The 224,083-nt window shown below is 70.9% G+C and carries 206 protein-coding genes, 4 tRNA genes, 3 pseudogenes and 1 riboswitch (2 of these 214 cut by a window edge); of the genes and pseudogenes, 98 read left to right on the forward strand and 115 right to left on the reverse strand.

Features of this window, described 5'->3' with window-relative positions; genetic code table 11:
* Nucleotides 1–710: the 5' portion of a sensor histidine kinase gene (locus ACQF4J_RS22465; protein ID WP_427166665.1), read on the reverse strand. Its footprint begins 448 nt before the window's first position; the window shows 710 of its 1,158 coding nt (coding positions 1–710); it begins with the start codon at nt 708–710; its stop codon lies off the left edge, out of view.
* Nucleotides 711–922: 212 nt separating this feature from the next.
* Here ACQF4J_RS22465 and ACQF4J_RS22470 point away from each other — a divergent pair, with 212 nt between their 5' ends.
* On the forward strand, nt 923–1,462 hold the full coding sequence (locus tag ACQF4J_RS22470) for a peptidoglycan-binding domain-containing protein (RefSeq protein ID WP_427166667.1): 540 nt from the start codon (nt 923–925) through the stop codon (nt 1,460–1,462).
* Nucleotides 1,463–1,563: 101 nt separating this feature from the next.
* Here the strand turns inward: ACQF4J_RS22470 and ACQF4J_RS22475 are convergent, their stop codons facing one another.
* The 3 genes from ACQF4J_RS22475 to ACQF4J_RS22485 all read right to left on the reverse strand — a co-directional run bounded on the left by ACQF4J_RS22475 (nt 1,564) and on the right by ACQF4J_RS22485 (nt 4,509).
* The gene (locus ACQF4J_RS22475) at nt 1,564–3,207 is read right to left on the reverse strand and encodes a polyamine aminopropyltransferase (protein WP_427166668.1); all 1,644 of its coding nucleotides are present in this window, start codon (nt 3,205–3,207) and stop codon (nt 1,564–1,566) included.
* 63 nt (nt 3,208–3,270) lie between these two features.
* On the reverse strand, nt 3,271–3,813 hold the full coding sequence (locus ACQF4J_RS22480) for a DUF2617 family protein (protein WP_351801450.1): 543 nt from the start codon (nt 3,811–3,813) through the stop codon (nt 3,271–3,273).
* A gap of 363 nt (nt 3,814–4,176) precedes the next feature.
* A complete protein-coding gene (locus ACQF4J_RS22485) occupies nt 4,177–4,509 on the reverse strand; it encodes a hypothetical protein (RefSeq protein WP_427166670.1) in 333 nt (110 codons plus the stop codon).
* A 234-nt stretch (nt 4,510–4,743) separates the two neighbouring features.
* Between ACQF4J_RS22485 and ACQF4J_RS22490 the strand changes: the two genes are divergently transcribed.
* The 4 genes from ACQF4J_RS22490 (at nt 4,744) to ACQF4J_RS22505 (ending at nt 8,004) form a co-directional block, all read left to right on the forward strand.
* On the forward strand, nt 4,744–5,238 hold the full coding sequence (locus ACQF4J_RS22490) for a nitroreductase/quinone reductase family protein (RefSeq protein WP_427166671.1): 495 nt from the start codon (nt 4,744–4,746) through the stop codon (nt 5,236–5,238).
* A gap of 32 nt (nt 5,239–5,270) precedes the next feature.
* Complete coding sequence (locus tag ACQF4J_RS22495) at nt 5,271–5,504, forward strand: cold-shock protein (RefSeq protein WP_385229140.1); 234 nt, start codon at nt 5,271–5,273, stop codon at nt 5,502–5,504.
* A 24-nt stretch (nt 5,505–5,528) separates the two neighbouring features.
* Nucleotides 5,529–6,716, forward strand: coding sequence for a pyridoxal phosphate-dependent aminotransferase (locus ACQF4J_RS22500; RefSeq protein ID WP_427166672.1), 1,188 nt, complete (start codon nt 5,529–5,531; stop codon nt 6,714–6,716).
* Between the two features lie 94 nt (nt 6,717–6,810).
* Complete coding sequence (locus ACQF4J_RS22505; RefSeq protein WP_427166674.1) at nt 6,811–8,004, forward strand: hypothetical protein; 1,194 nt, start codon at nt 6,811–6,813, stop codon at nt 8,002–8,004.
* 19 nt (nt 8,005–8,023) lie between these two features.
* On the opposite strand, the gene ACQF4J_RS22510 is transcribed toward ACQF4J_RS22505, so the two are convergent.
* Entirely contained in the window at nt 8,024–8,557 is a 534-nt protein-coding gene (locus ACQF4J_RS22510; protein WP_351570822.1) for a YbjN domain-containing protein, read from the reverse strand.
* 148 nt (nt 8,558–8,705) lie between these two features.
* Here ACQF4J_RS22510 and ACQF4J_RS22515 point away from each other — a divergent pair, with 148 nt between their 5' ends.
* A complete protein-coding gene (locus ACQF4J_RS22515) occupies nt 8,706–8,828 on the forward strand; it encodes a hypothetical protein (RefSeq protein WP_427166675.1) in 123 nt (40 codons plus the stop codon).
* 55 nt (nt 8,829–8,883) lie between these two features.
* Here the strand turns inward: ACQF4J_RS22515 and clpB are convergent, their stop codons facing one another.
* Nucleotides 8,884–11,481, reverse strand: coding sequence for an ATP-dependent chaperone ClpB (gene clpB, locus ACQF4J_RS22520; RefSeq protein WP_351570816.1), 2,598 nt, complete (start codon nt 11,479–11,481; stop codon nt 8,884–8,886).
* 104 nt (nt 11,482–11,585) lie between these two features.
* Between clpB and ACQF4J_RS22525 the strand changes: the two genes are divergently transcribed.
* A complete protein-coding gene (locus ACQF4J_RS22525) occupies nt 11,586–11,999 on the forward strand; it encodes a pyridoxamine 5'-phosphate oxidase family protein (RefSeq protein ID WP_427166676.1) in 414 nt (137 codons plus the stop codon).
* A 163-nt stretch (nt 12,000–12,162) separates the two neighbouring features.
* On the opposite strand, the gene ACQF4J_RS22530 is transcribed toward ACQF4J_RS22525, so the two are convergent.
* On the reverse strand, nt 12,163–12,459 hold the full coding sequence (locus ACQF4J_RS22530; RefSeq protein WP_058924153.1) for a hypothetical protein: 297 nt from the start codon (nt 12,457–12,459) through the stop codon (nt 12,163–12,165).
* A gap of 342 nt (nt 12,460–12,801) precedes the next feature.
* On the opposite strand from ACQF4J_RS22530, the gene ACQF4J_RS22535 reads away from it, so the two are divergent.
* Nucleotides 12,802–13,815, forward strand: a complete 1,014-nt coding sequence (locus tag ACQF4J_RS22535) for a helix-turn-helix transcriptional regulator (RefSeq protein ID WP_351582483.1) — start codon at nt 12,802–12,804, stop codon at nt 13,813–13,815.
* A 31-nt stretch (nt 13,816–13,846) separates the two neighbouring features.
* On the opposite strand, the gene ACQF4J_RS22540 is transcribed toward ACQF4J_RS22535, so the two are convergent.
* Nucleotides 13,847–14,887, reverse strand: coding sequence for a helix-turn-helix transcriptional regulator (locus ACQF4J_RS22540; protein WP_351582485.1), 1,041 nt, complete (start codon nt 14,885–14,887; stop codon nt 13,847–13,849).
* A 255-nt stretch (nt 14,888–15,142) separates the two neighbouring features.
* The gene (locus tag ACQF4J_RS22545) at nt 15,143–16,261 is read right to left on the reverse strand and encodes a substrate-binding domain-containing protein (RefSeq protein WP_351582487.1); all 1,119 of its coding nucleotides are present in this window, start codon (nt 16,259–16,261) and stop codon (nt 15,143–15,145) included.
* 294 nt (nt 16,262–16,555) lie between these two features.
* On the opposite strand from ACQF4J_RS22545, the gene ACQF4J_RS22550 reads away from it, so the two are divergent.
* Nucleotides 16,556–18,199, forward strand: a complete 1,644-nt coding sequence (locus ACQF4J_RS22550; protein WP_351582489.1) for a fibronectin type III domain-containing protein — start codon at nt 16,556–16,558, stop codon at nt 18,197–18,199.
* A 68-nt stretch (nt 18,200–18,267) separates the two neighbouring features.
* Here the strand turns inward: ACQF4J_RS22550 and ACQF4J_RS22555 are convergent, their stop codons facing one another.
* The 5 genes from ACQF4J_RS22555 to ACQF4J_RS22575 all read right to left on the reverse strand — a co-directional run bounded on the left by ACQF4J_RS22555 (nt 18,268) and on the right by ACQF4J_RS22575 (nt 23,555).
* Nucleotides 18,268–18,714: a heat shock protein transcriptional repressor HspR gene (locus tag ACQF4J_RS22555; protein ID WP_351582493.1), complete on the reverse strand. Its 447-nt coding sequence runs from the start codon at nt 18,712–18,714 to the stop codon at nt 18,268–18,270.
* A 5-nt stretch (nt 18,715–18,719) separates the two neighbouring features.
* A complete protein-coding gene (gene dnaJ / locus ACQF4J_RS22560; RefSeq protein WP_351801462.1) occupies nt 18,720–19,901 on the reverse strand; it encodes a molecular chaperone DnaJ in 1,182 nt (393 codons plus the stop codon).
* Between the two features lie 42 nt (nt 19,902–19,943).
* A complete protein-coding gene (gene grpE, locus ACQF4J_RS22565) occupies nt 19,944–20,600 on the reverse strand; it encodes a nucleotide exchange factor GrpE (protein ID WP_351582495.1) in 657 nt (218 codons plus the stop codon).
* Entirely contained in the window at nt 20,597–22,441 is a 1,845-nt protein-coding gene (gene dnaK / locus ACQF4J_RS22570) for a molecular chaperone DnaK (RefSeq protein ID WP_351801464.1), read from the reverse strand. Before dnaK ends, grpE begins: the two co-directional genes overlap by 4 nt.
* Nucleotides 22,442–22,535: 94 nt before the next feature.
* Nucleotides 22,536–23,555 (reverse strand): MraY family glycosyltransferase, encoded by a 1,020-nt coding sequence (locus tag ACQF4J_RS22575; protein WP_351801466.1) that lies wholly within the window; start codon nt 23,553–23,555, stop codon nt 22,536–22,538.
* Between the two features lie 216 nt (nt 23,556–23,771).
* Here ACQF4J_RS22575 and ACQF4J_RS22580 point away from each other — a divergent pair, with 216 nt between their 5' ends.
* A complete protein-coding gene (locus ACQF4J_RS22580; protein ID WP_351801468.1) occupies nt 23,772–26,054 on the forward strand; it encodes a (Fe-S)-binding protein in 2,283 nt (760 codons plus the stop codon).
* Nucleotides 26,055–26,114: 60 nt separating this feature from the next.
* Here the strand turns inward: ACQF4J_RS22580 and ACQF4J_RS22585 are convergent, their stop codons facing one another.
* Together ACQF4J_RS22585 and ACQF4J_RS22590 are read right to left on the reverse strand one after the other, a co-directional pair.
* Nucleotides 26,115–26,441 carry an antibiotic biosynthesis monooxygenase family protein gene (locus ACQF4J_RS22585; RefSeq protein ID WP_351582503.1) on the reverse strand — a complete coding sequence of 109 codons (327 nt, stop codon included), beginning with the start codon at nt 26,439–26,441 and terminating at the stop codon, nt 26,115–26,117.
* Nucleotides 26,442–26,516: 75 nt separating this feature from the next.
* Complete coding sequence (locus ACQF4J_RS22590; protein WP_351582505.1) at nt 26,517–26,945, reverse strand: VOC family protein; 429 nt, start codon at nt 26,943–26,945, stop codon at nt 26,517–26,519.
* Nucleotides 26,946–27,039: 94 nt separating this feature from the next.
* Here ACQF4J_RS22590 and ACQF4J_RS22595 point away from each other — a divergent pair, with 94 nt between their 5' ends.
* The 4 genes from ACQF4J_RS22595 (at nt 27,040) to ACQF4J_RS22610 (ending at nt 31,588) form a co-directional block, all read left to right on the forward strand.
* Entirely contained in the window at nt 27,040–28,359 is a 1,320-nt protein-coding gene (locus ACQF4J_RS22595; protein ID WP_427166681.1) for an FG-GAP repeat domain-containing protein, read from the forward strand.
* Nucleotides 28,360–28,508: 149 nt separating this feature from the next.
* Entirely contained in the window at nt 28,509–29,957 is a 1,449-nt protein-coding gene (locus ACQF4J_RS22600) for an FG-GAP and VCBS repeat-containing protein (RefSeq protein WP_351582507.1), read from the forward strand.
* Between the two features lie 128 nt (nt 29,958–30,085).
* Nucleotides 30,086–31,084, forward strand: coding sequence for a Yip1 family protein (locus ACQF4J_RS22605; protein WP_351582509.1), 999 nt, complete (start codon nt 30,086–30,088; stop codon nt 31,082–31,084).
* A 282-nt stretch (nt 31,085–31,366) separates the two neighbouring features.
* A complete protein-coding gene (locus tag ACQF4J_RS22610) occupies nt 31,367–31,588 on the forward strand; it encodes a hypothetical protein (protein ID WP_351582511.1) in 222 nt (73 codons plus the stop codon).
* Nucleotides 31,589–31,994: 406 nt separating this feature from the next.
* On the opposite strand, the gene ACQF4J_RS22615 is transcribed toward ACQF4J_RS22610, so the two are convergent.
* Nucleotides 31,995–32,504, reverse strand: a complete 510-nt coding sequence (locus ACQF4J_RS22615) for a phosphoribosyltransferase (protein ID WP_351582513.1) — start codon at nt 32,502–32,504, stop codon at nt 31,995–31,997.
* A gap of 5 nt (nt 32,505–32,509) precedes the next feature.
* Complete coding sequence (gene dcd, locus ACQF4J_RS22620; RefSeq protein WP_351582515.1) at nt 32,510–33,085, reverse strand: dCTP deaminase; 576 nt, start codon at nt 33,083–33,085, stop codon at nt 32,510–32,512.
* Nucleotides 33,086–33,609: 524 nt separating this feature from the next.
* On the opposite strand from dcd, the gene ACQF4J_RS22625 reads away from it, so the two are divergent.
* Nucleotides 33,610–33,683, forward strand: a tRNA-Gly gene (locus ACQF4J_RS22625).
* Nucleotides 33,684–33,828: 145 nt separating this feature from the next.
* On the opposite strand, the gene ACQF4J_RS22630 is transcribed toward ACQF4J_RS22625, so the two are convergent.
* The 4 genes from ACQF4J_RS22630 to ACQF4J_RS22645 all read right to left on the reverse strand — a co-directional run bounded on the left by ACQF4J_RS22630 (nt 33,829) and on the right by ACQF4J_RS22645 (nt 35,830).
* Entirely contained in the window at nt 33,829–34,272 is a 444-nt protein-coding gene (locus ACQF4J_RS22630) for a PIN domain-containing protein (protein ID WP_427166685.1), read from the reverse strand.
* Nucleotides 34,269–34,535, reverse strand: a complete 267-nt coding sequence (locus tag ACQF4J_RS22635) for a CopG family transcriptional regulator (protein WP_351582519.1) — start codon at nt 34,533–34,535, stop codon at nt 34,269–34,271. Before ACQF4J_RS22635 ends, ACQF4J_RS22630 begins: the two co-directional genes overlap by 4 nt.
* Nucleotides 34,536–34,635: 100 nt before the next feature.
* Complete coding sequence (locus ACQF4J_RS22640) at nt 34,636–35,091, reverse strand: VOC family protein (protein WP_427166687.1); 456 nt, start codon at nt 35,089–35,091, stop codon at nt 34,636–34,638.
* 265 nt (nt 35,092–35,356) lie between these two features.
* A complete protein-coding gene (locus ACQF4J_RS22645; RefSeq protein WP_351582523.1) occupies nt 35,357–35,830 on the reverse strand; it encodes a hypothetical protein in 474 nt (157 codons plus the stop codon).
* Nucleotides 35,831–36,062: 232 nt separating this feature from the next.
* Here ACQF4J_RS22645 and ACQF4J_RS22650 point away from each other — a divergent pair, with 232 nt between their 5' ends.
* The 5 genes from ACQF4J_RS22650 (at nt 36,063) to ACQF4J_RS22670 (ending at nt 39,287) form a co-directional block, all read left to right on the forward strand.
* Nucleotides 36,063–36,308, forward strand: a complete 246-nt coding sequence (locus ACQF4J_RS22650) for a hypothetical protein (protein WP_351582525.1) — start codon at nt 36,063–36,065, stop codon at nt 36,306–36,308.
* Between the two features lie 127 nt (nt 36,309–36,435).
* Entirely contained in the window at nt 36,436–36,828 is a 393-nt protein-coding gene (locus tag ACQF4J_RS22655) for a MerR family transcriptional regulator (protein WP_427166689.1), read from the forward strand.
* A 231-nt stretch (nt 36,829–37,059) separates the two neighbouring features.
* A complete protein-coding gene (locus ACQF4J_RS22660) occupies nt 37,060–37,263 on the forward strand; it encodes a cold-shock protein (protein ID WP_007383480.1) in 204 nt (67 codons plus the stop codon).
* A 175-nt stretch (nt 37,264–37,438) separates the two neighbouring features.
* Nucleotides 37,439–38,935 carry a DEAD/DEAH box helicase gene (locus ACQF4J_RS22665; protein WP_351582529.1) on the forward strand — a complete coding sequence of 499 codons (1,497 nt, stop codon included), beginning with the start codon at nt 37,439–37,441 and terminating at the stop codon, nt 38,933–38,935.
* A 64-nt stretch (nt 38,936–38,999) separates the two neighbouring features.
* Nucleotides 39,000–39,287 carry an SCO5918 family protein gene (locus ACQF4J_RS22670; RefSeq protein WP_351582531.1) on the forward strand — a complete coding sequence of 96 codons (288 nt, stop codon included), beginning with the start codon at nt 39,000–39,002 and terminating at the stop codon, nt 39,285–39,287.
* A gap of 186 nt (nt 39,288–39,473) precedes the next feature.
* Here the strand turns inward: ACQF4J_RS22670 and ACQF4J_RS22675 are convergent, their stop codons facing one another.
* A complete protein-coding gene (locus ACQF4J_RS22675; RefSeq protein ID WP_351582533.1) occupies nt 39,474–40,253 on the reverse strand; it encodes a polysaccharide deacetylase family protein in 780 nt (259 codons plus the stop codon).
* Nucleotides 40,254–40,455: 202 nt separating this feature from the next.
* On the opposite strand from ACQF4J_RS22675, the gene ACQF4J_RS22680 reads away from it, so the two are divergent.
* Complete coding sequence (locus ACQF4J_RS22680) at nt 40,456–40,854, forward strand: hypothetical protein (RefSeq protein WP_351582535.1); 399 nt, start codon at nt 40,456–40,458, stop codon at nt 40,852–40,854.
* A gap of 25 nt (nt 40,855–40,879) precedes the next feature.
* Here the strand turns inward: ACQF4J_RS22680 and ACQF4J_RS22685 are convergent.
* Both ACQF4J_RS22685 and ACQF4J_RS22690 read right to left on the reverse strand, forming a co-directional pair.
* Nucleotides 40,880–41,386: pseudogene (locus ACQF4J_RS22685) on the reverse strand (class II aldolase/adducin family protein); the annotation flags it as partial.
* A gap of 132 nt (nt 41,387–41,518) precedes the next feature.
* Entirely contained in the window at nt 41,519–42,244 is a 726-nt protein-coding gene (locus ACQF4J_RS22690; protein ID WP_351569134.1) for a DUF4232 domain-containing protein, read from the reverse strand.
* Nucleotides 42,245–42,457: 213 nt separating this feature from the next.
* On the opposite strand from ACQF4J_RS22690, the gene ACQF4J_RS22695 reads away from it, so the two are divergent.
* The gene (locus ACQF4J_RS22695) at nt 42,458–43,780 is read left to right on the forward strand and encodes a helix-turn-helix domain-containing protein (protein WP_427166692.1); all 1,323 of its coding nucleotides are present in this window, start codon (nt 42,458–42,460) and stop codon (nt 43,778–43,780) included.
* Nucleotides 43,781–43,984: 204 nt separating this feature from the next.
* On the forward strand, nt 43,985–47,188 hold the full coding sequence (locus tag ACQF4J_RS22700; RefSeq protein WP_427166694.1) for an alpha-L-rhamnosidase: 3,204 nt from the start codon (nt 43,985–43,987) through the stop codon (nt 47,186–47,188).
* An 88-nt stretch (nt 47,189–47,276) separates the two neighbouring features.
* On the opposite strand, the gene ACQF4J_RS22705 is transcribed toward ACQF4J_RS22700, so the two are convergent.
* The 3 genes from ACQF4J_RS22705 to ACQF4J_RS22715 form a co-directional block, all read right to left on the reverse strand.
* Nucleotides 47,277–48,056 (reverse strand): GAF domain-containing protein, encoded by a 780-nt coding sequence (locus ACQF4J_RS22705; protein ID WP_351569143.1) that lies wholly within the window; start codon nt 48,054–48,056, stop codon nt 47,277–47,279.
* Between the two features lie 10 nt (nt 48,057–48,066).
* Nucleotides 48,067–48,831, reverse strand: a complete 765-nt coding sequence (locus tag ACQF4J_RS22710; protein WP_351569146.1) for a GAF and ANTAR domain-containing protein — start codon at nt 48,829–48,831, stop codon at nt 48,067–48,069.
* A 248-nt stretch (nt 48,832–49,079) separates the two neighbouring features.
* A complete protein-coding gene (locus ACQF4J_RS22715) occupies nt 49,080–49,349 on the reverse strand; it encodes a hypothetical protein (RefSeq protein ID WP_427166695.1) in 270 nt (89 codons plus the stop codon).
* A gap of 201 nt (nt 49,350–49,550) precedes the next feature.
* Here ACQF4J_RS22715 and ACQF4J_RS22720 point away from each other — a divergent pair, with 201 nt between their 5' ends.
* The 13 genes from ACQF4J_RS22720 to ACQF4J_RS22780 all read left to right on the forward strand — a co-directional run bounded on the left by ACQF4J_RS22720 (nt 49,551) and on the right by ACQF4J_RS22780 (nt 59,000).
* A complete protein-coding gene (locus tag ACQF4J_RS22720) occupies nt 49,551–50,270 on the forward strand; it encodes a response regulator transcription factor (RefSeq protein ID WP_351569152.1) in 720 nt (239 codons plus the stop codon).
* On the forward strand, nt 50,267–51,655 hold the full coding sequence (locus tag ACQF4J_RS22725; protein WP_351569155.1) for a sensor histidine kinase: 1,389 nt from the start codon (nt 50,267–50,269) through the stop codon (nt 51,653–51,655). The genes ACQF4J_RS22720 and ACQF4J_RS22725 overlap by 4 nt, the downstream gene beginning before the upstream one ends.
* Before the next feature lie 81 nt (nt 51,656–51,736).
* Nucleotides 51,737–52,117: a hypothetical protein gene (locus ACQF4J_RS22730; protein ID WP_351569158.1), complete on the forward strand. Its 381-nt coding sequence runs from the start codon at nt 51,737–51,739 to the stop codon at nt 52,115–52,117.
* Nucleotides 52,114–53,151 (forward strand): FAD:protein FMN transferase, encoded by a 1,038-nt coding sequence (locus ACQF4J_RS22735; protein ID WP_351569161.1) that lies wholly within the window; start codon nt 52,114–52,116, stop codon nt 53,149–53,151. The genes ACQF4J_RS22730 and ACQF4J_RS22735 overlap by 4 nt, the downstream gene beginning before the upstream one ends.
* Nucleotides 53,148–53,837 carry a ferric reductase-like transmembrane domain-containing protein gene (locus ACQF4J_RS22740; RefSeq protein WP_351569164.1) on the forward strand — a complete coding sequence of 230 codons (690 nt, stop codon included), beginning with the start codon at nt 53,148–53,150 and terminating at the stop codon, nt 53,835–53,837. The genes ACQF4J_RS22735 and ACQF4J_RS22740 overlap by 4 nt, the downstream gene beginning before the upstream one ends.
* A complete protein-coding gene (locus ACQF4J_RS22745; protein ID WP_427166697.1) occupies nt 53,834–53,974 on the forward strand; it encodes a hypothetical protein in 141 nt (46 codons plus the stop codon). The genes ACQF4J_RS22740 and ACQF4J_RS22745 overlap by 4 nt, the downstream gene beginning before the upstream one ends.
* Nucleotides 53,971–54,111, forward strand: a complete 141-nt coding sequence (locus ACQF4J_RS22750) for a hypothetical protein (RefSeq protein ID WP_427166699.1) — start codon at nt 53,971–53,973, stop codon at nt 54,109–54,111. The genes ACQF4J_RS22745 and ACQF4J_RS22750 overlap by 4 nt, the downstream gene beginning before the upstream one ends.
* Nucleotides 54,108–54,248, forward strand: a complete 141-nt coding sequence (locus ACQF4J_RS22755) for a hypothetical protein (protein WP_427166701.1) — start codon at nt 54,108–54,110, stop codon at nt 54,246–54,248. The genes ACQF4J_RS22750 and ACQF4J_RS22755 overlap by 4 nt, the downstream gene beginning before the upstream one ends.
* On the forward strand, nt 54,245–54,385 hold the full coding sequence (locus ACQF4J_RS22760; RefSeq protein WP_427166703.1) for a hypothetical protein: 141 nt from the start codon (nt 54,245–54,247) through the stop codon (nt 54,383–54,385). Before ACQF4J_RS22755 ends, ACQF4J_RS22760 begins: the two co-directional genes overlap by 4 nt.
* The gene (locus ACQF4J_RS22765; protein ID WP_351569170.1) at nt 54,382–55,698 is read left to right on the forward strand and encodes an NADH-ubiquinone oxidoreductase-F iron-sulfur binding region domain-containing protein; all 1,317 of its coding nucleotides are present in this window, start codon (nt 54,382–54,384) and stop codon (nt 55,696–55,698) included. Before ACQF4J_RS22760 ends, ACQF4J_RS22765 begins: the two co-directional genes overlap by 4 nt.
* Nucleotides 55,695–55,907 carry a ferredoxin gene (locus tag ACQF4J_RS22770; protein ID WP_351569173.1) on the forward strand — a complete coding sequence of 71 codons (213 nt, stop codon included), beginning with the start codon at nt 55,695–55,697 and terminating at the stop codon, nt 55,905–55,907. The genes ACQF4J_RS22765 and ACQF4J_RS22770 overlap by 4 nt, the downstream gene beginning before the upstream one ends.
* 170 nt (nt 55,908–56,077) lie before the next feature.
* Nucleotides 56,078–57,430: a S53 family peptidase gene (locus ACQF4J_RS22775; protein WP_351569176.1), complete on the forward strand. Its 1,353-nt coding sequence runs from the start codon at nt 56,078–56,080 to the stop codon at nt 57,428–57,430.
* A gap of 187 nt (nt 57,431–57,617) precedes the next feature.
* Nucleotides 57,618–59,000 (forward strand): hypothetical protein, encoded by a 1,383-nt coding sequence (locus tag ACQF4J_RS22780; RefSeq protein ID WP_351804160.1) that lies wholly within the window; start codon nt 57,618–57,620, stop codon nt 58,998–59,000.
* Here ACQF4J_RS22780 and ACQF4J_RS22785 read toward each other — a convergent pair.
* Nucleotides 58,982–60,064, reverse strand: coding sequence for an alpha/beta fold hydrolase (locus ACQF4J_RS22785; RefSeq protein WP_427166705.1), 1,083 nt, complete (start codon nt 60,062–60,064; stop codon nt 58,982–58,984). The genes ACQF4J_RS22780 and ACQF4J_RS22785 overlap by 19 nt on opposite strands.
* Before the next feature lie 150 nt (nt 60,065–60,214).
* Here ACQF4J_RS22785 and ACQF4J_RS22790 point away from each other — a divergent pair, with 150 nt between their 5' ends.
* Together ACQF4J_RS22790 and ACQF4J_RS22795 are read left to right on the forward strand one after the other, a co-directional pair.
* Nucleotides 60,215–60,511, forward strand: coding sequence for a zinc-ribbon domain-containing protein (locus ACQF4J_RS22790; protein ID WP_351569182.1), 297 nt, complete (start codon nt 60,215–60,217; stop codon nt 60,509–60,511).
* A 17-nt stretch (nt 60,512–60,528) separates the two neighbouring features.
* Nucleotides 60,529–61,359, forward strand: a complete 831-nt coding sequence (locus ACQF4J_RS22795; protein WP_427166707.1) for an SAM-dependent methyltransferase — start codon at nt 60,529–60,531, stop codon at nt 61,357–61,359.
* Nucleotides 61,360–61,416: 57 nt separating this feature from the next.
* Here ACQF4J_RS22795 and ACQF4J_RS22800 read toward each other — a convergent pair whose 3' ends face one another.
* The 3 genes and pseudogenes from ACQF4J_RS22800 to ACQF4J_RS22810 form a co-directional block, all read right to left on the reverse strand.
* Nucleotides 61,417–62,553, reverse strand: coding sequence for a sugar ABC transporter substrate-binding protein (locus tag ACQF4J_RS22800; RefSeq protein WP_351569188.1), 1,137 nt, complete (start codon nt 62,551–62,553; stop codon nt 61,417–61,419).
* Nucleotides 62,554–62,727: 174 nt separating this feature from the next.
* Nucleotides 62,728–64,302 carry an alpha/beta hydrolase gene (locus tag ACQF4J_RS22805; protein WP_427166708.1) on the reverse strand — a complete coding sequence of 525 codons (1,575 nt, stop codon included), beginning with the start codon at nt 64,300–64,302 and terminating at the stop codon, nt 62,728–62,730.
* Nucleotides 64,299–64,811, reverse strand: a pseudogene (locus ACQF4J_RS22810) (serine hydrolase); the annotation flags it as partial. The gene ACQF4J_RS22805 and the pseudogene ACQF4J_RS22810, both read right to left, overlap by 4 nt.
* 338 nt (nt 64,812–65,149) lie before the next feature.
* Here ACQF4J_RS22810 and ACQF4J_RS22815 point away from each other — a divergent pair.
* Nucleotides 65,150–66,037, forward strand: coding sequence for an SCO2400 family protein (locus tag ACQF4J_RS22815; RefSeq protein WP_351804097.1), 888 nt, complete (start codon nt 65,150–65,152; stop codon nt 66,035–66,037).
* A 13-nt stretch (nt 66,038–66,050) separates the two neighbouring features.
* On the opposite strand, the gene ACQF4J_RS22820 is transcribed toward ACQF4J_RS22815, so the two are convergent.
* From ACQF4J_RS22820 to ACQF4J_RS22830, 3 genes are all read right to left on the reverse strand, one after another.
* Nucleotides 66,051–66,761, reverse strand: a complete 711-nt coding sequence (locus ACQF4J_RS22820; RefSeq protein WP_351569202.1) for a DUF4328 domain-containing protein — start codon at nt 66,759–66,761, stop codon at nt 66,051–66,053.
* Between the two features lie 99 nt (nt 66,762–66,860).
* Nucleotides 66,861–68,816 carry a WD40 repeat domain-containing protein gene (locus ACQF4J_RS22825; RefSeq protein ID WP_351804099.1) on the reverse strand — a complete coding sequence of 652 codons (1,956 nt, stop codon included), beginning with the start codon at nt 68,814–68,816 and terminating at the stop codon, nt 66,861–66,863.
* Nucleotides 68,817–69,008: 192 nt separating this feature from the next.
* A complete protein-coding gene (locus ACQF4J_RS22830; protein WP_351804101.1) occupies nt 69,009–69,413 on the reverse strand; it encodes a luciferase family protein in 405 nt (134 codons plus the stop codon).
* A gap of 106 nt (nt 69,414–69,519) precedes the next feature.
* Here ACQF4J_RS22830 and ACQF4J_RS22835 point away from each other — a divergent pair, with 106 nt between their 5' ends.
* On the forward strand, nt 69,520–69,888 hold the full coding sequence (locus ACQF4J_RS22835) for a DUF6479 family protein (RefSeq protein WP_351569211.1): 369 nt from the start codon (nt 69,520–69,522) through the stop codon (nt 69,886–69,888).
* Between the two features lie 28 nt (nt 69,889–69,916).
* Here ACQF4J_RS22835 and ACQF4J_RS22840 read toward each other — a convergent pair whose 3' ends face one another.
* On the reverse strand, nt 69,917–70,603 hold the full coding sequence (locus ACQF4J_RS22840; protein ID WP_351804103.1) for a DUF6445 family protein: 687 nt from the start codon (nt 70,601–70,603) through the stop codon (nt 69,917–69,919).
* Between the two features lie 210 nt (nt 70,604–70,813).
* On the opposite strand from ACQF4J_RS22840, the gene ACQF4J_RS22845 reads away from it, so the two are divergent.
* Nucleotides 70,814–71,626 carry a DUF4142 domain-containing protein gene (locus ACQF4J_RS22845; protein ID WP_427166712.1) on the forward strand — a complete coding sequence of 271 codons (813 nt, stop codon included), beginning with the start codon at nt 70,814–70,816 and terminating at the stop codon, nt 71,624–71,626.
* Nucleotides 71,627–71,818: 192 nt separating this feature from the next.
* On the forward strand, nt 71,819–72,724 hold the full coding sequence (locus ACQF4J_RS22850; RefSeq protein ID WP_351569217.1) for an LAETG motif-containing sortase-dependent surface protein: 906 nt from the start codon (nt 71,819–71,821) through the stop codon (nt 72,722–72,724).
* Between the two features lie 67 nt (nt 72,725–72,791).
* Here ACQF4J_RS22850 and ACQF4J_RS22855 read toward each other — a convergent pair whose 3' ends face one another.
* Nucleotides 72,792–73,151, reverse strand: coding sequence for an ArsR/SmtB family transcription factor (locus ACQF4J_RS22855; protein WP_351569220.1), 360 nt, complete (start codon nt 73,149–73,151; stop codon nt 72,792–72,794).
* Nucleotides 73,152–73,229: 78 nt separating this feature from the next.
* Nucleotides 73,230–73,419: riboswitch (cobalamin riboswitch) on the forward strand.
* 27 nt (nt 73,420–73,446) lie between these two features.
* Between ACQF4J_RS22855 and ACQF4J_RS22860 the strand changes: the two genes are divergently transcribed.
* Nucleotides 73,447–74,487: a HoxN/HupN/NixA family nickel/cobalt transporter gene (locus tag ACQF4J_RS22860; RefSeq protein ID WP_427166714.1), complete on the forward strand. Its 1,041-nt coding sequence runs from the start codon at nt 73,447–73,449 to the stop codon at nt 74,485–74,487.
* Here the strand turns inward: ACQF4J_RS22860 and ACQF4J_RS22865 are convergent.
* Nucleotides 74,484–75,443, reverse strand: coding sequence for a nucleoside hydrolase (locus tag ACQF4J_RS22865; protein WP_427166716.1), 960 nt, complete (start codon nt 75,441–75,443; stop codon nt 74,484–74,486). The two genes, ACQF4J_RS22860 and ACQF4J_RS22865, sit on opposite strands and share 4 nt — an antisense overlap.
* A 222-nt stretch (nt 75,444–75,665) precedes the next feature.
* Nucleotides 75,666–76,880, reverse strand: a complete 1,215-nt coding sequence (gene thrS, locus ACQF4J_RS22870) for a threonine--tRNA ligase (RefSeq protein WP_427166717.1) — start codon at nt 76,878–76,880, stop codon at nt 75,666–75,668.
* 285 nt (nt 76,881–77,165) lie between these two features.
* Here thrS and ACQF4J_RS22875 point away from each other — a divergent pair, with 285 nt between their 5' ends.
* Nucleotides 77,166–77,930 carry a hypothetical protein gene (locus tag ACQF4J_RS22875; RefSeq protein ID WP_427166719.1) on the forward strand — a complete coding sequence of 255 codons (765 nt, stop codon included), beginning with the start codon at nt 77,166–77,168 and terminating at the stop codon, nt 77,928–77,930.
* 151 nt (nt 77,931–78,081) lie between these two features.
* On the opposite strand, the gene ACQF4J_RS22880 is transcribed toward ACQF4J_RS22875, so the two are convergent.
* The 3 genes from ACQF4J_RS22880 to ACQF4J_RS22890 form a co-directional block, all read right to left on the reverse strand.
* Complete coding sequence (locus ACQF4J_RS22880; RefSeq protein ID WP_351569235.1) at nt 78,082–78,360, reverse strand: ribosomal protein L7/L12; 279 nt, start codon at nt 78,358–78,360, stop codon at nt 78,082–78,084.
* Nucleotides 78,361–78,369: 9 nt separating this feature from the next.
* Nucleotides 78,370–79,137, reverse strand: coding sequence for a GAF and ANTAR domain-containing protein (locus ACQF4J_RS22885; protein WP_427166721.1), 768 nt, complete (start codon nt 79,135–79,137; stop codon nt 78,370–78,372).
* Nucleotides 79,138–79,339: 202 nt separating this feature from the next.
* Nucleotides 79,340–80,683 carry a helix-turn-helix domain-containing protein gene (locus ACQF4J_RS22890; RefSeq protein WP_351569241.1) on the reverse strand — a complete coding sequence of 448 codons (1,344 nt, stop codon included), beginning with the start codon at nt 80,681–80,683 and terminating at the stop codon, nt 79,340–79,342.
* A 110-nt stretch (nt 80,684–80,793) separates the two neighbouring features.
* Between ACQF4J_RS22890 and ACQF4J_RS22895 the strand changes: the two genes are divergently transcribed.
* The 3 genes from ACQF4J_RS22895 to ACQF4J_RS22905 all read left to right on the forward strand — a co-directional run bounded on the left by ACQF4J_RS22895 (nt 80,794) and on the right by ACQF4J_RS22905 (nt 83,250).
* On the forward strand, nt 80,794–81,000 hold the full coding sequence (locus ACQF4J_RS22895; RefSeq protein ID WP_351569243.1) for a hypothetical protein: 207 nt from the start codon (nt 80,794–80,796) through the stop codon (nt 80,998–81,000).
* A gap of 194 nt (nt 81,001–81,194) precedes the next feature.
* Nucleotides 81,195–81,947: an NPP1 family protein gene (locus tag ACQF4J_RS22900; RefSeq protein ID WP_427166724.1), complete on the forward strand. Its 753-nt coding sequence runs from the start codon at nt 81,195–81,197 to the stop codon at nt 81,945–81,947.
* A gap of 64 nt (nt 81,948–82,011) precedes the next feature.
* The gene (locus ACQF4J_RS22905; RefSeq protein ID WP_427166726.1) at nt 82,012–83,250 is read left to right on the forward strand and encodes an amidohydrolase; all 1,239 of its coding nucleotides are present in this window, start codon (nt 82,012–82,014) and stop codon (nt 83,248–83,250) included.
* 12 nt (nt 83,251–83,262) lie between these two features.
* On the opposite strand, the gene ACQF4J_RS22910 is transcribed toward ACQF4J_RS22905, so the two are convergent.
* The 4 genes from ACQF4J_RS22910 to ACQF4J_RS22925 all read right to left on the reverse strand — a co-directional run bounded on the left by ACQF4J_RS22910 (nt 83,263) and on the right by ACQF4J_RS22925 (nt 88,820).
* A complete protein-coding gene (locus ACQF4J_RS22910; RefSeq protein WP_351804113.1) occupies nt 83,263–84,630 on the reverse strand; it encodes an extracellular solute-binding protein in 1,368 nt (455 codons plus the stop codon).
* The gene (locus ACQF4J_RS22915; RefSeq protein ID WP_351804115.1) at nt 84,630–87,299 is read right to left on the reverse strand and encodes a substrate-binding domain-containing protein; all 2,670 of its coding nucleotides are present in this window, start codon (nt 87,297–87,299) and stop codon (nt 84,630–84,632) included. Before ACQF4J_RS22915 ends, ACQF4J_RS22910 begins: the two co-directional genes overlap by 1 nt.
* A 4-nt stretch (nt 87,300–87,303) precedes the next feature.
* Entirely contained in the window at nt 87,304–87,666 is a 363-nt protein-coding gene (locus ACQF4J_RS22920) for a hypothetical protein (protein WP_351466316.1), read from the reverse strand.
* 68 nt (nt 87,667–87,734) lie between these two features.
* Complete coding sequence (locus tag ACQF4J_RS22925) at nt 87,735–88,820, reverse strand: hypothetical protein (RefSeq protein ID WP_427166728.1); 1,086 nt, start codon at nt 88,818–88,820, stop codon at nt 87,735–87,737.
* Nucleotides 88,821–88,993: 173 nt separating this feature from the next.
* Between ACQF4J_RS22925 and ACQF4J_RS22930 the strand changes: the two genes are divergently transcribed.
* Complete coding sequence (locus ACQF4J_RS22930) at nt 88,994–89,461, forward strand: hypothetical protein (RefSeq protein ID WP_351569266.1); 468 nt, start codon at nt 88,994–88,996, stop codon at nt 89,459–89,461.
* Between the two features lie 52 nt (nt 89,462–89,513).
* Here ACQF4J_RS22930 and ACQF4J_RS22935 read toward each other — a convergent pair whose 3' ends face one another.
* Nucleotides 89,514–89,987 (reverse strand): SH3 domain-containing protein, encoded by a 474-nt coding sequence (locus tag ACQF4J_RS22935; protein WP_427166730.1) that lies wholly within the window; start codon nt 89,985–89,987, stop codon nt 89,514–89,516.
* A 178-nt stretch (nt 89,988–90,165) separates the two neighbouring features.
* Here ACQF4J_RS22935 and ACQF4J_RS22940 point away from each other — a divergent pair, with 178 nt between their 5' ends.
* Nucleotides 90,166–91,110 carry a hypothetical protein gene (locus ACQF4J_RS22940; protein WP_351569272.1) on the forward strand — a complete coding sequence of 315 codons (945 nt, stop codon included), beginning with the start codon at nt 90,166–90,168 and terminating at the stop codon, nt 91,108–91,110.
* Nucleotides 91,111–91,285: 175 nt separating this feature from the next.
* Nucleotides 91,286–92,194 carry an endonuclease/exonuclease/phosphatase family protein gene (locus tag ACQF4J_RS22945; protein WP_427168605.1) on the forward strand — a complete coding sequence of 303 codons (909 nt, stop codon included), beginning with the start codon at nt 91,286–91,288 and terminating at the stop codon, nt 92,192–92,194.
* Nucleotides 92,195–92,289: 95 nt separating this feature from the next.
* Here the strand turns inward: ACQF4J_RS22945 and snpA are convergent, their stop codons facing one another.
* Nucleotides 92,290–92,946 carry a snapalysin gene (snpA, locus tag ACQF4J_RS22950; protein WP_351804119.1) on the reverse strand — a complete coding sequence of 219 codons (657 nt, stop codon included), beginning with the start codon at nt 92,944–92,946 and terminating at the stop codon, nt 92,290–92,292.
* A gap of 183 nt (nt 92,947–93,129) precedes the next feature.
* Here snpA and ACQF4J_RS22955 point away from each other — a divergent pair, with 183 nt between their 5' ends.
* Nucleotides 93,130–94,089, forward strand: a complete 960-nt coding sequence (locus ACQF4J_RS22955; RefSeq protein WP_351569277.1) for a LysR family transcriptional regulator — start codon at nt 93,130–93,132, stop codon at nt 94,087–94,089.
* Between the two features lie 16 nt (nt 94,090–94,105).
* Here ACQF4J_RS22955 and ACQF4J_RS22960 read toward each other — a convergent pair whose 3' ends face one another.
* On the reverse strand, nt 94,106–96,160 hold the full coding sequence (locus ACQF4J_RS22960) for a PhoX family protein (protein ID WP_427166732.1): 2,055 nt from the start codon (nt 96,158–96,160) through the stop codon (nt 94,106–94,108).
* A gap of 232 nt (nt 96,161–96,392) precedes the next feature.
* Between ACQF4J_RS22960 and ACQF4J_RS22965 the strand changes: the two genes are divergently transcribed.
* The 3 genes from ACQF4J_RS22965 to ACQF4J_RS22975 all read left to right on the forward strand — a co-directional run bounded on the left by ACQF4J_RS22965 (nt 96,393) and on the right by ACQF4J_RS22975 (nt 100,591).
* A complete protein-coding gene (locus ACQF4J_RS22965; RefSeq protein ID WP_427166734.1) occupies nt 96,393–98,192 on the forward strand; it encodes a VWA domain-containing protein in 1,800 nt (599 codons plus the stop codon).
* A 132-nt stretch (nt 98,193–98,324) separates the two neighbouring features.
* On the forward strand, nt 98,325–100,043 hold the full coding sequence (gene metG / locus ACQF4J_RS22970) for a methionine--tRNA ligase (protein WP_351569286.1): 1,719 nt from the start codon (nt 98,325–98,327) through the stop codon (nt 100,041–100,043).
* 71 nt (nt 100,044–100,114) lie between these two features.
* A complete protein-coding gene (locus ACQF4J_RS22975; RefSeq protein WP_142153758.1) occupies nt 100,115–100,591 on the forward strand; it encodes a hypothetical protein in 477 nt (158 codons plus the stop codon).
* On the opposite strand, the pseudogene ACQF4J_RS22980 reads toward ACQF4J_RS22975, so the two are convergent.
* The 4 genes and pseudogenes from ACQF4J_RS22980 to aspS all read right to left on the reverse strand — a co-directional run bounded on the left by ACQF4J_RS22980 (nt 100,588) and on the right by aspS (nt 104,642).
* A pseudogene (locus ACQF4J_RS22980) lies at nt 100,588–101,255 on the reverse strand (hypothetical protein). The gene ACQF4J_RS22975 and the pseudogene ACQF4J_RS22980 sit on opposite strands and share 4 nt — an antisense overlap.
* Nucleotides 101,256–101,393: 138 nt before the next feature.
* Complete coding sequence (locus ACQF4J_RS22985) at nt 101,394–101,756, reverse strand: hypothetical protein (protein ID WP_427166736.1); 363 nt, start codon at nt 101,754–101,756, stop codon at nt 101,394–101,396.
* Between the two features lie 125 nt (nt 101,757–101,881).
* Nucleotides 101,882–102,757 carry an intradiol ring-cleavage dioxygenase gene (locus ACQF4J_RS22990; protein ID WP_427166738.1) on the reverse strand — a complete coding sequence of 292 codons (876 nt, stop codon included), beginning with the start codon at nt 102,755–102,757 and terminating at the stop codon, nt 101,882–101,884.
* A 121-nt stretch (nt 102,758–102,878) separates the two neighbouring features.
* Nucleotides 102,879–104,642 (reverse strand): aspartate--tRNA ligase, encoded by a 1,764-nt coding sequence (aspS, locus tag ACQF4J_RS22995; RefSeq protein WP_351569295.1) that lies wholly within the window; start codon nt 104,640–104,642, stop codon nt 102,879–102,881.
* Nucleotides 104,643–104,850: 208 nt separating this feature from the next.
* On the opposite strand from aspS, the gene ACQF4J_RS23000 reads away from it, so the two are divergent.
* A complete protein-coding gene (locus ACQF4J_RS23000; protein WP_427166739.1) occupies nt 104,851–106,974 on the forward strand; it encodes a SpoIIE family protein phosphatase in 2,124 nt (707 codons plus the stop codon).
* A 71-nt stretch (nt 106,975–107,045) separates the two neighbouring features.
* Here ACQF4J_RS23000 and ACQF4J_RS23005 read toward each other — a convergent pair whose 3' ends face one another.
* On the reverse strand, nt 107,046–108,017 hold the full coding sequence (locus ACQF4J_RS23005; RefSeq protein ID WP_351569301.1) for a pirin family protein: 972 nt from the start codon (nt 108,015–108,017) through the stop codon (nt 107,046–107,048).
* A gap of 132 nt (nt 108,018–108,149) precedes the next feature.
* Nucleotides 108,150–108,617: an SseB family protein gene (locus tag ACQF4J_RS23010; protein ID WP_058924228.1), complete on the reverse strand. Its 468-nt coding sequence runs from the start codon at nt 108,615–108,617 to the stop codon at nt 108,150–108,152.
* A 172-nt stretch (nt 108,618–108,789) separates the two neighbouring features.
* Between ACQF4J_RS23010 and ACQF4J_RS23015 the strand changes: the two genes are divergently transcribed.
* The 4 genes from ACQF4J_RS23015 (at nt 108,790) to ACQF4J_RS23030 (ending at nt 114,057) form a co-directional block, all read left to right on the forward strand.
* The gene (locus ACQF4J_RS23015) at nt 108,790–110,616 is read left to right on the forward strand and encodes an acyl-CoA dehydrogenase (RefSeq protein ID WP_351569304.1); all 1,827 of its coding nucleotides are present in this window, start codon (nt 108,790–108,792) and stop codon (nt 110,614–110,616) included.
* 79 nt (nt 110,617–110,695) lie between these two features.
* Nucleotides 110,696–111,994, forward strand: a complete 1,299-nt coding sequence (locus ACQF4J_RS23020) for a M18 family aminopeptidase (protein ID WP_351569307.1) — start codon at nt 110,696–110,698, stop codon at nt 111,992–111,994.
* Between the two features lie 68 nt (nt 111,995–112,062).
* Complete coding sequence (locus ACQF4J_RS23025) at nt 112,063–113,715, forward strand: hypothetical protein (RefSeq protein WP_427166741.1); 1,653 nt, start codon at nt 112,063–112,065, stop codon at nt 113,713–113,715.
* Between the two features lie 90 nt (nt 113,716–113,805).
* Nucleotides 113,806–114,057: a DUF6458 family protein gene (locus ACQF4J_RS23030; RefSeq protein WP_058924231.1), complete on the forward strand. Its 252-nt coding sequence runs from the start codon at nt 113,806–113,808 to the stop codon at nt 114,055–114,057.
* Nucleotides 114,058–114,099: 42 nt separating this feature from the next.
* Here ACQF4J_RS23030 and ACQF4J_RS23035 read toward each other — a convergent pair whose 3' ends face one another.
* Nucleotides 114,100–114,960 carry a calcium-binding protein gene (locus ACQF4J_RS23035; RefSeq protein WP_351569313.1) on the reverse strand — a complete coding sequence of 287 codons (861 nt, stop codon included), beginning with the start codon at nt 114,958–114,960 and terminating at the stop codon, nt 114,100–114,102.
* Nucleotides 114,961–115,204: 244 nt separating this feature from the next.
* On the opposite strand from ACQF4J_RS23035, the gene ACQF4J_RS23040 reads away from it, so the two are divergent.
* Nucleotides 115,205–115,696 carry an LURP-one-related/scramblase family protein gene (locus tag ACQF4J_RS23040; protein WP_351569316.1) on the forward strand — a complete coding sequence of 164 codons (492 nt, stop codon included), beginning with the start codon at nt 115,205–115,207 and terminating at the stop codon, nt 115,694–115,696.
* Between the two features lie 137 nt (nt 115,697–115,833).
* On the opposite strand, the gene ACQF4J_RS23045 is transcribed toward ACQF4J_RS23040, so the two are convergent.
* Nucleotides 115,834–116,631: a carbon-nitrogen family hydrolase gene (locus ACQF4J_RS23045; RefSeq protein ID WP_351569319.1), complete on the reverse strand. Its 798-nt coding sequence runs from the start codon at nt 116,629–116,631 to the stop codon at nt 115,834–115,836.
* Between the two features lie 182 nt (nt 116,632–116,813).
* Here ACQF4J_RS23045 and ACQF4J_RS23050 point away from each other — a divergent pair, with 182 nt between their 5' ends.
* A complete protein-coding gene (locus ACQF4J_RS23050; RefSeq protein WP_351569321.1) occupies nt 116,814–117,638 on the forward strand; it encodes a maleylpyruvate isomerase family mycothiol-dependent enzyme in 825 nt (274 codons plus the stop codon).
* Between the two features lie 85 nt (nt 117,639–117,723).
* On the opposite strand, the gene ACQF4J_RS23055 is transcribed toward ACQF4J_RS23050, so the two are convergent.
* Complete coding sequence (locus ACQF4J_RS23055; RefSeq protein ID WP_427166742.1) at nt 117,724–119,037, reverse strand: MFS transporter; 1,314 nt, start codon at nt 119,035–119,037, stop codon at nt 117,724–117,726.
* The gene (locus tag ACQF4J_RS23060; protein ID WP_351569327.1) at nt 119,034–119,696 is read right to left on the reverse strand and encodes a GntR family transcriptional regulator; all 663 of its coding nucleotides are present in this window, start codon (nt 119,694–119,696) and stop codon (nt 119,034–119,036) included. The genes ACQF4J_RS23055 and ACQF4J_RS23060 overlap by 4 nt, the downstream gene beginning before the upstream one ends.
* A 208-nt stretch (nt 119,697–119,904) precedes the next feature.
* On the opposite strand from ACQF4J_RS23060, the gene ACQF4J_RS23065 reads away from it, so the two are divergent.
* Nucleotides 119,905–120,807, forward strand: coding sequence for a D-alanyl-D-alanine carboxypeptidase family protein (locus tag ACQF4J_RS23065; protein WP_351569330.1), 903 nt, complete (start codon nt 119,905–119,907; stop codon nt 120,805–120,807).
* A 45-nt stretch (nt 120,808–120,852) separates the two neighbouring features.
* Nucleotides 120,853–121,515 (forward strand): class I SAM-dependent DNA methyltransferase, encoded by a 663-nt coding sequence (locus tag ACQF4J_RS23070; protein WP_351569481.1) that lies wholly within the window; start codon nt 120,853–120,855, stop codon nt 121,513–121,515.
* 93 nt (nt 121,516–121,608) lie between these two features.
* Here the strand turns inward: ACQF4J_RS23070 and ACQF4J_RS23075 are convergent, their stop codons facing one another.
* Genes ACQF4J_RS23075 through pdhA (ACQF4J_RS23085) form a run of 3 tightly spaced genes read right to left on the reverse strand, consistent with a single transcriptional unit; the run spans nt 121,609 to nt 125,183 of the window.
* Complete coding sequence (locus ACQF4J_RS23075) at nt 121,609–123,012, reverse strand: dihydrolipoamide acetyltransferase family protein (RefSeq protein ID WP_351569337.1); 1,404 nt, start codon at nt 123,010–123,012, stop codon at nt 121,609–121,611.
* 10 nt (nt 123,013–123,022) lie between these two features.
* On the reverse strand, nt 123,023–124,003 hold the full coding sequence (locus ACQF4J_RS23080) for an alpha-ketoacid dehydrogenase subunit beta (protein ID WP_058924242.1): 981 nt from the start codon (nt 124,001–124,003) through the stop codon (nt 123,023–123,025).
* A gap of 1 nt (nt 124,004) precedes the next feature.
* Nucleotides 124,005–125,183, reverse strand: coding sequence for a pyruvate dehydrogenase (acetyl-transferring) E1 component subunit alpha (gene pdhA, locus ACQF4J_RS23085; protein ID WP_351569342.1), 1,179 nt, complete (start codon nt 125,181–125,183; stop codon nt 124,005–124,007).
* A 523-nt stretch (nt 125,184–125,706) separates the two neighbouring features.
* Here pdhA (ACQF4J_RS23085) and ACQF4J_RS23090 point away from each other — a divergent pair.
* Nucleotides 125,707–126,738, forward strand: coding sequence for a phosphotransferase (locus tag ACQF4J_RS23090; RefSeq protein WP_427166743.1), 1,032 nt, complete (start codon nt 125,707–125,709; stop codon nt 126,736–126,738).
* A gap of 7 nt (nt 126,739–126,745) precedes the next feature.
* Here the strand turns inward: ACQF4J_RS23090 and ACQF4J_RS23095 are convergent, their stop codons facing one another.
* The gene (locus tag ACQF4J_RS23095; RefSeq protein ID WP_351569347.1) at nt 126,746–128,314 is read right to left on the reverse strand and encodes a protein kinase domain-containing protein; all 1,569 of its coding nucleotides are present in this window, start codon (nt 128,312–128,314) and stop codon (nt 126,746–126,748) included.
* A gap of 337 nt (nt 128,315–128,651) precedes the next feature.
* Here ACQF4J_RS23095 and ACQF4J_RS23100 point away from each other — a divergent pair, with 337 nt between their 5' ends.
* Nucleotides 128,652–130,289 (forward strand): protein kinase domain-containing protein, encoded by a 1,638-nt coding sequence (locus tag ACQF4J_RS23100; RefSeq protein WP_427166744.1) that lies wholly within the window; start codon nt 128,652–128,654, stop codon nt 130,287–130,289.
* Nucleotides 130,290–130,396: 107 nt separating this feature from the next.
* Here ACQF4J_RS23100 and ACQF4J_RS23105 read toward each other — a convergent pair whose 3' ends face one another.
* Both ACQF4J_RS23105 and ACQF4J_RS23110 read right to left on the reverse strand, forming a co-directional pair.
* A complete protein-coding gene (locus ACQF4J_RS23105) occupies nt 130,397–130,939 on the reverse strand; it encodes a bacterial proteasome activator family protein (RefSeq protein WP_351569353.1) in 543 nt (180 codons plus the stop codon).
* A 66-nt stretch (nt 130,940–131,005) separates the two neighbouring features.
* Entirely contained in the window at nt 131,006–131,578 is a 573-nt protein-coding gene (locus ACQF4J_RS23110; protein ID WP_351569356.1) for a PadR family transcriptional regulator, read from the reverse strand.
* Nucleotides 131,579–131,657: 79 nt separating this feature from the next.
* On the opposite strand from ACQF4J_RS23110, the gene ACQF4J_RS23115 reads away from it, so the two are divergent.
* Nucleotides 131,658–132,347: a hypothetical protein gene (locus tag ACQF4J_RS23115; protein ID WP_351804135.1), complete on the forward strand. Its 690-nt coding sequence runs from the start codon at nt 131,658–131,660 to the stop codon at nt 132,345–132,347.
* A 48-nt stretch (nt 132,348–132,395) separates the two neighbouring features.
* Here ACQF4J_RS23115 and ACQF4J_RS23120 read toward each other — a convergent pair whose 3' ends face one another.
* Genes ACQF4J_RS23120 through pdhA (ACQF4J_RS23150) form a run of 7 tightly spaced genes read right to left on the reverse strand, consistent with a single transcriptional unit; the run spans nt 132,396 to nt 140,388 of the window.
* Nucleotides 132,396–133,373: an NAD(P)H-quinone oxidoreductase gene (locus ACQF4J_RS23120; protein WP_351804137.1), complete on the reverse strand. Its 978-nt coding sequence runs from the start codon at nt 133,371–133,373 to the stop codon at nt 132,396–132,398.
* A gap of 26 nt (nt 133,374–133,399) precedes the next feature.
* The gene (locus ACQF4J_RS23125; protein ID WP_427166745.1) at nt 133,400–134,497 is read right to left on the reverse strand and encodes a potassium channel family protein; all 1,098 of its coding nucleotides are present in this window, start codon (nt 134,495–134,497) and stop codon (nt 133,400–133,402) included.
* Nucleotides 134,494–135,864, reverse strand: coding sequence for a molybdopterin molybdotransferase MoeA (locus ACQF4J_RS23130; protein WP_427166746.1), 1,371 nt, complete (start codon nt 135,862–135,864; stop codon nt 134,494–134,496). Before ACQF4J_RS23130 ends, ACQF4J_RS23125 begins: the two co-directional genes overlap by 4 nt.
* Entirely contained in the window at nt 135,861–136,778 is a 918-nt protein-coding gene (locus ACQF4J_RS23135; RefSeq protein WP_427166747.1) for an NTP transferase domain-containing protein, read from the reverse strand. The genes ACQF4J_RS23130 and ACQF4J_RS23135 overlap by 4 nt, the downstream gene beginning before the upstream one ends.
* Before the next feature lie 54 nt (nt 136,779–136,832).
* Nucleotides 136,833–138,251 (reverse strand): dihydrolipoamide acetyltransferase family protein, encoded by a 1,419-nt coding sequence (locus ACQF4J_RS23140; protein ID WP_351569379.1) that lies wholly within the window; start codon nt 138,249–138,251, stop codon nt 136,833–136,835.
* Nucleotides 138,251–139,255 carry an alpha-ketoacid dehydrogenase subunit beta gene (locus ACQF4J_RS23145; protein ID WP_058924254.1) on the reverse strand — a complete coding sequence of 335 codons (1,005 nt, stop codon included), beginning with the start codon at nt 139,253–139,255 and terminating at the stop codon, nt 138,251–138,253. The genes ACQF4J_RS23140 and ACQF4J_RS23145 overlap by 1 nt, the downstream gene beginning before the upstream one ends.
* Nucleotides 139,255–140,388: a pyruvate dehydrogenase (acetyl-transferring) E1 component subunit alpha gene (pdhA, locus tag ACQF4J_RS23150; RefSeq protein WP_249841175.1), complete on the reverse strand. Its 1,134-nt coding sequence runs from the start codon at nt 140,386–140,388 to the stop codon at nt 139,255–139,257. Before pdhA (ACQF4J_RS23150) ends, ACQF4J_RS23145 begins: the two co-directional genes overlap by 1 nt.
* A gap of 190 nt (nt 140,389–140,578) precedes the next feature.
* On the opposite strand from pdhA (ACQF4J_RS23150), the gene ACQF4J_RS23155 reads away from it, so the two are divergent.
* On the forward strand, nt 140,579–141,064 hold the full coding sequence (locus tag ACQF4J_RS23155; protein ID WP_427168606.1) for an Lrp/AsnC family transcriptional regulator: 486 nt from the start codon (nt 140,579–140,581) through the stop codon (nt 141,062–141,064).
* A gap of 2 nt (nt 141,065–141,066) precedes the next feature.
* Here the strand turns inward: ACQF4J_RS23155 and ACQF4J_RS23160 are convergent, their stop codons facing one another.
* Both ACQF4J_RS23160 and ACQF4J_RS23165 read right to left on the reverse strand, forming a co-directional pair.
* The gene (locus ACQF4J_RS23160; protein ID WP_200701900.1) at nt 141,067–141,654 is read right to left on the reverse strand and encodes a TetR/AcrR family transcriptional regulator; all 588 of its coding nucleotides are present in this window, start codon (nt 141,652–141,654) and stop codon (nt 141,067–141,069) included.
* Complete coding sequence (locus ACQF4J_RS23165) at nt 141,651–143,168, reverse strand: 3-hydroxyacyl-CoA dehydrogenase (RefSeq protein ID WP_249841174.1); 1,518 nt, start codon at nt 143,166–143,168, stop codon at nt 141,651–141,653. Before ACQF4J_RS23165 ends, ACQF4J_RS23160 begins: the two co-directional genes overlap by 4 nt.
* 160 nt (nt 143,169–143,328) lie before the next feature.
* On the opposite strand from ACQF4J_RS23165, the gene paaN reads away from it, so the two are divergent.
* A complete protein-coding gene (gene paaN / locus ACQF4J_RS23170; protein WP_427166748.1) occupies nt 143,329–145,020 on the forward strand; it encodes a phenylacetic acid degradation protein PaaN in 1,692 nt (563 codons plus the stop codon).
* A 31-nt stretch (nt 145,021–145,051) separates the two neighbouring features.
* Here paaN and ACQF4J_RS23175 read toward each other — a convergent pair whose 3' ends face one another.
* From ACQF4J_RS23175 to ACQF4J_RS23185, 3 genes are read right to left on the reverse strand one after another with little or no spacing between them, the layout of a single operon-like run.
* On the reverse strand, nt 145,052–145,804 hold the full coding sequence (locus tag ACQF4J_RS23175; protein WP_427166749.1) for a TrmH family RNA methyltransferase: 753 nt from the start codon (nt 145,802–145,804) through the stop codon (nt 145,052–145,054).
* 31 nt (nt 145,805–145,835) lie between these two features.
* Nucleotides 145,836–147,050, reverse strand: coding sequence for an HTTM domain-containing protein (locus ACQF4J_RS23180; protein WP_351804141.1), 1,215 nt, complete (start codon nt 147,048–147,050; stop codon nt 145,836–145,838).
* On the reverse strand, nt 147,047–147,913 hold the full coding sequence (locus tag ACQF4J_RS23185) for a DUF5819 family protein (RefSeq protein WP_427166750.1): 867 nt from the start codon (nt 147,911–147,913) through the stop codon (nt 147,047–147,049). The genes ACQF4J_RS23180 and ACQF4J_RS23185 overlap by 4 nt, the downstream gene beginning before the upstream one ends.
* Before the next feature lie 496 nt (nt 147,914–148,409).
* Here ACQF4J_RS23185 and paaA point away from each other — a divergent pair, with 496 nt between their 5' ends.
* The 6 genes from paaA (at nt 148,410) to ACQF4J_RS23215 (ending at nt 153,260) form a co-directional block, all read left to right on the forward strand.
* Complete coding sequence (gene paaA, locus ACQF4J_RS23190; protein ID WP_351569396.1) at nt 148,410–149,405, forward strand: 1,2-phenylacetyl-CoA epoxidase subunit PaaA; 996 nt, start codon at nt 148,410–148,412, stop codon at nt 149,403–149,405.
* Nucleotides 149,402–149,689: a 1,2-phenylacetyl-CoA epoxidase subunit PaaB gene (gene paaB, locus ACQF4J_RS23195; protein WP_351569399.1), complete on the forward strand. Its 288-nt coding sequence runs from the start codon at nt 149,402–149,404 to the stop codon at nt 149,687–149,689. The genes paaA and paaB overlap by 4 nt, the downstream gene beginning before the upstream one ends.
* Entirely contained in the window at nt 149,686–150,417 is a 732-nt protein-coding gene (gene paaC / locus ACQF4J_RS23200; RefSeq protein ID WP_427166751.1) for a 1,2-phenylacetyl-CoA epoxidase subunit PaaC, read from the forward strand. The genes paaB and paaC overlap by 4 nt, the downstream gene beginning before the upstream one ends.
* The gene (gene paaD, locus ACQF4J_RS23205) at nt 150,411–150,977 is read left to right on the forward strand and encodes a 1,2-phenylacetyl-CoA epoxidase subunit PaaD (RefSeq protein ID WP_351569405.1); all 567 of its coding nucleotides are present in this window, start codon (nt 150,411–150,413) and stop codon (nt 150,975–150,977) included. The genes paaC and paaD overlap by 7 nt, the downstream gene beginning before the upstream one ends.
* Nucleotides 150,978–152,042, forward strand: a complete 1,065-nt coding sequence (locus tag ACQF4J_RS23210) for a 2Fe-2S iron-sulfur cluster-binding protein (RefSeq protein WP_351569408.1) — start codon at nt 150,978–150,980, stop codon at nt 152,040–152,042. It abuts the gene before it with no gap.
* 84 nt (nt 152,043–152,126) lie between these two features.
* Entirely contained in the window at nt 152,127–153,260 is a 1,134-nt protein-coding gene (locus ACQF4J_RS23215) for an acyl-CoA dehydrogenase family protein (RefSeq protein ID WP_351569411.1), read from the forward strand.
* 16 nt (nt 153,261–153,276) lie between these two features.
* On the opposite strand, the gene ACQF4J_RS23220 is transcribed toward ACQF4J_RS23215, so the two are convergent.
* The 4 genes from ACQF4J_RS23220 to ACQF4J_RS23235 all read right to left on the reverse strand — a co-directional run bounded on the left by ACQF4J_RS23220 (nt 153,277) and on the right by ACQF4J_RS23235 (nt 156,358).
* Entirely contained in the window at nt 153,277–153,606 is a 330-nt protein-coding gene (locus ACQF4J_RS23220) for a rhodanese-like domain-containing protein (protein ID WP_351569484.1), read from the reverse strand.
* A gap of 83 nt (nt 153,607–153,689) precedes the next feature.
* The gene (locus ACQF4J_RS23225; protein ID WP_351569414.1) at nt 153,690–154,535 is read right to left on the reverse strand and encodes a J domain-containing protein; all 846 of its coding nucleotides are present in this window, start codon (nt 154,533–154,535) and stop codon (nt 153,690–153,692) included.
* A 91-nt stretch (nt 154,536–154,626) separates the two neighbouring features.
* Entirely contained in the window at nt 154,627–156,084 is a 1,458-nt protein-coding gene (locus ACQF4J_RS23230) for a DUF2252 domain-containing protein (protein WP_351569487.1), read from the reverse strand.
* 187 nt (nt 156,085–156,271) lie between these two features.
* Nucleotides 156,272–156,358 (reverse strand) — tRNA-Leu (locus tag ACQF4J_RS23235).
* A 501-nt stretch (nt 156,359–156,859) separates the two neighbouring features.
* Between ACQF4J_RS23235 and ACQF4J_RS23240 the strand changes: the two genes are divergently transcribed.
* The 6 genes from ACQF4J_RS23240 to pknB all read left to right on the forward strand — a co-directional run bounded on the left by ACQF4J_RS23240 (nt 156,860) and on the right by pknB (nt 165,043).
* Entirely contained in the window at nt 156,860–157,714 is an 855-nt protein-coding gene (locus ACQF4J_RS23240; RefSeq protein ID WP_351569417.1) for a DUF3662 and FHA domain-containing protein, read from the forward strand.
* Nucleotides 157,715–157,724: 10 nt separating this feature from the next.
* A complete protein-coding gene (locus ACQF4J_RS23245; RefSeq protein ID WP_351569420.1) occupies nt 157,725–158,243 on the forward strand; it encodes an FHA domain-containing protein FhaB/FipA in 519 nt (172 codons plus the stop codon).
* A gap of 120 nt (nt 158,244–158,363) precedes the next feature.
* The gene (locus ACQF4J_RS23250; RefSeq protein WP_351569423.1) at nt 158,364–159,923 is read left to right on the forward strand and encodes a Stp1/IreP family PP2C-type Ser/Thr phosphatase; all 1,560 of its coding nucleotides are present in this window, start codon (nt 158,364–158,366) and stop codon (nt 159,921–159,923) included.
* A 27-nt stretch (nt 159,924–159,950) separates the two neighbouring features.
* Complete coding sequence (locus ACQF4J_RS23255) at nt 159,951–161,402, forward strand: FtsW/RodA/SpoVE family cell cycle protein (protein WP_427166752.1); 1,452 nt, start codon at nt 159,951–159,953, stop codon at nt 161,400–161,402.
* Complete coding sequence (locus ACQF4J_RS23260) at nt 161,399–162,886, forward strand: peptidoglycan D,D-transpeptidase FtsI family protein (protein ID WP_427166753.1); 1,488 nt, start codon at nt 161,399–161,401, stop codon at nt 162,884–162,886. The genes ACQF4J_RS23255 and ACQF4J_RS23260 overlap by 4 nt, the downstream gene beginning before the upstream one ends.
* Before the next feature lie 168 nt (nt 162,887–163,054).
* Entirely contained in the window at nt 163,055–165,043 is a 1,989-nt protein-coding gene (gene pknB, locus ACQF4J_RS23265) for a Stk1 family PASTA domain-containing Ser/Thr kinase (protein ID WP_427166754.1), read from the forward strand.
* 137 nt (nt 165,044–165,180) lie between these two features.
* Here pknB and ACQF4J_RS23270 read toward each other — a convergent pair whose 3' ends face one another.
* The 7 genes from ACQF4J_RS23270 to ACQF4J_RS23300 all read right to left on the reverse strand — a co-directional run bounded on the left by ACQF4J_RS23270 (nt 165,181) and on the right by ACQF4J_RS23300 (nt 170,405).
* Nucleotides 165,181–165,609: a hypothetical protein gene (locus ACQF4J_RS23270; RefSeq protein WP_427166755.1), complete on the reverse strand. Its 429-nt coding sequence runs from the start codon at nt 165,607–165,609 to the stop codon at nt 165,181–165,183.
* A gap of 519 nt (nt 165,610–166,128) precedes the next feature.
* Complete coding sequence (locus ACQF4J_RS23275) at nt 166,129–166,878, reverse strand: class E sortase (RefSeq protein ID WP_427168607.1); 750 nt, start codon at nt 166,876–166,878, stop codon at nt 166,129–166,131.
* A 12-nt stretch (nt 166,879–166,890) separates the two neighbouring features.
* Nucleotides 166,891–168,057, reverse strand: coding sequence for a class E sortase (locus ACQF4J_RS23280; protein WP_351569444.1), 1,167 nt, complete (start codon nt 168,055–168,057; stop codon nt 166,891–166,893).
* Entirely contained in the window at nt 168,054–168,692 is a 639-nt protein-coding gene (locus ACQF4J_RS23285; protein ID WP_351569453.1) for an aminodeoxychorismate/anthranilate synthase component II, read from the reverse strand. Before ACQF4J_RS23285 ends, ACQF4J_RS23280 begins: the two co-directional genes overlap by 4 nt.
* Entirely contained in the window at nt 168,689–168,886 is a 198-nt protein-coding gene (locus ACQF4J_RS23290) for a hypothetical protein (protein ID WP_351569490.1), read from the reverse strand. The genes ACQF4J_RS23285 and ACQF4J_RS23290 overlap by 4 nt, the downstream gene beginning before the upstream one ends.
* Before the next feature lie 17 nt (nt 168,887–168,903).
* Nucleotides 168,904–169,602, reverse strand: coding sequence for a class E sortase (locus tag ACQF4J_RS23295; RefSeq protein ID WP_351804158.1), 699 nt, complete (start codon nt 169,600–169,602; stop codon nt 168,904–168,906).
* A 23-nt stretch (nt 169,603–169,625) separates the two neighbouring features.
* Nucleotides 169,626–170,405: a DUF881 domain-containing protein gene (locus ACQF4J_RS23300; protein ID WP_427166756.1), complete on the reverse strand. Its 780-nt coding sequence runs from the start codon at nt 170,403–170,405 to the stop codon at nt 169,626–169,628.
* Between the two features lie 142 nt (nt 170,406–170,547).
* Between ACQF4J_RS23300 and crgA the strand changes: the two genes are divergently transcribed.
* A complete protein-coding gene (gene crgA / locus ACQF4J_RS23305; protein WP_351569462.1) occupies nt 170,548–170,802 on the forward strand; it encodes a cell division protein CrgA in 255 nt (84 codons plus the stop codon).
* 246 nt (nt 170,803–171,048) lie between these two features.
* Here the strand turns inward: crgA and ACQF4J_RS23310 are convergent, their stop codons facing one another.
* Nucleotides 171,049–171,933, reverse strand: a complete 885-nt coding sequence (locus ACQF4J_RS23310; protein ID WP_427166757.1) for a rhomboid family intramembrane serine protease — start codon at nt 171,931–171,933, stop codon at nt 171,049–171,051.
* Between the two features lie 129 nt (nt 171,934–172,062).
* Nucleotides 172,063–172,596: a peptidylprolyl isomerase gene (locus ACQF4J_RS23315; RefSeq protein ID WP_351569468.1), complete on the reverse strand. Its 534-nt coding sequence runs from the start codon at nt 172,594–172,596 to the stop codon at nt 172,063–172,065.
* Nucleotides 172,597–172,900: 304 nt separating this feature from the next.
* On the opposite strand from ACQF4J_RS23315, the gene ACQF4J_RS23320 reads away from it, so the two are divergent.
* Nucleotides 172,901–173,602, forward strand: a complete 702-nt coding sequence (locus tag ACQF4J_RS23320) for a DUF5324 family protein (protein ID WP_351569470.1) — start codon at nt 172,901–172,903, stop codon at nt 173,600–173,602.
* 495 nt (nt 173,603–174,097) lie between these two features.
* Here ACQF4J_RS23320 and ACQF4J_RS23325 read toward each other — a convergent pair.
* A tRNA-Ala gene (locus tag ACQF4J_RS23325) sits at nt 174,098–174,170 on the reverse strand.
* A gap of 181 nt (nt 174,171–174,351) precedes the next feature.
* Between ACQF4J_RS23325 and ACQF4J_RS23330 the strand changes: the two genes are divergently transcribed.
* Together ACQF4J_RS23330 and ACQF4J_RS23335 are read left to right on the forward strand one after the other, a co-directional pair.
* Complete coding sequence (locus tag ACQF4J_RS23330; RefSeq protein WP_351582601.1) at nt 174,352–174,900, forward strand: helix-turn-helix domain-containing protein; 549 nt, start codon at nt 174,352–174,354, stop codon at nt 174,898–174,900.
* Nucleotides 174,901–175,071: 171 nt separating this feature from the next.
* On the forward strand, nt 175,072–176,694 hold the full coding sequence (locus tag ACQF4J_RS23335) for a protein kinase domain-containing protein (RefSeq protein ID WP_427166758.1): 1,623 nt from the start codon (nt 175,072–175,074) through the stop codon (nt 176,692–176,694).
* Here ACQF4J_RS23335 and ACQF4J_RS23340 read toward each other — a convergent pair.
* Nucleotides 176,658–178,001, reverse strand: coding sequence for a hypothetical protein (locus ACQF4J_RS23340; RefSeq protein ID WP_427166759.1), 1,344 nt, complete (start codon nt 177,999–178,001; stop codon nt 176,658–176,660). The two genes, ACQF4J_RS23335 and ACQF4J_RS23340, sit on opposite strands and share 37 nt — an antisense overlap.
* A gap of 173 nt (nt 178,002–178,174) precedes the next feature.
* Nucleotides 178,175–178,303 (reverse strand): DLW-39 family protein, encoded by a 129-nt coding sequence (locus ACQF4J_RS23345; RefSeq protein WP_003999697.1) that lies wholly within the window; start codon nt 178,301–178,303, stop codon nt 178,175–178,177.
* A 338-nt stretch (nt 178,304–178,641) separates the two neighbouring features.
* On the opposite strand from ACQF4J_RS23345, the gene ACQF4J_RS23350 reads away from it, so the two are divergent.
* On the forward strand, nt 178,642–179,019 hold the full coding sequence (locus tag ACQF4J_RS23350) for a DUF6344 domain-containing protein (RefSeq protein WP_427166760.1): 378 nt from the start codon (nt 178,642–178,644) through the stop codon (nt 179,017–179,019).
* 282 nt (nt 179,020–179,301) lie between these two features.
* Here ACQF4J_RS23350 and ACQF4J_RS23355 read toward each other — a convergent pair whose 3' ends face one another.
* Nucleotides 179,302–179,781: a hypothetical protein gene (locus ACQF4J_RS23355; protein ID WP_427166761.1), complete on the reverse strand. Its 480-nt coding sequence runs from the start codon at nt 179,779–179,781 to the stop codon at nt 179,302–179,304.
* Between the two features lie 462 nt (nt 179,782–180,243).
* Here ACQF4J_RS23355 and ACQF4J_RS23360 point away from each other — a divergent pair, with 462 nt between their 5' ends.
* The gene (locus ACQF4J_RS23360) at nt 180,244–184,206 is read left to right on the forward strand and encodes an AAA family ATPase (protein WP_427166762.1); all 3,963 of its coding nucleotides are present in this window, start codon (nt 180,244–180,246) and stop codon (nt 184,204–184,206) included.
* 129 nt (nt 184,207–184,335) lie between these two features.
* Here the strand turns inward: ACQF4J_RS23360 and ACQF4J_RS23365 are convergent, their stop codons facing one another.
* The 10 genes from ACQF4J_RS23365 to dnaA all read right to left on the reverse strand — a co-directional run bounded on the left by ACQF4J_RS23365 (nt 184,336) and on the right by dnaA (nt 197,584).
* Nucleotides 184,336–184,698: a VOC family protein gene (locus ACQF4J_RS23365; RefSeq protein ID WP_351582613.1), complete on the reverse strand. Its 363-nt coding sequence runs from the start codon at nt 184,696–184,698 to the stop codon at nt 184,336–184,338.
* Nucleotides 184,699–184,769: 71 nt separating this feature from the next.
* Nucleotides 184,770–184,846 (reverse strand) — tRNA-Ile (locus ACQF4J_RS23370).
* 88 nt (nt 184,847–184,934) lie between these two features.
* Complete coding sequence (locus tag ACQF4J_RS23375) at nt 184,935–185,747, reverse strand: DUF3566 domain-containing protein (protein ID WP_351582615.1); 813 nt, start codon at nt 185,745–185,747, stop codon at nt 184,935–184,937.
* An 18-nt stretch (nt 185,748–185,765) separates the two neighbouring features.
* A complete protein-coding gene (gene gyrA / locus ACQF4J_RS23380) occupies nt 185,766–188,360 on the reverse strand; it encodes a DNA gyrase subunit A (protein WP_351582618.1) in 2,595 nt (864 codons plus the stop codon).
* Nucleotides 188,361–188,402: 42 nt separating this feature from the next.
* Nucleotides 188,403–190,463: a DNA topoisomerase (ATP-hydrolyzing) subunit B gene (gene gyrB / locus ACQF4J_RS23385; RefSeq protein WP_351582620.1), complete on the reverse strand. Its 2,061-nt coding sequence runs from the start codon at nt 190,461–190,463 to the stop codon at nt 188,403–188,405.
* 397 nt (nt 190,464–190,860) lie between these two features.
* Entirely contained in the window at nt 190,861–191,394 is a 534-nt protein-coding gene (locus ACQF4J_RS23390) for a DUF721 domain-containing protein (protein WP_351582622.1), read from the reverse strand.
* Complete coding sequence (recF, locus tag ACQF4J_RS23395; RefSeq protein WP_351582624.1) at nt 191,391–192,512, reverse strand: DNA replication/repair protein RecF; 1,122 nt, start codon at nt 192,510–192,512, stop codon at nt 191,391–191,393. The genes ACQF4J_RS23390 and recF overlap by 4 nt, the downstream gene beginning before the upstream one ends.
* Before the next feature lie 53 nt (nt 192,513–192,565).
* On the reverse strand, nt 192,566–193,441 hold the full coding sequence (gene gnd / locus ACQF4J_RS23400; RefSeq protein ID WP_351582626.1) for a phosphogluconate dehydrogenase (NAD(+)-dependent, decarboxylating): 876 nt from the start codon (nt 193,439–193,441) through the stop codon (nt 192,566–192,568).
* A gap of 190 nt (nt 193,442–193,631) precedes the next feature.
* Entirely contained in the window at nt 193,632–194,762 is a 1,131-nt protein-coding gene (gene dnaN / locus ACQF4J_RS23405) for a DNA polymerase III subunit beta (RefSeq protein ID WP_058924298.1), read from the reverse strand.
* Between the two features lie 872 nt (nt 194,763–195,634).
* A complete protein-coding gene (dnaA, locus tag ACQF4J_RS23410) occupies nt 195,635–197,584 on the reverse strand; it encodes a chromosomal replication initiator protein DnaA (RefSeq protein ID WP_427166763.1) in 1,950 nt (649 codons plus the stop codon).
* Between the two features lie 384 nt (nt 197,585–197,968).
* On the opposite strand from dnaA, the gene rpmH reads away from it, so the two are divergent.
* The 9 genes from rpmH to ACQF4J_RS23455 all read left to right on the forward strand — a co-directional run bounded on the left by rpmH (nt 197,969) and on the right by ACQF4J_RS23455 (nt 204,911).
* Nucleotides 197,969–198,106, forward strand: coding sequence for a 50S ribosomal protein L34 (gene rpmH, locus ACQF4J_RS23415; protein WP_015659252.1), 138 nt, complete (start codon nt 197,969–197,971; stop codon nt 198,104–198,106).
* 21 nt (nt 198,107–198,127) lie between these two features.
* Complete coding sequence (gene rnpA / locus ACQF4J_RS23420; protein ID WP_142153595.1) at nt 198,128–198,499, forward strand: ribonuclease P protein component; 372 nt, start codon at nt 198,128–198,130, stop codon at nt 198,497–198,499.
* Complete coding sequence (gene yidD / locus ACQF4J_RS23425; protein WP_079078066.1) at nt 198,496–198,873, forward strand: membrane protein insertion efficiency factor YidD; 378 nt, start codon at nt 198,496–198,498, stop codon at nt 198,871–198,873. Before rnpA ends, yidD begins: the two co-directional genes overlap by 4 nt.
* Before the next feature lie 3 nt (nt 198,874–198,876).
* Entirely contained in the window at nt 198,877–200,169 is a 1,293-nt protein-coding gene (gene yidC, locus ACQF4J_RS23430) for a membrane protein insertase YidC (protein ID WP_351582630.1), read from the forward strand.
* Between the two features lie 15 nt (nt 200,170–200,184).
* Nucleotides 200,185–200,697 (forward strand): protein jag, encoded by a 513-nt coding sequence (locus tag ACQF4J_RS23435; RefSeq protein WP_351582632.1) that lies wholly within the window; start codon nt 200,185–200,187, stop codon nt 200,695–200,697.
* Between the two features lie 120 nt (nt 200,698–200,817).
* Nucleotides 200,818–201,534 carry a 16S rRNA (guanine(527)-N(7))-methyltransferase RsmG gene (gene rsmG, locus ACQF4J_RS23440; RefSeq protein WP_351582634.1) on the forward strand — a complete coding sequence of 239 codons (717 nt, stop codon included), beginning with the start codon at nt 200,818–200,820 and terminating at the stop codon, nt 201,532–201,534.
* A gap of 265 nt (nt 201,535–201,799) precedes the next feature.
* Nucleotides 201,800–202,873, forward strand: a complete 1,074-nt coding sequence (locus ACQF4J_RS23445; protein ID WP_351582638.1) for a ParA family protein — start codon at nt 201,800–201,802, stop codon at nt 202,871–202,873.
* Nucleotides 202,870–203,970, forward strand: coding sequence for a ParB/RepB/Spo0J family partition protein (locus ACQF4J_RS23450; RefSeq protein WP_351802290.1), 1,101 nt, complete (start codon nt 202,870–202,872; stop codon nt 203,968–203,970). Before ACQF4J_RS23445 ends, ACQF4J_RS23450 begins: the two co-directional genes overlap by 4 nt.
* Nucleotides 203,971–204,293: 323 nt before the next feature.
* Nucleotides 204,294–204,911 (forward strand): GNAT family N-acetyltransferase, encoded by a 618-nt coding sequence (locus ACQF4J_RS23455; RefSeq protein ID WP_351563288.1) that lies wholly within the window; start codon nt 204,294–204,296, stop codon nt 204,909–204,911.
* A gap of 108 nt (nt 204,912–205,019) precedes the next feature.
* Here ACQF4J_RS23455 and trxA read toward each other — a convergent pair whose 3' ends face one another.
* From trxA to ACQF4J_RS23490, 7 genes are all read right to left on the reverse strand, one after another.
* Nucleotides 205,020–205,349: a thioredoxin gene (trxA, locus tag ACQF4J_RS23460; protein ID WP_058924306.1), complete on the reverse strand. Its 330-nt coding sequence runs from the start codon at nt 205,347–205,349 to the stop codon at nt 205,020–205,022.
* A gap of 48 nt (nt 205,350–205,397) precedes the next feature.
* Nucleotides 205,398–206,366, reverse strand: coding sequence for a thioredoxin-disulfide reductase (gene trxB, locus ACQF4J_RS23465; protein WP_351563290.1), 969 nt, complete (start codon nt 206,364–206,366; stop codon nt 205,398–205,400).
* Between the two features lie 192 nt (nt 206,367–206,558).
* Nucleotides 206,559–207,482, reverse strand: a complete 924-nt coding sequence (locus tag ACQF4J_RS23470; protein WP_351563292.1) for a hypothetical protein — start codon at nt 207,480–207,482, stop codon at nt 206,559–206,561.
* Nucleotides 207,479–208,204, reverse strand: a complete 726-nt coding sequence (sigM, locus tag ACQF4J_RS23475; protein WP_427166764.1) for an RNA polymerase sigma factor SigM — start codon at nt 208,202–208,204, stop codon at nt 207,479–207,481. The genes ACQF4J_RS23470 and sigM overlap by 4 nt, the downstream gene beginning before the upstream one ends.
* 23 nt (nt 208,205–208,227) lie before the next feature.
* Nucleotides 208,228–209,949 carry a serine/threonine protein kinase gene (locus tag ACQF4J_RS23480; RefSeq protein WP_427166765.1) on the reverse strand — a complete coding sequence of 574 codons (1,722 nt, stop codon included), beginning with the start codon at nt 209,947–209,949 and terminating at the stop codon, nt 208,228–208,230.
* Nucleotides 209,950–210,087: 138 nt separating this feature from the next.
* Complete coding sequence (gene murJ / locus ACQF4J_RS23485) at nt 210,088–212,406, reverse strand: murein biosynthesis integral membrane protein MurJ (protein WP_351563297.1); 2,319 nt, start codon at nt 212,404–212,406, stop codon at nt 210,088–210,090.
* A gap of 45 nt (nt 212,407–212,451) precedes the next feature.
* Nucleotides 212,452–214,830: a DUF6049 family protein gene (locus ACQF4J_RS23490; protein ID WP_351563299.1), complete on the reverse strand. Its 2,379-nt coding sequence runs from the start codon at nt 214,828–214,830 to the stop codon at nt 212,452–212,454.
* Between the two features lie 269 nt (nt 214,831–215,099).
* Between ACQF4J_RS23490 and ACQF4J_RS23495 the strand changes: the two genes are divergently transcribed.
* On the forward strand, nt 215,100–216,542 hold the full coding sequence (locus tag ACQF4J_RS23495) for a CCA tRNA nucleotidyltransferase (RefSeq protein ID WP_351563301.1): 1,443 nt from the start codon (nt 215,100–215,102) through the stop codon (nt 216,540–216,542).
* 102 nt (nt 216,543–216,644) lie between these two features.
* On the opposite strand, the gene ACQF4J_RS23500 is transcribed toward ACQF4J_RS23495, so the two are convergent.
* From ACQF4J_RS23500 to ACQF4J_RS23515, 4 genes are all read right to left on the reverse strand, one after another.
* Nucleotides 216,645–217,148, reverse strand: coding sequence for an LppU/SCO3897 family protein (locus tag ACQF4J_RS23500; protein ID WP_351802280.1), 504 nt, complete (start codon nt 217,146–217,148; stop codon nt 216,645–216,647).
* A gap of 123 nt (nt 217,149–217,271) precedes the next feature.
* The gene (locus tag ACQF4J_RS23505; protein WP_427166766.1) at nt 217,272–218,534 is read right to left on the reverse strand and encodes an MFS transporter; all 1,263 of its coding nucleotides are present in this window, start codon (nt 218,532–218,534) and stop codon (nt 217,272–217,274) included.
* Between the two features lie 94 nt (nt 218,535–218,628).
* Nucleotides 218,629–219,711, reverse strand: coding sequence for an inositol-3-phosphate synthase (locus ACQF4J_RS23510; RefSeq protein ID WP_351563304.1), 1,083 nt, complete (start codon nt 219,709–219,711; stop codon nt 218,629–218,631).
* Nucleotides 219,712–219,755: 44 nt separating this feature from the next.
* Nucleotides 219,756–220,439, reverse strand: coding sequence for a PadR family transcriptional regulator (locus ACQF4J_RS23515; RefSeq protein ID WP_351563305.1), 684 nt, complete (start codon nt 220,437–220,439; stop codon nt 219,756–219,758).
* A gap of 352 nt (nt 220,440–220,791) precedes the next feature.
* On the opposite strand from ACQF4J_RS23515, the gene ACQF4J_RS23520 reads away from it, so the two are divergent.
* Both ACQF4J_RS23520 and ACQF4J_RS23525 read left to right on the forward strand, forming a co-directional pair.
* Nucleotides 220,792–223,464 (forward strand): transglycosylase domain-containing protein, encoded by a 2,673-nt coding sequence (locus ACQF4J_RS23520; RefSeq protein WP_351563306.1) that lies wholly within the window; start codon nt 220,792–220,794, stop codon nt 223,462–223,464.
* A 133-nt stretch (nt 223,465–223,597) separates the two neighbouring features.
* Nucleotides 223,598–224,083 carry the 5' end (the start) of a glycosyltransferase family 87 protein gene (locus tag ACQF4J_RS23525; protein ID WP_351563308.1) on the forward strand. Its footprint extends 1,023 nt past the window's final position, so only the first 486 of its 1,509 coding nucleotides appear in the window; it begins with the start codon at nt 223,598–223,600; the stop codon falls past the right edge of the window.

The following is a 224,083-nucleotide window of genomic DNA, read 5'->3' on the forward strand; positions in this document are numbered from 1 at the left end:
ACGCCGTCCGCGCGCAACAGGCCCAGCATGCGGCGCAGTTCGGCGAGGGCCTCACCGCTGGCGGACTCGATGGTGTCCAGGGCGCCGCGGGCGGTGGGGGCGTCGGAGGCGAAGACGAAGCGGGCCAGGCCCGCCTGGACGTTGATGACGGCCATGTGGTGCGCGACGACGTCGTGCAGTTCGCGGGCGATGCGGACCCTTTCCTCGGCGACCTCGCGGCGGGCCCGCTCCGCCTGCTCGGCCTTCAACTGCCGGGTGAGGTCGGCCGTCTTGCGGGCGGTGTGGCCGAACCACCACAGCACCACCGGGTAGGCGACGGACTGTGCCACGACCGACGCCATCGAACTGCCGGCGGTGACCAGCCCCGCGTAGATCCACACGGCGGCCATCAGGGCGGCGCAGGCCGCAGTGGTGCGGGTCGGGCGCAGGGAGGCGACTGTGTAGAACGCCAGCATCGGGCCGAGGGAGTTGACCACCGGCCAGTCGCCGCGGGTGGTGTAGCCGACCGAGGCGGCGAGGACGAGGACGCAGACGGTCACGGGCGCCCGGTTGCGCAGCAGGGTCGGCAGGTTGGCGAGGGCGACCAGCGCCCAGGCGGCTGTGTCGAGCGCGGGCCATCCCTGCGCCGCGGACTCCCTGCCGAGCAGGACGGCCACGGTCGTCTGCGCCGCCGTGATCAGGCCGTCGACGACGAGGGGGTGGATCCGCATCGCCGCAGCGTAACCCCGGTTCCCGCGGTGGGGCGTCAACCTCCGGCGGTACCACGGAAGTTGGAGGAACCGTGCGGCTACCGCGCGGGTTGGGCCGTGGATCCAACCGTTGCGGGATTCGGGGCCGGGTGGGGCGGCCGTAGCTTCTCGGCACGGGCCGCGACGGGGGACCGACGGGGGAACCACGGCCCGCTCACGGGAAGGAACAGCACATGTCACTTCGTACCAGGGCGCTCGCGCTCACCGTCGTCGCCGCCGTCGGGGGCGGGCTCGCGCTCACCGCGTCACCGGCGTCGGCCAGCGTCTCGCAGGGCTGGTTCTCCGGTTCCGGCGACCCGTCGAACGACTGGGGCGACGAGGGCACCCTGTCCGCGTCCAGTCACGCGCGCAGCAACGCGACGGCGCTGGTGCAGATGCTGCTGTGGGCCGACGGCGCGAAGGAGCAGAACGGCACCGCGTTCGACTGGTCCGACATCGACGGCAAGTACGGGCCCAACACCACGTACGCCGTGAAGTCCTGGCAGAAGCTGTACAACAGCAAGCTCGGTGCGGGCCTCGTGGTGGACGGCAAGGCGGGTCCGAAGACCCTCGGCGCCGCGGACGTCTCCCTGTACGCCGACGGCGGCACCGTCACCTTCCAGGGCTGGAAGCACAACGTGACCTTCAAGCGGTCGGGCGGCAAGTACTACCTGAAGGTCAACAACTCCCGCGGCTGGAAGCTCGCCTCGTACAACACGCTGAACGTCGTCTGAGCGGGGGCTCGGGGGAGGCGGGGGAACGGGGGAAGCGGGGGAGGTGCGGCGGTCCGTCCGACGGGGGAAGGGGCGGACCGCCGTTCCCGCGCGCGTGGAGGTCAGTTCGCGTACCGGGGGTGCACGAGTGTCGACGGGGGCAGGCCGGTGAGGCGGGTGCGGGCCGCCGCGCGGGCGTCCGCGGCGAGGGACGCGCGGGTCAGGGTGCGCGGGGGCGGGGCGTGCGCGTCCAGGCCGAGGGGCGGGGTGGTGCGGGCGGCGGCCAGCACGAAGCCCCAGTCGCGGGGCGCGCTCCGGGCGCCCGCGATCCGGTCGGGGCCCGAGGCGAAGCCGGCGTCGCGGTCGCCCACCCGGTAGGGGGCGGTGTGCAGGCCGACGGCGCGCAGGGTCGCGACGACCGTCCAGAACACGTGCGGCCGGGCGGAGAGCGGACCTGCGTGCACCGCCAGCCGCCCGCCGGGGGCGAGGACCCGGCGGGCCAGGCCGTAGAACTCCTCGGAGTAGAGCTTGGTGCTCGCCGTGATGCCCGGGTCCGGCAGGTCGCACACGACGACGTCGTACGCCGCCCCGCGGGCCGTGCGCAGCCAGTGGAAGGCGTCCGCGGTGATCACGCGTACGCGTGGGTCGTCGTAGGCGTGGCCGTTGAGGGCGGACAGCGCGGTGTCGTGGCGGGCCAGCCGGACGACTCCGGGGTCGAGTTCGACGACGTCCACCCGGCGCACGCCCCGGTGGCGCAGCACCTCGCGGGCGGCCAGTCCGTCGCCGCCGCCGAGGATGAGCACGCGCGCGTGGGGGCCGTTCATCGCGGGCCGGACCAGAGCCTCGTGGTAGCGGGGTTCGTCGCGGCCGCTGACGCGCGGGCGGCCGTCGAGGAACAGGTGCAGGGGGCGGCCGTGGCTGCCGCCGGTCAGGACGACCTCCTGCACCCCGGTCTGCAGCGCCACCCGCACGTCGGCGCCGTAGACCGCGTGCCGTGCGGCCCGTTCGAAGTCGTCGACCAGGGCGGCGGCGGAGGCGAGGACGCCGAGGACGGTGAGGTTGGCGATCAGCAGCGTCCAGCGGGCGCGGCGGGTGAGGTCGCGGCGGAAGAGGCCGAGGACGAGGGCGCCGCCCGCGAGCGCGTTGACGGTGCCGGTGATCAGGGCACCGGTCAACTGGCCCAGCAGGGGCAGCAGGAGGAACGGGAAGGCGAGGCCGCCGACGAGCGCGCCGACGTAGTCCGCGGCGAACAGGTCGGCCACCGCGCCGCCCGCGTCCTGGCGCCGGATGCGCTGGATCAGCTCCATCAGCAGCGGCACCTCGGCGCCGATCAGCAGGCCTATGGTGAGGGAGAAGGCGACCAGCAGCCAGCGCGGGCCGTCCGCCCACAGGCCGCCCCAGTCGCCGGTCCAGGCGAAGACCGCGTACATCGCCATCGCGCTGCAGCCGCCGACCAGGGCGAGGGACGCCTCGATGGCGCCGAAGCCGACGGCGGCGCGCCAGCGCAGCCGCTTCGCGGCCAGCGAGCCGATGCCCATCGCGAACACCATCACGGACAGCACGACCGAGGCCTGGGTGACCGAGTCGCCGATCAAGTACGAGGCCAGGGCGACGAGTTCGAGCTCGTACACCAGTCCGCAGGCCGCGCAGACGAAGACGCACGCGAGGACGAGGAACCGGCCGGTGGCCGCACACACGGGCAGCCGCGCGGGGACCGCCCACGGGGGTGGGGGGCTCGGCGGGGCTGGCGCGTGCGGCTCGATCACAACTGCGACGTTACGTCACGGAGACATCACGGTTCGTCACCCACACGTGTGGATCTCACGCCCTCAAACGCCGGACGTGCTGAGATCCCGGGCCGGCACCGGAACGCGTACACCCACGCGCGTACGGGTCGCCACCAACTGCCCATCCTGCGGGTAGGCGTGCCAGGTCCGCCACAGCACCTGCCCCTCGTGCCGCTGCGCCAGCAGTGCCGTGAAGGCGTGCGGGCTGCCGGGGAAGACGCCCGCGAGGCCGTGCGGATGGTCGGAGACCAGGTCCAGCAACTCCTGGGCGCGGCCCGCGAAGGAGCCCGGCGAGAGGACCTCCACCCGCGCCGCGAACTCGTACTCCCAGTCGTCGACCCGCTTGGCGACGCCGAGGGGCAGCGGGGTGCTGCTGCCGGGGATGCACGCCACCGTCTCCGAACAGGTGCCCCGGTCCTCCTCCAGCAGGACCTGGTGGGACGCCCCCAGGAGTCTCAACTGCAATCTCGTACCGGCCAGTTCGAGGTCGAGTGTCGCCAGTGCGGGAAGCGGCTCGCGCCCCAGGGCCCAGGCGAGGTCGGCCGCGCGCGTGTCGGTGTACGAGGTGTTCAGGGTCGTGAGCATGGATCGGCTCCGCTAGCACGCAAAAGAAAGGGTGGAGTGGGGTCCGGCACACCCGGGCGACTGTGGGGGGATCGGCCCGGTCAGCCCAGTCGGGAGGTCAGGACGTGTCCGCAGGACGTCCGAGGGGCTGCGTTGGTGATTTAGAGGGAATCATGAACAGTGGCGCCACCACAGCGTTTTTACCCAACTTCGTGGCGTTTCCATCCCTCAGAGGGCTCCACAGCTCAACTGTTCAACCTCGGCATACGCCACGGCGGCCACGGCGTGCGCCGGAGCGTGTGAGCGCCCGCCGGGTGCGTGCCCCGGCGGGCGCTCCTTCGCGCGGACGCGCGTCCCCCTTGGCGGGGTACGGGCCGTCCCCCGTCAGTTGCCTCCCCCGCATCCGCCGCCGCCGCACGACGACCCGCCGCCGCAGGACGACCCACCGCCGCACGACGAATGGCCGCCGCACGAGGAATGGCCGCCGCCGCAGGAGTGGTGGTGCCCACCGGAGTGATGCCCACCGGAGTGGTGGCCGCCCGACGACGAGTCGTACGACGCAGCGCCGCCGCCCGCGTCGCCGGCCCACCAACTGCTGCCGCTGCCGCGGCTGTACGACCGCTTCCCGAACGCGTTCTTCGGGCTCCTGCGCGCCGTCTTCACGGCGACCCCCACGAACAGGAGCACGATCGCCACCACGATGAGGCCGGTCAGCATGGCGTCACCGTCCTTCCGAGTCCCCCGAAGCGACCCCCCGTGGGCGCCTCGCTTGCTGTGTGCCGGGGGGATGCCCGGCGGCATCGACGGCCAAAGCAGAGTTGAGGAACTTCAGAGGGTTGACCGCAGCCGTCGTCCGGCTGTGCCACCGGTCCGTTCGGCTCTACCGGCCGTCGACGACCGCCGCTAGCGTCGTGGGTGTGACCGGAGCCGGTCGGGCCTGAGGAGGTCGCCATGACGGTCGGGGAGCGGACGAAGACACCGTGGCTGCCACCGCGCTGGTTCATCCGTGCGGCCTGGTACACGCACCGGGGTCTGTACCGGGTCTTCGGGGGCCGGCTCGGGCTGTGGCGGCCGCGCGCCAACGGCTGGGGCGCCCTGCGGCTGACCACCACCGGCCGCCGCACGGGCCGACGGCGCAGCGTCATCATCGGGTACTTCGAGGACGGTCCCGACCTGGTCTCGCTCGCGATGAACGGGTGGGGCGCGGGCGAGCCCGCCTGGTGGCTGAACCTGCAGGCACACCCGGACGCGAGCGTCGACCTGGTCGACGGCCCCCGGCTGGTGCACGGCCACGCCGCGACGGGCGAGGAGCGGTCCCGGCTGTGGGCCCGCTGGCGCGAGATCGACAAGAACCTGGACGCCTACGCGACCCGCCGACCGCACGAGACCGCGGTGGTGGTCCTGACCCCCCGGGCCGACGCACCGGCCCCCTCGCAGGGCGAATGACGCCGGCGCGGACGGGCCATGGGGTTGTGCCCATGGTGACGGCGACTGTCCGCGAATGGCGCGACGAGGAGGGGTGGGGCGTCCTCGACTCCCCCGAGACACCTGGCGGTTGCTGGGGCCACTACTCCGCCATCCAGATGGACGGGTTCCGCACGCTGTCTCCCGGACAGCGGGTGGACCTCCAGTGGGAAGCCCCCGGCTTCCAGCAGGACGGGTACGACTACCGGGCCGTGAACATCGTGCCGCTCACCCCGGCGCACGGTTGAGGAACCCTGTCGCTTCGGCGCAGGATGGCCCGCATGACCTCCAGTACCCGCCCCTTCCTCAATCGCCGGCTCGCCGAGTTCGGGACGACGATCTTCGCGGAGATGTCGGCGCTCGCGCTGCGGACCGGCTCGATCAACCTGGGTCAGGGCTTTCCGGACACGGACGGTCCCGAGGAGGTCCGGGAGGCGGCCGTGCGGGCCCTGCGGGACGGCCGCGGCAACCAGTACCCGCCGGGCCCCGGCGTGCCCGAGCTGCGCACCGCGATCGCCGCGCACCAGCAGCGGCGGTACGGGCTGTCGTACGACCCGGACGCAGAGGTGCTGGTCACGGCCGGTGCCACGGAGGCCATCGCCGCGGCCCTGCTGGCGCTGCTGGAGCCCGGCGACGAGGTGGTCGCCCTCGAGCCGTACTACGACTCCTACGCGGCCTGCATCGCGATGGCGGGCGGCACGCGCGTGCCGGTCACCCTCCGGCCGCACGAGGGCAGCTTCCGCCTCGACCTGGACGAACTGCGCGCGGCCGTCACCGACCGCACCCGGCTGCTGCTGGTCAACACCCCGCACAACCCCACCGGCACGGTCCTCACCCGCGCCGAGCTCGCGGCGATCGCCGAGCTGGCGGTGGAGCGGGACCTGCTCGTCGTCACGGACGAGGTGTACGAGCACCTGGTCTTCGACGACGCCGAGCACCTCCCCCTGGCCACCTTCCCGGGCATGCGCGACCGCACGGTCACCATCGGTTCGGCCGGCAAGACCTTCTCCTTCACCGGCTGGAAGGTCGGCTGGGTGACCGCCTCGCCGCCGCTGGTCGCCGCGGTGCGCTCGGCCAAGCAGTTCCTGACCTACGTCTCCTCCGGCCCCTTCCAGTACGCGGTCGCCGAGGCCCTCGCCCTCCCCGACGGCTACTTCACCGCCTTCCGCGAGGACATGCTGGCCAAGCGCGACCTGCTGGCGGCGGGCCTGAAGGACGCCGGCTTCGACGTCTTCCACACGGCCGGCACGTACTTCATCACCACCGACATCCGCCCCCTCGGCGAGAGCGACGGCTTCGCCTTCTGCCGGGCCCTGCCGGAGCGCGCCGGAGTCGTCGCCATCCCGAACGCGGTCTTCTACGACCACCGGGAGGCGGGCGCGCCGTTCGTGCGGTTCGCGTTCTGCAAGCGGGTCGAGGTCCTGGCGGAGGCCGTGCAGCGGCTGAAGACGCTCGCCTGACGCGCGTCACGCCGACACGCCGGGCCCGGCGCATCCGTACCCGCCCGGACGCCTCCTGCTCGCGCCCGCCCGGTTCGCCCTGCAATGTGCCGGTGTGACCTACGTCAGCACCCTCACCCACCCCACGCTCACCGAGCCCGCTCCCGGCACGAAAGACCGTGCGCGGCACTCCGCCCTCGTCGCGACGGTCACGGCCCTCGGGCTGTTCCTCGCCGCCCGGCTGCTCGGCGCGGCCGCGCTCGCGCTCGTCGCCCGGGCGGCCGGGCACGGCGCCCTCACCCTGCTCGGGCGGTCCTGGGACTCCCGGTGGTACCTGGGGATCGCCGCGCACGGCTACGGCCAGACCATGCGCCCCCGCCCCGGCGTCGCCTTCAGCGACCTGGCGTTCTTCCCGCTGTATCCGGGGCTGGTGCGGGCGGTGACGACGGTGACCCCGCTCGGCGGCGGCGCGGCGGGGCTGGTCGTGTCGTGGACGGCGGCGGCGGTGGCCGCCTGCGGGATCCACGCGGTCGGCGCACGGCTGCACGGGCGGGCCGTCGGGACCGCCCTGGTCCTGCTCTGGGGCCTGCTGCCGCACTCGGTCGTGCTGTCGATGGCGTACACCGAGCCGGTGCTGACCGCGTTCGCCGCCTGGTCGCTGTACGCCGTGCTCACCGGCCGGTGGGTGTGGGCCGGCGCACTGGCCGCGCTGGCCGGGCTGGCCCGGCCCAACGGGTGCGCGGTGGCGGCGGCGGTGCTGGCGGCGGCGGCCTGCGAGGTGTGGCGGCGCCGCGGAAAGGTTTCCCACAGGCTGTGGACGGGCGCCGCGCTCGCACCGCTCGGCTGGAGCGCGTACGTGCTGTGGGTGGGGCGGCGGACGGGAGACCCGCTCGGCGGGTACTTCGAGGTGCAGCGGCGGTGGGGATCGCGGTTCGACTTCGGCCGGGGGGCGCTGCGGTTCGTCCGCCGGCTGCTGCTGCACGGGGACCGCTTCGTCTTCCCTATGACGCTGGTGATCGTCGCGGCCGGTGTGCTGCTGTTCGCGCTGCTGCTGGCCGACCGCGCCCCGCTCCCCCTGCTCGTGCACAGCGGGGTGCTGCTGCTGATCGCCGTCGGCGGCTCCGGCTTCTTCGAGTCCAAGCCCCGCTTCCTGCTGCCCGCCTTCCCCCTGCTGATCCCCTTCGCCCGGGCCCTGGTCCGTACGGCCAGAGCCCGGCCCTGGCACGCGACCGTGGTGGTCGGTGCCCTGGCCGGGCTCTCTTTCGGCTACGGGGCGTATCTGGTCGTGATCGCCCACACGCCTCTGTAGAAGGCGTCTCCGGGGAGACCTACTCCTCGTCGTCCCCGGACTCGCCCTCGGCCTCGTTGACCTCCTGCTCGAGGCCGAGCTGCTCGACGAGCCACTTGTCGAACTCGATGGCGGCGCGCACCCAGCTGACCGTGGAGGACACGAAGTGCTCCAGGCTGACGCCGGTGCCGATCAGCATCTGCGCCTCACCGATCAGCCGGACGGTGCCGTCGTCGTGGGTGTGGCTGTAGACCTTGGGCCACAGGGTCCGCCGGTTCCAGTCGTCGATGGACTCCAGCAGCTGCGGCTTCTCGTCGATCTTGTGGGGGCGGTCGTAGAACGTCCGCACCGAGAAGACCTGCTGGTCCGCCTCGCCGCGGAACATGAAGTACGTACGGAACTGCTCCCACGGCGCCGCGAGGTCACCCTCGTCGTCGACGACGTACTTGAGCTCCATCTGGTCGAGGAGCTGCTTCACGAGGTCCTGATCCGGGACGACGGGGCCCGCCGGTCCTTGGGGCTCCGGCTCTGGCTGGCCCCCGAAGTTCGGAATCGAGGACGGGTCGATGGTCACCGTGAATTTCCCTTCGTACGGATGCCGCCATCCTCCCCCATGCGGGGCGGGTGGTGGCAAGCCTCGACGGTCCTGTCAGCCCACGGCTGACAGATGCGTCTGCCGGGACCGCCCGCTGCGAGTACCCCGCCGGTGCGATGATCCCTCCGTGACTCCGCCCAAAGCACTGCCCAAGGCGCTGCGCCTGCTGCTGTGGACCCTGTGGCTGGGGTGCCTGGTGTTCACCGTCTGGTGCGTCGTGGTCCTGTACCTCGCCATGACCGACGTCTGACCTGCGGCGGGCCCGCCACCCGGTGGGGTGACGGGCCCGTACGGCTCCGAACGGGTTACAGCGTCTTGCCCGTGGCCGGGCCCACGATCAGGCCGTCGCCGAAGGCGTCCACCCGGACCGTGTCGCCGTCCTTGACCTCGCCGGCCAGGATCTCCTTGGCCAGGCGGTCGCCGATGGCGGTCTGGACGAGGCGGCGCAGCGGGCGGGCGCCGTAGGCCGGATCGAGGCCCTCCGTGGCGAGCCAGGCCAGGGCCTCGTCGGTGATCTCCAGGGTGAGGCGGCGCTCCGCCAGCCGCTTGGCGAGGCGCTCGATCTGGAGCTTGGCGATCCGTTCCAGTTCGGGCTTGGTCAGCGCGGAGAAGACGACCAGGTCGTCGAGGCGGTTGAGGAACTCCGGCTTGAAGGAGGTTCGGACCACCTCCAGGACCTGTTCCTTCTTCTCCTCCTCGCTCGTGATCGGGTCGACCAGGAAGTGGCTGCCCAGGTTGGAGGTGAGGACCAGGATGGTGTTGCGGAAGTCGACCGTGCGTCCCTGTCCGTCCGTCAGCCGGCCGTCGTCCAGCACCTGCAGCAGGACGTCGAAGACCTCGGGGTGGGCCTTCTCGACCTCGTCCAGCAGCACCACGCTGTACGGGCGGCGGCGCACCGCCTCCGTCAGCTGGCCGCCCTCCTCGTAGCCGACGTAGCCGGGAGGCGCGCCGACCAGCCGGGCGACGCTGTGCTTTTCGCCGTACTCGGACATGTCGATGCGGACCATGGCCCGCTCGTCGTCGAAGAGGAAGTCGGCGAGCGCCTTGGCGAGTTCGGTCTTGCCGACGCCCGTGGGGCCGAGGAAGAGGAAGGAGCCGGTGGGGCGGTCGGGGTCGGCGATGCCCGCGCGGCTGCGGCGGACGGCGTCCGACACGGCCTGCACGGCCTCCTTCTGGCCGATCAGGCGCCTGCCCAACTCCTCCTCCATACGCAGGAGTTTCTGGGTCTCGCCCTCCAGGAGGCGGCCGGCGGGGATGCCGGTCCAGGCGGCCACGACGTCCGCGATGTCGTCGGGGCCGACCTCCTCCTTGACCATGGTGTCCTTGGCGGCCTCCTCCTCGGCCTCGGAGGCGGCCTCCAAGTCCCGTTCCAGGGAGGGGATCTCGCCGTACAGCAGCTTGCTGGCGGTGTCGAAGTCGCCGTCGCGCTGGGCCCGTTCGGCCTGGCCGCGCAGCTCGTCCAGCTTCTCCTTCAGCTCACCGACGCGGTTGAGGGACTGCTTCTCCTTCTCCCAGCGGGCGGTCAGGCCCCGCAGCTCCTCCTCGCGGTCGGCGAGGTCGCGGCGCAGCTTCTCCAGGCGCTCGCGGGAGGCAGGGTCGGTCTCCTTCTCCAGCGCCAGCTCCTCCATCTTGAGCCGGTCGACGGAGCGCTGGAGTTCGTCGATCTCGACGGGCGAGGAGTCGATCTCCATGCGCAGCCGGGAGGCCGCCTCGTCGACGAGGTCGATGGCCTTGTCGGGCAGGAAGCGGGAAGTGATGTAGCGGTCGGACAGGGCCGCGGCGGCGACCAGGGCGCTGTCGGCGATCTGGACCTTGTGGTGGGCCTCGTAACGGCCCTTGAGGCCGCGCAGGATCGCGATGGTGTCCTCGACGGTGGGCTCGGCCACCAGCACCTGCTGGAAGCGGCGCTCCAGAGCCGGGTCCTTCTCGATCCGCTCGCGGTACTCGTCGAGAGTCGTCGCGCCGACCATTCGCAGCTCGCCGCGGGCCAGCATCGGCTTGAGCATGTTGCCGGCGTCCATGGCCGAGTCGCCGCCGGCGCCGGCACCGACGACGGTGTGCAGCTCGTCGATGAAGGTGATGATCTGGCCGTCGGAGTCCTTGATCTCGGCCAGGACGGTCTTGAGCCGCTCCTCGAACTCGCCGCGGTACTTCGCGCCGGCGACCATCGCGCCGAGGTCGAGCGCGACCAGCCGCTTGTCCTTCAGCGACTCGGGCACGTCGCCCTTGACGATCCGCTGCGCGAGCCCCTCGACGACGGCGGTCTTGCCGACGCCGGGCTCGCCGATGAGGACGGGGTTGTTCTTCGTACGGCGGGACAGCACCTGTACCACGCGGCGGATCTCGTGGTCCCGGCCGATGACCGGGTCGAGCTTGCCCTCGCGGGCGGCTGCGGTGAAGTCGGTGCCGAACTTCTCCAGGGCCTTGTACTGGCCCTCCGGGTCGGCGGTGGTCACCCGGCGTCCTCCCCTCGCCTTCTGAAAGGCTTCCTGCAACTTCTTGGCCGTGGCCCCCTGACCGGACAGTACGTCACCGGCCGGGCCGCCCTTCGCGGCGATGCCGATCAGCAGGTGCTCGGTGGAGAGGTACTCGTCGCCGAGGTCCCGGGCGCGGGCCTGCGCGTCCGCGATGACGGCGAGCAGGTCCCGGTTCGGCTGCGGAGGCGCGACGGTCGTGCCGGTCACGCTGGGCAGCGAGGCGAGCACCTTCTCCGCGCCGGCGCGCACGGCCGCCTGGTCGGCGTCCACGGCGGCGAGAAGATCGACGATGTTCTCGTTGTCCTGCCCCTGGAGCAGAGCAAGGAGCAGGTGAGCAGGGGTCAGGTCGGGATGCCCCTCGGTCACGGCCCGGTTACCGGCCGCGTTGATGGCGTCCCGGCTCCGGTTGGTCAGCTCGGCGTCCACGTTCGCGTTCTCCTCCTGGCGTCAGCCCTCATCCGCACTGACTTGAGCAACGTACACAAAGTTGAGTCTATTCCACTCAAGGTGAGACGGGCTACCGTCCAGGCATGGCCACATACGCCCTGGATCCCGGTGCCCCCGACCCCTCGTATCTCACCTTCTGGCGGGAACGGCACCTGTGCACGCTGACGACGCCGCGCCCCGACGGCAGCCCGCACGTCGTGCCCGTCGGCGTCACCTACGACCCCGAGGCCCGGCTGGCCAGGGTGATCACGAACAGGACGAGCGCGAAGGTGGCGAACGTCCTGGCGGCCGGTCCGGAGGGCGCGCGGGTGGCGGTGTGCCAGGTGGCCGGGCGGCGCTGGGCGACGCTGGAGGGGCTGGCCTTCGTACGGACCGAGCGGGAGCGGGTCACGGAGGCGGAGCGGCGCTATGCGGAGCGCTACGAGCGCAGGCCGGCGCCGAACCCGAACCGTGTGGTGATCGAGATCCGGCTGACGGGGGCGATGGGGCGTGGCTGATGTGGTCAGGCTGACGGTTTTCGGCCACTGAGGCGCGCCGGACGATTACGTCGACGGCGGGAAATGTCGCCATGAAACTGCAGCGGCGTCACCGTGTTCAGGTCACGGTGACGCCGCTGCGGGGGGAAGCACCTGAGCGATCTGTTACGACGGGGGAATCGCGTCAGGCACTGCGGGGGGTGGCTGAGATGGTCCGTACATTGGGGGATTCCGGTTCCACCAGCCGATGGTCTCGTTGGTCCAGGTTGACGAAGATCATTCCGTACCGGACGGCACATCGCACGGGCTGCGGCGCCCCCCGAGGCCGCCGCAGACATCGATACGCCCGCACGTCCTCGTCCTCGTCCCGCGTCACGACGACCGGCTCACCGAAGACGGTCACCATCAACGAGTCACCGGAGTGGGGGATCGCGGTGACCAGGTCGATGAAGTGCCATCCGGATCGGTAGGCGGTGGCCATTTCTCTACGGAAGGAACGGTCGTCCGGTGGAGTGGTCACGTCGTCAGCTCCCGGCGCTGTCGTCTGTGCCGACCGTCGCTGCAGGGCCGTCGGCGAGCACAGTGGACGCGGCGGCCGCCGGCCAGTGAGAGTCCGCTCGGGTGTTCTCCTTCGCGTCGGAAGAACCGCCCAGCACCACAAGTCCGACAACGGCGGAAAGGGCGGCCACAAGCACCGAGCGAAGCATTCTGTTGCGCATGGTCGGCTTCGTCCTCACTTGAAAGTCTCCTCTTCCCCCGTCGGATAAGACGATGGCTCATTCAGGCACGTCATGGCCACAGGATCGATGCATCATGTTCCTGCATGTTCAGGACCCTGGGGGGTGGAGATTTCGTGGCAAATCAGACTAAGGCGGCGCATCCCCATGCGGTGACCGAGCTCTGCGAGGAAGGTGGCCGACTCTATGCGAACGCCCTGCGCATGGGGCGGGTCGCGCGAGCCGACGTGGAGTCCGCTCCCTGTCTGATCGAGTTCGCCCTTCTCCACCCGGACCCGGACGATGCGGACTGGCTGCGGCCCGTGTCCCCGTCGGCCGCCCTGGCCGAGCGGCTCTACCCGATCGAGCGCGACATCACAGAACGCCGGCGGCTGTCCATTCAGCTCGCCGACGCTTTCGAGCCGTTCATGGCGCTCAGCGCCAAGGCCGCCGCGACCGACGACTCGATCACCGTGCTGGAGGGCGGGAAGCGGATCAACGCGGCGCTCAACATGGCCACGGCCCAGTGCCGGAGCGAGATGCTGACCATCCAGCCGAGCGACGACCGCTTCTCCGAACAGAGCCTCATCCAGGGGCTGGAGAGAGACAAGCCACTAATCGAACGTGGTGTGCGCATCCGGACGCTGTACCAGCACACGGCCCGCTACAGCCCGGAAAAGCTGGCGTACGTCGCCCAGCTCGCCAACGGCAAGGTGGAGTACCGGACGATCGACGAGGTGGTGGAACGCCTCATCATCTGCGACGAGACGGTCGCCTTCATTCCCGCGAGGGACGACCAGCAGGTCGCCCTGGAACTCCGCCATCCCGGGCTGATCCGCTACCTGATGCGGCTGTTCGAGTTCATGTGGGGGCGGTCCGTGCCGCTGAACGCGGGCGCCCCCTACGAGACCGCCCGCGACGGCATCACCGACATCCAGCACTCGATAGCCAAGCTCCTGGTGGAGGGGCACGTCGACGAGGCGATCGCCCGCCGCCTGGGCATGAACGTACGCACCTGCCGGGCCCACATAGCCAAGCTGGCCACGGTCCTGGGCAGCGGCAGCCGGGCGCAACTCGGGTACCTGATCGCCCAGTCCGGCATCCTCGACCCCGACAGCTGATCCGCGGGGCCGCGGCGGGCTCCGTACGGGCTCAGCGGGCGGTGCGGGATTCCTGACCCGGAAGAGTGACCGGCGTGACGTCCGCGGGGTGACGGGGGCCGTCCAGGCCCACCTGGGCGATGCGGACGCCGAGTTGGGTGCGGCTGGCCGCGCCCAGGGTCTCGGACAGCCGCGCGATGTGGGCCCGGCAGGTGCGGACGCTTATCCCCAGCCGTTCCGCGATCACCGCGTCCTGGTGGCCCTCCGCGAGGAGCGCGGCGATGGACTGCTCACGGTGGGATATGCCCTCGATGCCGGTGTCGGGCAGGGGGGCGGTCAGCGGGATGGCCAGCCGCCAGAGGCGGTCGAAGACCGTGCCCAGATAGCCGACCAGGGCGGGGTGGCGCAGTTCCAGGGCGAGGGTGCGGTCGGCGTTGGCGGGGATGAAGGCGACCGTGCGGTCGAAGAGGATCAGGCGGTCGATGACCTCGTCGAGGGTGCGCGCCTCGACCGCGTCGCCCATCAGCTCCAGGTAGTTGAGCAGGCCCTGGCCGTGCCGGGCCACGTGCGTGTACAGGTCGCGCATGCGCACGCCCCGGCCGCGCAGGGCGAGCGCCCGGTGCAGGCCCTCGGTCAGTTCGTGCTCCGGCCGGATGCCGCCGGGCTGGACGGTGAGGACCTCCGTGGTGCAGGCCTCCGTCGCCTCGTCCATGGCGGCCTGGATGCGCGAGAGCCCGTCCAGGACACGGATCGCGGAGCCCTCGGCGGGGCCCGGCTGCTGGAGCGAGGGCCCGAGACCGGCGTACCACTCGAAGGCCGCCACCGCCGAACCCACCCGCCGCTGGCTCGAGCTGACCTCGTCGTAGACCCCGCGCAGCAGCCGCGTCATGACCTCCTGCGGAGCCGTCGGGACCAGCCAGTCCATGTCGTCGGGGTCGGGGTGCAGCAGCGCGAGCTCCAGCAGGCAGGGCACCGGCTCGGCGTCGCGGCGCGACACCCGTCCGCGCCGTACGGCCCGTGAGTACACGCGGTCCCCGGCCTCGCAGAGCCGGTCAGCACCGTGTGGATGAGCGTCCGCCCCGTGCCCGGCCATCGTCCATCCCACCCCCCGGTTCCGCCGTCTTCCGCAGCGCAACTATGCGCGGACATACCCTGCTCCGCAACACGGCTTCGACGGCCACGGCCGAAAGAAAGCACCGGTTTGTACCGGTATTTCGGACCCTCCGTACGTCGAGTTGCAACAAGATGACGGTGGTACAGGGGACTTGTGGGGGCATCGTGAAGAACCCCGCCAGAACGTGCTTCTGACGGGGCCGCATGGCGCATATCCGACGCTGCGCGCTCCGGGCTACTTCAGCCCGACCGACGCGCAGTCGGAGGCGAACTTCGACGTGCAGATCTGCGAGACCGTGTAGATGCCGTCCGAGATCACCGTCTGCTTGATGTTCTTCCGCGTCAGGGCGGTCACGGTGACGAGCTGGGCGGGAATGTCCTGGTTGGTGGGGCTGTCCACGGTGTCCTGGGTGAGGGCGTCGAACTGGATGTCGTGGCCCTGCACCTTGGCCACGGCCATCTGCGCGGCGGCCTCGGCCTCCTGCGGGTAGGACTTGTAGACGCTCATGTACTGGTCGCCGGCCACGATGCGCTGCACGGCCGCCAGTTCGGCGTCCTGGCCCGTGATCGGCGGCATCTTCGTCACGCCGGCCTTCTTCAGGGCGGCGATGACGCCGGCCGCCATGCCGTCGTTGGCGGAGTAGACGGCCGCGATGTTGTCCTTGCCGATCTTGTTGATCGCCTCGGTCATGTTGGCCTCGGCGTTCTCCGGCTTCCAGTCCTTGGTGTCGTAGGTCGCGGCGACCGTCACCTTGCCGTTGAGCTCCGACAGCGCACCGGCCTTGAACTGCTTGGCGTTGGGGTCGGTGAGCGACCCGTTCATCATGACGACCTTGTCGGAGGTGTCGGCGTTGCCGCCGAGGGCGTCGAGCAGGGTGCGGCCCTGCACCTCGCCGACCAGTTCGTTGTCGAAGGAGACGTAGGCGTCGATGGGGCCCTCGGCGAGGCGGTCGTAGGCGATGACCGGGATGCCGGCGTCCTTGGCCTTCTTCACCTCGCCGGCGATGGCGTGCGAGTCGACGGCGTCCAGCAGGATGATGTCGACCTTGTCGTCGATCATCTTCTGCATCTGGCCGGCCTGCTTCTTGGCGTCCTGCTCGGCGTTCTGGTAGTCGACGCTGCCCTGCTTCTTGGTGAGCAGCTCCACCTGCCGCTTGATGATGGGGTAGTCGAAGTCCTCGTAGCGGGTGTTGGCCTTCTCCGGCAGCAACAGGCCGATGGTGACGTCGTTGCCCTTCGTCGGGCTCGCCGAACTGCTGTCCCCCGACACGTCGAGCATGCCGCACCCGGCCAGCGACAGGGTCATCGTGGACGCGGCCACGGATATGGCGATACGACGCGTGGGACTGCTCACAGGCCTGCTCACTTCTGATGCCTACGGGACGCGGGCGCCTCGAGGTGCCCGGATGTCTGAAAAGACAACGCGCAGCCGCCCCCGGGCGTCAAGCCGAACTACTTAACGAGTGCGCAACACCACGCTCCGCTTGGCTTGTGAAGACATGAAGGAAACGCCTCCAAACACCCTTTACGGACTCTCCATGCAACGGCAGGCAATCGGCAGGCAAAGATCCGTACAACCAAGCCGATACCTCACGAGTCGTGATCATGACGGCTCCGAACAGCCGTCCTCGACCGATCAGAGGATCGAATGAACTCAGCCAGACGTACGACGGCTTCGACGCTGGTGCTCGCGACCGCGGGCGCCCTCCTCGGCGCGTCCGTCTCCTCCGCCTCCGCGGCGACCACCTGCGCCTCCCCCGTCTTCAAGCGCCAGTTCTTCGGGAACACCGCCTTCTCCGGTACGGCGAAGAAGACGGACTGCGACAGCGCGATCGACCAGAGCTGGAGCGGCGCCCCCGCGACCGGCCTGCCGAAGGACAACTTCGGCGTCCGCTGGAGCGTCACCCGCGACTTCGGCTCCGGCGGCCCCTTCGCGCTCACCGCGAGCGGCCTCGACGGCATCCGCGTCCACCTCGACGGCACCCGCAGGATCGACCTCTGGAAGAACGTGTCGTCGACGGTGCAGAAGACCGTCAACGTCACGATCCCGTCCGGCAAGCACACCCTCCGGGTGGACTACGCGAACTTCACCGGCGTCGCGAAGGTCCGGTTCACGTACACCCCCCGCACCTCCGCCGACGTCGACAAGGTCAAGCCCCTGGTGCCCGCCGGGACTTCGGTCTCGTACGACACGGCGACCGGGAAGGCGAAGCTGACCTGGGCGAAGAACAAGGAGATGGACCTCGCCGGGTACCGGGTGTACCGGCGGACGAAGGGCACGTCGTTCGGCTCCGCGCCGCTCGCGACGACCACCTCGACGTCGTACACCGACACCACCCTGCCGCTGACGGGCGAGACCTACTACTACGAGGTGCGCGCCTACGACCGGGCGGGCAACACCTCGGCCGGCACGGCGGACCAGGGCGTGACCACCGTCGACCGCACCGCGCCGGGACAGGTCACCGGCGTCACGGCGAAGGGCACCACCGCCGGCAACACCCTCGCGTGGCAGGCCTCCGGCGCGACGGACGTCCACCACTACGAGGTGTGGGGCGCGCCGGAGGGGCAGCAGGACGCCGACGGACCCGACCTCGTGGTGGGCACGTCCTTCACCGACGTGCGCGCAGGGACGGATGCCGCCCACGTCTACCGGGTGTACGCGGTCGACGGCGCCGGGAACGTCTCCCCCGCCTCCGCCCCGGTGACCGCCACCCGCCCCGAGCCGAGCGGCACACCGGCCCCGGCCGGGCTCACCGCCACCCTCCACGACGACCGGACCGAGCTGCACTGGGACCTGCCCGAGGACTCCGGCCAGTACAACGTCTACCGCCGCACCGACGGCGGCTTCAGCGCCATCGGCAGCGTGCGCGGCGGCGGGTGGGACGACATCATCGCCCCGGCCGGCGAGGCGTCCTACTACGTCGTCGCCGTGGACGGCACGGGCGCCGAGTCCGCGCCCTCCGACGTGCTCACCGTCGACCGGCTCACCCGGGCCACCCAGGCCGGCCCGGCCGCGCCGAGCCTGACGCTCGTCTCGGCGGGCATCCCCGCCCGCTCGCCCATCACGGTCAAGGCCGCGCCCGGCGCGGGCGACGAGGGCCGCGTCCTGAAGGGCTACTCCTGGGAGATCGAGGGCGCCTGCGGCGCCAGCGGCACCCAGCTGTCCACCACGGGCGACATCTCCTGGACGCCGCCGTACAACGGCCCCTGCACGGTCACCGTGTACGCCGTGGACGCCTACGGGCGCCAGAGCGCGCAGAGTTCGTCGCTGGAGTTCTTCGTCGGCCGCTGACGCCCCCCACGGGCATGCGAAGGGGCCCGGAGGTCTGCGCCTCCGGGCCCCTTCGTCCACGCGTGTCGCTAGTCCTTCGCCTTCTTGGGCCGCCACACCACCAGCGCGCTGGTCTGCTGCACCTCCTGGTACGGCACAAGATCGCGCCGGTACGAGGCGTGCACCGCGGCCTCGCGCTGCTGCATCGCCGCGGCGGCGCCGTCGACGGCCGCCTGGAGCTCGACGACGCGCTGCTGGAGCGCGGCGACCTGGTTCTCCAACTCGATGATGCGCTTGATGCCGGCCAGGTTGATGCCCTCGTCCTGCGACAACTGCTGCACCTGGCGGAGCAGTTCGATGTCGCGGGCCGAGTAGCGGCGGCCCCGCCCCGCCGTGCGGCCGGGCGAGACCAGGCCCAGGCGGTCGTACTGGCGCAGGGTCTGCGGGTGCAGACCGGAGAGCTGGGCAGCCACCGAGATGACGTAGACCGGGGTCTCCTCGGTCAGTTCATACGGGTTGCGTCGACGGCCGTCCATCTCGATCAAGCTCCCTTCGCCGCCTGGAACAGCTCCGCCCGCGGGTCCTCGCCCGCGGTCGCCTCGCGATACGCCTCGAGTGCGTCACGAGCCTTCCCCGTCACGTCCTTCGGAACACTCACCTCGACGGTGACCAGCAGGTCCCCGCGGGTGCCGTCCTTGCGGACCGCGCCCTTGCCACGGGCACGCATGGTGCGGCCGTTGGGCGTGCCCGGCGGCAGCTTCAGGGTGACGGGCGGGCCGCCCAGGGTGGGGACCCTGACCTCGCCGCCGAGCGCCGCCTCGGAGAACGTCACCGGCACGGTGACGGTGAGGTTGTCGCCCTTGCGGCCGAAGACCGGGTGCCCGGAGACGTGGACCGTGACGTACAGGTCGCCCGCCGGACCGCCCCGTTCACCGGGCGCGCCCTTGCCGCGCAGCCGGATGCGCTGGCCGTCGTCCACCCCGGCCGGGATACGGACCTGCATGGTCCTGGACGACTTGGCGCGGCCGCTGCCGTGGCAGACCTCGCAGGGGTTCTCCGCGATCAGTCCGCGGCCCTTGCAGTCCGGGCACGGGTCGGTCAGCGAGAAGCCGCCGCCCGAACCCCGGGCCACCTGGCCGGTGCCGACGCACGTCGGGCACACCCGGGGGTTGCCGTTGGCGTCGCCGGTGCCGGAACAGGCCTTGCACGGTGCCTGCGAAGTCATGCGCAGCGGGACCGTCGCGCCCTCGATCGCCTCGGTGAAGTTGAGGCTGACCTCGGTGTCGATGTCCTGGCCGCGCCGGGGCTGTACCCGCGTGGTGCCCGAGCTGCCCCGGTTGAACAGGCCCCCGAAGACGTCACCGAGCCCGCCGCCGAAGCCGCCGGCTCCCCCGCCGCCGCCCTGGGCGCCGCCTCCGAAGAGGTCGCCCAGGTCGAAGTTGAAGGAGCCGCCCGCGCCGCCCGGCCCCGGGCGGAAGCCGCCGTTGCCGAAGAGGGTGCGGGCCTCGTCGTACTCCTTGCGCTTCTTGGGGTCACCGAGGACGTCGTTCGCCTCGGAGATCTCCTTGAAGCGCTCCTCGGCCTTGGCGTTGCCCTTGTTGGCGTCCGGGTGGAACTCGCGGGCGAGCTTCCGGTACGCCTTCTTGATCTCGGCCTCGGTGGCGTCCTTGGGGACGCCGAGGACCTTGTAGTAGTCCTTCTCGATGAAGTCCTTGGTGCTCATCCTCGACGCGCCCCCTTTCCGGTGTTCCGCTCGGTGTCTACGTCAGCCCTCCTCAGGGCCGTTGTCCTTCTCGTCGCCGGCCGCGGGAGCCTCTTCGGCCCCCTCGGCCTTGACCGTCTGCGCGCCCGGCTGCGGTTCGGCGACGGCCACCCGGGCGGGGCGGATGGTGCGTTCGCCGATGCGATACCCGGGCTGCAGGATCGCCACGCACGTCGTCTCGGTGACGTCCGGCGCGTAGCTGTGCATCAGGGCCTCGTGGATCGTCGGGTCGAAGGGCTCGCCCTCCTTGCCGAACTGCTGCAGACCCATCTTCGCCGCGACGGTCTCCAGCGACTCCGCGACGGACTTGAATCCGCCGACGAGTTCGCCGTGGTCCCGGGCGCGGCCGATGTCGTCGAGCACGGGCAGGAGTTCGGTCAGGAGGTTCGCGATGGCGATCTCCTTGACCGTGATCCGGTCCCGCTCCACACGGCGGCGGTAGTTCTGGAACTCGGCCTGCAGCCGCTGGAGGTCCGCCGTGCGCTCCTCGAGCGCCTTGCGCACCTGGTCCAGCTGGGCCGTCAGACCGGCGATCTGAGCTGCGTCCCCGGCCGGGGCCGCCCCCCCGGAGGAGGCGGCGGCCTTCGGCTCGGCGTCGTCAGAGGTGGCGCCTGAGGGGACGTCGGGCTTCTCCTCGAAGCCCGGGGTCTCCTCGGTCACGCGGCACCGTCCTTGCGCTCGTCGTCCACGATCTCGGCGTCGACGACGTCGTCGTCGGCCTTGGGCGACTCGGCACCGGCGTCGGCGCCGCCCGCGGCCTGCGCGGCCTGGGCGTCGGCGTACATGGCCTGACCGACCTTCTGGGAGACCGCGGCGACCTTCTCGGTGGCGGTGCGGATCTCGGCGGTGTCCTCGCCCTTGAGCGCGGTCTTCAGCTCCTCGACGGCGGCCTCGACCTCGGTCTTGACCTCGCCGGGGACCTTGTCCTCGTTGTCCTTGAGGAACTTCTCCGTCTGGTAGACGAGCTGCTCGCCCTGGTTGCGGGTCTCGGCGGCCTCGCGGCGGCGGTGGTCCTCCTCCGCGTACTGCTCGGCCTCCTGGCGCATCCGGTCGACCTCGTCCTTCGGCAGCGAGGAGCCGCCGGTGACGGTCATCTTCTGCTCCTTGCCCGTGCCCAGGTCCTTGGCGGTCACGTGCATGATGCCGTTGGCGTCGATGTCGAAGGACACCTCGATCTGCGGCACGCCACGCGGGGCCGGCGGCAGACCGGTCAGCTCGAACATCCCGAGCTTCTTGTTGTACGCCGCGATCTCGCGCTCGCCCTGGTAGACCTGGATCTGCACGGACGGCTGGTTGTCCTCGGCCGTGGTGAAGATCTCGGAGCGCTTGGTCGGGATCGTGGTGTTGCGCTCGATGAGCTTGGTCATGATGCCGCCCTTGGTCTCGATACCGAGGGACAGCGGGGTGACGTCGAGCAGCAGGACGTCCTTGACCTCGCCCTTGAGGACACCGGCCTGGAGCGAGGCGCCGATGGCGACGACCTCGTCCGGGTTCACACCCTTGTTGGCCTCCTTGCCGCCGGTCAGCTCCTTGACGAGCTCGGCGACGGCGGGCATACGGGTGGAGCCACCGACGAGGACGACGTGGTCGATCTCGTTGATGGAGATGCCGGCGTCCTTGATGACGTTGTGGAACGGCGTCTTGCAGCGCTCCAGCAGGTCCGCGGTCAGCTGCTGGAACTGGGCGCGGGTGAGCTTCTCGTCGAGGTGCAGGGGGCCCTCGGCGGAGGCGGTGATGTAGGGCAGGTTGATCGAGGTCTCGGTGGACGAGGACAGCTCGATCTTGGCCTTCTCGGCGGCCTCACGCAGGCGCTGGAGGGCCATCTTGTCCTTGCCGAGGTCCACGCCGTGACCGGACTTGAACTGCTGCACCAGGTAGTCGACGACGCGCTGGTCCCAGTCGTCACCACCGAGGTGGTTGTCACCGTTGGTGGCCTTCACCTCGACGACGCCGTCGCCGATCTCCAGCAGCGAGACGTCGAACGTACCGCCACCGAGGTCGAAGACGAGGATCGTCTGGTCGTCCTTGTCGAGGCCGTACGCGAGCGCGGCCGCGGTGGGCTCGTTCACGATGCGCAGGACGTTCAGGCCCGCGATCTCGCCGGCCTCCTTGGTCGCCTGACGCTCGGAGTCGTTGAAGTAGGCCGGGACGGTGATGACCGCGTCCGTGACCTTCTCGCCCAGGTAGGACTCGGCGTCGCGCTTCAGCTTCTGCAGGATGAAGGCGCTCATCTGCTGCGGGTTGAACTGCTTCCCGTCGAGCTCGATCTTCCAGTCCGTGCCCATGTGGCGCTTCACGGAGCGGATGGTCCGGTCAACGTTGGTGACCGCCTGACGCTTGGCCACCTCGCCGACGAGCACCTCACCGTTCTTCGCGAAGGCGACGACGGACGGCGTGGTCCTGGCGCCCTCGGCGTTGGTGATGACGGTGGGCTCGCCGCCCTCCAGAACGCTGACGACGGAGTTAGTCGTGCCCAGGTCGATGCCGACCGCACGTGCCATGGTTGATTCCTCCAGCTGACTTGAGTGGAACGGACTCAAGTGTGCATGACGGCGGCGGATGGGTCAACAGACCTGAGTCGTATGGGCTCAACTCTTATCCGTTCCTTACACGCAATCTGCCCGTGACCTGCGCGGATGCCGAGCCCCTAGGGGGAGGATCAGGGATCCGGAGCAGCGCCAGGACGACGATCAGCGCACCCGCCCCGACCCACCACACCCCGGATCCGGCGATCCACCCCACGTCCACGAGCACCCCGACGAGCACCCCCGCAAACGCCCCGATCCCCAGCAGCACGGTGATCCCCCGCGGGGTCACCCCCAACCGCCGCAGCCGGTGGGCGAGATGGTCCGGTCCGCGCCGTTGCAGCGGCCGCCCGCCGAGCCGCCGCGCCAGCAGCACGAGGAGCACGTCGGCACTGGCGACGGCGGTGAGCGGGAAGAGCACGCCCGTACTGGAGGCGAGCCCGTAGCCGGCGCGGGTGAACACCGCGGCGGCGGCGAGCACGAACCCGGCGAACAGCGAGCCGCACGCGCCGAGCCCCACGCGTGCGGGATGCCAGTTGTGCATCAGGAAGCCGGTCAGCGCGGCGGCCAGCACGCTCAGCAGCACCGCGAGCCCGTCCATCACCTCGGCGGCGGCACAGGCCCCCACCCCGAAGGCGGTGAGGACGCCGACGGTCCCGGCGAGCGCGTCGGCGTGGTCGAGGGCCCGGAAGCCGAGGGCGACGAAGGTGATCCACCCCACGGCCAGCAGCCCCCCGCCGACACCCGTCTCCCCGTACGGCACCACGCAGGCCGCCGCCACCGCCGTACCGGCGACGAGCACCCACGGCCTGAGCCGCCGCACGTCGCCGAGGAGGCCCAGCGCTGCGACCGCGGCCCCCGCGACGAGCAGCCGTCCCACGCCGTCGCCGAGCGGCGCGACGCCCGTCCAGTCCCCGACGCCGGCGACCAGACAGCTGGCGAGCACCACCGCCACTCCCCCGAACAGCGGCAGCGGCCGCTGCCGCCGTCGGTCGACGACCCCGAGGCGCAGGGCGGGGATCCGCAGGAGTGCGGAGAGCACGGCGGCGAGGAGCAGGGCGGTGGTGGCGGCGGCGATCCCGTAGAGCACAGGTCTAAATTAGGGGCGAATGTACAAATTTGGTACGAATAACACGATCGGATCGTCCCGGACCTTTGAGGTGACCCTCAGCGACGCAGATCACCGCACCGCTGACTACATTGCGACGGAGAATGTGGGTAGTCTCAGACGGACTGCATAAGTTACCGCTTAGTAATGTCGAGGATTCCCTCGAGAGAACCCCTCGCAGGCCCGAGGAGCCCCCAAATGCAACTCGCCGCGATCATCGTGTCGCTGGTTCTGATCGTGGTTGGCGTGGCGCTGTTCGCGCGCGCCATCCTGCAGATCTACAACTTCATGCGGCTCGGTCAGAGCGTGCCCGCGGGTACCCGCACGGACGAACCCGGCCGACGCACCGTCACCGTGGCGAGGGAGTTCCTCGGCCACACCCGGATGAACCGCTGGGGTGTCGTCGGTGTGGCGCACTGGTTCGTGGCGGTGGGCTTCTTCACCCTGCTGCTGACGATCGTCAACGCCATCGGCCAGCTCTTCCAGGCCGACTGGCTGCTGCCGGTCCTCGGCGACTGGACGCCGTACAACGTCTTCGTCGAGTTCATCGGCACCATGACGGTGCTCGGCATCCTGGTCCTGATCGGCATCCGCCAGCTCAGCCACCCGCGCAGGCCGGGCCGCAAGTCCCGCTTCGCGGGCTCCAACTTCGGCCAGGCGTACTTCGTCGAGGCCGTCATCCTCATCGTCGGCGTCTGCATCTTCATGCTGCACGCACTCGAAGGCGCCCAGCACCACGTCGACGGCTACGAGGCGTCGTTCTTCATCTCGTACCCGGTGGTGCACTGGCTCGCGGGCATGGACGTCTCCACGCTCCAGAACCTCACCTACTTCTTCGCCGGCCTGAAGATCGCGACCTCCTTCATCTGGATGATCACGGTCGCCCTGAAGACCGACATGGGTGTCGCCTGGCACCGCTTCCTGGCGTTCCCCAACATCTGGTTCAAGCGCAACGCCGGCGGCGAGACCTCCCTGGGCGCCCTGCTGCCGATGACGTCCGGCGGCAAGCCGATCGACTTCACCGACCCCGGCGACGACGACGTCTTCGGTGTCTCCCAGGTCGAGCAGTTCTCCTGGAAGGGCCTGCTGGACTTCTCCACCTGCACCGAGTGCGGCCGCTGCCAGTCGCAGTGCCCCGCGTGGAACACCGGCAAGCCGCTCTCCCCGAAGCTGCTGATCATGTCCCTGCGCGACCACGCGCACGCCAAGGCCCCCTACCTGCTCGCGGGTGGCGGCAAGTCCATGGAGGGCGAGGAGAAGGCCTCCGAGGAGCAGCTGGCCGGCGTGCCCGCGGCCGCCCTCGCGGAGGCCGAGCGCCCGCTGGTGGGTTCCCTGGAGGACAACGGCGTCATCGACCCCGACGTCCTGTGGTCCTGCACCACCTGCGGCGCCTGCGTCGAGCAGTGCCCGGTGGACATCGAGCACATCGACCACATCGTCGACATGCGCCGCTACCAGGTGATGATCGAGTCCGCGTTCCCGTCCGAGGCGGGCACGATGCTCAAGAACCTGGAGAAGAAGGGCAACCCCTGGGGCCTGGCCAAGAAGCAGCGCCTGGAGTGGCTCAAGGAGGTCGAGTTCGAGGTCCCGGTCGTCGGCCAGGACATCGAGGACCTCACCGAGGTCGAGTACCTGTACTGGGTCGGCTGCGCCGGCTCCCTCGAGGACCGCGCCAAGAAGACGACGAAGGCCTTCGCCGAGCTGCTGCACATCGCGGGCGTCAAGTTCGCGATCATGGGCGGCGACGAGAAGTGCACCGGCGACTCCGCCCGCCGCCTGGGCAACGAGCCCCTGTTCCAGGAGCTCGGCATGGAGAACGTCATGGCGCTGAACATGGCGTTCGGCGAGGAACTGGACGACGACGGCAAGGTGGTCCCGGAGTCCGCCAAGCCCAAGTCGGCGAAGAAGATCGTCGCGACCTGCCCGCACTGCCTCAACACGATCGGCAACGAGTACCCGCAGCTCGGCGGCGACTACGAGGTCATCCACCACACCCAGCTGCTGCAGCACCTCGTCGACGAGGGCAAGCTGGTCCCGGTCACCCCGGTCGAGGGCATCATCACCTACCACGACCCCTGCTACCTGGGCCGCCACAACAAGATCTACACGCCCCCGCGCGAGATCATCGCCAACGTCCCCGGTCTCCGGAACGAGGAGATGCACCGCCACAAGGAGCGCGGCTTCTGCTGCGGCGCCGGTGGTGCGCGCATGTGGATGGAAGAGCGCATCGGCAAGCGCATCAACAACGAGCGCGTCGACGAGGCGCTGTCGCTGAACCCCGACATCGTCTCCACCGCCTGCCCGTTCTGCCTGGTCATGCTGACGGACTCGGTCAACGGCAAGAAGAACGAAGGCAAGGCGAAGGAGTCGATCCAGGTCGTCGACGTCGCCCAGCTGCTCCTCGACTCCGTCAAGACGCCCGTCGACCCGGCGGGCGAGGAGGAGACGGAGAGCGCACCGGAGCCGGAGCCGGTGAAGTAGCCCGTACGACCACGACGGCGCCCCCCGCCTCCCACGAGGCGGGGGGCGCCGTCGTACGTGTCACGCGCCCCTCGGCCCCGACTGCTGGACCACCTCGAAGGACCACAGCGTCGAACCACTGGCCGCCGGCTTCGGGCGCTCGCCGCCCTCCTGGCCGCCCTGGTGCGCGGACTTCATCGACCCCTCCATCCATGCCTGGAAGGACTCCTCGTCCCGCCAGCGGGTGTACACGAGGTACTGATCGGTGCCCTCGACCGGTCGCAGCAGCTCGAACCACTCGAAGCCGTCGGAGCCGTCCACGGTGTGGGCCCGCGAGGCGAACCGCTTCTCCAGGACCTCGCGCTGCTCGGCGGGCACGGTCAGTACGTTGATCTTTACGACGCTCATGGACCCATCCTCCACCCGACCACCGCGCCCGCCACGCGCGGCACCCGTGTCCCCGCGCTCGATCCGGCAGGGGTCTCAGAAGACCGGCTGCCCGATCGCCAGCAGGTTCCCCTCGCTGTCCCGGAACCACGCGCCGCGCTCCCCGCGGGCGCCCTTGCTCGGATAGTTCCCCTCGACCTCCGCGATCCCGTCCACGGTCCTCAGCCCCGGCGCGTCCACCTCCTCGAACACCACCCCGCGCCGCCGCAGCTCCGCCACGACGGCCGCCAGGTCCGCGACGCCCTCGAACGCCATCTGCGTGAAGGTCCCCGGCGAGGCCCCCGTGGACCGGAAGAGCACGAAGTCCACTCCCCCGCACCGGTACAGCAGCCCTCCGGGCCGCTCGTCCACGGGCTCCAGCCCGAGCATCTCGGCGTAGAAGCGGCGTGCCCGGTCGAGGTCCTGTGCCGGCAGCCGGGTCGCCACCCGCGCCCCGGCCAGAACGTTCCCTCCATCTGCGCTCATGTCACCACTGTGCCCGTGGGCAGGCGAGCTGTCGCGGTGTCTCGAACGCGTGCATGATGGGGCGGCTTTGTCGGCGGGGCGGGCGGGGTGGGCGGTGCGCGTGCGAAGAGGCGGGGCGAAGGTCACGGCGGCGGTGATGGGCGGCTGTCTCCTGCTGCTCGGCGCCTGCGGTCCCGGCAGGGACACCCCCGCCGCCGGGCACCGGCCCGAACGGGGCGCGGACGCCCCCGCCCTGCTCCCGGTCCCGCACGGCACGGGCAGCAAGGCCGCCGACGACTTCAACGGCGACGGCCACCGCGACCTCGTCCTCGACGACCTGGTCGAGGCCCACAGCCACGCCGACGACGCCGGCATCGGCATCGTCTACGGCAGCGCGCACGGACTCGTCCCGGGCGCACGGCAGTTGCTCGGCCCCACCGCCTACGCGGCCCGCACGGGAGGCCGTCTCCCGGCCGTCTTCGACGCGGAGGCGAACTGCGACCTGGACCGGGACGGCTTCACCGACCTCGTCGTCTCGACGGACCCGCCCTACGACGGCCGCGGCCGGCCCCCGGTCCCGCTCCAGATCCTCTTCGGCTCCCCGGCGGGCCTGACCCCTGCGGTCCACCTCACCGTCCCCGCCCGCGCCCGCGCCGGCACCGACTGGCCCGACCGGCCGGTGTGCGGCGACTTCGACGGCGACGGCGCCGAGGACCTGGTGCTGCACGCGTCGGGCGGCCGACTCACCTGGCTGCGCGGCCCGTTCGGCCGTCGGGGCACCCCGCGCGCTGCCGCCGCCCCCGTCCCCTCCACCGGCGAGGTCCCGACGGGCCCCGCGGCCGACGTGAACCGCGACGGATACGACGACCTCGTCGTCCGTACGGCGGAGGGCTCCGGCACCTCGACGATCGTCCTCGGCGGCCCGGACGGCCCCACCCGCACCGGCACCGCCCTCCCCGAGGGCCTCGACGTCGCCCTCGGCCGATTCGGCCGGGGCACGGCCCTGGACGCGGCGGTCGGCACCACCGACGAAACGTCCCTGCGCTACGACCTCCCCACCTCCGTCCGCGCCACCCTCCCCGTCCCCGGCCCCCGCCTGGCCACGGCCGACCTCGACGGTGACGGCCTGAGCGAACTCATCGCCGATGGAGCGGAGTTGAAGGTGTTGCGTGGCCGCTCGGCCGGCCTCTCGGCTTCCGACACGGTGACCGTGAAGCCGCCGGCCCCCGGCACGACGAGGCTCCTGGCGGCAGCGGACTTCGACGGCGACGGCCGCGCCGACCTGGTCCTGCGGACGTACCGAGGGGAGACGAGGGACACCGTCACCGTCCTTCCGGGCGTCGGTGCCGGCGCCGGCGTGGGTGTCGGGAAGCGGCTGGTGGCGGAGAAACCGGCGGTCCGCTTCTCGACGTCGGAGTTCCTGGGCGACCGCTGATCCGCCCAAGATTATTTACCGTACTCACGTACAACCCTTACCCGACGGCGAAGGTCTCCTGATCGCCTGCCGCCCCGCACACGGGCCGGCGGGCACACCACCGACTGTCGATGCCCCCGGGCATCCCCGCATGCCGCAGGAGACCCCGCATGCACAAGCCCCTGCGACTCGCCCTCGCGTCGGCCACCGCGGCCGCGCTGACGGGCGGGCTGCTCACCCTCACCGCCGCCCCGGCGACGGCCGCCCCCTCCGGCCTGGCCGCGGACTTCAACGGCGACGGCTACCGCGACACCGCCGTCGCCGCACCCTGCGCCACCGTCGGCACGGTCTCGTGCGCCGGCGCGGTCGTCGTGCTGTACGGCTCGTCCTCCGGTGTGTCGGCCACCAGGAAGACCGTGATCACGCAGAACTCCACCGGCGTGCCGGGCACCGCCGAGGAGCTCGACCGCTTCGGCGGCGGCCTCGCCACCGGCGACCTGGACGGCGACGGCTACGCCGACCTGATCGTCGGCACCCCGAACGAGGGCATCGGCGACCGAGCCGGCGTCGGCAGCGCGACCGTGATCTGGGGCTCCAAGTCAGGCCTGTCCGGCGGCGCCTCCCTGCCCTCCCCCTCCGGTCTGAGCGAGTGGGGCGGCTACTCCGGCTCCATCGCCACCGGCGACTTCAACGGCGACGGCAAGACGGACGTGACCGTCACCGGCCAGAGCCGCACAGGCCTGTACCGGGGCCCCTTCGCCCGCACCGGCGAGCCCGCGACCCTGTCCGCCGTGGACGAGGTCGGCTCCACGGACGAGGTCGTCGCCGGGAACATCGACGGCGACCTGGCGGCCGAACGGGTGTACCCCTACATCCTGGAGAGGGACGAGGCCGGCGTCATCGAGTACGTCGACCACGACCCCGAGGGCTGGGAGAGCCACCCCGACTCCGACTACGCCACCACCGCGCTGCCCGCCGCCGACGGCCACCAGGGCGCGATCGGCGACATCAACGGCGACGGCTACGGCGACCTGGTCCTCGGCGACCACGAGGACCCGCGCAGCGTCAAGCCGGGCGGCCACAAGGGCGGCCAGATCAGCGTCTGGTACGGCGGCCCGAACGGCCCCGACCCCGCGCAGACGCCGACGGTCGTCCACCAGGACACGACCGGCGTGCCCGGCTCCGGCGAGACCGACGACCTCTTCGGCTCGGCGCTCGCCGTCGGCGACATCAACGGCGACACGTACGCAGACGTCGCCGTGGGCGCCTTCGGCGAGGACAACGGCACCGCCAAGGACTCGGGTTCGGTGACCGTCCTGTTCGGCTCGGCCACGGGTCTGAAGACCTCGAACGCCAAGTCGTACACCCAGAACACCACGGGCGTGCCCGGCAGCAGCGAGACCGGCGACGGCTTCGGCATGACGGTCCGTCTGACCGACCTCGACAAGAACGGCAAGGCCGACCTCGTCATCGGCACCGGCTACGAGAACGGCTACGGGGCGATCACCGTCCTGAAGGGCACCGCCTCCGGCCTCAGCACCACCGGCGCCAAGTCGTTCACCGCCCGCGACCTCTCCCTCAAGGGGGGCGCCGACCTCGGCTGGGAGATCGCCCAGTGACACGAGGGGACCGACGGCCCCGGTAAGGCAAGAGGACCGACGGTCCCGGTGACGCAAAGGGACCGACTATCCCGGTGCCACAAGGGGACTGACGGTCCCTAGGGGCCCCTCGCCCGGCCCCTTAGGGGATGTCACAGGTCGGCCGCAAAGCCGGGCCCGAACCGCCGGGCCCGGCACGTCACTCTCCGAGACCAGGTACGTTCGAAGACGTGGCTGGATTCAGGATCGGACGCGGCGCCCGGAACAACGGCGCTCCGCAAACGCGACCGCAAAACCCCCCGCACGGACAGCAGACGCCGCAGGGACCGTCGTACGGCTACCCGCCGGCGCCGCATCCCCACCCGGGCCGTCAGCAGTACGGCAACGGCGGCGGCCAGGGCCAGTGGCCCCAGTCGGGAGGCGCCGGCGGCTACGGCGAGCCGGAGTACTTCGGCGACGGCGGCGGCTACGCACCGCAGGGCGGCCCGGACCCGTACGCGGCCAACAACCCGGGTCACACGCAGGCGTTCTCCGTGGGCGAGGACCCGTACAGCCAGGGCGAGACCTACCGCGCCGGTTCGGCCCAGCCGCCGGCCGGCCCGATAGGCCCCCGCCTGCACTGGAAGGACCTGCTCCGCGGGATCGTCCTCTCCCCCGCCCAGACGTTCCTGCAGATGCGGGACTACGCCATGTGGGGCCCCGCGCTCGTCGTCACCTTCCTCTACGGCCTGCTGGCCGTCTTCGGGTTCGACGGCGCCCGCTCGGACGCGATCAACGCCACCCTGTCGAACGCGGTGCCGATCGTCCTGACGACGGCGGTCGCCATGGTCGTCTCGTCCTTCGTCCTGAGCGTGGTCACGCACACCCTGGCCCGCCAGCTCGGCGGCGACGGGGCCTGGCAGCCCACGGTCGGCCTCTCCATGCTGATCATGTCCCTCACGGACGCCCCCCGCCTGGTCTTCGCCATGTTCTTCGGCGGCGACGCGACGTTCGTGCAGATACTCGGCTGGGCGACCTGGGTGGCTGCCGGGGCCCTGCTGACGATGATGGTCAGCCGCTCCCACGACCTGCCCTGGCCGAAGGCCCTGGGCGCGTCGGCGATCCAGCTGATCGCGCTGCTGTCGATCGTGAAGCTGGGCACGTTCTAGAGCTGGAAGGCATCGAGCCGCCGACGAGAGGGGCTCCCGGGGTGTCACCGGGAGCCCTGGCACCGTCGGAGGTTCGGGGAGTTCGGGGATGTTCGCAGAGGCTCGGGAAGGCCTGGGAAGGGGAAACCGTGGCCGGATTTTTTCCCGGCCGTTGGATTTTTTCCCGGCCGTCTCTCCGCCCTCATCTCGAAACACCAGGTCAGCGGCGGGCCGCGGTCCTCATCTTCCGGATCTGTGCCGATGGCCACAGCGAGCGGGACCTGGCTGGGCGCATACTGAGCCATGACCAAGCCTGCGGCACAGAAGCGCCATCTGCCCACCAGCCCGTTCAAGGCGCCGGTCGCACCGGCCCCGAAACACTTCGCGATGGGCGACCAGGTCACCCATGACATGTACGGCCTCGGCCGGGTGATCGGCATCGAGGAAGGCATCGCGGCCCTGGTGGATTTCGGCACGGCCCAGATGCGCATCCTGAGCCCGTACAGCAAGATGACCAAGTTGTAGAACCGCTGTGCCCGGTGGCGGCACACCAGGCTCCGTCAGGAGCCTGCAACGAAAGGCAGACCTCTCATCGACCAGACTTCGCTGTTCTCCGCTCTGGAAGGACAGCCCAGCCGTCCCACCGTCGTCTCGCCGCCTCCGGCGACAGAGCCCTTCCAGGCCCCGGACTTCGGACGGGACGAGATCTTCGAGGACGAGCCCTTCTCGTCCGGGGCAGGGGAGCCCGAGCCGACCACGCGCACGGCACGGCCGAAGGCCGCCCGGCGGTAGTCGACGGCGGCCACGGACCCGACGCCGCAGCAGCGAGAGAGCCCCCCGGCACTTCACCGAGGGGCTCTCTCATGCCGCCTGTGCCGTCACCGAAGACCTTGCGGTTCCTGCAGTTCCTGCCGCCTTGCCGTCTTGCCGTTCAGACGGCTTCCCGGTTCTCCTTGGGCGCCTTCCCCAGCCCGTGCACGGGCGGCAGGACACTCCACGGGAAGTTGATCCACTCATCGGTGCGCTTCCACACGTACTCGCACTTCACCAGCGACTGCGACTTCTCGTAGATGACGGCGGAGCGCACCTCGGCGACGTGGTCGAGGCAGAAGTCCCGCACCAGCTTCAACGTCTTGCCGGTGTCGGCGACGTCGTCGGTGATGAGGACCTTCTTGTCGGAGAAGTCGATGACGTTGGGGACGGGCGCGAGCATGACCGGCATTTCCAGCGTGGTCCCCACCCCGGTGTAGAACTCGACGTTCACCAGGTGGATGTTCTTGCAGTCCAGGGCGTAGGCGAGCCCGCCGGCGACGAACACCCCGCCGCGCGCGATGCTGAGGACGACGTCCGGCTCGTACCCGTCGTCGGCGATGGTCTGCGCCAGCTCGCGGACGGCCGTCCCGAACGCCTCGTAGGTCAGGTTCTCCCGCACACCGCTCACGCTCGTCACACCTGCGTCCGGTGGAAGTTCAGGTAGGAACGCGAGGCGGTGGGCCCGCGCTGCCCCTGGTACCGGGATCCGTACCGGTCACTGCCGTACGGGAACTCGGCCGGCGAGGAGAGCCGGAACAGGCACAGCTGCCCGATCTTCATGCCGGGCCACAGCTTGATGGGCAGGGTGGCGAGGTTGGACAGCTCCAGGGTCACGTGACCGGAGAACCCGGGGTCGATGAACCCGGCGGTGGAGTGGGTGACGAGCCCGAGCCGGCCGAGGGAGCTCTTGCCCTCCAGGCGGGAGGCGAGGTCGTCGGGGAGCGTGATGACCTCGTACGTCGACGCGAGCACGAACTCCCCGGGGTGCAGGATGAACGGCTCGTCGCCCTCCGGCTCCACCAGCCGCGTGAGGTCGGGCTGCTCGACGGAGGGGTCGATGTGCGGGTACCGGTGGTTCTCGAACACCCGGAAGTACCGGTCCAGCCGGACGTCGACGCTCGACGGCTGCACCATGGATTCTTCGAAGGGATCGATCCGTACCCGCCCGGCGTCGATCTCGGCCCGGATGTCCTTGTCTGAGAGAAGCACGCCCCGAGGATACGCAAGGCGCGCGAGCCGACCACAATCGTGGCAACCCGCGCGCCTGTGCTTTCGTACTGCCTGCTTGCCGCTTTGCCCGCTACCGCTTCTCGAGACTGACCGGTACGACGCTGCGAAGCCGCGCACAGCGGGGACATCGGAGCAACCGACCGGGGCCGAGCCGCTCGGCCTGCTGCATCGGGAACGAAGCGGTGCTGAACACGTGCCCATCGGCACAACGGACGACGGTGCGCTCCATCAAGTTCTGGAGTCCCTTCCCCAAAGAGCCTCGCCGGGCTGCTGCTCACCGGACGACAAATGCCACATTACGGGATCAAAGGAACGACTCTCCAGGCGGCACTCCGGCCTCACCCGGACCCTCTCCCACCCCTCCACCGTACGCCCCAACTCCGGTGCCCCGCAGCCCCGTCCCACCCCTGAAACGCACTCAGACCCCGCGGCTTCAGCGCCCGGGGCCTGGCATGAGGTAAGGTAACGTTGCGTTCCGACACCGACTCCGTTCGGCGTCTTACGCGGGTGTAGTTTAATGGTAGAACATCAGCTTCCCAAGCTGAGAGCGCGAGTTCGATTCTCGTCACCCGCTCCACGATGAAGCCCCAGGCCAGTGGCCCGGGGCTTGTTTTTTTGGGCCTCGGCCCGCTGTGTCTGGGCGACGGCGGACGCCCGTCCTGCATGTGGACGGGGAACAAGGTCCGTGTGGGCGCGGGCACTTGGTCACCGAGCGGCTTGTGTCAGAGCGGGAGGTCGTCGGGGAGTACCCGGAACGCCTTGTGGCGGCCCAACGGGCGTACGGCTCGGAAGTCCCGTCGGTCGAGGGTGAGGATCGCGTCCGTGTCGTAGTCGGCGGCAAGCGCCACGTTGACCGCGTCGGCGAGGTCGAGGTCCAGCGCGCGGTAACGGACACGGACGGACTGGGCGGCGCCCAGGTGGTCCTCCGTGATCTCCGGCAGGACGACACGACCCCGGCTCATCCAGCGCCGTAGGTCGTCGACCGCGCTGAGGGCGGCCTCCCTGCCGAGTTCGCGCGTGGCAACGTGATCCAGTTCGGCAAGCAGCAATGGGGACATGACCAACAAGCCGGCCGCCATGATCGCCTCGTTGGCCGCCGCGTGTTCCGGATGAGCCGAGTCCAGGGCCGCCAGAAGGCCGGACGTGTCGGCGATGACAATGATCACGCGGCGGATCCGGAGCCCGAGCCGGTCTCACGCCGGACGGCGTCGGCGACCGTGTCGCGGACCTCCGACTTGGACGGCGCACGCCCTGGGCCCTCGAAGGTCCGCGAGAACAGGGGCTCGTCCCAGACCCGGTTCGCCATGGCCGCAAGGTGGATGCCCTGACGGATGATCTCGGCCTCGCTTATGCCTCGGCGCTTGGCGGCCTCCTTGATGATGGCCAGGTCCTCGGGATCGGCGTAGACGTTGGTGCGCTTCATGGACATGTACCAACGGTAGTCCATGTACCGGAGTGATGTATGGGCGCACTTGCCCGTATCTCGTTGCGTAGGGCCATCCGACGAACACGGGGCTCCGGCGCGTGGGTCAGGAGCGGTCTGCGGCCTCGTAGGCTTCCGGGCCCTGTTCCGCCGCCGTCGTGTCCATCCACATGACCTGCCAGCCGTGGCCGTCGAGGTCGAAGAAGCTGCGGGAGTACATGAAGCCGTAGTCCTCGGCGCCGTCCGCCTCGGAGGCGCCCGCCGCGAGCGCTGCGGCGCTGACCTTGTCGACCTCTTCGCGGGAGGACACGCTGAAGCTGTACAGCGCCAGCGTGTGCGTGGTGGGGTCGGCCATCGGCAGCTTCGAGAACTGCGCGAACTTCTCCCGGGTGAGCAGCATGACGAAGGCGTGCTCGCCGACCAGCATGCAGGCCGCCGTCTCGTCGGTGAACGCCGGGTTGAAGGTGAACCCGAGCTCGGCGAAGAACGCCTTGCTGCGCTCCAGGTCGGTGACGGGCAGGTTCACGAACAGCATGCGGCCGGGGTGTGCGGGCTTGGTCATGGCGGGTCTCCAGTCGGTGGCTCGATGGCGTACGTCCTGGTAGACCGGGGCGGTCGGCGGAACTCATCGGTCGGGCGGTCGGGCAAGCAAGAATTCGGCTGCCCGTCAGCTCGTGAGCTCGTGAGCTCGTGAGCTCGTCAGCTCCTCAGCTCCTCAGCTCCTCAGCTCCTCAGCTCCTCAGCGTGCGTGACGAGTACGCCGGCACCCGGCGCGTGGCCCCGGTCCTCTGCCCCGGCGTCGCGTGACCCGGGAGGGCCGTCTCGGGTCAGCGGGGGCGGTGTGGGGTGCCGAGGGGCTTTGGGGTGCGGGGGAGTCCGCGGATCGTCAGGATCGCGCACAGAACCGCCAGGGGGAGTTCCGCTCCGACCGCCATGGCAAGGGCCGATATGAGGTCGGCGCCCGGCGTCGCCGTGGTCGTGTCGAACCAGGCGTCGGCGAGCAGGAGCGTGGCGGTCGCGGAGGCCGCGAGGGTGCGCCGGGGGTCGCGCCACAGGACCAGCAGGCCCGTGGTCACGAGGCCGACGGCTTCCAGACCGTCCAGTCCGACCCAGGTCAGGGACTCCCGGGCGGTGTCGAAGAGGACGCCCGTGGCGAGTACGACCAGCCAGGGCAGCAGGGCGAGACCGCAGGCGATGAGGCCGTAGCCGATGCGGGAGCGGGTGCGCTCGTCCAGGACCGGATCCCTGACGGACGCTCCGGTGGGCACGCCGGCGCGGGGCGGCAGGTCGAGGACGGTCATACGGCGGTCTCCTGGATCTCCTGGTTCGTCGGGCAGCGGCGGCTCGGGGCGTGATGGCCTCCTTGCGGTCTGTTCTCGGGTCGCCCGCGATCAGTCGTACGAAACCCTGATCCGCGACGACGTCATCGTCCCTCCGTGATCTGAGCGGTCCCTGTGAGGCCCATGAGAAAGGGCTTCAGTCACCGGGGGTTCCTCGCGGTACGGTTCCCCCCGCCGAGAGGGGGCCCGACAGGTGACGGCGTACCAAGTGGGGAACGCGGAGGGGCAGTGGACGGTCTGGATCGCCCTGGGTCTGGCCGCCGTGTGGGTGGCAACCGGCCGGTGGCGGGACTACCCGCGCGCCGAGGGCCGGAGCCCCGAGCAACTCGCCGCCGTGGTTCGGTTCCGGTCCCGGCTGGTCAAGCGCTCGATCCTCGCCGTCGCCGTGTTGTGGGTCCTGACGAACGTCGTCGTCGACACGTGGGTCGCGCACCGGTGAGAAAGTCTGTCGCGGCGGGACCATGTCTTCGTGCCGGGCGGAGTTAGGGTTGTCCACCGGGCGGACCATGCCGGATCTTCGGCCGTGCCGCCCGGGTCCCTCGCCCCGTTCCCGAAGACAAGGTGCTATGCCCGCTGACAACGCCCCTGCCGCCGGGAACCTCGACGACGACGACTATCCCGCCTACACCATGGGCCGGGCCGCCGACGTGCTCGGGACCACCGCCGCCTTCCTGCGGGCCGTCGGCGAGGCCGAGCTGATCACTCCGCTGCGCTCGGAGGGCGGCCACCGCCGGTACTCCCGGCGGCAGTTGAGGATCGTCGCCCGCGCCCGTGAGCTCGTGGACCAGGGCACCCCCATCGAGGCCGCGTGCCGCATCGTCTCCCTCGAGGACCAGCTCGACGACGTCCGCCGCCTCAACCGGGACATGCGCCGGAAGCTGGACGACAGCGACGACAGCGACGTGCTCGATGAGCAAGAAGGGCGCGAGGAGCGAGCTCGGCGCGACGCGGATACCTAGTCCGGCCGCTGCAGAATTGCACGGTATGACGGAGTGAGAGTTCCGGAGTGATCAGGAAATCGATGGGGGTTTCCACCAGACCTGTGTTAGCGTGATAGCAGTTGCAGTTTTGGTTGCCAGAGAATTTTTTCTTTGCAGAGCTTTCCGGATCCTTCCGGAGGGGTGATCATCGCGGCGACTCGGACTCCGTAAAGTGCGGTCTCCGGCACTGCCCCTCAAGGGAGATTCAATATGGCATCTGGCACCGTGAAGTGGTTCAACGCGGAAAAGGGCTTCGGCTTCATCGAGCAGGACGGCGGCGGCGCTGACGTGTTCGCCCACTACTCGAACATCGCCACCAGCGGCTTCCGCGAGCTTCAGGAAGGCCAGAAGGTTACCTTCGACGTCACGCAGGGCCAGAAGGGCCCGCAGGCCGAGAACATCGTTCCCGCCTGACGCTGACGCGACCGCGTGACTGGGGCCCGCACCTTGGGGTGCGGGCCCCAGGTCATGCTCTCCGCATTTCCCGGGCATTTTCATGCCCATTTCTTCGGCTCATTCTTGCGAATCCTCGTGCGGCTCCCGCTGCGGCTGGAATTCCTCGATACGCCGCATCGAGGAGGGTTCCTCCATGGACCGCACCGGCCGTGACGGCCGCGCATCCAGTCGCTCCCGAGCCCAGCAGAAAGGCCGCCAGGGTCATCGTCCGGACACCGGGCGAACCGGTGGCCGGCGGGCACACGTCACACCCCGTCCGCAGGAGTTCACTCTTCCGGCGACCCTCACCGAGCCGCTGCCGCCGGTCGCGACCTTCGCCGAGCTGGACATGCCCGCCCGCCTCCTGAGCGCGCTCGACGCCGAGGGCGTGACCGTGCCCTTCCCGATCCAGGCCGCCACCCTGCCGAACGCGCTGGCCGGACGGGACGTACTGGGCCGCGGGCGTACCGGCTCCGGCAAGACGCTCGCCTTCGGCCTGCCCGTGCTGGCCCGGCTCGCCGGACAGCGGGCCCTGCCCCGGCAGCCGCTCGCTCTCGTCCTCGTGCCCACCCGGGAACTGGCCGGGCAGGTCACCGACGCGCTCGCCCCCTACGCCCGCGCCCTGCGTCTGCGGCTCGCCACCGTCGTGGGAGGCGTGTCGATCGGCCGCCAGGCGAGTGCGCTGGGCGGCGGCGCCGAGGTCGTCGTGGCGACGCCCGGCCGGCTCAAGGACCTCATCGAGCGGGGCGACTGCCGGCTGGACCAGGTCGCCGTCACCGTCCTGGACGAGGCCGACCAGATGGCCGACATGGGCTTCCTGCCGCAGGTGACCGCGCTGCTCGACCAAGTCGGCCCCGCCGGGCAGCGGTTGCTGTTCTCCGCCACCCTGGACCGCAACATCGACCTCCTGGTGCGGCGCTACCTCCACGACCCGGTCGTGCACTCCGTCGACCCGTCCGCGGGCGCCGTCGCCACCATGGAGCACCACCTGCTGCACGTGCACGACGACGACAAGCGCACCACCGCGACCGAGATCGCCGCCCGCGAGGGGCGGGTGATCATGTTCCTGGACACCAAGCACGCCGCCGACCGGCTGGCCAAGCACCTGCTGTCCGTGGGCGTGCGCGCCTCGGCCCTGCACGGCGGCAAGTCGCAGCCGCAGCGCAACCGGACGCTCGCCCAGTTCAAGGAGGGCCACGTCACGGTGCTGGTGGCCACGAACGTCGCGGCCCGCGGCATCCACGTCGACGACCTCGACCTCGTCGTGAACGTCGACCCTCCGGGCGACCACAAGGACTACCTGCACCGGGGCGGACGTACGGCCCGGGCCGGCGAGTCCGGCACGGTCGTCACCCTCGTCCTGCCGCACCAGCGGCGCGCGATGGACCGCCTGATGGCCGACGCCGGCATCACCCCGAACACCACCCGGGTCCGGCCGGGCGAGGTCGAACTGCAGCGCATCACCGGCGCCCGGACGCCCTCCGGGGTGCCCGTCACCGTCACCGTCCCGGCACCCGCGCCGGCCGGCCGGAGTGAGAAGACCGGGGCCGGTTCCGGCGGTCGCCGCCGCAGGGGACGGGCCGGCGGCCGGGGCGGGGCCGTACGGACCGCGGCCCGGAGCCGTGGCTCCGCGCCGCGCGGCAGCTCGTAGCACGGTCCGGTACCCGGGCGCGTCCCGCGTATCGGCGTATCCCCCCAACTCCATGGAGGCATCCATGCGTTGTGTCATCGCCCGCTTCCCCTTCGACCTCACCAAGAACGAGGTCGAGCAGTCGATGAGCGGCATCGAGCCCGAGCCGGTCAGCGGGGTGACCGTCACCATCGGCAGCCGCGTCTACCCGGTGATGCAGGTCGGGGAAGTGATCACCAGGCAGAGCCGCCGCGACTTCACCTCCGGTGAGATGCGCCGGGCGCTGACCCGCCTCGGCTTCACCTGCCAGGACGCCGCGCCGAGCACCCCGGCGCCGAACCCGCGTCCCGACGGGGACGTCCTGGGCTGGTGACGGCGCCGGCAGCTGATGCGCACCGTGCCGTGTGGGCGCCGCAGGATGTGGCACCCGGCAAGGGGCGGGCCGTACATCTGAACCGGGTCCCGTCGGGGCGGTTCGGCCAGGAGCCGCGGACAGAGCGGGACCGTACGGCCCGTACCGTACTGCCGTCTGGACCGAAGGTGCTCGGGCGAGCCCGGCTCAGGGCCGGTAGACCATGCCCGGCCGGGGCTTGGCGGGGGCGAGCAGCTGCGAGACCGTGACGATGGTGTAGCCGCGCTGCCTGAGCGCCTTGAGGATGCCGGGGACGGCGGGCACCGTGCCCTTGTGCAGGTCGTGCAGCAGGATGATGCCGTCGCGATGCGTCTGTTCGAGCACCCGCTTGGTGATCAGGGCCGAGTCGGTGGTCTCGTAGTCCTTGGCCGTGACGCTCCACAGCACCTGGGCCAGGCCCAGTTCCCGGCAGATCTTGGCCACGTCGCGGTTGGTGCGGCCCTGCGGCGGGCGCATCAGGACGGGCTTGGTGCCCGTGATCCTCTCGATGGCGTCCTGGGTGCTGCTCAGCTCGTGCCGGGCGTCGGCCGTGTCGATCTGCGTCAGCACCTTGTGGTTCCAGGTGTGGTTGCCGATCTCGTCGCCCTCGTCCTTGATACGGCGGACGATCTGCGGGTACTTCGCGATGTGCCCCTTGCCCTGCAGGAAGAACGTCGCGTGCAGGTGCTCCCGCTTCAGGATGTCCAAGAGGCCCGGGGTGGTCGGGCTCGGGCCGCCGTCGAAGGTGAGGGCCACGCACTTCGCCTTGCGGCAGTCGACGGGCCCGGACACCGAGCCCGACGCCTTGTTCCGGGCGGCGCGCGGTGAGGTGTGGTCGTAGGTGGTGATCGTCAGGGCCACGATCACGACGACGGTCAGGGCGACGGTTGCGGCCGTGGCGAGGGCGATGAAGAGGCGTGACGGTCTTATTCGAGCGAACTTCGACACAGCAGAGATCCCCCTTGAGCAGAAACTTCCGTCGTTGACTGTCGTTGACCGTCACCGTTGGTTATGGATGGCTTTTCTGCCCATGGGGTTCATCCGCGCGCCGAATATGGCCGGGAGTCGACGCACGGCGGGTGTGCCGCGGCGGTGACAACTCCGGTGCCACCGCGCGCCGGCACAGGTTGTCGGGCTAGGCTCCCGAGGCATGAAGCGCCCTGACGACCTGCTCCGCGCGATCGCCGCGATGGTGGAGTCGCAGCACAGCAGTCAGATGTCCCTGACCGTGGTGACTCCGGGAGCCGTCATCACCGGACGGCTCGCCCCGGAAGCCCTGTGGAAGGAACGCGTGGCCGAAGTCCTGCGGGACTCCGATCACCTGGGACGGTTCGCCGCCGCGTTCGCCGCGTCCAAGGACGACGGCGACCGGGACGACGGCGACCGTCCGCCGGACGACGGTGACGGCGACCCCACCCACCTCCACTTCCATGTCGCCCGGATCCTCCAGGGCAGCTACGGCATCCCCGACACGGGCGGCATGTACCGCGTCGCGCTGGAGGACGTGAGCGCCTGGACCATCGGGGACATCGGTTACTCGGACCGGTGAGGCACCGGCACCCCTCCTTCCTCCGTCAGCTGCTCCTCGCCCCCGGATTGCCGTAGTAGGCGTCCGGGCCGTGCTTGCGGGAGTAGTGCCGGGCCAGCAGGTGCGGCGGGGGCGGTGAGGTCGGGAAGAGGGACAGGGTGCGCAGGGCGATGTCGGCGACGGCCTCGCAGACGATCGCGTGTTCCAGGGACTTGCGGGCGCTCGCGCCCCAGGTGAACGGCCCGTGGCCGGCGACGAGCGCGGCGGGCACCTCGGCGGCGCGCCGGTCGTCGCCCTGGAGCAGGTCGACGACGACGTGGCCGGTGTTGTACTCGTAGTCCTTCGCGCACTCCGCGGCCGTGAGGTCGCGGGTCACCGGGATGGGTCCGTCGAAGGTGTCCGCGTGCGTCGTGCCGAGGACGGGTATGTCCCGGCGGGCCTGGGCGAAGGCCACCGCGTGCGTGGAGTGGGTGTGCGTGACCCCTCCGACGGACGGGAACGCGAGATAGAGGCAGCGGTGCGTCTCGGTGTCGGCCGACGGTGGTGTCCCGCCGGTCCCGGCACGTCGTTCACGCGGAACGCGCCCGTGAGCGCCGCGGGGCCCACGACGTCACCTGGTGGGCCCCGCGTCTCGAACGGCCTCCGCCTCCCCGGCACTTCGCTCGGGGAGGCGGGGGCCGTCGCGTCACCAGTTCAGGGCGTCGTCCATGGTGGACTGCCAGTACGAGACGCGGAGCGAGTCGTCGACGTAGACGCCCTTGGCGGGCAGCGACGGGCGGGCGGCGGTCGTGCCGTCGTTGAAGTAGACCTCGAGGGACTTGGCCGTGTAGCCGTTGGAGCCGCTGCCGTCCGCGGAGGAGAGCAGGACGCTCGCGTAACCCGACTCGCCGGGGGCCAGCGTGACCACCGCCTGCGGCTTGGAGGCCTCGAAGACCGGCGGGACGGCCTGGGCCTCGCCGAAGCGGGGCGCCGGGTAGCCGATCAGGTTGCAGTTCTTCGAGCCGGTGTTGGTGACGGTGAGGAGAAGGTGGTTCAGCGGACGGGAGACCACCGTGGCGGTCGTCCGGGTGGTGGAGGTGGAGCAACGCGCCCGGGTGGGGCCCGAGTCGGCGGCGCCCGCGCCGCCTGCCGAGCCCTTGGCGCCCGTGGAGCCGGAGGAGTTCGTGGACGCCGAGGAGTGCTTTCCGCTCGACGAGTTCTCGGCCGCGGTGGACTTCCCGGAGGACGAGGAGGACGAGGAACCCTTGGAGCCCGATACGGACGTGTGCGTGGCCGTCGCGGACCCCGCGGACGCCCCCTCGTCGTGGACGCCCTCTCCGTCCTGGCACGCCGTCAGCGTCAGTGCGGCGGCCGCCAGCGCGGCGGCGGCGAGCAGGCGGGTACGGCCGGTGCGGCGAGTACGTGCGGACATGTGATCCCCCATGTGGTGTACGGGCGTTGGCACGGGCCGCTCGACCGGGTGCCGGGAGCGGCGTGCTTGGATGGCCCAAGGTTGCGCGGCGATCCGTCCCGGCCGCCAGGACTGCCGGGACATCCGGGACGCTGGAACGCTCGCAACGGCTCTGACCTGGGGGAATGACCTCCCCCTGGAACGCGCGTCCGGAACGTGGGAGAGGGAGGAACGGTGGCGGGGGACGAGTTCTCGGAGCTGCTGGGGCGGTTGAAGGAGCGGTCCGGGCTCAGCTACGGCGTGCTCGGAAAGCGACTGCACACGAGTGCGTCCACGCTTCACCGGTACGTCAACGGGGATGCCGTACCGACCGACTACGCGCCCGTGGAACGGTTCGCGCGGGCGTGCAGGGCGACGCCCGAGGAACTGGTGGAACTGCATCGGCAGTGGATCCTCGCGGATGCCCGGCGCCGGGAGCAGCGGGGGGCCGCGACCGAGGCGGCGGAGACCCGCACGGCCGGCGAAGGGGAGAGGGCGCGGGCCGACGGGGGCGGGATTGAGGCCGCGGACTCCGTCGCGGGTGGCGGCGGAGCGGACGGCGGCTCCGAGCCCGTCGGTGAACGGGCGCCCGTGGCCGGGGAGTCGGTCGCGCGGCGGCGTCGTCACGTCGTGTTCGCCGGGGCCGCCGTGGTCGCCGCCGTCGCGTCGGCGGCCCTCGTCGTGAGTCTCGTGCCCGGCAGGGGAGATGACGGCCGGGGCGGGCAGCGGTCCGTGGGGGCGGCCGCCTCCGGGTCCGGCGGCGCGCGCCACAGCTCCTCCCCGTCGGCCGGGAACGGATCGGCCTCGCCGTCGGCCTCCCGCGGCGCGACACCCACGGCCTCCTCCTCCGCGACCCGAAGCGGTGGCGCGGCGGCGGCCCCGGAGGCCGGGGCGCTGGACGGGGCCACCGCGCCCACCGTCGCCGTCGACCCGTACAAGTGGGAAAACCAGTGCAGCCAGCACTACCTGGTGGACCGGCAGCCCGAGCAGGTGCCTCCGCCGCCCAGCGAGCCGGACGCGCGCGGGTGGGTCAGCGCGCTCGGCGGGGTGCCCGGCGGGGAGCAGATGCTCGCGCTGACCGTGCAGGGCACCGGGAAGGCCACCGTCGTCCTGGAAGCGATGCACGTCCGGGTGGTGGACAAGAGCGCGCCCCTCGCGTGGAACGACTTCGCGATGGGCGTCGGTTGCGGCGGCGGCGTGCGGACGGCGGCCTTCGGGGTGGACCTCGACGCCGGGCGGCCCGCGCTCGCCCCCAAGGACGGGCAGCGCGACTTCCCGTACAAGGTGAGCGAGTCCGATCCCGAGGTGTTCTACGTCTTCGCGGACGCGCGGGCGCACAACGTGAGTTGGTACCTGGAGCTGGACTGGTCCAGCGGTGACCGGCAGGGGACCGTGCGCGTCGACGACCACGGCAGGCCGTTCCGGACGAGCGGGAACGTGGGCCGCCCCGCGTACACCCATCCGCTCGGTTCCTCGGAGTGGGGGCGGGACGAGGTCAACCCGGACATTCCCGGCTGACGCCTCCTCCACGCGGAGCGGGCGCGACCACAGCCCCCTCGATTGAAACCGTTCAATCGGTACATCAATCGGCACATCAATCGGTAGATCACTCGGCAGATCAATCGTGACACAACGATTGACCCACACCCCGCACGGCTCTACGGTACCCACGCCTCTCCGTTTTGAATCGATTCATCCATTCCCCGTGAGTGAGGAGTCGTAGTGATCAGCAGGAGGAACATTCTCGCGACCGCCGCCGCCACCGTCGTGGCGGCGGCCGTCGACGCGGCACCGGCGGGCGCCCGGCCCGCATCCCGGGCGGCCGGGGGGAGCGGGCCGCGCGTCGCCGCGCCGACCGTGGAGTACGTCCAACACCCCCTCGGTCTCGACGTCCCGCACCCCCGGCTGAGCTGGCCGCTGGTGTCCGAGGGGACGGACGTGCGGCAGAGCGGCTACCAGGTCCGGGTGGCCACCGACGCGTCGCTCCTGCCGTCCCGTCCGGACGTCTGGGACAGCGGCAGGGTCACGTCCGGCGAGTCCGTGCTCGTGCCCTACGCCGGACCCGAACTCCGGCCGCGCACCCGCTACTTCTGGTCCGTACGCGTGTGGGACGGCGACGGCCGGACCTCCGGGTGGAGCGCGCCCTCGTGGTGGGAGACCGGGCTCATGACGACCGGCCGGTGGGCCGCCGACTGGATCTCCGCACCGGCGGGTCTCACGGACGCGCCGTCCTTCGAGGGCGGCTCCTGGATCTGGTTCCCCGAGGGGGACGCCACGGCCGGCGTGCCGGCGGCGACCCGCTTCTTCCGCCGTACCGTCGCACTGCCCGCCGGCATCACGGCGGCGACGCTCGCCATCACCGCCGACAACGTCTACGCCGTCTCCCTGAACGGGGTCGAGGTGGCCCGCACCGACCTCGACACGGACCACGAGGACTGGCGCAGACCGGCCGTGATCGACGTGCTCGACCGCGTGCGCGCCGGGGAGGACAACGTTGTCGCCGTCTCGGCCACCAAGGCCACCGAAGGCCCGGCCGGGCTCCTCGCCGTCCTCGTCGTACGCACCGCCTCCGGTGAGGAGAAGGTCTTCACCGACGGGTCCTGGAAGGCAACGGACCACGAACCGCCCACGGGATGGCGGGAGTCGGGCTTCGACGACGGCGACTGGCCCGCGGCCGGGGTGGCGGCCGCGTGGGGCGGCGGGCCGTGGGGACGGGTCGTCCCGGTGTCGTACGCCGTCACGCAACTGCGCCACGAGTTCACGCTGCCGCGCCGGAAGGTGGCCCGCGCGCGGCTGTACGCCACGGCGCTCGGCCTGTACGAGGCCCACCTCAACGGCGGCCGTGTGGGCCGCGATCGGCTCGCCCCCGGCTGGACGGACTACCGCACCCGCGTGCAGTACCAGACCTACGACGTCACCGCCCTGCTGCGGCCCGGCGCGAACGCGATCGGGGTGTACCTGGCCCCCGGCTGGTACGCGGGCAACGTCGGCATGTTCGGCCCCGGACAGTACGGCCAACACCCTTCGTTCCTGGCACAGTTGGAGGTGGAGTACGCCGACGGGACGAGCGAGCGCGTCACGTCAGGCACCGACTGGCGGGCCGCGGGCGGGCCGATCGTGGCCGCCGACCTGCTGAACGGCGAGACGTACGACGCCCGCAAGGAGACCCCCGGCTGGACCTCGCCCGGCTTCGACGACGGCGGCTGGCTCGGCGTGCGCGGCGAGGGCGATGTCGGGCCCGGTCTGATCGTCGCGCAGGTGGACGGTCCGGTGCGCGTGGAGCGGGAGCTGACACCGAAGCGGGTGACCCAGCCGAAACCGGGCGTCTTCGTCCTCGACCTCGGGCAGAACATGGTCGGCTCGGTACGGCTGCGGGTGACGGGCCCCGCCGGGACGACCGTCCGGCTCAGACACGCCGAGGTGCTCAACCCGGACGGCACCCTCTACACCGCGAACCTGCGCAGCGCGGCGGCGACCGACACCTACACCTGCAAGGGGCGGGGGGAGGAGGTCTACGAGCCGCGCTTCACCTTCCACGGATTCCGCTACGTCGAGGTCACCGGGTTCCCCGGTACGCCCTCCACGCGGGCCGTCACCGGCCGCGTCATGCACACGGACGCCCCCTTCACCCTCGACTTCGAGACCGACGTGCCGATGCTCAACCAGTTGCACAGCAACATCACCTGGGGACAGCGCGGCAACTTCCTGTCCGTCCCCACCGACACACCGGCCCGCGACGAGCGGCTGGGCTGGACCGGGGACATCAACGTCTTCGCGCCGACGGCCGCCTACACGATGGAGTCGGCCCGCTTCCTGTCCAAGTGGCTCGTCGACCTGCGGGACTCCCGGACCGCGGAGGGCTCGTTCACGGACGTGGCGCCGATGGTCGGCACCGTCGGCAACGGCACCGCGGGCTGGGGCGACGCGGGCGTCACCGTCCCCTGGGCCCTCTACCAGGCCTACGGCGACCGGCGGGTCCTCGAGGACGCCTGGCCGTCGGTGCGGATCTGGCTGGACTGGCTGGAGAAGCACAGCGACGGGCTCCTGCGTCCGGCCGAGGGGTACGGCGACTGGCTCAACGTCGACGACGAGACGCCCAAGGACGTCATCGCCACCGCGTACTTCGCGCACGCCGCCGACCTCGCGGCCCGGACGGCCAAGGCGCTCGGCGAGGACCCCGTACCGTACGCCGGCCTGTTCGGGCGGATACGCACCGCCTTCCAGAACGCCTATGTCTCCTCCGACGGCAGGGTGAAGGGTGACACGCAGACGGCGTACGTCCTCGCGCTGTCGATGGACCTGCTGCCGGACGCGGTGCGCAAGGCGGCGGCCGACCGGCTGGTCGCGCTGATCGAGGCCCGTGACTGGCATCTGTCGACCGGGTTCCTCGGCACGCCACGTCTGCTGCCCGTCCTGACCGACACCGGGCACACCGACGTCGCCCACCGCCTGCTGGCGCAGCGGTCCTTCCCCAGCTGGGGCTACCAGATCGACAAGGGCTCCACGACGATGTGGGAACGCTGGGACTCCGTGCGGCCGGACGGCAGCTTCCAGGACCCGGCCATGAACTCCTTCAACCACTACGCCTACGGCTCGGTCGGCGAGTGGATGTACGCGAACATCGCCGGCATCGCGGCGGGCCGGCCCGGCTACCGCGAGATCGTCGTCCGGCCCCGCCCCGGCGGTGGGGTCACCACCGCTCGCGCCCGGTTCGACTCGGTGCACGGCCCGGTCGCCACCCGGTGGCGGCAGCGGGACGGGCACTTCACGCTCACCTGCGAGGTGCCGCCCAACACGACCGCCGAGGTGTGGATCCCGGCGCCCTCCGCACAGGCCGTCACCCGCGCGGCGGGCACCTTCCTGCGCCAGGAGGAGGGCAGCGCGGTCTACCGGGTCGGCTCCGGCACGCACCACTTCGCTGTCTGAGGGAGGCCTGAGGGGAATGAGTACCGGTCGGGGCGGGGACGCCCCGGCCGGTGGTTCAGGCCGCCTGCGCGCAGGCTCGCCGGCGGGTTCAGCCGCTCGTGCGTGACGCCAGGACGTCGGCCGGGTCCAGGGCGCGGGTGACCAGGGCGTAGGCGGTCTCGGTGAGTCGGACGCGCCGCCTGCCGACGTAGACGTCGAGCATGCGTGCGGCCTCGCCGACGGTCGACCCCGCGTACTCCGCGAGCATGCCCCTGGCGATGTCGAGCGTGGCCTTCGCCGCGATGACGCTCTGGACGCGGGTGACGACGTCGTCGGCGCGGGCCGGCTCGGTGGACCAGTGCATCAGGCCCAGCGACGCGGAGTCGGCGAGGGCCTGCGCCAGATGGACGTCGTCCGCCGCCAGGTGTCCGGCGCGCCGGCGCAGCAGGGTGAGGCCGCCCAGGGAACGCTCGTGCAGCCGCATGGGGATCGCCTGCAGGGACCGGTAGCCGGTGGCGGTCATGGCCGTGACCAGTGCGGGCCAGCGCTCGTGCTCGGCGTCGATGTCGGGGACGCTCGTCGGTTCGCCGGAGCGGTAGCAGTCCATGCAGGGGCCCTGGCCGCTCTGCATCTGCAGCAGCTCCATGAACGCCGCGTCCTCGTCGGTCGCCGCCATCGTCTTCAGACCGCCCCGGGCGTCCGCGATCATCACGGCCACCGCGTCCACGTCGAACAGGTCCCGGCAGGTGTGGACCAGGCGGCGGAACAGACTCAGGGGGTCGAACTCGGCGGCGTAGGTGTCCGACAGGGCGACGAACGCCTGCGCCAGCTCCCGCTCGCGGTTCATGCTCGCCTCCCCGGCTTCGTGGTCGCGCGCTGTGGCCGACATCTGGTTGTCCTCAGTCATCGCCCAGGTTCATGGTCCGGTCGACGATGGCACGGGCGACTTCGGTCGCGGTGCGCCCCTGGGCGAAGGCCCGGGCGCGCAGCCGTAGCAGGGCCTCCTCGGCGCTCACTCCCAGTCGCACCATGATCATTCCTGTGGCGTGGTGCACCTCCTCGCGGTCCGCCTCCGCACCTGCCAGCCACGTTACGACTCCATCGGGGGCCGGAGAAGCGTGATCGAGCGCGATGACGGCGAGAGTCACCGCGTCCGCCACGAGCAGGGCGGTGCGGAGGTGGGCTCCGGTCAGTGAGCCGGAGGCCCGCCGGTACAGGTCGAGGGTGCCCAGGGCGTGCCCGGCACCGGCCAGGGGCAGCGAGAACACCGACTGCGCGCCCGACTTGATCGCCTGGACGGAGAACAGCGGCCAGCGGCGGGTGTCGGGAGGGCGGGTCAGGTCCGGCGCGAACACGGGCGCCTGCAGCCGGACGGCCTCCGGGCTGGGGCCCTCGCCGAGGGTGTACTGGATGTCGGCCAGTCGGGTGGCGACGTCGTCGCTGGCGCAGAGCACTATGCCCGTGCCGTCGTTGTTCCCGGCCACCGTCACCGACAGGCCGGTCGCCAGCGGGAGCAGTCGGCAGCAGGCACGGCACAGCGCCTCCGGCACCTCGGGCGGCCGCAGGCCGCCCACCGCGGCGATGAGCTCGTGGGCGATGCGGGCACGCTCGATCTCCATCGCCCGTTCGGCGTCACCACCGCCCAGCACATCGCCATCCGCCATGCCCCTCACCTCCCCGCGGCCGTGCCGCGCACCGGTCCCGCCCGATCTTGGCACACACGGGCACGGACCATGTGCGTACGGCGATGTCCGTCAGGGACCGGGCCGGCCGCCCGCCCGCTGCCCGCTCTTGAGCTCGCTCTTCTTCTCCCCGGCCGCGTCCTCGTCGGCCTCCGCCTGCGACGGGGTCGGTTCGCCCGTGTCGGCCCCCATGTCCTCGGATGGCCGCCGGGTACCCGGCCCGCCCGTTCTCAGCGATGCCGGTGGAGGTATTCGAGCGCGTCGAGGACGACGGTGCGCCGGTACCAGCAGCGCCGGGCCGCGAGGTCGCCCGCCAGGGCGGTGAGCTCCTCCCGCTGCCCGTCCGTCGGCCACGCCCCCGGCCGGCTCGGTGCGGGGTCGGGGACCCGCGCCGGCTCCACCTCGCCGCCGTCGGCAACTCCCTCGACTGGGAGATGCTCGCCCGGGCCGCGCGGGCGACCGGCGCCGACGACCTCCTCGAACCCGCCACCGCCTGCCACCCGCAGACCCTGCGCCGGATGCGCTGGACCAACACCCTGATCAAGACTCACTCCCCCAGTTGCTCGCGTCGGCTCCCTGAGCCGGGACAGGTTTGCGGGGCCGGTCGTCCGCAGGGACGAACGGCCCCTTTCGCCGGTGCGGGCGGGCGCGCAGGCTGGGATGCTGGCAGGCGGGGCACCTCAGCGCGCCGGGAGGCGGTCGTGAGCACGAGCGGGCAGGCCGCCGGCGCCTTCGAGGAGACACGGGTGCTGGTCGTCGAGGACGACCGCGGCATCGCCGACTCCCTGGTGCGCGGCCTGCGGCAGGCCGGCTATGTGGTGGAGGGCGTCCGGACCGGACGGGCGGCCCTGGCGGCCCCCTCCCCCGACGTCGTCCTGCTCGACCTGGGACTGCCGGACATCGACGGTGTCGAGGTGTGCCGACGGCTGCGGGCCCGTTCGGACGCCGCGATCATCGCGGTCACCGCACGCGGCGAGGAGGCGGACCGGGTGGTGGCCCTGGACCAGGGGGCCGACGACTACCTGGTCAAACCGTTCGGGCTGGCCGAGTTGATGGCCCGGATGCGGGCCGTGCTGCGCCGCCGGCGCCCGAGCGGCCCCGAGATCCTGCGGCACGGCCCGCTCACCGTCGACCTGCGCACCCGGCAGGTGTCGGTGGAGGGCCGGCCCGTCGCGCTGACCCCCAAGGAGTTCGGGATCCTGGAGTGCCTGAGCGCCGATCCGGGACGGACGGTGAGCCGGCAGGAGATCCTGGAACGGGCCTGGGACGCCCACTGGTACGGCCCCACCAAGGTCCTGGACGTGCACGTCGCGGCCCTGCGGCGCAAGCTCGGCGTGCCGGGGCTGATCGAGACGGTGTACGGGCACGGGTTCCGGCTCGGGGCCGTCGCGGACGCCGAAGGGGCCGGGAAGCCGCCGTGAGCCGACGCATCGCCCTGACCTTCCTGGTCCTGACCACCGCGCTGCTGGTCCTGGCGGTGGTGCCCCTCGGTGTGCTGATGACGGCCCGGGAACGGGTGTCCTTCCGCGACGACCAGCAGGCGGCGACCCGGGTGATCGCCGCGGCGGCCGAGGAGCACCTCTCCGACCACCGGTCGGCCGCGGCCATGGACAAGGAGCTCCACGCGGCGGCCGAGGCGGGCGACTGCGCCGCCGTCTACGACGGCTCGGGTCGCCTGGTCGCCAGTACGCCCTGCAAGGCCGCCCGGGGCGAGGAGGCCGACGAGCTGGTGGGGCGGGTGCTCGCCGGGCACGAGCCGGAACCGCCGCAGAACGAGGGACGGCTGCTGGCCGCCGAGCCGGCCGGCGACGTGCGGCAGCCCGCCGGGGCCGTCGTCCTGGCCCGTTCCGCCGCGCCGCTCGACGCCCGTATCGCCGCGATCTGGGGCTGGTCCGCCGGGATCGGCGCGCTCGCGCTCGCCGCGTGCGTGCTGCTGTCCGTGCGGCTCGCCCGCTGGGTGAGCCGTCCGCTGTCCACACTGGACGCGGCCGCCCAGCGGCTGGGCGAGGGGAACCTGGGGGAACGGGCCGTCGTCGACGGCGGGCCGCCGGAGGTACGGCGGCTGGCCACCACCTTCAACACGATGGCGGGGCGTACGGAGGCGCTGGTGCACGGGCACCGGGCCGTGATCGCCGATGTCTCGCACCAGCTGCGCACCCCGCTCGCCGCGCTGCGGCTGCGGCTGGACGTGCTGGCCGCCGGGGCGCGGGGCGAGACCGCGGCGGAGCTGGCCGCCGCGCAGGTGGAGATCGCCCGGCTGTCCCGGCTGGTCGACGGGCTGCTCGCGGTGGCGCGCGCCGAGCAGACCACGCCCCGGCCGGTCGCCGTACCGGTCGCCGAGGTGGTGGAGGAACGGGTGGCCGCCTGGGCGCCCGTGGCGGAGGAGCGAGGCGTACGGCTGACGGCCGCGGCCGGGCCCGCTCCGGCCGCGGCGCTGGGCGGCGGGCATCTGGAGCAGGTCCTCGACAACCTCATCGCGAACGCCCTGGACGCCGTGGACGACGAGGGCCGGGTGACCGTCGCGCGGCGCGTGGTGGCGGGGCGGTCGGCAGAGCTCCGAGTGGTCGACGACGGGCCGGGAATGGACGCTGCGGCCAAGGAGGTGGCGTTCCACCGGTTCGGCAATCCCGAGGCCCGGGGCAGCGGGCTGGGTCTCGCCATCGTGCACCGGCTGGTCACGGTGAACGGGGGGACGGTACGGCTGGAGGACACCCCGGGGGGCGGGCTGACCGTCGTAATGGAACTGCCGCTGTGGACGCGGGAGTCGACGGGGCCGAGATCTTTACCGGTTCTGAAGGAGAGGTGAGCGGGTTCCAGGGGGGCGCCCGCGGAGTCTGGAGATGCACGCAGCCGAAAGTGGGCCGCCGATCCTCCAGGAGCCGCTGCCATGTCGTACCCGCCCCCCGACTACGACCCGTCCGCCGTGTCGTCCGCCGGCGCGGCGCGCGCCCGTGATCGCGGACTGACGCGCATCCGCGGCCTGACCGGCTGGATCGCCGCCGCGGCCGTCGCCGGCACCGCCGCCCTGGGCGCCGTGTACACCCACGTCCTGCCCGGCGGCTCGGCCTCCCCGGCCCCCGCCGGCCCGGTGGCGCACAACCCGGCGGCACCGTCCTCCTCCGCGACCACCCACCGCACGGGCGGGGACGACGGCGGCGAGGAGGAGGGCGACGACGACGGAGGCGCCCGCCAACCGGCCCTCCAGTCCCCCGCCCAGCCCCCCACCCCCACCCAGCAGCAACCCCAGACCACGACGGGCGCGTCATGACACCCCCGACCACGGCCCCGCCCCCGCCGCCCGCGCCCCGACACCGGGCCAACGCCGCGCCGCCGCCCCCGTCCCCGCCCCGGCAGACGGACGAGCCCGTCGAGGTCGCGTTCCCCGCGCTCGGTACCACCGCCGTGCTGCTCGTGGACGATCCGCGGGCGGCGGGCGTCGCCGAGGAGGTGCTGCGGGAGGAGCTGGCGGCGATCGACCTGGCGTGCAGTCGGTTTCGGGCCGATTCCGAGCTGAGCCGGGTGAACCTGGCCGCGGGCTCACCGGTACGGGTCGGCCCGCGGTTCGCCGAGGCGCTCCAGGCCGCGCTCAGGGCGGCCGAACTCACCGACGGGGCGGTCGACCCGACCGTCGGACGGGCGGTGATCGCGCTCGGCTACGACCGTACGTTCGCCTCCGTACGGCCCGAGGACGCCCGCCCCCTGCCGGTGTTCCGGCCCGCCCCCGGCTGGCGCCGGATCGCCTGGGACCCCCGCACCTCGGTCCTGCGCCTGCCCCCGCACACCTCACTCGACCTGGGCGCGACCGCCAAGGCGCTGGCCGCCGACCGGGCCGCCCGCCGGGCCGCGGCCGCCGCCGGCTGCGCGGTGGTGGTCAACCTGGGCGGCGATCTCGCGGTGGCCGGCCACGCCCCCGAGGGCGGCTGGCGGATCGCGCTGGCCGACGACCACTCCCGCCCGCAGCCCGGCCAGGACCCCGTCGTCACCGTGACGGCCGGCGCCCTGGCGACCTCCGGCGTCCGGGTGCGCGCCTGGCGCCGCGGCGGCCGCACCGTGCACCACATCGTCGACCCGGCCACCGGCGAATGCGCCGCCCCCGTCTGGCGCACCGTCACCGTCGCCGCCGCGACCTGCGTGGACGCCAACGCCGCGAGCACGGCGGCGATCGTACGGGGCCACGCGGCCGCCGACTGGCTGCGCGGCACCGGCCTGCCGGCCCGGCTGGTCGCGGCGGACGGACACGTCCTGCGACTGGGCGGCTGGCCGCCCGACGACTTCGACTCCCCCGACGGAGGTCCCCGATGACCACCCTCGCCCTGGTCGGCAGCCCGCTCTGGTACGCCAGCCGCGCCGGCGGCACCCTGGCGCTGCTGCTGCTCACCGCCACCGTGGTGCTCGGCATCGCCTCCGGCGGCCGGGCCGCGCCCCGCACGATCGGCCGCTTCGAGATCGGCCGGCTGCACCGCAACCTGTCCGTCCTGACCCTGGTGTTCCTCGTGCTGCACGTGGTCACCGCGGTGCTCGACCCGTTCGTGCACCTGGGCTGGGCGGTGACGGTGCTGCCGTTCGCCGCCTCCTACCGGCCGCTGTGGCTCGGGCTCGGCACCGTCGCGTTCGATCTGCTGCTGGCGGTGCTGGTGACCAGCGCGCTGCGGCTGCGGATCGGGGCACGGCGCTGGAAGGCGGTGCACTGGCTGGCCTACGCGGCCTGGCCGTTCGCCCTCTTCCACGGCGCCGGCACGGGCACGGACACCCGGCTCTCCCTCCAGCTGTGGCTGTACGCCGGATGCCTGGTCTCCGTGGTCGGCGCCGTGTGGTGGCGGCTGGCGAAGGCCGGTCCGGGACGGGCCGCCGGGCGGCTGGCCGCCGCGCTCGGCGCGGGCGCCGTACCCGTCGTGCTCACCGCGTTCCTGGCCGCCGGGCCGCTGCAGCCCGGCTGGGCCCAGCGCGCCGCCCTCACCACGGCCCTGCACCTCGGAGGTGGCCGGTGAACGCTCCCGCCAAGCGAGCCACTTGGACCGCGACCGAATCCCGGCTGCTGTCCGACCAGTACGCCGATCCGCTCCAACCCCGCCGGCCCCGGCGCGCCGCCCTCACCACGGCCCTGCACCTCGGAGGTGGCCGGTGAACGCTCCCGCCGATCAGGCCACCTGGGCCGCGACCGAATCCCGGCTGCTGTCCGACCAGTACGCCGATCCGCTCCAACCCCGCCGGCCCCGGCGCGCCGCCCTCACCACGGCCCTGCACCTCGGAGGTGGCCGGTGAACGCTCCCGCCGATCAGGCCATTTGGACCGCGACCGAATCCCGGCTGCTGTCCGGCCAGTACGCCGATCCGCTCCAACCCCGCCGGCCCCGGCGCGCCGCCCTCACCACGGCCCTGCACCTCGGAGGTGGCCGGTGAACGCTCCCGCCGATCAGGCCACCTGGGCCGCGACCGAATCCCGGCTGCTGTCCGGCCAGTACGCCGATCCGATCCAACCCCGCCTGCCCCGGCGCGCCGCCCTCACCACGGCCCTGCACCTCGGAGGTGGCCGGTGAACGCTCCCGCCGATCAGGCCACCTGGGCCGCGACCGAGTCCCGGCTGCTGTCCGGCTGGTACGCCACCGGACGCCCGGCCGACCTGACCGACCACCTGCGCCGCCACGGCTCGCCGCCGGTCACCGCGGCCCGCGGCAACCACCGGTCCACGCCGCTGATCCGGGCCCTGGAGGCGGCCGGGCTCACCGGGCGCGGCGGCGCCGGGTTCCCGACGGCCGAGAAGTTGCGCGCGGTCGCGGCGGGACGCGGCCGGCCCGTGGTCGTCGTCAACGCCATGGAGAGCGAACCGGCCAGCCACAAGGACCAGTTCCTGCTCGCCGTGGCCCCGCACCTCGTCCTCGACGGTGCCGTCCTGGCCGCCGAGGCCGTCGGCGCCGACACCGTGCACCTGTGCGTGCCGCGCGGCCGCTCGGCGCAGTACTGGCAGTTGCGCAGGGCCGTCGACGAGCGCCGGGCCGCCTGCCTCGACGAGGTCGACCTGCGCCCGCACGCCCTGCCGCACGCCTACGTCTCCAGCGAGTCGACGTCCCTGGTGCGCTGGCTCAACGGGGGCGAGGCCCGCCCGCTCGGCGCCCCGCCGCGCAGTCACGAACGCGGCGTCGGACGCCGCCCGACCCTCGTGCACAACGCCGAGACCCTCGCCCACCTCGCCCTCGTCGCCCGTTACGGCCCCGGCTGGTTCCGGCAGGCGGGCACGCCGGACGAGCCCGGCACCACGCTCGTCACCGTCTCCGGTGCGGTCGCCGCGCCGGGTGTCCTGGAGGTGGCGCTCGGCACGCCACTCGCCACGGTCCTGGACCGGGCCGGGGGAGCCGTCGAGCCGCTGCGGGCGGTGCTGCTGGGCGGTTTCGCCGGCACCTGGCTGCCGGCCGAGCACCTGGGCACGCCACTCACCCGGTACGACCTGGCCCGGCTGGGCGCCGCGCCGGGCGCGGGCGTGCTCGTCGCCCTGCCCCGCTCCGCCTGCGGGCTCACCGAGACGGCCCGCATCCTCGCCTACCTGGCCGCGCACAGCGCCGGGCAGTGCGGCCCCTGCCGCTTCGGACTGCCCGCGGTCGCCGACGACTTCGCCGCCCTGGCCGCCGGGCAGGCCGACGCGATCCTGCTGTCGCGGCTGCGCCGGCGTACCGGTCTGCTGCCCGACCGCGGGGCCTGCCGCCATCCCGACGGCGCGGCCCGCATCGCCGCCTCCGCCCTGGAGTGCTTCGCGGACGACGTCGAGCACCACCTCACCCACGGCACCTGCCCCGCCGCGCGGCGCCCGCCCCGGCTGCAGGTTCCCGCGGCCACACCCCCGGAGACCTGGCGATGACCCGTACCCGCACCCTCCGCGTCGACCGCGCCACCTGCACCGGGCAGGGTCTGTGCGCCGAACTCCTGCCGGAACTGGTCGAGTTGGACGAGTGGGGCTACCCGATCCTCAAGGGGAAGGAGATCCCCTCCCATCTGCACGCCCACGCCCGCCGTGCCGTGGCCGCGTGCCCTGTCCTGGCCCTGCACGCGGACCGGGAAGGCCGGTGAGCGGCACATCGCTGCCCGCTCCGGCCATCGCCCGGTAAAGGGTTCGGCATCGTCCGTTCAACGGCCTTGAACTGTGCATGACCCATTCGATGGGATGCGCGAAGACCATTCGCGATCACCTCATATGACCGCGATCACTTTTCGTGAGACCTCGAATCGCAGGGGGATTCATGCACATAGCCCGCACCGGGCTGGGCGTCGCCGCGGCCACGGCCGTCGCCGCCCTCGCGGTCACCGCCCTGGGGACCGCCGCACCCGCCGCCGTACCGCACACCCTGGCGGTACCGGCCGTCGCCGGACACACCCTGGTCCACGGCGTGAGCAGCCCGCTGACCAGCGAGCAGTGCCAGACCAAGTGGCACATCAACTGCTACACCCCGCTGCAGTACCGCACCGCGTACGACCTCAACGCCCTGTACCGCAAGGGCGTCACGGGCAAGGGCCGCACGATCGTCATCGTCGACTCCTACGGCTCGCCGACCGTCCAGCACGACCTGGACGTCTACAGCAGGCAGTTCGGGCTGCCGAGCACCAAGGTGAAGGTGGTCAAGTGGGGCCACGTGCCCGCCTTCGACCCCAAGAACTCCGACATGACGGGCTGGGCGGGCGAGACCACCCTGGACGTCGAGATGGCGCACGCGGTGGCGCCCGCCGCCAAGATCGTGGTCGTCGAGACGGCCGTCTCCGAGACCGAGGGCACCACCGGTCTGCCGGAGATGATGGACGCCGAGAAGTACCTGATCGACCACAACGTCGGCGACGTCATCAGCCAGAGCTTCGGCGCCACGGAGAACACCTTCCCCGGCTTCGACAAGGGCGACTTCTCCAGCATCAAGAAGCTGCGGTACGCCTTCCAGGACGCGAACCGCAAGCACGTGACCGTGCTGGCGGCCTCCGGTGACGGCGGCGCGACCGACCTGAAGCTGGACGGCAAGACGTACTACAACAAGCGCGTCAACTCCTGGCCCTCCTCGGACCCGCTGGTCACCTCGATCGGCGGCACCCAGCTGCACCTCGACGACAAGGGCAACCGCGTCAAGCCGGACAGCGTCTACAACGACTACGGCTCCGGCGGCGGCGGCCAGTCCCACGTCTTCACCCGCCCGTCGTTCCAGAACGGCGTGAAGAGCAAGGTCGGCACCCGCCGCGGCACCCCGGACATCTCGATGACCGCCGCGGTCAACGGCGGTGCCTGGATCTACTCCAGCTACGACCCGACCGCCGTGGGCTGGGACGTCAGCGGCGGCACCAGCGAGGCCACCCCGCTCTTCGCGGGCATCGTCGCGCTCGCCGACCAGGCGGCCGGCCACCGGGTGGGCAACATCCAGCAGGCGCTGTACGGCCTGTACGCCCACCACGCCAAGGCCAACGGCATCGTGGACGTCAACGACGGCACGAACAACAGCTACCAGGGCGTGACCGGCTACAAGGCCGTCAACGGCTACGACCTCGCCACCGGCGTCGGCACCGTGGACGCCCTGAAGTTCGTCCCGGCCCTCGCCAAGGCGAGCCGCCACGGCTGACGCACGACGACGGCACACGGAACGGCCCGGGTCCCCACCCGGGCCGTTCCCGTGCCCCCGCCGCCTCAACTCCCTTAATTGCCATGCATGTTCGGGCGGCACACCCATACGATCCCCTCGCCGCCCGCACGTCAGTTCCCCTCCGGGAACCGGCCGCGGGCATCCGAACGGGAGGGATCACTTGACCATGTCCATCGGCGCGCGTCCGCGTGCCGTCCTCGCCTCGCTGGGGACCCTCGGCCTGGCCCTGGCCGCCGCCGCGTCGCCCGCGAGCGCCGCCACCGGCACGCCGACCACGCCGACCCACCTCTTCAACGGCTACCGCGACTGCTCGGCCGACGCCGACCGCCCCACCTACCTCTGGGCAGGCACCGGCCTGGTCGTCGAGGGCGTCCCCGGGACGACCGACCCGGACGGCAACCCCTCGGTCGGTGTGCGGTACCAGGTGTGGCCGGTCGCCGACCCGACGCACGTCACGACCGTCACGCGGGACCACGCGAGCACCGGGTTCGAGGCCCCGGCCACCCTGCCCGCCGACGCCCTCGCCGACGGACAGACCTACGCCTGGCGGGCGCAGACCGTCTCCGGCACAGCGGCCTCGGACTGGTCGGCGCCCTGTTACGTCACCATCGACGACACCCACCCGGCGAACGCGCCCACCCTCACCTCGCCCAACTACCCGCCGGACGTGTGGAACCAGGGCGGCGACCGGGTCGAGTTCAAGCTCGGCGCGAACGGTGTCGACGACGTCGGCGGCTACGAGTTCTCCTGGCAGCAGGACCTCCCGGTCATCGGCACGAGCATCGGCGACCACGGCATCCCGCAGCCCGTCGACCCGTACGAGGACACCCGGTACTTCAAGCGCGCCGACCCCGACGGTTCGGCCACGCTCAGCCTGGTCCCGCCGCGCGGCTCCGGGGTGCTGACCCTGTGGGTGCGCAGCCTGGACCGGGCCCACAACGGCTCGGCGACCACGAGTTACACCTTCCGTGTGAGCTCCACCGCGCCCACCGTCACCCCGGCCGTCCCCTCGCCCGAGTTCGGCGAGCCGGCCACCTTCACGCTCACTCCCGACCCCGCGCTCCAGTCCAGGAGCCCGGTGGTGAGCTACTCGGTGCAGACCACCGGCGGCGCGGACGACAGGACCGTCGAGGTTCCCGCGGAGGCGGACGGCACGGCCCGGGTGACCCTCACCCTGGACGGCCTCTACGGCGAGCGCCTGTGGGTGAGCAGCAGGAGCGCCGACGGCTGGGTCAGCGACGAGGGCACGTGGAGCGTCTCCTACGACACCACCCCCACCGTCGCCTCGGACGTCTACCCCGAGAACGGCTCCGGCGGCGGCGCGGGCGTCCCCGGCACCTTCACCCTCACGCCGAAGGTGAAGGACGTGGTGAGCTACACGTACTCCTTCAACGGCGACCCGGAGGTCACCGTCCCCGCGGCCGCCGACGGCGCCGCGAGCCTCGACTGGACCCCTTCCACGGCCGGTGACTACGACCTCATGGTCACTGCGACGACCGGTTCGGGGCGCCAACTGGCTCCGTACGACTACTACTTCACCGTGAGCTGACCCTGTCCGAGGCGGCCGGCGTCGACGACCGCCCGGGCGAAGGCGGTGGGCGCCTCCTGCGGGACGTTGTGGCCGACGCCGGTCAGGGTCCGGTGCTCGTACGCGCCGGTGAACCTGTCCCGGTAGGCGGAGCCCCCGCCCGGAACGGTGAAGGGGTCGCGCTCGGGGTCGAGGGTGATGGTCGGCACGCCGATCGTCGGCCGCCCGGCCAGGCGCCGCTCGAGTCCGTCGTAGCGGCGCTCGCCGTCGGCGAGGCCGAGGCGCCAGCGGTAGTTGTGCACGACGACGGCCGCGTAGTCGGGGTTGTCGAAGGCCGCCGCGGTGCGCTCGAAGGTGGCGTCGTCGAAGTCCCAGGTCGGGGAGACGGTGTCCCAGACGAACCGGGTCAGGTCGTGGCGCAGGTCCGGGTCCTCCATGGCCCTGCGGCCGCGCTCGGTGGCGAAGTAGTACTGGTACCACCAGTTGTGCTCGGCCCGCGGGGCGATCGGTGCGAGCTGGGCCTCGCGGTCGGTGATGAGATACCCGCTCACCGACACCAGGGCCGTGCAGCGCTCGGGCCACAGCGCGGCGACGATGTCGGCGGTGCGCGAGCCCCAGTCGAAGCCGGCCAGCACGGCCCGTTCGATCTTCAGCGCGTCCATCAGGGCGATGACGTCGAGGGCGATCGCCGACTGCTGGGCGTTGCGGAAGGTCCGCGCGGACAGGAAGCGGGTCGTGCCGTGGCCGCGCAGATAGGGGACGATCACGCGGTAGCCCTGGCCGGCCAGGAGTGGGGCGACGTCGACGTAGCTGTGGATGTCGTACGGCCATCCGTGCAGACAGACGACCGCGGGGCCGTGGGCCGGGCCCAGCTCGGCGTAGCCGACGTCCAGCAGGCCGGCCCGGATCCGCTTCAGCCGCGGGAAGCCGGTGTGCTTGCCCGCTGCCATGTCGCGCGGGGCCACGTCGCGCGGGGCCGCGGCCGCGGGTTGTGCGCCCGGCAGCCCCGGCAGGCCGGTCACCGAGACGGTGGCCGCGCCGGTCGTGAGCCCCAGCACCTTGCCGAAACCACGCCTGTCGATCATGCGAATCCCTCCGGACGGCCGTGTCGCCGATCTGCTGGACGACTGACTGTCGCACGGGGTTCGTCACCGGTCAAGCCGGTGACGCACTCGGGGCGGCCGGGAGCGGTCGTAGCCTGTGCCGACAGGCTTCGTTCCGGAAGGATGCTCCCTATGATCATTTTTGGCACCAAGGGGTACCTCTACCAGCTCGCCATCCTCACGCTCATATGCGGACAGTGCGGCAATCCCTCCGCCCACACGCTGCGCAAGCGCGTCACGAAGTTCACCCTGTTCTTCGTTCCGCTGTTCCCGATCTCCACCAAGTACGCGACGCAGTGCACCTTCTGCGGCGCCGAGCAGAAGGTGACCAAGGAGCAGGCGGAACAGCTGCAGGCGCAGGCCGCCGCCGGGCAGGGCGGACCGGCGTACGGCCAGCCCCAGCAGCAGCCGAACCCCTACCAGCAGTGAAGGACGGTTCAGGGACGATGAGTTCCCCGTACGGCGGTGACGGCGCCGACGGCACCCAGCCGTTCGTGATCGACACGAGCAGACCCCACCCGGCCCGGATGTACGACTACTTCCTCGGCGGCAAGGACAACTACGAGGTCGACCAGGAGGCCGCCGAGCGGTTCATCAAGGCGGCCCCCGAGGTGCGGGCGGCGGTCCGGGCGAACCGGCGCTTCATGGAGCGCGCCGTCCGGTACGTCGTCGCCGAGGGCGGCGTCCGGCAGATCCTAGACATCGGCACGGGCCTGCCGACCGAGCCGAACGTGCACCAGATCGCGCGCGCCGTCGCCCCGGGGACGCGGGTGGCCTACGTCGACAACGACCCGATCGTCAGCGCCCATTCACGGACGCTGCTGGACGACGACGACACCGACACCTCCGTCGTCCTGGCCGATCTGCGCGACCCCCGGGCCGTCCTCGACCACCCGGACGTGCGCAGGGTCCTCGACTTCGACCGGCCGGTGGCGCTGCTCCTGCTGGCCGTGCTGCACTTCCTCACCGATGCCGACGACCCGGGCGCCGTCGTGGCCACCCTCCTCGACGCCCTGCCGCCCGGCTCCCACCTCGTGCTGTCCCACGCGACCGTCGACATCCACGAGGACGGCCGCGCGGACGCGGTGAAGGTCTACAACGGCGCCACCGCCACCATGAACCCGCGCGCCCACGCCCGGGTCCTGGACTTCTTCGACGGCCTCACCCTGGTCGAGCCGGGCCTGGTGCTGGTCCCCGACTGGCGCCCGCAGGAACCGCCGGAGGCCGATGCCCCGCCGATCGGCATCTACGGCGGAGTGGCCCGCAAGGACGGCTGAGGGGACGGACCCACGGCAGCCGCGGACGACGGCCTGCTCCGGCCCCTGGAGCAGGCCCTACTTCAGCCCGATGGCCGCACAGTCCGCCGCGTACTTCGGCGTGCAGATGTCCTTCACGGTGTAGACGCCGTCCTTGATCACCGTGTCCCTGATGTTGTCCTTGGTGAGGGCGACCACCGGCACGAGCATCGCCGGGATGTCCTTCTTCGTCGGACTGTCGACCGAGTCCTGGGTCAGCGCGTCGAAGGCGATGTGGCGGTCCTGCACCTTCGCCACCGCCATCTCCGCGGCGTTGGTCGCCTCCAGCAGGAACGACTTGTAGACGGTCATGCTCTGCTCGCCGGCGACGATCCGCTGCACCGCGTCCAGGTTGGCGTCCTGCCCGGTGACCGGCGGCAGCTTGGTGGCCCCCGCCTCCTTCAGGGCGTCGATGGCGGCCCCCGCCATACCGTCGTTGGCCGAGTAGACGGCGGCGATGCCGTTCAGCCCGACCGACTGGATGGCCTTGCGCATGTCGGCCTTGGCCGTGGCGGGCAGCCACTCGTCGACGTCGTACGACTTGGCTATGACCACCCGACCCTTCAGCTCGCTCAGCACCCCGGCCTTGAACAGGGCGGTGTTCGGGTCGGCGGGCGAACCGTTGATCATCACGATCTTGCTCGTGCCGGCCTTGTCGCCCAGGGCCTCGATGATCGACCGCCCCTGCACCTCGCCGACGAGCTCGTTGTCGTGCGAGATGTAGGCATCGATCGGCCCCTGCGCGAGCCGGTCGTAGGCGATCACCGGGATACCGGCGTCCTTGGCCTTCCGCACGCCCGTGGCGATGGACTTGGAGTCGACCGCGTCCACCACGATCACGTCCACCTTGCGGTCGACCAGGTCCGCGAACTGCCTGCTCTGCTTGGTCGCGCTCGCCTCGGCGTTCTCGTAGACGACCTCGCCCTTGCCGCTGGTGAGGGAGGCGACGCGCTGCTTGAACAGGGGGTAGTCGAACTTCTCGAACCGGGCGGTCTCCTTGTCCGGCAGCAGCAGCCCCACCTTGATGTCCTTGCGCCGGTTCGGAGCGGCGGAGCTGTCGCCGCCCCCCACGGCGTCGATCGCACCGCACGCGGTGAGCGAGAGGGCCGAGGTGGCGGCGACGAGCGGCAGGGCGAGACGAACCGCGGTGGTTCTGCGGGGGGTCGGAGCGTTCACTTACGGGTGCCTTCCGGGCGAGCGGGCGAGGTGCAAAAGGGCCATCGGGTAGCTGAGTAGCCAAACGGTGCCCGCGAGTCACGTCAAGACATCCGGTTGTCGTTTCGACAGTTCTACGGAATCTCCCCAACCCGACGGTAATTTCGATTGGTTGTGGCGGAGGAGTGGCCGACCCTACCTCGGCGGTGCCTCACAGCTGACATCCCGCTCGGGCAGCCGCCCGGTGGCGAGGTAGCCGTTGACCGCCGCGTCGGCACAGGCGCTGCCGTAGACGCCGAACACCGCGTGCTGGTCGGCGCCGCGCAGGGTGACCAGGCGCGAGGAGGGCCACATGCGGCGTACGGCCTCGGCGCCGTCATAGGTGGTGCGCGGGTCTCCGGTGGCGTTGACCAGCAGGGCGGGGAGGTCGGCCCGGACGGTCGTGGGCTTCTCCAAGGGCGCGTCCCAAGAGGCGCAGGCATTGATGTCCTCGGCGACGGGGCCGAACAACGGGTCCTGGACGCGGGCGCGTCGCACGTCCCGCCAGTAGACCTCCGGGTCGCGCGGGGCGGCCACGTCGCCGCACAGGATCGACGTCTGGACGCTGCCGTACGCCGACTCGGCCCCGGTCAGCTCGAACGCGAGCACGTCGGCCAGCCACGGGGACGGGGTGGAGACCCGCCGGCCGTCCGCCGCGCGCAGCAGATCCCGTACCCCTTGGGCGAGGTCGCCGTACGCGGAGGCATTGTCCTGCGAGAGGCCGTTGAGGACGAGGACGGGCACCACGTGCTCGTCGACCCGGTGGGCGCCGATCCGCAGCGGCGAGCGGGCGGCGGCCGCCTGGACGCGGTCCACCGCGGCCAGCACCCGGCCGCGGGTGCGGCCCAGTCCGTACGTGGCGTCGCGGGCGGCGGCCCAGGACGCCCAGCCCTCCAGGGCGTGCCGGTTGGCCGCCTCCACACCGCGCAGCAGCCGGGGGCCGTACCGGTCCGGGGAGATCACCCCGTCCAGCACGACCCGGTCGGTGCGTGCGGGGAACATCGAGGTGTACACCTCGCCGAGGTAACTGCCGTAGGAGTAGCCCAGGTAGGAGATCCGCCGCTCGCCGAGCGCGGCCCGCACGACGTCCATGTCACGGGCGGTGTTCCGGGTGGTCGCGTGCGGCAGCAGGTCCCCCGCGTACGTCCGGCAGCGCCTGGCCAGCTCCGCCGAGAACCGGGCCACACGCTCGAAGCCGGCCCGGTCGACGCCCGCCGATCGGAACGCCGATCCGGTCGGCCAGTGGCAGTCCAGCGGAGTGCTGCGGCCGACGAAACGGGGGTCCACGCCCACGATGTCGTACCGCGCGCCGACGTCCTTCATCGCCTGCCGCACCCACGGCGGGTCACCGATCGTCTGCCCGCCGGGTCCGCCGCTGTTGAGCAGCAGCGCGCCGACGCGGTGGGCGCCGTCGGTGGCGCGGATGCGGGAGATCGCGACGCTGACCGTACGGCCGTGGGGCCGGCCGTAGTCCAGCGGAACCGTCACGTCGGCACACCGGGCACCCGCCTGCTCCAACTCCTTGCCCATCGCGTCGTCGGGGCCCCGCAGGCAGCTCTTCCAGGTGAGGTGCTGGTGGTGGTAGCGGGCGAGAGGGTCGGCGGCCGCCGCGGCCGGCAGGGCGGCGGCGGGCAGGAGGCCGGCGGCGAGGGCGGTGGCGGCCAGGCCGAGAACGGCCCTTCTCACCGTTCCGGGCGAGTACCGCCGTAAGGAGGCTGCGGCGCGGTTCATGAAGTGGTCCCTTCCGTCGTCGGTGTCGTCCCGGTGCCGGTCGCGGGGTGCCGGTTCTCGCACAGGGCGGCCTGGACGACGGCCTGGAAGTCCTGCTCGGCCTCGAACGAGTCCGGTACCTCGTTGAGCGCGACGGCGACGCTCCGTCCGTCGGGGCCGAGGGCCGTCAGGGCCCGGTGGCCGCCCGGCACGGTCCCGGCATGGCCCCACCACAGGCCGCCGCAGCGCAGCGGGGTGGAGATCAGGCCCAGTCCGTAGCGGGCTCCCGGCCACAGCCGGTCGGGGTCGGCGGCCACCGTCCGCCGCATCTCGGCGAGTTGGGCCGCCGGCAGCAGCCGCCCGCCGAGCAGCGCGGTCGTGAACCGGGCGAGGTCGGCGGGGGTGGAGACCAGGACGCCGCCGACGCCGCCGAAGGTCATGTTCCAGTCGGTGCCGTCGACGCGGGCCGCGCCCTCCTGCGGCGTGAAGTAGCTGCGGGAGTGCGGGCCCCGGATACGGGTGTCGTGGCCATGCCTCATCACGCTAGGCACGCGCCCTGCCGGGATCACTCCGGCTGGCGGCCGGTTCGCCGGTGGTGTCAACGCCACCGCCACGCGGGGGGACAGCCCCACCGCAGTCTCCCGACGTCCCGGCGAGTGATCAAGGCCACAAGCTCGCACCCCGACCGGGAGAGCCGCTCCTGACCTGGCCGTTCACCCGACGGGTGGAGAGTGTGAAGGGAACCCGCGCAGGAGCACCACACAGGGCCCACACAGTCTTTCGAAACCCTCGTTACCGTTGCGACCCGCTCGATCCCCCCATGCGAAAAGTCGAACAGCGACACGCCGAACCGTCAGGATGACAGCGGATGGACTACTGCTCCTCGTGCCGCCGGCACCTCAACGGCGCCCTGGTGTGCCCCGGTTGTGGCGCCTACGCCCCGGACATCGCGCCGCTGACCTCCGGCGGCCGTGCCGTCGCCGCTCCCGCCGCCACGGCGGCGTGGCCGGAGCCGGTGCGGGAGCACACCGCCGCCACCCCCGCGTACGACGAGCCGGAGCCCGTCGGCGCCGACGCCGACGTCGAGGACCCGGCGCCCACGCGGGAGGGCAGGGCCGCGCGACGCCGGCAGCGGGAGCGGTGGAAGAAGAACCAGCGGCGGGCCGTCGTGGCGACCGCCGTCGCACTCGTCGGCGGCGGACTGACCGTCTCCGCGATGAACCGCGGCGGCTCCGGCCAGCAGGCCCAGGCCTCGCAGACGCCGGACGTGAAGAGCATGGGCGTCGCGGAGAGCCCGGACCAGGGCGATGCCGTCCTGCCGCCGGCCGGCACGGGCAAGCACCGCAAGCCCGCCGCCACGCCCTCCGGTTCGTCCACGAACGGCGGTGTCACGCAGGAGCGTTCCGCCAGCGCGGCCCACACCGACTCGACGCGCACGCAGCCCTACACCGTGGCCGGCACGCCCTCGACGAAGACCACGGCCGGCTCCACGCAGCAGACCTCCACGTCGGCCGGCGGTGGCTCCGGCACGACGTCGGGCCGGACGTCGAACTCCTCGACGTCCGGCGGGAGCACGACGTCGAACTCGACGTCGTCCTCGTCGTCCTCTTCCTCGTCCTCGTCCTCGACGTCCACCTCGGGAGGCTCGGACACCTCCGGGACCTCTCAGTCCACGGGCACCTCCGGCTCGGGCACCTCGACGGCGTCGACGTCCCCGTCCGGGATCTGCCTGCTCGGCCTGGTGTGCGTGAGCTGAGCGGCCCGCCCGCTCAACCCGCCTTGCCACCCGACGAGTCGGCCCCACCCGCCGACTCGCCGTCCAGGTACCGCAGTTGTACGGCTGTGACGGCACGGACGACGAAGACGCCGGCCACCGCCGCCCCGACGACGGCGGCGTCGGCCGCGAGCAGCATCCACACGTCCGTGTAGGCACGGGCGATGACGTGGTCCGTGTCGTCGGCGTACATCAGGCCCACGCCGCCGAACATGCCGAGCAGCCACAGGGCCCACCACACGTTCAGCGAGCGCGGCAGCCGCTCGCCGGGGGCGCTGTCCTGGTGGACGTCGGCGACGATGCCGCGCGGGATCCACAGGTTGGCGACGGGGATCAGCCAGCCCGCGTAGAGCCAGAAGCCGGAGTAGCGCGGCCGCCTGCCGGACAGTTCGCGCGCGTTGTCCCGCACGTTGTCCAGCCAGACGACGAAGAGGATCGCGCAGATCGCCGCGGTGATCCCGCCCGCGCTGCTGATCAGGTGGTACGCGTTCTCCAGCGAGGTCAACGGGCGGTGTTCGCCGCCGCCCTGGTCCGGCGGCCCCGAGGCCGGCTCCCCGGTCACGGCCAGCCGGATCTCCCAGACGGCCCGCAGCGCCCAGGCGGCACCGGCCAGGCCGAGCGCGACGGCGGTCAGCCGGGCCGGGGTGCGGACCGGACGCAGCGCGGGAAGGGGAGTGGGGGGTGGTGTCACTATGTGGTCGCTCACCGGGGCATCTTCGCGGACCCCGCCTCCCACCCGCCAGGACGACAGGCCGTGTTCACCGCACCGGCGTGCGGTGAACACCCAAATCGCCCTTCTTCTCCGCTAGTTGGAGAAGTAGATGTACTTCCACCCGGTGTACGTCGAGCTGTTGACGGTGTCGCCCGACGAGCCGTTGATGTACGCCGCCCGTACCCGGGCCTTGATGCCGGACTCGCCCGCGGCGCCCAGGCTCACGGCCGACTTGCCGTTCGTGCCGAGGTCGAAGTACTCAGGGCTGCCGTCGACCGGGTACCACTGGCCGGCGTAGTAGACCTCCAGCTCCAGGCGCTGCTTGCGGCCCGGGTAGTAGGTCATGCTCGTGGTGACGATCGGCGACGTGTTCTTGTGGAACCAGTAGTACGTGCGCGAGCCGATCTTGGCCTTCTTGTAGTGCTTGGTGATCGCCGTGGAGACGTTCACCTTCGCGTAGGCCGTGACCTTGACGGTCCTCGGCTTGTAGCGGGCATCGCCCTTGAAGACGGCCGTGACGTCGGTGTCCCGGGTCATGTCGACCGTGCCGGAGAGGTTGCCGTGGGAGTCGACCCGGCCGGACTTGACGAGCTTGTTGGGCTTGTCGCCGCCGAAGGGGTTGGCCCAGATCTCGACCGTGCGGTTCTTGTACGTCGTACCGAGGTGGGCCGTGAACTTCACGTCCTTGCCGTACGCGTACAGCTTGCCGTTGTTGTTCAGCGTCAGCGCCGGCGTGGCGCGGGAGACGTCGACCGCGTCGGAGCCGGAGGCGGCCGCGTGGGTCGCGTCGCCCGCGAAGGACACCTTGTAGGTGACCTTGCCACCGGCCGGCGGGGTGTCGGTGAAGGAGAAGCTCCCGTCGGCCTTCGTCGCGACGGCGGCCAGCGCCTTGCCGCTCGGCGAGTCCAGGTCGGTGCGGGTGACCTTCAGGCTCGTGCCCGCCGGGAGGGCCGTCATCGAGGTCAGCTTGCCGGTGACGGTGAGCTTCTTGGCCCGGTCCGCCTTGGTGGGGGCCGACACCTTCAGGGTGGGCAGCTCCTTGGTGGGGTCGGTCAGCGCCCGCAGGGTGTAGACGCCGCCGTCGTTCTCGGAGACGGCGAAGAGCCTGCTGCTGTCCGGCGCCCACGCCAGGGCGGCGTCCACCAGGGTGTCGGAGCCGCTGCTGCTCCCGGTGTTGGGGAAGTCGTACTCGCGCACCGGCTTGGTGCCGCCGGGCCGGAAGACGTGCACGTCGGGGTCGTACCAGGAGAAGGAGCCGCCGGCGACGGAGCCGTCGGGGGCGACGCTCACCGCGTTCGGGTAGGCGTTGCCCGGGTAGTCCCTCACCTTGCTCAGATCGGTGGTGGAGTACGCCGGGAAGCCGTAGCCGCTGCCCCAGGAGGTCAGGACCTGCTTGCCGTCGGGCGTGATGTCGACCTGCTTGCCGCCGGAGTCGAGGTTGCCCTTGACCCGCAGCTTCGCACCGTCCGCCGAGACGTCGTACACGGCCAGCGTGCTGCCGTCGCCGGCCGCCAGGACACCCGGTGCGGACGGGTCGGCGCCCAGGTGCACCTGGCCCGACAGGTCGCCCGGCGCCTGGTCGAGGTGGACCGCCGACTCGCCGCCGGCCGGGTCGACGAACCCGAGGTCGGAGTCGTAGGAGAACCAGATCCGGCCGTCCACGACCTCGAGGTCGCGCGGCGCGGCCGTGCCCAGCGGGTAGCTCAGGGCCGGGGTCACCGTCTGCGTGTCCACGGTGACGATCCGGTTCTCGCCCTTGACCGCCGCGTACAGCGTGCCGGAGTCGGCCGACAGCGCCAGACCGGTCACCCCGGGCTCGCTCCCCAGGGTCGCCCGGACGGTGCCGGAGTAGTCGGCGACGAGGATCTTCCCGCCCACCGGGTCGGAGATGTACACCACCTTGTGGACGCCGTCGACGACCATGTCGCCGACCGACTTCACCGGAAGGATCTTTGCGGAGTCGGCCGCGGCCGGTCCCGCCACGCCGACGGCGAGCGCCGCCGAGCCGAAGAGGACCGCGAGCGCCGTCGCGGTCGAGATGCTGCGCATGCGCACAGTACTGATACCCCCACGAGAGAACCCGGTGTCGCACCGGGTGGTCGAAAGCGCCGCGCGGCACCCGGGCACGACCGCTCGATGGCGGTGGCGCACGGGGCGCGGCTGCTGTCAGCAGCGTATGTCATGCCTGTGACAGTCGTGGAGGGAGTTTCAGGTGAGGGGGAGGTTTCGTGCGGGTGGCGCTCAGCCCTCGCCGTCCTCGTCACGCCGCAGCACCGTCACCCGGCGGAAGTTGCACACGGTTTCCGGCAGGCGGTCCGCGCCAGGCGCCGCGCCCTGCCCGTCGTGGGCCTTGAGGGCGACGCTGACCAGGCTGAGCAGCAGGTCCACGTCGGCGTCGCAGTCGAGGTGGACGGTGACCCAGCGCGAACCCGGCACCAGACGGATCGCGGACGACTCCGCGAAGTCGTGGTGCAGCCGCTGGATCGCACGGGCCGTGAGATGGAGGTCCACGTCCCGTCCGGAGTGGAAGTGCACGATCTCGTCCCGCGCCGAACGCAACGCCCGGCCCGTTCCGCAGCCGGCCTCGCACGGGGTGAGGTCGGGCCATGCCGCGAGTCGGTCCATGGCCTTCTGAGCCGGTGTCATGTGCTCATGGTGAGGTGCTCACCGCGGCGACACCAGGCATTGCGGCAACCGTAACCCTCAAGAGACGTGGCCTCGCCAATCACGTCGTTTGGGTGATAATCGGTACATGAGTACCGCGACGTTCGAAATTGCGGCCACGTCAGGTGACGTACTCAACGTGATCGCCGCCTTCGTCGGTGGCCTGGTCATCGCCGGTGCCCTGATCTGGGCCTTCTGGTTCGGCATGCGGGTGAGCGACCGCGAGCTGCCGCGGCCCGCACCGGGCGAGCAGCCCCACCTTCCCGCGGGCGGAGCCGTCCACGAGATGAGCGAGGTACGCGAACCGGACGAGGTCCCGCACGCGGAGGACGGCGAGCGCATGATGCCGTACGAGCTGCACCACGCGGGGACCCGGACCGGAAAGGATCAGCACCGCCGGCGCTGGATGCCCGGCTCCAGCGGCTCCTTCGGCAGCGGCGGTCTGGGACACAGGTAGCGCCCCGGCCGCTCGGGCGGTTGCGCGCTCAGGCCATCCAGAAGAAGACCGCCGTCATCCGCTTCTCCTCCAGCGTCCTGCCGGTGTAACCGGTGGCGCTGTGCACGAGGTTGGCGTTGTAGAGGAGCAGCCGGTTGTACCGGTGCGGGACGCGTACGTCCTCCTCGAAGTGGTCGGCCGGCACGTACCGGGTGCCGAGGGCCTCGACGAGGTTGTTGTGCGGGGCCTGGACGATGTTGCCGCCGAGCCGGCCGCCGGGCAGGGACTGACGGTAGAAGGCGGTGCCGCAGTCCTTGCCGACGCCCGGGTTGAGGTACAGCACGGCCGCGTACCGGCACAGCGCCCGCGAGTCGGTGTGCGGACGCGGCTCGCTCTCGCCCTCGCCGACGACCTGGACGCAGTTGTGGTTGAGGGTTCCGCCCCCGGGCGCCTTCTGCACCCACAGCTCCTTCGCCCCGGTCGCCTGCCGCACCAGGCGCTCCACCCGGGCGAGTTCCGCGGGTTCGAGCCCCGGCATGGTGCGCAGACCGGGCCAGGTCTCCGAGGTGTAGGGGTAGCCCCGGACCCAGTCGTCCTTCGCCAGACAGCGCGCGCGTACGGCGTCCACATCGGGCAGCACGTCGTCGAGGACCCAGTAGTCGCGGCCCTTGGTGGGCTTGCGGTACGGCAGGACGGGAAGGGCCGCGGGGACCCGGGGCGCGGGCTGTGGGGGCATGGGCCGAATCTAGGTCGGGGGCGCGTCTCGACTCTCCCGAGAAGTGGTCAACATTCCGTCAACGCATGTCATGAGCACCACCGCATGATCCGGCTCACACCCGTGGGATTTTACCGAATCAAAAGGTTCCGATCGCCGGTGCCGTCCGTACTCACCTCCGTCCGACCCCCGCCGCACGAAGGCGGGACACCCGATTGGGCAGGAGGCACGGTGCGCTTTTCGCGGAACGCGACGGGAACTCTCTTCGTGGGCGGTGCCCTGAGTCTGACCCTCGTCGCACTCGCCTATCCCTCGATGCTCGGGGTGAACACCGTGTCCAGTTCGGGGACGAGAGTCATCGCGCAGACCCAGTGGGGCCCACTGACCGAGGCGGACCGGGACTTCGTGGTCAAGGTGCGCGCCGCCGGCCTGTGGGAGTACCCCGTCGGCCAACTGGGCCTGCAGAAGGGGCAGAGCGCGGCAGTCAAGACCGCCAGCAAGCACCTCATCGACGGTCACGCGGCGCTGGACGCCAGCTGCCGCAAGATCAGCACGATGCTGAACATCACGATCCCCAACGTGGCGAGCCCCCAGCAGGTGGGGTTCGTCAACACGCTCAAGGCGGACAGCGGCAAGCAGTTCGACACCGACTTCGCCAACATCCTTCGCGTGACGCACGGTTCGATCTTCAACACCATCGCGAAGATCCGCTCCACCACCAAGAACACGGTGGTGCGAACCCTGGCCGACCAGGCCAACGCCACGGTGCTGGACCACATCACGGTCATGGAGAACACCGGTCTGGTCAACTTCGACCAGGTGCTCTTCCAAGAGACGACCCCGCCGAAACTGCCCGCCAAGGACCTGACCCCGCCGCCCCCGGTCGCCGGTCAGCCCTCACGCCGCCGGTGGACAGCACCACCCAACCCCCGGTCCTGCCGGGCGAGTCCAGCGCGAACGCCAGCCCCACCCCCACCGTGGGCTGAGCGACGGACAGCGGAAGCCACTCCTCCCGCTTGTGTCGAAATTGTGATGGACGGTTGAACTACCGCTGCGTCACCGCAGGTTGACAGCGTTCGATCACGGGATCCACGATGTGAGCGCACCGAGGCTCATGTGACCAGTGAGCCCGGTGTTTCTCCGACCATCACCCCGGCAGGGCCGGCCGCCGCATGCCCTCACGCTGCCCGCGCGGCCCTCGCCGGGTGCTGCACATGCCGAAGTGGGGATCCCGCCATGTCCATAGCGAGCCGTGTCACCGCGCGCCGACTCCTCGGAACGGGCGCCACGTCGCTCGCCCTCTGCGCCGCCACCGTCGCCGCCGCCTCCGGTGCCTGGGCCCACGGCGGCGCCTCCGGCGGCGACGGCTGGAAGTCGGGCGGCTCCTACCGGCCCGGCACGGGCGCCGGCACCAAGACCGAGACCGACCGCTGCCAGTTCTCCCTCGACGGCACCGACTTCTACGACTCCGTCAAGGTCGACGACCAGAACCTCAAGCCCACCGACGACGGCAAGGTCCACATCAAGGTCCGCACCGCCGGCGACGCCGCCACCTGCACCGCCTCGCTCGCCTCCTACCTCGCCCACGGCGCCACCTTCGCCACCTCGGGCGAGCAGGTCTTCGTCGACTTCGACACGGTGACGGTCAAGCCCGGCCAGACCGACTCCCTGGACATCGCGGTGCCGGACGCGGGCTGCTTCGCGCAGATCGACCTCTACAGGGGCGCCACCAAGTTCGACGGCAAGCAGGGCGCCGACGACGGCTTCGAGCACGGCGACCTGCCGGCCGGCCCGGACCACGCGGTCATCAAGGACAAGCTGATCGCGTCCTGGAACGGCGGCACGAAGGACTGCACGACCACCGAGTCGCAGCCCCCGGCCACGCCCTCCACGACCCCGTCCACCCCGGCCGAGGAGAGCCCCACCCCGACGCCCAGCGCCTCGGAGTCGACGCCGGACACCCCCGTGGCGTCCGCGTCCACCAGCGTCCCGGCGGCCACGCCGAACGGCGGCGGAGGCGACCTCGCCGAGACCGGCGGCGGCAGCGACTCCGCGATGATCGCCGGCGGCGCGGCGGTCCTCCTGGCCGGCGGCGCGGCGATCGTCGTCGCGAGCCGACGCCGGCGCGGCGCCCGCTCCTGAACCACTCCCGAACGACGGACGCCCCGGGGGTCCCCCGCTCCGGGGCGTCCGTCATGCCCGCACGCCGTCAGGTCGCGTCGGCGGCACAGTGCTTGAGCAGCAGCCGTACGTCCTCGTCGACGACCCGGTAGCGCACGACGCGTCCCTCCTTCTCCCCGGCGACCACGCCGGCCGCGCGCAGCAGCCGCAGTGCCTGGGAGACGGCCGGGTCGTTCATGCCGGTCGCGATCGCCAGGTCCGACACGGCCAGCGGCCCCGTGCGATGCAGCGCGAGCAGCAGGGCCAGCCGCTTGGGGTCGGCCAGCAGGGAGAAGCGGTCGGCCCACGTACGCACATGGGCCTCGTCACCGATGGCGGCGATGGCGTCGCACACCCGGTGGCCGTCGATGGTGCGCCGGTCTGCGCGATCGGCCGGGACGAGATGCATGGGGTCATCCTCGCAGTCCCCGATGTGATCTTGAATACCTGCGCAGGTACGCAGCTATGCAGGGATGCGTACGGTCGCCTACGGTGAGCGGGCCGTGGCGTTCGGGAATCCGGTGCGATACCGGAGCGGCCCTCGCCACTGAAATCGGGGAGTCCCCGTCCCGCGTCCCGCAAGGGACAGCCACTGGTCGTCTCACGACGGCTGGGAAGGCAGGGATGACGGACGCACGACCCGTAAGCCAGGAGACCGGCCACGGCAGCTCACGAAAGATCCACGAGGTGCTGGAGCTGATCGCATGACCCTGCCCGAGAGCAAGGACGTCTCCTTCCGCTGGCGGCGCGAGGACACCGTCAAGACCGCCGGACTGGTGGCGGTGATCGCCGCCCTCCACATCGTCGCCTTCGGAATCCTCTTCCTCCTGGTGGTCCCCGGCCACTACGAGGTCGGCTCCAAGGCCTTCGGCATCGGCCTGGGCATCACCGCCTACACGCTGGGCGTGCGGCACGCCTTCGACGCCGACCACATCGCCGCGATCGACAACACCACCCGCAAGCTGATGGCCGACGGCAAGCGGCCGGTGTCGGTCGGGTTCTGGTTCGCGCTGGGGCACTCCAGCGTGGTGATCGTGCTGGCCGTGATGATCGCGGCGGGCACGCAGCTGGCCGACAAGGTGACCAACCAGAACTCCGGCACCCACCAGGTCCTCGGCTTCCTGGGGACCACGGTCGCCGGCACCTTCCTCTATCTCATCGCCGCGCTCAACCTGGTGGCCCTGGTCGGCATCGTGCGCGTCTTCCGGGCGATGCGGGCGGGCACGTACGACGAGAACGAGCTCCAACGCCACCTCGACTCCCGCGGTTTCATGAACCGCTTCCTCGGCCGACTCACCCGGTCCATCAGCCGCCCCGGCCAGATGTACCCGGTGGGCTTCCTGTTCGGGCTGGGCTTCGAGACGGCCACCGAGGTCACCCTCATGGTGATGGCCGGCTCCGGAGCGGCGGCGGGCCTGCCCTGGTACGCGATCCTCTGCCTCCCCCTCCTCTTCACCGCGGGCATGTGCCTGTTCGACACGCTCGACGGCACCTTCATGAACTTCGCCTACCAGTGGGCGTTCTCCAACCCGGTCCGCAAGGTCTTCTACAACCTGACCATCACCGGCCTGTCCATCGTGGTCGCCTTCTTCATCGGCACGATGGAACTCGCGGGCCTGGACGTCGGCAACATCGGCTACGTCATCGTCGGCCTGTTCGTACTCGTATGGGCGGCCGCACTGGCCTACTGGCGCCTGGCGAAGGTGGAGCAGCGCTGGACGGCAAGAGCGGCCGAAGCGGACTAGGACCGCTCGACAGTCGCCAGATACAACTTCACGAACCGCTCCACGTCCACGTCCAACGCCACATCCACCAGAGCCTGTTCACGGGCGCCGTCATGGTGCTCGGCCTCGCCGGGCCGAGGGCGCCGGTCGACGATGGTCTGCCCTCGCGTCGGCCCCGGCGCGAGGGAGACCTCGACGGGGAGGAGCCGCGTGCCGATCCCCGCGGGGTCGACGACGGCGCACACGGCACCCGCGTCCCCCAGCCCACCGGCCTCCTCGGCCTCGGGCGCCTCACCGGGATGGGCCGGCCGATGGGCGAGAAGCTCACCGGCGAGCCGGGTGCCCGCTTCACCGCTGGCACGCAACCGATGCACATCCGCACTGGGCACGACGACCCGGGTGAAGACATCGAGCCCGTACATGGTGATCGGCACCCCGGCGGTCAGCAGCACCGCGGCCGCCTCTGGGTCGTGCCAGACGTTGAACTCGGCGACGGGCGTGGCGTTGCCGGTCGCCACCGCGCCGCCCATGAACACGATCCGCTCGATGTTGCGGGTGACCTCGGGATGGGTCCGCAGCAGCAGCGCGATGTTGGTCAGGGGAGCGGTGGGGATCAGGGTCACCGGACGCGGCGAGGCGAGGATCTCCCTGCGCAGCAGAGTCACCGCGTCCACGTCGACCGGCATCCGGCCGGGCGCGGGCAGCCCGAGATCCCCCATGCCGTCGGCCCCGTGCACCGGGGCCGGCCGCGCGGGCTCGATCAACGGCCGCTCGGCACCCCGGGCGACCGGAATGTCGGGCGCCCCGGCCTGCTCCAGCACGGTCAACGTATTACGGACAACGCCGTCCACGTCCGTGTTGCCGGCGACACAGGTCACCGCCCGCAGATCGAGCCCCGGATGCCGCACGGCGAACAACAGCGCCAGGGCGTCGTCGACACCGGTGTCACAGTCGATGATCACCGGAATACCAGGCACGACGAACTCCTCTCGACACCCCCTGCACCGGCGACTCTACGAGGGATACCGCACCCGGGCCAGAAGCGCCCGGCAGCCGCGTACGGCGAGAAGGGGCCGCGGCGGGGGGTGCCCGCCCGCAGTGTCGGGCGTCAAGAAAACCGCACGTACACACCCACAGCACCGCCCGACCGAGGACGGACACCCCCCGCCGCGGCCCCGCCCCACCGAGAACGCAAGGCGCTACGCCCACAACTCGCACCCACGCGCGGCGACCCGCTCCCCGATCCGCCGCACCAGCTCCGCGCCGGACATCGCACCCACCTGCCGCCCGTCCCGCAGCCGTACCGCCACCTGGTCACCGCCGGCCTCACGGGCACCGATCACGGCCTGGTACGGCACCAGCCGAGCGCCCCGGATCCGGGCGCCCAGACTCCCGCCCTCCGGCCCCACCAGCTCCACCCGCAGCCCCACCGCCAGCGCCCGCCGCACCAGCTCTTCCGCGACCGCCCGCTGCTCCTCCGAGACCGGCAGCACCACGAGCTGTACTGGCGCGAGCCACACGGGGAACGCGCCGCCGTGCTCCTCGACGAGGTGCGCGACCACCCGCTCCACGCTGCCGATGATGCTGCGGTGCACCATGACGGGCCGGTGCTTCGCGCCGTCGGCGCCGATGTAGTGCAGGCCGAATCGTTCGGGCTGGTGGAAGTCGATCTGCACGGTGGACAGAGTGGCCTCTCGTCCCGCGGAGTCGACGACCTGCACATCGATCTTCGGCCCGTAGAAGGCTGCTTCCCCCGCGACGGCCTCGTACGCGACACCGACACCGTCCAACACTTCCCGCAGCAACCCGACGGCCCGCTCCCAAACGCCCTCCCCGGCAACGTACTTGCCGCCCTCACCCGGCAGGGAGAGCCGATAGCGGGCCGCCCGGACACCCAGATCGGCATAGGCCCGCCGGATGAGCCGAAGAGCCTCCCGAGCCTCCTCGACGGCCTGGTCCGGGGTGCAGAAGACATGGGCGTCGTTGAGCTGGATGGCCCGCACCCGGGTGAGCCCGCCGAGCACACCCGACAGCTCGGACCGGTACATGCCCCCCACCTCGGCGATCCGCAGCGGCAGCTCACGGTAACTGTGCGACCGAGAACGGTAGATGAGCGCGTGATGCGGACACAGACTGGGCCGCAGCACGACCTCCTCACCACCCAGCCGCATCGGCGGGAACATGTCGTCGCCGTAGTGGGACCAGTGCCCGGAGATCTCGTACAGCTCCCGTTTGCCCAGCACGGGCGAGTACACGTGCCGGTACCCGGCGGCGCGCTCGACCTCGCGGACGTACTCCTCCAGCGCGTGCCGCACGATCGCCCCGTCGGGCAGCCAGTACGGCAGCCCCGCGCCCATCAGCGGGTCGGTGTCGAACAGTTCCAGCTCACGGCCGAGGCGGCGGTGGTCGTACATGGTCGTTCTCCTCACGGTGAGAGGGCGAGCGGCCACGACAGAACCCCGGGGCACTCGCCCCGGGGCTTCGGACATCCAGTCCATGAGTCAGCGCGCCGGGACAGTCTCCGGCGTCGTCGTGGAAGACGAGTGGGCGCGCTGCATGACAAAAAACTAGCGCCCCCCGAAAAGAAGACGCGAGCCGTTTTCGGAGTACCCCATCCGGACCGGCGCGCTGGTGACACAGGACGCGGGATGGTCCCTTGGAGAGGCAGCCGATCTTGTACGCCGTCCCGGGAGGCCCCGATGCCCCGCACCCCCGCCCGCCTCCTCACCCCCGCCACCCTGCTCACCGCCACCCTGCTCACCGCGACCGCCTGCACGGCGGGCGGACCGGCGGCGAAGAACCCCGCCGCCTCCGCGAGACCGTCCGCCGCCACCTCGGCACCGGCCCCCCCGGTCCTCACCCAGGCCCAGGCGCAGGCCGCCCTGGTCACCGCGACCGACCTCGGGGAGCCGTGGGCGCCCACGCAGGGGGTGGCGACCTGGCGGGACGGGCTGCTGAAGGCGACGACGGATTCGCCCGAATGCCGTCGCCTCCTGGACGCGCTCTACGCCGACGACCTGTTCGGCGGGGACACCGGTGCGCGGGCGGTGACGGGCCTGGACGACCCGCTGGACCAGGCCCAGCTCCGCTATCAGGTCCTCGCGCTGCACGCCCCGGACGTGGACCGCACGCTGGCGTGGCTGAAGTCGCTGCCGCGCAGCTGCGGGACGTTCACGGCGGTCACCGCGCACGGCGCCGTGCAGGGCGTCACGGTGAGGGAGGCCGACCTGCCGCGGGTCGGGGACGCCCGGCAGGGCCTGCGGGTCACGCTGAGCGGTGAGACGGCGGACGGCGATCCGACCGTGCTGACGATGGACGTCGCCGCGGTCCGCGTCGGCGACGACACGATCGCGATCAGTCTGGGCGGCCTGGGCGACGTCGCGCCGGAGGCGACGCGGGCGGCGATGGAGACGGGCGTACGCCGCCTGACCGAGATCAGAAAATCGGGCCGAGCACAGATCTGACCGGGACCCGAACCTGATCGGGACCCGCACCTCATCCGGACCCGCACCTCATCCGGACCCGAACCTCATCCGGACCCGAACCTCATCCGGACCCGAACCTCATCCGGACCCGAACCTCATCGGGACCCGAATCTGATCGGCACCCGAAAACCTAAGCCAGCCGGTCCACGGCCTCCTTGGCCTCGCGCAGGTCGACCCCGGTGGCCTCCCGGTAGACCTTGATCGCCTGGATCTTCTTGCCGTCGCGCAGGAGCGCGGCCACCTCGTCGTTCCAGGGTTCGGATGCGTCGATGCCCAAGTGCTCGATGATCAGGTCGAGTTTGCGCTCGACGCGGGCGACTCGCTTGTCCGCGCGGGAGATCCGGCTCTCGACGCTGCCGACGCCGACGATGAGGAAGAGGGCGGCCAAGGAGTACCCCAGTATGTCCATGGGCCGATCCTAGAGGTCGCCGTCGAACCTCATCCGGCGCTCCACCACGTCCCGCGCCGCTTCCAGGACCGTACGGCCGAGGACGAAGGCGTGGCCGCGCAGCCGGGCCAGCGCCTCCGCCGCGTCGGCCCCGAGCTGCGCCATGATCATGCCGACGGCCTGGTTGATCCCGTCGTGGTCGGCGGCCAGCCCGCACACCCAGGGCTCGTCGCCCCGTTCGCCGTTCTCCTCCCAGGGAAGGGTCGCCAGGGCCTCCGTGAGGAGCCCGGCCGCCCGGCGCGCGGTGCGCAACTGCCGTTCGGTCAGGTCTCCCGGGGTGCCCCGGTAGAGGTCGAGCGTGCCGACGCAGAGCGCGTCAATGCCCAGCGGAAGCGAGTACACGGCCGCGACCCCGGCGGCCGTCGCCTCGTGTGCGAACACCGGCCAGCGCTGCGGGTCGCGCCCGGCGGTGAGGTCGCGGGCGAGCACGGTCGCGCCGAGCCGGCCGGCCAGCATGCCCGGCCCCTCACCGACGGTGGCCTGGAGTTCCGCGAGGTAGGAGGCCGCCTCGTCGCTGGCGCTGATGCGTACGGGCAGCCCGTCGGACCGCAGGGAGACGCTCGCGCCGCTGACCGGCAGCAGTTCCACCAGCGCCGCGCACAGCCGGCCGGGTATCTCCTCGGGCCGGGCCCCGCGCAGCCCCTCGGCGATCAGAGCCTCGGCCCGGGAATGGTCGTCCCCAGGACCCGGAGTACCGCCGAAGAACTCTTCGCGGTCGTCGCCGGACCGCACGGCCACCGCCTCCTTCGGCCACAGCCGTACTGTGACCCGTCTTGGTCTCCTCTCAGCGGACCGGCCGAATCAGGGGCCGGGACTCATGACACGCCCGCTCGGGACTTTCCGCACTACCCGTGTGACCATGCCCAAAACCTCGTCGCCCGGCCGCCACAAGGCCACATCGCCCCCACTCGCCACCACACCGCCACATCGCCCCCACCCGTCACAACGGCGGCTGTGCCGGGGCCGGGCCCAGGGTGGTGGTGCCCGGCGCCGTGCGGTGGCCCAGCCCGGTCCGGTAGGCGTCCAGGGCCGCCTCCACCCGTCCGGTCCGGCGCAGCAGGTCACCCAGCAGCCGGCACAGGTCGGCGAGGTCGCCGGCCGCCCCGGCCCGCTCGAGCAGACTGAGCGCCCGTACGTAGTGCTCCTCGGCGGTCTCCGTGTCGCGGGCGTCCTCGGCGATGATGCCGAGCAGGCGGTGGGCGGCGGCGGAGTGCAGCGCGCCCCGCTCGGAGTTCAGGTCGCTCAGGGTGTCGTGGAGGAGGGCCGCGGCCTGTTCGGACTTGCCCCGGCGGTGCAGTACGTCGGCCAGCTCGACGGCGACCTGGCTGCTGTAGAGGGCGGCCCGCTTGGCGGTGAGCATGTCGAGGGCCTGCCGCAACTCGACTTCGGCGCGCTCCAGTTCGCCGTTCTGGGCGCACACGTACCCGCGCATCCAGTGGCAGTTGGCGAGTTCGGTGCGGATCTGCAGGGTGCGGTACAGCTCGGACGCCTTGGCCAGCGAGGCGTCGGCCTCGGCGATACGGCCCTCGGCGAGCAGGGTGCGGGCGACCGAGCGGTGCATCCGGGCGACGAGCGCGGGGTCGCCGGAGTGGGGTGCGAGGGCGAGGGCGAGCTCGGCGGCCTGGGCGGCGCGGGCGTGGGCGCCCATGTCCATATAGGGGCCGATGATGCTGGCGTAGAGCAGGAGCAGGGCGTCGGGGTCGTGCAGGCCGCCGCGGTTGAGTTCGTCGAGGGTGGATTCCAGCAGGTAGACGGCGTAGCGGAGTTCGCCCGCGAGGTAGTGGGAGACGGCGCGGCCGCGCAGGGCCGGGACGCGGGCGGGCAGCGGGGCGTCGGCGAGGGTCTTCTCCGCCTGCTCGAAGTACCGGCGGGCGTCGGTGAGTTCGCCCGTGTCCAGGGCAGACTCGCCCAGCCCCAGCAGGGCGGCGGCCTGTACGTCGGCGAGGTCGTGCCCCTCTGCCTCGGCGAGCAGCGCGCCGTACTGCTCGGCGGCCCGCTCGGCCTCGCCGCCGGCGAGGGTGCGCTGGGCCTCGGTGAGCCGGAGCCTGAGGTCGGTGGCGAGCCGGGCCGGGCGTCCAGTGGCCAGTTCCTCGTACGCCACCCCGAGCCGCTCGGCGATGTGTCTGAGCGCCTCGTCGGAGGCGCGCACCCGGCCGGCTTCCAGGGTGGAGATGTAGGCAGGGGTGTAGGCAGGCTCGGCGAGCTGCTTCTGCGTCAGCCCGCGTGCGGCCCGCAGTTGCTGCACCCGTCTGCCTATGACCTCCGGTTCGTCGCGGTCCGCCATCCCCAACTCCCCCTGGCCCTCTTGCTGTTAGCCCCCGTCCGCCCCTAGGTTAAGCCACGGATTAAACATGCTTAACCCGTTGCTGTAATCACCGCTGTTGCGAGGTCGCCGTGAACGAACGCACCAGCCCCACCGAGCGCTACACAAGAGGCTTCGCCGCCGCACTGATCGCCGTGGCGACCCTGGTCCTGGCGGCGAACGCGGGCCCGGCGAGAGCGGCGGACGATCCGAAGCCGATGACACAGGCCCAGCAGACGCAGCCGACGACGCAGGCCCAGCAGACGCAGCCGGTCCAGCAGACCCGGCACGGGCGCTGAGGGCCGCCGCCCCCCCCCACCCCCCCCCCGGGACACCGCGCGCCGCGCACAGCTTTCCCACAGCTTGATCGGTTCGGCGAAAAGCCCCCGCGAATTTGACAGAAAGCCCTTTCCAACCAGGCGTCGGCCTGCCAGTCTTCGGGCGGCCCGGATGTCATGCCCGGGACGAGTCCGTCCGTCGACTGGAGCCCCCCATGCCCCACCGCCTGGCCCGTTCCGCGGCCGTCGCGGGCAGCGCCGCGGTCCTCGCCGTCGCCCTTGCCGGCAGCGCCTCCGCGGGCGTGCTGCAGAACCTGCCCGAGAACGCGACCGCGTTCCAGAAGAACTTCGAGCCCCTCTACGACTACGACACCGACAGCTGCTACCCGGCCGCCGCGATCGACCCGGACGGCAACCTCAACGGCGGCCTCAAGCCGACCGGTTCCGTCACCGGCCAGTGCCGCGGCGGGCACCTGGACCACGCGAACACCTACTCGCGGGCCAAGTGCAACAACGGCTGGTGCGGGATCGTCTACGCCAGCTACTTCGAGAAGGACGAGGCCTCGCCCGGCATCGGCCACCGCCACGACTGGGAGTGCATCGTCGTCTGGGTCAAGGAGGGCGCGGCCACCCCGTCGTACCTGTCGGCCTCCGCGCACGGCGGCTTCGACACCGAGCCGGTCGCGAACGTGCCGATGAGCGGCCAGCGCATGCAGGTCGTCTACCACAAGGACGGCGCGAGCACCCACGCCTTCCGCTTCGCCAAGTGGGGCGAGACCGCGGAGAACGACACCGGCGCCTGGCACCAGGAGAACCTGCTCACCTGGGACAACATGGCGTCCAACCTGCGGACTGTCCTCAACGGCTCCGACTGGGGCAGCGCCAACCTCCCGCTGCAGGACTCCAAGTTCTCCGACCACCTGAACAAGGCCAAGCCGAGCGGCATCACCTTCGACCCGTACGCGTGACGCTGTGGCGGTCGCCGGCGGAAGCCCTCCTGCCGTCGGCGGCCGCTTTGCGTACGCTGCGGGGATGACCTCTGCCGCCGCCCGCACCGCCCTCGACCTGACCGCAGACCTGCCGGTGACCGCCCTGGAGGACCTCTACCGGGACCTGCACCGCCACCCCGAGCTCTCGCTCCAGGAGCACCGCACGGCCGGACGGCTCGCCGAGCGGCTGCGCGAGGCGGGCTACGAGACCGCGGAGGGCATCGGCGGCACCGGGGTCGCCGGGCTGCTGCGCAACGGCGACGGGCCGACCGTGCTGCTGCGCGCCGACATGGACGCGCTGCCGGTCGTGGAGGACACCGGGCTGCCGTACGCCTCCGAGACCCCCGGCGTGATGCACGCCTGCGGACACGACCTGCACGTCACCTGGCTCGCGGGCGCGGCCCGGGCGCTGGCGGCGGGGCGGGAGACCTGGAACGGCACCCTGCTGGTGGTGGGACAGCCCGCCGAGGAGACCGGGCAGGGCGCCGAGCGGATGGTCGCGGACGGCCTCTACGAGCGGTTCGCGCGGCCCGACGTGCTGCTCGGACAGCACGCGGCGCCGGGCCCGGTCGGGTTCTACGCCCACTCCCCCGGCCTGATCATGTCGGCGTCGACGGACGTCGACATCGTCGTGCACGGGCGGGGCGGGCACGGTTCGCGGCCCGAGACGACCGTCGACCCCGTCGTCACGGCCGCCCATCTCGTCACCCGGCTGCAGACCGTCGTCTCCCGCGAGATCCCGGCGAAGGAGTCGGCCGTGCTGACCGTGGGCCGGATCGAGGCGGGCACCCGGCACAACATCATCCCGTCCGAGGCGCGCATCGCCCTGAACCTGCGCACCCAGTCGGAGGAGGTGCGGACGCGGATGCTCGCGGCGATCCGCCGTATCGCGGCCGGCGAGGCGCTCGCCGCCGGGTGCCCGCGGGAGCCGGAGATCACGGTGGGCGCGACCTTCCCGGTGACCGTGAACGACGCGGACACCGACCGCCGGGTCGCGGCCGTGCACGAGGAGGTGCTCGGGGCCGGGACCGTCCTCGACTTCGGGCCGGTGATGGGCAGCGAGGACTTCTCGCACCTGGCGCGGGGCGGTATCCCGTACTCCTACTGGTTCGTCACGACGACCCGGGCCGACGTGTGGGAGGCGGCCGAGGGGGCCGACCTGATGGAGAAGTTCCTGGCCGTCCCCAGCAACCACAGCCCCTACTTCGCCCCGGACCTCGCCACCGTCGCCCCGGGCGTGCGCACCCTGGTGTCGGGCGCCCTGGCCTGCCTGGCGGGATAGCGGCCCAGGGCCCTAGTTCGGCAGGGCCTTGCGCAGGGCGTGGTCGAGGGTGCTCGCCAGTTTCTCGTCGGTCGGGGGTCGGTCGCCGAAGAGGGCGCCGAGCTGGGCGATGAAGGTCTGGGTGAAGGCGCCGTAGAGGGGCGTGCGGGGGCGCTGGACGGCCTTCTGCAGGGCCGGCAGCAGGATCTTGCGGGCGTATTTCGGGCGGCCGTCCGCGTCGCGGGGCATCCGGTCGGTGCGCTCGCCCGTGGGCGAGGCGGACGGCGCCGCGGTGCCCGTGGTGCAGCGCAGGCCCCGGTCCCGGTAGGCGGAGGTACGGGTGGCCGCGAACCCCGCGTCGAGCAGGCAGCGCTCGCTCTCGGCGCTGGTCAGGTAGGAGATCAGCTCGGCCGCCTTGTGCGCCCGCGGGGACGAGGCGGTCACCGCGAGGTTCTGCCCGCCCAGCACCGCGGCGCCCGGCAGCGGGGCCACGCCCAGCTGTTTCTCGGTGAAGGTCTGGAAGAGGCTGCGGTAGCCGTAGGGCCAGAAGCGCAGGAACGCGGTGCGGCCGTCCGCGAAGTCGCTCATCGAGGCGGGCTCGTCGGAGCGCACGGCGCCGGGCAGAAGGTACGGCGTGGCGGTGCGCCGGCGCAGCTCCGCGATGCCCTGCGCCAGCTCGTCGACATCGGCGTCGTAGTGGCCCTCGGCGTCGGTGAGCGTCAGCCCGGGCACCTCCGTCGTGAACGCCTCGATCGCGTTGACGGTACGGCCCTCGTAGCCGGCCAACTGCGTGGTCCAGCCCTTCTGGTAGCCCTTGGGGCCGAGGTCGTCCACGTCGCCGATCAGCGCGTCGATGTCCGTCCAGGACGGGTCCTTCGCACTCAGGTCGGTCTCCTGGACGCCCGCCTCCCGCAGCCAGTCGCGCCGGTAGAACAGCAGCCCGACGTCGCTGTTGAACGGCACCGCGTACACCTTGCCGTCCCAGCGGGCCGTGCTGGCGACGGACTCGATGACGTCGTCCGGGATCAGCGAGCCGGGCAGCGGCCGCACCAGACGGGCCGCGGCGAACTCCGGCACCCAGGTGACGTCCAGGTTCACCACGTCGTACGAAGCGCTGCCGGACTGCAGGGCGCCGAGCAGCTGGCTGCGCTGTTCGTCGGCGCTGCCGGAGAGTTCGACCAGGCGGGCGTGGTAGCCGGTGTTCGCCTTGTCCTGCTTCCGGTTCCAGGCGTCGATGAGCTGCTCGCGGATGCCGTTCTTGCCGGTGACGTCCCGGCCGCTGGCGATGACGATCTCGCCGGGCACCTCCTGCGAGGGGGACGCGTCGGTGCGTCCCGTCCCGCCGGTGCAGGCGGCGAGCAGCAGCAGCGCGGCCGCGGCCGCCAGGCGCCGTAGAACCATCAGTCCTCCCCCGTTCCGGTGCGCGCGACCTCGTCGGTCAGGCCCGTGCCGAGGTCGTCGTCGGCGTCCAGGCAACGGCCGCCGCTCGCCTCGGAGATCAGGGCGTCCGGCCTGCCGCGGTCGCAGCCGCCGCTGATCAGGGACACCATGGTCACCGGCACCCGCCCCTTGCCGGCGCGGGCCTTGTTCAGCACGTCGTCGAGGGCGCCGCCGGCCAGCCGGCCGTCGTCCTCGTCGTCGGTGACGTACACGATCAGCTCGGGACGGTTGTCGTCGGTGCCGCGGCGGTGCATCTCGTCGAGCGCGGCGACCAGGGCGGCGTGCGGGTCGGCCTCGGCGTCCCGGAACCGCGCGCCGTCGACGGCCCGTTCGGCGTCCTTGCGCGTGTGGTGGTCGAAGCGCAGGAGCGTCGCGTACGGCCGCTCGCCCAGTCCCGACACCGTCCATATCCCGAACTCGTCGCGGGACGCAAGGCCGCCGAGCGACTGCCTCAGCAGTCCGGGCCCGCCGCTGGGCCCGTCCCAGAGGCCGCCCATGGAACCGGAGTTGTCGAGCAGGTAGAGCACCCGGCCGGGCCCGTTGGCGCCCCGGTACCGCTTCAGCGCGCTGTCCATCGCACCGCTCGCGGCGCCCTCGGCGAGCGGGGACGGGGCGGGCAGCACCCCGTCGGCGGCGTCCTTGTCGTCCAGCAGGGCCCGGTGGCCGACGTCCCGGAACCCGTCGCGCGCGAACACCGCCCGCCCGCCGGCGCCGGCCAGCCAGGTGCGGAAGGCCTCCGCGGCGGCGTCGCGGGCGGCTCCGTCCCGGTCGCCGTGGTCCCAGCGCACCCGCACGAAGGTCGGCTCGACGCCGGGCACGTCGTCCGGGTACCGCGCGGTGCGCCGCTCGCGGGTCGTACGGTCGCAGCCGACACCGGTCCTCAGCAGGAACTCCGGTACCAGCGCGGCGGTCGAGGCGTCCGACGCCGGGTCCTCGGGCAGCGCGCACAGCAGCTCGGCGGCGGTCCGGGAGGGCGGCCCCGCCTGGGCGACCAGCCGCTCGGCGCGGCCGGGGTCGGTCGCCTTCGCGGTGCCGGTGCCGTACAGGCCCGTCGTGGCCAGCAGCGCGGCGTCGGCGTACTCGGGATCGGGCCGGCGCACCCGGAAGTCGGCGGTCCGCGCGGTCAGGGCGGCCAGCATCGCCGACAGCGGCCGCCCGGTGCGCGGCCCGGCGCCGGTGACGGTGTCCGGGACGGCGAGCACGACCGGCGAGTAGGCGAGCGGCCTGCCGGCCGCCACCAGGTGGGCGACGGCTCCGGGGTCCTGGCTCTCCTTGACGCGGTCGACGTCCGCGGGGGTGGCGGGGATCCACACGTCCGGCTGCGGTCCGACGTCCCGCTGCGGGTTGAGGTCCTCGTCGTTCGGCTCCCGCCAGTCCTCGGTCTGCCGCCGGAGCGCGGTGACGGCGTCGGCCGCGCCCGCGCCGTACACGGTGATCCCGCTGCGCCGGCAGCCGTGGCCGTCGGTGTTCGCGGCCGAGGTGAGGTAGGCGTCGGCCGCCGCGGTGACCGTCGGCTCCAGGTCGGGGTCGGTCAGGACCCGCAGTTCGAGCGGCGGGGCGCAGGAGGCGGAGCCGCGGAGCAGGGCGGCGACGCCGATGGAGCCGGCGCCCAGGACGGCGAGGGCCAGGGCGAGGACGACGCCGGCACGGGCGGGGCGGGACAGTCTCCTGAACGCCTCGACGCCGCGCCCGGCCCATGAGCGGAGGACGGCGAGCGGGACGGTGAGGGCGTCGCGGACGCGGTGGGGGAGGGTCGGACGGCGGGCGGGCGGGAGCCGGGACTGGTCGGCGGAGGGCCCGGGCGTGTCGGTGGACGACGTCGGGGCGCCGGGCCGGATCGTGATCGGCAGCGTCGGCCGGGTGCCGGGCGGCTCCCGGGGGACACCCCGCGCGGACAGCAGTACGTCCGCCTCGGCCTCCATCCTGCTGAACGGCCGCCACGGTCGGTCGCGCAGGGTCCGCAGGTCCAGGGCCTTCATCCGGGCGCGCACGTCCGCGGCGAGCCGGCCGAAGCCGGCCTCGCCGTCCCGGCCGAGGAGGTGCACGAGTTCGGCGGTGAACGGGGTCGGGGTGGTGTCGTCGCCCGCGTCGATGCGGTGGTTGGGCTGCACGCTCATCAGCAGCAGCACGCGCTGGCGGTCCTCCAGGGGCTCCCACTGCTCCCAGACATGGGAGGCGTTGCCCGCGTAGCAGCAGTCGAGGATCACCACGATCCGCTCGGCCCGGCTCGCGGCCAGCATGCCCAGGACCGTGTCGAAGGTCTCGGCGCCGGGGAAGACCGACGCCTCGCCGCGGTAGATCTCCGCTCCGCGCAGCTGCAGGAACAGCGGTTCCGCGGCACTGGGCACCGCCGCGTGCCCGGCGAAGTACACCAGCAGCAGGCCCTCGGCGCCGTTCGCGGCCCTGCGCAGCGCGTTGTGGAAGGTGCCCACGTCGGGCGAGGACAGCGCGGTGACCTGCTCCGCGCCGAACACCTGCCCGCCCAGCAAGGCCTCCTGAAGCCGGGTCAGGTTGTGCGCCACGGCGGGCAGGGGTCCGGGCACCCCGTGCGGCGGGTGGACGTGGTCGTACTCGCTCACGCCGACCAGCAGTGCCCGGTTGGCCCTGCCACGCGGGTCGAAGCGGTTCACGGCACTACCTGTCGTCGGCCGCACCGCCGACCTGGGCCTCGGGCGGATCGCCGGCCTCGACGCTGCGCCGGTTCTCCTGCCAGGCCACGACCGCGAGCCGCACCGCCACCATCAGCTCCTTGAAGGCGGCGGAGGCGGCCCCGCCGATCAGCACGACCACGACCTCCGTGCCGAAGCCCATCGGCGTGCCGGGGTCCTCGTTCCTGCGGTCGCGCAGTTCTATCTGCAACTCGCCGCGCCGCAGCCGCTCGGCGAGCGGCTCCTCCCGCTCCAGCCACTGCCGCAGCGCCACGACGTCCCGGTCACCGGCGGTACGGTCCAGGCGTACGCGTATCTCCTGGTCGGCCACTCCATCCCCCTCAGCCATAACTCACCATCATGGCATCACGGTCGCTCAGGGGCGAGGGGCCGTCACCTTACGTCGCGGTGGAGTTGTCAGCTCTGCGTCTGCAACTGCCGCAGCTGCCGCTGGACATGGTCCAGCGCGCCCTGCCGTCGCCCCGGCACCCGGGCCCGCAGGTCGGCCAGCGCGGGCCCGGTCCGCCGCGCCTCCTCGATGTCGCGGATCTGCCCCCACTGGTGGTGCGCCCGGTCGACGGCCGCCTCGACCGCCGGCGCGTCCACGGCCTGCCCGGCCGACAGCCGGGCCAGCGCCACCAGCATCCAGGCCCGGCAGCTGCGCACCGGATCCCCGGCCAGCATGGCCAGATCCGCGCGCACCTCCGCCCAGTGCAGGGCCTGTTCGGAGCCGGCTCCGTGGGCCTGGACGGCGGCGCGCTCGTGGCCGGCGGCGAGGGAGTCGGCGTCGGGGTGCCGGCCGGCCTGGACGGCGGCGGTGATGGCGGCGTGCGGGTCGGGCCGGGCGGCGGGGACCTGCGGGACGCCGACGACCGGTTGCCGCGCGGCCGTCAGCACGATGCCCGGGCCCTCCTCGGAGATCCGCGCGAGGGCCTGCTGGTGCAACTGCTCCACCGGCGGCCGCCACCCGCTGCGCAGGATGGTCGCCACGGCCTTCATGTACGTCGGCACCGCCACCGCCCGCCGGGCCGCGGGCGGTGCGATGCGGCCGTAGACCGCGTTGTTGTGGCCGGAGTCGAGACGGTTCGCCGCCAGCCACTCCCAGGTCTCGGCGTCGGCGTGCAGGTCGGCGAAGAGCGTGGTCGATCCGGCCGGTCGCAGCCTCAGCTCCTCCTTGAGCCAGTGCCAGGGAAGGCCGGTGTAGCGGACGGTGGAGGGAGTGGTGCGGGCCAGCGCCAGGTGCGGCAGCCGCTGGCGGCGGTCGAGCTGGAGCTGGCCGGTGACGAAGACGGTGAGCGGCCCGGGTGCGCTCGCGGCGGCGCGCAGCCGTGTCAGCACGGCCTGCGGTTCCAGGGGGTCGGCGAGTTCGACGACGTTCGCGGTGTCGGTGCCGGACAGTACGGCGGGCGGGACGGCCGCGAGGACGGGAAGCACGGACGCCGCGTCCACCAGGCACCCCTTGCCCGCCGGGGCGGCGGCGAGCAGCAGCGCGGTTCCGGGCATCGTTCCCTCCCCATCCCCCGTCGATCACGTACGTCAGCACCGTAACCGCTGCGACTGCGAACCAGACACGGCAGGACCGCAAACGACCGCTTCCTCCCCTCCCGCCGACTTGCCAGGGCCCTCGCCCAGGTGTGCTCTGGAAGTCAGGGGCGAGGAGAGAGAGGAGTGCTCTCATGGCTCATGCGGCACCCAGGCAGGGCGGAATGATGGGGAAGGTCCGGGCCAACCGGGCCGACCGGCCCACCCGCACACCCGACCTGTTCGACGAGCGTGTCCATACCGTGGGCCGGTACGGGATTCCGGTGGTCCTCGGACTCGTCTACGGGTTCTGGGCGGCCGCCAACCGCCGCCACGGCGGCGAGATCACCGGCTGGAACATCCTGTTCGGCCTCGTGACCGCGGTCGTGTTCATCGTGCTGTGCATCGCCGTCGCGACCTTCGCACCGCTGCTGAAGCGGGAGTTGCACTCACTGGTGAAGTCGGCCTTCGCCGGCGCGGCCGTCGGCTTCCTGTACAGCCAGACCGGGGATTCGATTCTGCGGTCGGTGGCGCTGGGCGTCGGGGTGACGGCGGCCGTCTTCCTGGTGTTCTTCTACCGCTACTACACGCGCGAGGACGCCGAGGGGCACCGCATCCGCTGACGTGCGGGCACGGGTGGGCCCCGGCCGTGACGGCCGGGGCCCACCCGCTCCCTCACCTTTCGGTGGTCACGGTGATGGTGACGCTGGTGGTCACCGCCCAGGTGCCGCTCCAGCTCGGGTCGTTCCAGTCGGCGTTGGTCCAGCTGCCGTCCCGCCACCGCGGACAGGGGTCCGCGCAGGTCGGCACCCAGCGGCCGCCGGTGTCGACGAACTCGGCGTTGGCCCAGCCCTGGGCGCCGACGAGCCAGTACCAGTACGGATTGCGGTCGACGCTCTGCCCGCGGACCATGCACTGGACTCGGTCCTGGCTGCCCGGCGAGAGCCGGTCGACGACAGTCGAGTCGACGGTGGGTCTTGCCCGGACGTTCAGTGCGGTGCGGGATACGACGGTGCCCCAGATCGGACCGCCGCTGCCTCCGGAGTGGGAGGGCTGCGCCGCCGCTGACGTGCCCGCCGCCGCTGCGACGAGGGTGCCACCGGCGAACAGGGCAGCGGTGAGGGTCCTCAGGGCCGGAGTGGTGAGCATGATCGGCCTCCTTCTCCCCAGCCCCATGAGACACCCGTTCGGGTGAACCCTCCACCGGAGAGCAGAACCCCCAGTTCCGGCCTGCTTTCCCCCGCACAGCGCCCGTTCGGCCGCGCGAAAGCACCCGTATGCAGGCGCACCGCTCGCGCGCACGGCCCGCAGGGCCTTGCCTGAGAGGGTGTCCATACGCCTCAGGAGCGCCCTGTCGGCCGCTCTCATCGCCCTCGCCTGTCTCCTCGCGCCGTGCGGCGCGCTGGCGGCCTGGGCGGCGTACGACCTCGCCGACACGGGGCGCTACGTCAGCACGATGGCGCCGCTCGCCGGGGACCCCGCGGTGCAGGGCGCGGTCGCGGACACCGTGGGCGCCCAGGTGATGGACCAGGTCGGGGATCGCCCCGAGGTCCGTCCGATGCGCTCGGCCGTCGGCCCCTACGTGCACGACGCGGTCCGCTCGTTCACCCGCACCGAGACCTTCCGCGCGGCCTGGGACGCCGCCAACCGTGCCCTGCACGACGCCGTCCTGCACGCCCTGCACGACGACCGCGAGCAGGCGGTACGGGTCGACCTCGCGCCGGTCACCGCACAGGTCAAGCGCCGCCTCACCGACCAGCACGTGCCGCTCGCCGCCCGCATCCCGGTCGAGCACACGGCGGTCGACGTCCTCCCGGCCCAGGACCTGGACCGGCTCCGGAAAGGGTTCCATGTGCTGGAAGTCGCCGGTTTCTGGCTCCCCTTGGCGGCCGTGGTCTTCGCCGTCGCCGGTCTCGCGGTCGCCGCGTGCCGCCGCCGCGCGCTGACCGCGACCGGCCTCGGCACCGCGCTCGGCGGCGCGTGCCTGGCCCTCGCCGTCACCGTGGGCCGCCGTCTCACCCTCGCCGACCTCCCCGAGACGGCTCACCGCCCGGCCGCGGGCGCGGTCTACGACGCCCTCACCACGACGCTGCGCGAGGCCTCCTGGCTCCTGGTCACCCTCGGCCTGGCGGTGGCCCTCGCCGCCCGCCTCAGCCGCCACCTGCCCCCGCGCCCTCGCAGACCCGGTACGCCGACGGCCGTCTCACCACTCCCCGACCTGACCGTGACCATCGCGTCCCCGGCCGACCCGCAGCCGATCGCCCGTCCGTGACGGGGATGAGCGGGAAAGCGTAGGCTCGGGATGCGTGACCCACCCAGCCCGTCCGGCGTTTGAGGACGAGGCCCGTCCAGGGCCGAATCGGGGGCCTGGGGGCGGCAGCCCCCAGCGAGGCCCGCACCCACGCCGGAGCCCCGCCAGGAGGCTCGGTGCCTGGACAGCCGGTGCACTGCTGGCAGGCACCAGCGCCGTCGTGGCCTGCCGCGCCGCCGACATCGACGCCCTCACCCCCGTCCCCCAACTCCTCGCCTTTCTGCCCTGGCTGCTCGTCCCCACCGCGCTCGCCCTCCTCCTCGCCCTGCTCGCCCGCTGGCGGCCGGGCATGGTGTGGGCGCTGCTCGTCCTGGCGTTCCTGGCCTGGTTCATCGAGCCGTACGGCAGGGTCGACGAACCCGGCGGCACCCCCCTGGCCGAGCTGAGGGTGCTGACGTCGAACGTCGAGTTCGGGCGGGGCACGGCCTCCCTGGTCCCGGCGATCCGGCGGCACAAGCCGGACATCGTGTTCGTGGAGGAGTGCGAGTACACCTGCCAGGCCACGCTGCGGCGGGAGTTCGCCGCCGGGTACCCGTACCGGCAGGCCGTCGTCGCCGGCGGCTCCAAGGGGTCGGTGGTCATGAGCCGCCTGTCCCTCACCGGCACGACCGGGGTGAGCGGCGAGATGGGCATGCCCGGCGCCGTGGCCGACGTGCGCGGGCACGACGTACGGCTCCAGCTCGCGCACCCCATGCCCCCGCTGCCCGGCCAGGTCGGGGTGTGGCGCCGCGAGCTCGGCCGGCTGCGAACGGCCGCCGCCGCCCGCTCCGGTACGCCGATGATCCTGGCCGGCGACTTCAACGCCTCCCAGGACCACGCCGCCTTCCGCCGCATCCTCGACACCGGTCTGCGCGACACGGCCCGCCTCGCCGACCAGGACCGCACACCCAGCTGGCCGTCGCGCACCGCCCCCGCCTTCGGCGCCCAGATCGACCACGTCCTCGTGTCGGAGGACTTCTCCGCGAACAGCGCCCGCTTCCTGGACCTCGCCGGTACCGACCATCGCGCGCTGCTGGTGGACATCGCCCTGCACCGGCGCGGATGAGGCGGCACCCGGGCCGGCACAGACGGGTGCGGGCCGCCTCGTACAGGGAAGGCGGCCCGCACCGTGTGGGGGGTGGAGTCAGGTCTCGACGGCGGTCAGCTCTTGCTCAGGGCCTTGTCGAGGGCGGCGGCGAGGCCGTTCGACCACAACTGGTTCACACGGGCCCGCTCGTTGGCGTCCGGCTGGGAGTTGGTGCACGACGGCCCCGGCCCGCCGCCCGACATCAGTTCACTGCACGGGCCCGAGTAGTGGTCCGGCAGCCCCAGGACATGGCCCGTCTCGTGGGCGGTCACGCGCGTGGAGTCGTACTGCCGGTTCTGCGCGTAGTCGAGGAAGACGTAACCGCTGCCGTGCCCGTCGGTGGAGGCGTACGAGCCACGGGAGTCGTTGCCCTCGCGGTAGCTGAAGTCGGCGTTCGAGGACGAGCCCGACTGGAGCTTCACGTTCGACACGGCGCTGTTCCAGATCTGGGCGCTGCGCGATATCTGCGCGCTGAACGTCGGCGCGCGGGAGGCGTCGTAGACGACAGTGACGGCGGCGGCGCTGTCCGGGTGGGCCGCGCGCTTCTCGGCGACCGACTTCAGGACGGCGTCGAAGAAGGCCCGGTTTGCCTTCGCCTCGGCGGGAGAACCGGTGTAACCGGAGTACGGGGCGGGGGCCGGCGCGGCGGTGGCCGGAGCCGCCGTACCGAGACCGAGGACGGCGAGGCCGAGAGCGGCCGCGGCCGCCGTACGGGAGAATGACGGATGCATCGAGGACTCCTTGGTGGGGGGTGAGTCGTCGATGTGAGTGTCGGCGCCTGTGGGGCGGCTGTGATGATGGCAACCGTCGATAGCACGGCCGTATCACCGGCCCGGCCCGGGCCCGATTCGCCTGTGCACGGCGGGATTTGTGCGTCTGGTGAAACCTTTGATTCCGCTTTACGCTCCGAGGGCATGGAGCTTGAGGTGAGACACCTCCGCGCGCTGTGCGCCATAGCCGACACCGGCAGTCTGCACCGCGCCGCGCGCCAACTGGGCGTCGCCCAGCCGTCGTTGAGCACCCAGCTGCGCCGCATCGAGCAGGAGCTGGGCGGCACCCTGTTCGTCCGCGCCCGCACCGGCTGCCGGCCCACCCCGCTGGGCAGCCTGGTGCTCAGCCGCGCCCGCCCGCTGGTGGCGGAGATGCGTTCGCTGGTCACCGAGGCGAGGGCGGCGGCGACCGGCGGCCAGGAGTTCCGTGTCGGCTCCACCGCCAGCAAGGCCCTGGCGGGCTGGCTGCGCCGGCTGCGCGCCCGCGGCCAGGAACCCACCCTGCACATGAACGTCTCCCCGAACGCCCTGCTGCGCATGGTCGACGACGGCCAGCTCGACGTCGCCTTCGTGCACGAGGTCGAGGGCAGTCCGCTGCGCGTCCCCGAAGGCCTGCGCGTACGCGTCCTGATGGACCGCGAACCGCAGTTCGTCCTCCTGCCCGTCGACCACCCGGCCGCCGCCCGCCCGGTCGTCCACGTCCGCGAACTGGCCCACGACCGCTGGATGATCGATCCCACGGTGGACGGCGAGTGGGAGGCCGTGCAGCGCATGTTCCGCGCGGTCGGCATCAGCCCGCACGTCCTGCACGGCGACTACCACACGGCGGCCGCCCTGGTGGCGACCGGCGAGGTGGTCACCGTCTGCCAGCCGACCGCGCTCTCCCGCCCGGACATGACGGTACGCCGTCTGCACGGCGACCCCCTCGGTGTACGGCTGCTCCTCGCGGCCCGCACGGAGACGGACCTCGACGGCGCGCTGCCCGCGCTGGAGGAGGCGTACCGGGAGGCGGCGAGGCAGGCGCCGGCGTACCGGGACTGGCTGGAACTGGAGGGTGCGGGGGGCGCACCGCACCCCCGCACCCCGGTTCCCGCCCTCCCGTAGACGACTTTCGGCCGCCTCAGACGCCGATGTCGCGGCCGTCCCGACGCCATACGGCGACCACGGCCGGCCGGGTGATCCTGCCGGGCCCGTCGGGCCAGGTGCTCGCGGGGTTCTCCACGGACGCCCCGTCGACCTCGCCGGGGTGCTGTACGGCGACGAGCACGCGCCGCTCCTGGATCACCGGACCGCAGGTCTCCGCACCGGTCGGCACGGTGAGGAACTGCTTCAGCTCTCCCCGGCGCTCGCCGCGCGTGGCCACACCGAACAGCCCGTCGTGCGAGCCGAGTTGGTTGCCGTCGGTGGAGATCCAGAGGTTGCCGTGCGGGTCGAAGGCGACGTTGTCCGGGCAGGAGATCGGACTGACGGCGTCCTTGGGGAACCCGGCGAAGTAGGTGGCCGGGTCGTCGGGATCACCGGCGACGAGGAAGAGCGACCAGGCGAACCGCTCGCTCTCGGGCCTGTTGTGACGCTCGGTCAGCTCCAGTACATGGCCGTGCTTGTTGGTGTTGCGCGGGTTGGCCTCGTCGGCCTTGGGGTTCGCGCCGACACCGCGGTTGGAGTTGTTGGTGAGGGCGACGTACACCTTGCCGGTGTGCGGGGAGGGCTGGATGTCCTCCGGCCGGTCCATCTTGGTGGCGCCGACCTTGTCCCCCGCGAGCCGGGTGAAGACGAAAACCTCGTCGGCAGACATTCCCTCGACGTGCGAGACGGCGCCGTCCGCGGTGGCCGTGGCGAGCGGGATCCACTGGCCGCTGCCGTCGAACTCCCCGTCGGCGGGCAGCTCCCCGCTGCCGTCGATCTCGACGGCGGGGGAGTCACCGGTGAGCCGGGCGACGTACAGCGTGCCCTCGTCGAGCAGCGACAGGTTGTGCTCGCGCACGGCCCGGCCCGTCCCGTGCCGCATGCGCTTGCTGCCGACGAACTTGTAGAAGTAGTCGAACCGCTCGTCGTCGCCGGTGTACACGACGGGCCGCCCGTCGGCGGTGAGCCGTACGGTCGCCGCCTCGTGCTTGAACCGGCCGAGCGCGGTGTGCTTGCGGGGCGTGGAGGTCGGATCGTACGGATCGAACTCGACGACGTACCCGAAACGATGCACCTCGTTGGGCTCCTGGGCGAGGTCGAACCGCTTGTCGAAGCGCTCCCACTTGCGCTCGGTCGCCCCCGTCCCGACGCCGTACCGCTTGTCCGTGGCCCGCGATCCGTTGGCGAAGTACTGGTTGAAGTTCTCCTCCCCGTGCAGGGTGGTCCCCCAGGGGGTGGTCCCGCCGGAGCAGTTGTTGAGGGTGCCGAGGACCCTGGTGCCGGTCGGGTCGGCGGACGTCCTGACCAGCGGGCTGCCCGCGGCGGGCCCGGTGAGCCGGAACGCGGTGGTGGCGGTGACGCGCCGGTTGAGGTGATGCCGGGCCACGGCGGTCAGCCGCCCGGTCCTGCGGTCCCCTTCCACCACGACGGCGGACAGGCCGTGCGCGGCCCAGGCGACCTCGACCTGCTCCCGGGTCGGACGGTCGGCGTCGTAGCCGCGGAACATCAGGATCTCGTCCGTGTACTCGTGGTTGGCGACGAGCAGCTGCCGCCCACGCTCGCCCGGAAGGGGCAGCAGGGCGAGGAAGTCGTTGTTGTACCCGAACTGTCCGGCCTGCGCGGCCGCCGTCTGGTTCTCCGGGTCGAAGGCGGGGGCGCCGCGCAGGATGGGCTCGCCCCAGCGGATGACGACGTTCTGCGCGTAGCCGTCCGGGACGACGACGGCGTCGACGGTGTTGGGGGCGACGGCGCCGAACCGCAGCCCGCGGGCGCCGTCGCCGCCGGGTTTCGGCTTCCCGTACGACTGCGCGCTCGCGGCGGCCGGCTCGGCCCCCGCGAGACCGGCCGTACCGGCCGCGGCCGCGACGGTCACCACGGCGGCGGCCCGCATCAGCGAGCGGCGGCCGATGGCGTCGGCGATGACATCGCCGACGTAGGGGTTGGCACTGGTGTTCGACACCTCGTGAAAACAGGCGTCACCGCACCGGAACCGGCAGGTCAGGGCGGACCGCCCGCCCGGATGCGAGATGATCGGCAGCAGCTTGCGCACTTTGCTCTCCCCTTGCGATCCCTTGGTGTGATCGTGACGGTAGGGGTATACCCGCGCGGGGACGCTGCGACCGGGTGAACGAAGAGTGAACCCCCGGGAACCGTGGGGCCGTTGACAAAGGCGGGTGCCCCGTCTACTGCCCCTCCCGAAGATCGCCATCCGGGGCCGCTAACCTTACGTGTCCGTCCTGGCCAGTGATTGACGGTTTCAACTCACGCGAAGGGTTGCGCGCATGGGCATTCTCACTCTCCTTCGAAACGCATTCGGCAGGTCACGCAAGGGGCGTGCCGCCGAAGCAGAGGGTGCCGACCGAACCCCTTCGCAGTCGGCTCCCGAGCCGACGGCGTCCCCCCGGCTCCCGTCCCCCCGCACCGAATCGACACCGGACGCTCCGCGCACCGACGAGCACGATCTGGTCGCGGCGGCCTTCGACAACGTCTCGGTCCCCAAGCCCCCGGAGCCGACCCAGGCGCCGACGGCCGAGCCGGCAGCCGAGACTGCGGAGGCATCCGCCGAGCCGGAGCCGGAGCCGGAGGCTGCGGCGGCGAAGGCCGACCAGCCCGAGGAGCCGGAGACCACCGCTCCCGAGACCGCGGTGGCGGACGAGCCGGTCGCCGAGAGTGAACCGGAGGCCCCCGCAGCGGAGCCCGAGGAGCAGGAGACCCCGGCCCCGGCGGCCGAGACCGGGGTCGAGAACGAGCCAGAGACCGAGGAGCCGGCAGCCGAGGAGCCGGCAGCCGAGACCAAGGTCGAGGACGAGCCGAAGACCGAGGAGCCGACAGCCGAGACCACCCCGGAGCCCGAGCCCGTAGCGGAGACCGCACCCGAGCCCGAAGCCCCGGTCGCGGATGCGCCCGCCGCCGACGCGGAGGCGAAGGACGAGCCGGAGGCCGAGGAACCGGTCATCGAGACCGTCCCCGAGCCCGAGGTCGAAGCGCCCGCCGCCGACGCGGAGGCGAAGGACGAGCCGGAGGCCGAGGAACCGGTCATCGAGACCGTCCCCGAGCCCGAGGTCGAAGCGCCCGTCGCCGACGCGGAGGTGAAGGAGGAGCCGGAGGCCGAGGAACCGGTCATCGAGACCGTCCCCGAGCCCGAGGTCGAAGCGCCCGCCGCCGAAGCGGAAGCGAAGGACGAGCCGGAGGCCGAGGAACCGGTCATCGAGACCGTCCCCGAGCCCGAGGTCGAAGCGCCCGCCGCCGACGCGGAAGCGAAGGACGAGCCGGAGGCCGAGGAACCGGTCATCGAGACCGTCCCCGAGCCCGAGGTCGCCGCGGACGTGGCCGCGGCCGCCGACGGCGGGGACGCCCCACAGGAGGCACCCGCAGCCGACGACGAGACCGTCACGGGTGGTGCGGGTGGGAACGACCAGCCCGCCGAAGGCGAAGCCGAGGCCGAGCCCGAAGCCGAGGCCGTCGCGGACACCGACGCCGCCGCCACCGCCCTCGCAAAAGCCAACCTCACCGGCACCCGAGCGAAGCTCTACCTCGTACTCGACCGCTCCGCGAGCATGCGCCCGTACTACAAGGACGGCTCCGCCCAAGCCCTCGCCGACCAGACCCTCGCCCTCGCGAAGCACCTCACCGACGAGGCCCCCGGCGTCCACGTCGTCTTCTTCTCCACCGAACTCGACGGCACCACCGACCTCACCCCGGCCTCCTCCGACACGGCGATCGACGACGCGCACGCGGGCCTCGGCCGCATGGGCCGTACCAGCTACCACGCCGCCGTGGAGGCGGTCCTCGCCCACTACGACGAGCACGTCGCCCCCGGCACCCCCGCCCTGGTGGTCTTCCAGACCGACGGCGCCCCGGACGCCAAGACCCCGGCCACGAAGTCCCTCACCGACGCCGCGAAGTCCCACCCCTCGGTGTTCTTCTCCTTCGTCGCGTTCGGCGACCACGACAACAAGGCCTTCGACTACCTCCGCAAGCTGAAGACCGACAACACGGCCTTCTTCCACGCGGGCCCGACCCCGAAGGAGCTCACGGACGCCGAGCTCTACGACGGCGTCCTGATCGACTGGCGCCCGTAGCCCTCCCAGCACCCCCACCCCATGCCGCCCGCTTCTCAGCCCGTAAAACGAGGAGCGGGCGGCATACACATGTCGGCTACGCTTTCAAGGTTCGCAATAGCAGCAACGAAACCGACCTGGGAGCAGCCCCCGATGGCTCGACACCTCATCACCAGCGCCCTTCCGTACATCAACGGAATCAAGCACCTGGGCAACATGGTGGGGTCCATGCTCCCGGCGGACGTGTACTCCCGCTACCTGCGCCAGCGCGGCCACGACGTCCTGTACATCTGCGCGACGGACGAGCACGGCACCCCCGCCGAGCTGGCGGCCAAGGAGCAGGGCCTGCCCGTCGCGGACTTCTGCGCGCAGGCGCACGACGCGCAGAAGGCGGTCTACGACGGCTTCGCGCTGGCCTTCGACTACTTCGGCCGCAGCTCCAGCACGCAGAACGTGGAGATCACCCAGCACTTCGCCCGCCGCCTCAACGAGAACGGCTTCATCGAGGAGCGGGCGATCCGCCAGGTCTACAGCCCCACGGACGGCCGCTTCCTGCCGGACCGCTATGTCGAGGGCACCTGCCCGCACTGCGGCTACGACAAGGCCCGCGGCGACCAGTGCGAGAACTGCACCCGCGTCCTCGACCCGACCGACCTGATCAACCCACGCTCCGCGATCTCGGGCAGCACCGACCTGGAGGTGAGGGAGACCAAGCACCTCTTCCTCCTCCAGTCGAAGCTGCAGCACGAGGTCGAGGCCTGGGTCGCCCGGCACGAGGACGACTGGCCGCAGCTGGCCTCCTCCATCGCCCGCAAGTGGCTGAACGAGGGCCTGCACGACCGTGCGATCACCCGCGACCTGGACTGGGGCGTGCCGGTCCCGGCGGACACCTGGCCGGATCTGGCGGCCGAGGGCAAGGTCTTCTACGTCTGGTTCGACGCCCCGATCGAGTACATCGGCGCGACGAAGGAGTGGGCGGACCTCGACCCGGCGAACCGCGACTGGAAGTCGTGGTGGTACGACGTCGACACCGACGTCCGCTACACGGAGTTCATGGCCAAGGACAACGTCCCGTTCCACACGGTGATGTTCCCGGCCACCGAGCTGGGCGTGCGCGAGCCGTGGAAGAAGGTCGACTACGTCAAGGCCTTCAACTGGCTGACGTACTACGGCGGCAAGTTCTCCACCAGCCAGAAGCGCGGCGTCTTCACCGACCAGGCGCTGGAGATCCTGCCCGCCGACTACTGGCGCTACTTCCTCATCGCCAACGCCCCCGAGTCCGACGACTCGTCCTTCACGTGGGAGCACTTCACCGCCACGGTCAACAAGGACCTGGCCGACACTCTCGGCAACTTCGTCAACCGCGTCCTGTCGTTCTCCCGCAAGCGCTTCGGCGACGACGTCCCCGCGGGCGGGCAGCCGGGCGAGGCGGAGACGAAGCTGGGCGAGCAGATCGCGGAGCTCCTCGCGGAGTACGAGTCCCACATGGAGTCCCTCCAGTTCCGCAAGGCCGCCGCGGCCCTGCGCGCCCTGTGGTCGGCCGGCAACTCCTACCTGGAGGAGAAGGCCCCCTGGCTGGAGATCAAGACCGACAAGGAGGGCGCGGCCCTCACCCTGCGCACCGCGATGAACCTCATCCACCTGTACGCGGTGGTCTCGGAGCCGTTCATCCCGGCGACGTCGGCCGCCATGCGCCAGGCGTTCTCCCTCGCCGACGACACCTCGTCCTGGGTCACCGCGGACGAGGCCCGCGCCCTCGCCGCCGTTCCGGCCGGCACCCCGTTCACGGTCCCGCCGGTGCTGTTCGCCAAGCTCACGGACGAGGACCTGCAGGCCTACAAGGAGCGCTTCGGCGGCGAGCCCGGGCAGTGACACACGCGTAGGAACCGTGGAGACGGGGCTCGGGAAGCCGAACAGCTTTCCGAGCCCCGTATTGTTCCGCCATGGCAGTGCCCGAAGTCGTCCCGATCGCCTACGAGCCCAGGAGCCGGACCGAGTCCATCGGCCGGTACTCCGAGGGGCAGTTCCTGGCGTCGCTCACGTACGCCTTCCCCGCCGGATTCCGTCTCGACCACGGCTGGGAAGAGCACAAACGTCTCTACACCGTCCTGCACACCTTCGACTTCGAGGGCCGCTACCGCGACTCGGAGATCTGGTGTGCGGGCACCTGGGCCGAGCAGCTGCAAGATCCGGACGGTGACGCGTCGGTCCTCCAACGCGCCCGCGTCCATCTGGCGAAACTCCTGCGCAGCCTGCCCCGCCGCTCCTACACGGACATCGCGATACGGCCGTTCCAGGTCACCGTCGACGACGTGGTGTTCGGCCTGGTGACCGGCGAGGACGAGGAGGGCAGCTGGGCCGAGCTCTTCCCGGACCGCCTGTTCTTCTCCCCGCCCTGGGACGGGTCCTACGACACCTAGGGCCTGTCGCCCTGGGAGAGGATCCCCGCGCCGGTCGTGGAGGCCAGCTCGGTCGGCAGGTTCGTCGCCGAGGTCTCCAGGCCTGCCGTCAGCGTCGGCGTCCAGTTCACGGTGGTCTTGATCTTCTTGGAGTTGGCGGCGTTGTGGGCGGCGACGACGTCGGTCGCGGTGCCGTTGACCAGGTTGCCGCTGCCCGCGATGGAACCCGTCCCGTCACCGCTGACGAGCTTGGCGACCTTCTGGCCGGAGGGGATCTTCCAGAAGTTGGCCTGCGCGACGACCTGCGCCTTGGCGCGGGAGTTGATGCTGTACTGCAGGGTGTAGCCGTTCAGGGGCGCCGTCTCGTACACGTTGTTGTAGATGTGGATCCGGCCGAGCCGGGCCAGCGTGACACGGACCCGAGCGCCTTCACCAGTTGGGCGCGGGTGGACACGGTGAAGGTGTGCGCGGCGTCGGCCTTCGCTCCGCCGGTCGTACCGGTACCGGATGAGGCCCAGCCGTCCCTGGCGGCGAGCGTCCGGTGGTACAGGTCGACGGTCGTCGTCCCGGCGTTCGCGTTCATCACGAGAACACCGGCACCGACACCCGCGGCGACGGCGGCGGCGGCGGAGACGACGAGAACACGCCGCTTACGAATTGACCGACGGTGGGTGGGAGCGGCCACGGGACGTCCTTACGTACTGGTGGGAACTGTGCGGATGGAGAAGCTCCGGTGAAGGGGCTTTCGCTCCGTCAGTTGCCGCTGGTGCACGTGGGGTTGCCGGGTCCACGGAATTCTTCTGCCGGGTGAGTCCGCGGAGGCTCAGACGGACATCTCCAGCCCCAGCGTCTCGCGGGCCGTCCGGACGTGGCGCAGGCCCTCCTGGGCCGTGCGGGTCACCTGTTCGTACTCGGCGGTCGTGCGGGCCTCGGCCAGACGGGCCCGGGCGGTGCGGTGGCACTCGGCGGCCTCGGTCAGGGCCCGGCCGGCCCCCTCGCCCGCGGTCGCCCAGCCGGTGGTGCCGGGCGGCATCAGGCTGCCGCCCAGCCGGATCAGCCACCGGTTGGCCTCGGCCTCCGCGTCCAGCCGGGAACCGTCGCGGGCCCTGCGTCCACGCCGCGGCAGGGCGACGGCGACGACCGCCGCGGTGATCAGCAGCGCCGGGAGCGCGATCGCGTGCCCCATGGCTTCCTCCTCGCCCGGCGGCCCGGAGGGGCTCGCACACCTGTGATGTCACTCCCCATGACACGACAGGCTGCTGTGCTCACCCCTCGGGATCGCTGTGCGCCTCTTGTGAGGTTTCCAAGTGGTCAGCCGTCGTGCGTCTCGTCGGGGGCGACCCCCAGGGTCAGACGGGCATGGACCCCGCGTGCGATGTGCCTGCGGTCGTACCTGAGGTAGAGCAGGCCGCCCTCGTGCCCGTTGTCCGGGTAGATGGTGTCCTCGTCGAGCGTGGTGCGGGTGGTGGTGTTGCTCGCGTACGGCTCCTCGTCGTACGTCAGCAGCACCGACTTCTCGTCGAAGAACAGCTGTCCGGTGTGGCAGGTGCGGCCGCCCTCGTAGCCGGCGTCGGTCCAGGTGCCGTCCACATGGACCTTCACGTGGATGTGGACGCAGCGCCCCTGGTACCAGCCGGGGAAGACGGTCCGGAAGGCCACCTGTCCGTGCCGGTCCGTGCGCCAGGTCCCGCGCAGGTAGCGCTTGTCGTCGGTCGGCTCCTGGTGACCGCCACCGCCGGGCGGGGGGCCGGTCGGCGTGTTGGTGGGGGTGCCCGACGGAGGGGGGCCGGTCGGGCCGCCGCCACCGCTGCCCATCTCCTCGTAGCCCGAGTAGACGCCGGAGGCGTTGCAGTGCCAGATGTCCACGGCCGCGTTCGGCAGCGGCCTGCAGCTCTCCGCGTCGATCACCTTGAGGCGCAGGTCGAGCGGGATGCCCTCCTGGTCCTCCGTGACGTTCTGGCGGATCTTGTCGGCGTCGATGTAGTACGGGCCTTCGACCAGTTCGGAGGTCAGGGTGTAGCAGGCGTCCTCCGCGGCCCCGCCGTCCGCGTCCCGCCCGGAGGAACCGGGGGAACCGGCCGCGAAGGCGCTGCCCACGCCCGCCGCCGTCAGGGCCACGCTGCCGGCCGCCAGGACCGCACGGCGGGCCAACTTCCTTCTCTCATCGGGTGTCTGATTGTCCGTCATGGCCAGGGACCGTAGGCGTGGCGGGCCCGGCAGGAACATCGGAAAGAGCTGTGAATCGTGGTGCGCAAGGGAAAGGGCTCGAAACCGGCGTCGGTTTCGAGCCCTTCGGGTCCGCTCGGGGCTACTTCGGCTGCGGCTTGCGCACCGACAGGTGCAGCTCCCTCAGCCGCGCCTCCTCCAGCTCCGTCGGCGCGCCCATCATCAGGTCCTGGGCGTTGCCGTTGAGCGGGAAGGCGATGGTCTCGCGGATATTCGGCTCGTCCGCGAGGAGCATGACGATGCGGTCGACGCCGGGGGCGATGCCGCCGTGCGGCGGGGCGCCGAAGCGGAAGGCGCGGAGCATGCCGGCGAACTTCTCCTCGACGGTCTCGCGGTCGTAGCCCGCGATCTCGAAGGCCTTCAGCATGATCTCGGGCTCGTGGTTCCGGATCGCGCCGGAGGACAGCTCGACGCCGTTGCAGACGATGTCGTACTGCCAGCCCAGGATGTCCAGCGGGTCCTGGTTCTCCAGGGCCTCCAGGCCGCCCTGCGGCATGGAGAAGGGGTTGTGCGAGAAGTCGATCGCGCCGGTCTCCTCGTCCTTCTCGTACATCGGGAAGTCGACGATCCAGCAGAACCGGAAGACGCCCTCCTCGAAGTGCCCGGCGCGCTTGGCGGCCTCGACGCGGACCGCGCCCATGATCTTCGAGACCTCGTCGAACTCGCCGGCGCCGAAGAACACCGCGTGCCCGGCGGCCAGCGACAGGCGCTTGGTCAGCTCGGCGACGTTCTCCTCGGTCAGGAACTTGGCGATCGGGCCGGAGAGCGAACCGTCCTCGGCGACCCGCACCCAGGCCAGGCCCTTCGCGCCCTGCGAGACGGCGAAGTCACCGAGCTGGTCGAAGAACTTGCGGGGCTGCGCGGAGACGTCCGGCACCGGCAGCGCACGCACGTGCTTGCCGGCGAAGGCCTTGAACTCCGAGCCCTCGAAGATGTCGGTGATGTCGACGAGCTCCAGCTGGGCGCGCAGGTCCGGCTTGTCGGAGCCGTACTTCAGCATCGCCTCGCGGAACGGGATGCGAGGGAACGGCGAGGTGACGTGGCGGCCGTTGCCGAACTCCTCGAACAGCTCCGTCATCAGCTGCTCGATGGGGCGGAAGACGTCCTCCTGCTCGACGAAGCTCATCTCGACGTCGAGCTGGTAGAACTCGCCCGGCGAGCGGTCGGCGCGGGCGTCCTCGTCACGGAAGCAGGGCGCGATCTGGAAGTAGCGGTCGAAGCCGGAGATCATCAGCAGCTGCTTGAACTGCTGCGGCGCCTGCGGCAGGGCGTAGAACTTGCCCGGGTTCAGGCGGGAGGGGACCACGAAGTCGCGGGCGCCCTCGGGGGAGGTCGCCGACAGGATCGGGGTCGCCATCTCGTTGAAGCCCAGCGCCGTCATCTTGTGCCGGATCGCCGAGATGACCGCCGTACGCAGCATGATGTTCTTGTGCATGCGCTCGCGGCGCAGGTCCAGGAAGCGGTACTCCAGGCGCCGCTCCTCGTTGACCCCGTCCTCGGCGTTGATCGTGAAGGGCAGCGGGGCGGCCGTGCCCAGCACCTCGACCTCGCCGACCTCGATCTCGATCTCGCCGGTGGGCAGGTCGGGGTTCACGTTCTCGGTTCCACGTGAAACAACGCCGCCGTCGACGCGGACGACCGTCTCCTTGGACAGCTTGTCCAGGGCCTCGTACGCGGGCGTGCCGGGACGGGCGACGAGCTGCGTGATGCCGTAGTGATCGCGCAGATCGATGAAGAGGATGCCGCCCAGGTCGCGCCGATTGTGCAGCCAGCCACTCAGCCGGACGTCGGTGCCGACGTCAGAGGAGCGGAGCTCGCCGCAGGTGTGGGACCTGTACCGATGCATCGTCGTTCATCGTCCTTCGTGGTGGGGTGGTATGCGCCGGGATTGTCGCCCGGCATGAACGGGCGCACGGCCCGGACCTCCCAAGGGTACCGGCCGCCCCAAGATCGGCTCCCCACCATTTCGAGGCGGTCTTGACAGTCGCGTGACGAGCGGCACTCCTCGTGCGGATCGGTGGCACTCCCCGATCACCTCTTCATAAAGTGGGGCAATGCACACTGGCGAGCCCTTGCCGCCCGTGGGGGAGGTCCTCGCCACCCTCGCGACCGGCCTGTGGACCTGGGACACCGCCACCGAGCTGGTCACGGTCGACGCCGAGGCGGCCCGGCTGCTCGGGCTGCCCGCCGAACAGACCACGCTCACCGAGGCCCAGGCGCGGTCCCGGCTGCACCCAGTCGACTGGAACGAGATCATCAGCGTGGTCGGTCTCGCCGTCGCCGAGCGCACCCTCGCCGAGGTACGCATCCGGATCATGGACGACCACGGCCGGGTGCTGCGCGTGGTCCGCTCCCGTTCCAAGCCGTCGTACGACAAGGAACGGCACGCCTTCCAGCTGATCGGCACCCTGCAGGAGGTCACCGAGCCCACCCCGGGCACCCCGGCCGGACGCAGCGCCGTCACCGGTGACTGGCGGCGCTCCCGGGAGGCGTTCCTGCTGGACGCGGGCCGCGCGCTGGCCGAGGCGCGGTCGACGGAGGAGGTGCTGCGGGTCGCGGCGGGCCTGTCGATGCCGGGCTTCTCCCCGGACGGACTGGCGGTCTTCGGCACCGAGGGCGAGCGGGTGACCGTCATCGGCCTGCACGGCTACCAGCCCGGCGACGAGACCCCGTTCTCCGCGATGCCGCTGGAAACGGACCATCCGGCGGCCGAGGTCGTGCGCACGGGCCGGGCGGTCTATCTGTCGACCCCGTCCGACTACAAGACCCGCTACCCCGTGATGTGGCAGTTGGTCGAGAGCTTCGGCCGGCAGTCGTGGGCGTTCCTGCCGCTCATCGTCGCCGGCCGCACGATGGGCGCCTGGATGGCGTCGTTCGCCTACCCGGTCGCCTTCACCCCCGACGAGCGCTCGGTCCTGACCACCGTCGCCCGCATGCTCGCCCAGGCCCTCTCCCGCGCCGGCACGGCGGAGACCGAGCGGGCCCTGACCGACGGCCTCCAGCGCTCGATGCTGCCGACGCTCGGCCCGCAGATACCGGGCATGAACGTCGCCGCCCGCTACGTCCCCACCGGCGGCGGCCTCCAGGTCGGCGGCGACTGGTACGACATGATCCCGCTGCCGGGCGGCAGGTTCGCGCTGGCCATCGGGGACGTCCAGGGCCACGACGTGCGCGCCGCCGGGCTCATGGGCCAGCTCCGTATCGCCCTGCGCGCCTACGCCTCCGAGGGGCACCGGCCCGACGCGGTCCTCTCCCGCGCCTCCCGCTTCCTGCACGGCATGACCGACGGCGACTCCATCGACCCGCGCTTCGCGACCTGCCTCTACGTCGAGGCCGACCCGGCCACCGGCACCCTCGACATCGCCCGGGCCGGCCACCCCGACCCGGCGATCCGCCTCGCCGACGGCACGGTGCTGGCCCGCCCGACCGCCGGCGGTCTGCCGCTCGGCATCGACCCGGACGCCGACTACCCCACCACGCGTTTCGCCCTCGAACCCGGCGAAACGATGCTGATCTGCACCGACGGCCTCATCGAGACCGGCGGGCACGACCTGGACAGTGGCTGGCAGCGCATCCGCGAGATCCTGGAGGACCACAAGGGCGACCTGGAGGAACTCGCCGACGCCCTGGTCCAGGGCGTGCACGGCCCGTCCTCGCACCACACCACGGGCCCGCTCGCCGACCGCCGTGAGGACGACATAGCGGTGCTGCTGCTGTGCCGGCCGGGGGAGGGATGCGGCTGCGGCGACCCGGTGACGGCGGCGGCACCTCAGGTCAGGCGCACGATGCTGTCCGTCGCCCAGGCCGAGCCGGAACGGGTGGCGGTGGCCCGTCACCATCTGCGCGACCTGCTGCACGACTGGCGCTCGCCGGACCAGATCGACTCGGCGGTGCTGCTGCTGTCGGAGATGCTGACGAACGTTCTGGTCCACACCGACGCCGACGCCCTGCTGCTGGCCGAGGTCCGGGGCGAGCCGGGCAGCCGCCGGATGCGCGTGGAGGTCAACGACACCAGCGACGACCTGCCGCACCGGCGCCGTCCCGGGGAGCTGGCCTCCTCCGGCCGCGGACTGGTCCTGATGGAGCTGCTCGCCCAGGCGTGGGGCGTGGACCCTCGGGGCGAGGGCAAGAGCATCTGGTTCGAGCTCTACGAGGCCGAGGAGGCGGGCACCTCGTAGGGTGCCCGCCTCCCGGTGGTCGCCGTACCGGCCCGACGGGTAGTACCCGTCTTGCGGGCCGTACTCGCGCCTTACAGCCCGCCCTCGGTCATCCCGTGCACGGCGGGGATGGTGCCCAGCCGCCCCTTCTGGAAGTCCTCGAACGCCTGCTGCAGTTCCTCGCGGGTGTTCATGACGAACGGGCCGTAGTGGGCCATGGGCTCACGGATCGGCTGTCCGCCCAGCAGCACGACCTCCAGGTCCGGGGTGTGGCTGTCCTGCTTCTCGTCCGCGCGGACGGTGAGCGAGGAACCGGCGCCGAAGACCGCCGTCTGGCCGAGGTGGACCGGACGCCGCTCGGTGCCGACCGTGCCCCGCCCGGCCAGCACGTACGCCAGGCCGTTGAAGTCCTCCCGCCACGGCAGGGTGAGCTCCGCGCCCGGCGCGAGCGTCGCGTGGATCATCGTGATCGGGGTGTGGGTGATACCGGGACCCTGGTGGCCGTCCAGCTCACCGGCGATGACCCGCAGCAGCGCGCCGCCGTCGGGGGTGGTGAGCAGCTGGACGTTGCCGCCGCGGATGTCCTGGTAGCGCGGCGCCATCATCTTGTCCCTGGCCGGGAGGTTCACCCACAGCTGCAGGCCGTGGAAGAGGCCGCCGGACATCACCAGGGACTCCGGCGGGGCCTCGATGTGGAGCAGGCCGGAGCCGGCCGTCATCCACTGGGTGTCGCCGTTGGTGATGGTGCCGCCGCCGCCCTGGGAGTCCTGGTGGTCGAAGATCCCGTCGATGATGTAGGTGACGGTCTCGAAGCCGCGGTGCGGGTGCCAGGGGGTGCCCTTGGGCTCGCCCGGCGCGTACTCCACCTCACCCATCTGGTCCATCATGATGAACGGGTCGAGGTGCTTGTAGTTGATCCCGGCGAACGCCCGGCGCACCGGGAAGCCCTCGCCCTCGAAACCGCTCGGCGCGGTCGTGACAGCGAGCACGGGACGTGCCACGGCGTTGGCCGGCGCGGCGACGCGGGGCAGGGTCAGCGGGTTCTCGACGGTCACTGCAGGCATGTCGGTACCTCCTTGTGCGGCCAGTTTAGTTGAGCATTGAACTTTCTGCTACCCCACAACAGAAGGAGCCCGGAGGGCATTCCCTCCGGGCTCCACCCGTGCGCGGTCGTCGGCCGTCGCGGAGCGATGGCGTCAGCCATACATTCGCCTCATGGCGAACTCCACCATCTGCTCGACCGCCTTCGCGTCGAACACCATCCGGTGCTCGCCCTCCATGTCCAGGACGAAGCCGTAGCCGGTCGGGAGCAGGTCGATCACCTCCGCGCCCGTGATCACGAAGTACTTGGACTCCTTACCGGCGTACCGGCGCAGCTCCTTGAGGGAGGTGAACATCGGGATGACCGGCTGCTGGGTGTTGTGCAGGGCGAGGAAGCCGGGGTTGTCGCCGCGCGGGCAGTACACCTTGGACGTGGCGAAGACCTGCTGGAAGTCCTCCGCCGACATCTGGCCGGTGGTGAAGGCGCGCACCGCGTCCGCCAGCGAGGGCGGGGACGGCTCGGGGTACAGCGGCGGCTGCTGGCCGTACCCGCCCGGCATCTGCTGCTGCGGCGGGACGCCGTACTGCTGCTGGGCCCCAACGTTCTGGTCGTAGCCGTACATGCCCCACAGAGTACTGACCCCGCACGAGGGCTCGGTCACAGATGTCCGGAACGGGGTTGCTTCTTATTACCGACGGGTAGCATCATCGGAGCTACTTGTTGGTACGTGAACTAGAAGCAGGCGCGAGGATCCACGTCAGTGCCTCGCCGATCTCTCTTACGGAGCTGTCGCCATGGGGCACTACAAGTCGAATCTCCGCGACATCGAGTTCAACCTGTTCGAAGTCCTCGGACGGGACCAGGTGTACGGCTCCGGTCCGTTCGGCGAGATGGACACGGAGACCGCGAAGAGCATCCTCGAGGAGCTGACCCGGCTCGCGGAGAACGAGCTGGCGGAGTCCTTCGCGGACGCCGACCGCAACCCGCCGGTCTTCGACCCCGAGACGAACACCGCGCCCGTCCCGGCGTCCTTCAAGAAGAGCTACAACGCCTTCATGGAGTCCGAGTACTGGCGTCTGGGCCTGCCCGAGGAGATCGGCGGCACCACCTCGCCGCGCTCCCTGATCTGGGCCTACGCGGAGCTGCTGCTCGGCTCGAACCCGGCCGTGTGGATGTATGCCTCCGGCCCGGCGTTCGCCGGCATCCTCTTCGACGAGGGCAACGACGTACAGAAGCACATCGCGAAGATCGCCGTGGACAAGCGGTGGGGTTCGACGATGGTGCTCACCGAGCCCGACGCGGGCTCGGACGTCGGCGCCGGCCGCACCAAGGCGGTCCAGCAGGAGGACGGCTCCTGGCACATCGAGGGCGTGAAGCGCTTCATCACCTCCGGTGAGCACGACATGGAGGAGAACATCCTCCACTACGTCCTCGCCCGTCCCGAGGGCGCCGGTCCCGGCACCAAGGGCCTGTCCCTCTTCCTCGTCCCGAAGTACCTCTTCGACTTCGAGACCGGCGAGCTGGGCGAGCGCAACGGCGTCTACGCCACGAACGTCGAGCACAAGATGGGCCTGAAGGCCTCCAACACCTGCGAGATGACGTTCGGCGACAAGCACCCCGCCAAGGGCTGGCTGATCGGCGACAAGCACGACGGCATCCGCCAGATGTTCCGGATCATCGAGTTCGCCCGCATGATGGTCGGCACGAAGGCCATCTCCACACTGTCGACGGGCTACCTGAACGCGCTGGAGTACGCCAAGGAGCGCGTCCAGGGCCCGGACCTGGCGAACTTCATGGACAAGTCCGCGCCCAAGGTCACCGTCACCCACCACCCCGACGTGCGCCGCTCGCTCATGACGCAGAAGGCGTACGCGGAGGGCATGCGCGCCCTGGTGATGTACACCGCCTCGATCCAGGACGCGATCCAGATCAAGGAGGCGAACGGCGAGGACGCCAAGTCCGAGCACGCGCTCAACGACCTGCTCCTGCCGATCGTCAAGGGCTACGGCTCCGAGAAGGGCTACGAGCAGCTCGCCCAGTCGCTGCAGACCTTCGGCGGCTCCGGCTTCCTGCAGGAGTACCCGATCGAGCAGTACATCCGCGACGCCAAGATCGACACCCTGTACGAGGGCACGACCGCGATCCAGGGCCAGGACTTCTTCTTCCGCAAGATCGTCCGCAACCAGGGCGCGGCGCTGAACTCCCTCGCCGAGGACATCAAGAAGTTCCTGGCGCTGGGCAGCGGCGGCGAGGAGCTGGCGGGCGCCCGCGAGCACCTCGCGAAGGCGGCCGTCGAGCTGGAGGCGATCGTCGGCCTGATGCTGACCGACCTCGCGGCCACCGAGCAGGACACCAAGAACATCTACAAGGTGGGCCTGAACACCACCCGCCTGCTCATGGCCTCCGGTGACGTGGTCGTCGGCTACCTGCTCCTCAAGGGCGCCGCGGTCGCCGCCGAGAAGCTCCCGTCCGCCTCCGCCAAGGACAAGGCGTTCTACAGCGGCAAGATCGCGGCGGCGAAGTTCTTCGCGGCCAACGTCCTGCCGGGCGTCACCGGCGCGCGCAAGCTCGCCGAGAACGTCGACCTGGAACTGATGGAGCTGGACGAGGCAGCGTTCTAGTCATCCCCCCACAAGGGCCCGCTCCCCGTACTTCCCGTACGCGAGGAGCGGGCCTTCGTACGTCGTTAAGGTGAACCCCATGAGCGAACCCCCCCGCTTCGACCGCGGCCACACCGACGACCTGATGTCCTTCCTGACGGCGAGCCCCTCGCCGTACCACGCCGTGGCGAGCGCCGCCGAGCGGCTGGAGAAGGCGGGTTTCCGGCAGGTCGCGGAGACGGACGCCTGGGACGGGACGACCGGCGGCAAGTACGTACTGCGCGGCGGCGCGATCGTCGCCTGGTACGTCCCCGAGGGCGCGGCGCCCCACACGCCGTTCCGTGTCGTCGGCGCCCACACCGACTCCCCCAACCTGCGGGTCAAGCCCCTGCCGGACACCGGGGCGCACGGCTGGCGCCAGGTGGCCGTGGAGATCTACGGCGGCCCCCTGCTCAACTCCTGGCTCGACCGCGACCTGGGCCTGGCCGGCCGGCTGACGCTGCGGGACGGCTCGACCCGGCTGGTGAACGTCGACCGGCCGCTGCTGCGAGTGCCCCAGCTCGCCATCCACCTGGACCGATCGGTCTCGGCGGAGGGCCTCAAACTCGACAAGCAGCGTCATCTGCAGCCCGTGTGGGGGCTCGGCCACGATGTGCGCGACGGAGACCTGATCGCCTTCCTGGAGGAGGAGGCCGGCCTCGGCGCCGGCGAGGTCACCGGCTGGGACCTGATGACGCACTCCGTGGAACCGCCCGCCTACCTGGGCCGTGACCAGGAACTCCTCGCCGGGCCCCGCATGGACAACCTGCTCTCCGTGCACGCGGGCGTGGCCGCGCTCGCCGCGGTGTCCGCCGGGAACGCCAAGCTCCCCTTCGTTCCCGTGCTGGCCGCCTTCGACCACGAGGAGAACGGCTCGCAGTCGGACACCGGCGCGGACGGGCCGCTGCTCGGGAACGTGCTGGAGCGCTCGGTGTTCGCCCGCGGCGGCTCCTTCGAGGACCGGGCGAGAGCCTTCGCGGGCACGGTCTGCCTGTCCTCCGACACCGGCCACGCGGTGCACCCCAACTACGCGGAGCGGCACGACCCGACGCACCACCCGCGCGTCAACGGCGGCCCCATCCTCAAGGTCAACGTCAACAACCGCTACGCCACCGACGGTTCGGGCCGCGCGGTGTTCGCTGCCGCCTGCGAGAAGGCGGGCGTGCCGTTCCAGTCCTTCGTCTCCAACAACTCCATGCCGTGCGGCACCACCATCGGTCCGATCACCGCGGCCCGGCACGGCATCCGGACCGTCGACATCGGCGTCGCGATCCTGTCGATGCACAGCGTGCGCGAACTGTGCGGCGCGGACGACCCGTTCCTGCTGGCGAACGCGCTCGTGGCCTTTTTGGAGGGATAGGTCCCGTCGCTGTCCGCGCTCCCCCCACCGGCGTAGTATGCGCTCACTTTTCGGTGATCTTCGGTCTCGTGGGGGGACTGCACATGCGAAGAAAATGGCTGCCGGCCTGCGCGTTCGTCGCGGCCGGCCTGCTCCTCGGCCCGGTGACGGCCGCGCACGCCGCGGTGGCGCCCGAGCTGTTCTGGGTGGGCTACGACGCATCGCCGGCCAGCGGCCTGATGGCCCTGTCCGTCCAGTCCGACAGCGCCATCACCGCCATCACGGCGCACCTGTACGCGCCGGGCGCCGCGGCCGGGGCCCCGGAGGTCGCCGAGGCCGGCGACTTCACCCTCCTGTCGGGCACGGCCCAGTCGGGCATCTGGCACACCGGCACCCCGCTGCGCCTGGCGGACCTCGGCACCTACCGCGTCGTGGTCGACGTGACCGACGCCGACGGGGACACCACCACCGCCCAGGGCTCCTACGAGTACGAGCTCGAGGCACACCTGACGGACCTGCAGGCCACGCCGCAGAACCCGGACTACGACCACCAGGACGTCACCGTCACCGGCGGCTTCACCGTCACCGACCCGCGCACCGGCGAGACCACGCCGGCGGCGGGCAAGGAGGTGGACCTGGAGATCTCCAACGGCGCCGACACGACGACCGCCACCGGCGACGACGGCCGTTTCACCGCCACGTACAAGGTGACCGACGCGTCCATCGGCAGCGTCAACGCCTGGCTGCGGCTGGCCGATCCCTTCTACCAGTCCCGGGAGAACGAGAGCGTCGAGGTCCGGGCCACGCAGTCGCCGACCCGCCTGACTCTGGACTCAACCGATGTGTACGTGAAGGCCGGTCAGCCGGCCACGGTCTCCGGCACGGCCGAGATATACGTGGGCGGGGCGTGGGAGCCGCTGGCCGGAGCCGTCGTCGACGAGGTGTGGGACGGCGGCGACGGAGGTGCCGGCGGTGCCTCGGCGCCCGTCACGGACGCCGAAGGGCGCTTCAGCGGAAGCCTCTCCGTGCCGAGGACCGGACGGATCGACGTGCAGGTGCGCACCGGCACGTACCTGAGGTACAGCGGGTACGAGACGGTCAACGTGTACGTCGCCCAGAAGACGTCCCTCACCGACTTCACCGCGACCTTGGACAAGTACTCCGAGCTGACCGCCAAGGGCGTGCTGCACACCGGCTCCAGCGTTCCCGCGGGCGTCTACAACAAGGTGGAACTCCAGTACTCGGCCGACGGTAGGACCGGCTGGACGACGATGGAGACCGTCACCCCGGGCAGCGCCGACCCCGAGTCCGGCGCGACGTTCAAGGGCACGTTCGACGCGCCCTACAAGGGCTACTACCGGGCGCGCTTCAAGGGCAGCCGCGACTTCCAGGAGTCGTACAGCTCCGTCGTCCACGCCCAGCGCACCCCGACCCGCATCACCGACGGCAACGCCTCTCCCGAGCCGGTCCGCAAGGGCCGCACGATCACCTACAAGGGCAAGCTGCAGCACTACACCTCCGGCGCCTGGAGGGCCTATGCCGACCAGAAGGTGAAGATCCTCTTCCGCCCCAAGGGCTCCACCACCTGGTACGACATGGGCAACACCTACACCCGCTCCGACGGCACGTTCAGCAAGGGGTTCACGGCCTCCAAGGACGGCACGTGGGTCGCGGTGCTGCTCTACCCGACCAGCACCCACCTGGTGAGCTCCGGCCGGGAGGACTACGTCGACGTGACGTGAGCGTCGGCCCCCGCATGGTCAGGGCGCGTCCGGGTACACGGAGTTGACCGGAAGTCCGGAACCACCGGACCGGACAGGGAGGCGACACTCATGGGCCTCGGCGGATGCATCATCCTCATCGCCGCGGGAGCCATCCTCACTTTCGCGACCGACTGGCACATGCAGGGGGTCAACCTCGATCTGGTCGGCATCATCCTCATGATCGTCGGGCTGATCGGTGTGAGCACCTTCAGCAGCATCGCCCGACGGCGCCGAGTGGTGGTACCGCCCACGACGCCGGTCATCGACGAGGAGCGCGCCACGCACCGGCGGGACGGCTACAGCGACGGTTACGGCGTCTGAACACAAGGGTCCGGTCGGCCGGGGCAGCCGACCGGACCTCTCTCAGCCCTGGCGGACCACGTCCTTGCCCGGGCCGCCGGAGAGGGTGTCGTTGCCGGGGCCGCCGTACAGCCTGTCGTTGCCGCTGTTGCCGTAGAGCTTGTCGTTGCCGCTGTTGCCGTACAGGACGTCGTTGCCCTTGCCGCCGTAGAGGGAGTCGGCGTCCGATCCGCCGGTGACGGTGTCGTTGCCGTCGTCGCCGGAGAGGTACTGGGCGCCGTTCCCGCCGTGCAGCACGTCGTTGCCCCGGCCGCCCTGCACGATGTTGTCGCCGCCGCTCGCGGTGATCGTGTCGTTGCCGTCCTCGCCCCAGGCCAGGCCCTCCGCGCCGACGGTGATCGTGTCGTTGCCCGCGCCGCCCGAGACGTAGGCGCCGTCGAGGCGGCCGGAGTCGGTCGCGCGGTCGTTGCCGGTGCCCAGGGTGATCTGGGCGTAGGTGTAGATCTGGTCGGTGCCGTTGGCGTACTTGAGCGTGTCGTTGCCGTCGCCGAGGTCCACGATCACGCCCGGGTAGGGGTCCTGGCTGTCCACGAAGGTGACCGTGCAGGAGACCTTGGTGAGATCCGAGGCGGCGGGGTGGACGCAGTCGTGGCCCGCGTCGATCGGGACGACGTCGTCGATCAGGTACGTGATGCCCGTCTTGTCGGCGGTGAGCGACGCGGTGACGGTGGCCTTGTTGGCCTGGCCGGCGGCGGCCCGGTAGGTGAGCTGCCAGTCGTACTGGTTGACCGAGGCACTGGCCGACGCGGTCGCCGCGCCGGCGGTGCCGGACAGGGCGAGCGGGGCGGCCAGGGCCGTGCCGAGGACGAGGGCCGCCGACGAGACGGTGCGGGTCACCCGGCGGCGGACGGGACGAGAGAGCATGACGAGACCTCCGGAAGGGATGTGCGGCGCGGTGCGCCCTGTGCCTGGTCCGACTCGGCGGTCCCGCCTTTGGTTGGACAACTGCCGTGCACGCGAGGGAAGTTCATCTTCAGGACACCCGGCGGCCCGGTCGGGTACGGGGTCCGGTCAGGTCGGGGCCCGGCCGCGTGCGGTGCGCAAGGGGCGTCAGCCCGTCGGCCTACCGGCGGCGTTCCGGGCCCGCGGCCGGGGAAGGGGTGGAGACATGAGATTCCAGGTACGCGACCGGCTCCTCGGCTTCGGCGAGGACTACTGGATCGAGGACGAGCGCGGCGACAAGGCGTTCCTCGTCGACGGCAAGGCCATGCGCCTGAGGGACACCTTCGAGCTGAAGGACACCCAGGGGCGGGTCCTGATCGACATCCACCAGAAGATGTTCGCGCTGCGCGACACGATGGTGATCGAACGGGACGGCGAAGCCCTCGCCACCATCAGGCGCAAGCGCCTGTCCCTGCTGCGCAACCACTACCGGGTGTCCCTGGCCGACGGCTCCGAACTCGACGTCAGCGGCAAGATCCTGGACCGGGAGTTCGCCGTCGAGTACGACGGCGAGCTGCTCGCGGTCGTCTCCCGGCGCTGGCTGCACGTCCGGGAGACCTACGGCGTCGACATCGTCCGCGACGACGCCGACCCGGCGCTGCTGATCGCGGTGGCGGTGTGCGTGATCCACCTGGCGGAGAAGGACCGGGACGGCTGAGGGCCAGGGCCTGCCGTGTGGATCAGCTCGGCTGCGGGAGACGGCGCCTCAGGACCGACCCGCCGCGGGCTCCGGTGCGTGCGGCCGCAGGGCGGAGGAGGGAGTCGACGCGGAGCATCGGCGACCCACGACGGGGCTTAGAGCCTGTGCGGGGGGTCCAGGCCCAGCATGCGGTCCTTCAGGGCCGGGAACTGCTCCCGGGTCGTGGCGACCTTCGCGGGGTCGAAGTCCACGGTGAGGATCTCCTCGGCGCCGCCCGCCTCGGCCAGCACCTCGCCCCAGGGGTCCACCACGATCGAGTGACCCGCCTGCGGAACTCCCGCGTGGGTCCCGGCCGTTCCACAGGCGAGCACGAACGCCTGGTTCTCCACCGCCCGCGCCCGGGCCAGCAGCGTCCAGTGCGCCCGGCGGCGCTCCGGCCAGCCCGCCGGGACCACCAGGGTCTCGGCGCCGGCGTCGACGAGGGCGCGGAAGAGCTCGGGGAAGCGGAGGTCGTAGCAGGTGGCGACACCGAGGGTCGTCCCGGGCAGCCGGACCGTCACCAGTTCGCGGCCCGCGCCCATCAGCACGGCCTCGCCCTTGTCGAAGCCGAAGCGGTGGATCTTGCGGTAGGCGGCGGCCAGGTCGCCGGTCGGCGAGAAGAGCAGCGAGGTGTTGTAGAGCGGCCCGTCGGGGTCCCGTTCGGGGATCGAGCCCGCGTGCAGCCACACGCCCGCGTCGCTCGCCGCCTTGGCCATGGCCTCGTAGGTCGGGCCCTCCAGCGGCTCGGCCTCGGTGCCGAACTCCTCGTAGGCGAAGGCGCCCGTGGTCCACAGCTCCGGCAGCACGACCAGATCGGCCCCGGCCTGCTCCCTCACCAGGGACGCCACACGCCTGCGACGCGCTTCGACCGATTCGCCCTCTTCTACGGCGATCTGGATGAGGGAGGCGCGCACACTACCACCGTCCTGGCATTCGAGCCGTTGATACAGGCCTACGATCGTCACACGAAAGCACTGCCGGGGTGCCTCACAGCAGCGTAACTTAGCGTTCCAAGACACCCGCCGAGTGCAGCCACCTCCCGCTGGCAACGCTGCCACCAACCGCCCGTGTACCGACCGCCGAGGGGTCCCGTTCCGTGAGTCTGCATCCCACCCTCCAGCCCTACGCCGACGCCTGGACCCATTCGATCGAAGCGATATCCGAGCTGGTGGGGCCGCTTGTGGAGGGAGAGTGGAACCGGCGGACGCCGTGCCCGGGCTGGTCGGTCCGCGACATCGTCTCCCATGTCATGGGACTGGACTGCGAGATGCTCGGGGACCCGCGGCCCATCCACACGCTGCCGCGCGATCTGTTCCACGTCACCAACGACCACCAGCGCTACATGGAGATGCAGGTCGACGTGCGCCGCCACCACACGGCGCCGGAGATGACCTCCGAGCTGGAGTACGTGATCATCCGCCGCAACCGCCAGCTGCGCAACGAGTCCCGGGACCCGGGCACCAAGGTGCGCGGTCCGCTCGGCACCGAGCTGACGCTGGAGGAGGCCATGCGGTCCCACGCGTTCAACGTGTGGGTGCACGAGCAGGACCTGCGGGCGGCCCTCGGCCGGCCGGGCAACCTGGACTCCCCCGGCGCGCACATCGCGCGGGACGTGCTGCTCGGCGAGCTGCCCGCGGTCGTGGCCGAACGGGCGGACGCGCCGCGCAGTTCGGCGATCGTCTTCGACGTGCACGGGCCCATCGAGTTCCTGCGCACCATCCGGGTCGACATCCAGGGCCGCGGGACCCTGGAGACGGCTCCCGCGCTCGGCCCCGCCGCCACGCTCACCCTCGACTGGGAGACGTATGTGCGCCTGGCCTGCGGCCGGGTGACGGCGGACGCGGTGGCGGACCGGGTGAAGGCGGAGGGCGACCCCCAGCTGACGGCGGCGATCCTGCGGAACTTCGCGGTGACGCGGTAGCGAGACGCGTGGGGCCCGGCTCCGACCGGCACAGGGTGCGCCCTGTGCCGGTCGGGGACTGGGCCCTGGAGGCGGACCGTGCGTGTCAGGCGGGTACGTGCACCGTCTCCACCCGGCTGGCCACCAGCCGCTCCCGCTCGCGCCGGGCCACCCGCCCGCGCAGCCGCAGAATCTGACCGACGCCCAGTGCCTGGAGCACGAACACCGCGGAGAAGGCGACGGTGTAGTCGTCGCCGGTCGCGTCCAGCAGGACGCCGATCAGGAACAGTGTGGTCATCGAGGCCACGAAACCACCCATGTTGGTGATGCCGGAGGCCGTGCCCTGCCGCTCGGGCGGGTTGGCCGGGCGGGCGAAGTCGAAGCCGATCATCGACGCCGGTCCGCAGGCCCCGAGCACCGCGCACAGCACGACCAGCAGCCACATCGGCGCGTGCTCGCCCGGCCAGACCAGCGCCACCGCCCACATCAGCGCCGTCGCGCCGACCGTGCCGAGCGCCAGCGGCAGCCGGGCGGCGTGGTGCCGGGCGACGATCTGGCCGTAGACGAGCCCGATCACCATGTTCGACAGCACGACCAGGGTCAGCAGTTCGCCCGCCGTGGCCCGGGACAGGCCCTGCGCCTGGACCAGGAAGGGCAGGCCCCACAGCAGCAGGAACACCATCGCCGGGAACTGGGTGGTGAAGTGCACCCACAGGCCGAGGCGCGTGCCCGGCTCCCGCCAGGAGGCGGCGATCTGACGGCGGACGTACGCCGCTCCCTGGTGCGGCACGGGCTCCGGTTCGTGACCCTCGGGGTGGTCCTTGAGGAACAGCAGCATCAGGACGAGGACGACGACTCCGGCGAGCGCGCTGCCCGCGAAGGCCGCGGTCCAGCCGACGCCGTGCAGCAGCCGGGCGATGACCAGGGTGGAGACGAGGTTGCCCGCCATGCCGACCAGGCCCGCGAGCTGGGCGACCAACGGGCCGCGCCGGGCCGGGAACCAGCGGGTGCCGAGCCGCAGCACGCTGATGAACGTCATCGCGTCGCCGCAGCCGAGCAGGGCGCGGGATGCGAGGGCCGTGCCGTAGGAGGGGGAGAAGGCGAAGCCGAGCTGGCCCGCGGTGAACAGCACGACGCCGATCGTCAGCACCTTCTTGGTGCCGAGCCGGTCCACCAGGAGGCCGACCGGTATCTGCATGCCGGCGTAGACCAGCAGCTGCAGGATCGAGAAGGTCGACAGCGCGGAGGCGTTCACATGGAAGCGGTCGGCGGCGTCCAGGCCGGCCACGCCCAGGGACGTACGGAAGATGACGGCGACGAAGTAGACGGAGACGCCGACCGCCCAGACGGCCATCGCGCGCCGACCGCCCGGCGGATCACCCGGGAGGGTGATCGTCGCGGACGAGGAGGAGCTGCTCATCGGACCTCACCCCGGGCGAGGTGCGAGAACCAGCTGACGTGCCGGTGGACCACCGCGACCGCGGCCTCCGGGTCCCCGGACCGCAGTGCCTGGAGGATCTCCTCGTGCTCGGCGAGGGTCTTGGCGATCCGGTCCGGGTGGGAGTGCATGATCGCGACGCCCATGCGCAACTGGCGGTCGCGGAGCTGGTCGTAGAGACGGGAGAGGATCTCGTTGCCGCCGCTGCGGACGATCTCGGCGTGGAAGCAGCGGTCGGTGACGGCGGCCCCGGCCAGGTCGCCGGCGGCGGCCTGCTCCTTCTGCCTGGCCAGCAGCTCCTCCAGACGGCCGATCAGCCCTGCGGGCGCCGGTACGGCCTTGCGGGCGGCGTGCTCCTCGACCAGCAGGCGGGTCTCGACCACGTCCGCGATCTCCTGGGCGGAGACGGGCAGGACCAGCGCTCCCTTCTTCGGGTAGAGCCTGATCAGGCCCTCCGCCTCCAGGCGCAGCAGCGCCTCGCGCACCGGTGTGCGCGAGACCCCGACGGCCTCGGCGAGCTCGCCCTCGGTCAGGAGGGTCCCGCCCTCGTAGCGGCGCTCCAGGACGCCCTGCTTGACGTGGGTGTACACGCGGTCGGCGGCGGGAGGCCGCTTGGTGGTCAGAATGCCGGGGCCGGTCATGCGAACAGCATAGATACAACACGTACGCATAAGAATCCCCGGTCCATCATGCGGACCCTTCTGTACCAACGTCGTCACAGAAGGCAGGCCCGGCTCAGCAGGCGCACAACCATCTGTGCTAATTACGTGTCACACATGTGCGGCCCCGCTTTCCCCCCTCCAACTCGGCCGCATTTCACGGGCATTCGACGTAATCGGGGTATTTGAGTTGAAAACCGCCATCAAGGGCTTCCGTGTCCGCAGAGCCGCAGCCGTCGCCGTCACGGCCGGCGCAGTGCTCGCCACCGGAGCTCTCACCGCGGCACCGGCGCAGGCTGTCACGACGCCCACCATCACCGCCAAGGGCGGTTACCTGATGAACAGCGCCACCGGCAAGACCCTGTTCACCAAGGCCGCCGACACGAAGCGGCTCACGGCCTCCACGACGAAGATCATGACCGCGAAGGTCGTGCTCTCGCAGTCGAACCTGAACCTGGACACCAAGGTCACGATCAAGAAGGCCGTCAGCGACTACATGGTCGCCCAGGGCTACCCCTCTTCGGCCCACCTGATCGTCGGCGACAAGGTCACCGTCCGTCAGCTGCTGTACGGGATGCTGCTGCCCTCCGGCTGCGACGCCGCGTTCGCGCTGGCCGACAAGTTCGGTTCCGGCACGACGCCCTCGGCCCGCACCAAGAACTTCATCGGCAAGATGAACACGATGGCCAAGAGCCTCGGCATGACGAACACGCACTTCGACTCGTTCGACGGCCTCAGCAACGGCTCCAACTACTCGACGCCGCGCGACCTGACGAAGGTCGCCCGCAGCGTCATGAAGAGCACCGCGTTCAAGACCGTCGTGAAGACCAAGTCGTACACGGCGAAGACGATCACGAGCTCCGGGGCCACGCGCACGATGAGCACGTGGACGAACACCAACACGCTGCTCGGCTGGAACGGCACGCTCGGCATCAAGACCGGCTCGGGCCCCGATGCCCACTACTGTCTCGTGTTCGCCGCCACGCTGAACGGCGAGTCGGTCATGGGCGCCGTCATGACCGCCCCATCCGCGACCGACCGCACCTCGGACGTGAAGAAGCTCATCAACTACGGCTACGCGAAGATCAGCTGACTCTCACGCATGACCGCGACGGGCGACGGTCCGTGGGGCCCCGGGGTGAGTGAGGCGTCGTATCTCGACGCCGTCCGGGAGTCCTACGACACCGTCGCCGACGCCTACGCCGAGCAGGTGCCACGGCCGGCAGACCTGGATCCGCTGGCCCGCGCCCTGCTCGGCGCGTTCGCCGAGACGGTGCGGCAGGCGGGCTCCGGCCCGGTCGCCGACCTCGGCTGCGGGCCCGGTTTCGTGACCGCCCATCTGGCCGGGATGGACGTCCCCGTCCTCGGCGTCGACCTGTCGCCGAGGATGGTCGAACTGGCCCGGCGCGCACACCCGGACCTCGCCTTCACGGTGGGCTCGATGACCGCTCTCGGCATCGGGGACGGGACCCTCGGCGGCATCCTGGCCCACTACTCCACCCACCACACCCCGCCGGACGAACTCCCCGTCGTCTACGCCGAGTTCCACCGCACGCTCGCGCCCGGCGGCCTGCTGATGCTGGCGGGCCACGCGGGCGCCGGCGAGCGGACCCGGCCGACGCGGGCCTACGGCGGCCGTCCGGTGTCGTACGAGTCCCATCTGCTGCCACTGGAACGGCTCGTGGAGCTGCTGGAACGGGCCGGGCTGACCGTGACCGCCCGTGTGGTGCAGGAACGGGCGGATGCCGGCACCCGGAGCTTCGTGACGGTGTTTGCGCGTAAGGGCGGCCGGACCGGGTGAGCGCGCCGGCGCAGACAGAAGCCGCGCGCCCCCCTCGGGGACGCGCGGCTCTTGCGTTTCGTCCTGCGCGGCGCCGCTCTCACGGCCCGGGCGCTATGCCCAGGTGATCAGCCGCTTGGGCTGCTCCAGGATCGCGGCCACGTCGGCCAGGACCTTGGAGCCGAGTTCGCCGTCGACCAGACGGTGGTCGAAGGACAGGGCCAGGGTGGTGACCTGACGCGGCTTCACCTTGCCCTTGTGCACCCACGGCTGGAGCTTGATCGCGCCGACCGCGAGGATCGCGGACTCGCCGGGGTTGAGCAGGGGGGTGCCGGTGTCGACGCCGAAGACACCGACGTTGGTGATGGTCACCGTGCCGCCCTGCATCGCGGCGGGCGAGGTCTTGCCCTCACGGGCCGTCGACACCAGTTCGCCCAGGGACTGGGCCAGTTGCGGCAGCGTCTTGGCGTGGGCGTCCTTGACGTTCGGCACGATCAGACCGCGCGGGGTGGCCGCCGCGATGCCCAGGTTGACGTAGTGCTTGACCACGATCTCCTGGGCCGCCTCGTCCCAGGACGCGTTGATGTCCGGGTTGCGCCTGACGGCGACCAGCAGGGCCTTGGCGATCAGCAGCAGGGGGTTCACGCGCAGGCCCGCGAACTCCTTGTCCTGCTTGAGCTCCTCGACCAGCTTCATGGTGCGCGTGACGTCCACCGTCACGAACTCCGTGACGTGCGGCGCCGTGAACGCCGAACCGACCATCGCCTGGGCCGTCGCCTTGCGCACGCCCTTGATCGGCACCCGGGTCTCACGGGCCGTGTCGTACGACGCGGCCGGCGCGGGGGCCGCCGCGACCGGCGTCTCCACCGGGGCGGGCGCGGCCGCGGGGGCCGGCGGTGCCACCGCCGCGTGGACGTCGTCCCGCGTGATGATGCCGTCCGGGCCGGACGGGATCACCGTGGCGAGGTCCACGCCCAGGTCCTTGGCCAGCTTGCGCACCGGCGGCTTGGCCAGCGGGCGCGGCCGCTCGGCCGTCACCGCGGGCGCGGCGGCGGCCGGGCCGTGGCCGTTCAGCTCGGTCTGGATCGCCGTCGAGGCCTGGGAGACCACGACCTCCGGGCCCTTGCGCGGACGGCGCTTGGTGGAGGAGGTGGCGACTCCGTAGCCGACGAGGACCGGCTGGCGGGCCTCGGGCTTCTTCTCCTCGGCGGCGGGGGCCGCGCTCTCGGCCGGGGCCGCCTGCGCGGGTGCGGCGCCGCCCGACACGTCGACCGCGATGATCGCCGTGCCCACGTCCACCGTGGTGCCCTCGGGGAAGCGCAGCTCCCTGACGACACCGTCGTACGGGATGGGCAGCTCGACGGCCGCCTTGGCCGTCTCGACCTCGCAGACCACCTGCCCGTCGGTGACCGTGTCACCGGGCTGGACGTACCACTTGAGGATCTCGGCCTCGGTGAGCCCCTCGCCCACGTCCGGCATCTTGAACTCGCGCACGGATGCTTCCGTCATCGTCGTCACGCCCCTCTCCTCAGTACGCCAGGGCGCGGTCGACGGCGTCGAGTACCCGGTCCAGGCCCGGCAGGTACTCCTCTTCCAGGCGGGCCGGCGGGTACGGGGCGTGGTAACCGCCCACCCGCAGCACCGGGGCCTCCAGGTGGTAGAAGCAGCGCTCGGTGATCCGGGCGGCGATCTCCGCGCCCGAGCCGAAGAACACCGGTGCCTCGTGCACGACCACCAGCCGGCGGGTCTTCTCCACCGACGCCTGGATGGCGTCGAAGTCCAGCGGCGAGACCGAGCGCAGGTCCAGCACCTCCAGGGACTTGCCCTCCTCGGCGGCCGCGTCGGCGACCTCCTGGCAGAGCTTCACCATGGGGCCGTAGGCGACCAGGGTCAGGTCCGTGCCCGCCCGGACGACCTGCGCCTTGTGCAGGGGGCCGGGGATCGCCTCGGGGTTGACCTCGGCCTTGTCCCAGTAGCGCCGCTTCGGCTCGAAGAAGATCACCGGGTCATCGCTCTGGATGGCCTGCTGCATCATCCAGTACGCGTCGGAGGCGTTCGACGGCGAGACCACCTTCAGTCCGGCCACGTGCGCGAACAGCGACTCGGGGGACTCGGAGTGGTGCTCGACCGCGCCGATGCCGCCGCCGTAGGGGATGCGGATGACGACCGGGAGCTTGACCTTGCCCAGCGAGCGCGCGTGCATCTTCGCGAGCTGCGTGACGATCTGGTCGTAGGCGGGGAAGACGAAGCCGTCGAACTGGATCTCCACCACCGGGCGGTAGCCGCGCAGGGCGAGGCCGATCGCGGTGCCGACGATGCCGGACTCGGCCAGCGGGGTGTCGATCACCCGGCTCTCGCCGAAGTCCTTCTGCAGACCGTCGGTCACGCGGAAGACGCCGCCGAGCTTGCCGACGTCCTCGCCCATGACGAGGACCTTGGGGTCGGACTCCAGGGCGCGGCGCAGCGACTCGTTGATCGCCTTGGCCAGAGCCATCTTCTCGGCTGCCATGTCAGGCCCCCTCTCCGTCGGCGAACGACGCCTGGTAGGCGGCGAACTGGGCTCGCTCCTCGTCGACGAGCGCGTGCCCGTCCGCGTACACGTTCTCGAAGATGGCGAAGTGGTCCGGGTCCGGCATGCCACGGACCGCCTCGCGCACTCGTTTGCCCAACGCCTCGGACTCCTCCTCCAGTTCCGTGAAGAATCCCTCGTCCGTGTGGTTCGAGGCCTCCAGGTACCGGCGGAGCCGCAGGATCGGGTCCTTCGCCTCCCAGGCCAGCCGCTCCTCGTCGCCGCGGTAGCGAGTGGGGTCGTCGGAGGTGGTGTGGGCGCCCATGCGGTAGGTGTAGGCCTCCACCAGCGTCGGTCCCTCACCGGTGCGGGCCCGCTCCAGCGCCCACTTGGTGACGGCCAGGACGGCCAGGACGTCGTTGCCGTCGACCCGCACGCCCGGGAAGCCGTAGCCCTGCGCGCGCTGGTACAGCGGCACGCGGGTCTGCTTCTCGGTCGGCTCGGAGATCGCCCACTGGTTGTTCTGGCAGAAGAACACCACCGGGGCGTTGTAGACCGCGGAGAAGGTGAAGGACTCCGCGACGTCGCCCTGGCTGGAGGCGCCGTCGCCGAAGTAGGCGATCACCGCGCTGTCCGCGCCGTCCTTGGCGATGCCCATGGCGTAGCCCGTGGCGTGCAGGGTCTGGGAGCCGATGACGATCGTGTAGAGCTGGAAGTTGTTGCTGTTGGGGTCCCAGCCGCCGTTGTTGACGCCGCGGAACATGCCGAGCAGGTTGGCCGGGTCGACTCCGCGGCACCAGGCGACGCCGTGCTCGCGGTAGGTGGGGAAGACGTAGTCGTCCTCGCGGGTGGCCCGGCCGGAGCCGATCTGGGCGGCCTCCTGACCGAGCAGCGAGGCCCACAGCCCGAGCTCGCCCTGGCGCTGCAGCGAGGTGGCCTCGGCGTCGAAGCGGCGGGTGAGCACCATGTCGCGGTACAGGCCGCGCAGCTCATCGGGGGTGATGCCGGCGACGTACTTGTCGTACTCGGCGTTCTTGACGCGCTCGCCCTCGGGCGTCAGCAGCTGTACCAGCTCGGGCTCGGCGCCCTGCGCGTTGCTCGCGGTCGTTCGCTTGCCGGCCGTGCTCTTGGTCCCGGCGCTGCGTCGCGGCTTGCGCGCGGCAGTGCTCTCCACGGTCACGTGTGCTCCTCCGTCGGTCCGGCCACCCGGGTTCGCCGGATGCCTGGGGGTCCCCCCAGCTCCGTTCAGGAGCCTGGGGGAGCGGCTCACCTGAAGCCCTGGGGACGCACAGGGTGGGTGCGTCCGGTCGGGAACAGGCGTGACAGGTGCCCCGGCGAGCGCCCTGCAGAAGGCACGTTACCCAGTGCTCCACATTTCTGTGAAACCCCTCCTGACCTGGGATTTTGCTTGGATTTCCAAGTAAATCGCAGAAGGCGGGAACAACTCCTGGTCACAGCCTTGCAGGGGGCCGGAACAACGGCACGTTATCCCGGTGACCCAGGTCACGGGAAGGGTCCATTTCCGTGGCGGGAGATCCGCTCCCCGGGTGAGAACGGCTCCTGAGCGCCGGGCCGCGGTTCGGGACCGCGCGCTCGACCCACGGTGCCCTGGATCGCCACTTCGAGCACATGCCGTGACCGAATGCGACTGCCTGTGACAACGCCCAGCTCACAGGCCTGGCCCGTGCCCTACCATCTGGCGCGTGCCGCGCTCCCATGTACCACCCCACGCGCCCCCGCTGGGCGCCCTGCTGCGCCACTACACGGCCGGCAGCGCCGTCGACTGCGAGCCCGTCGACCAGGGCCTGCTGAACCGCGGCTACCGCCTGTGCACCACCCGCGGCCGCTACTTCCTCAAGCACCACTTCGACCCCGAGACCGCCGACCCGGCCGCCATCGCCCGCCAGCACCGGGCCACCCAGCGCCTGGCCGACCTGGGCGTCCCGGTGGCACCGCCGCTGCCCGGCCGGGACGGGCGCACGGTCGCCGTGGTCGGCGGCCACGCCTACGCCCTGCATCCCTGGATCGAGGGGCGGCACCGGCACGGCGGCCAGCTCACCTCCGGCCAGTGCGAGCGGCTGGGGGCGCTCCTGGGCGTCGTACACGCCAGCCTGGAGCGGGTGATGCCGGCGCACGCGCGGGCGTGCGCGGAGGAGCCGGGGGCAGCCGACAGCACCGATCCCGCCGACACCTTCACCCTCATCGACGACCTGCTCGGCCGGGTACGGCGCCACCACCCGGCGGACTCCTTCGACGAACTGGCCCGCCACCGGCTCCTGGAGCGGCGCGCGCTGCTGGAACAGCACGCCGACCGGCGTCCCCCACGCGGCGGCTCGGTGGGCTGGGTGCACGGCGACTTCCACCCGTTCAACCTGCTCTACAAGGGCGACGCCCCCGCCGCGATCGTGGACTGGGACCGGCTGGGCCTGCGCCCGCGCGCCGAGGAGGCGGTGCGGGCCGCCGCGATCTTCTTCGTGCGGCCCGTCGGCGCGCTCGACCTGCCGAAGGTCCGGGCGTACGCGCGCGCGTACCGGCGCACGGCCGGGGCCACGCCCTCCCAGCTCGCGGCGGCCGTGCACCGCGTGTGGTGGGAGCGGCTGAACGACTTCTGGATGCTGCGCTGGCACTACGAGCGCGGTGACACCCGCGCCGACCCCCAGTTTCCGGCCGCCTCGGCACTCGCCGTGTGGTGGACGCGGGAGTACGACGCGGTGTGCGAGGCCTTCGCGGGGTGACCGCGGGTCAGAGACCGCCCCCGAGCCCGGAGGTGCCGCCGTTGTCGCTGCCGGCCGTCGGGTCCGTCGCCGTGTCCGACGGCGCCGGCGGCGCGCTCGACGTCGGCGCGGACGGCGTCGGGTCGCTCGTCGTCGGCTCGTCGGTCGGCTCGCTGCTCTTGCTCACGGACGGCGTGGACGACGGGGTGTAGGAGGGCGTGTAGTCCCCCGATCCGTTGCCCGCGGTGCCGTTGTCCGTGGACGTGTCGGTGGGCTGGTCGGTCGACTCGTCGCTCGGCGTCTCGGAGGCCGTGTCGTCCTTGGTGGACTGCGAGGCGGTCGGCGACTTCGTGGGCTTCCCGCCGCCGGAGCCGCCTGCGTTCTGCAGCGCCAGCGCGACGCCCGCGGCGATCGCGATCACCGCGAGGACGGCCAGGATCCACAGCTTGCCGCGGCCGCTGCCCCGGTTGCCGTGCCCCTCGAAGCCGCCGTCGTCCGCGCCGCCGTAGCCCTGGGGCAGGATCGGCTGCGGGATCTGCGTGGTGCCCGCGCCCGAGTCGGCGGGGTGGGGCATCACGGTCGTGCCGGCGAAGCCCGCGGCCGGGGTGTGCCGGCCCTCGTGCATGTCCACCGGGCCGGTGTTCCAGGTGCCGGTGTGGCCGCCCTGGTCGTAGAGCATCTGCAGGCCGTACTGGACCAGCCCGCGCATCTCCTCCGCGGTCTGGAAGCGGTCGTCGGGCTCCTTGGCGAGGGAGCGCATGACCAGGCCGTCCAGCTCCGGCGGGCAGCCGCCGTTGGAGACCTGCGACGGCGGCACGGGGATGTCCTGGACGTGCTGGTAGACCACCGACAGCGGGGTCTCGCCGACGAACGGGGGCCTGAGGGCGAGGAGTTCGTAGAGCAGGCAGCCGGTCGCGTACAGGTCGGAGCGGTGGTCGACGGCCTTGCCGAGCGCCTGCTCCGGGGAGAGGTACTGCGGGGTGCCCATGACCATGCCGGTCTGCGTCATCGTCGTGGACGCGCCGTGCAGGGCGCGGGCGATGCCGAAGTCCATCACCTTGACCGCGCCGTTGTTGGTGATGATGACGTTCGCCGGCTTAATGTCGCGGTGCACGATGCCGTGCTGGTGCGAGTAGGCCAGCGCCTCCAGTACCCCGGAGACGATGATCAGGGCCTGCTCGGGACCCGGCGCCTCGGCGTTGATCAGGAGGTCGCGGATGGTGCGGCCCTCGACGATCTCCATCACGATGTAGGGGACGCTCTGGCCGCCCACGTAGTCCTCGCCGGAGTCGTACACGGCGACGATGGAGTGGTGGTTGAGGCCCGCGACCGACTGCGCCTCGCGCGTGAAGCGGGCCTTGGAGACCGGATCCTCGGCGAGGTCGGCGCGCAGCAGCTTCACCGCGACGGTGCGCCCGAGGCGCACGTCCTCCGCGGCGAACACCTCCGCCATGCCGCCCCGGCCGAGTCTGCGGGTCAGCCGATATCGGCCGTCGCCGACCAGCCCGCCGTTGCCCCACATCTCCGGCGCATCTGACATACCGCCGCCAGTCGCCTCGGGGTCGGACGGGCCCTGAGCGCGCTGCTGCTGCTCCATCAGTCCTCGCCGTCGTTTCTGCCCGCGGTGCGCGCGGTGTTGTTACGGTCTCCGTCGGCCACGCTACAGCCTCAACGCAAGCCGCCGGTCCGAGAAGGGGGCCGGAACCGGCACGAGACGGACCGGCCATCAAACCGTCATCCGATGCCGACGTGCAAATTTCGTGTACCGGCCGTACAGCCTCTGTAACGCTCGCGCGACGCTTCTTTCGCGTACGGTCACGGATCGGGCACCGCGCTTGACGTGTCAGTGCCCTGGGGCAGACTTGGCCGGGAATGAGCCATTCGATCAACAACGAGCGGGCCGGCGCCGGAAGGCCGATGGGGGACACGGACACATGAGCCAGGACGGCGCACAGGACCGGTACGCGGGTCAGTCGCTCGCCGGCGGCCGCTATCAGCTGCGCGACTTGCTCGGCCAGGGCGGCATGGCCGCCGTTCATCTCGCCTACGACTCGGTGCTCGACCGGCAGGTCGCGATCAAGACCCTGCACACCGAACTGGGCCGGGAGCAGGCCTTCCGTGAGCGCTTCCGCCGTGAGGCGCAGGCAGTGGCCAAGCTCACGCACACCAACATCGTCTCCGTCTTCGACACCGGCGAGGACACCGTCGCCGACGCCACGACGCCGTACATCGTCATGGAGTACGTCGAGGGCCGCCCGCTCGGCTCCGTGCTCGACGAGGACGTACGGCAGTTCGGTGCGATGCCCGCCGACAAGGCGCTCAAGGTCACCGCGGACGTGCTGGCCGCGCTGGAGATCAGCCACGAGATGGGCCTGGTCCACCGGGACATCAAGCCGGGCAACGTGATGGTGACCAAGCGCGGCGTGGTCAAGGTGATGGACTTCGGCATCGCGCGCGCCATGCAGTCCGGCGTCACCTCCATGACGCAGACCGGCATGGTCGTGGGCACCCCGCAGTACCTCTCGCCCGAGCAGGCCCTCGGCCGCGGGGTCGACGCCCGCTCCGACCTGTACTCGGTCGGCATCATGCTGTTCCAACTGGTCACCGGGCGGCTGCCGTTCGACGCGGACTCGCCGCTCGCCATCGCCTACGCGCATGTGCAGGAGGAGCCGGTCGCGCCCTCCTCGATCAACCGCTCCCTGCCGCCCGCGGTGGACGCGCTGATCGCCCGCGCGCTGAAGAAGAACCCGAACGAACGCTTCCCGAACGCCGTCGCCATGCGCGACGAGTGCCTGCGCGTGGCCGCCTCCTTCCAGCCCGCCCCGCCGAGCATCGTCACCGGCACGCCGAGCGCGAGCGGCGCCGGTGTCGGGGCGGCGGTGTTCCCGCCGGTCAGCCAGGCGACCCCGCCGCCGGGCCCGGTCCAGACGCCGTACCAGCCGACCCCGGTCCCGAACCCGTACGGCACGCCCGCGCCGACTCCGTCGTACGGCTATCCGCAGCAGGGCGGCTACCAGACCCCGGCGCCCTACACCCAGCAGCCGCAGACCCCGCCGCCGTACAACATCACGCCGCAGCCCTCGACGCCCGTCCCCCCGTCCGGCGACCGGGGCAACAAGCCGGTGATCGTCATCTCGATCATCGTCGGGATCATCGCCGTCACCGGCCTGCTGGCGGCGGTGCTGTTCAACAGCGGTGGGAGCGGCAGCAACGACAACAACAGCGGGGGCAGCGGCGGTGCCGGCGCCGACCCGACCACGTCGACCACGCACGCGGCGGACTACCGCGGGCCGGACAAGACCAAGGTGATCGACAAGACGGAGTGCACGGACCCGCAGGAGTCGTACACCGACGAGAACAAGATCGAGGTCCCGGACTTCCGGTTCAAGTACATCGACTCGGTGAAGGCGTGCCTGGACGCGGCCGGCTGGTCGTACAAGGTCGAGAACTACGACGAGAACACCTACGGCGAGGGCGCGGTCATCGACCAGGACCCGGCCGCCGACACGGACGTCGACCCGGACAGCATGCCGACGATCACGCTCCAGGTCTCGACCGGCAACCCGTCCTGACCCCGCGCACGGACGAAGGGCCCGGCAGCCTCCTGGCTGCCGGGCCCTGTGCTTGTCCGTGTGTACGTCCTCGGGCGGCTTGTACGCCCTCGGGGGCTTGTACGTCCTTACAGGTACGGTCCGCCCGAACGGCCCTGCGCGTGGCCGTCCTCGCCCATCTCATGACCGCCGACGCCCGGCGGGAGGGCGCGGCGCATCTGCTCCAGCTGGGCCCGCGCGGCCATCTGCTGGGCGAACAGCGTGGTCTGGATGCCGTGGAACAGACCCTCCAGCCAGCCCACCAACTGGGCCTGCGCGATGCGCAGTTCGGCGTCGCTGGGAGTGCCCTCCTCCTGGAAGGGCAGGGACAGCCGCTCCAGCTCCTCCACCAGCTCCGGTGCCAGACCGTCCTCCAGCTCCTTGACCGAGCTGCGGTGGATGTCCTTGAGCCGGGCCCGGCTCGCCTCGTCCAGAGGAGCCGCGCGCACCTCCTCCAGGAGCTGCTTGATCATGCTGCCGATCCGCATCACCTTGGCCGGCTGCTCGACCTGCTCCGTCACCGGAATCTCGCGGGAGTCGTCGTCGCTTCCGCCGCCAATCGCCATGCCGTCCTGGCCCACGACCAGGATCTGTGGATTCTCCGGCGACCGTTCGTTCCTCGGCATCTCCATGCCGCCATTCTCTCGCACCCGTGCATCTCATCACCGTCGTGCCCCCCATGAAGGGTGATCCACCGTTTACGGTGCGGAGGATTCCGTTCGGCCGCCGCCCTCCTTCGTGGCCGTCAGCCGCAGCAGCCGGGTCTCGCAGTGCTCCAGCCAGCGGATCTCGGCCTCCGTGTGGCAGATCAGCTGCTCCAGCACCAGCAGCCGCGCCACCTCGTCCGTCCGGGCGTGCGCCCGGGACAGCACCTGGGCCCGCTGTCGTACGTACTCGTGCAGCGCGTCCGTCACGTGCCGGCGCTGGGCCTCGACGACCTTCCGGATGTCGACGCCGGGCGCCCCGACCGCCATGGCCAGCTTGATCGCCAGCTCGTCGCGCGGCGGGCTGGCCCGCTCCACGGGCCGGGCGAACCAGGCCCGCAGCTCGGCCCGCCCGGCCGGCGTCAGCGCGTACAGCACCCGCCCGGCCTCGTCCTCACCCTCCTGCGTGACCATTCCGTCCCGCTCCAGTCGGCCGAGCGTCGTGTAGACCTGCCCGATGTTGAGCGGCCAGGTCGTCCCCGTGCGCTCCTCGAACTCGGTCCGCAGCCGCGAGCCGTAGCGGGGGCCGCGTTCCAGAAGTGCCAGGAGCCCGTGACGTATCGACATACCCGGATTGTGCAGCGGGTTCGGTGTGTTTGGCGGATCCCGGAATGCCGGACGGCTCCCACGGTGTGACGCTGGTCACGTGACTCGATGGGTGCGTGACGCGGGGGCGACGGGACTGCTGGTGGCGGTGGGGGTGCTGGGTCCGCTGTGTGCGGGCGGGGTGTCGTACGCGGGTGTGCCGGAGGCCGGGGAAGGGGGCGGCTTCGGGCGTCCCGGACCATATGCCGTCGCGGGCCCGCGGTGGGACGGCGGCGGTCCGGCGCCGGGGGCGCGGAAAACGGCCCGGGCGCACGAGAGCGCGCCGGCGCGGGCCGGTGCCCCCGCACAACACCTCGTCGGGCCGCACGAGGCCGTACGGGTGCCCGTCCCGCTGTTTTCCAGAGACGCGCCGGCTTCCAGTGACGCGCCGGCCGCCGAACCGTCACGCGCCGGGAGTGCCGCCGGGGAGGGGCGGCAGCGGCCCGGACGGCCGGAGCAGGACACGCCCACGGCCGATCCGACGGATCAGGAGCAGGAGGAGACACCCACGGCCGATCCGGAGGAGAACGCGGACGACGGAGGCGCCGCCGAGAGCCCGGAGGCCGTCGGCTCGGCTCCGTCCGGGCAAGTCACCCCGGCGGCCTCCTCCGGGCCGGACCGGCAGGCCGTCACGCGCGCCGTGGCCCCCACCGAGCCCGTCCTGCGGATCCTGCCGCTGGGCAGCGGACTGGTCCTGATCGGACTCGGCCTGGGCCTCGCCTTCGTCGGGCTGCGGCTGCGGCGGGTGTAGAGCCTGTCGCAGCCCACCGCCTCACCACCAGCACCGTGCCCATGGGCCTTACACCACCAGCAGCACCTTGCCCATGTGCCCGCTCTCCTCCACCACCCGGTGCGCGGCCGCCGCGTCGCTCATCGGCACCTCGCGGTCGACGACCGGACGGACGTGGCCGGCGGTCAGCAGCGGCCAGACGTGTTCGCGTACGGCCGCCACGATCGCCGCCTTCTCACCGAGCGGACGGGCCCGCAGCGAGGTCGCGCTGATGGCGGCGCGCTTGTTCAGCAGCGCGGCGATGTTCAGCTCGCCCTTGATGCCGCCCTGCATGCCGATGATCGCGAGCCGGCCGTTGACGGCGAGGGCCTTGACGTTGCGGTCGAGGTACTTGGCGCCCATGTTGTCGAGGATGACGTCGGCACCGGCACCGTCCGTGGCCCGCCCGACCTCCTCGACGAAGTCCTGCTCCCGGTAGTTGACCAGGATGTCGGCACCCAGCTCCGCGCAGCGGTCCAGCTTCTCCTTGGTGCCCGCGGTCACGGCGACCTTGGCGCCGACGGCCTTGGCGAGCTGGATCGCCATCGTGCCGATGCCGCTGGAACCGCCGTGCACCAGCAGCGTCTCCCCCGGCCGCAGGTGAGCGATCATGAAGACGTTCGACCAGACGGTGCACACCACCTCCGGCAGCGCGGCCGCCTGCCGCAGCTCCACCCCCTCGGGCACCGGCAGCAGTTGGCCCGCGGGAACGACGACTTTCTCGGCGTAACCGCCGCCCGAGAGCAACGCGCACACCTCGTCGCCGACGGACCATCCGGAGACGCCCGGACCGAGGGCGGCGATCCGGCCGGAGCACTCCAGGCCCGGATACGCGGACGCGCCGGGCGGCGGGTCGTAGAAGCCCTGCCGCTGCAGGATGTCGGCGCGGTTGACGGCGCTGGCCACCACCTCGACCAGGACCTCGCCCTCACCGGGCTCCGGATCGGGGACCTCGTCCCACACCAGCGCCTCGGGTCCACCAGGTTCGGGAATCGTGATCGCATGCATGAAGGCGACGCTACCCCTCGGCCGTCTCAGTCCTGCGGTATGGGACGCAGGTCGGGCGTGACCTTCGCGTCGGGCGTCGCCCGCACGATCGTGATCAGACGGTCCGTCAACTGCAGCGTGCCGATCGCGGGATCGTCGTATCCGAGCACCCGGTGCCCGCGTACGACGCTCACCACCAGGTCGTCGGTATCCCGCGGTCCCCTGCCCACCTCGGCCTTCACCACCGGCCGTTCGACCATGTCGAGCCCGCTGCCCTGCTGGATGAGGTCCTCCATCACCATTCCGGCGGCGGGGCTGAGCACGGACAGGCCGAGCAGCCGGCCGGCCGCGCTGGCGCTGGTGATGACCGCGTCGGCACCGGACTGCTGCAGCAGCGGGGCGTTCTCCTCCTCGCGCACCGCGGCCACGATCTTGGCCCCCCGGTTGAGCTGCCGGGCCGTCAGCGTCACCAGCACCGCCGTGTCGTCGCGCTGGGTCGCGATGATGATCTGCCGCGCCCGCTGCACCTCGGCCCGCTTCAGCACCTCGCTGCGGGTCGCGTCGCCCATGACACCCGCGTAGCCGTCGGCCGTGGCGGCGTCGATCACCTTGGAGCTGGGGTCGACCACGACGACCTGCTCCTTCCTCAGCCCCGTCGCGCAGACGGTCTGGATCGCCGAGCGCCCCTTCGTCCCGAAGCCGACGACGACGGTGTGATCGCGCAAGGCGGACCTCCAGCGGCTCAGGCGCCATTCCTCCCGGGTCCGCTCGGTGAGGACCTCGAGGGTGGTGCCGACCAGGATGATCAGGAAGAGCACGCGCAGGGGCGTGATGACGAAGATGTTGGTGAGCCGGGCGGTGTCGCCGACCGGGGTGATGTCGCCGTATCCGGTGGTGGAGAGGGTGACGGTGGCGTAGTAGAAGGCGTCGAGCAGGTCGACCGAGCCGTCGGAGTTGTCGTTGTAGCCGTCATGGTCGGCGTAGACGATGAAGGCGGTCGCGACCAGGACGAACAGTGCCAGTAACAGCCGCTTGGCGACCTGCCGGATCGGCCGTTCGACCACCTTCCGCGGAAGTTTCACCCGATGGGTCACGAGATGTTCGTCCGCCTGGCGGGCGATCGCGTCATGGCCCGGAAGTTTCACGTGAAACACACCCCGATTCCGGCGGACGCCCAGGGCAGGTCGAGGAGTTCGAGCTCCTCACCCGCACGAGCACCGCCGGGCGGTACGACGGCGAGGGCGTCGGCCGCCGCGATGCCGCGCAGCATGGCCGGGCCGTTGTAGTGCAGCGGCACGGCCCGGTCGCCGCGCAGGACGACGGGGATGAGCCGGGTGTCGTAGGGGTGCCCGTGGGCCTCGTCCCGCATCGGCAGCGTGTACGGCTCCGGGGCGGGACGGGCCGCGAGGGTGCGCAGCAGGGGCTCGGCGAGCGTGAGCAGGCCGGAGACGGCGGCGAGGGGGTTGCCGGGCAGGCCGACGAGATGCCGGCCGTCGTTCACCCGGGCCAGCAGCATGGGGTGGCCGGGGCGCACCTTGACGCCGTCCACGAGGAGTTCGGCGCCGATGCGTTCGAGGATGGGGTGGACGTGGTCGACCGGGCCGGCGGCGGTGCCGCCGGTGGTGACGATCAGGTCGGCGGTGGAGTTGTTGACGGCCTTGAGCAGGGCCTTCGCGTCGTCGCCGAGCCTGCGTACGGCGGTGACCTCCGCGCCGAGCGCCCGCAGCCAGGGCGGAAGCATCGGGCCGAGCGCGTCCCTGATCAGGCCGTCGCGCGGGCGCCCCTCGGTCAGCAACTCGTCTCCGAGCACGAGGACTTCGACGCGAGGGCGGGGTACGGCGGTGAGGGTGTCGTAGCCGGCGGCCGCGGCGAGGCCGAGGACGGCCGGGGTGACGATGGTGCCGACGGGAAGCAGCTGGTCGCCGGAGCGGCACTCCTGGCCGCGCGGGCGGATGTCCTGGCCGTGGTGCATGTCGCGGAGGGCGTGCAGCCGGCCCTGGGCGTCGGTGCGGCCGTGTTCGGTGCGCAGGACGGCGGTGGTGTCCGGGGGGATTCGGGCGCCGGTGGCGATGCGGACGGCCTCGCCGTCGGTGAGCGGCCGCGGTTCGGCGTGCCCGGCCAGCACTCCCTCGTCCCGTACGTCCCAGGGGCCGGGGCCCGCGACCGCCCAGCCGTCCATCGCCGAGGTGTCGAAGGAGGGCAGGTCGGTGAGGGCCTCGAGCGGGGCGGCGAGGGTGAGGCCGAGGGCCGTGTCGAGGGGGACGGAGACCGGGTCGCGGCGTACGGCGCGGGTGCCGGAGCGGGCCGCCCGGGCGGCGATCGCACGGGCCTCGGGCCAGGGGGTCGCCCTGTGCCGGGCCTGCGGTGTGCCGGGCCCGGCCGGGTGGGTGTGCTGCGCGGCGGGCGAGGGCACGTGGCCGCCGGGGCCGTTGTGCTCGTTCACGAGCGCCAGCACCTCCTCGACGTCGAGGTCCTCGGCGTCCTCGCCGGTCCGGGTGGAGCGGGCGGTCATCCGGCGTCCGGTCGGGTTTCGGGCGTGGCGTCCGGGGCGGCGTCGGGCTTGGCGTCGGCGGCCTCGTCGGCCCAGCGCAGGGCGAGGGCGGCGGCTTTGCGGGCCGCCTCGGCGACGGCTTCGGGGCCGCCGCCGGCCCGTCCGGCCGCGTAGCCGACGAGGAAGGTGGTCAGCGGTGCGGCGGGCCTGGCCACGCCGTGGGCTGCGTCGCGGGCGAGGTCGAGCAGGACGCCGGTGTCGACGTCGAGGTCGATGCCCAGCTCGTCCTTGGCTGCGGAGATCCATTCATCCAACACGTGCCCATGCTCCCTGATGCGTGCCCTGGCGGTGGCGATGTCGTCCCAGGTGTCGCAGTCGAAGGACGCGACGGGGTCGGGGACGCGGGTGAGGTCGAGGCCGGCCGTCAGCCGGCGCAGCGGAAGGCCGGTGAGGCCGGTGTGCTCCTCGGTGAGACCGGACAGCCCGCGGTGCAGTGCGGGGCTGCGGTAGGCGGCGACGAGGGGTTGGTCGCGGCCCTCGGCGTCCGTGAGGAGGGCGCCGTCGGCGGTGCCCGCGCGCAGGGCCGCGAGCAGCCGCCGTACGGTCGGCGCGCCGAGGAAGGGCAGGTCGGCGGAGAGGACGACGACCTGTTCGGCGGTGGTGTGGCGCAGCCCGGCACCGAGCGCGGCGAGCGGGCCCGAGCCGGGCGGGTCCTCGCGAGCCCACAGCACGGGCCGCGGGGTGGGACGCGGGTCGGCCACGACAACGGTCGTGCGCGCGTCGGCGCAGGCGGCGAGCACCCGGTCGAGCAGCGCCCGCCCGCCGACCTGCACACCGGGCTTGTCCGCGCCGCCGAGCCGCCGCGCGGCGCCCCCGGCGAGCACGACGGCGTCGTATGCGGTGCCGAGGACGTCCGAGCGCTCGTACGAGGTCACCCCATGAGTATGCGTGCCGTCGCGATCACAGGGAACGTGCGGGTGGTCCCTGCGTCACAGGGTGCGCAGCAGCACCGCGGGCTGTTCCACACAGTCCGCGACGTACCGCAGGAAGCCGCCCGCCGTGCCGCCGTCGCACACCCGGTGGTCGAAGGTGAGCGAGAGCTGGACGACCTGGCGCACCGCCAGCTCGCCCTCGTGCACCCATGGCTTGGGGACGATGCGGCCGACGCCGAGCATGGCGGCCTCGGGGTGGTTGATGATCGGCGTGGAGCCGTCGACGCCGAACACGCCGTAGTTGTTCAACGTGAAGGTGCCGCCGGTGAGTTCCCCGGGTGTGAGCCCGCCGGTGCGGGCCGCCTCGGTCAGCCGGGCGAACTCCGCGGTGAGCGACTCGGCATCGCGCGCGTGGGCGTCCCGTACGACCGGTACGACCAGGCCGCGTTCGGTCTGCGCGGCGAAGCCGAGGTGCACGTGGTCGAACTGGACGACCTCCCTGGCCGCTGTGTCCACCGTGGAGTTGAGCTCGGGGAAACGGGCGAGGGCGGCGGTGCAGATCCTGGCCAGGAGGGCGATCAGGGAGATCTTGGCCCCGCCCGCGGCGTTCATCGCGGCACGCGCCCGCATGAGCTCGGTCGCGTCGACGTCCACCCAGCAGGTCGCGTCCGGTATCTCGTGCCGGCTGCGGGAGAGCTTGTCGGCGACGGCACCGCGGATGCCCTTGAGGGGGATGCGGATTTCCCCGGGGGCGGCCGGGGCGGTCACCCGGGCGGCCGGGGCCGGTGCCGGTGCCAGGGGGCGTTGCGCGGCGGCGCGCAGCGCGTACTCGACGTCGGCGCGCAGGATCAGCCCGTCGGGGCCGGAGCCGGTCAACTCCCGCAGGTCCAGGCCGTTCTCACGGGCGAGGCGGCGGACGAGGGGCGAGATGACCGGTACGGGGCCATCCGGCCTGGCCAGGACACCTTCGGTCCCGGCCACGACACCTTCGGGCCTGGCCGTGTCCGGGACGACGGCCGTGGCCAGCGTCCCGTTGTGCCGCTGCGGTCCCCGCCCCACGGCGGGCGCGATCCTGCCGTCGGCCCCGTCGTCGGCGGGTCCTGGGGCGGATCCTGGGGCGGACCGGCCGGGCATCGTCGGACGCACCCGCCGCCTGCGCGCCGGAGGCGCCCCGGTGCCGTATCCCACCAGCACGTTCCCGGAGCCCTCGGGCTCGCCGTCGGAGGACTGCGGGCCCACCGCCACCGTCAGCAGCGGGGCGCCGACGGGAAGTTCGGTGCCCTCCTCGCCGAAGCGGGCGGTGACCACACCGCCGTAGGGGCAGGGCACCTCGACCATCGCCTTGGCCGTCTCGACCTCGACGACCGGCTGGTCGATGGCGACGACGTCGCCGACCTCCACCAGCCAGCGGACGATCTCCGCCTCGGTGAGGCCCTCCCCGAGGTCGGGGAGCTTGAACTCCAACACCTGTGCCATCAGCTCTCGGCCTCCCACTGCAGACGCCCGACGGCGTCCAGGATCCGGTCCACGCCGGGCAGGTGGTGACGCTCCAGCATCGGCGGCGGGTACGGGATGTCGAACCCGGCCACGCGCAGCACGGGCGCCTCCAGGTGGTGGAAGCAGCGCTCCGTGACCCGGGCCGCGATCTCCCCGCCCGGGCCGCCGAACCCGCCCGACTCGTGCACGACGACCGCGCGCCCGGTGCGCCGCACCGAGGCGGCGACCGTCTCGTCGTCGAACGGCACCAGCGAGCGCAGGTCGACGACTTCGAGGTCCCAGCCCTCGGCCCGCGCCGCCTCGGCTGCTTCGAGGCAGACGGGCACCGACGGTCCGTACGTGATGAGCGTGGCGCTCCGGCCCGGGCGCCGCACCACCGCGCGGCCTATCGGCTCTACGGCCGCCGGCTCCTCGGGGTTCCAGGTGTCCTTCGACCAGTACAGCCGCTTGGGTTCGAGGAAGACGACGGGGTCGTCGGAGGCGATCGCGGCCCGCAGCAGGCCGTAGGCGTCGGCGACGGTGGCGGGCGTGACGACATGGAGCCCCGGAGTCGCCATGTAGTACGCCTCGGAGGAGTCGCTGTGGTGCTCGACGCCGCCGATGCCGCCGCCGTAGGGGACGCGGATGGTGATGGGCAGGGGCATGGCGCCGCGGGTGCGGTTGCGCATGCGGGAGACGTGGCTGATGAGCTGCTCGAACGCCGGGTAGGCGAACGCGTCGAACTGCATCTCCACCACGGGGCGCAGGCCGTACATCGCCATGCCGACCGCCGTGCCGAGGATGCCGGCCTCGGCGAGCGGGGTGTCGGTGCAGCGGTCCTCGCCGAACTCCTTCGCGAGCCCGTCGGTGACGCGGAAGACGCCGCCGAGGGTGCCGACGTCCTCGCCCATGACGTGCACGGACGGGTCGGCTGCCATGGCGTCGCGCAACGCGCGCGTGAGGGCCTGCGCCATGGTGGCCGGTTTGAGGGCGACGGTGGTCATCAGTGGCCGCCTTCCTGTTCCGCCGCGAGCTCGGCCGCCAGCATGGCCTGCTGTTCGCGCAGTTGCGGGGTGGGCTCGGCGTAGACGTGGGCGAAGAGGTCCATCGGGTCGAGCACCGGGTCCTGGTTCATGCGTTCGCGCAGGTCGGCGGCCATGGTCTCGGCGGCCTCGCGCGCCTGCCGCATCCCGTCCTCGTCGATGAGGCCGCGCTCGGTCAGCTCGTGCTCCAGGAGGGTGATCGGGTCGTGCGCGCGCCAGGCCTCGACCTCGGTGTCGCCCCGGTAGCGGGTGGCGTCGTCGGCGTTGGTGTGGGCGTCGATGCGGTAGGTGATCGCCTCGACCAGCGTGGGGCCGCCGCCCTCGCGCGCGTGTCGTACGGCGTCGGTGAGGACCTCGTGCACGGCGGCCGCGTCGTTGCCGTCGACCAGGCGGCCGGGCATGCCGTAGCCGACGGCCTTGTGGGCCAGCGACGGGGCCGCGGTCTGCTTGGCCAGCGGGACGGAGATCGCGAAGCCGTTGTTCTGGACCAGGAAGACGACCGGCGCCTGCCAGACGGCGGCGAAGTTCAACGCCTCGTGGAAGTCGCCCTCGCTGGTGCCGCCGTCGCCGACCATGGCTAGCGCGACGACGTCGTCGCCCTTGAGGCGGGCGGCGTGCGCGAGGCCCACGGCGTGCGGGAGCTGGGTGGCGAGCGGCGTCGACAGGGGCGCCACGCGGTGCTCGCGCGGGTCGTAGCCGGTGTGCCAGTCGCCGCGCAGGAGGGTGAGCGCCTGCACGGGATCCAGGCCGCGGGCCACGGCGGCGAGGGTGTCGCGGTAACTGGGGAAGAGCCAGTCGCGCTCCCGCAGGGCGAGCGCGGCGGCGACCTCGCAGGCCTCCTGGCCGGTGGTGGAGGGGTAGACGGCGAGCCGCCCCTGCTTGGTCAGCGCGGTGGCCTGCGCGTTGTAACGGCGGCCGCGCACCAGCTCGGCGTACAGGCGGCGCAGCAGCGCCGGGTCGGCCTTCGCCGCCCGCTCGGTGCCGAGAACGCGGTAGGGCTCCGCGTCGGGCAGCAGCGGCGCGGGGTCGGTGCGGGGCTGCCAGGCGGGCGGCGGCGATGGCCGATACGCGCCCCGCTGCTCCATGACCGTCATGACGGCACCTCCTCGTGGGAGCGGCTACGGGAGGCGCGTCGGCTGTGACCCGCCTCACCTACCGATTGTTCGGTCGTCGGCACATTTTGGCTACAGGCCCCTTCAGGCTGTGGACAATCGGTTCTGCACAACCTCAAATGAACGCAGTACGTCCATGGTAGGGAGGCGGGGGGACATGGCACCTGAACAAATGGCCGAGGGACCGGAGGGCACGGTCCCCCTGCCGCCGCCCCGCCCCCTCGACGCGATCGATCTGGACATCCTGCAGATGCTCCAGGCCGACGGCCGGGCGTCGATACGGTCGGTCGCCGAACGGGTCCACGTCTCGCGCGCCAACGCCTACGCCCGCATCAACCGCCTCCTCGAGGACGGCGTCATCCGCGGTTTCGGCGCCCGCGTCAACCATGAGCGCGCAGGTCAGGGCACGTCGGCGTACATCACCCTGAAGATCGTCCAGAACTCCTGGCGCACGGTGCGCGAGCAGCTCAGGCAGCTGCCCGGCGCCTCGCACATCGCGCTGGTGGGCGGCGACTTCGACGTGCTGCTCCTGGTCCACACGTCGGACAACAGGGCCCTGCGCGAGCTGGTCCTCACCCGCCTGCAGGCCATGCCCGAGGTCCTGAGCACCCGCACGCTGCTGGTGTTCGAGGAGGAGGACCTGGAGCCGCAGGGCTGACCTCAGGGGCGGCGAAGCCCCGAGAACACCAACTGCACGACCGCGTCCGCCACTTCGCGCTCGTTCATCCCCCGCCCGTCCGGGCGGTACCACTCCACGATGGAGTTGATCATCCCGAAGACCAGCCGGGTGGCGAGGCGCACCTCCACGTCGCCGCGCACGTCCCCGTCGGCGGCCGCGGCCTTCAGCAGTTCGGCGACCCGGTGGTCGAAGTCGCGGCGGCGCTCCAGGGCCCACCGCTCGGTGTCGGTGTTGCCGCGCACCCGCAGCAGCAGGGTGACGTACGGGAGCTCGCCGATCAGCACCTCGACCATGCGCCGTACGACGTACTCCAGCCGGCCGGAGGCCCGCCCCACGCGCGCGTGCTCCTCGTCGAGGATGCCGAAGAGGCCGTCCAGCGCACGGCTGACGGCGCGGCGCAGCAGTTCCTCCTTGCCGGCCACGTGGTGGTAGATCGACGACTTGGAGATCCCGGCCGCCCGGGACAGGTGCTCCATCGAGGTGCCGTCGTAGCCGCGCTCGTTGAAGACCTGCACGGCGACGGACAGCAGCGTCTCCGGGGTGTACGTGTCGCGCTTGGCCGTCGTCATGACTGGCTGCCCTCCCGCTTGTCGGAGGCGTACGCGTGGCGGTACAGCGCGAGGGAGGGCGCGTAGCGGCCGGAGGGGTCGCGCAGGTGCAGGTCGTCGAGGAGGGCGTAGGCCCAGTTGCGGCCCAGCCTGCGGCTCCATTCGAAGGGGCCCAGGGGGTAGTTGACGCCCAGCCGCATCGCCGTGTCGACGTCCTCCTCCGTCGCCACCCCCTTGGCGACCGCGTCGTGCGCGAGGTCGACGATGCGGGCGACCGTGCGGGCCACGATCATCCCCGGCACGTCCCCGATGACGCTGACGTCCTTGCCGAGCGCCTGGAAGAGGCCGGTGGCCTCGGCGAGGGTCTGCGGGGCGGTGTCCTGGGAGGCGGACAGGGCGATACGGGTGGCGCGACGGTAGTCCAGGGCGAGGTCGAAGTAGACGACGTCGCGGAACTCGACCGAGGTCTGTCCGTCGGCGAGCGCGAGCTGGCCGCCGCTCGGCAGGACCAGCCGGGTGCCGTGGTCCTCTTCCTCCTCACGGACCTGGATGCCCGCCTCGCGGATCAGCGAGAGCAATTCGGAAGCGGGGCCGAGGTCGCCCTCGGCGACGACGTACGCGGGCGCCTGGGCCCTCTCCGCGGTGTGCGGTTCGGCGCGCTCGGCTCCGTCGGAGTGGTCGTACCAGCCGTGCCCGCTCTTGCGGCCCAGCCGGCCCGACTCGACCAGGCGGCGCTGGGCCAGCGAGGGCGTGAAGCGCACGTCCTGGAAGAAGCTCTGCCACACCGAGTGCGTGACGGACTCGTTGACGTCCTGGCCGATGAGGTCGGTCAGCTCGAAGGCCCCCATCCGGAAGCCGCCCGACTCGCGCAGGATCGCGTCGATGGTGGCGGGGTCGGCGCCCTGGGCCTCGTAGACCGCGAAGGCCTCGGCGTAGAACGGCCGGGCGATGCGGTTGACGATGAAGCCGGGGGTGTCGGCGCAGGCGACCGGCGTCTTGCCCCAGGCGCGGGCCATCTCGTACGCGCGCGTGGCCGAGGTGACGTCGGTGGCGAACCCGGAGACGACCTCGACCAGCGGCAGCAGCGGCGCGGGGTTGAAGAAGTGCAGGCCGACGAAGCGGCCGGGGTGGCGCAGGGCGCCGCCGATCGCGGTGACCGACAGGGACGAGGTGTTGGTCGCGAGCAGACAGTCCTCGTCGACGATGTCCTCGAGCGCCCGGAACAGGTCCTGCTTGGCGTCCAGCCGCTCCAGGACCGCCTCGACGACCAGGGAGCAGTCGGCGAGCTCGGCGAGGTCCTCGGCGGGCAGCAGACGCTCCCGCGCCGCGTCGCGCTCGGCACCGGTGAGCCGGTCCTTCTCGACGAGCCGGTCGAGGCGGGCGCCGATCGCGTCGGCCGCTTCCCGGGCCCGCCCGGCGAAGGCGTCGTACAGCCGTACGCGGTGGCCGGCGACCAGCGCGACCTGGGCGATGCCCTGGCCCATGGTGCCGGTGCCGACGACGGCCACGGGGCTGCTGAGGTCCAGTGCTGTCATGTGCGCGATCCTCCCGCACGGGGTTTTCCACAGATGCGGCGGACCCCCTTGTACCGACCGATCGTTCGGTTACTCTAACTCTGACCGGCTGTTCCTGCCCATATTTCTGCCCAGGTCATGAGCTCGACGGAGAGTTCACAAGACGAGGAGTTGGTCCCGCATGGCCGCCGAACTGACCGCGCACGAGCTGATCACCAAGCACCGGCCCACCCTCGATCAGGCGCTGGAGGCGATCCGCACCCGCGCGTACTGGTCCCCGCACCCCGAACACCCCAAGGCCTACGGTGAGAACGGCAGTCTGGACATGGCCGCGGGCAAGGCCGCCTTCGACGCGCTGTCGGGCACCCGCCTCGACCTCGGCCAGCCCGGTACGGACGGCTGGGTGGGCGGCGAGCTGTCGCCGTACGGCATCGAGCTGGGCGTGGAGTACCCGCACGCGGACGTGGACGTGCTGCTGCCGGCCATGAGGGCGGGCCAGAAGGCGTGGCGGGACGCGGGCGCGGAGGTGCGCGCGGTGGTGTGCCTGGAGATCCTGGGGCGGATCAGCGACCGCACGCACGAATTCGCGCACGCGGTCATGCACACCTCCGGCCAGGCGTTCATGATGGCGTTCCAGGCCGGCGGCCCGCACGCGCAGGACCGCGGCCTGGAGGCGGTGGCGTACGCGTACGTGGAGCAGGTCCGCACGCCCGACACCGCGGAGTGGACCAAACCGCAGGGCAAGCGGGACCCGCTGGCCCTCACCAAGCAGTTCACGCCCGTGCCGCGCGGGATCGCGCTGCTGATCGGCTGCAACACCTTCCCGACGTGGAACGGCTACCCGGGCCTGTTCGCCTCCCTGGCCACCGGCAACGCCGTCCTGGTCAAGCCCCACCCGCGCGCGGTGCTGCCGCTCGCGCTGACCGTGCAGGTGGCGCGCCAGGTGCTTACCGAGGCGGGCTTCGACCCGAACCTGGTGGCGCTGGCGGCCGAGCGGCCCGGCGAGGGCATCGCGAAGACCCTGGCCACCCGCCCGGAGATCAGGATCATCGACTACACGGGTTCGACGGCGTTCGGCGACTGGCTGGAGGCCAACGCCCGTCAGGCGCAGGTCTACACGGAGAAGGCCGGCGTCAACACCGTGCTGGTGGACTCGGCGGCGAACTACAAGGGCATGCTCGCCAACCTCGCCTTCTCGCTGTCCCTCTACAGCGGCCAGATGTGCACCACCCCGCAGAACCTGCTGATCCCCCGCGACGGCATCCGCACCGACGAGGGCCCGAAGACCTTCGACGAGGTGGTCGCCGACCTCGCCCACGCGGTCGACGGCCTGCTCGGCGACGACGCGCGCGCGAACGCGCTGCTCGGCGCGATCGTGAACCCGGACGTGAAGTCCCGTCTGGAGGCGGCGGCCGGACTCGGCGAAGTAGCCCTCGCCTCGCGGGAGATCACCAACCCCGAGTTCCCGGGCGCGGTCGTGCGCTCTCCCGTGATCGTCAAGCTGGACGGCGCCAAGCCGGACGACGAGGCCGCCTACATGAGCGAGTGCTTCGGGCCGGTCTCCTTCGCGGTCGCCGTGGACTCCACCGCGGACGGCGTGGAGCTGCTGCGGCGCACCGTCCGTGAGAAGGGCGCGATGACGGTCGGCGCGTACACGACCGACGAGGAGGTCGAGCAGTCCGTCCAGGAGGTCTGCCTGGAGGAGGCGGCCCAGCTGTCGCTGAACCTGACGGGCGGGGTGTACGTCAACCAGACGGCCGCGTTCTCCGACTTCCACGGCTCGGGCGGCAACCCGGCGGCGAACGCCGCGCTGTGCGACGGCGCCTTCGTGGCGAACCGCTTCCGGGTGATCGAGGTCCGCAGGGAGGCGTAGGTCCGCCGCCGGGCGGGCGGGAATCCAGGGCCTAGAAGCCCGTCAGGCTCCAGTGGTAGAGCGTCATGGCCACGCTCGTCGCCAGGTTGTAGCTGGAGACCTGCGGGCGCATCGGCAGGGCCACCAGGTGGTCGGCACGCGCGCGCAGATCGGCGGACAGGCCGCTGCGCTCGGAGCCGAAGGCGAGGACGGCGTCGTCCGGGAGCTTGATGCCCCGGACGTCGTCGCCCTCCGGGTCCAGGGCGAACAGCGGTCCCGGCGGCAGTCCCTCGACGGACACCCGCTCCACCGCGGTCGCGAAGTGCAGGCCCGCGCCGCCGCGCACGACCGTGGGATGCCAGGGGTCGAGCGTGCCGGTGGTGACGACCCCCGTCGCGCCGAAGCCGGCGGCCAGGCGGATCACCGCGCCCGCGTTGCCGAGGTTGCGCGGGTTGTCGAGAACCACGACGGGAGTGGCGCGCGGGGTGTGCGCCAGCTTCCGGAGATTGGCCTCGCGGGAGGGCCGTACCGCCAGCGCGGCCACGGCGGTGGGGTGCGGGCGCGGGACCAGGCTCCGGTACGTCGCCTCCGGCACCTCCGTCAGGAGCGCGGCCAGCGTCTCGCGTACGTCGGACGCCAGCTCGTCCGCGAGGGCCAGCGCCGCCCGCCGGTCGGCGGTGATCGCCACCGGGACCTCGGCACCGAAGCGCACGGCGTGCTTGAGGGCGTGGAAGCCGTCCAGCAGGACGGCGCCCTCCGCGAGCCGGCGCCAGGTGCCGAGCGGTTCCGGGGCGGGGTCGGTCATGACGTGCAGCCTACGTGCGCGCGAGGCGCGCTCACGCCGTGGAGCTCGCGTGCGTGGGTTCGGCGCTCTCCGCGGCCCGTGGCTCCGGCAGCGGCGTCCGGCCGGTCCGCGCGCGTACGCGGTCACGCGCGCGTGCCGCTGTTCCGCCCAGCAGAAGCAGGAACGACGTCGGCAGGAAGACGGCGTCCGTCGCGATCATCGCCAGCGAGAAGAACGGCAGCCCGAGGACCACGGCGATCACCGCGTGCTCGGTCATCATCACCGCCAGCAGGACGTTCTTGAGCCGCCGGTTGAGCAGCGTGAACGGGAAGGCGACCTGCACGATGACGGTTCCGTAGGTCACGAGCATCACCATGGTGCCGCTGGAGGACATCAGGTCCCCGAGGGCGGGCCAGGGCGAGAAGTAGTCCAGGTGGAGCGGGTAGTAGACGGCGGTGCCGTCCTGCCAGCGCGTGCCCTGGATCTTGTACCAGCCGGCCGTGGAGTAGATCATGCAGGCCTCGGCCATGATCACGAGCAGGGCACCGTTGTGCGCGAGGTTGGCGACGACGTCCAGCAGGATGCGCGGCTCCCGGCTCTTCGCCCGGCGTGCCACCACCCACCACACGGCCTGCGCCACCCATGTCAGCCACAGGATGACGGGCACCAGCGGGTCGATCCCGTCGAAGCGGCCCCCGGCCGTCACCGCGACCAGCGCGAAGCCGAGCACCGCCCACAGGGCGGGGCCGGTCCGGTCCACCACGCGCTCTCCACGCGCGCGTGCCTCGTCGGCGAGGCGCCCGCGCCGCGCGTCCAGCGACCACACCTGGCCGCACCGCGTGAAGACCAGGTACACGGACATCAGGTGCAGGACGTTGTCGCCGCCGTCCCCCATGAAGACGCTGCGGTTCTGCAGCGAGACGACCCCGACCATGAACAGCACGGACATGGCGCGGGTGCGCCAGCCCAGCAGCAGCAGCGCGCTCGCCAGGACGGCCAGCGCGTAGAGCAGCTCGAACCAGATCTGGGTGTCCGACCACATCAGCGCCGTGAAGGCGCCGTTGGAGGTGACGAGCTGGTGGGCCAGGCCCCAGCTCCAGGGGGCGTCGGGTCCGTACATCTCCTGGCGGTGCGGGAACTCGCGCAGCAGGAACAGCAGCCAGGTCGCGCTGAAGCCGATGCGGACCACGGCGGACTGGTACGGGCCGAGCGCCGACTCGGTGATGCGGGCGATGCCGGCGGAGACCGACAGGGCGAAGCGGTTCACTCGGCACCCCCGGCGGTGTCGGCGGCCGTCACGGGCCACCAGGGCAGCATGCGGTACATCGGCTGGTTCGTGACCCTCTCCGTGCTCCACGGCGGCGGGGGCACGTTCGTGGTGCTCGAACGGACCTGGACCTGGGTGATCGTGCCGCCCTTTCCGGCCGCGTCGTCGCGTCCCAGCCGCAGCGCCACGATGCGCCGCATGTACGTCTCGGCGAGGGAGCCGCGCGTGCCCGTCGCACGGTTGGAGGCGTCGTGCGTGGCGACGAAGAAGTCCCAGGCGCGGCGCAGTTCGTTCTGCTGGGTGTGGCTCGGCACCGGGTTGGCGTCGATGGCCCGCCCGTCCTCGGCGGACAGGTCGTACCAGCCGGTGGTGCGCACGCCGCCGTCCGCCGTCTTGACCTCGGCACGGACCTGGACCGCGATGTTCTGCTGCAGCGGGTTGGGCGCGAACAGCTTCCAGTTCTGCTCGAACTCCGGGTAGATCCAGTCGTCGATCGCCTTGCCGTGCTCCTTGGTGAGCGTGTTCGACGGGGCGACGTGCAGGAACACCATGCCGATGTGGACGAAGACCGTGACGGCGACGACGGCGACCGCCACCGCAGCGGCTATCCGATAGCGGAACGACAGGGCGGCGACGCCGCCACGGGGTTCGGGGTAGGTGTCGGTGACGACGACGGTGAGCGGCCCGGAACCGGCCCCGCCCGCCGTCGGGCCCTCGTCGGTCACGGACGCCGTCGGGCCGTCGTAGGGCACGGACGCCGTCGGGCCCTCGTAGGGCACGGACGCCTCCGGCCGGGGGCCGGGCACCCCCGCGACCCGGTCCGCTCCACCCGTGGGATCAGGGGCGCCCCCGGGCCCGGTCACGCCGGCTGACTCCGCGCCACCGGCGGTCTCCGGGGCACCCCCCGGCTCAGCCGCACCGACCGACTCCGAGCCACCGCGCGCCCCCGCTTCACCGACCGGCTCCGCCCGGCCGGCCGGCTCCGGGCCACCGCCCGACTCCGCCCCACCGGCCGGATCGGGCGCCCCGCCGGGCCCGTCCAGCCCGTGCCGGGCGTGCGAGCCAGTGTCGTACGCGTCCATTCCGCCCCGTTTCCCGTTCCCTGTCCGTCTTCCGGCCCTTCGGCCGCGGGCGCCGAGTCGCCCGTACACGCCGCTCCACCGCGGTCGCACGGAACGGTACTCAGACCCGCATGCGACGCACAGCCCCCACCCGTCCCATCCCCGCGGTCCACAGGGCACGGCCGCAGGTTATCCACAGCGGTTGACACCTTACGGCGCCCGACCCACCATGGAATCGCACGGACCGAACGATCGGTCGGTAGACAGTTCCGGGCAGAGCCCAGGTCGAGGGGGCCACATGGCGACAGCAGCCGCGCACCAGACGTACGGCGCCGAGGAAGCGAGTGCCGACACCGCCGCGTACGAGCGCGCCTTCGACGCCGCCGTGGCCGCCGACGAGCGCATCGAACCGCGGGACTGGATGCCGGACGCCTACCGCGCGACGCTGGTGCGGCAGATGGCCCAGCACGCCCACTCCGAGATCATCGGCATGCAGCCGGAGGCCAACTGGATCACCCGCGCCCCCTCACTGCGCCGCAAGGCCATCCTGATGGCCAAGGTCCAGGACGAGGCGGGGCACGGACTGTATCTGTACAGCGCGGCCGAAACGCTCGGCACCAGCCGTGAGGAGCTCCTCGACAAGCTCCACGCCGGCCGCCAGAAGTACTCCTCGATCTTCAACTACCCGACCCTGACCTGGGCGGACGTCGGCGCGATCGGCTGGCTGGTGGACGGCGCCGCGATCACCAACCAGGTGCCGCTGTGCCGCTGCTCCTACGGCCCGTACGCACGCGCGATGGTCCGCATCTGCAAGGAGGAGTCCTTCCACCAGCGCCAGGGGTACGAGCTGCTCCTCGCCCTCAGCCGCGGCACCCCGGAGCAGCACGCGATGGCGCAGGACGCCGTCGACCGCTGGTGGTGGCCGTCCCTGATGATGTTCGGCCCGCCCGACGACGAGTCGGCGCACTCCGCCCAGTCGATGACGTGGAAGATCAAGCGGCACTCGAACGACGAGCTGCGCCAGCGCTTCGTCGACATCTGCGTCCCCCAGGCCGAGTCGCTGGGTCTCACCCTCCCCGACCCGGACCTGAAGTGGAACGAGGAGCGGCAGCACTACGACTTCGGCCCGATCGACTGGACGGAGTTCAAGGAAGTCCTCAAGGGCAACGGGCCGTGCAACGAACAGCGGCTCACCCAGCGCAGGCGTGCCCACGAAGAGGGCGCCTGGGTGCGGGAGGCGGCCGCCGCCTACGCGGCCAAGCACAACGACACCACGGGAGCGATGCAGGCATGACGAACACCGACTGGCCCCTGTGGGAGGTCTTCGTGCGCTCGCGCCGGGGCCTCGCCCACACCCACGCCGGCAGCCTGCACGCGCCGGACGCCGAGTTCGCCCTGCGCAATGCCCGCGACCTCTACACCCGGCGCGGCGAGGGCGTCTCGATCTGGGTCGTCCCGTCCGCCACGATCACCGCGTCCTCACCGGACGAGAAGGACCCGTTCTTCGAGCCGTCCGCCGACAAGCCCTACCGGCACCCGACGTTCTACGAGATCCCGGAAGGGGTGAAGCACCTGTGACGGCACCACGGACGACACCCGTCCCCACGACCGCCGCCATCGCCCTCGGCGACGACGCCCTGGTGCTCTCCCACCGCCTGGGGGAGTGGGCGGGCCACGCCCCCGTCCTGGAGGAGGAGGTCGCCCTCGCGAACATCGCGCTCGACCTGCTCGGCCAGGCCCGCGTGCTGCTGTCCATGGTCGGCGACGAGGACGAGCTGGCGTACCTGCGCGAGGAGCGGTCCTTCGGCAACCTCCAGCTGGTCGAGCAGCCCAACGGCGACTTCGCCCACACCATCGCCCGCCAGCTGTACTTCTCCACCTACCAGCACCTGCTGTACACCGAACTGGCCGCCGGTGAGAGCCCGTTCGCCGGTCTCGCCACCAAGGCGGTCAAGGAGGTCGCCTATCACCGCGACCACGCCGAGCAATGGACCCTGCGGCTCGGCGACGGCACCGAGGCGAGCCGCGAGCGGATGCTGCGGGCGACGGCGGCCCTGTGGCGGTTCACCGGCGAGATGTTCCAGCCGGTGGACGGACTGGACGTCGACCCCTCCGCGCTGGAGGCGGCCTGGCTGGACGCCGTCGAGGGCGTGCTGCGCCGGGCGACCCTCGCGATACCGGAGGGGCCCCGGTCCGGCGCCTGGACGGCCGGCGCGGGCCGGCAGGGCGTGCACACCGAACCCTTCGGCCGGATGCTCGCCGAGATGCAGCACCTGCACCGCAGCCACCCGGGGGCGTCATGGTGACGGCCGCCGCGACGACGGCGCTGGAGGCGGAGCTGCTGGGGATCGCCGGTGCGGTGCCCGACCCCGAACTGCCCGTGCTCACCCTGCGGGAACTCGGCGTGGTGCGCGCGGTGCACCTGCGCGGCACGGACTCGGTCGAGGTCGAGCTGACGCCGACGTACACCGGCTGCCCGGCGCTGGAGACGATGTCCCTGGACATAGAGCGGGCGCTGCACGCGCGCGGCATGCGCGAGGTCGAGGTCCGCACGGTGCTCGTGCCCGCCTGGTCGACCGACGACATCACGGACGAAGGGCGGCGCAAGCTCCGGGAGTTCGGGATCGCGCCGCCGCGCACCCGAACGGCGGCCGGACCTGTCCCGCTGTCCCTGGGACCGACACGGACGGCAGACGACACCCCGAAGGCCGGCTCAGCCCGGTCCCTCGACGCCGACCCCGTCCACTGCCCCCACTGCGGCTCCCCCGACACCGAGCTGCTCAGCCGCTTCTCCTCCACGGCATGCAAGGCGCTGCGCCGCTGCCTCGCCTGCCGTGAACCCTTCGACCACTTCAAGGAGCTGTAGATGGCCCGCTTCCACTCGCTCCCCGTGGCGGCGGTCGAACGGCTCACCGACGACGCGGTGGCCCTCACCCTCGCCGTGCCGCCGGAGCTGCGCGAGGAGTACCGGCACGCCGCGGGCCAGCACCTCGCGCTGCGCCGGAGGGTCGACGGCACGGAGATCCGGCGCACGTACTCGATCTGCTCCCCGGCTCCGGCCCCCGGCGACGAGGGCCCGGCCACCCTGCGGGTAGGCGTGCGGCTGGTGGAGGGCGGGGCCTTCTCGACGTACGCGCTCAAGGAGATCGACCTCGGTGACGAGCTGGAGGTGATGACACCGGCCGGCCGCTTCACCCTCGATCCGGCGCCCGGCCTGTACGCGGCCGTCGTCGGCGGCAGCGGCATCACCCCGGTGCTCTCGATCGTCTCGACGCTGCTCGCGCGCGAACCGCGGGCTCAGTTCTGCCTGATACGCAGCGACCGTACGGCCGCCTCGACGATGTTCCTGGAGGAGGTCGCCGACCTGAAGGACCGCTACCCGGGCCGGCTGCAGCTGGTGACGGCGCTGTCCCGGGAGGAACAACAGGCGGGGCTGCCGACCGGGCGGCTCGACCAGGAGCGCCTGACCGGACTGCTCCCGGCGCTGCTGCCGGTGGAGCAGGTGGCGGGGTGGTTCCTGTGCGGGCCGTTCGGGCTGGTGCAGGAGGCGGAGCGTTCGCTGCGCGCGCTCGGTGTCCCGCGCGCCCGCATCCACGAGGAGATCTTCCACGTGGACACCGCCGCCCCGGCTGCCGCCCCCGTGTCCGCCCCGGCCCACAGCTCGGTCACCGCGCGCCTCGACGGCCGCGGCGGTACCTGGCCCGTGCGGGACGGCGAGTCCCTGCTGGAGGCGGTCCTGCGCAACCGCCCCGACGCGCCGTACGCCTGCAAGGGCGGGGTGTGCGGGACGTGCCGGGCGTTCCTGGTCTCCGGCGAGGTGCGCATGGACCGCAACTTCGCGCTGGAGAGGGAGGAGACGGAGGCGGGATACGTGCTGGCGTGCCAGTCGCACCCCGTGACGGAGAAGGTGGAGCTGGACTTCGACCGTTGAGCGCGACGCGCCGTTCCCTTCTTCTAGAACCTGTTCTATCTTGACGGTCCGTCAGATCAGCGGACCCTCCGGAGGGACAGGACCGTGGACTTCACCTTCACCGAGGAGCAGCAGGCGGCGGCCGAGGCGGCGCGCGGGGTGTTCGCCGGGGTGGCGCCGGACACGGTGCCCTCTCCCTCGCTCGTCGCGGGCGCCGTCGCCGACGACTTCGACCGCGCGCTGTGGGCGAGGCTCGCCGAGGCGGACCTGCTGAGCCTGCTCCTGGACGCGCGGTACGGCGGGGCGGGCCTGGACGCGATCGCGCTGTGCCTGGTGCTGCGGGAGTCGGGGAAGAAGCTGGCCCGGGTGCCGCTGCTGGAGCACAGCGCCGCCGCCGCTGCCGTACAGGCCCACGGCGGCGAGGAGTTGAGGTCGGCGCTGCTGCCGGGGGCGGCCCGCGGGGAGCCGGTGCTGACCGTCGCCGCGCACGGCCGCACCGGGCACGACCCGGCCGAACTCGCCGTGAGCGCACGGCGGGACGGCGACGACTGGCTCCTCGACGGTGTGCAGACCGCGGTCCCCTGGGCGCACAACGCCGACTTCGTACTGCTGCCCGCCAGGACGGCCGCGGACCGGACGCTGCTCGCCGTGGTGCCGGCCGGCCACGAGGGAGTCGTGCTCGCCGAGCAGGTCTCCACGTCCGGCGAGCGGCTCGGCGAACTGCGCCTGGACTCCGTGCGCGTCGCGGCCCGCGACGTGATGGACGGCGACGGCGCCTGGGAGTGGCTGCGCGACCTGGTGACCACCGGGACGTGCGCCCTCGCGCTCGGGCTGGGCGAGCGCGTCCTCGCGATGACCAGCGAGTACGCGGGCAAGCGGGAGCAGTTCGGGCACCCGATCGCCACGTTCCAGGCGGTTGCCGTGCAGGCCGCCGACCGCTACATCGACCTGCGGGCCATGGAGGCCACCCTCTGGCAGGCGGCCTGGCGGATCGCCTCCGGCGCCCCCGGCGCGCTGCCCGCCTCCGGGGACGTCGCCGTCGCCAAGATCTGGGCGTCGGAAGGGGTGCGGCGGGTCGTGCAGACGGCACAGCATCTGCACGGCGGCTTCGGGGCGGACGTGGAGTACCCGCTGCACCGCTACCACGCCTGGGCCAAGCACCTGGAGCTGTCGCTGGGACCGGCGGCGGCGCACGAGGAGGCCCTCGGCGACCTGCTGGCGGCGCACCCGCTGGGCTGAGAGCCCGCCGCGCCTCCTACAGCACGAACCCGGGGGCGCCCTCGTCCGTCACGACGGGCCGGCCGGCGGCCGCCCACACCTGCATGCCGCCGTCGACGTTCACCGCGTCGATGCCCTGCTGGACCAGGTACATGGTGACCTGCGCCGAGCGGCCGCCGGAGCGGCAGATCACGTTGACGCGGCCGTCCTGCGGCGCGGCCTCGGTCAGCTCGCCGTAACGGGCCACGAACTCACTGATGGGGATGTGCAGCGCGCCTTCGGCGTGACCGGCCTTCCACTCGTCGTCCTCGCGGACGTCCAGCAGGAAGTCGCCGTCCTTCAGGTCCCCGACCTCGACGGTGGGCACACCAGCTCCGAAACTCATGCCCCGACGCTACCCGACACCACCGGCGGCGAACGCGCCCGCCCGACCGCAGAGGACCGGTCAGGCTAGCTGCCCAGCAGTTCCGCCAGTTCCCGCTCCCGCTGGGCCACGTCCGCCAGCAGCTGCTCGGCGATCTCCTCGAGGAGGCGGTCGGGGTCGTCGGGGGCCAGCCGGAGCATCGAACCGATCGCGCCCTCCTCCAGCTCCTTGGCGACCAGCGAGAGCAGCTCCTTGCGCTGGGCCAGCCATTCGAGGCGGGCGTAGAGCTCCTCGCTGCGGCTCGGGCCGCGGTCGGCCGGCGCCGGACCCTTGGCCCACTCCTCGGCCAGCTCCCGCAGCAGCGTCTCGTCACCGCGGGCGTAGGCGGCGTTGACCCGGGTGATGAACTCCTCGCGGCGCTGCCGCTCGGTGTCGTCCGGGGCCAGGTCGGGGTGGGCCTTGCGGGCCAGTTCGCGGTAGAGCTTGCGGGCCTCGTCGCTCGGGCGGACCCGCTGCGGGGGCCGCACCGGCTGTTCGGTGAGCATCGCGGCGGCCTCCGGGAACAGCCCCTCCCCGTCCATCCAGCCGTGGAACAGCTCCTCGACGCCGGGCATGGGCATGACCCGCGCCCGTGCCTCGTCCGCCCGGCGCCGGTCCTCCGGGTCGCCGGTCCGCTCGGCCCTGGCCTCGGCGATCCGGGCGTCCAGCTCGTCCAGGCGGGCATACATCGGTCCGAGCTTCTGGTGGTGCAGCCGGGAGAAGTTCTCGACCTCGACCCGGAAGGTCTCCACCGCGATCTCGTACTCGATCAGCGCCTGCTCGGCGGCGCGCACGGCCCGCTCCAGGCGCTCCTCGGGGCGCGGCGCACCGTCCTCGGGCGTCGCCTGCGCCTCGCCGGCGCCCCCACCCTGCTCAGCTTCCGGGCTCGTCACCCGACCAGCGTAGGCCACGGCCAGGGCGGGCCGTCCCGGCGCGGTCCGCCACGCCCTGACACGCCCACCTACGCCGCGACCCGGGCCGCCGTCACACCCCCATCTCCGCCGCGACCCGTCCCGCCCGCACCGCGGCCACCAGATCCGCGTGGTCCGCCTCGGTCCGGTCGGCGTACGCGACGGCGAAGTCGGCGATCGCCTCGTCCAGTTCGTCGTTCTTGCCGCAGTAACCGGCGATCAGCCGCGGGTCGGCGCTGTGGGAATGGGCGCGGGCCAGCAGGGCGCCGGTCATGCGGCCGTAGTCGTCGATCTGGTCGGCGGCCAGGGCCGCGGGGTCGACGCTGCCCTTGCGGTTGCGGAACTGCCGTACCTGGAAGGGCCGGCCGTCCACCGACGTCCAGCCCAGCAGGATGTCGCTGACCACCTGCATGCGCTTCTGCCCGAGCACCACCCGGCGGCCCTCGTGCTCGACGGCCGGCGCCTCGAAGCCGGCGGTCACCAGGTGCGGGACCAGGGCCGACGGCCGCGCCTCCTTCACCTGCAGCACCAGCGGCTCGCCCCGGTGGTCCAGGAGCAGGACGACGTAGGAGCGCGTACCCACGCTGCCCGTGCCCACGATCCGGAAGGCCACGTCGTGCACCGCGTGCCGGGCCAGCAGCGGCAGCCGGTCCTCGGAGAGCGTCCCCGCGTAGTGTTCGAGGGCCGCCGCGACCGCGGCCGCCTCCTCGTCGCCCACCCGCCGCAGCACCGGTGCCGCGTCCACGAAGCGGCGCCCGCCCTCCGCGGTCTCCTCCGTGGCCTTCGCCGCGAACCGCCCGCTGGTGTTGGCCCGCGCCTTCTCCGAGACCCGCTCCAGAGTGCCGAGCAGGTCGTGGGCGTCGGTGTGGGAGACGAGTTCCTCGTCCGCGATCGCGTTCCACGCGTCCAGCACGGGCAGCTTGGCCAGCAGCCGCATGGTGCGGCGGTAGGCGCCGGTCGCGTCGTACGCCGCCTTGCGGCAGCACTCCTCGTCCGCGCCGGCCTCCCGGCCCGCGAGCACCAGGGAGGCGGCGAGCCGCTTGAGATCCCACTCCCAGGGGCCGCTGACCGTCTCGTCGAAGTCGTTCAGATCGATGACCAGGCCGCCGCGCGCGTCCCCGTAGAGACCGAAGTTCGCGGCGTGCGCGTCTCCGCAGATCTGCGCGCGGATCCTCGTCATGGGCGTGCGCGCGAGGTCGTAGGCCATCAGGCCCGCCGAGCCCCGCAGGAAGGCGAAGGGCGTCGCGGCCATCCGGCCCGCCCGTATCGGCGTGAGCTCGGGGATCCGCCCGCGGTGGGACTCCTCGATCGCCGCGACGGCGTCGGGCCGGGTGTCGTCCAGGTCGAGCGCGGCATGCGTGGCGCGCGGGACCAGCGCGCGCAGCGCCTTGCCCTCCTGCTTGGGCGAACCCTCCACGGGCCATTCGGCGAAGCCGCCCACCCGGGGCAACCGGCGCACGTCCGCCCCCGCAACACCCTCAGTCACACCGACCGCCTCCCCCGCACATCCGCGCGGCGCGCCCACGAACATCAACTCGTGGAGACCGTACAGCCGGTGGCCGAGACGCGTCAGACCCCTGTGGACAACTCTCCCCTGTGGAAAACTCCGGCGGCCGGACCCGTGTGACATCCGTGTGATTGTCCTCACCAGGTAATACGGCTCACACCGTCCCGGACAACGCGGAAGCCCCCAGGTCTGAGACCTGGGGGCTTCCGGCTGGTGCGCGAGGGGGGAGTTGAACCCCCACGCCCTTGCGGGCACTGGAACCTGAATCCAGCGCGTCTGCCTATTCCGCCACCCGCGCATTGGGTGTGTCCTCCGGCTGCTTCCCCCTGCGGGGTTGGCGCCTTCCGACACCCAGAACATTAGCACGCTGGCGGGGGTGGGTTCACATCCCTTACCCCGGGGCAGCCGCCGACCAGGGAGCTCTCCCGATCCGGCCCCGCCCCGGTCGATCATCGGAGCGCTCCGCTCCGTATCAGGGAGTGCCGGTTCTCGTATCAACCTCGTACCGGTACGGCCCGTCTCCACAGGAGCCGGGCAGGGTCCACAGTCAGGTGCGGGACACTGGTCTGCGGCCACCTCTACGATCCTGGGCAGAAGGAGTTCGAGGGACGAGTTCGAAGGGGAGCTTCGGAGGGAACCTCCGGAGGGAACTTCGACAGGCGTCGACACCCGTCGACGGGGCCGACAGGGGGAACCAGCCGATTACCCGGCGCGTGGATACGATCAGTAAGCAGTACCAGGCAGTGCAGTACCCGCAAGGCGGGAAGCAGGACGACAGAGACTACGGAGGAGGTGCCCCATGGGAGTCCTGAAGAAGTTCGAGCAGCGTCTCGAAGGTCTGGTCAACGGCACCTTCGCCAAGGTGTTCAAGTCCGAGGTCCAGCCCGTGGAGATCGCCGGCGCGCTGCAGCGCGAGTGCGACAACAACGCGACGATCTGGAACCGCGACCGGACGGTCGTACCCAACGACTTCATCGTGGAGCTGAGCACGCCGGACTTCGAGCGGCTCAGCCCCTACTCCGGCCAGCTCGGCGACGAGCTCGCCGGCATGGTGCGCGACTACGCCAAGCAGCAGCGCTACACCTTCATGGGCCCCATCAAGGTCCACCTGGAGAAGGCGGACGACCTCGACACCGGCCTGTACCGGGTGCGCAGCCGTACGCTCGCCTCCTCCACCGACCAGCAGGCCCCCGGAGCCCCGTCCCCGGCGGCCCCCGCGGCTCCGGCCGCGGGTCGTCCCGGCGGTTACGGCTATCCGCCGGCCGCCGCCCCGGCGGGGGCCCCGCCGATGCCCGCCGCACCGCCGCCCGGCGGCCGCGGCGGCAGCGCGCCCTACCTCCAGCGGCCCCCGGCGGCCCCGGCGGCCGGCGGGCGCACCCGCTACTGGATCGAGATCAACGGCGCCCGCCATCAGATCTCCCGCCCGACGCTGGTGCTGGGCCGCAGCACCGAAGCCGACGTGCGGATCGACGACCCCGGCGTCTCGCGCCGGCACTGTGAGATCCGGACCGGAACGCCCTCGACGATCCAGGATCTCGGGTCCACCAACGGCATCGTGGTGGACGGGCAGCACACCACCCGCGCTACGCTCCGCGACGGCTCGCGGATCGTCGTGGGCAGTACCACCATCATTTACCGGCAAGCCGAAGGGTGAAGCGGGGGCAATGTCAGAGCTGACCCTCACGGTCATGCGGCTGGGTTTCCTGGCCGTACTGTGGCTGTTCGTGATCGTGGCCGTGCAGGTCATCCGCAGCGACCTGTTCGGTACGCGCGTCACCCAGCGCGGCTCGCGACGGGAGGCCAACCGGCCCCAGCAGGCCGCCCGGCAACAGCAGGCGGCACCGCCGCCGCAGCGCCAGCAGGGCGGTGGCGGCCGTCAGCGCCGCAACGCCCCCACCAAGCTCGTCGTGAGCGAGGGCACCCTCACCGGCACCACCGTCGCGCTGCAGGGCCAGACCATCACCCTGGGCCGGGCGCACGACAGCACGATCGTGCTGGACGACGACTACGCCTCCAGCCGCCATGCCAGGATCTACCCGGACCGCGACGGCAACTGGATCGTCGAGGACCTGGGCTCCACCAACGGCACGTACCTCGACCGGAGCCGGCTGACGACCCCCACGCCGATTCCGCTGGGCGCGCCGATCCGCATCGGCAAGACAGTCATCGAGCTGCGGAAGTAGTACGACAATGAGCGAGCGGAGCGAGCACGCAGCGGCGGCCCCCACCACGGGTCCCGGCGCGCTCCCGACCGGAGGGTGGGCACCGTGCGGATGTACCCGGAGCCGACGGGCGAGGTGCGCATGAGTCTGTCACTGCGCTTCGCCGCCGGATCGCACAAAGGCATGATCCGGGAGGGCAACGAGGACTCCGGATACGCCGGCCCGCGCCTGCTCGCGATCGCCGACGGCATGGGCGGTGCCGCCGCCGGTGAGGTCGCCTCCTCCGAGGCCATCTCCACCATCGTCGCCCTCGACGACGACGTGCCCGGCTCCGACATCCTCACCTCCCTCGGCGCCGCCGTGCAGCGCGCCAACGACCAGCTGCGCTCGATGGTCGAGGAGGACCCTCAGCTGGAGGGCATGGGCACCACGCTCACCGCCCTGCTGTGGACCGGCCAGCGCCTCGGCCTCGTGCACGTCGGCGACTCGCGCGCGTACCTGCTGCGCGACGGCGTCCTCACCCAGATCACGCAGGACCACACCTGGGTGCAGCGGCTGGTCGACGAGGGCCGCATCACCGAGGAAGAGGCCACCACCCACCCCCAACGCTCCCTGCTGATGCGGGCGTTGGGCAGCGGCGAGCACGTCGAGCCGGACCTGTCGATCCGTGAGGTCCGGGCCGGCGACCGCTACCTGATCTGCTCCGACGGTCTCTCCGGCGTCGTCTCGCACCAGACCCTCGAGGACACCCTGGCCAGCTACCAGGGCCCCCAGGAGACCGTCCAGGAGCTCATCCAGCTCGCGCTGCGCGGCGGCGGTCCCGACAACATCACGGTCATCATCGCCGACGTCCTCGACCTGGACACCGGTGACACCCTCGCCGGGCAGCTCTCCGACACCCCGGTCGTGGTCGGCGCCGTCGCCGAGAACCAGAACCACCTCCACCACGACCCCGGGATCATGCAGACGCCCGCGGGCCGCGCCTCCGGCCTCGGCCGTCAGGTGCCCGGACAGGGCGGCGGGGGCGGCGAGTTCGGCCCGCCCGGCTCCGGCGACACCACCGGCTACATCCCGGCGGGCAGCTTCGGCGACTACACCGACGACGACTTCGTCAAGCCCCGCAGGGGCCGCAAGTGGCTGAAGAGATCCTTCTACAGCGTGCTCGCGCTCGCCGTGATCGGCGGCGGTCTGTACGGCGGCTACCGCTGGACGCAGACCCAGTACTACGTCGGCACCAACGGCGAGCACGTCGCGCTGTACCGGGGCATCAGCCAGGACCTGGCCTGGGTCTCCCTGTCGAAGGTGGAGAAGGACCACCCCGAGATCGAACTCAAGTACCTGCCGCCGTACCAGCAGAAGCAGGTCAAGAACACGATCGCCGAGGGCGGCCTGACGGACGCCCGGAAGAAGGTCGACGAGCTCGCCGTACAGGCCTCCGCGTGCAAGAAGCAGGCCGAGCAGGAGGCGGCGGAGAGCCAGAAGAACTCCAAGACCGGAGAAGGCCAGGCCGGCGGCACCACGGGAACCAGCAGCACCTCCCTCACGTCCAAGGCCACGTCGTCACCGACCCCGTCGTCGACGCCATCGTCGAAGTCGAAGTCCCCGAGCCCGAACCCGTCCGCGACCACCGCCACTCCCAGCCCCGGCCCCAGCCTCTCGGAGGAAGAGCAGAAGGTCGTCTCGATGTGCGGTAAGCAGTAGGCAAGCCGTGAGAGGCCCCGTCACACGATGAGCAGTACTACCAACACACCGACGCACCACACGTCCACGATCGGCGCGATCGGCGCACCGAGCAGACGGAACACCGAGCTGGCGATGCTGGTGTTCGCCGTCGTCATCCCCGTGTTCGCCTACGCCAACGTGGGCCTCGCCATTGACGACAAGGTGCCGGCCGGCCTGCTCAGCTACGGCCTCGGGCTCGGGCTGCTCGCGGGCATCGGCCATCTCGCCGTACGGAAGTTCGCCCCGTACGCGGACCCGCTGCTGCTGCCGCTGGCCACGCTCCTCAACGGTCTCGGACTCGTCGCCATCTGGCGGCTCGACCAGTCCAAGCTGCTGCAGTCCATCGGCGTCGCGGGCGGCAAGGCGACCAACCAGCTGATCTACACCGCGCTGGGCATCGGCCTGTTCGTCGTCACGCTGGTGTTCCTCAAGGACCATCGCACCCTGCAGCGGTACACGTACATCTCCATGGCGGGCGCGCTGGTCCTGCTGCTTCTTCCACTGGTTCCGGGCCTCGGCGCCAACATCACCTACGGCGCCAAGATCTGGATCCAGGTTGGGAGCTTCACTATCCAGCCCGGTGAGTTCGCCAAAATCGTGCTGGCGATCTTCTTCGCCGGCTACCTGATGGTCAAGCGGGACGCGCTGGCCCTCGCCAGCCGCCGCTTCATGGGTCTGTACCTGCCGCGCGGCCGCGACCTCGGACCGATCATCGTCGTCTGGATGATCTCGATCCTCATCCTGGTGTTCGAGACCGACCTCGGTACGTCGCTGCTGTTCTTCGGAATGTTCGTCATCATGCTGTACGTCGCCACCGAGCGGACCAGCTGGATCGTCTTCGGTCTGCTGATGTCCGCGGCCGGCGCCGTCGGTGTGGCAAGCTTCGAGCCGCACGTCCAGACCCGTGTGCAGGCTTGGCTCAATCCCATGCGCGAGTACAAGCTCAGCCAAGCCGGAGTCAGGGACGGCGTCGTCCACTCCGAGCAGGCCATGCAGGCCCTGTGGGCCTTCGGCTCCGGCGGCACCCTCGGCACGGGCTGGGGGCAGGGCCACTCTGAGCTCATCCGCTTCGCCGCCAACTCCGACTTCATCCTTGCCACCTTCGGTGAGGAGTTGGGTCTGGCCGGCATCATGGCGATCCTGCTGATCTACGGCCTGATCGTGGAGCGGGGAGTCCGCACCGCCCTCGCCGCCCGCGACCCGTTCGGCAAGCTGCTCGCCGTCGGTCTCTCGGGCGCCTTCGCCCTCCAGGTCTTCGTCGTCGCAGGCGGTGTCATGGGTCTCATCCCGCTGACCGGTATGACGATGCCGTTCCTGGCCTACGGAGGTTCCTCCGTCATCGCCAACTGGGCCCTCATCGGCATCCTGATCAGAATCAGCGACACCGCACGCCGCCCGGCGCCCACACCCGCCATCAACCCCGACGCCGAGATGACCCAGGTGGTCCGCCCGTCATGAACAAGCCCCTGCGTCGGATCGCGATCTTCTGCGGTCTTCTGGTCCTCGCCCTGCTCGTCCGCGACAACTGGCTTCAGTACGTCAAGGCGGACAGCCTCAAAGACGACCCGAAGAACCGTCGTGTCACCATCGCCCGCTATGCCACACCGCGTGGTGACATCATCGTCGACGGCGATCCCATCACCGGTTCCACGAAGACGAGCAAGAGCGGCCTGAACGACCTGAAGTTCAAGCGCACCTACAAGAACGGCCCCATGTGGGCGCCGGTCACCGGGTACGCCTCCCAGGCCTTCGGCGCCAACCAGCTGGAGTCCATCGAGGACGGCATCCTCACCGGCAACGACGACCGGCTGTTCTTCCGCAACACCTTCAACATGATCACGGGCAAGCAGCGGCAGGGCGGCAACGTCGTCACCACCCTGAACGCCGCCGCGCAGAAGGCCGCGTACAACGGTCTGAAGGCGCAGGGCGGCAAGGGCGCCGTCGCCGCGCTGGACCCGTCCACCGGCAAGATCCTGGCGCTGGCCTCGTACCCCTCGTACGACCCCTCGACCTTCGCGGGCAACTCGACGTCCACGGACTCCAAGGCCTGGACGGCGCTGCAGAAGAAGAACAACGCGTCCGACCCGATGCTCAACCGGGCGCTGCGCGAGACCTACCCGCCGGGCTCCACCTTCAAGGTGGTCACGGCCGCGGCCGCGCTGGAGAACGGGCTGTACTCGACGGCCGACGAGAAGACCGACTCGCCGCTGCCCTACATCATGAAGGGCACCACGACCGAGCTGAAGAACGAGGGGAACATCCCCTGCAAGGACGCGACGCTGCGGGTCGCGCTGCGCTACTCCTGCAACACCGTCTTCGGCAAGATCGGCTCCGACCTCGGCAACGACAAGATGCTCGAGGAGGCGAAGAAGTTCGGCTTCGACTCCGAGCAGTTCACGCCGGTCCGCTCCAGCGCCTCGGTCTTCTCCGACAACATGAACTCGTCGCAGACCGCGCTCTCCTCGATCGGCCAGTTCAACACGGCCGCGACCCCGCTGCAGATGGCGATGGTCGCCTCCGCGGTCGCCAACGACGGCAAGCTGATGAAGCCGTACATGGTCGACAAGCTGCAGTCCTCCAACCTCGACACGATCTCCCAGACCGAGCCGCAGGAGATGAGCCAGCCCCTGTCGGCGAAGAACGCTCAGGTCCTGCAGTCGATGATGGAGACGGTCGTCAAGCAGGGCACCGGCACCAACGCGCAGATCAACGGCGTCACCGTCGGCGGCAAGACCGGTACCGCCCAGCACGGTGTGGAGAACAGCGAGAACCCGTACGCCTGGTTCATCTCCTACGCCAAGCTCGCCGACGGCTCGAAGCCCGTCGCCGTGGCCGTGGTCATCGAGGACGACAAGGCCAACCGTGACGACATCTCCGGCGGCGGCCTGGCCGCCCCGATCGCGAAGAGCGTGATGGAGGCGGTCATCGGCTCCAAGAAGTGACCCCGCTCACGTCGCCTTCACATCGGTGCACGTTGCGATACCGGTCCTGTATCGGGTGACGCACTTGGACAGGTCACACAAACGCATCCGGGTACGGTAGGCCCGGACGGCAGCCTCCGACCGCACACCCGTGTCGGTCGGGACCGACGGAGAGGGCTGGTAGGAAGCATGGAAGAGCCGCGTCGCCTCGGCGGCCGGTACGAGCTGGGCCAGGTGCTCGGCCGTGGTGGCATGGCGGAGGTCTACCTCGCGCATGACACCCGGCTCGGCCGCACCGTGGCGGTGAAGACGCTGCGCGCCGACCTCGCGCGCGACCCGTCCTTCCAGGCCCGGTTCCGCCGGGAGGCCCAGTCGGCCGCCTCGCTCAACCATCCCGCGATCGTCGCGGTCTACGACACGGGCGAGGACTACATCGACGGGGTCTCGATCCCGTACATCGTGATGGAGTACGTCGACGGCTCCACGCTGCGCGAACTCCTGCACTCCGGTCGCAAGCTCCTGCCCGAGCGCGCGATGGAGATGACCATCGGCATCCTCCAGGGCCTGGAGTACGCCCACCGGAGCGGCATCGTCCACCGCGACATCAAGCCGGCCAACGTCATGCTCACGCGCAACGGCCAGGTCAAGGTCATGGACTTCGGCATCGCCCGCGCCATGGGCGACTCCGGTATGACCATGACGCAGACCGCGGCGGTCATCGGCACGGCGCAGTACCTGTCGCCGGAGCAGGCCAAGGGCGAGCAGGTGGACGCGCGGTCCGACCTGTACTCGACGGGCTGTCTGCTGTACGAGCTGCTGACGGTGCGGCCGCCCTTCGTCGGGGACTCCCCGGTCGCGGTGGCGTACCAGCACGTCCGCGAGGAGGCGCAGCCGCCGTCCGTGTTCGACCCCGAGATCACGCCGGAGATGGACGCCATCGTCCTGAAGGCGCTGGTCAAGGACCCGAACTACCGCTATCAGTCGGCCGACGAGATGCGTGCCGACATCGAGGCCTGCCTCGACGGCCAGCCGGTCGCGGCCACCGCGGCCATGGGCTCGGTCGGCTACGGCGGCTACCCGGACGACCAGCCGACGACGGCCCTGCGCGCCGACGCGGGCGCCGGTGCCACGACGATGCTGCCGCCCATGGGAGGCCCGGACGACCAGGGCTACGGCTACGACGACCGCGTCGACCGCCGCCGCCAGAAGAAGTCCAACACCTCCACGATCCTGTTGGTCGTGGCGGGCATCCTGGTGCTGGTCGGCGCGATCCTGATCGGGAAGTGGGCGTTCGGCGGCGGGGGCGTCGGCAACGGCACCGTCCAGGTGCCCAACCTGGTGAGCCTGAAGCTGGACGACGCCGAGAAGCAGCTGACCAACAGCGACCTCAAGGTCGGCTCGGTCACCAAGAAGCCGTGTGAGGCCCAGGCCAAGGGCACGGTCTGCTCCCAGGACCCGACGAAGAACTCCGAGGTGAAAAAGGGGACTTCGGTCAACCTGGTGGTGTCGACTGGGGCACCGAAGGTGGCGGTTCCGAACGTCACCGGCAAGAAGCTCGACGAGGCCAAACAGATCCTGGAGGGCGACCAATACAATTTCGTCGTCCAGATCAAGTCGGAAGAGTCCACCACGGAGGACCCGAACACGGTCCTGGACCAGAATCCGAGACTGGGCAAGGAGGTGGAGAAGGGATCCACGATCACCCTCACCATCGCCAAGGCCCCGTCCACCGTCGCTGTGCCCGACGTCACCGGCAAGAGCTGTGACGACGCCAAGGCCGCCCTGTCCGACGTGGGCCTAAACGGCAACTGCGTGAACACGCCGACCACCGACGACAACCAGGTCAACAAGGCCATCTCGACCAACCCGTCGATCAACACCCCGGTCAAGAAGAACACCACGGTGCAGATCAACATCGGTCAGAAGCAGCAGCAGACGGCGGTCCCCGGCGTCGTCGGCCAGCGCGTCAAGGACGCCAAGAAGGCCCTGCAGCAGGCCGGCTTCAACAACATCCAGTTCGCCAACGGCAGTGACCAGAGCGACGACGCATTCGTCATCCAGCAGGACCCGCAGGCCAACACGGGGGTCGACGACCCCGCGAACACGACGATCACTCTCGTGACCGTGGGCGGCGGCGGAAACAACGGCGGCAACAACAACGGAGGCATCTTCGGTTAGCCTCCGGCTGATACGGCACCGAAAGGTAAACAAACGTCCCGGCGTCCTCCATGGAGGACGCCGGGACGTTGTTCATCGGTAGGCGAAGCGAATGACCGTCACCAGGTCTTGGTGGCTCACACAGCCCAGGCCGTCGGTCAGGACCAGTCGGTGCAGGAGTTGAGCTTGGTGTCGCCCTCGAAGCGCGCCACCTCGACACCAGTTGCGACGATGCCGTAGTCGCTCTGGGCGGTCGTGCTGAGAGTGAGGGTCTGGTCCTTGCCCTTGGTGAGGGAGTGCCAGGCCCACGTCCTGGTTGCGCTGCTCCCGACATCCTTGCTCAGAAAGCGGACCCGTACGTGGTGATCGTCAGCAAGCGTGTCTGTGACCGACAGCGCGATCTTGAACTCTTCGTACGGCCACGTGTTGTCCGACCCATCAGGCCAAGTCGCCCCCATGCTGCCTCGCGCGCCGGTCGTCGAGCAGCTGGCACTGGTCCGGGTCGCCGCGGATGCGTCACCGGTGAACGCGATCGTGGCTACAGCCGCCGTGGCGCAGACGGCGGCGATGCGCGAGCGAGTTCTCATGTCGTCCTCCTACTTGGTTCCGGTGGCCCCGCTATCTCGTCGCCGAAGCCCCCCATGATCGCCCAAAGGCTCTACCAACAGATAGGCGAACGCAACCAGGTATTCGTACGCTTGATCGAAATTCGGCCACGTCGTTTGCGGCGCGCGGCTTCCACGGGGTTTTCGCAGACGTACCGTCAATGGCTCTTCCACAGAGCCCGCTTGAGTAGGGTCAAGTAGGGCGATCTTCAGGGCGCCAATCCAGTGGCGCCCGCCGGGGCCCCTGTAACCGGCGATCATCGCCGGCACGCCAGAGCGAATCAGGCGTCCACGGGAGTGATGAAGACGCCTCCGCTCCGAAGACTCCAGCGAACATTTGCACGCACTGGCGAAGGACCTGATCGTCAGTCTCGCCACTTGACCAGAAATGATCTACCAGGACTGTCGGACTCCAGGCGGGACGAGGACGATGAGGCCGGGTGAATCGGCGCTGGCCTTCGCCGTATTAGACGACTGCTTCTCTTCGAGGGCGCCAGTCACTCACCGCAGCTCCCTCGGCGGGGTCCTCTTGCTGTCCACCTTCTCCACCCGCACCAATTCGCCCCACACCACATACCGGTACCGCGAGGTGTAGACGGGCGTGCACGTCGTCAGCGTGATGTAGTGACCGGCCTTGTTCCTGCCGGACTCCTTGGGGACCTGCGACAGAACCTTCACGTTGTACTTCGAGGTCTCGTCGAGGATGTCGTAGACCTTGTAGACGTACCACTTGTCCCGTGTCTCGAAGACGATCGGGTCGCCCTTGCGCAACTTGTCGATGTTGTGGAACTTGGCGCCGTGGCCGTCCCGGTGGGCGGCGAGGGTGAAGTTGCCCTTCTTGCCCGTCATCGGGAGCATCGCCTTCACCGGGTCCGTGTAGTAGCCGGCCACGCCCTCGTTCAGGACGTCCGTCGAGGTGCCCTTCTCGACCAGGACCTCGCCGTTCTTCATGGCGGGCACATGCAGGAAGCCGACGCCGTTCTTGGTGTCCAGCGCGCCGGGGCCGCTGGGCTCGTGGGCCCAGGTGTCGCGCACCTTGTCCGCCTGCTTGTCCGCCGCCCGGTCGGCGATGACGTTCGTCCACCACAGCGAGTAGACGACGAAGAGTCCGAGGATCAGGCCCGCGGTGATGAGGAGTTCACCGAAGACGCTGACCGCCATGGCGATACGGCCCGTGCCGCGCCGGCGCCGTGCCGGGGGCGCCGCGGGCGCGTCGGTGTCCTCTTGTGTGCCGTCGGTGGTCGCTGCCACGTTCATCTGCCCCTACTCGACGAGCGCATCCGGCTTGCCCTTGCTGCGCGGCCGTTCCTCGACCATCTTGCCCCAGACGATCAACCGGTACTTGCTCGTGTACTCCGGCGTACAGGTGGTGAGGGTGATGTAACGGCCCGGCTTGGTGAAGCCGGACTGCGGCGGCACGGGGTTGATCACGCTCGTGTTGCTCGGCGACGTCACCGGCAGCATGGACGTCATCTTGTAGACGTAGTAGTCGTCCTGGGTCTCGACGACGATCTCGTCGCCCGCCTTCAGCTTGTTGATGTAGCGGAACGGCTCGCCGTGCGTGTTGCGGTGGCCGGCGAGCGCGAAGTTGCCGGTCTTGTCCGACGGCATCGCCGTCTTCAGCTTGCCCTCGCTGTAGTGGCCGACCATGCCCTTGTCCAGGACCTTCTTGTTGCTGACGCCCTGGGCGATGGGCACGACGACGTCGAGCTCGGGGATGTGGAGTATCGCGAAGCCCTGACCGGGCTGGAACTCCCCCGGCTCGCGCTTCCCGCTCGCCCAGTCCTTCTGCAGACTGCTCGTCTCCTTGTCCGCCTGCGCGTGCGCCCGGACGTTCGTCCACCACAGCTGGTAGGACACGAACAGCAGCATCAGCACGCCGGTGGTGATGAACAACTCCCCGACGGCCCGGCTCGCGATGACGCCCGGGCTCGGCTTGCGGGCGCGGGCCTGCCGACGGGCCTCGACACGGGAGAGGGGCGCGCCGGAGCCAGACGAATCGGGTGAATCGGAAGATTCGGCGCTCTCTGTCGGCTCCGCTGCCGCGTGGGCGCCCCCATGACGCCCACCGCGGCGTTTGGCGGCCTTTCTGCGGGCCGCTCGTCCGCCCGAAGCGGTTACGGATGCTGGTGTTGCTGTTGAGGCGCCAGAAGGCGATCTCGGCGCGCTCGGCGGCGGATCGGGGATCCGCAGCGCCACCGTCTCCTCGTCGATCGGCGGCAGGTAGGGCTCGTACGGTTCGTACGGCTCCTCCGTCACCGGCGCCGCGTACGGCTCTTCGGCCGGTGCCGCGTATCCCGCCTGCCGTCCCGCCGGATCCCCGTGCCGTCCCGCCGGATCCCCGTACCACTCCTCGAACGCACCGGACGCCTCGTAGGGCTCCTGCCCGTACGAGGCGTCGGTCTCGCGCTCGGGGCGCAGTGCGGTCACGCCGTGGCCCTGCCCACCACCGGGGCGAGCCCCGCCGACCTCGCCACCGCGCCCTCGTCGCCGCACTCGACCAGCCAGTTGGCCAACATCCGGTGCCCGTGCTCGGTGAGCACGGACTCGGGGTGGAACTGCACGCCCTCGACCGGGAGTTCACGGTGGCGCAGGCCCATGATGATGCCGTCGTGCGTGCGGGCCGTGACCTCCAGCTCGCCCGGCACGGTCAGGGGCATCGCCGCCAGGGAGTGGTAGCGGGTCGCGGTGAAGGGGCTGGGCAGGCCGGCGAACACGCCCTTGCCCTCGTGCTCCACCAGCGAGGTCTTGCCGTGCAGCAGCTCCGGCGCGCGGTCCACGACACCGCCGTACGCCACCTGCATCGACTGCATGCCCAGGCACACACCGAAGACGGGCACACCGGTGGCGGCGCAGTGGCGGGTCATCTCGACGCAGACGCCGGCCTCCTCGGGCGTGCCCGGGCCCGGCGACAGCAGCACGCCGTCGAAGCCGTCCTGGGCGTGCGCGGTCGACACCTCGTCGTTGCGCAGCACCTCGCACTCGGCGCCCAGCTGGTACAGGTACTGGACCAGGTTGAAGACGAAGCTGTCGTAGTTGTCGACGACGAGAATGCGAACGCTCACTGGTTGTCCACCGTCACATCGTTGAAGGGCAGCAGCGGTTCGGCCCAGGGGAAGACGTACTGGAAGAGGACATAGACCACCAGCAGGACGAGTGCGAGCGCGAGCAGCGCCTTCACCCACACGTTCCCCGGCAGATGCCGCCAGATCCAGCCGTACATGCCGTCCCTTCCGTTCCGCCACGGCTCCAGACTCACGCCGTATCCGCACCAGACTAACGGCGCAGCGCCGCCGGTTTGCCTTCCTCCACAGGCTGTGTGCCGTCCAGGTGCGCCCACACGATGAGCCGGTGACTGTGCCCCCACTCGGGATCGCACGTGGTCAGCGTCAGATACCGGCCCGCACGCGTATACCCCGACTTACGTGGGACAGGGTCGATCACCTCAATGTCCGTGGGAACGGTTTTGTAGGGGCCTTTGTCGATCCGATACGTGAACCACGTCGTCCCGTCGGTGAGGACGACGGCGTCCCCGGGCCGCAGCCTGGGGAAGTCCACGAACGGATCGCCGTACGTACGCCGGTGCCCGGCCACCGCGAAGTTGCCCACCTGGCCGAGCTGCGCGGTGGCCGCGTAGTGCCCGAGGCCCTTCTTCAGGGTGCCCACCTCGGTGTTCTCGAGCACCGGTTTGTTCCACGTGAAACCGAGCCGCGGGATGTACATGATCGCGAAGGGTCTGCCCGCCACGTACGGGGCGGGCCGGGCGGGAGCGGCGGAACTTCCGCCCGTGGGTCCGGCGGTCGACTTCGGCCGTGCCGTCTGCTTCGACCACTGGTCGTGCAGCACGTCGATCTGGTGGTTCATCGCGCCGTCCGCGCGCACACCGGTCCAGAACAGCACGTAGACGACGAAGAGGCAGATCAGCGTCCCGACGGTGATGCACAGCTCGCTGAGGGTCCTGACGACAACGCGCACCGGCAGCTCCCGAACTGCTCAGTTCACTCCACGGGCTGGGCGTAGTGCAGATCCACTGTGCCCGAGTAGCCGGGAAGAGTCACCGTCCCGTCCTGCGTCACTTTCCAGCCGAGACCGTAGACGTTCACGTAGACCATGTAGTTCTGGATCGCGGCGGAGTCGGACAGCGCCCTGTTCAGCTTGTCCGGGTCCCCGATCGCCGTGATCTTGTACGGCGGTGAGTAGACCCGGCCCTGCAGGATCAGCGTGTTGCCGACGCAGCGCACCGCGCTGGTGGAGATCAGCCGCTGGTCCATGACCTTGATCCCCTTGGCGCCGCCCTGCCACAGGGCGTTCACCACGGCCTGCAGGTCCTGCTGGTGGATGACCAGGTAGTCCGGCTGCGGCTCGGGATAGCCGGGGAGCTTGGCGGTGGCGTTCGGCGGGGCGTCGTTGAGGGTGACGGTGATCGCCGTGCCCTTGAGCTTCTGCGTGCCGGCGCTCTTCTCCAGGGCCGACAGCTTCTCGTCCTGCGCCTTGCTGCTGCCGTCGTCCCGTTCGGCGAGCGACTCGACGTCACCGCGCAGGGAGGCGTTGGAGTCGTCCAGTTCCTTGTTCTTCCGGCTGCGCTCCTGGATGAGGTCCGAAAGCTTCAGCAAGGACGTGTCCGTCCGGATATTGGTGCCCTTGGCCGTATTGAAACTGGTGAAGAAAATGAGACCCGCGAGGGCGAAGACCGCCACCGTGAGCACCCGCACCGGCAGGAAGCGGCGGCTCGGGGCAGCACTGGATCCGGTCTGGGGGGAGTCGGCAGAATTGCTCAACGTACCCTTATCTCCTTCGGCACCGCGGAAGCACTACGCTAACGGACGCCCGGGGGAGCGCTAAGAGTCCCCTTGTACGCTGCTCCGGAGCCAGCCACAGTTCCCTGCGCGGCCACGCAGCGCATCGACAGGAGAGACCCTCGTGCCGAAGTCACGTATCCGCAAGAAGGCCGACTACACGCCGCCCGCGGCGAAGCAGGCGACCGCCATCAAGCTGACCAACCGCGCCTGGGTGGCGCCGGTAATGCTGGCCATGTTCGTCATCGGGCTCGCCTGGATCGTCGTCTTCTACGTGACCGACGGTTCACTGCCCATCGACGCACTGGACAACTGGAACATCGTGGTCGGCTTCGGCTTCATTGCCGCCGGATTCGGCGTCTCCACCCAGTGGAAGTAGCTCTACCCAGGGGTATGCGCTGAGTTATCCACAGCCAGAGAAATATCCACAGGAGCCCTGGGGATAAAGAACGACGATCTGTGGATAACCAGTCCGCCATTGACGCCGGTACGACTGTCGCACCCCTCGTCGCAAGCTTGTTCGCCCCCTGCCTGACCTGCGGGAACACCGCTCAGTGACAGGGGGCACAGCTGTTCCCGCGCATCATGCACAAGATTCGCCACACGCTGTGGACAACCGCGTACGTCAGGTGAGCTGAGCCGTCCTGAGCAGGGTGACGACCACCACGGCGGCCAGCACGAGCGCGCTCGTTCCGTACTGCACGAGGGCGCGGCGCTCGCGCGGCGCGTGGACCATCGCGTAGCCCGTGACGACGCCGGCGACCAGGCCGCCGATGTGGGCCTGCCAGGAGATGCCGCCCCAGCCGAAGGTGATGACCAGGTTGATGGCCAGCAGGGCGATGATCGGCCGCATGTCGTAGTTGAGCCGGCGCATCAGCACGGCGGTGGCGCCGAAGAGACCGAAGACGGCACCGGAGGCGCCGAGCGTGGCGGTGCTCGGGGAGGCCAGGAGATAGGCCAGGGCGCTGCCCGACAGTCCGGAGACGAAGTAGACGGTCAGATAGCGGGCACGGCCGAGGGCGGCTTCGAGTGGGCCTCCCAGCCACCACAGGCTCAGCATGTTGAAGGCGACGTGCCAGATCTCCTGGTGCGTGAACATCGTGGTGACCATGCGGTACCACTCACCGCCCGCGACGCCCTGGGTGGGTGAGTAGGGGGCCGGTGGCCAGGCGCCGATGAGGACCAGGTCGTTCAGCAGCGAAGGCCGCACGTGCACCGCGATGAACACGGCGACGTTTATGCCGATGAGGATCTTGGTGCACAGCCGCGGGTCGGCCGTGACGGTGCCGCCGGCCACGGTGCGGGGCCGGGAGGCGGCCGGCGCGTGGCCCGTACCGGAGTCGCCGCGGGCGCATTCGGGGCACTGGAAGCCCACGGACGCGTTGACCATGCACTCGGGGCAGATGGGGCGCTCGCAGCGGGTGCAGCGGATGCCGGTCTCGCGGTCCGGGTGGCGGTAGCAGCCGGGCACGCTCTGGGCGTCCTGCGAGCGGCCTGCCGCGTGTTCCATGACATCCCCTAGGTCGTCGTCCGGGTGCCGGGCACGAATGCACCGCCCCGCCCATCTTTACGGATGAGCGGGGCGTTTGGTTCCTGCCGTGCGGGGACTCGCCTCGTGGGGGAGTCGTCCCTCGCGGTCTCAGCCCTCGCGGGTCTCGACGACGACGGACTCGATGACGACGTCGTTCACCGGACGGTCGGTGCGCGGGTTGGTCTGCGCGGTGGCGATGGCGTCCACGACCTTCTGGCTCGCCGCGTCGGTGATCTCACCGAAGATGCTGTGCTTGCGGTTCAACCACGTCGTGGGCGCGACGGTGATGAAGAACTGCGAGCCGTTGGTGCCCGGACCGGCGTTGGCCATGGCCAGCAGGTAGGGCTTGTTGAAGGAGAGGTCCGGGTGGAACTCGTCCTCGAACTGGTAACCGGGACCGCCGGTGCCGTTGCCCAGGGGGTCGCCGCCCTGGATCATGAAACCGCTGATCACCCGATGGAAGACCGTACCGTCGTAGAGCCGGTCCGTGGACTTGGCGCCCGTGGCGGGGTTGACCCACTCACGCTCGCCCTGGGCGAGCTCGACGAAGTTCCGGACCGTCTTGGGGGCGTGGTTCGGCAGGAGCCGGACTTCGATGTCGCCGTGGTTGGTCTTCAGGGTGGCGTAAAGCTGCTCGGCCACGATCTGCCTTCCGTTGTCTTCCTGTGACCCCCCGATCCTCGCACGGTACGCGCGCCGCGTCGCCCGGCACCTGCTTCTCGGCGCAGATCCGGGGTATCCGGTTGCGGAAAGCCGGCCCCGTACCCCCGGGTACCGAAGCGCTGCGCGGCGATCCGTGGCATTGTCGACGACAAGCTCTCGTTGCCCCGTATTCATCCTCATGACCCGGATGCCCGCCCTCGCATGCCTGGTGATTCGTTGGCAGGCATGATCCGTAAAAGGGTGGAAAGTCGAATTACCGTACGCCACCGAGGAGGAGGAACCCGTGACCCGCATCGACAGCGTGCGCGCCGCGACCGGTTCGGCGAAGGACAGCGTGCTGCACGCCGCGGAAGTGGTGGCGCCCTACGCCGAGACGGCCAAGGACAGGACCGCGCACTACGCACAGGAGGCCCGCGTACGGCTCACGCCCGTGGTGACGCAGGCCGCCGATCAGGCCCGCGTCCAGTACGGCGCCCATGTCGCCCCGCGCATCGAACAGGCCCGTACGTATGTGCCGCCGAAGGTCGACCAGGCCGCCCATGAGGCCGCCGCCCGTACACGCAAGGCGGCCCGGCAGGCCGCCGACTACTCCCGCCCGAAGATCGAGCAGGCAGTGGCCGCGGCCGGGCCCGTCAGGGACGAGGCCACAGCTCGTGGTGTCGCCGCACTGGCGGCGCTGCGCGGCCAGATCTCGCCGAAGGAGATCCAGAAGCTGGTCCGCAAGCACGAGCGGCGGGCACGGGCCGGTCGGGCCGCGCGCGTGCTGCTGGTGCTCGGCGCCGTCGCGGGCGGTGCCTTCGCCGCCTGGAAGTGGTGGGACAAGCAGGCCAACCCCGACTGGCTGGTGGAGCCGCCGGCGGCGACGGAGGTTCCGGAGTCGAGCCGGCTGACGTCGGTGGACGGCAGCGGCCAGTCGGTGCTGGATCCTGAGGTACAGGCCAAGGAGGCCGAGGAAGAGGCCGCTCGGCACGACGAGGGAGACTGACGCCCTTCGGCGCCAACAACGCCGTGGGGCGGGAGACTTGCGAGTCTCCCGCCCCACGGCGTTGTTTCACGTGGAACATCGCCTGCACGTCGGCCGTTCGCGGTGACGTTTGCAACGGCCCCCGCCCGGGAGCGCCCCACGCGACCTGCGCGGCGATCCCGCGGGCCGGGTCCGCCTGTGGTGTTTGCGCAAATCGGGCCGACGGCCAGGGACCTGCGCCCGTGACGCACGTCACGCCCGTGGGCCGTCCGGGTGGCTGGACCCGCGCGGCAGGGCCGCCGGGTCGCGTCAGGGAGCGGAGGCCGGGAGCGGGGCGAGTGCCGCGGCCGGACCGCGAGGGGTCACCGGCGCCCGGGTGGCCGTTGCCGAACCTGGCGATCGCCCGCCGCGCTCCGTGTCCCGCCGAGTGGAGACACGCGTCCTCGCCCGGCCGTGCGGCCGACGGCACGAAAAACCCCTCCGCCCGCGTCGTGCCAGGTCGGAGGGGTTGAGGAGTGGAGCCTAGGGGAGTCGAACCCCTGACATCTGCCATGCAAAGACAGCGCTCTACCAACTGAGCTAAGGCCCCGTGAGCGAGACGCCCTGCCGGAAGAACCACATACCGGCGGCGCCGGAGACCAGAGTACCGGGTCACCCCCGGGATCTCGCAAAAAGATTGGGGGTCCCCGCGGGCGACCACGCTCCGTAAGATGCTCGGCGTGGTTCGCTACAGCGAACCACAGTACTTGGGGAAGCGATGGGGAGACGCAATGGACGCCGCACAGCAGGAAGCGACCGCGAGAGCGCGGGAACTGCAGCGGAACTGGTACGGGGAGCCTTTGGGGGCGCTCTTCCGTAAGCTCATAGAAGATCTTGGTCTCAACCAGGCTCGTCTGGCGGGGGTACTCGGTCTGTCCGCTCCGATGCTGTCGCAGCTGATGAGCGGTCAGCGCGCGAAGATCGGCAATCCGGCGGTCGTTCAGCGGGTGCAGCTGCTGCAGGACCTGGCGGGGCAGGTCGCGGACGGCAGTGTCAGCGCCGCGGAGGCCACCGAGCGCATGGAGGAGATCAAGAAGTCCCAGGGGGGATCAGTGCTCAGCAACACCACGACCACGACCAGCAGTTCGGGTGCGCCGACGGTCAAGCGGGTGGTCCGTGAGATCCAGTCGCTGCTGCGTTCCGTGGCCGCCGCGGGCGACATCATCGACGCCGCGGACACGCTCGCCGCGACCCACCCCGAACTGGCGGAGTTCCTGCGCGTGTACGGCGCCGGCCGCACCTCGGACGCGGTCGCGCACTACCAGTCCCACCAGAACTGAGCCGGCGGTCCGGTCCGCCGAAGGGGGTTCGGCGGACCGGGCCACGGACGAGGCAGTTGCCGATGTTCGATGCCGAGGAGTTCCGGATCAGGGGGGCGCGAGGGGGAGTCGTATCGCTCATCGAGGGGGAAGCAAGGGGGGTAGCCGCAGGGGGAGGAGCGACGCACAGCCATGGGTGAGGTCTTCGCCGGCCGGTACGAACTGGTCGACCCGATCGGGCGCGGAGGGGTCGGCGCCGTCTGGCGCGCCTGGGACCACCGCCGACGCCGCTACGTGGCCGCCAAGGTGCTGCAGCAGCGCGACGCGCACTCGCTGCTGCGTTTCGTGCGCGAGCAGGCTCTGCGGATCGACCACCCTCATGTGCTGGCGCCCGCCAGTTGGGCCGCCGACGACGACAAGGTCCTGTTCACCATGGATCTGGTCGGGGGCGGCTCACTGGTCCATCTGATCGGCGACTACGGGCCCCTGCCGCCGGCGTTCGTCTGCACGCTGCTCGACCAGTTGCTGTCGGGGCTGGCCGCGGTGCACGCGGAGGACGTCGTACACCGTGACATCAAGCCGGCCAACGTGCTGCTGGAGGCGACCGGCACGGGCCGCCCGCATCTGAGGCTGTCCGACTTCGGCATCGCCATGCGGATGGGCGAGCCGCGGCTGACGGAGACCAACCTCGTGGTGGGCACGCCCGGTTATCTGGCCCCCGAGCAGATGCTGGGCGCCGAACCGGACTTTCCGGCGGACCTGTTCGCGGTGGGCCTGGTCGCGCTGTATCTGCTGGAGGGCGCCAAACCCGACACCAAGGCACTGGTGGAGTACTTCGCGGCGCACGGGACGCCCAGCGCGCCCAAGGGCATTCCAGAGCCGCTGTGGCAGGTCGTGGCCTCGCTGCTGCAGCCCGATCCGCAGGCGCGGTTCCGCACTGCCACGGGTGCGCGCAAGGCGCTCGCCGCGGCCGCGGAGCTCCTGCCGGAGCCGGGCCCGGACGACGAGTTGATCGAGATATTCGACCAACTCGGCCCCCTGCCGCCCGGATTCGCCGCCGACGGGCCCCTCGTACGGGCGCCGGGGGTCGGGGCGAGGCCGGGAGCGACCTTCGCCACCGGAGAGGTGAGGAAAGAGCCGGCGTCCTGGCCGGACGACCAGGACGCGTCGTCCGAGCCGCCCGGGTCGGGGGCGGGCGCGAAGACGGGTACGGGCTCGGCGTCGGTGTCGCCGGACGAGAACGCGCCGCGCTCGGGGACGGCGTCGCCCGTGGGGCGTGCGCCGGGGACGGGGTCCAGGCCCACGGGCTCACGACCGGACACCGACCCTCGGCTGAGTACCGGGCCCCGGCCGGAGGCCCACACCCCCGCTCCACCGCCGAGCATGTCGGACACCGGCAGCTTTCACCTGCCGCCTCCACAGGACACCGGCTCCTCCCCGCGGACTCCCGCTCCGCCGGCGCGGCCCCCAGAGCCACCTCCGTACGCCGAGCACCGGTCCCCCGCCCCGCAGGCCGCACCCGTCCCGCCGCCGGTCCGCTTCTCCCCCAACGACCCCACATACGTCCTGTCCGCTCCCCGGCCGGCGCCCCCGGCGCCGCGTCAGCGCGCCGACGCCTCCACGGCGTCGTACACCGCCGAGGTCCCGCGGATTCCCCGTCCCGCGCCAGAGGTCTCCGGCGGGGCCGGGCGCCGGGACCGTCGTGCCGGCCACCGCGCACGCCGACCGGGCCCGCCCGCGAAAGTGGTGTTGCCGCTGCTGCTGCTGGCGCTGGCCTGTTACGCCGTGGGGTTCTGGGCCCTGGCCCGCATCTGAACCGCGGCCCGCCGCCGGGCCGTCAGCGTCCACACGCCGAGGACCACCAGCAGCACGGTCCCCGTCCCGATCCCGCCCACGGCGACGGCCCGCATGGCGGTGTCGCCGTTCCCGGTCCCGAGATCCGCGCCGCCCGCCGCCCGCTCCTGCGGGCTGACCTGGAAGAGGTTCCGCGGGACGGACTGTCCCGCGTAGCCGGGGCCGTCCTGCGCCGCACCCTTGATCCGTACGCGCAGGGTCAGCCCGAAGGGCCCGTCGCCGAAGTCGTCGGCGACCGCGGCGGAGAGGTGCACGGCGAGGAAGTACGATCCCGCGAACCGCATGCCCTTGACCCGGGGGATCCCGGTGTAGCGGTTGCGGTAGTCGACCGGTGGCACCGGGGCGAGAGCGGCCGCCCGGCGACTGCCGTCGTACCCCCTGTCGGTGTCCTCGACGGCGGCACGCACCGGGTTGTAGAGGGTCAGGTCCAGGGCGTCGGCCGTATAGCCGCGGGCGTCGCCGTCGGCGCCGTCCAGTTCGGCCGTGGCGGACAGCTGCTGTCCCCAGTCGACGGGGACCCGGTAGAAGAGGGTCTGCCCGGGCGAGAGCCCGGTGCGCCATACGCCCTGGCCCAAGGAGGCCGCCCGGGCGAATCCCGGGCCGCCAGGACGGGACCGGGCCGCGCCGGTGGGGGGAGCGGGTGTGGCGGAGTCCCAGGACCGGGCGGCGGTCGCCTCCCCGGTCTGCCGCAGGCCCGGCTCGGTCGCGGCGGTCAGCTCCAGGTCCCAGTCGCCACCCGGGGAGGCGGCGGTGCCGACGCGCTCGACGACGACGTAGTACGTACCGCCGTCCGTGCACAGCGGGGTGCGCGGCGAGGTCGTGCGCGCGCCCGACGCGGTGATGGGGTGCGGGCTGCCGGACGCGCCGAAGCGGGCGGTCTGGGTGGAACAGGAGTGGCCGTCGGCCGTCCGCACCGACACCTTGAGGCCGTCGCTCAGCGAGAGCTTGTCGTCCGTGCGCGGGACGGCGGTGGCGGAGACGTAGGCGTTGGTGTCGGCGTCGAGTTCGAGGCGGTAGTAGCGCGTCGTGGCCCGGGGGAGGGAGCTGCGGTAACTCGCGCCGGGCTGGAGGGTCTCCGCCTCCCCGGGCTGCTTCGCGCCCACGATCGGCCTGGCGTCCGGGGCGAAGCCGTACGAGGAGGACGGCGAGGAGGACGAGGCCTCGGACGCGAAAGCCGATGTGCCGACCGCCGATGTGCACAGCACCGCTGCCACGGCCGCCGTACGCCACCCCATGTCGCGCCACCCCTCGTCGTCACGGCCCTCCAAGGCGGGACCGTCGCCCATCCTGCCCCGCGGGGGCGCACGTCACCCGCGCATTGCGTACGAGCGTCCGAAACGCCCGTCTCCAGGGGGCTCCCCTAACCCCACGAACGACTTCCGGCAACACAAAACCCCGACCGTCGGACGGCCGGGGTCTGCTCAGAATCGGATGTCGGTGCTCAGGAACCCGTGGGCACGGAGTCAGTCGCCTCCGTCCACAGGTCCTGCTCGGCGCGATCCGCCTGGATCTGGCGGTACACGAGGAGCCCGCCGATGGCGGCCAGTGCGACCAGGAGAAGCTTCTTCACCGCGCGACCTCGTCTTTCCTTGACGTAGGGGACCTCTGGCGCCCGACTATACACACCGACCGATATCGATCGGTGACCTGTGTGCGCCCCCCAACTTCCCTCCGGGGGAACGCAGTAGAACCGGAGCCGACCGCTCCTATCTGAGGGTGATCACACCCGCACGGATGGTCACTTGGTCCCCACTTGCACATTCTCCTCCACTTTTCTGGTTCCTTGCACCCATTCGTGTGGTGTTCATCTGAAGATCGACGCGCCACGGGCGTCGGTCCACCACTTCGCGGGCCCCATACACATCATGAGGAAAGTACGCAAATCGCCCAACCCGAAAGTGAGGGACCATGGCCCGCAATCAGGTCATGAAGCTGTGGACCGCCTTCGTCACCGCCTTCCTCGCGCTGTGCACGGCGCTCGGACTCGTCACGACCACCGCCGGCGCGGCCGTAGCGCGGACCGAGGCGACCGGCAACTCCACCACCGGTACCGGCACCGGCACCGGCACCGGCACCGGCGTCATGGGGCACCACGTGACGATGCCGACGACGTCGCACCAGTGGTCCTGGTCCCACGCCGCCGCCCTGCCTCCCACGATGAAGCAGCGCATCGGCGCCGAGGCCCACGGCAAGTCCCCCAGCTGCCGCCACCGCGCGGTCGAGGAGACGGACGCGACCACGCAGGAGGGATCGGCCGAGCCGGTCGCCGCCGCCGCGTGCGCGTGACCCGGCGGACGCGACGCAACACCTGAGACGTCTCGCAGCACCTGCGGTACCCGAAAACCTGAAGCACACGCAGAACCAGCGACACCCGCAAGACCCGCAAGACCGAAGCACCAGCAGCACCAGCAGCACCAGCAGCACTCAAAGACTTGAAGCACCCAAAGACTTGAAGCACCCGAAAGCCCCGAAGCGCCCCACGTGCCGAGGCAGCCGATCATGCACTTCACCGCACCGCCGACGCCCACACCCTCGCCCCCGCCAGGACTTCCGTCCGGGACGGACCCGCTAGCGCGCGGCCGCCGCCAGCGTCAGCCAGTGGGCCACCCTGCGTACGGTCGTCTCGTCGAGCCGCTCGGCGAGGGCCTCGACGGCACCGAAGTCGTCCGGGCCGAGGTCGTGCAGACCCGCCTTGCCGAGGCCCGCCACGAGCACCTGCCGACGCCGGCCGTCCATGCGTTCCGTGAGCCTGCTGGACCGCTCCGGGCCGCTGGAAGAGGCCTCGGCCGCCGGCACCGGCGCCGTGGCCGCCGTAGCGGCGAAGGCGTCGAACCGCGCCCACGCTCCCGCTTCAGGGCCCCACAGGGCGACCTCCAGGTCGCCCCCACGCGCGCGTACCGTGTGCGCCATCTCCGCGAGCGCGTACCGCACGGGTGAGCGATGCGGGGACTCCGCGCACACGGCCCAGGCGTCGGACGACGGCCGGTAGACCATCGCGACCCAGCGGGGAGTTCCTGACGGCTGCGGACTCTGGGGACGTGTCGGCACTGCGCTCACCCCTTCGGAAGCTGCACGGCAGGGGGGACCATAACTGACGATCCGTCAGATGACCAGTGCGCGCCTCCGTACTCTTCACGCCCCGCTTCACGCCCTGCGCGAGACCCGCGTCGTTCGGCTCCGGTCCCTCCCCTCGTGGGGACCGGCGCCGAACGCTGCGGGCAGCCTCCTCACGCGCCGCGATGACGCGGAAGGAGGAAGGACCGGATCCGTGGTCGGCGTGGGAGCTGCCCAGCCGGGGACTCTCTCCACGGATCTGTCGGGCCCGGACGGGCGCGCGCTGCGCCGATGACCGGCGCGAACGAAGCGTGACGGGCGCGTTACAGCGCACGATCCTGCCAGTTGTGGCTTGAACCGAGGAGATTCCGGTCTGGTTCCGGACCCTTAATCCGCAGGTCAGGCGTATAAGGTGAGTTTTCCGGTCCGGATGTTCAACGGCGGGGGAAGTAAGGAGTGGAGGCCTTGCGTTCCGAGTCAGGGGCACGCACAGCCTTCGCGGAGCGCCTCGCGCTGCTCTACAAGGAGGCCGGCAACCCGCCCCTCGCGCGCGTGGCCGAGGCCGTCGTACAGCTGCAGCGGATCGACGAGCGGGGTCGGCCCGTACGGGTCTCCGCGCAGCGGATCAGCGACTGGCGGCGGGCGAAGAACGTACCGGCGCAGTTCGCCGCCCTCGCCGCGGTGCTGCACATCCTGATCCCACAGGCGCGGCGCGCGCGGCCCACGCCGGTGTCCGCCGGTCTGTACGACATGGCGCAGTGGCAGCGGCTGTGGGAGCGCGCCGTGGCCGATCCGGCCGGCGAGCGCCCCGCGGCCGCGGAGGCGGAGGAGGCCCCGCCGGCCGAGGGCGGGGTGTGTCCGTACCGCGGGCTGGCCTCCTACCGCCAGGAGGACGCCCGCTGGTTCTTCGGCCGGGAGCGCAGCACCCGAGCCCTGGTCGAGCAGTTGCGCGCCACGGAGAAGAGCGGCGGCCTGGTGATGCTGGTCGGCGCCTCGGGCGCGGGGAAGTCCTCCCTGCTGAACGCCGGCCTGGTCAACGCGGTCCGCGGCGGCGCACTGAGCGACGAGGACGACCCGCAGCCCGTGCTGCAGCTGGTGCCCGGTGCCGATCCGCTCGCCGAGCTGACCCGCCGGATCCCCGAGCTCGCCGAGGCCGTCGCCTCCGGCGCCCAGCCGGACGCGGTACGGGCGGCCGTCGCGGCGTGGGCACGACGGCAGGCGCCTTCCACGGGCCGCCCGGTGCTGATCGTGGACCAGTTCGAGGAGACCTTCACCCTCTGCGCCGACGAGACGACCGGGCGTACGTTCGTGCGGGTCCTGCATGCCGCGTGTTCGCCCTCCGGCCCGGGCGCCCTCGCCCCGGTGCTGGTCGTCCTCGGCATCCGTGCCGACTTCTACGAGCAGTGCCTCGCCCACCCCGAACTCGCCGACGCGCTCCAGCACCGGCACATGGTGCTCGGCCCGCTGACCGCCACCGAGCTGCGCGAGGCGGTGACCGGCCCCGCCAAAGCCGTGGGTCTGGAACTCGAACCCGGTCTCGCGGAGCTGATCGTGCGGGAGGTGAGCGCCGACGGACCCCGCGGAGTCCACGACGCCGGCGCGCTGCCGCTGCTGTCGCACGCCCTGCTCGCCACCTGGCAGCGGCGCAAGGCAGGCCGGCTGACGGTCGCGGGCTATCGCGCCGCGGGCGGCATCCAGGGGGCGGTGGCGGCGACCGCGGAGCGCGCCTGGTCGGGCCTGGACCCGGCGGCGCGTACGGCGGCCCGGGTGCTGCTGCTGCGGCTCGTGCGGCTCGGCGAGGACACCCAGGCGACCCGCAGGCGCGGCACCCGCAGGCAGCTGGCCCAGGAGTCGGCGGACCCGGACAAGACGGAGGAGTCCCTCGAGGCGCTGGTGCGCGCGCGGCTGGTGACGCTGGACGCGGAGACCGTGGAGATCACCCACGAGGCGCTGCTGCACGCCTGGCCGCGGCTGCGCGAGTGGATCGACGAGGACCGCGGGGACCATCTGCTGCGCCAGCGGCTGGAGGAGGACGGCCAGGCCTGGGAGGAGTCGGGCCGCGACTCCTCCCTGCTGTACCGGGGGTCGAGGCTGGGACAGGCCCACAGCTGGGCGAAGTCGGCCGGTGACACGTTCCTCACCCGCGGCGCGGTGGAGTTCCTGGCCGCCTCGGTCCGGCTGCGCCGACGCATGGTCTGGATCGGCCGCGGCGCGGTCGCTGCCCTGGTCGCGCTGGCGGTGGTGGCCGCCGGAGCGGCCGTGATCGCGTGGCAGCAGCGCGACGACGCCGTGTTCGAGCAGGTGCTCGCGGAGGCGGACCGGGTGCAGTACACGGACCCCTCGCTGTCGGCCCAGCTCGACCTGGTCGCCCACCGGCTGCGCTCGGACGACGCCGGCACCAACAGCAGGCTGATATCGATCGTCAACGCCCCCCTGGCCACCCCTCTCCTCGGCCACACGGGCGCGGTCTACCTGACGACGTTCAGCCCGGACGGCCGTCTGCTCGCCACCGCCAGCGGCGACCGGACGGTGCGGCTGTGGGACGTGGCGGACCGCACCCGCCCCAAGGCGCTGGGCACGCCCCTGACCGGCCACACCAGCTGGGTCAGCAGCGCCGTCTTCAGCCCCGACGGCCGCACCCTGGCCAGCGCCTCGGACGACGGCACGGTCCGGCTGTACGACATCCGCGACCCGCGCCACCCCAAGCCGCTCGGCACGCCCCTGACCGGCCACGACGGCACGATCTACCTGATCTCCTTCAGCCCGGACGGCCGCACCCTGGCCACGGCGAACGAGGACCACACCGTCCGTCTGTGGAACATGACCGGGGACCGGCCCCGCTCACTGACCACGCTGACCGGCCACTCCGCCGCCGTGCGCTCCCTCGCCTTCAGTCCCGACGGCCGCACCGTCGCCGCCGGGGGCGACGACGACACGGTCATGCTCTGGAACGTGAGCGACCGGCACCGTCCGAAGCGGACCGGCCCGGCCCTGACCGGGCACACCGGTACCGTGCACTCGGTGGCGTTCAGCCCCGACGGTCACACCCTCGCCAGCGGCAGCGTCGACGACACCGTACGGCTGTGGGACGTGACCGACCCGGCGCGGGCCAGGCCCCTCGGCTCCCCGCTGACCGGCCACACCGGTCCCGTCTGGTCGGTGGCCTTCAACCACGACGGCACGATGCTCGCCGCGGGCAGCGCCGACAGCACGGCCAGCCTGTGGAACGTCAGCGACCCGGCGTACCCCTCCCAGGTCGGCGAGCCGCTGGCGGGCAGCAGCGGCGAGATGTACGCCCTGGGCTTCAGTCCCGACGGCAGGACCCTCGCCACCGGCAGCGGCGACAGCAAGGTCCGCCTGTGGTCGATACCGACCTCGGACCTGATCGGCCACCGGGGCACCTTCCGGCCGGACGGCAAGGTCCTGGCCACGGCCGGGAGCGACGGACGTATCCGCATGTGGGACGTGCGCAGAACCGCCCGGCCCGCACTGCTGGGCAAACCGTTCATGGCCGCGGACGGCAGCGACCGCTCACCGGCCTTCTCCCCCGACGGCCGCATCCTCGCCGTACTGACGGGCAACCGCACGGTGGCCCTGTGGAACGTCCGCGACCCGGCCCGTTCGGCCCCCGCCGGGCCCGACATCCGCCTGAAGACCCGGTTCATGGGCCCGAAGGCCATCGTCTTCAGTCCCGACGGCCGCATTCTGGCGACGCCCTACGAGGACCGCACGATCCAGCTGTGGGACATCGCCGACCCGTTTCACGTGAAACCACTCGGCAAGCCGATCTCCGGTCCCAAGGGGTTCATCGACTCCCTCGCCTTCACCCCGGACGGCCGCACGCTCGCCGGCGGCAGTGAGGACGGCGCCGTACGGCTGTGGGACGTGACCCGACCGGCCGGCGCCAAGCTGCTGGGCAAGCCGCTCAGGGGCCACCTCGGCCCGGTCAACGCACTCGCCTACAGTCCCGACGGCCGTACGCTCGCCAGCGGCAGCGACGACGACACGGTCCGCCTGTGGGACGTCACCGACCCCCGCGGCGCGCATGCCGCCGGTTCCCCGCTCACCGGCCACTCCGAGGCGGTCGTCTCGCTGACCTACAGCCGGGACGGCAGCACCCTGGCCAGCGGCGGCAACGACAGCACGGTCCGCCTGTGGAACGTCGGCGACCCGTCCGACGCCGTCCCCATCGGCCAGTCGATGAGCCCCAACGCCAAGACGGGCAACTTCCTCGCCTTCAGCCCCTCCACGCACATGCTCGGCGTCTCCAGCGGCTCCGACACGATCCGCCTGTGGAACCTCGACGTCGACGTGGCCATCCATCGCATCTGCTCGACCACCAGGGGCGTACTGACACCCCAGAAGTGGCACGAGTACCTGCCGCGGCTCTCCTACGACCCTCCGTGCGGAACGTCGTGATCCGGATCACAACTCTCGGTTCCGGCCGAACAGTTGGCTCCCGCCGGGCAACCGGCCTTGTTACCCTTGGCCATAGCCCGACCGCTGGTGCATCCCCCGTCGCCAGCGGTCGGGTCTTTTCATGTGCGCTCAGGCGTTCTCGGGGCGCAGTTGGCCGAGGATGCAGAACTCGTTGCCCTCGGGGTCGGCCATGACGATCCACGACTGGTCGCCCTGGCCGATGTCGACGCGCTTCGCGCCGAGGGCCTCCAGGCGCGCCACCTCGGCCGCCTGGTCGTCGGGCCTGAAGTCGAGGTGCAGCCGGCTCTTGGACTGCTTGGCCTCCGCGAGCCGGACGAAGTCCAGACCCGGCACGCGGTCCGGCGCCGGGCGGATCTCGAACTCGTCATCGGAGGAGTGGACGACGACCCAACCGAGGGCATCGGCCCACCACTGCCCCAGCGCAGCCGGGTCCGCCGAGTGAACGATTACCTGTTCCCATTGCAAGGTCATTCGCAGAGTCTATGCACACATGATCACAACGCTGAAGGCCCCCGATCCATCCGGACCGGGGGCCTTCACGCTGGTGGGGCTAACAGGATTTGAACCTGTGGCCTCATCCTTATCAGGGATGCGCTCTAACCAACTGAGCTATAGCCCCGCCGCGCTCTGCGGTGTGTGTCCCGCGCGCTGACTCCTGAAGATTAGCGCACGACGTGGGCAGTCCCAAAATCGATAGCCGTCAGGGCTCACTCGTCCTCGGCGAGCGTCAGCTCGATGCCCCCGACGAAGCCCGCGGAGAGGTTGTAGATGAACGCGCCGAGGGTCGCCAGCGCCGTCGCGAGGACGACATCGATGACCGCGATGATCGAGGCGAACATCAGCACGTGCGGCAGCGACAGGAACGACTGCAGGTCGAAGCCGTTCGACTCGTTGGAGCCGGTCGCCTCCGAGATGGTGCCGCCCACCGACGAGAAGACGCCCATCGCGTCCATGACCATCCACAGCACCGCCGACGCCACGACCGTGCAGATGCCCAGCGCGATCGAGAGCAGGAAGCTCATCTTCATCACCGACCACGGGTCGGCCTTCGCCACCCGCAGGCGTGCCTTGCGGATACGGGGAGTGGTGCGCGCGCCGGTACGGGGGCGGCGCATGGCGCCGGTCGACGTGCGCTCCGGCCCCGCGGCAGCCGGGTAGGCCTGCGGCGGGTGGTAGGGCCCGGCGGGCTGCTGCGGTCCGCGCTCACCGGGGAGCGGGGAGGCCGCCTGCTGCTGCGGGGCGGCCTGCGCCGAGGACTGCGGCTGCGCGGTGGTCCGGTCGCCCTGCGTCGGCGGGGCCGCCCCGGCAGGCTGCTGCGTCTGCGGACCTCGGGTGTCCGTCACGGTTCCCCCTTGGGCTCCCTGGGAGTCGGACGAGGGCGGACTGGTCGGGCCCGCCTCGACCTTGCGAAGTTGGGTCGTGTGCGGATCCGCCGCACGCGCGGCGGAGCCACGGCCGCCGCCGTCCGCATCCGTACCCGTCGAGGTACCGGGCGATCCGGCGCCCGTGGCTCCGCTCACGATGACTCACTCCTCGTCCTACTCGGCCGAGGGCGACTCACCCTCGTCCGTGCCGGTGGTCGCGGCACCTTCGGCGGTCTCGTCCACGGTGTCGTCACCGTCGACCTCCTCCGCCTCGCGCCCCGCCTCGGCGTTACGTGCGATGCCGACCACGGCATCGCGCTTGCCCAGGTTGATCAGTTGGACACCCATGGTGTCACGGCCCGTCTCCCTGACCTCGTTGACTCGCGTACGAATCACACCACCCGACAGCGTGATGGCGAGGATCTCGTCGGTCTCCTCGACCACCAGCGCGCCGACCAGCGAACCGCGGTCCTCCACGATCTTGGCGGCCTTGATACCAAGGCCTCCGCGACCCTGGACGCGGTAGTCGTCGACTGCGGTCCGCTTCGCGTACCCGCCGTCTGTGGCAGTGAACACGAACGTACCGGGTCGAACAACATTCATCGACAGAAGTTCATCGCCCTCGCGGAAACTCATGCCCTTGACACCGGAGGTGGCCCGGCCCATGGGACGCAGAGCGTCGTCCGTGGCGGTGAACCTGATCGACTGTGCCTTCTTGCTGATCAGAAGCAAATCGTCCTCGGCCGATACAAGTTCCGCTCCGATCAGTTCGTCATCGGAACCGTCCTCCATCTCACGGAGGTTGATCGCGATGACGCCGCCGGAACGAGGCGAATCGTAATCCTTCAGAGGCGTCTTCTTCACCAGACCCCCCTTGGTCGCCAGGACCAGGTAGGGCGCCGCCTCGTAGTCGCGGATCGCGAGGATCTCGGCGATCGCCTCGTCCGGCTGGAACGCGAGCAGGTTCGCGACGTGCTGGCCCCGCGCGTCACGGCCGGCGTCGGGAAGCTCGTAGGCCTTCGCCCGGTACACCCGGCCCTTGTTGGTGAAGAACAGCAGCCAGTGGTGGGTGGTGGAGACGAAGAAGTGGTCGACGATGTCGTCTTCCTTCAGCTTCGCGCCGCGCACGCCCTTGCCGCCGCGCTTCTGCGCCCGGTAGTCGTCCGTCTTGGTGCGCTTGACGTAACCGCCGCGGGTGACGGTGACGACGATGTCCTCCTCGGCGATGAGGTCCTCGATGGACATGTCGCCGTCGAAGGGCACCAGCATCGTCTTGCGGTCGTCGCCGTACTTCTCGACGATCGCGGCGAGTTCCTCGCTGACGATGCCGCGCTGGCGGACCGGGGAGGCGAGGATCTGGTTGTACTCGTTGATCTTCGCCTGGAGTTCGTCGTGCTCCTGGACGATCTTCTGCCGCTCCAGGGCCGCGAGCCGGCGCAGCTGCATCTCGAGGATGGCGTTCGCCTGGATCTCGTCGATCTCCAGGAGCTGCATCAGGCCCCCGCGCGCGATCTCGACGGTGTCGCTGCGCCGGATCAGCGCGATGACCTCGTCGATGGCGTCCAGGGCCTTCAGCAGGCCGCGCAGGATGTGCGCCCGCTCCTCGGCCTTGCGCAGCCGGAAGCGCGTACGGCGGACGATGACCTCGATCTGGTGCGTCACCCAGTGGCGGATGAACGCGTCCAGGGACAGCGTGCGCGGAACGCCGTCGACCAGCGCCAGCATGTTGGCGCCGAAGTTCGACTGCAGATCCGTGTGCTTGTAGAGGTTGTTGAGGACGACCTTGGCGACCGCGTCCCGCTTGAGCACGATGACCAGACGCTGGCCGGTGCGCGAGGACGTCTCGTCGCGGACGTCGGCGATGCCGCCGATCTTGCCGTCCTTCACCAGGTCGGCGATCTTCTGCGCGAGGTTGTCCGGGTTGGTCTGGTACGGCAGCTCCGTGACCACCAGGCACTGGCGGTTCTGGATCTCCTCGACCTCGACGACCGCGCGCATGGTGATCGAGCCGCGGCCCGTGCGGTAGGCCTCCTCGATGCCCTTGCGGCCGACGACGAGCGCGCCGGTCGGGAAGTCGGGGCCCTTGATGCGCTCCATGAGCGCGTCCAGCAGCTCCTCGTGCGAGGCTTCCGGGTTCTCCAGGTACCACTGGGCGCCGGCCGCGACCTCGCGCAGGTTGTGCGGCGGGATGTTGGTCGCCATGCCGACCGCGATACCGGCCGAGCCGTTGATCAGCAGGTTCGGGAAGCGGGCCGGCAGGACGGTCGGCTCCTGGGAGCGGCCGTCGTAGTTGTCCGTGAAGTCGACGGTCTCCTCGTCGATGTCACGGACCATCTCCATCGACAGCGGCGCCATCTTGCACTCGGTGTAGCGCATGGCCGCCGCCGGGTCGTTGCCCGGAGAGCCGAAGTTGCCGTTGGAGTCCACCAGCGGCATCCGCATCGACCACGGCTGGGCGAGACGGACCAGCGCGTCGTAGATCGAACTGTCGCCGTGCGGGTGGTAGTTGCCCATGACGTCGCCGACCACGCGCGCGCACTTGTAGAAGCCGCGCTCGGGGCGGTAGCCGCCGTCGTACATCGCGTACAGGACGCGGCGGTGGACGGGCTTGAGACCGTCCCGGACGTCGGGCAGCGCACGGGACACGATGACGGACATCGCGTAGTCCAGGTACGAGCGCTGCATCTCCGTCTCGAGCCCGACGGGCTCGACACGCATCGCGAGGTCGCCGCCCTCTTCAGGGGTGACGGGAGTGTTCTCGTCGGCCATTGCTGGTGAAGATCCTTCCTGGTGCGGTCAGCTGAGACCGACTCAGATGTCGAGGAAGCGGACGTCCTTGGCGTTGCGCTGGATGAACTGGCGCCGGGCCTCGACGTCCTCGCCCATGAGGACCGAGAACAGGTCGTCGGCCTGGGCGGCGTCGTCGAGGGTGACCTGACCGAGGACGCGGTGCTCCTGGTCCATGGTCGTGATGCGCAGTTCCTCGGCGTTCATCTCGCCGAGACCCTTGAAGCGCTGGATGGAGTCCTCGCGGACGCGCTTGCCGCGCTGGCGGCCCATCTCGATCAGCGCGTCGCGCTCACGGTCGGAGTACGCGTACTCCACGTCGTCCCGGCCCCACTTGATCTTGTACAGCGGCGGACGCGACAGGTACACGTGCCCGGCCTCGACCAGCGGCCGCATGAAGCGGAACAGGAAGGTCAGCAGAAGGGTGCTGATGTGCTGGCCGTCGACGTCGGCGTCCGCCATCAGGATGATCTTGTGATAGCGGAGCTTCTCGATGTCGAAGTCCTCGTGCACACCCGTGCCGAAGGCCGAGATCAGCGCCTGGATCTCCTGGTTCTGCAGGATCTTGTCGATCCGCGCCTTCTCCACGTTGAGGATCTTGCCTCGGATCGGGAGGATCGCCTGGTACTGCGGGTTGCGGCCGGACTTGGCCGAACCGCCGGCGGAGTCACCCTCGACGATGAAGATCTCGCACTTGGTCGGGTCGTTGGACTGGCAGTCCGACAGCTTGCCCGGCAGGGACGCCGACTCCAGCAGGCCCTTGCGGCGGGTGAGGTCGCGCGCCTTGCGGGCCGCCACGCGCGCGGTGGCCGCCTGGATGCCCTTGCGGACGATGTCCGCCGCCTCGTTCGGGTTGCGGTCCAGCCAGTCCTGGAGGTGCTCGTAGACCGCCTTCTGCACGAAGGTCTTCGCCTCCGTGTTGCCCAGCTTGGTCTTCGTCTGGCCCTCGAACTGAGGCTCGCTCAGCTTCACCGAGATGATCGCGGTCAGACCCTCGCGGATGTCGTCGCCCGTGAGGTTGTCGTCCTTCTCCCGCAGCAGCTTCTTGTCGCGCGCGTACTTGTTGATCAGGTTCGTCAGCGCGGCGCGGAAGCCCTCTTCGTGCGTACCGCCCTCGTGCGTGTGGATGATGTTGGCGAAGGAGTACACGCCCTCGCTGTAGCCGCTGTTCCACTGCATGGCGACCTCGAGGGACAGGCTCTTGTCCTTGTCCTCCGCCTCCAGGTCGATGACGGTGGGGTGCACCACCTCTCCCTTGCGGGAGTTGAGGTACTTCACGAAGTCGACGATGCCGCCCTCGTAGTGGTACGTGACGGTCTTGACCTCGTCCTTGACGTCCGCGCCGGCCTCGTCCGCCCCGGTGGTCGCCTTCGCCGACTCGCGCTCGTCCGTGAGTTTGATCGTCAAACCCTTGTTGAGGAACGCCATCTCCTGGAAGCGCCGCGAGAGCGTCTCGAAGGAGTACTCGGTGGTCTCGAAGATGTCGCCGTCGGCCCAGAAGGTGACCGACGTGCCGGTCTCCTCGATCGCCTCGTGCTTGGCGAGCGGGGCGGTCGGGACGCCCATCTTGTAGTCCTGGGTCCAGCGGTGGCCGTCGGTCCTGACCTCGACGGAGACCTTCGACGACAGGGCGTTGACGACGGAGACGCCCACGCCGTGCAGACCGCCGGAGACCGCGTAGCCGCCGCCGCCGAACTTGCCGCCCGCGTGCAGCACCGTCAGCACGACCTCGACGGCCGGCTTGCCCTCGGAGGGCACGATGCCGACAGGGATGCCTCGACCGTTGTCGACGACGCGGACGCCGCCGTCGGCCAGGATCGTCACGTCGATGGTGTCCGCGTAACCCGCCAGTGCCTCGTCGACCGAGTTGTCGACGACCTCGTACACGAGGTGGTGCAGTCCTCGCTCACCGGTCGAGCCGATGTACATGCCGGGGCGCTTGCGGACCGCGTCCAGGCCTTCGAGGACGGTGATGGCGCTGGCGTCGTACGAGGCGGTGACCTCGCCGTTCGACGAAGTCACCGCGACGTTCTCGCCGGCGTCGGTGGACGGGATGTTCTCGTTGGGGTTGCCGGAATCGGCCACGAAGCGCCCTTTCTGGCACAGCACGAGCCGGGCTCGTCGGCAGGTTGCCGGAGCGGCTGCGGCATGTTGCGTTGGTAAGCCTTGATCAGCGTTGCTCAGCTTTTCCCGGGCGTCCCCACGACTGGGGCGGGATTGGCTTCCAGTCTACCGGTAGCGCCGACAGTGATGGGGGTTTGCCGGTACCTGAGTCCGCATGTGCCGCCCTCAACCGGTCTTCTCCGGGTCCCCATATACGGAGCGGGGCTCCAAGAGGCTCACAGAGGCATTCAGCGCTTCTGACTGTCAACCCTTGGCTACTTGGGAGTCAGGTCCCGATTCGCGCCCCCGCGCGGGCGCACGAAGGCACGGCCGACCGCTGTGCGATCGGACCGCCCACAGCCTGTGGATGTGAGGTCTGTCACCCGTACGTATCGCCGGGTCCGGTGCTGCCGGGGGCGCGCAGGGGGCCGTAGCGACGGGCGGGACCGCCGGGGCCCTGCACCTTGATCACCCGCACCCGGTCGTGCCCGAGATCCTCGTTGAGACGCGCCACCAAAGTCGGCGCGAGCAACCGCAGATTCGTCGCCCAGGCCGTGGAGTCGCACCGCACGAGAAGCACCCGCTCGTCCTCGTCGTACTTCTCCGGCACACAGTGCTTGGCCACGTCCTCGCCGACGATCTGCGGCCAACGCCCCATCACCCCGCCCACCGCGGCCGGCGCCTCCCACCCGCGCTCGGTGATCAGACGGTTGATCGCGGCACCGAACGCCATCGGGTCGCGCCCGTCGGCCCGGGCACCGGAGCGCAGCCCGCCGCGCCGCGCCTGCTTCTTCTGCTGCGCGGCGTCCCCACGCGCGCGTGCGGCCTCCTTGGCCGCGCGCAACGCCACGCGCGCGAGGTCGACGCCACTGGGTTCGGCTGGCTTCTCGGGCGTGGGCTCCTGGTTCGTCATACGCGCTCCACCGTCCCCTCCGACACCGCGTACCGCGTCCCGGTCAGTACGTGCGGTACGTCGTCGTCCACCGCGGCCGTCACCAGCACCTGCTCGCCGGGTGCGACCAGTTCCGCCAGCCGCTCCCGGCGGCGCGTGTCCAACTCGGCGAAGACGTCGTCCAGGACCAGCACCGGCTCGTTGCCCTCCGCCCGCAGCAGGTCGTAGGAGGCCAGCCGCAGCGACAGCGCGTACGACCAGGACTCGCCGTGGGACGCGTACCCCTTGGCGGGCAACTGACCCAGTTTCAGCAGCAGATCGTCCCGGTGCGGTCCCACGAGGGTGACGCCCCGCTCGATCTCGCCCTTGCGCGCCTCCGCGAGCGCCGCCATCAACTGCTCGTAGAGATCCTCCCGGGTATGCGCCTCACCGGGGGCCGACGGCTTGTAGTCGAGGGCGACCGGCCCGCCGCCGGGGGCCAGTTGCTCGTACGCCTTGTCGGCCAGCGGCTGGATCGCGGCGATCAGGTCCAGGCGCTGCGCGAGCAACTCCGCGCCCACGCGCGCCAGATGCTGGTCCCACACGTCGAGCGTGGACAGGTCCATGGAGCGGCCGCCGTGGCGCCGGGCCAGCGCGGCGCTCTTGAGCAGGGTGTTGCGCTGCTTGAGGACCCGTTCGTAGTCGGAGCGCACGCCGGCCATGCGCGGGGAGCGGGCGGTGATCAGGTCGTCGAGGAAGCGGCGCCGCTCGCCGGGGTCGCCCTTGACCAGGGCCAGATCCTCCGGCGCGAACAGCACGGTCCGCACGATGCCCAGCACGTCACGCGGCTTGACCTGCGAGGACCTGTTGATGCGGGCCCGGTTGGCCTTGCCTGGGTTCAGCTCCAGCTCGACCAGCTGCTGCCGCTCGCCCTGTCTGACCTGCGCCCGGATGACGGCGCGGTCGGCGCCCATGCGCACCAGGGGGGCGTCGGAGGCGACGCGGTGGCTGCCGAGGGTGGCGAGGTAGCCGACGGCCTCGACGAGGTTGGTCTTGCCCTGGCCGTTCGGGCCGACGAAGGCGGTGACGCCCGGGTCGAGCGGGACCTCGACCCGGGCGTACGAGCGGAAGTCGGCCAGCGACAGATGCGTGACGTGCATGGTCGGTCGCCGACCTCCCCCAGGTTGTGGACTGTTCTCGACAGCCCTGTGGATTACTTCTTCTCGACCGCGTGGCCGCCGAACTGGTTGCGCAGCGCCGCGATCATCTTCATCTGCGGAGAGTCCTCCTGGCGCGACGCGAACCGCGCGAAGAGGGAGGCCGTGATCGCCGGGAGCGGCACGGCGTTGTCGATGGCGGCTTCCACAGTCCAGCGTCCCTCACCGGAGTCCTGTGCAAAACCCTTCAGCCTGTCCAGGTGCTCGTCCTCGTCGAGGGCGTTCACCGCCAGGTCCAGCAGCCAGGAGCGGATGACCGTGCCCTCCTGCCAGGAGCGGAAGACCTCGCGCACGTCCGTGACCGAGTCGACCTTCTCCAGCAGCTCCCAGCCCTCGGCGTAGGCCTGCATCATCGCGTACTCGATGCCGTTGTGGACCATCTTCGCGAAGTGGCCCGCACCGACCTTGCCGGCGTGCACCGCGCCGAACTTCCCCTCGGGCTTGAGGGCGTCGAAGACCGGCTGCACCTTGGCGACGTTCTCCGCGTCGCCGCCGTACATCAGCGCGTAGCCGTTCTCCAGGCCCCAGACGCCGCCGGAGACGCCGCAGTCGACGAAGCCGATGCCCTTGGCCGCGAGTTCCTCGGCGTGCTTCTCGTCGTCCGTCCAGCGGGAGTTGCCGCCGTCCACGACGACGTCGCCCGGCTGCAGCAGCTCGGCCAGTTCGTCGATCGTCGACTGGGTGGGCCCACCGGCCGGGACCATCACCCAGACCACACGCGGCGCCGCGAGGCTCTCCACAAGCTCTTTGAGGCTGTGGACGTCCGCGAGGTCCGGGTTGCGGTCGAATCCGACGACGGTGTGGCCCGCGCGGCGGATCCGCTCGCGCATGTTGCCGCCCATCTTGCCGAGGCCGACGAGACCGAGCTCCATCAGAGTTGTTCCTTAGGTCGCTGTGTGGCGTGTGAGGCACGTTCGTACCTGTGTCCGAAGCCTAAACCCGGACGCTCGCGCACACCTGTGGGCATACGCGCTCATACGCACACCCCCACCTGCGGCTTCTCCCCAGATGGACGTCGGGTTGTCCACGCCCTGTGGACAACCCGACGGACGTTCGGCCGCGTCAGCCGCTCAGCCGCACCGGCATGATCAGGTACTTGTAGGCCTCGTCCGCCTCGGCGTCCAGAGCCGGCTTGCCGCTCAGCAGCGCGGGCTTCGTCGACGTCGTGAACGACAGCTGGGCCACCGGGGAGTCGATCGCGCTCAGGCCGTCCAGCAGGAACGTCGGGTTGAAGGCGATCGAGATGTCGTCGCCCTCCAGCTGCGCGTCGACCCTTTCCACAGCCTGTGCGTCGTCGCTGGAGCCGGCCTCCAGGATGAGCACGCCCTGCTCGAAGCTCAGCCGCACCGGGGTGTTGCGCTCGGCCACCAGGGCCACACGCTTGACGGCCTCCACGAAGGGGGCGGTCTCGATCACGGCGACGGAGTTGAACTCGGTCGGGAACAGGGTGCGGTACTTCGGGAGGTCGCCCTCCAGCAGGCGCGTGGTGGTGCGCCGGCCCGCGCCCTCGAAACCGATCAGGCCCTCGCCCGCGCCCGAACCGGACAGCGCCAACGTCACGCTGTCGCCACTGGTCAGCGCCTTGGCGGTGTCCAGAAGGGTCTTGGCGGGCACCAGGGCGACCGCGGACGCCTCCGGGTTCTCAGGCTTCCACAGGAACTCGCGGACCGCGAAGCGGTAGCGGTCGGTGGAGGCCAGCGTGACCGTGTCGCCCTCGATCTCGATGCGGACACCGGTCAGCACGGGCAGCGTGTCGTCACGGCCGGCGGCGATGGCCACCTGGGAGGCGGCCGAGGCGAAGACCTCGCCGGGCACCGTGCCCGTCGCGTTCGGCATCTGCGGCAGGGCCGGGTACTCCTCCACAGGCAGGGTGTGGAGTGTGAACCGCGAGGAGCCGCAGACCACCGTCGCCCGTACACCGTCTGTGGAGATCTCCACCGGACGGTTGGGCAGCGCGCGGCAGATGTCGGCGAGCAGCCGGCCGGAGACGAGGACCGTGCCCTCCTCCTCGACCTCCGCCTCCACCGACACACGCGCGGAAACCTCGTAGTCGAAGCTGGACAGGCTCAGAGCCCCGTCCTCGGCCTTCAGCAGGAGGCCGGCGAGGACAGGCGCCGGCGGACGGGCCGGAAGGCTGCGTGCCGCCCAGGCCACGGCCTCCGCGAGTACGTCGCGTTCCACCCGGATCTTCACTGTTGCCGCCTCCTGCTGTTGCCGGCGCTTCTCGGCCTGCGTGGCTTCGTCGTCTGTCTCGGTGCTCGTCCCGGTGTAGTGGGCCCCCTGTGAGGGGAAGGACACCGGGGAACAGTCTGACGCACGGCACTGACAGTAGGTGCCTCTCGGGGTCAAGTCGTGACGAGGGGCAGCCGGGAGCCGGACAGCGAGTTGTGCACAGGGCCCTCTTCGAAACGAACTTCTCGCTCTCTCTAGTTGGGAGTAGTAGTAGGGCCTGTGGAAACCGTGGATAACCCTGTTTTCCCAGCTCAGATGCGAGATTTTGTCCACCGGCCCTGTGGGCGAAGACGGTGGACAACTCCGGGGTTCTGTGGAGAACGGAAAGTTCTGCACACCCCGTGCACAGCCTGAGGCGACTTCTCCCCAGCGTCGTCCCCAGCTTTACCCACCTTTCCCACAGCCCAACCCGGCACCTTCGTGTGACGGCTTTCACTCGGCCCGGTGATCGGGCGGGTCGCGTTGCCGAACAGTGGACAGCCATGTGGAGAAGCTGGGGATCGCTGGGGACAACCGCCCTCAGCCTGTGGGTTGCCGGTGGACAACTTTGTGCACAGCTTGTGGATCACTCCTCTGTCCACAGTCTGTGGAGATCCTTCGTCCACGAATCCACAACCGGCTGACCTGGCGCGACGGTCTTTCGACAGCGTGCCTGTGGACTGCGATCTGGACAACTTCGCAGTCCCCAGGATGTGGACGGAAGAAAGTCACCGAATCTGTGGAGAGAGGCCGTAACCAGGCAGGTAATCGAACAGGCGGATACGACGGCATGAAGAAGGGCGCCCCCGGGATCTCGTCCCCGGGGCGCCCTCGGCGTCGTGAGCCGGCCTGTGTCAGCCGTTCTTGATGCGGTTCGTCAGCTCGGTCACCTGGTTGTAGATCGAGCGGCGCTCGGCCATCAGATTGCGGATCTTGCGGTCCGCGTGCATCACGGTCGTGTGGTCGCGTCCGCCGAACAGCGCGCCGATCTTCGGCAGCGACAGGTCCGTCAGCTCACGGCACAGGTACATGGCGATCTGGCGGGCCGTGACCAGGGCGCGGCCGCGGGAGGTGCCGCACAGGTCCTCCACGGTGAGGCCGAAGTAGTCGGCGGTCGCGCTCATGATCGCCGTCGACGTGATCTCGGGCGCCGAGTCCTCGCCCCCGGGGATCAGGTCCTTCAGGACGATCTCCGTCAGGCCCAGGTCCACCGGCTGCCGGTTGAGGGAGGCGAACGCCGTCACCCGGATCAGCGCGCCCTCCAGCTCACGGATGTTGCGCGAGATCCGCGAGGCGATGAACTCCAGTACCTCCGGCGGGGCGTTGAGCTGCTCCTGCACGGCCTTCTTGCGCAGGATCGCGATCCGCGTCTCCAGCTCGGGCGGCTGGACGTCGGTGATCAGGCCCCACTCGAAACGGTTCCGCAGCCGGTCCTCCAGCGTCACCAGCTGCTTGGGCGGCCGGTCGCTGGAGAGCACGATCTGCTTGTTGGCGTTGTGGAGCGTGTTGAAGGTGTGGAAGAACTCCTCCTGCGTCGACTCCTTGTCCGCGAGGAACTGGATGTCGTCGACGAGCAGGATGTCCATCTCGCGGTAGCGCTTGCGGAAGCTGTCGCCCTTGCCGTCGCGGATGGAGTTGATGAACTCGTTGGTGAACTCCTCAGAGCTCACGTACCGCACGCGCGTGCCCGGGTAGAGGCTGCGCGCGTAGTGCCCGATCGCGTGCAGCAGGTGCGTCTTGCCGAGCCCCGACTCCCCGTAGATGAAAAGGGGGTTGTACGCCTTCGCCGGCGCCTCGGCGACGGCCACCGCGGCCGCGTGCGCGAAGCGGTTGGAGGCGCCGATGACGAACGTGTCGAAGAGGTACTTCGGGTTCAGGCGCGCCGTGGGCTCGCCGGGGCCGGTCGCCGGCGCGGGCTTCGCCGCCAGCGGGCCGGGGGCGCCGCTGGCGGCGGGCAGCTGGGAGCCGACGGGGCCACCGCGGTGCACGTGACCGGAGCCGGCCGGTGGCTCGGGCAGCTCGCGGCGGCCGTCGCGCTGGTCGTAGTCCTGGCGCCCGTGGTCGTACTCGGAGCGCGGCTGGTCGTAGTCGGGGCGGCCCTGGTCGTAGTCCGGGCGCGGGCCGTCGTAGGAGGGGCGCTCCATCGACTGCGGACGGTAGTCCTGGGGGACCCCGGGGTTGTACGAGTCCTGCGGGGAGCCGTAGGACTCCTGGGACGGGGACGCGTACGGGTCCCGCTCCGGGAAGCCGAGGCGCTGCTGCTGCCAGCCGTAGTCGTCCTGCGAGGGGCGCGGCCAGGCGCCGGGCTCCGGGCGCTGGTACTCGCCGGGGTAGGCGGGGCGGGCCGTGGGCAGCTGGTCGCCGGGGGCGCCGGGGAGCTGGTCGGGCCGGCCGGGGCGGTGGTCGTCGGCGCGGTGGCGGCCGTAGCCGTCGTACTGGCCGTTGTCGTAGCCGCCGGAGGGGAGCTCGGGTTCCTCGTAGCGCTGCTGGCTGCGGGCCGGGGGCGCAGGAGGGGCGGGGGGCTCGCCCGCGGAGTCGTCGACGGTGATCGCGATCCGGATCGGACGGCCGCACTCGCGGCTCAGGGTCTCGCTGACGATCGGAGCGAGACGCCCTTCGAGCACACCCTTCGCAAACTCGTTCGGTACGGCGAGCAGTGCGGTGTCGGCGACCAGCGCGAGAGGCTGGCAGCGACGGATCCAGTGCTCGTCCTTCGTCTCCACGCCCTGCCCGCGGCCCTCACCCAGGAGCTGCTCGAGTACTCGTGGCCACACTGCGGCAAGATCGGCAGGTACGTCAGCCACAGGGCACGCTCTCTCACGAGTCCCACGAACGTGTGGTTGTGGGACGGGTCGGGATTCAAATGGGGTGGAGCCATGAACAAGGGTTCAAGGGAACGAATCGGAGTTCAGCCACGGTAGTCAGGGCGACGGGTGCGGTTCAAGTTGTTGTCCCCAGCCTGTGGATAGTGTCTCTCCGTGATCCCTGGTTTGACCGGATGGCGTAGCCCCGCGTACCGTAACCAGGTCGAGTTGTCGATGGCTGCTGCCGCCTGCCTCCGAAGGGCACAGATCGCGTCAGGTGATCGGGAAGCGGTGCACTCGGGCGTAACTGCGAGCTAATCGTGGGCGCACGGTGACAGCCAGGACGGCACCCGCACCCACCGATTTGATTTCTGGAGCCCCCGAGTGAGCAAGCGCACCTTCCAGCCGAACAACCGTCGTCGCGCGAAGACCCACGGCTTCCGCCTGCGGATGCGTACCCGTGCCGGTCGCGCGATTCTCGCGAACCGTCGTGCCAAGGGTCGCGCCAGCCTGTCCGCCTGATCCCGGTCAGGTCATGCCGTCGTGCTGCCCACCGAGAACCGGCTGAGGCGGCGCGAGGACTTCGCGACCGCGGTACGACGAGGGCGCCGGGCCGGGCGCCCGTCCCTCGTCGTCCATCTACGTAGCGGTGCCACGGACCCGCACGCGCCTGGGGAGAGCGCTCCCCCGACGCGTGCGGGTTTCGTCGTGAGCAAGGCCGTGGGCGGTGCGGTCGTACGCAACAAGGTCAAGCGCAGACTGCGTCATCTGATGCGCGAGCGGGTGGCTCTCCTGCCCCCCGGTAGCCTGGTAGTCGTACGAGCGTTGCCCGGCGCGGGCGATGCCGACCATGCACAACTGGCCCGAGACCTGGATGCCGCCATCGAGCGGCTGCTGGGAGGGGGCGCGCGATGAAGTACCCGCTGCTGGCTCTGATCAAGCTGTACCAGTGGACGATCAGTCCGCTGCTCGGACCGGTGTGCAAGTACTACCCGTCGTGTTCCCACTACGGCTACACGGCCATCGACCGGCACGGCGCGATCAAGGGCACGGCGCTCACCGCCTGGCGCATCCTGCGGTGCAATCCGTGGTCGCTGGGCGGTGTGGACCATGTACCGCCCCGCAAGCGTCCGCGATGGCACGAAATGCTGCGTGACGCGTGGCGTGCACGCAGGGGCGGGTCCTCCGCCGCCGCAACGGCCCCCGAAGAGAATCCTGTTTCGAGCACCGAAGAGAATCCTCCTTCGAGCCCGGCCGCAGAGACCTCGTCCCATGCCCAAGGAGCATGATTAGTGGACACGATTGCCAGCCTCTTCAGCTTCATCACGACACCCGTCTCATGGGTCATCGTCCAGTTCCACTCCGTGTACGGGAAGATCTTCGGCCCCGACACGGGCTGGGCCTGGGGCCTGTCCATCGTGTCCCTGGTGATCCTGATCCGGATCTGCCTGATCCCGCTCTTCGTGAAGCAGATCAAGGCCACTCGGGCGATGCAGACGCTCCAGCCCGAGATGAAGAAGATCCAGGAGCGCTACAAGAACGACAAGCAGCGTCAGTCCGAAGAGATGATGAAGCTGTACAAGGAGACGGGCACCAACCCGCTCTCCTCGTGCCTTCCCATCCTGGCGCAGTCGCCGTTCTTCTTCGCCCTGTATCACGTGCTCAACGGCATCGCGACGGGCTCGACGATCGGCGTCATCAACGAGTCGCTGCTCGCCAGCGCCCGTAAGGCGCACATCTTCGGCGCCCCGCTGGCGGCGAAGTTCACCGACAGCTCGGCGAAGGTGGAGTCCCTCGGCGCCTCGCTGACCGACGTCCGGGTCGTCACCGCGATCATGATCGTCATGATGTCGGCGTCGCAGTTCTACACGCAGCGCCAGCTGATGACGAAGAACGTCGACACCACGGTGAAGACGCCGTTCATGCAGCAGCAGAAGATGCTGATGTACGTCTTCCCGGTCATGTTCGCCGTCTTCGGCATCAACTTCCCGGTCGGTGTCCTCGTCTACTGGCTGACCACCAACGTGTGGACCATGGGCCAGCAGATGTACGTCATCCACAACAACCCGACCCCGGGTTCCAAGGCCCAGGCCGCCTACCTGGAGCGTCTGACCAAGCACGTCACGCACCACGGCAAGGTCCGCCGGCGCAGCGAGAAGACCATCGTGAAGGCGATCGTCGCCAAGGGCCGCGACCGCAACGAGTTCGAGCGCAAGTTCATCAACGGTCTCAACAAGGCCGGCCTCGCGGCCCAGACCGACGGCACCGTGGTGAAGAGCGACGCCGCCGTGGCCACGCAGACCGAGGACGGTACGCCGACCACCGGCACCGCCGCCCCCAAGCGCCAGCAGCCCAAGCGTCAGACCAAGGCCCAGCGTCAGTCCGGCACGACCAAGCCGGGCGACTCCGAACCGACCACGTCGCTGAGCAAGTCCGACGAGCCCGAGGACGCCAAGCCCGAGGATGCCAAGCCTGCCGCCGCTGCCAAGAAGGCCGCCTCGCAGCCCGGCACCGGCACCCGCAGCAAGGCCCAGTCCGGGCAGCGCAAGGGCCAGCAGCGCCCCAAGTCCCCGTCCAAGAAGTAAGAAGGAGCCCATCCCGTGACGGAAGGCACCACCTCCGCCGCTGCCGAGGGTGCAGACACCCTGACCCGCCTGGAGCAGGAGGGCGAGATCGCGGCGGACTACCTCGAGGGTCTGCTGGACATCGCCGATCTCGACGGCGACATCGACATGGACGTCGAGGCCGACCGCGCCGCTGTCTCGATCATCAGCGACACGGGGAGCCGAGACCTGCAGAAGCTGGTCGGCCGTGACGGTGAGGTGCTGGAGGCGCTCCAGGAGCTCACGCGCCTGGCGGTGCACCGGGAGACCGGCGACCGCAGCCGTCTGATGCTGGACATCGGCGGCTACCGCGCCAAGAAGCGCGCCGAGCTCTCCGAGCTGGGGGCGAAGGCCGCGGCCGAGGTCAAGAACACCGGTGAGCCGGTGAAGATGAATCCGATGACGCCGTTCGAGCGCAAGGTCGTGCACGACGCGGTCAAGGCCGCGGGCCTGCGCAGCGAGTCCGAGGGCGAAGAGCCGCAGCGCTTCGTCGTCGTGCTTCCCGCCTGATCGGATCCATACGTTTCGTCCGGCCCCGTCTGTAGCGCAGACGGGGCCGGACTTTGTCAGCCTGGTAGTTCTGGTGGCCGGCGCTGTGATGCGCCGATGCGGTACGGAAGGACGGTCCCCGTGACGGAGGCAGCGGAGCTCCCCCCTGCGCCCGAGCAGGCACGTGAGGTGTTCGGTGATCGCTTCGCGGACGCGGTTCGCTACGCGGAGCTGCTCGCCGAGGCGGGTGTGCAGCGCGGTCTCATCGGGCCACGCGAAGTGCCCCGCCTGTGGGAACGGCACCTGCTGAACTGCGCCGTACTCTCGGAGGTCGTGCCCGAGGGCGTGACCGTGTGCGACGTGGGCTCGGGCGCCGGTCTGCCCGGTATCCCGTTGGCTCTCGTCCGCGAGGACCTGAAGATCACGCTGCTGGAACCCCTGCTGCGCCGCACGAACTTCCTCACCGAGGTCGTGGAGCTGCTGGGCCTGGACCATGTGACGGTCATGCGGGGCCGGGCCGAGGAGGTCATGGGCAAGCTGCCGGCGGTGCATGTCGTGACCGCACGGGCCGTGGCGCCGCTGGACCGCCTGGCCGCCTGGGGCATTCCGCTGCTGCGTCCGTACGGGGAGATGCTGGCACTCAAGGGGGACACGGCCGAGGAGGAGCTGAAGGCCGCTGCCACGGCCCTGAGTAAGCTCGGCGCGGTGGAGACGTCGGTCCTGCACGTCGGTGAGGGCGTGGTCGATCCTCTGTCCACTGTGGTGCGGGTGGAGGTCGGCGAGAGCCCTGGCGGCGTGCGCTTTGCGGCCAAGCGAGCCAAGGCGGCCCGAACGGGCAGGGCTCGCCGACGTCGGTGATCCGTCCCGACGACGAGACTTACTCCACACAAGCTGCCCAACCTATGCACGTCGGAGTGTCGCGACCGTTCGATCGCCGCTGCGCTGCATCGTGTTTCACGTGAAACGTCGCTCACTGCTGCACGGCATCATCAGCCGGGGCCGCGCTGCGGCCGAACCCCGCGACCGCAGGCCCCTCGGTTCACTCGATGAGGGAACCGAGTTGTCCACAGAGGTGGATTTCTCCACAGAACCCCAGGCCTCACTGGTTCACGACCCCGAAGGCATGGGAGGCTCTGTTCATTGCGAGCCTGAAGTCGAGGAGAGTGAATCCTTGCGGTCCGACGCCAACATCGCGGGACCGATGACCGATCCGGTCCCCGGTCCCCGTACCGAGTCGATGGGGGAGGATGTTTCACGTGAAACACCGCCCCCGATGGACGACACTCCGATCGGTCGTGCTGCCCAACTCGCCGTGGAGGCACTGAGCCGAGCGGGCGAGGGCCTGCCGCGGCCCGAGCAGACCCGCGTCATCGTGGTCGCCAACCAGAAGGGTGGCGTGGGCAAGACGACGACGACGGTCAACCTCGCCGCTTCGCTGGCCGTCCACGGAGGCCGGGTCCTCGTGGTCGACCTCGACCCGCAGGGCAACGCGTCCACGGCCCTGGGGATCGACCACCACGCCGAAGTGCCGTCCATCTACGACGTACTGATCGACAGCAAGCCGCTGGCCGACGTCGTTCAGCCCGTCCCGGATGTCGAGGGGCTCTTCTGCGCGCCCGCCACGATCGATCTCGCCGGTGCGGAGATCGAGCTGGTGTCCCTGGTGGCACGCGAGAGCAGACTCCAGCGCGCGATCCAGGCCTACGAGCACCCGCTGGACTACATCCTCATCGACTGCCCGCCCTCGCTCGGTCTGCTGACGGTCAACGCGTTGGTCGCCGGTGCGGAGGTCCTCATCCCGATCCAGTGCGAGTACTACGCACTTGAGGGCCTGGGCCAGCTGCTGCGCAACGTGGATCTGGTGCGGGGGCACCTCAACCCCGCCCTGCACGTATCGACGATCCTGCTCACCATGTACGACGGCCGGACGCGGCTCGCGTCACAGGTCGCGGAAGAGGTGCGCACCCACTTCGGTGACGAGGTGCTGCGGACGAGCATTCCCCGCTCGGTCCGTATCTCCGAAGCGCCGAGCTATGGACAGACAGTGCTGACCTACGATCCGGGGTCCAGCGGTGCGTTGTCCTATCTTGAGGCGGCACGAGAAATCGCGTTGAAGGGTGTCGGCGTCAGTTACGACCCGACGCAGGCCCATATCGGCGCCCAGAGTAATCCGAGCATGGTGGAGGGCATTCAGTGAGCGAGCGACGGAGGGGTCTGGGCCGTGGACTCGGCGCACTGATCCCCGCTGCCCCGACGGAGAAGACGCCGGCTTCGGCCGCGGTGGGAGGCGCGAGTGCCGCGTCCCCGTCGTCGGTACCGGTGCTGACGACGGACCGTGGGGTGGCCGCGGCGAAGGTGACAACGCTGCCGCCGGTTTCACATGAAACCGAGGTGCCGTCGCCGAACGGTGTCGAGGAGATTCCCGCGGCCCCCATGGGCGCTCACTTCGCGGAACTCCCCCTCGACTCCATCACTCCGAACCCGCGCCAGCCCCGCGAGGTCTTCGACGAGGACGCACTGCAGGAACTGGTCACCTCCATCCAGGAGGTCGGCCTTCTCCAGCCGGTCGTCGTGCGTCAGGTCGGGCCCTCGCGCTACGAGCTCATCATGGGCGAGCGGCGCTGGCGGGCCAGCCGCGAGGCGGGCCTGGACGCCATCCCGGCGATCGTGCGGGCCACGGACGACGACAAGCTCCTCCTGGACGCCCTCCTGGAGAACCTGCACCGTGCGCAGCTGAACCCGCTGGAAGAGGCCGCCGCCTACGACCAGCTCCTGAAGGACTTCAACTGCACCCACGACCAGCTGGCCGACCGCATCGGCCGGTCTCGCCCGCAGGTGTCCAACACCCTGCGTCTGCTGAAGCTGTCGCCAGCCGTGCAGCGCCGGGTGGCCGCAGGGGTGCTGTCGGCCGGTCATGCCCGGGCCCTGCTCTCCGTGGAGGACTCGGAGGAGCAGGACCGGCTGGCACACCGCATCGTCGCTGAGGGGCTCTCGGTGCGGGCCGTCGAGGAGATCGTGACGCTGATGGGTTCGCGGCCGCAGAGCGCTCAGCGCTCCAAGGGGCCACGAGCCGGTACCCGTGTCTCCCCGGCGCTGACGGACCTCGCCACCCGGCTCTCGGATCGTTTCGAGACGCGCGTGAAGGTCGACCTGGGGCAGAAGAAGGGCAAGATCACCGTCGAGTTCGCGTCGATGGAGGACCTCGAGCGAATCCTCGGCACGCTCGCTCCCGGCGAGGGGCCGGTCCTTCAGCAGGGCATTCACGACGGTGACTCCGAGGAGTCCGAGGCGTAGAGAATGCGGCCACCGGCCCCTCTGTGGGCCGGTGGCGGGCCAGGCGGGCCGTGTCCGGTGTGTACCGGACACGGCCCGCTCTTTGCTTTTAGCCGCTATCGATGGAATCGCATCGTGGATACGATGCGATCGGGTGTGGCGCACCCACCAGGCAACCTCTGAGGGGAGGCAGGGGCCATGGGAACGGTGAGCCGGACCGGACTGATGAGCGCGGCCCTGGGGCTGGGGGCGGTCGGCGGCTTCGTCGGCAGCCTTCTGAGGGAACGGAGCTCTCTGACAGCCGCTCGCGACGCCGCGGGCGAAGGAAGCGAGGAACAGCCTTCATGGGGCGTCGGCTCGTACCGCTCACGCTGGACAACCTTCAGGACCTTCCCAACCGCTGCCGGTCGTGCGTCTTCTGGGAACTCGACCCAGTCAGCGGAGAGGCCGCGGTAAGGGCCGGCACGGCCGCCCTGGAGAAGGAGGCGTGGATCTCCGCCGTTCTGCTGGACTGGGGATCCTGCGGCCGGGTCGTCTACGTCGATGACGCGCCGGTGGGCTTCGTGCTCTACGCTCCGCCCGCTTATGTGCCCCGCTCCACGGCGTTTCCCACCAGCCCGGTGTCACCGGACGCGGTGCAGCTGATCACCGCGTCCATCATGCCGGGTTATCAGGGGCAAGGGCTGGGGCGAGTCATGGTGCAGACCGTCGCCAAGGACCTCCTGCGCCGGGGCTTCAAGGCGATCGAAGCCTTTGGGGACGCGCGGTGGAAGGAACCGGCCTGTGTCCTTCCGGCCGACCATCTCCTGGCTGTGGGCTTCAAGACGGTGCGACCACACCCCGTTCACCCGCGCCTGCGCCTGGAGCTACGGACGACGCTCTCCTGGAAGGAAGACGTCGAGATGGCGCTCGACCGGTTGCTGGGGGCCGTGCAGAAGGAACCGGCTCTTCGCCCCCTCTGACCCGCTCCCCGACCCCTCTGACCGGTTCTCTGCAATTCGGACCGGCTCTCTACCAACATGAAGGGGCCGGCCCGCCCGGGCCGGCCCCTTCATGTTTCACGTGAAACGTCACTCGGCGATGAAGTCCTCGAGGTCGCGGACGATCGCGGCCTTCGGCTTCGCACCGACGATGGTCTTGGCGACCTCGCCACCCTGGTAGACGTTCAGCGTCGGGATGGACATGACGCCGTACTTGGCCGCCGTACCCGGGTTCTCGTCGATGTTGAGCTTGACGACCTCGATCTTGTCGCCGTACTCCTTGGCGATCGCCTCGAGGGAGGGAGCGATCTGGCGGCACGGACCGCACCAGGCGGCCCAGAAGTCCACCAGGACGGGCTTGTCGCTCTTGAGGACGTCCTGCTCGAAGGAGTCGTCGGTCACGTTCTTCAGGTCGGCCACGGCGGGGGCTCCTTTTACTGGTGTGCGGTGGGGCGGGGTGGACGGGGGTCAGACAGAGGTCTTCTCGGGCTCGGCCTGCTCCTCGTCCGCGAGGGCGGCGAGGAAGCGCTCGGCGTCGAGAGCGGACGAGCAGCCGGTACCGGCGGCGGTGATCGCCTGACGGTAGGTGTGGTCGACGACGTCACCGGCGGCGAACACACCGGTCACGTTGGTGCGCGTCGAGGGGGCGGCGACCTTGAGGTAGCCCTCCTCGTCCAGGTCGAGCTGGCCCTTGAAGAGTTCGGTGCGCGGGTCGTGGCCGATCGCGATGAACAGGCCGGTGACCGCCAGGTCACTCAGCTCGCCGGTCTTCAGGTTGCGCAGCTTCAGGCCCGACAGCTTCTGCTCGCCCTGGATCTCGGCGACCTCGCTGTCCCACACGAACTTGATCTTCGGGTCGGCGAACGCACGCTCCTGCATCGCCTTGGAGGCGCGCAGGGTGTCGCGGCGGTGGACGATCGTCACGGACTTGGCGAAGCGGGAGAGGAAGGTGGCCTCCTCCATCGCGGTGTCCCCGCCGCCGATCACGGCGATGTCCTGGTCCTTGAAGAAGAAGCCGTCACAGGTGGCACACCAGGAGACACCGCGGCCGGAGAGCGTGTCCTCGTTCGGCAGACCGAGCTTGCGGTGCTGCGAGCCGGTGGTGACGATGACGGCCTTCGCCTGGTGCACGGTGCCCGCGGTGTCCGTGACGGTCTTGATGTCGCCGGTCAGGTCGACGGAGACGACGTCGTCCGGGATGAGCTCGGCGCCGAAGCGCTCGGCCTGGGCGCGCATGTTGTCCATGAGCTCGGGGCCCATGATGCCGTCCTGGAAGCCGGGGAAGTTCTCCACCTCGGTGGTGTTCATGAGCGCACCGCCGGCGGTGACTGCGCCCTCGAAGACCAGCGGCTTCAGCGACGCGCGCGCGGTGTAGAGCGCCGCCGTGTAGCCGGCGGGCCCGGAGCCGATGATGATCACGTTTCGGACGTCGCTCACGGCTTGTTTCCTCGTCTCTGGACTGCGTCGTCGGACCGGAGGGAGCCCCTCTCGAAGCTCTCACCCCACCCAACGGATCCTAAGGGGCGCGCATTCCCACTGTGTCCGGGCACACGGAGCACGGGGCCGGGGCGTGCTCCGGACATGCCTCCGTACCGGCTACCACGCGGGGCGGAGGCGAAGTGTCGGCCTCTACGGCTTGGTGTAGGAGTGCGTCAACAGGACCTTGGCCTTGGCCGACGAAGGGTGGGTCACGCAGGACGTCTCCACGAGGTACGCGTTCACCCTGTTGCTGTCGGACGGGTCGGAGAGCACCACCAGCAGGACGTCTGCGCCCTTGTAGACGCCTTCCTTGGTGGCGAGCGCGGCGTCGTTGCGTCCGATCCCCTTCAGGACGCAGGAGGGAACCGAGAGCGCCCGGTCCAGCTTCGGTGACACGATGCTGGGACCGCCCCGGACACCGACGCTGTTGTGCGGGGCGACGGACCCTCGTCCGGAGCCCTGCTTCTTGGAGAGAAGGTCCGAGACCTGCTGTCCCAGCTTCTTGTCGGAGAAGGTGTCCGCCGCGGTGGTCTGCCGACCGCTTTCCCCGCTGGGCTTGCCGTCGTCGAAGGTGGCGACCAGGACCGAACCGAGTCCGAGGGCGGCGACGGCGAAAACGCCGCCGAGGAGGGCGATCCTGCGACGCCCGCCTCGTTTGCGGTCCTTGCGGCCCGGCCCGGTCGACGACGAGCGCGCGTGGCCGGACGGGCGGTCGGCCGCCACCGATGTTTCACGTGAAACATGAGTGCGGTCGTCCGCGTCGGCATCCGAGCGGGATGCGGCGACGGGCGACGTGAAGTCCTCCGCGTCGGGCGCCGTGGCATTCAGCAGCGCCTCGGCCGCGAGTGCGGCGTCGATACGGCCGGCGACATCGGCGGGCATCCGGGTCGGACCGGGCAGGGTGCCAAGCAGCCCGCGGATTTCCTCCAACGAGACGTACACGTCGGCACAGAGCTCGCACGAGTCCAGATGACGCCGGATGTCGGTGGTCCGGGACGGCGGGAGCAGCCCCTCGGTGAGGTCGGAGATCTCGGCGACGTCCGGGTGCCCGGCCATGTCCGTCGTGGATGTCACGCTCGCCCACCTCCGCCCTTCACAGCAGCTGGATCGCTCGGCCCGGTATCACGGGGGCCGGCCGTCGGCGGTCCCGCTGCCGGTGGGACGGATGTCCCCTGAGTCCGGTTCCGCTCCTCGCCCGGTTCCTTTTCGCCACCGGCGCTTTCCGGTCGCAGATGGGTGAGGAGCGGCAGGAGTCTGGCTCGGCCGCGAGCACAGCGGCTCTTGACCGTGCCGGTGGGGACGTCGAGTACGCGGGCGGCCTCGGCGACCGGGTAGCCCTGCATGTCCACAAGGACGAGGGCGGCACGCTGGTCGGGCGGCAGCGTGCCGAGGGCCTCCAGCAGCTGACGGTGCAGATCGTTGCGTTCGGCCGGTGCCGAGGCCTCCTCGTGCGGCTCCAGCAGCTGCTCCAGCCGCTCGGTGTCATCCACCGGGGAGGTCTTGCGGGAGGCCACCTTCCGGGCGCGGTCGAGACAGGCGTTCACCGTGATGCGGTGCAGCCAGGTCGTGACGGCCGACTGGCCGCGGAAGGTGTGGGCGGCCCGATAGGCGGAGACGAGAGCGTCCTGGACGGCGTCAGCGGCCTCCTCGCGGTCGCCCAGCGTGCGCAGGGCGACCGCCCAGAGACGGTCACGATGCCGCCGTACGATTTCACCGAAGGCGTCCGGGTCGCCTTTCACATGGCGGGCCAGGAGATCCTGATCGCTCGCGTCGCCGTATGCGGTGTCATCTGCCATCGGACCCCCTCCCCCTGGAACGCTCAGCCGGTGAACTTGAGGTCTGTTATGGCCTGCTTGTAGCCGGCGTTGCTGTAGGTGTCGCCCTGCGCGTACGGCAGCGCGGTGAACCACACCAGCACGTACCGGCTCTTCACCGGCTTGGCGACCGTCACCTTGGCCGTGGTGCCCGCGGTCTTCACCGATCCCAGTTTCGTCATCTGGGTGAGCGGGACCGACGAGCTCATGGAGTCGGTGGCGTACAGCGTGACCGTCGTGTGGTCACCGCCGAACAGAAGCCCTATCGACGCGCCCGAGACCTCCTGCTCCGAGCCGAGGTCGTAGACGATGCCGACGCCCGGCTTGAAGGCCGGGTTCATGTCCGGGCCGTCCTTGTAGCTGGCGGTGCGCCAGTACGTGGAGCTGTCGTTGTCGTACGTCTTCCCGACGTCGCCCGGGTGCTGGGCGTCGCCCTTGGCGACGTACTCCTGAGCGCTCTGGATCTTGAGGGTCTTGACCGGCTTGGTCTTGCCGCTGTTCTTGTCGTTCCCGTCAGTCGTCTGCGTCTTGTTGGTGTCGTCGTTCTTGCTGCCGTTGTCCATGAGGACTTCGGCGAGCTGCCAACTGCCAAGACCCAGCGCGGCGATGAGGAGCGCCGAGACAGCCCACTTCAGTGCCTTGCCGGTGCGGCTCTGTAGGGGCGCCGGGGGAGCCGGGACGGGCTGGGTGGCGCCGGGGTGGGGCGCCGGCCGGCCGTAGGTGCCCTGCTGGTAGGTCGTGCGCTGGTACTCCGGCGGTGCGGTGAACGTCGGCTCCGGCGGGCGGATGCGGGGCATCTCGCCGATCGCCTTCACCAGTTCCTCCGGCGTCGTGCACGCGGCCTCGTGACGGGAGGCGGTCGCCCCGTCGTTGGCGAGGGCCCGCATGGACAGCTCGGACAGGCCGCGGTGGACACCGGCCCGCACCTGGTCGGGCGCGATCAGACCGACGTCCTTGGGCAGCCCCGACAGACCGTAGGCGTCGCTCTCGTAGGGCCAGCGCTGGGTGAGCGCCGCGTACAGCAGAGCGCCGATGGCCTCGGTGTCGGTGCGCTGCGGAGTCTCGGAACTGATGCCACGCAGGGCGGCGTTGACGGCGAGACCGCGGATGCGCCACTGGCCGCTCGAGGTCCGCAGCACGGCGTTGGGGTTCAGACGCAGATGGGCCAGGCCCTCGCGGTGCGCCGCGGCCATGGCGGCGGCGATCTGGCTGACCATCTGGTAGGCGTCGTACGGCTCCAGCGGCCCGGAGGCCAGGAGCGTGGTCATCTCGGTGGCGTCGGGCAGCCACTCGTGGACGACGTAGACGAGGTCGTTCTCCTCGACGGCGTCGAGGACCTGGACGAAGCGCGGGTCGCCGAGCAGTGCCGCGGAACGGGCGGCGGCGAGGACGGAACGAGCCCGCGCGTGGTCCGCGGGCAGGAGGTGAACGCCGACGGCGCGACGCAGTTTCTCGTCGACGGCCCGCCAACTGCTGAATCCGTCCAGACGGGTGACGCACTCCTCGAGCCGGTACCGTCTGGCGAGCTTGTGCCCGCTGTGCAGCTCGGGCGTTGAGGCCTTCCCGGAACCTTCGGTCCCGCCACTCCCCTGTGCCTCGTCGATGTCCGTGTCCCGCTCCCGGTTCTGGGCCACCCCGTCGGCCGTGGACTGGTCCGCCTCCGCGGTCAGCGGCTCGTCGCCGCTGTTGTCTGCCACGTCGACGGCAGCCGTGCTCCGTTCCGCCACCGTCGTCCCTGCCTCCCCATCCATCGCGCGCCGACCGACTTCCGTGCGCGCCGTCCGACGCCGAAACCAATTGTGCCCACAGTCCGCCGCTATGCACGACACGCGGCGGCGGACGATGGTTGTGCGCGTACCCCCGCGTCAGCGCCCCAGACGCCCGCGGACCATGCCGACCAGTGAGTTCAGTTCCTCGATACGCATCTTGCGGGCGGCGACGAAGAAGACTCCGAGGAGTACCGCCCCGCCGACCAGCATCGCAGCGAAGGATCCGACGACGCCCTGGCCGAGCGTGTGGCCGATCCCGTAGCAGGCCACGCCGCTGAGGGCGGCGGCCGGCACCGAGGCGATGCAGAGCCTGGCGTACGTCCGCAGCACGCGGGCGCCGTCCAGGTCGCCGCCCAGGCGCTTGCGCAGCCGGTTCCAGGCCACGCCGACGCCGATCGCGTAGGCCAGGCCGTACGCGGCGGCCATGCCGGCCACGGCCCAGCGGGCCGGCAGCACGAGGTAACACAGCGCCGAGGCGCCCGCGTTGACCGCGGCCACGATGACCGTGTTGTAGAAGGGCGTCCGGGTGTCCTCGTAGGCGTAGAAGGCGCGCAGGACAACGTACTGCACCGAGTAAGGGATGAGGCCGAGGCCGAAGGCCATCAGCATGTAGCCCATGTTGGTGGCGGCGCCGGTGCCCGAGGTGCCGAAGATGAGCGTGCACATCGGGATGCCGAGGGCCAGGAAGCCGAAGGCGATGGGCACGATGGCCACGGCCGTGGTGCGCAGTCCCTGGGAGATGTCGTCGCGGACCGCGCCCCTGTCGCCCTCGGCCGCCGAACGCGAGATGCGCGGCAGCAGAGCGGCCATCAGGGAGACGGTGATGATCGCCTGCGGCAGGCCCCAGATCAGCTGGGCGTTGGCGTAGGCGCTGAAGCCGGTGCCGGCGATGTTCGTGTCCTTCACGGCCGCCGTCGCCAGCTGCGTGACGACCAGGGCGCCCGCCTGGTTGGCGAGGACGAACAGCACCGTCCACTTGGCGAGCATCGCGGCCTTGCCGAGACCGTGGCCCTTCCAGTCGAAGCGCAGGCGCAGCCGGAACCCGGTCTCGCGCAGGTAGGGGATCATCGCCAGGGCCTGGACGACCAGTCCGAGGAGAACGCCGATGCCGAGGAGCCGCTGGCCCTCCGGCGGGATGCTCGTGACCGCGATGTGCGAGTGCGCCGACGTGCCGTACACCCACAGGAACATGCCCAGCGTCACGATGATGACGATGTTGTTCAGGACCGGGGTCCACATCATCGCGCCGAACTTGCCGCGGGCGTTGAGGATCTGGCCCATCACCACATGGATGCCCATGAAGAAGATGGAGGGCAGGAAGTAGCGGGTGAAGGTGACCGCGACCTCGTTGGCGGCCGGGTCGCCCGCGACCTTCACCGACAGCACCCGCACCAGCACCGGCGCGGCCAGGACCGCGACCGCGGTGAGCGCCGCGAGAGCGACGATCACCAGGGTGAGCAGCCGGTTGGCGAAGGCCTCGCCGCCGTCGTCGTCCTCCTTCATGGCACGCACGAGCTGAGGCACGAAGACGGAGTTGAGACCGCCGCCGACGGTGAGGATGTAGATCATGGTCGGCAGCTGGTAGGCGACCTGGAAGGTGTCACCGAGAAGAGCCGTGCCCAGCGCGGAGACGATCAGCGCCGAGCGGACGAAGCCGGTGAGGCGGGAGACCATCGTGCCCGCCGCCATCACGGCGCTCGACTTGAGTAGACCGCCGGCCTTCCCGGCCTTCTTCGCGGCCGGGGCGGGGGCCGCGGGTGCCACGACGGGGGCGGCGCCCAGGTTCAGCGTCTGGTCGGCCCCGGGCGTGGGGGCGAGGTTCATGGTCTGGTCGGCCGCGGGCACGGCAGCCGTCGGCTGCGGGTACTGCGCCGCCGGGGCGCCCCCACCGGGGGCGGCGGCGGGGCCCGGCACAGACGGGGGATCCGTCGGACGTCCGCTGCCCTGCTGCTGGTCCCGGAAGAGGTGCGCGAACGCGTCCGGCTCGTGTCGCTCCTCGCCGGCCTCGGTCACCAGGTCGTCGACGCCCACGTACTGGGCCGTACGCCGGTTGTCGCCGTAGGGCAGGTACTGGGTCGGGCCGTCCGGCTCCGGAGCGGGGGTCTGGGCCCACACGTGCGGATCGGGGGCGTACGCCGACTGGGGCGGCCGACCGTACTGCGGCTGCTGTGGCTGCTGCGGCTCGTACGTGCCGGGGGGCGGCGGGGGGTGCGCGGCGCGGTCGTAGAGGGCCTCGGCGACCGGGTCCTGGGCGGCGAGGTCCTGCGCCCGGTACGGGTCCTGGTCGTAGGCGTCCTGCAGGTACATGTCGGCGGGCGGCTGCGGCGGCACCTGGCCGGGCTCGGGCGGCGGGCCCTCGGGGTGCCCCGAGCTGCCCACGGCCTGGCCGCGGTCACCGTCGTACGGCGCGTTCATGGTTACCCCACCTCATCGTCCCGGGCCCACCGGCCACGACATCGCTCAACGGTCCACTCTCTCACCCGTGGCGGAGGGGTCCGCGCTTTCCGCTGCGGTGTCCGGTGTCGGGTCACTCGGCTGCTGCGGGTCGTCTGCCCGGGCATCGGTGCCGGACTCCTCCTTGAGACGTGCCGCGGGGCTCTCCGGGTTCTCCGGTTCCTCGTCCCCCTCGTCCGTCTCGCCGGCGGGGCCGTTCTCCTCCGCCTCGCGGGCGGCCCGCTTGCGCTGCGTGTACATGCGGAAGCCGGCCAGGACCAGCAGGAGGAAGCCGCCGCCGATGACCAGCATGACGGTGGCCGTGAACTCGGTGACCTTGACGTCGAAGCTGACCGGCTCGCCGTACTTCTGACCGTCCTGCGTGTACAGCTGGGCGACGACCGTCGCCTGGCCGTTGGCCTTGGCCGTCGTGGTGAACTTCACCGTCTGGCTGTGGCCGCCGGAGACCGTGATGGGCTGCTCGTCGTAGGCGTAGTCGCCGATCTTGAGCCGGTTGGGGCTGGTCGAGGTGAGGCGCAGCATCAGGTGCTGGACGCCCTGGACCAGGTTGTTCTGGACGGTGACCGGGATCGTGGCGCTGCGTCCGGACAGCTTGGTGTCGGACTTGTCGATCAGTTTGACCTGGCCGGTCAGGACGCCGAGGTGGTTCTCCACACTGCCGCGGAAGCTTTGCGCCGCGCCCGCGCGACCGCGCCACGAGGTGGACATGTCGCGGTTCATGGCCAGCCCGAAGGGGGTCACCACGCGCGAGTCGTTGGTGAGGATCACCTTGAAGTTGTCCAGGGTGTCCTGCGTCCGCGCGATCTGCTCGAAGGCGGAACGCGGCAGCTCCTGCCTGCGCAGCGAGGAGGGGTAGGCGGAGGCCGACGGAAGCCTGGTGGTGGCGCCCGGGTCCGGCTTGGCCTTGGCGGCCGCGGAGAGCTTCTGGGTCTGCGCCCAGTTCCCGCTCTGCAGGGCCGACAGCGCGTCCGCCATCGCCTGCGCCTGGGAGGTGGTGGGCATGCGCTGCGGTGCGACGACGATGCTGCGCTGCTTGTCCGTCTGGGTGTTCAGGGCCAGGCTCTGGGCCAGGAACCGCTGGACGGCGAGCGTGGAGGAGGAAGCCTTCGTCAGATCGCCCTGGAAGGCCGTCGACAGCCGGGCGTCCGCGACGACCGCCGTGGTGCCGCCGCCGATCGGACGTGCCGCGGAGGGCGTGTAGGTCAGGCCGCCGGTCTCCTGCAGGCTGTCGCTGCGGACGATCACCTTGTCGGCGCCGGCCGAGGTGGCGACCTTGACGATCGACGGGTCGACGGCGCCGTCCACGGGCCAGGCGAAGTCTGTGATGGGCGTCACATGCAAAACGGTCCGCACTGTGGTGGCCGCCACGTCGGTGGCCTCGTTCAGGTGGTTCAGGGAGCCGGTGACGCCGGTGCCGTTGTGGGCCAGGGACGCGAGGTCCGGGTCGGCGAAGGGCAGGGCGACGACCTCCTGGTCGGCCACCGCCTTCTGTAGTTCGTCGAGCCACTGCTTGGCGACCGTCTGGTGGGTTCCGGCCGCTGTGGAGCCGTCCGCGTTCTTGATCTTGTAGCTGCCGGTCATCGCGTCCACGGAGGCGATCAGGTCGGGGTCGAGCACCCAGGTGACGTCGAGACCCTCGCCGAGGGTCAGCAACTCGTCCAGGCGGCCTCCGGGGGAGATCTCCTTGGCGAGGTCGTCGTTGAGGAAGACCGGCGTCTGCTGGTCGTTCGGCCCCGTCTCGGCGGTCAGGTGGACGGTGGAGACGAGCGGCCACAGGAAGGTCGTCTTCGTCTTCGTGTCCGCCCCCTCGGACTGCCAGGGAAGGAAGGTCCGCTGGACGCCGAGGGTCTGGAGCCAGGGCTGGGCGGCGGTCTGCCCGGACAGCGCGACGGCGAACTGATAGATCCCGTCGCCGCCGAGGTCGAGCTTGTCGACCGGCACCGAGATGCTGAAGTGCTCGGCGACCCCGGGAGTGAGCTTGGCGAACTTCTCGGCGTACTTGCCGCCGACCTCCGCGCCGCTCGCGCTCTGGACGCTGTCGCTGCTGCGGGCGATGTCGTCGATGCCCGAGCGGGTGCTGACCTCGGGGCCCACCCGCAGCCCCACGTGGGCGCCGGTGACCGTCTGCTTGCCGTTGTTGGTCACCGTGCCGGACACGGTCAGCGTGTCGCCGTCCGTGGGGGCGGAGGGACTGAGGGAGTCCAGGGCCACGGACACCGAGCCGGTGCCGGAGGCGTCCTGCACAGAGGCCTGCGTGGCCGCGCCCGCGGGCAGCTGCAGCAGACCGGCCAGTAGGGGCGCTCCGGCGAGCAGTGCTCCGGAGCGCCGCAGCCACCGGCGGGCAGGTGAGGGACTGGTCCCCTGGAAGTCTGCCGCTTCGGCCACGCGCTCGCCCGTCCCTCGTCGTCGTCAGTGGTCGTCGCAATGTGCGTCCACGCATGGTAACGATGCGCGCTGAGGGTAAGTGCCGCGGTCCGCTCCACAAGATCGGTTGGCGGCACCAGGGCGCCCCTTGTGTGCATGAATGAAAGTGAACGGTGGCGTAGATCACGAGTACCGGTCTTGGGTGGCTATCGAAGCAGACGTCCCCGGCCGAGTTGTGCGCATTCAATGGAGGCGCCCCGGGTCCCCCGGGACACGTACTCTCTTCTGTTGTGCCGAACGCCAACGAAGACAACCCCCGTTCCCAGAGTGAGGTGCCGCACCGCATGTCGAGTGAGCAGCTGTCGGTGGCCCCCGTCGCCGACGACCTCGCCCGTCGTTTCCAGGAGGCCGGGTTCTCGCTCGCCCTGGTCGGCGGCTCGGTCCGGGACGCGTTGCTCGGCCGGCTCGGCAATGACCTCGACTTCACGACCGACGCGCGGCCCGAGGACGTCCTGAAGATCGTCCGGCCGTGGGCGGACGCCGTCTGGGAGGTCGGTATCGCCTTCGGCACCGTCGGCGCGCAGAAGGACGGCTTCCAGATCGAGGTGACGACCTACCGGTCGGAGGCCTACGACCGAACCTCACGCAAGCCCGAGGTGTCGTACGGCGACTCCATCGAGGAGGACCTCGTCCGGCGGGACTTCACGGTGAACGCGATGGCCCTCGCGCTCCCGGAGAAGAAGTTCATCGACCCGCACGACGGGCGTGCCGACCTGACCACGCGCCTGCTGCGCACGCCGGGCACCCCCGAGGCGTCCTTCTCCGACGACCCGCTGCGGATGATGCGGGCCGCCCGGTTCGCCGCGCAGCTGGACTTCGACGTGGCTCCCGAGGTCGTGACGGCCATGAAGGAGATGGCCGCGCGGATCGAGATCGTGTCGGCCGAGCGGGTGCGGGACGAGCTGAACAAGCTCATCCTGTCCGCGAACCCGCGCAAGGGCCTGACGCTGCTCGTCGACACCGGTCTCGCGGACCATGTGCTGCCCGAGCTGCCGGCCCTCCGTCTGGAGAGCGACGAGCACCATCGGCACAAGGACGTCTACGAGCACACGCTCATCGTTCTGGAGCAGGCGATCGCCCTGGAGAAGGACGGACCCGACCTGACCCTGCGCCTGGCCGCGCTCCTGCACGACATCGGCAAGCCCCGCACGCGCCGGTTCGAGAAGGACGGGCGGGTTTCGTTCCACCACCACGAGGTGGTCGGGGCGAAGATGACGAAGAAGCGGATGACCGCGCTCAAGTACTCCAACGAACTGGTGAAGGACGTCTCACGTCTGGTCGAACTCCACCTGCGCTTCCACGGATACGGCACCGGCGAGTGGACGGACTCCGCCGTCCGTCGCTACGTCCGTGACGCAGGGCCGCTCCTCGACCGCCTCCACAAGCTCACCCGCTCCGACTGCACGACCCGCAACAAGCGGAAGGCGGCGGCGCTCTCGCGTGCCTACGACGGCCTGGAGGAGCGCATCGGCCAGCTCCAGGAGCAGGAGGAACTGGACGCGATCCGCCCGGACCTCGACGGCAACCAGATCATGCGGATCCTCGGGGTCGGCCCGGGTCCCGTCATCGGCCAGGCGTACCAGCACATGCTGGAACTGCGTCTGGAAAACGGCCCCATGGACGAGGAAGCCGCCACGCGGGCACTGAAGGAATGGTGGGCCGAGCAGAGCTGAGGCGGCCGCGAAAACAGGGTCATGTTTCACGTGAAACATGACCTCGGGAATGAGCCGAGGGGCGGTGTTTCACGTGAAACACCGCCCCTCGGTCCGTCCGGCCTACTTCTTGTAGTCCTTCAGGCAGAGCAGGAAGTCGCTGCCGTCACCGCTCTCGGTGTACGAGTACTGGAAGTCCTTCGCGGCGGCCGTGCACTTCGTCTCGGCCTCGGTCTGGCCGAAGTTTCCGCTGATCTTGGCCAGCACCACGTACTGGGCCTTCGAGTCACTGCACTTCACGACCTCGAGGTCCGGGTTGTTGTCGTTGGTGCTGCCGCGGTGCATGCAGTCGCCGACCTTGGCCGTGTTGGCGTCGTCCTGGCCGGATATGAACTTGTAGGCCCCGAAGCCCAGGGCGACGACGATGACCAGGATGATCCGGATCGCCTTGAAGCTGAGCTTGCGGCTGCGCTGCGGGGGAACCGTCGCGTACGGCGCGGTGCCCTGCGGGGGGAACCCGGGCTGACCCGGCTGCTGCGGGTAGCCGCCCTGGGGCGGGTACGGAGCCTGGCCCTGCGGCTGCGGTCCCTGTGCGAACGGGTTCTGACCCTGGGGCGGAGTGGACACGGTGGGTTCCCCCTGGAGAGTTGGTGAACGCTCTGTATAAGAGCGGCGTAAGACGCAGGTAAGTTACCGGCCACCACTGACACTCCTGTCACCGGGAGGGACTCTGTGGCTTTGATGTGACACTTACCGGAATCCAAAGCGGGTCATAGCCACCGCAACTGCCCCGTAGATGGCGGCGACCGTGACCACCAGCGTCGCCGAGCGGCCGTCCGGCGGCAGCATCAGGGCGGCCACCGCGGCGGCGCCCACGAAGGCGACGTTGAACAGGACGTCGTAGACGGAGAAGACCCGGCCACGGAAGCCGTCGTCGACCGAGGACTGCACCACCGTGTCGGTGGCGATCTTCGCTCCCTGTGTGGTCAGTCCGAGGACGAACGTCGCGACCAGCAGGGGACCGGTCGCGAACGGCAGACCCAGGGCGGGCTCCAGCACTGCCGCCGCGGCGGCGCAGACGACGATCCAGCGGCCCGGGCCGAGCCGCCCCGCCGCCCAGGGCGTCAGTACGGCCGCCGCGAAGAAGCCTGCGGCGGACGTCCCCAACGCCAGCCCCAGCAGGCGCAGTCCCTCCTGGGTGGTCGAGGAGAAGGCGTATCGGCACAGCATCAGCAGCATCACCAGCAGAGCCCCGTAGCAGAACCGCATCACGGTCATCGCGATGAGAGCCCAGGCCGCCTCCCGGCGTGGCGGGGCGGCCAGGTGGCGTATCGCGCCGGCCAGGTCGCGTGCGGTGCCGGTGAGCGCCGTGGCCAGGCGGGGCTGGACCAACTCCGGGTCGGGACCCAGCTGTTCGCGCCCGAGGCGGAGGGCCGCGAGCGCCCCGCACAGGTACAGAAGCGCGCCCAGCAGCACCACGGCGGCGTCGGAGTCGGCCACCACCAGCCGTACGACGAAGGCGAGGCCGCCGCCGGCGGCCGCGGCGAGGGTGCCGGCGGTCGGGGAGAGGGAGTTGGCCAGGACGAGCCGTTCGGCGTCCACGACCCGTGGAAGGGCCGCGGACAGGCCCGCCAGGACGAAGCGGTTGACGGCGGTGACCGACAGGGCGGAGACGTAGAAGAGCCAGTCCGGGACGTTGCCGAGGATCAGCAGGGCCGTCGCGGAGGCCATCAGGGCCCGCAGCAGGTTGCCGTAGAGGAAGACCTGGCGGCGGCGCCAGCGGTCCAGGAGGACGCCGGCGAAGGGCCCCACCAGGGAGTACGGCAGGAGCAGGACCGCCATGGCGGAGGCGATGGCGGCGGCCGAGGTCTGCTTCTCCGGAGAGAAGACGACGTAGGCGGCGAGCGCGACCTGGTAGACGCCGTCCGCGCCCTGGGAGAGCAGTCGTACGGCGAGCAGGCGCCGGAAGTACCGGAAGCGGAGCAGGACGCGCAGGTCACGGACGACGGCCATGGAGCACAGCCTCACACAGGCGAGGGTCCCCGGGTGGAGTACCCGGGGACCCTCGGAGCCCTGGCAGGAGCGTTTTCAGTGCGGGGGCGCGTGGCTAGCGCTCGACCTCTCCCCGGATGAACTTCTCGACGTTCTCGCGGGCCTCGTCGTCGAAGTACTGCACCGGCGGGGACTTCATGAAGTACGAGGACGCCGACAGGATCGGGCCGCCGATGCCGCGGTCCTTGGCGATCTTCGCGGCGCGCAGCGCGTCGATGATGACACCGGCCGAGTTCGGGGAGTCCCAGACCTCGAGCTTGTACTCCAGGTTCAGCGGGACGTCACCGAAGGCGCGGCCCTCGAGGCGGACGTAGGCCCACTTGCGGTCGTCCAGCCAGGCCACGTAGTCGGACGGGCCGATGTGGACGTTCTTCTCGCCGAGGTCCCGGTCGGGGATCTGGGAGGTGACGGCCTGCGTCTTGGAGATCTTCTTGGACTCCAGGCGCTCGCGCTCGAGCATGTTCTTGAAGTCCATGTTGCCGCCGACGTTCAGCTGCATGGTGCGGTCGAGGATGACACCGCGGTCCTCGAACAGCTTCGCCATGACGCGGTGCGTGATGGTGGCGCCGACCTGGGACTTGATGTCGTCACCGACGATCGGGACGCCCGCCTCGGTGAACTTGTCCGCCCACTCCTTGGTGCCGGCGATGAAGACCGGGAGGGCGTTGACGAAGGCGACCTTGGCGTCGATGGCGCACTGGGCGTAGAACTTCGCCGCGTCCTCGGAACCGACGGGCAGGTAGCAGACGAGGACGTCGACCTGCTTGTCCTTCAGGATCTGGACGACGTCGACCGGCTCGGCCTCGGACTCCTCGATGGTCTCGCGGTAGTACTTGCCGAGGCCGTCGAGGGTGTGGCCGCGCTGGACGGTCACGCCGGTGTTCGGCACGTCGCAGATCTTGATGGTGTTGTTCTCGGAGGCGCCGATCGCGTCCGCGAGGTCGAGGCCGACCTTCTTGGCGTCGACGTCGAACGCGGCGACGAACTCCACGTCGCGCACGTGGTATTCACCGAACTGCACGTGCATCAGGCCGGGGACCTTCGACGCCGGGTCGGCGTCCTTGTAGTACTCGACTCCCTGCACCAGCGACGCGGCGCAGTTGCCCACGCCGACGACGGCTACGCGAACCGAACCCATTCCGGCTGCTCCCTGTGTGTACGAGTGAGGCCCTGACTGGGCGCTCACGTGGCGGTGTCGTCGGGCGTATCCGCGCCGGGGGTGTCCCCGGAACGGGGCAGGCCGCCCGTCGATCCATGTGTGGTGTCCTGCTGAGCGGGCCCCCCGGAGCCGGAACCCCGCAGGTCCCGTCCGGCCCGCTCGCTCTCGATGAGCTCGTTCAGCCAGCGCACTTCGCGCTCCACGGACTCCATCCCGTGGCGCTGGAGCTCGAGCGTGTAGTCGTCGAGTCGTTCCCGGGTGCGTGCGAAGGAGGTGCGCATCTTCTCCAGACGCTCCTCCAGCCGGCTGCGGCGGCCTTCCAGCACACGCACGCGTACGTCGCGCGACGTCTGTCCGAAGAAGGCGAACCGGGCGGCGAAGTGCTCGTCCTCGTACGCGTCCGGACCGGTCTGCGAGAGCAGCTCCTCGAAGTGCTCCTTACCTTCCGCCGTCAACCGATAGACGATCTTGGCGCGACGTCCTGCGAGTGGTGCGGCGAGGGCGTCCTCCGGAGAGGTCCCCGGCTCCTCGATCAACCAGCCGTTGGCGACCAGCGTCTTGAGGCAGGGGTACAGGGTCCCGTAGCTGAACGCACGGAACACCCCCAGCGATGTGTTGAGCCGTTTGCGCAGCTCGTACCCGTGCATCGGGGACTCGCGGAGCAGGCCGAGGACGGCGAACTCGAGGATGCCGGAACGCCGGCTCATCCGCTCGCCTCCTCGCTTTATCTCGCTCCGATGTATCGACTCGATACATCAAGACGATAGAACGGCCTTCCGGTTGCGACAAGTGGGGAGACGGTGAACGGGATCACATCACTTATTCATCCGAGGCAAGTTGCCTGATTTGGGATGAACTTGTGTGCTCGGTGGGTTTTGACGGTGCGTAGTCTGTGCGCCATGGACACCACCGGGAGCCGAGTGACGTATGGGGGCGTCGGCTTCCCGGGGTCGGTACGGATGAATGCGGGATCGACCACATCCGTACTTCGGGGGGACCGGAAACCAGCCGCCGTTTCCAGGCGCGCAAAGGTGCGCCTGCCCGAGGAGTAGTCGTTCGATGAGCGAGCACCGTCGCAAACCGCCGCAGCCGCAGGGAGGCGGACGTGCCGCGGCCCGACGCGGCCAGTCCGGCTCGTCCTCCGGCCGCCGCGCGGCACCGCGAGGCGCCACCGGGTCCCCGGCCGATTACGGGCTGGGGCAGCAGCCGGTTGAGGAGGAGCGGCCGTACAGCGGCCGCGCCGAGGCCCGGCGCGCGGCACAGAGAAGTACGGGAAGTCGCCGCAGGGCGCCCGAGCCCGCCGGCGGAGGTCGACGCGGTGCGCCCGGCGGCCCGGCGGGGCCCGGGCGGGGCAGAGGGCGTGCGGCACCGCCGGGCAAGAAGCGCCTCATCGACTACCCGCGCGCGGGCAAGTACGGCGCGGCGCGCTGGATGCCGTCCTGGAAGCTGGTGGCCGGCCTGTTCATCGGCTTCATCGGCAGCATGGTGGCCGTCGCCGGTGTCGGCTACGCGCTCGTGAGCGTGCCCGACCCGGCCAAGACCGCGACCGCGCAGAACAACGTCTTCTACTGGTCCGACGGCAGCGAGATGGTCGCCACCGGTGGTGAGACCAACCGGCAGATCGTCAACATCTCCCAGATCCCGAAGGCGATGCAGCACGCCGTCGTCTCCCAGGAGAACAAGACCTTCTACACCGACAGCGGTGTCGACCCCAAGGGCATCGCCCGAGCCGTGTTGAACATGGCCCGGGGCGGCAACACGCAGGGTGGCTCCACCATCACCCAGCAGTACGTGAAGAACGCCCGCCTGGACGACCAGTCTCAGACGATCACGCGGAAGTTCAAGGAGATCTTCATCTCCATAAAGGTGGGCGCCACGGTCTCCAAGGAGGAGATCATGGCCGGCTACCTCAACTCCGCGTACTACGGGCGCAACGCCTACGGCATCCAGGCGGCCGCCCGCGCCTACTTCAACAAGGACTCCGTCGACCTGAACCCGGGCGAGTGCGCCTTCCTGGCGGCGATGCTCAAGGGCGCCACGTACTACGACCCGGCGGGCGCGACCTCCATCGACCCGGCGGCCACGTCGGACGCCAACAGCAGGCGTGCTCTGGCGCAGATGCAGGACACCCTCGACAAGATGGTCGAGTACCACTACCTGACCCCCACGGACCGGGCCAAGTACACCAAGCTCCCCGTGGTGAAGAACCCGCGGTCCAACACCCAGCTCAGCGGCCAGATCGGCTATCTCGTCGACCTCGCCAAGGCGTACCTGGTCAACAACAAGATCATCACCGCCGACAAGCTGCAGCAGGGCGGCTACTCGATCTACACGACCTTCGACAAGAAGAAGATCAACCAGCTCAAGGCCGCGGTGACGAACGTCCAGAAGGCCAACATCAAGCCCAAGCAGCGGCCGAAGACGGACACCCACGTCCAGTTCGGCGGTGCCTCGGTGGATCCGACGACCGGCGCCATCCGGGCCATCTACGGCGGTGAGGACGCGACCAAGCACTTCACGGACAACGCCGACTCGACCGGTGCCCAGGTCGGTTCGACCTTCAAACCGTTCGTGCTCGCGGCGGCCATGAAGTGGGGCGTGCGCAACCCCGACGGCCCGGCGGAGCAGCCTCAGGACGAGCGCACCAAGGTCTCGCCCAAGAGCCTCTACAGCGGCAAGAACAAGCTGAAGATCAAGGAGTACAACGGTGACTTCTGGAAGGACGACAAGGGCAAGGAGTGGCTGCAGACCAACGACGGCAACGAGTCGTTGGGCAATGCCCCGAACTACCGGATCGACCTCCGTGAGGCGATGCAGTTCTCGGTGAACTCCGCCTATGTCCAGCTGGGCATGGACGTCGGCCTGGACAAGGTCAAGGAGTCCGCGATGGACGCGGGCATCCTGAAGGGCAGCCTCGCCGGCACCAACTTCCCCTCGTTCTCCATCGGTATCTCCGACCCCAGCGCGATCCGCATGGCCGGCGCCTACGCCACCTTCGCGGCCAGTGGCGAACAGCGCGACCCGTACTCCGTGCAGAAGGTCACGAGCAAGGACGGCGAGGTCTTCAACCACAAGGTCGTCAGCGACCAGGCGTTCACGGCGCCGGTCGCCGACAACGTCACGGACGTCCTGAAGACCGTGGTCGACAAGGGAACCGGCACCAGCGCCCGGCTGACCGGGCGCGAGGTGGCCGGCAAGACCGGTACCACGGACGGCAACAAGTCCGCCTGGTTCGTGGGCTACACCCCGCAGCTGTCCACGGCGATCACCATGTTCCGGCTGGACGACAACGAGAAGAACAAGCAGCGCGAGTTCCTCGAGATGTACGGGACCGGTGGCCAGGAGAAGATCCACGGTGCCTCGTTCCCGGCCGAGATCTGGCACGACTACATGGAGCAGGCACTCAAGAACGTGCCGCCGAAGGACTTCCCGACACCGGAGCCCATCGGTGAGATCGTCAACGACGTGCCCAGCCCGACGCCGAGCGTCACGCCGAGCCAGACGGTGACGAGCCCGACGCCGAGCCCGACGCCCAGCGAGACGCTGACCAGCCCGTCGCCCTCGCCGACCGAGTCCTGCAAGTTCAGCTGGCAGTGCAGCACCACCGGCGGCACGGACACCGGCGGGACGGACGGAGGCGTGACCTCGACGCCGACGGCCACGGACACGTCAGGGACCGGAAACACAAGAGGGAACGGCAACGGGGGCCTCTTCGGAGGCCCGGGCGGCTAGCCGCCAAAACGCCCAGCAAGGGTGTTTCACGTGAAACGCGCAAATGTGTTTCACGTGAAACAAGGGCCGCCGCACCTGAGAGGGTGAGGCGGCCCTCGGCGTATTCCCAGACATGTACGGCAGGATGTGCGACATGCCCAGCGCAGAATCGACGCAAGCGAGCGTGCACGAGCCGGACACGGTGCGTCCGACCAGGGAGGACCCGGTCGCCCGGTCCGGGAGTGAGCTGATCGGCGGTCCCCTCGGCCGACGGGCCCTGCTCGGAATGTCCTGGTGGACCCCCGTCCGGGTCGTCGCGCTCGTCGCGATCGGCATGTTCGCCCTCGGAATGATCCAGAAGGCGCCCTGCTACAACAGCGCCTGGTTCTTCGGCGCCAGTTCGCAGTACACGAAGGCCTGCTACTCGGACATCCCGCACCTCTATCAGGGACGCGGTTTCGCCGACGGGCTCGTGCCGTACTTCGACAAGCTCTCCGGCGACATGCCGTACCTCGAATACCCGGTGCTGACCGGCGTGTTCATGGAGGTCGCCGCATGGCTCACGCCGGGCAGCGGCAGCATCCAGGACCAGGAACAGTGGTACTGGATGGTCAACGCCGGGATGCTGATGGTGTGCGCG

Source organism: Streptomyces sp. C1-1, from assembly GCF_050214755.1.
GTDB lineage: Bacteria > Actinomycetota > Actinomycetes > Streptomycetales > Streptomycetaceae > Streptomyces.

What these genes read in the sequence shown, in the direction of transcription:
- ACQF4J_RS22470 (WP_427166667.1), top strand. Translation starts at nt 923, where the DNA reads ATGTCACTTCGTACCAGGGCGCTCGCGCTCACCGTCGTCGCCGCCGTC.
- ACQF4J_RS22480 (WP_351801450.1), bottom strand. Translation starts at nt 3,813, where the DNA reads ATGCTCACGACCCTGAACACCTCGTACACCGACACGCGCGCGGCCGAC.
- ACQF4J_RS22485 (WP_427166670.1), bottom strand. Translation starts at nt 4,509, where the DNA reads ATGCTGACCGGCCTCATCGTGGTGGCGATCGTGCTCCTGTTCGTGGGG.
- ACQF4J_RS22490 (WP_427166671.1), top strand. Translation starts at nt 4,744, where the DNA reads ATGACGGTCGGGGAGCGGACGAAGACACCGTGGCTGCCACCGCGCTGG.
- ACQF4J_RS22495 (WP_385229140.1), top strand. Translation starts at nt 5,271, where the DNA reads ATGGTGACGGCGACTGTCCGCGAATGGCGCGACGAGGAGGGGTGGGGC.
- ACQF4J_RS22500 (WP_427166672.1), top strand. Translation starts at nt 5,529, where the DNA reads ATGGCCCGCATGACCTCCAGTACCCGCCCCTTCCTCAATCGCCGGCTC.
- ACQF4J_RS22525 (WP_427166676.1), top strand. Translation starts at nt 11,586, where the DNA reads ATGGCCACATACGCCCTGGATCCCGGTGCCCCCGACCCCTCGTATCTC.
- ACQF4J_RS22530 (WP_058924153.1), bottom strand. Translation starts at nt 12,459, where the DNA reads ATGGCCACCGCCTACCGATCCGGATGGCACTTCATCGACCTGGTCACC.
- ACQF4J_RS22535 (WP_351582483.1), top strand. Translation starts at nt 12,802, where the DNA reads ATGTTCAGGACCCTGGGGGGTGGAGATTTCGTGGCAAATCAGACTAAG.
- ACQF4J_RS22540 (WP_351582485.1), bottom strand. Translation starts at nt 14,887, where the DNA reads ATGGCCGGGCACGGGGCGGACGCTCATCCACACGGTGCTGACCGGCTC.
- ACQF4J_RS22550 (WP_351582489.1), top strand. Translation starts at nt 16,556, where the DNA reads ATGAACTCAGCCAGACGTACGACGGCTTCGACGCTGGTGCTCGCGACC.
- ACQF4J_RS22555 (WP_351582493.1), bottom strand. Translation starts at nt 18,714, where the DNA reads ATGGACGGCCGTCGACGCAACCCGTATGAACTGACCGAGGAGACCCCG.
- dnaJ (WP_351801462.1), bottom strand. Translation starts at nt 19,901, where the DNA reads ATGAGCACCAAGGACTTCATCGAGAAGGACTACTACAAGGTCCTCGGC.
- dnaK (WP_351801464.1), bottom strand. Translation starts at nt 22,441, where the DNA reads ATGGCACGTGCGGTCGGCATCGACCTGGGCACGACTAACTCCGTCGTC.
- ACQF4J_RS22580 (WP_351801468.1), top strand. Translation starts at nt 23,772, where the DNA reads ATGCAACTCGCCGCGATCATCGTGTCGCTGGTTCTGATCGTGGTTGGC.
- ACQF4J_RS22585 (WP_351582503.1), bottom strand. Translation starts at nt 26,441, where the DNA reads ATGAGCGTCGTAAAGATCAACGTACTGACCGTGCCCGCCGAGCAGCGC.
- ACQF4J_RS22590 (WP_351582505.1), bottom strand. Translation starts at nt 26,945, where the DNA reads ATGAGCGCAGATGGAGGGAACGTTCTGGCCGGGGCGCGGGTGGCGACC.
- ACQF4J_RS22600 (WP_351582507.1), top strand. Translation starts at nt 28,509, where the DNA reads ATGCACAAGCCCCTGCGACTCGCCCTCGCGTCGGCCACCGCGGCCGCG.
- ACQF4J_RS22605 (WP_351582509.1), top strand. Translation starts at nt 30,086, where the DNA reads ATGTCACAGGTCGGCCGCAAAGCCGGGCCCGAACCGCCGGGCCCGGCA.
- ACQF4J_RS22610 (WP_351582511.1), top strand. Translation starts at nt 31,367, where the DNA reads ATGACCAAGCCTGCGGCACAGAAGCGCCATCTGCCCACCAGCCCGTTC.
- ACQF4J_RS22635 (WP_351582519.1), bottom strand. Translation starts at nt 34,535, where the DNA reads ATGTCCATGAAGCGCACCAACGTCTACGCCGATCCCGAGGACCTGGCC.
- ACQF4J_RS22640 (WP_427166687.1), bottom strand. Translation starts at nt 35,091, where the DNA reads ATGACCAAGCCCGCACACCCCGGCCGCATGCTGTTCGTGAACCTGCCC.
- ACQF4J_RS22645 (WP_351582523.1), bottom strand. Translation starts at nt 35,830, where the DNA reads ATGACCGTCCTCGACCTGCCGCCCCGCGCCGGCGTGCCCACCGGAGCG.
- ACQF4J_RS22655 (WP_427166689.1), top strand. Translation starts at nt 36,436, where the DNA reads ATGCCCGCTGACAACGCCCCTGCCGCCGGGAACCTCGACGACGACGAC.
- ACQF4J_RS22660 (WP_007383480.1), top strand. Translation starts at nt 37,060, where the DNA reads ATGGCATCTGGCACCGTGAAGTGGTTCAACGCGGAAAAGGGCTTCGGC.
- ACQF4J_RS22665 (WP_351582529.1), top strand. Translation starts at nt 37,439, where the DNA reads ATGGACCGCACCGGCCGTGACGGCCGCGCATCCAGTCGCTCCCGAGCC.
- ACQF4J_RS22670 (WP_351582531.1), top strand. Translation starts at nt 39,000, where the DNA reads ATGCGTTGTGTCATCGCCCGCTTCCCCTTCGACCTCACCAAGAACGAG.
- ACQF4J_RS22680 (WP_351582535.1), top strand. Translation starts at nt 40,456, where the DNA reads ATGAAGCGCCCTGACGACCTGCTCCGCGCGATCGCCGCGATGGTGGAG.
- ACQF4J_RS22690 (WP_351569134.1), bottom strand. Translation starts at nt 42,244, where the DNA reads ATGTCCGCACGTACTCGCCGCACCGGCCGTACCCGCCTGCTCGCCGCC.
- ACQF4J_RS22705 (WP_351569143.1), bottom strand. Translation starts at nt 48,056, where the DNA reads ATGTCGGCCACAGCGCGCGACCACGAAGCCGGGGAGGCGAGCATGAAC.
- ACQF4J_RS22710 (WP_351569146.1), bottom strand. Translation starts at nt 48,831, where the DNA reads ATGGCGGATGGCGATGTGCTGGGCGGTGGTGACGCCGAACGGGCGATG.
- ACQF4J_RS22730 (WP_351569158.1), top strand. Translation starts at nt 51,737, where the DNA reads ATGTCGTACCCGCCCCCCGACTACGACCCGTCCGCCGTGTCGTCCGCC.
- ACQF4J_RS22735 (WP_351569161.1), top strand. Translation starts at nt 52,114, where the DNA reads ATGACACCCCCGACCACGGCCCCGCCCCCGCCGCCCGCGCCCCGACAC.
- ACQF4J_RS22740 (WP_351569164.1), top strand. Translation starts at nt 53,148, where the DNA reads ATGACCACCCTCGCCCTGGTCGGCAGCCCGCTCTGGTACGCCAGCCGC.
- ACQF4J_RS22770 (WP_351569173.1), top strand. Translation starts at nt 55,695, where the DNA reads ATGACCCGTACCCGCACCCTCCGCGTCGACCGCGCCACCTGCACCGGG.
- ACQF4J_RS22775 (WP_351569176.1), top strand. Translation starts at nt 56,078, where the DNA reads ATGCACATAGCCCGCACCGGGCTGGGCGTCGCCGCGGCCACGGCCGTC.
- ACQF4J_RS22780 (WP_351804160.1), top strand. Translation starts at nt 57,618, where the DNA reads ATGTCCATCGGCGCGCGTCCGCGTGCCGTCCTCGCCTCGCTGGGGACC.
- ACQF4J_RS22785 (WP_427166705.1), bottom strand. Translation starts at nt 60,064, where the DNA reads ATGATCGACAGGCGTGGTTTCGGCAAGGTGCTGGGGCTCACGACCGGC.
- ACQF4J_RS22790 (WP_351569182.1), top strand. Translation starts at nt 60,215, where the DNA reads ATGATCATTTTTGGCACCAAGGGGTACCTCTACCAGCTCGCCATCCTC.
- ACQF4J_RS22795 (WP_427166707.1), top strand. Translation starts at nt 60,529, where the DNA reads ATGAGTTCCCCGTACGGCGGTGACGGCGCCGACGGCACCCAGCCGTTC.
- ACQF4J_RS22805 (WP_427166708.1), bottom strand. Translation starts at nt 64,302, where the DNA reads ATGAACCGCGCCGCAGCCTCCTTACGGCGGTACTCGCCCGGAACGGTG.
- ACQF4J_RS22815 (WP_351804097.1), top strand. Translation starts at nt 65,150, where the DNA reads ATGGACTACTGCTCCTCGTGCCGCCGGCACCTCAACGGCGCCCTGGTG.
- ACQF4J_RS22825 (WP_351804099.1), bottom strand. Translation starts at nt 68,816, where the DNA reads ATGCGCAGCATCTCGACCGCGACGGCGCTCGCGGTCCTCTTCGGCTCG.
- ACQF4J_RS22830 (WP_351804101.1), bottom strand. Translation starts at nt 69,413, where the DNA reads ATGACACCGGCTCAGAAGGCCATGGACCGACTCGCGGCATGGCCCGAC.
- ACQF4J_RS22835 (WP_351569211.1), top strand. Translation starts at nt 69,520, where the DNA reads ATGAGTACCGCGACGTTCGAAATTGCGGCCACGTCAGGTGACGTACTC.
- ACQF4J_RS22840 (WP_351804103.1), bottom strand. Translation starts at nt 70,603, where the DNA reads ATGCCCCCACAGCCCGCGCCCCGGGTCCCCGCGGCCCTTCCCGTCCTG.
- ACQF4J_RS22850 (WP_351569217.1), top strand. Translation starts at nt 71,819, where the DNA reads ATGTCCATAGCGAGCCGTGTCACCGCGCGCCGACTCCTCGGAACGGGC.
- ACQF4J_RS22855 (WP_351569220.1), bottom strand. Translation starts at nt 73,151, where the DNA reads ATGCATCTCGTCCCGGCCGATCGCGCAGACCGGCGCACCATCGACGGC.
- ACQF4J_RS22860 (WP_427166714.1), top strand. Translation starts at nt 73,447, where the DNA reads ATGACCCTGCCCGAGAGCAAGGACGTCTCCTTCCGCTGGCGGCGCGAG.
- thrS (WP_427166717.1), bottom strand. Translation starts at nt 76,880, where the DNA reads ATGTACGACCACCGCCGCCTCGGCCGTGAGCTGGAACTGTTCGACACC.
- ACQF4J_RS22875 (WP_427166719.1), top strand. Translation starts at nt 77,166, where the DNA reads ATGCCCCGCACCCCCGCCCGCCTCCTCACCCCCGCCACCCTGCTCACC.
- ACQF4J_RS22880 (WP_351569235.1), bottom strand. Translation starts at nt 78,360, where the DNA reads ATGGACATACTGGGGTACTCCTTGGCCGCCCTCTTCCTCATCGTCGGC.
- ACQF4J_RS22890 (WP_351569241.1), bottom strand. Translation starts at nt 80,683, where the DNA reads ATGGCGGACCGCGACGAACCGGAGGTCATAGGCAGACGGGTGCAGCAA.
- ACQF4J_RS22900 (WP_427166724.1), top strand. Translation starts at nt 81,195, where the DNA reads ATGCCCCACCGCCTGGCCCGTTCCGCGGCCGTCGCGGGCAGCGCCGCG.
- ACQF4J_RS22905 (WP_427166726.1), top strand. Translation starts at nt 82,012, where the DNA reads ATGACCTCTGCCGCCGCCCGCACCGCCCTCGACCTGACCGCAGACCTG.
- ACQF4J_RS22910 (WP_351804113.1), bottom strand. Translation starts at nt 84,630, where the DNA reads ATGGTTCTACGGCGCCTGGCGGCCGCGGCCGCGCTGCTGCTGCTCGCC.
- ACQF4J_RS22920 (WP_351466316.1), bottom strand. Translation starts at nt 87,666, where the DNA reads ATGGCTGAGGGGGATGGAGTGGCCGACCAGGAGATACGCGTACGCCTG.
- ACQF4J_RS22925 (WP_427166728.1), bottom strand. Translation starts at nt 88,820, where the DNA reads ATGCCCGGAACCGCGCTGCTGCTCGCCGCCGCCCCGGCGGGCAAGGGG.
- ACQF4J_RS22930 (WP_351569266.1), top strand. Translation starts at nt 88,994, where the DNA reads ATGGCTCATGCGGCACCCAGGCAGGGCGGAATGATGGGGAAGGTCCGG.
- ACQF4J_RS22935 (WP_427166730.1), bottom strand. Translation starts at nt 89,987, where the DNA reads ATGCTCACCACTCCGGCCCTGAGGACCCTCACCGCTGCCCTGTTCGCC.
- snpA (WP_351804119.1), bottom strand. Translation starts at nt 92,946, where the DNA reads ATGCATCCGTCATTCTCCCGTACGGCGGCCGCGGCCGCTCTCGGCCTC.
- ACQF4J_RS22955 (WP_351569277.1), top strand. Translation starts at nt 93,130, where the DNA reads ATGGAGCTTGAGGTGAGACACCTCCGCGCGCTGTGCGCCATAGCCGAC.
- ACQF4J_RS22965 (WP_427166734.1), top strand. Translation starts at nt 96,393, where the DNA reads ATGGGCATTCTCACTCTCCTTCGAAACGCATTCGGCAGGTCACGCAAG.
- metG (WP_351569286.1), top strand. Translation starts at nt 98,325, where the DNA reads ATGGCTCGACACCTCATCACCAGCGCCCTTCCGTACATCAACGGAATC.
- ACQF4J_RS22975 (WP_142153758.1), top strand. Translation starts at nt 100,115, where the DNA reads ATGGCAGTGCCCGAAGTCGTCCCGATCGCCTACGAGCCCAGGAGCCGG.
- ACQF4J_RS22985 (WP_427166736.1), bottom strand. Translation starts at nt 101,756, where the DNA reads ATGGGGCACGCGATCGCGCTCCCGGCGCTGCTGATCACCGCGGCGGTC.
- ACQF4J_RS22990 (WP_427166738.1), bottom strand. Translation starts at nt 102,757, where the DNA reads ATGACGGACAATCAGACACCCGATGAGAGAAGGAAGTTGGCCCGCCGT.
- aspS (WP_351569295.1), bottom strand. Translation starts at nt 104,642, where the DNA reads ATGCATCGGTACAGGTCCCACACCTGCGGCGAGCTCCGCTCCTCTGAC.
- ACQF4J_RS23000 (WP_427166739.1), top strand. Translation starts at nt 104,851, where the DNA reads ATGCACACTGGCGAGCCCTTGCCGCCCGTGGGGGAGGTCCTCGCCACC.
- ACQF4J_RS23005 (WP_351569301.1), bottom strand. Translation starts at nt 108,017, where the DNA reads ATGCCTGCAGTGACCGTCGAGAACCCGCTGACCCTGCCCCGCGTCGCC.
- ACQF4J_RS23010 (WP_058924228.1), bottom strand. Translation starts at nt 108,617, where the DNA reads ATGTACGGCTACGACCAGAACGTTGGGGCCCAGCAGCAGTACGGCGTC.
- ACQF4J_RS23015 (WP_351569304.1), top strand. Translation starts at nt 108,790, where the DNA reads ATGGGGCACTACAAGTCGAATCTCCGCGACATCGAGTTCAACCTGTTC.
- ACQF4J_RS23020 (WP_351569307.1), top strand. Translation starts at nt 110,696, where the DNA reads ATGAGCGAACCCCCCCGCTTCGACCGCGGCCACACCGACGACCTGATG.
- ACQF4J_RS23030 (WP_058924231.1), top strand. Translation starts at nt 113,806, where the DNA reads ATGGGCCTCGGCGGATGCATCATCCTCATCGCCGCGGGAGCCATCCTC.
- ACQF4J_RS23035 (WP_351569313.1), bottom strand. Translation starts at nt 114,960, where the DNA reads ATGCTCTCTCGTCCCGTCCGCCGCCGGGTGACCCGCACCGTCTCGTCG.
- ACQF4J_RS23040 (WP_351569316.1), top strand. Translation starts at nt 115,205, where the DNA reads ATGAGATTCCAGGTACGCGACCGGCTCCTCGGCTTCGGCGAGGACTAC.
- ACQF4J_RS23055 (WP_427166742.1), bottom strand. Translation starts at nt 119,037, where the DNA reads ATGAGCAGCTCCTCCTCGTCCGCGACGATCACCCTCCCGGGTGATCCG.
- ACQF4J_RS23060 (WP_351569327.1), bottom strand. Translation starts at nt 119,696, where the DNA reads ATGACCGGCCCCGGCATTCTGACCACCAAGCGGCCTCCCGCCGCCGAC.
- ACQF4J_RS23080 (WP_058924242.1), bottom strand. Translation starts at nt 124,003, where the DNA reads ATGGCAGCCGAGAAGATGGCTCTGGCCAAGGCGATCAACGAGTCGCTG.
- ACQF4J_RS23095 (WP_351569347.1), bottom strand. Translation starts at nt 128,314, where the DNA reads ATGGAGCAGCAGCAGCGCGCTCAGGGCCCGTCCGACCCCGAGGCGACT.
- ACQF4J_RS23100 (WP_427166744.1), top strand. Translation starts at nt 128,652, where the DNA reads ATGAGCCAGGACGGCGCACAGGACCGGTACGCGGGTCAGTCGCTCGCC.
- ACQF4J_RS23105 (WP_351569353.1), bottom strand. Translation starts at nt 130,939, where the DNA reads ATGGAGATGCCGAGGAACGAACGGTCGCCGGAGAATCCACAGATCCTG.
- ACQF4J_RS23110 (WP_351569356.1), bottom strand. Translation starts at nt 131,578, where the DNA reads ATGTCGATACGTCACGGGCTCCTGGCACTTCTGGAACGCGGCCCCCGC.
- ACQF4J_RS23120 (WP_351804137.1), bottom strand. Translation starts at nt 133,373, where the DNA reads ATGCATGCGATCACGATTCCCGAACCTGGTGGACCCGAGGCGCTGGTG.
- ACQF4J_RS23130 (WP_427166746.1), bottom strand. Translation starts at nt 135,864, where the DNA reads ATGACCGCCCGCTCCACCCGGACCGGCGAGGACGCCGAGGACCTCGAC.
- ACQF4J_RS23140 (WP_351569379.1), bottom strand. Translation starts at nt 138,251, where the DNA reads ATGGCACAGGTGTTGGAGTTCAAGCTCCCCGACCTCGGGGAGGGCCTC.
- ACQF4J_RS23145 (WP_058924254.1), bottom strand. Translation starts at nt 139,255, where the DNA reads ATGACCACCGTCGCCCTCAAACCGGCCACCATGGCGCAGGCCCTCACG.
- pdhA (WP_249841175.1), bottom strand. Translation starts at nt 140,388, where the DNA reads ATGACGGTCATGGAGCAGCGGGGCGCGTATCGGCCATCGCCGCCGCCC.
- ACQF4J_RS23155 (WP_427168606.1), top strand. Translation starts at nt 140,579, where the DNA reads ATGGCCGAGGGACCGGAGGGCACGGTCCCCCTGCCGCCGCCCCGCCCC.
- ACQF4J_RS23160 (WP_200701900.1), bottom strand. Translation starts at nt 141,654, where the DNA reads ATGACGACGGCCAAGCGCGACACGTACACCCCGGAGACGCTGCTGTCC.
- ACQF4J_RS23165 (WP_249841174.1), bottom strand. Translation starts at nt 143,168, where the DNA reads ATGACAGCACTGGACCTCAGCAGCCCCGTGGCCGTCGTCGGCACCGGC.
- paaN (WP_427166748.1), top strand. Translation starts at nt 143,329, where the DNA reads ATGGCCGCCGAACTGACCGCGCACGAGCTGATCACCAAGCACCGGCCC.
- ACQF4J_RS23175 (WP_427166749.1), bottom strand. Translation starts at nt 145,804, where the DNA reads ATGACCGACCCCGCCCCGGAACCGCTCGGCACCTGGCGCCGGCTCGCG.
- paaA (WP_351569396.1), top strand. Translation starts at nt 148,410, where the DNA reads ATGGCGACAGCAGCCGCGCACCAGACGTACGGCGCCGAGGAAGCGAGT.
- paaB (WP_351569399.1), top strand. Translation starts at nt 149,402, where the DNA reads ATGACGAACACCGACTGGCCCCTGTGGGAGGTCTTCGTGCGCTCGCGC.
- paaD (WP_351569405.1), top strand. Translation starts at nt 150,411, where the DNA reads ATGGTGACGGCCGCCGCGACGACGGCGCTGGAGGCGGAGCTGCTGGGG.
- ACQF4J_RS23210 (WP_351569408.1), top strand. Translation starts at nt 150,978, where the DNA reads ATGGCCCGCTTCCACTCGCTCCCCGTGGCGGCGGTCGAACGGCTCACC.
- ACQF4J_RS23230 (WP_351569487.1), bottom strand. Translation starts at nt 156,084, where the DNA reads ATGTTCGTGGGCGCGCCGCGCGGATGTGCGGGGGAGGCGGTCGGTGTG.
- ACQF4J_RS23240 (WP_351569417.1), top strand. Translation starts at nt 156,860, where the DNA reads ATGGGAGTCCTGAAGAAGTTCGAGCAGCGTCTCGAAGGTCTGGTCAAC.
- ACQF4J_RS23245 (WP_351569420.1), top strand. Translation starts at nt 157,725, where the DNA reads ATGTCAGAGCTGACCCTCACGGTCATGCGGCTGGGTTTCCTGGCCGTA.
- ACQF4J_RS23250 (WP_351569423.1), top strand. Translation starts at nt 158,364, where the DNA reads ATGAGTCTGTCACTGCGCTTCGCCGCCGGATCGCACAAAGGCATGATC.
- ACQF4J_RS23255 (WP_427166752.1), top strand. Translation starts at nt 159,951, where the DNA reads ATGAGCAGTACTACCAACACACCGACGCACCACACGTCCACGATCGGC.
- ACQF4J_RS23260 (WP_427166753.1), top strand. Translation starts at nt 161,399, where the DNA reads ATGAACAAGCCCCTGCGTCGGATCGCGATCTTCTGCGGTCTTCTGGTC.
- pknB (WP_427166754.1), top strand. Translation starts at nt 163,055, where the DNA reads ATGGAAGAGCCGCGTCGCCTCGGCGGCCGGTACGAGCTGGGCCAGGTG.
- ACQF4J_RS23270 (WP_427166755.1), bottom strand. Translation starts at nt 165,609, where the DNA reads ATGAGAACTCGCTCGCGCATCGCCGCCGTCTGCGCCACGGCGGCTGTA.
- ACQF4J_RS23310 (WP_427166757.1), bottom strand. Translation starts at nt 171,933, where the DNA reads ATGGAACACGCGGCAGGCCGCTCGCAGGACGCCCAGAGCGTGCCCGGC.
- ACQF4J_RS23330 (WP_351582601.1), top strand. Translation starts at nt 174,352, where the DNA reads ATGGACGCCGCACAGCAGGAAGCGACCGCGAGAGCGCGGGAACTGCAG.
- ACQF4J_RS23335 (WP_427166758.1), top strand. Translation starts at nt 175,072, where the DNA reads ATGGGTGAGGTCTTCGCCGGCCGGTACGAACTGGTCGACCCGATCGGG.
- ACQF4J_RS23350 (WP_427166760.1), top strand. Translation starts at nt 178,642, where the DNA reads ATGGCCCGCAATCAGGTCATGAAGCTGTGGACCGCCTTCGTCACCGCC.
- ACQF4J_RS23365 (WP_351582613.1), bottom strand. Translation starts at nt 184,698, where the DNA reads ATGACCTTGCAATGGGAACAGGTAATCGTTCACTCGGCGGACCCGGCT.
- gyrA (WP_351582618.1), bottom strand. Translation starts at nt 188,360, where the DNA reads ATGGCCGACGAGAACACTCCCGTCACCCCTGAAGAGGGCGGCGACCTC.
- ACQF4J_RS23390 (WP_351582622.1), bottom strand. Translation starts at nt 191,394, where the DNA reads ATGACGAACCAGGAGCCCACGCCCGAGAAGCCAGCCGAACCCAGTGGC.
- recF (WP_351582624.1), bottom strand. Translation starts at nt 192,512, where the DNA reads ATGCACGTCACGCATCTGTCGCTGGCCGACTTCCGCTCGTACGCCCGG.
- gnd (WP_351582626.1), bottom strand. Translation starts at nt 193,441, where the DNA reads ATGGAGCTCGGTCTCGTCGGCCTCGGCAAGATGGGCGGCAACATGCGC.
- yidD (WP_079078066.1), top strand. Translation starts at nt 198,496, where the DNA reads ATGAAGTACCCGCTGCTGGCTCTGATCAAGCTGTACCAGTGGACGATC.
- ACQF4J_RS23445 (WP_351582638.1), top strand. Translation starts at nt 201,800, where the DNA reads ATGGGAGGCTCTGTTCATTGCGAGCCTGAAGTCGAGGAGAGTGAATCC.
- ACQF4J_RS23455 (WP_351563288.1), top strand. Translation starts at nt 204,294, where the DNA reads ATGGGGCGTCGGCTCGTACCGCTCACGCTGGACAACCTTCAGGACCTT.
- sigM (WP_427166764.1), bottom strand. Translation starts at nt 208,204, where the DNA reads ATGGCAGATGACACCGCATACGGCGACGCGAGCGATCAGGATCTCCTG.
- murJ (WP_351563297.1), bottom strand. Translation starts at nt 212,406, where the DNA reads ATGAACGCGCCGTACGACGGTGACCGCGGCCAGGCCGTGGGCAGCTCG.
- ACQF4J_RS23505 (WP_427166766.1), bottom strand. Translation starts at nt 218,534, where the DNA reads ATGGCCGTCGTCCGTGACCTGCGCGTCCTGCTCCGCTTCCGGTACTTC.
- ACQF4J_RS23510 (WP_351563304.1), bottom strand. Translation starts at nt 219,711, where the DNA reads ATGGGTTCGGTTCGCGTAGCCGTCGTCGGCGTGGGCAACTGCGCCGCG.
- ACQF4J_RS23515 (WP_351563305.1), bottom strand. Translation starts at nt 220,439, where the DNA reads ATGAGCCGGCGTTCCGGCATCCTCGAGTTCGCCGTCCTCGGCCTGCTC.
- ACQF4J_RS23520 (WP_351563306.1), top strand. Translation starts at nt 220,792, where the DNA reads ATGAGCGAGCACCGTCGCAAACCGCCGCAGCCGCAGGGAGGCGGACGT.